Annotated in this window: 169 protein-coding genes and 9 pseudogenes; 92 read left to right on the top strand and 86 right to left on the bottom strand. The window is 71.7% G+C overall.

All coding sequences use genetic code 11. The features are described from left to right. Positions 1-93 precede the first annotated feature (93 nt). Positions 94-513, top strand: a pseudogene (locus ACF1AG_RS22830) (LuxR C-terminal-related transcriptional regulator); the annotation flags it as partial. A gap of 116 nt (positions 514-629) precedes the next feature. Here the strand turns inward: ACF1AG_RS22830 and ACF1AG_RS22825 are convergent. Then, positions 630-2,009 (bottom strand): protoporphyrinogen/coproporphyrinogen oxidase, encoded by a 1,380-nt coding sequence (locus ACF1AG_RS22825; protein WP_387798034.1) that lies wholly within the window; start codon positions 2,007-2,009, stop codon positions 630-632. Positions 2,010-2,468: 459 nt separating this feature from the next. Next, a complete protein-coding gene (locus ACF1AG_RS22820) occupies positions 2,469-3,134 on the bottom strand; it encodes a transposase (RefSeq protein WP_391810321.1) in 666 nt (221 codons plus the stop codon). 107 nt (positions 3,135-3,241) lie between these two features. Between ACF1AG_RS22820 and ACF1AG_RS22815 the strand changes: the two are divergent. Next, a pseudogene (locus ACF1AG_RS22815) lies at positions 3,242-3,378 on the top strand (IS3 family transposase); the annotation flags it as partial. A gap of 131 nt (positions 3,379-3,509) precedes the next feature. Here the strand turns inward: ACF1AG_RS22815 and ACF1AG_RS22810 are convergent. The 3 genes from ACF1AG_RS22810 to ACF1AG_RS22800 all read right to left on the bottom strand — a co-directional run bounded on the left by ACF1AG_RS22810 (position 3,510) and on the right by ACF1AG_RS22800 (position 8,385). Beyond that, complete coding sequence (locus ACF1AG_RS22810) at positions 3,510-4,247, bottom strand: HAD family hydrolase (RefSeq protein ID WP_391810320.1); 738 nt, start codon at positions 4,245-4,247, stop codon at positions 3,510-3,512. 209 nt (positions 4,248-4,456) lie between these two features. Then, positions 4,457-6,805, bottom strand: coding sequence for a glycoside hydrolase family 65 protein (locus tag ACF1AG_RS22805; protein ID WP_391810319.1), 2,349 nt, complete (start codon positions 6,803-6,805; stop codon positions 4,457-4,459). 332 nt (positions 6,806-7,137) lie between these two features. Continuing rightward, complete coding sequence (locus ACF1AG_RS22800; protein ID WP_391810318.1) at positions 7,138-8,385, bottom strand: amidohydrolase; 1,248 nt, start codon at positions 8,383-8,385, stop codon at positions 7,138-7,140. 342 nt (positions 8,386-8,727) lie between these two features. Between ACF1AG_RS22800 and ACF1AG_RS22795 the strand changes: the two are divergent. Beyond that, positions 8,728-9,238, top strand: a pseudogene (locus tag ACF1AG_RS22795) (NAD(P)-dependent oxidoreductase); the annotation flags it as partial. 109 nt (positions 9,239-9,347) lie between these two features. Here the strand turns inward: ACF1AG_RS22795 and ACF1AG_RS22790 are convergent. Next, on the bottom strand, positions 9,348-9,563 hold the full coding sequence (locus ACF1AG_RS22790; protein ID WP_391810317.1) for a hypothetical protein: 216 nt from the start codon (positions 9,561-9,563) through the stop codon (positions 9,348-9,350). Positions 9,564-9,899: 336 nt separating this feature from the next. Here ACF1AG_RS22790 and ACF1AG_RS22785 point away from each other — a divergent pair, with 336 nt between their 5' ends. From ACF1AG_RS22785 to ACF1AG_RS22775, 3 genes are all read left to right on the top strand, one after another. After that, positions 9,900-10,421, top strand: a complete 522-nt coding sequence (locus ACF1AG_RS22785) for a DUF664 domain-containing protein (protein WP_387798022.1) — start codon at positions 9,900-9,902, stop codon at positions 10,419-10,421. Between the two features lie 168 nt (positions 10,422-10,589). Then, positions 10,590-11,507, top strand: a complete 918-nt coding sequence (gene htpX / locus ACF1AG_RS22780; RefSeq protein ID WP_359749973.1) for a zinc metalloprotease HtpX — start codon at positions 10,590-10,592, stop codon at positions 11,505-11,507. Between the two features lie 10 nt (positions 11,508-11,517). After that, a complete protein-coding gene (locus tag ACF1AG_RS22775; RefSeq protein WP_391810316.1) occupies positions 11,518-12,096 on the top strand; it encodes a hypothetical protein in 579 nt (192 codons plus the stop codon). Between the two features lie 40 nt (positions 12,097-12,136). Here the strand turns inward: ACF1AG_RS22775 and ACF1AG_RS22770 are convergent, their stop codons facing one another. The 11 genes from ACF1AG_RS22770 to paaA form a co-directional block, all read right to left on the bottom strand. Further along, the gene (locus ACF1AG_RS22770; protein ID WP_391810315.1) at positions 12,137-12,514 is read right to left on the bottom strand and encodes a fic family toxin-antitoxin system, toxin component; all 378 of its coding nucleotides are present in this window, start codon (positions 12,512-12,514) and stop codon (positions 12,137-12,139) included. Continuing rightward, positions 12,514-12,759 (bottom strand): hypothetical protein, encoded by a 246-nt coding sequence (locus tag ACF1AG_RS22765; protein WP_387798018.1) that lies wholly within the window; start codon positions 12,757-12,759, stop codon positions 12,514-12,516. The genes ACF1AG_RS22770 and ACF1AG_RS22765 overlap by 1 nt, the downstream gene beginning before the upstream one ends. A 275-nt stretch (positions 12,760-13,034) precedes the next feature. Then, positions 13,035-14,294: a kynureninase gene (locus ACF1AG_RS22760; protein WP_391810314.1), complete on the bottom strand. Its 1,260-nt coding sequence runs from the start codon at positions 14,292-14,294 to the stop codon at positions 13,035-13,037. Then, a complete protein-coding gene (locus ACF1AG_RS22755; protein ID WP_391810313.1) occupies positions 14,291-15,139 on the bottom strand; it encodes an alpha/beta hydrolase family protein in 849 nt (282 codons plus the stop codon). Before ACF1AG_RS22755 ends, ACF1AG_RS22760 begins: the two co-directional genes overlap by 4 nt. After that, complete coding sequence (locus ACF1AG_RS22750) at positions 15,129-15,977, bottom strand: tryptophan 2,3-dioxygenase (RefSeq protein ID WP_391810312.1); 849 nt, start codon at positions 15,975-15,977, stop codon at positions 15,129-15,131. Before ACF1AG_RS22750 ends, ACF1AG_RS22755 begins: the two co-directional genes overlap by 11 nt. A gap of 25 nt (positions 15,978-16,002) precedes the next feature. Next, complete coding sequence (locus ACF1AG_RS22745; RefSeq protein WP_391810311.1) at positions 16,003-16,779, bottom strand: SDR family oxidoreductase; 777 nt, start codon at positions 16,777-16,779, stop codon at positions 16,003-16,005. A 39-nt stretch (positions 16,780-16,818) separates the two neighbouring features. After that, positions 16,819-17,943, bottom strand: coding sequence for a 2Fe-2S iron-sulfur cluster-binding protein (locus tag ACF1AG_RS22740; RefSeq protein WP_391810310.1), 1,125 nt, complete (start codon positions 17,941-17,943; stop codon positions 16,819-16,821). An 8-nt stretch (positions 17,944-17,951) separates the two neighbouring features. Continuing rightward, a complete protein-coding gene (gene paaD / locus ACF1AG_RS22735; RefSeq protein WP_354792567.1) occupies positions 17,952-18,464 on the bottom strand; it encodes a 1,2-phenylacetyl-CoA epoxidase subunit PaaD in 513 nt (170 codons plus the stop codon). Then, a complete protein-coding gene (gene paaC / locus ACF1AG_RS22730; protein ID WP_387798015.1) occupies positions 18,461-19,279 on the bottom strand; it encodes a 1,2-phenylacetyl-CoA epoxidase subunit PaaC in 819 nt (272 codons plus the stop codon). Before paaC ends, paaD begins: the two co-directional genes overlap by 4 nt. Continuing rightward, positions 19,263-19,574 carry a 1,2-phenylacetyl-CoA epoxidase subunit B gene (locus tag ACF1AG_RS22725; protein ID WP_048460455.1) on the bottom strand — a complete coding sequence of 104 codons (312 nt, stop codon included), beginning with the start codon at positions 19,572-19,574 and terminating at the stop codon, positions 19,263-19,265. The genes paaC and ACF1AG_RS22725 overlap by 17 nt, the downstream gene beginning before the upstream one ends. Then, positions 19,571-20,602: a 1,2-phenylacetyl-CoA epoxidase subunit PaaA gene (gene paaA / locus ACF1AG_RS22720; RefSeq protein ID WP_387798014.1), complete on the bottom strand. Its 1,032-nt coding sequence runs from the start codon at positions 20,600-20,602 to the stop codon at positions 19,571-19,573. The genes ACF1AG_RS22725 and paaA overlap by 4 nt, the downstream gene beginning before the upstream one ends. A 316-nt stretch (positions 20,603-20,918) precedes the next feature. Between paaA and ACF1AG_RS22715 the strand changes: the two genes are divergently transcribed. The 3 genes from ACF1AG_RS22715 (at position 20,919) to ACF1AG_RS22705 (ending at position 23,543) form a co-directional block, all read left to right on the top strand. Further along, complete coding sequence (locus ACF1AG_RS22715) at positions 20,919-21,167, top strand: acyl carrier protein (RefSeq protein ID WP_093766589.1); 249 nt, start codon at positions 20,919-20,921, stop codon at positions 21,165-21,167. Continuing rightward, positions 21,167-22,651, top strand: coding sequence for a class I adenylate-forming enzyme family protein (locus tag ACF1AG_RS22710; protein WP_391810309.1), 1,485 nt, complete (start codon positions 21,167-21,169; stop codon positions 22,649-22,651). Before ACF1AG_RS22715 ends, ACF1AG_RS22710 begins: the two co-directional genes overlap by 1 nt. 196 nt (positions 22,652-22,847) lie before the next feature. Beyond that, positions 22,848-23,543: an enterobactin synthetase gene (locus ACF1AG_RS22705; protein ID WP_391810308.1), complete on the top strand. Its 696-nt coding sequence runs from the start codon at positions 22,848-22,850 to the stop codon at positions 23,541-23,543. Between the two features lie 48 nt (positions 23,544-23,591). On the opposite strand, the gene ACF1AG_RS22700 is transcribed toward ACF1AG_RS22705, so the two are convergent. The 4 genes from ACF1AG_RS22700 to ACF1AG_RS22685 all read right to left on the bottom strand — a co-directional run bounded on the left by ACF1AG_RS22700 (position 23,592) and on the right by ACF1AG_RS22685 (position 37,626). After that, on the bottom strand, positions 23,592-23,789 hold the full coding sequence (locus tag ACF1AG_RS22700) for an antitoxin (protein WP_354792564.1): 198 nt from the start codon (positions 23,787-23,789) through the stop codon (positions 23,592-23,594). A gap of 67 nt (positions 23,790-23,856) precedes the next feature. Then, positions 23,857-25,086 (bottom strand): crotonyl-CoA carboxylase/reductase, encoded by a 1,230-nt coding sequence (ccrA, locus tag ACF1AG_RS22695; RefSeq protein WP_391810307.1) that lies wholly within the window; start codon positions 25,084-25,086, stop codon positions 23,857-23,859. Positions 25,087-25,109: 23 nt separating this feature from the next. After that, positions 25,110-28,997 (bottom strand): type I polyketide synthase, encoded by a 3,888-nt coding sequence (locus ACF1AG_RS22690; RefSeq protein WP_391810306.1) that lies wholly within the window; start codon positions 28,995-28,997, stop codon positions 25,110-25,112. Further along, positions 28,990-37,626, bottom strand: coding sequence for an amino acid adenylation domain-containing protein (locus tag ACF1AG_RS22685; RefSeq protein WP_391810305.1), 8,637 nt, complete (start codon positions 37,624-37,626; stop codon positions 28,990-28,992). Before ACF1AG_RS22685 ends, ACF1AG_RS22690 begins: the two co-directional genes overlap by 8 nt. Before the next feature lie 471 nt (positions 37,627-38,097). On the opposite strand from ACF1AG_RS22685, the gene ACF1AG_RS22680 reads away from it, so the two are divergent. Both ACF1AG_RS22680 and ACF1AG_RS22675 read left to right on the top strand, forming a co-directional pair. Further along, positions 38,098-39,402: a condensation domain-containing protein gene (locus tag ACF1AG_RS22680; RefSeq protein WP_387798006.1), complete on the top strand. Its 1,305-nt coding sequence runs from the start codon at positions 38,098-38,100 to the stop codon at positions 39,400-39,402. A gap of 62 nt (positions 39,403-39,464) precedes the next feature. Then, complete coding sequence (locus ACF1AG_RS22675) at positions 39,465-39,983, top strand: RNA polymerase sigma factor (RefSeq protein ID WP_145824326.1); 519 nt, start codon at positions 39,465-39,467, stop codon at positions 39,981-39,983. Positions 39,984-40,083: 100 nt separating this feature from the next. Here the strand turns inward: ACF1AG_RS22675 and ACF1AG_RS22670 are convergent, their stop codons facing one another. The 4 genes from ACF1AG_RS22670 to ACF1AG_RS22655 all read right to left on the bottom strand — a co-directional run bounded on the left by ACF1AG_RS22670 (position 40,084) and on the right by ACF1AG_RS22655 (position 48,717). Beyond that, positions 40,084-40,764 (bottom strand): PAS domain-containing protein, encoded by a 681-nt coding sequence (locus ACF1AG_RS22670; protein ID WP_387798003.1) that lies wholly within the window; start codon positions 40,762-40,764, stop codon positions 40,084-40,086. Between the two features lie 1,040 nt (positions 40,765-41,804). Then, the gene (locus tag ACF1AG_RS22665; protein ID WP_391810304.1) at positions 41,805-43,856 is read right to left on the bottom strand and encodes a phosphocholine-specific phospholipase C; all 2,052 of its coding nucleotides are present in this window, start codon (positions 43,854-43,856) and stop codon (positions 41,805-41,807) included. Between the two features lie 325 nt (positions 43,857-44,181). Continuing rightward, complete coding sequence (locus ACF1AG_RS22660) at positions 44,182-45,141, bottom strand: glycoside hydrolase family 43 protein (protein ID WP_387798047.1); 960 nt, start codon at positions 45,139-45,141, stop codon at positions 44,182-44,184. A gap of 465 nt (positions 45,142-45,606) precedes the next feature. Continuing rightward, complete coding sequence (locus ACF1AG_RS22655; protein ID WP_387798043.1) at positions 45,607-48,717, bottom strand: discoidin domain-containing protein; 3,111 nt, start codon at positions 48,715-48,717, stop codon at positions 45,607-45,609. A 384-nt stretch (positions 48,718-49,101) separates the two neighbouring features. Here ACF1AG_RS22655 and ACF1AG_RS22650 point away from each other — a divergent pair, with 384 nt between their 5' ends. Continuing rightward, a complete protein-coding gene (locus ACF1AG_RS22650; protein ID WP_387797999.1) occupies positions 49,102-49,785 on the top strand; it encodes a DUF2238 domain-containing protein in 684 nt (227 codons plus the stop codon). Positions 49,786-50,035: 250 nt separating this feature from the next. Here the strand turns inward: ACF1AG_RS22650 and ACF1AG_RS22645 are convergent, their stop codons facing one another. Further along, entirely contained in the window at positions 50,036-50,569 is a 534-nt protein-coding gene (locus tag ACF1AG_RS22645) for a GNAT family N-acetyltransferase (protein ID WP_387797997.1), read from the bottom strand. Positions 50,570-50,632: 63 nt separating this feature from the next. Here ACF1AG_RS22645 and ACF1AG_RS22640 point away from each other — a divergent pair. Further along, positions 50,633-50,743 (top strand): annotated as a pseudogene (locus ACF1AG_RS22640) (isocitrate lyase/phosphoenolpyruvate mutase family protein); the annotation flags it as partial. Between the two features lie 182 nt (positions 50,744-50,925). On the opposite strand, the gene ACF1AG_RS22635 reads toward ACF1AG_RS22640, so the two are convergent. Continuing rightward, on the bottom strand, positions 50,926-51,522 hold the full coding sequence (locus ACF1AG_RS22635; protein WP_387797996.1) for a TetR family transcriptional regulator: 597 nt from the start codon (positions 51,520-51,522) through the stop codon (positions 50,926-50,928). Between the two features lie 94 nt (positions 51,523-51,616). Between ACF1AG_RS22635 and ACF1AG_RS22630 the strand changes: the two genes are divergently transcribed. From ACF1AG_RS22630 to ACF1AG_RS22620, 3 genes are all read left to right on the top strand, one after another. Continuing rightward, positions 51,617-52,660, top strand: coding sequence for an NAD(P)-dependent alcohol dehydrogenase (locus ACF1AG_RS22630; protein ID WP_387797995.1), 1,044 nt, complete (start codon positions 51,617-51,619; stop codon positions 52,658-52,660). Positions 52,661-52,829: 169 nt separating this feature from the next. Further along, on the top strand, positions 52,830-54,044 hold the full coding sequence (locus tag ACF1AG_RS22625; RefSeq protein ID WP_387798041.1) for an IS256 family transposase: 1,215 nt from the start codon (positions 52,830-52,832) through the stop codon (positions 54,042-54,044). A 1,050-nt stretch (positions 54,045-55,094) separates the two neighbouring features. Then, positions 55,095-55,340 (top strand): hypothetical protein, encoded by a 246-nt coding sequence (locus tag ACF1AG_RS22620; protein ID WP_387797993.1) that lies wholly within the window; start codon positions 55,095-55,097, stop codon positions 55,338-55,340. A gap of 104 nt (positions 55,341-55,444) precedes the next feature. On the opposite strand, the gene aztD is transcribed toward ACF1AG_RS22620, so the two are convergent. The 4 genes from aztD to aztB all read right to left on the bottom strand — a co-directional run bounded on the left by aztD (position 55,445) and on the right by aztB (position 59,827). After that, the gene (aztD, locus tag ACF1AG_RS22615; RefSeq protein ID WP_387797991.1) at positions 55,445-56,647 is read right to left on the bottom strand and encodes a zinc metallochaperone AztD; all 1,203 of its coding nucleotides are present in this window, start codon (positions 56,645-56,647) and stop codon (positions 55,445-55,447) included. Between the two features lie 88 nt (positions 56,648-56,735). After that, positions 56,736-57,713, bottom strand: coding sequence for a zinc ABC transporter substrate-binding protein AztC (gene aztC, locus ACF1AG_RS22610; RefSeq protein WP_387797989.1), 978 nt, complete (start codon positions 57,711-57,713; stop codon positions 56,736-56,738). Continuing rightward, positions 57,710-58,945 carry a hypothetical protein gene (locus ACF1AG_RS22605; RefSeq protein WP_230230026.1) on the bottom strand — a complete coding sequence of 412 codons (1,236 nt, stop codon included), beginning with the start codon at positions 58,943-58,945 and terminating at the stop codon, positions 57,710-57,712. The genes aztC and ACF1AG_RS22605 overlap by 4 nt, the downstream gene beginning before the upstream one ends. Before the next feature lie 21 nt (positions 58,946-58,966). Then, the gene (aztB, locus tag ACF1AG_RS22600) at positions 58,967-59,827 is read right to left on the bottom strand and encodes a zinc ABC transporter permease AztB (RefSeq protein WP_230230025.1); all 861 of its coding nucleotides are present in this window, start codon (positions 59,825-59,827) and stop codon (positions 58,967-58,969) included. Positions 59,828-59,842: 15 nt separating this feature from the next. On the opposite strand from aztB, the gene aztA reads away from it, so the two are divergent. Continuing rightward, the gene (gene aztA / locus ACF1AG_RS22595) at positions 59,843-60,613 is read left to right on the top strand and encodes a zinc ABC transporter ATP-binding protein AztA (protein ID WP_191882578.1); all 771 of its coding nucleotides are present in this window, start codon (positions 59,843-59,845) and stop codon (positions 60,611-60,613) included. A gap of 274 nt (positions 60,614-60,887) precedes the next feature. Further along, positions 60,888-61,358 (top strand): annotated as a pseudogene (locus ACF1AG_RS22590) (ubiquinol-cytochrome c reductase cytochrome b subunit); the annotation flags it as partial. Between the two features lie 206 nt (positions 61,359-61,564). Here the strand turns inward: ACF1AG_RS22590 and ACF1AG_RS22585 are convergent. The 9 genes from ACF1AG_RS22585 to ACF1AG_RS22545 form a co-directional block, all read right to left on the bottom strand. Continuing rightward, the gene (locus ACF1AG_RS22585) at positions 61,565-62,953 is read right to left on the bottom strand and encodes an NAD(P)/FAD-dependent oxidoreductase (protein ID WP_191882576.1); all 1,389 of its coding nucleotides are present in this window, start codon (positions 62,951-62,953) and stop codon (positions 61,565-61,567) included. Positions 62,954-63,336: 383 nt separating this feature from the next. After that, entirely contained in the window at positions 63,337-65,877 is a 2,541-nt protein-coding gene (locus ACF1AG_RS22580) for an ATP-binding protein (protein ID WP_391810303.1), read from the bottom strand. A gap of 12 nt (positions 65,878-65,889) precedes the next feature. Then, on the bottom strand, positions 65,890-66,573 hold the full coding sequence (locus ACF1AG_RS22575; RefSeq protein ID WP_191882575.1) for a response regulator: 684 nt from the start codon (positions 66,571-66,573) through the stop codon (positions 65,890-65,892). A 117-nt stretch (positions 66,574-66,690) separates the two neighbouring features. Continuing rightward, positions 66,691-67,359 carry a potassium-transporting ATPase subunit C gene (locus tag ACF1AG_RS22570; protein WP_033274244.1) on the bottom strand — a complete coding sequence of 223 codons (669 nt, stop codon included), beginning with the start codon at positions 67,357-67,359 and terminating at the stop codon, positions 66,691-66,693. A 5-nt stretch (positions 67,360-67,364) separates the two neighbouring features. Further along, a complete protein-coding gene (kdpB, locus tag ACF1AG_RS22565) occupies positions 67,365-69,461 on the bottom strand; it encodes a potassium-transporting ATPase subunit KdpB (RefSeq protein WP_033274245.1) in 2,097 nt (698 codons plus the stop codon). A 32-nt stretch (positions 69,462-69,493) separates the two neighbouring features. Further along, on the bottom strand, positions 69,494-71,155 hold the full coding sequence (kdpA, locus tag ACF1AG_RS22560) for a potassium-transporting ATPase subunit KdpA (protein WP_391810302.1): 1,662 nt from the start codon (positions 71,153-71,155) through the stop codon (positions 69,494-69,496). Positions 71,156-71,163: 8 nt separating this feature from the next. Then, a complete protein-coding gene (kdpF, locus tag ACF1AG_RS22555; protein ID WP_033274247.1) occupies positions 71,164-71,253 on the bottom strand; it encodes a K(+)-transporting ATPase subunit F in 90 nt (29 codons plus the stop codon). Further along, entirely contained in the window at positions 71,250-71,372 is a 123-nt protein-coding gene (locus ACF1AG_RS22550) for a hypothetical protein (protein ID WP_261674463.1), read from the bottom strand. Before ACF1AG_RS22550 ends, kdpF begins: the two co-directional genes overlap by 4 nt. A gap of 422 nt (positions 71,373-71,794) precedes the next feature. Next, on the bottom strand, positions 71,795-72,580 hold the full coding sequence (locus ACF1AG_RS22545) for a ScbR family autoregulator-binding transcription factor (RefSeq protein ID WP_203551508.1): 786 nt from the start codon (positions 72,578-72,580) through the stop codon (positions 71,795-71,797). Between the two features lie 539 nt (positions 72,581-73,119). On the opposite strand from ACF1AG_RS22545, the gene ACF1AG_RS22540 reads away from it, so the two are divergent. Then, complete coding sequence (locus ACF1AG_RS22540; protein WP_033274248.1) at positions 73,120-73,905, top strand: HAD family phosphatase; 786 nt, start codon at positions 73,120-73,122, stop codon at positions 73,903-73,905. A gap of 126 nt (positions 73,906-74,031) precedes the next feature. Here ACF1AG_RS22540 and ACF1AG_RS22535 read toward each other — a convergent pair whose 3' ends face one another. Then, on the bottom strand, positions 74,032-74,937 hold the full coding sequence (locus ACF1AG_RS22535; RefSeq protein ID WP_033274249.1) for a pyridoxamine 5'-phosphate oxidase family protein: 906 nt from the start codon (positions 74,935-74,937) through the stop codon (positions 74,032-74,034). Between the two features lie 281 nt (positions 74,938-75,218). On the opposite strand from ACF1AG_RS22535, the gene ACF1AG_RS22530 reads away from it, so the two are divergent. Together ACF1AG_RS22530 and ACF1AG_RS22525 are read left to right on the top strand one after the other, a co-directional pair. Then, entirely contained in the window at positions 75,219-77,549 is a 2,331-nt protein-coding gene (locus ACF1AG_RS22530) for a heavy metal translocating P-type ATPase (RefSeq protein WP_391810301.1), read from the top strand. 410 nt (positions 77,550-77,959) lie between these two features. Further along, positions 77,960-78,229 carry a hypothetical protein gene (locus ACF1AG_RS22525; protein ID WP_191882572.1) on the top strand — a complete coding sequence of 90 codons (270 nt, stop codon included), beginning with the start codon at positions 77,960-77,962 and terminating at the stop codon, positions 78,227-78,229. A 55-nt stretch (positions 78,230-78,284) separates the two neighbouring features. Here the strand turns inward: ACF1AG_RS22525 and ACF1AG_RS22520 are convergent, their stop codons facing one another. Continuing rightward, complete coding sequence (locus tag ACF1AG_RS22520) at positions 78,285-78,929, bottom strand: CBS domain-containing protein (protein WP_391810300.1); 645 nt, start codon at positions 78,927-78,929, stop codon at positions 78,285-78,287. A 447-nt stretch (positions 78,930-79,376) separates the two neighbouring features. On the opposite strand from ACF1AG_RS22520, the gene ACF1AG_RS22515 reads away from it, so the two are divergent. Continuing rightward, entirely contained in the window at positions 79,377-80,258 is an 882-nt protein-coding gene (locus tag ACF1AG_RS22515; RefSeq protein WP_387797979.1) for a universal stress protein, read from the top strand. A 118-nt stretch (positions 80,259-80,376) separates the two neighbouring features. Then, the gene (locus tag ACF1AG_RS22510; protein WP_033274251.1) at positions 80,377-80,658 is read left to right on the top strand and encodes a metal-sensitive transcriptional regulator; all 282 of its coding nucleotides are present in this window, start codon (positions 80,377-80,379) and stop codon (positions 80,656-80,658) included. Positions 80,659-80,766: 108 nt separating this feature from the next. Here the strand turns inward: ACF1AG_RS22510 and ACF1AG_RS22505 are convergent, their stop codons facing one another. From ACF1AG_RS22505 to ACF1AG_RS22490, 4 genes are all read right to left on the bottom strand, one after another. Continuing rightward, positions 80,767-81,342, bottom strand: coding sequence for a rhodanese-like domain-containing protein (locus ACF1AG_RS22505; protein WP_391810299.1), 576 nt, complete (start codon positions 81,340-81,342; stop codon positions 80,767-80,769). A gap of 135 nt (positions 81,343-81,477) precedes the next feature. After that, positions 81,478-82,221 carry a sulfite exporter TauE/SafE family protein gene (locus tag ACF1AG_RS22500; protein WP_033274253.1) on the bottom strand — a complete coding sequence of 248 codons (744 nt, stop codon included), beginning with the start codon at positions 82,219-82,221 and terminating at the stop codon, positions 81,478-81,480. Then, entirely contained in the window at positions 82,218-82,583 is a 366-nt protein-coding gene (locus ACF1AG_RS22495; protein WP_033274254.1) for a rhodanese-like domain-containing protein, read from the bottom strand. The genes ACF1AG_RS22500 and ACF1AG_RS22495 overlap by 4 nt, the downstream gene beginning before the upstream one ends. Before the next feature lie 47 nt (positions 82,584-82,630). Continuing rightward, on the bottom strand, positions 82,631-83,995 hold the full coding sequence (locus ACF1AG_RS22490; RefSeq protein WP_391810298.1) for a rhodanese-like domain-containing protein: 1,365 nt from the start codon (positions 83,993-83,995) through the stop codon (positions 82,631-82,633). A 186-nt stretch (positions 83,996-84,181) separates the two neighbouring features. On the opposite strand from ACF1AG_RS22490, the gene ACF1AG_RS22485 reads away from it, so the two are divergent. From ACF1AG_RS22485 to ACF1AG_RS22475, 3 genes are all read left to right on the top strand, one after another. Beyond that, positions 84,182-84,577 (top strand): DUF302 domain-containing protein, encoded by a 396-nt coding sequence (locus ACF1AG_RS22485; protein ID WP_387797973.1) that lies wholly within the window; start codon positions 84,182-84,184, stop codon positions 84,575-84,577. 299 nt (positions 84,578-84,876) lie between these two features. Continuing rightward, entirely contained in the window at positions 84,877-85,410 is a 534-nt protein-coding gene (locus ACF1AG_RS22480; RefSeq protein WP_391810297.1) for a DUF488 family protein, read from the top strand. Between the two features lies 1 nt (position 85,411). Continuing rightward, a complete protein-coding gene (locus ACF1AG_RS22475; RefSeq protein ID WP_391810296.1) occupies positions 85,412-85,720 on the top strand; it encodes an MGMT family protein in 309 nt (102 codons plus the stop codon). Positions 85,721-85,845: 125 nt separating this feature from the next. Here ACF1AG_RS22475 and ACF1AG_RS22470 read toward each other — a convergent pair whose 3' ends face one another. The 7 genes from ACF1AG_RS22470 to ACF1AG_RS22440 form a co-directional block, all read right to left on the bottom strand. Further along, positions 85,846-86,844: a hypothetical protein gene (locus ACF1AG_RS22470; protein ID WP_033274257.1), complete on the bottom strand. Its 999-nt coding sequence runs from the start codon at positions 86,842-86,844 to the stop codon at positions 85,846-85,848. 50 nt (positions 86,845-86,894) lie between these two features. Further along, positions 86,895-88,202, bottom strand: a complete 1,308-nt coding sequence (locus ACF1AG_RS22465) for a TRAP transporter large permease subunit (protein ID WP_033274258.1) — start codon at positions 88,200-88,202, stop codon at positions 86,895-86,897. An 8-nt stretch (positions 88,203-88,210) separates the two neighbouring features. Continuing rightward, entirely contained in the window at positions 88,211-88,981 is a 771-nt protein-coding gene (locus ACF1AG_RS22460) for a hypothetical protein (RefSeq protein WP_387797967.1), read from the bottom strand. After that, complete coding sequence (locus tag ACF1AG_RS22455; protein WP_051724455.1) at positions 88,978-91,137, bottom strand: hydantoinase/oxoprolinase family protein; 2,160 nt, start codon at positions 91,135-91,137, stop codon at positions 88,978-88,980. Before ACF1AG_RS22455 ends, ACF1AG_RS22460 begins: the two co-directional genes overlap by 4 nt. A gap of 72 nt (positions 91,138-91,209) precedes the next feature. Continuing rightward, positions 91,210-92,838 (bottom strand): FAD-dependent oxidoreductase, encoded by a 1,629-nt coding sequence (locus ACF1AG_RS22450; protein ID WP_391810295.1) that lies wholly within the window; start codon positions 92,836-92,838, stop codon positions 91,210-91,212. Between the two features lie 226 nt (positions 92,839-93,064). After that, positions 93,065-94,174: a LacI family DNA-binding transcriptional regulator gene (locus ACF1AG_RS22445; protein WP_391810294.1), complete on the bottom strand. Its 1,110-nt coding sequence runs from the start codon at positions 94,172-94,174 to the stop codon at positions 93,065-93,067. Between the two features lie 257 nt (positions 94,175-94,431). Continuing rightward, entirely contained in the window at positions 94,432-94,554 is a 123-nt protein-coding gene (locus ACF1AG_RS22440; protein ID WP_391810293.1) for a hypothetical protein, read from the bottom strand. A 100-nt stretch (positions 94,555-94,654) separates the two neighbouring features. Here ACF1AG_RS22440 and ACF1AG_RS22435 point away from each other — a divergent pair, with 100 nt between their 5' ends. The 3 genes from ACF1AG_RS22435 (at position 94,655) to sigJ (ending at position 96,668) form a co-directional block, all read left to right on the top strand. Further along, entirely contained in the window at positions 94,655-94,756 is a 102-nt protein-coding gene (locus tag ACF1AG_RS22435; RefSeq protein WP_337662969.1) for a hypothetical protein, read from the top strand. Positions 94,757-94,886: 130 nt separating this feature from the next. Next, positions 94,887-95,621: an SDR family oxidoreductase gene (locus ACF1AG_RS22430; RefSeq protein WP_391810292.1), complete on the top strand. Its 735-nt coding sequence runs from the start codon at positions 94,887-94,889 to the stop codon at positions 95,619-95,621. An 81-nt stretch (positions 95,622-95,702) separates the two neighbouring features. Beyond that, complete coding sequence (sigJ, locus tag ACF1AG_RS22425) at positions 95,703-96,668, top strand: RNA polymerase sigma factor SigJ (protein ID WP_391810291.1); 966 nt, start codon at positions 95,703-95,705, stop codon at positions 96,666-96,668. On the opposite strand, the gene ACF1AG_RS22420 is transcribed toward sigJ, so the two are convergent. Then, on the bottom strand, positions 96,613-97,602 hold the full coding sequence (locus ACF1AG_RS22420) for a LysR family transcriptional regulator (protein ID WP_391810323.1): 990 nt from the start codon (positions 97,600-97,602) through the stop codon (positions 96,613-96,615). The genes sigJ and ACF1AG_RS22420 overlap by 56 nt on opposite strands. Positions 97,603-97,773: 171 nt before the next feature. Here ACF1AG_RS22420 and ACF1AG_RS22415 point away from each other — a divergent pair, with 171 nt between their 5' ends. The 5 genes from ACF1AG_RS22415 to ACF1AG_RS22395 all read left to right on the top strand — a co-directional run bounded on the left by ACF1AG_RS22415 (position 97,774) and on the right by ACF1AG_RS22395 (position 102,946). Then, positions 97,774-98,274: a hypothetical protein gene (locus ACF1AG_RS22415; protein ID WP_391810290.1), complete on the top strand. Its 501-nt coding sequence runs from the start codon at positions 97,774-97,776 to the stop codon at positions 98,272-98,274. A gap of 157 nt (positions 98,275-98,431) precedes the next feature. Continuing rightward, on the top strand, positions 98,432-99,685 hold the full coding sequence (locus ACF1AG_RS22410) for a hypothetical protein (RefSeq protein ID WP_391810289.1): 1,254 nt from the start codon (positions 98,432-98,434) through the stop codon (positions 99,683-99,685). A 2-nt stretch (positions 99,686-99,687) separates the two neighbouring features. Beyond that, a complete protein-coding gene (locus ACF1AG_RS22405) occupies positions 99,688-100,182 on the top strand; it encodes a hypothetical protein (RefSeq protein ID WP_391810288.1) in 495 nt (164 codons plus the stop codon). A 599-nt stretch (positions 100,183-100,781) separates the two neighbouring features. Further along, on the top strand, positions 100,782-101,492 hold the full coding sequence (gene uppS, locus ACF1AG_RS22400; protein WP_387797955.1) for a polyprenyl diphosphate synthase: 711 nt from the start codon (positions 100,782-100,784) through the stop codon (positions 101,490-101,492). Continuing rightward, the gene (locus tag ACF1AG_RS22395) at positions 101,489-102,946 is read left to right on the top strand and encodes an oxygenase MpaB family protein (protein ID WP_391810287.1); all 1,458 of its coding nucleotides are present in this window, start codon (positions 101,489-101,491) and stop codon (positions 102,944-102,946) included. The genes uppS and ACF1AG_RS22395 overlap by 4 nt, the downstream gene beginning before the upstream one ends. 327 nt (positions 102,947-103,273) lie before the next feature. On the opposite strand, the pseudogene ACF1AG_RS22390 reads toward ACF1AG_RS22395, so the two are convergent. Then, positions 103,274-103,681: pseudogene (locus tag ACF1AG_RS22390) on the bottom strand (MarR family winged helix-turn-helix transcriptional regulator); the annotation flags it as partial. A gap of 709 nt (positions 103,682-104,390) precedes the next feature. Here ACF1AG_RS22390 and ACF1AG_RS22385 point away from each other — a divergent pair. Next, positions 104,391-106,406, top strand: coding sequence for a SpoIIE family protein phosphatase (locus ACF1AG_RS22385; protein ID WP_391810286.1), 2,016 nt, complete (start codon positions 104,391-104,393; stop codon positions 106,404-106,406). Between the two features lie 42 nt (positions 106,407-106,448). Here ACF1AG_RS22385 and ACF1AG_RS22380 read toward each other — a convergent pair whose 3' ends face one another. From ACF1AG_RS22380 to ACF1AG_RS22370, 3 genes are all read right to left on the bottom strand, one after another. Beyond that, a complete protein-coding gene (locus ACF1AG_RS22380; protein ID WP_391810285.1) occupies positions 106,449-107,132 on the bottom strand; it encodes an SMI1/KNR4 family protein in 684 nt (227 codons plus the stop codon). A gap of 538 nt (positions 107,133-107,670) precedes the next feature. Beyond that, the gene (locus ACF1AG_RS22375; RefSeq protein WP_387797947.1) at positions 107,671-108,264 is read right to left on the bottom strand and encodes a hypothetical protein; all 594 of its coding nucleotides are present in this window, start codon (positions 108,262-108,264) and stop codon (positions 107,671-107,673) included. Next, complete coding sequence (locus tag ACF1AG_RS22370) at positions 108,261-108,440, bottom strand: hypothetical protein (protein WP_391810284.1); 180 nt, start codon at positions 108,438-108,440, stop codon at positions 108,261-108,263. Before ACF1AG_RS22370 ends, ACF1AG_RS22375 begins: the two co-directional genes overlap by 4 nt. Before the next feature lie 136 nt (positions 108,441-108,576). Between ACF1AG_RS22370 and ACF1AG_RS22365 the strand changes: the two genes are divergently transcribed. The 10 genes from ACF1AG_RS22365 to ACF1AG_RS22320 all read left to right on the top strand — a co-directional run bounded on the left by ACF1AG_RS22365 (position 108,577) and on the right by ACF1AG_RS22320 (position 119,733). Next, on the top strand, positions 108,577-109,122 hold the full coding sequence (locus tag ACF1AG_RS22365; protein WP_391810283.1) for an RICIN domain-containing protein: 546 nt from the start codon (positions 108,577-108,579) through the stop codon (positions 109,120-109,122). A 360-nt stretch (positions 109,123-109,482) separates the two neighbouring features. Continuing rightward, entirely contained in the window at positions 109,483-110,526 is a 1,044-nt protein-coding gene (locus tag ACF1AG_RS22360; RefSeq protein WP_391810282.1) for a LacI family DNA-binding transcriptional regulator, read from the top strand. A 59-nt stretch (positions 110,527-110,585) separates the two neighbouring features. Further along, entirely contained in the window at positions 110,586-111,884 is a 1,299-nt protein-coding gene (locus ACF1AG_RS22355; protein ID WP_387797940.1) for an extracellular solute-binding protein, read from the top strand. Continuing rightward, positions 111,881-112,786: a carbohydrate ABC transporter permease gene (locus ACF1AG_RS22350; protein ID WP_387797938.1), complete on the top strand. Its 906-nt coding sequence runs from the start codon at positions 111,881-111,883 to the stop codon at positions 112,784-112,786. The genes ACF1AG_RS22355 and ACF1AG_RS22350 overlap by 4 nt, the downstream gene beginning before the upstream one ends. Position 112,787: 1 nt before the next feature. Next, positions 112,788-113,687 carry a carbohydrate ABC transporter permease gene (locus ACF1AG_RS22345; protein WP_387797936.1) on the top strand — a complete coding sequence of 300 codons (900 nt, stop codon included), beginning with the start codon at positions 112,788-112,790 and terminating at the stop codon, positions 113,685-113,687. Between the two features lie 8 nt (positions 113,688-113,695). Next, complete coding sequence (locus ACF1AG_RS22340; protein WP_387797934.1) at positions 113,696-114,772, top strand: glycosidase; 1,077 nt, start codon at positions 113,696-113,698, stop codon at positions 114,770-114,772. Next, the gene (locus ACF1AG_RS22335; RefSeq protein ID WP_387797932.1) at positions 114,769-115,992 is read left to right on the top strand and encodes a Gfo/Idh/MocA family protein; all 1,224 of its coding nucleotides are present in this window, start codon (positions 114,769-114,771) and stop codon (positions 115,990-115,992) included. Before ACF1AG_RS22340 ends, ACF1AG_RS22335 begins: the two co-directional genes overlap by 4 nt. After that, complete coding sequence (locus ACF1AG_RS22330; protein ID WP_387797930.1) at positions 115,989-117,611, top strand: glycoside hydrolase family 13 protein; 1,623 nt, start codon at positions 115,989-115,991, stop codon at positions 117,609-117,611. Before ACF1AG_RS22335 ends, ACF1AG_RS22330 begins: the two co-directional genes overlap by 4 nt. After that, positions 117,595-119,010 carry a phosphomannomutase/phosphoglucomutase gene (locus ACF1AG_RS22325; protein WP_387797928.1) on the top strand — a complete coding sequence of 472 codons (1,416 nt, stop codon included), beginning with the start codon at positions 117,595-117,597 and terminating at the stop codon, positions 119,008-119,010. The genes ACF1AG_RS22330 and ACF1AG_RS22325 overlap by 17 nt, the downstream gene beginning before the upstream one ends. Before the next feature lie 189 nt (positions 119,011-119,199). After that, positions 119,200-119,733 carry an EF-hand domain-containing protein gene (locus tag ACF1AG_RS22320; RefSeq protein ID WP_387797926.1) on the top strand — a complete coding sequence of 178 codons (534 nt, stop codon included), beginning with the start codon at positions 119,200-119,202 and terminating at the stop codon, positions 119,731-119,733. 227 nt (positions 119,734-119,960) lie between these two features. On the opposite strand, the gene ACF1AG_RS22315 is transcribed toward ACF1AG_RS22320, so the two are convergent. From ACF1AG_RS22315 to ACF1AG_RS22295, 5 genes are all read right to left on the bottom strand, one after another. Next, positions 119,961-120,341: a hypothetical protein gene (locus ACF1AG_RS22315; RefSeq protein WP_391810281.1), complete on the bottom strand. Its 381-nt coding sequence runs from the start codon at positions 120,339-120,341 to the stop codon at positions 119,961-119,963. Between the two features lie 140 nt (positions 120,342-120,481). After that, positions 120,482-121,387 carry a class I SAM-dependent methyltransferase gene (locus tag ACF1AG_RS22310; RefSeq protein WP_391810280.1) on the bottom strand — a complete coding sequence of 302 codons (906 nt, stop codon included), beginning with the start codon at positions 121,385-121,387 and terminating at the stop codon, positions 120,482-120,484. Positions 121,388-121,458: 71 nt separating this feature from the next. Beyond that, positions 121,459-122,565: an NAD(P)-dependent alcohol dehydrogenase gene (locus tag ACF1AG_RS22305; protein WP_391810279.1), complete on the bottom strand. Its 1,107-nt coding sequence runs from the start codon at positions 122,563-122,565 to the stop codon at positions 121,459-121,461. Between the two features lie 3 nt (positions 122,566-122,568). Further along, positions 122,569-123,978 (bottom strand): aldehyde dehydrogenase family protein, encoded by a 1,410-nt coding sequence (locus tag ACF1AG_RS22300; protein WP_391810278.1) that lies wholly within the window; start codon positions 123,976-123,978, stop codon positions 122,569-122,571. Between the two features lie 8 nt (positions 123,979-123,986). Then, positions 123,987-124,742: a (5-formylfuran-3-yl)methyl phosphate synthase gene (locus ACF1AG_RS22295; protein WP_359749818.1), complete on the bottom strand. Its 756-nt coding sequence runs from the start codon at positions 124,740-124,742 to the stop codon at positions 123,987-123,989. Between the two features lie 606 nt (positions 124,743-125,348). On the opposite strand from ACF1AG_RS22295, the gene ACF1AG_RS22290 reads away from it, so the two are divergent. Beyond that, positions 125,349-126,218 (top strand): alpha/beta fold hydrolase, encoded by an 870-nt coding sequence (locus ACF1AG_RS22290; protein ID WP_391810277.1) that lies wholly within the window; start codon positions 125,349-125,351, stop codon positions 126,216-126,218. Between the two features lie 476 nt (positions 126,219-126,694). Next, a pseudogene (locus ACF1AG_RS22285) lies at positions 126,695-127,087 on the top strand (hypothetical protein); the annotation flags it as partial. Here the strand turns inward: ACF1AG_RS22285 and ACF1AG_RS22280 are convergent. After that, positions 127,067-127,636 carry a hypothetical protein gene (locus tag ACF1AG_RS22280; protein ID WP_391810325.1) on the bottom strand — a complete coding sequence of 190 codons (570 nt, stop codon included), beginning with the start codon at positions 127,634-127,636 and terminating at the stop codon, positions 127,067-127,069. The pseudogene ACF1AG_RS22285 and the gene ACF1AG_RS22280 sit on opposite strands and share 21 nt — an antisense overlap. Before the next feature lie 25 nt (positions 127,637-127,661). Between ACF1AG_RS22280 and ACF1AG_RS22275 the strand changes: the two genes are divergently transcribed. Then, the gene (locus tag ACF1AG_RS22275) at positions 127,662-127,952 is read left to right on the top strand and encodes a hypothetical protein (protein WP_391810324.1); all 291 of its coding nucleotides are present in this window, start codon (positions 127,662-127,664) and stop codon (positions 127,950-127,952) included. A gap of 78 nt (positions 127,953-128,030) precedes the next feature. On the opposite strand, the gene ACF1AG_RS22270 is transcribed toward ACF1AG_RS22275, so the two are convergent. The 3 genes from ACF1AG_RS22270 to ACF1AG_RS22260 all read right to left on the bottom strand — a co-directional run bounded on the left by ACF1AG_RS22270 (position 128,031) and on the right by ACF1AG_RS22260 (position 131,133). Beyond that, complete coding sequence (locus tag ACF1AG_RS22270) at positions 128,031-128,897, bottom strand: universal stress protein (protein ID WP_391810276.1); 867 nt, start codon at positions 128,895-128,897, stop codon at positions 128,031-128,033. A gap of 770 nt (positions 128,898-129,667) precedes the next feature. Beyond that, positions 129,668-130,087 (bottom strand): SRPBCC family protein, encoded by a 420-nt coding sequence (locus ACF1AG_RS22265; protein ID WP_387797910.1) that lies wholly within the window; start codon positions 130,085-130,087, stop codon positions 129,668-129,670. A gap of 35 nt (positions 130,088-130,122) precedes the next feature. After that, positions 130,123-131,133 carry an aldo/keto reductase gene (locus ACF1AG_RS22260; protein WP_391810275.1) on the bottom strand — a complete coding sequence of 337 codons (1,011 nt, stop codon included), beginning with the start codon at positions 131,131-131,133 and terminating at the stop codon, positions 130,123-130,125. A gap of 140 nt (positions 131,134-131,273) precedes the next feature. On the opposite strand from ACF1AG_RS22260, the gene ACF1AG_RS22255 reads away from it, so the two are divergent. From ACF1AG_RS22255 to ACF1AG_RS22240, 4 genes are all read left to right on the top strand, one after another. Further along, the gene (locus tag ACF1AG_RS22255) at positions 131,274-132,182 is read left to right on the top strand and encodes a LysR substrate-binding domain-containing protein (RefSeq protein ID WP_359749832.1); all 909 of its coding nucleotides are present in this window, start codon (positions 131,274-131,276) and stop codon (positions 132,180-132,182) included. Positions 132,183-132,300: 118 nt separating this feature from the next. After that, positions 132,301-133,818, top strand: a complete 1,518-nt coding sequence (locus ACF1AG_RS22250; protein ID WP_391810274.1) for a DUF4246 domain-containing protein — start codon at positions 132,301-132,303, stop codon at positions 133,816-133,818. 325 nt (positions 133,819-134,143) lie between these two features. Beyond that, on the top strand, positions 134,144-135,013 hold the full coding sequence (locus ACF1AG_RS22245) for a GyrI-like domain-containing protein (RefSeq protein WP_391810273.1): 870 nt from the start codon (positions 134,144-134,146) through the stop codon (positions 135,011-135,013). Positions 135,014-135,228: 215 nt separating this feature from the next. Beyond that, entirely contained in the window at positions 135,229-135,822 is a 594-nt protein-coding gene (locus tag ACF1AG_RS22240; protein ID WP_387797902.1) for a dienelactone hydrolase family protein, read from the top strand. A 4-nt stretch (positions 135,823-135,826) separates the two neighbouring features. On the opposite strand, the gene ACF1AG_RS22235 is transcribed toward ACF1AG_RS22240, so the two are convergent. Further along, a complete protein-coding gene (locus tag ACF1AG_RS22235; protein ID WP_387797900.1) occupies positions 135,827-136,855 on the bottom strand; it encodes an SDR family NAD(P)-dependent oxidoreductase in 1,029 nt (342 codons plus the stop codon). An 86-nt stretch (positions 136,856-136,941) separates the two neighbouring features. On the opposite strand from ACF1AG_RS22235, the gene ACF1AG_RS22230 reads away from it, so the two are divergent. The 3 genes from ACF1AG_RS22230 (at position 136,942) to ACF1AG_RS22220 (ending at position 140,557) form a co-directional block, all read left to right on the top strand. After that, entirely contained in the window at positions 136,942-137,883 is a 942-nt protein-coding gene (locus ACF1AG_RS22230) for an AraC family transcriptional regulator (RefSeq protein WP_387797898.1), read from the top strand. Between the two features lie 161 nt (positions 137,884-138,044). Continuing rightward, positions 138,045-139,502 (top strand): Gfo/Idh/MocA family protein, encoded by a 1,458-nt coding sequence (locus tag ACF1AG_RS22225; RefSeq protein WP_391810272.1) that lies wholly within the window; start codon positions 138,045-138,047, stop codon positions 139,500-139,502. A gap of 92 nt (positions 139,503-139,594) precedes the next feature. After that, positions 139,595-140,557 (top strand): NEW3 domain-containing protein, encoded by a 963-nt coding sequence (locus ACF1AG_RS22220; protein WP_387798039.1) that lies wholly within the window; start codon positions 139,595-139,597, stop codon positions 140,555-140,557. Positions 140,558-140,570: 13 nt separating this feature from the next. Here the strand turns inward: ACF1AG_RS22220 and ACF1AG_RS22215 are convergent, their stop codons facing one another. Then, on the bottom strand, positions 140,571-141,383 hold the full coding sequence (locus ACF1AG_RS22215; protein WP_048459903.1) for a DeoR/GlpR family DNA-binding transcription regulator: 813 nt from the start codon (positions 141,381-141,383) through the stop codon (positions 140,571-140,573). 313 nt (positions 141,384-141,696) lie between these two features. Between ACF1AG_RS22215 and ACF1AG_RS22210 the strand changes: the two genes are divergently transcribed. From ACF1AG_RS22210 to ACF1AG_RS22185, 6 genes are read left to right on the top strand one after another with little or no spacing between them, the layout of a single operon-like run. Continuing rightward, positions 141,697-142,947, top strand: coding sequence for an extracellular solute-binding protein (locus ACF1AG_RS22210; protein WP_391810322.1), 1,251 nt, complete (start codon positions 141,697-141,699; stop codon positions 142,945-142,947). A gap of 34 nt (positions 142,948-142,981) precedes the next feature. Further along, positions 142,982-143,917, top strand: coding sequence for a carbohydrate ABC transporter permease (locus ACF1AG_RS22205; RefSeq protein ID WP_391810271.1), 936 nt, complete (start codon positions 142,982-142,984; stop codon positions 143,915-143,917). Beyond that, positions 143,917-144,819, top strand: coding sequence for a carbohydrate ABC transporter permease (locus ACF1AG_RS22200; RefSeq protein ID WP_391810270.1), 903 nt, complete (start codon positions 143,917-143,919; stop codon positions 144,817-144,819). The genes ACF1AG_RS22205 and ACF1AG_RS22200 overlap by 1 nt, the downstream gene beginning before the upstream one ends. 53 nt (positions 144,820-144,872) lie before the next feature. Further along, complete coding sequence (locus ACF1AG_RS22195) at positions 144,873-145,823, top strand: SIS domain-containing protein (RefSeq protein WP_391810269.1); 951 nt, start codon at positions 144,873-144,875, stop codon at positions 145,821-145,823. A gap of 39 nt (positions 145,824-145,862) precedes the next feature. Continuing rightward, positions 145,863-146,798 (top strand): 1-phosphofructokinase family hexose kinase, encoded by a 936-nt coding sequence (locus tag ACF1AG_RS22190; RefSeq protein WP_387797889.1) that lies wholly within the window; start codon positions 145,863-145,865, stop codon positions 146,796-146,798. Further along, positions 146,779-147,621, top strand: a complete 843-nt coding sequence (locus ACF1AG_RS22185) for a class II fructose-bisphosphate aldolase (protein ID WP_359749856.1) — start codon at positions 146,779-146,781, stop codon at positions 147,619-147,621. The genes ACF1AG_RS22190 and ACF1AG_RS22185 overlap by 20 nt, the downstream gene beginning before the upstream one ends. A gap of 30 nt (positions 147,622-147,651) precedes the next feature. Here the strand turns inward: ACF1AG_RS22185 and ACF1AG_RS22180 are convergent, their stop codons facing one another. Continuing rightward, a complete protein-coding gene (locus ACF1AG_RS22180) occupies positions 147,652-147,822 on the bottom strand; it encodes a hypothetical protein (protein ID WP_359749858.1) in 171 nt (56 codons plus the stop codon). Between the two features lie 207 nt (positions 147,823-148,029). Between ACF1AG_RS22180 and ACF1AG_RS22175 the strand changes: the two genes are divergently transcribed. Then, the gene (locus tag ACF1AG_RS22175; protein ID WP_359749859.1) at positions 148,030-149,271 is read left to right on the top strand and encodes an MFS transporter; all 1,242 of its coding nucleotides are present in this window, start codon (positions 148,030-148,032) and stop codon (positions 149,269-149,271) included. A gap of 111 nt (positions 149,272-149,382) precedes the next feature. Here the strand turns inward: ACF1AG_RS22175 and ACF1AG_RS22170 are convergent. Next, positions 149,383-149,706: pseudogene (locus ACF1AG_RS22170) on the bottom strand (hypothetical protein); the annotation flags it as partial. 184 nt (positions 149,707-149,890) lie between these two features. After that, positions 149,891-152,008 (bottom strand): MMPL family transporter, encoded by a 2,118-nt coding sequence (locus ACF1AG_RS22165; protein ID WP_391810268.1) that lies wholly within the window; start codon positions 152,006-152,008, stop codon positions 149,891-149,893. Between the two features lie 160 nt (positions 152,009-152,168). Between ACF1AG_RS22165 and ACF1AG_RS22160 the strand changes: the two genes are divergently transcribed. The 11 genes from ACF1AG_RS22160 to ACF1AG_RS22110 all read left to right on the top strand — a co-directional run bounded on the left by ACF1AG_RS22160 (position 152,169) and on the right by ACF1AG_RS22110 (position 164,136). Next, positions 152,169-152,582, top strand: coding sequence for a MarR family winged helix-turn-helix transcriptional regulator (locus ACF1AG_RS22160; protein WP_387798036.1), 414 nt, complete (start codon positions 152,169-152,171; stop codon positions 152,580-152,582). Positions 152,583-152,826: 244 nt separating this feature from the next. Further along, on the top strand, positions 152,827-154,083 hold the full coding sequence (locus ACF1AG_RS22155; RefSeq protein WP_387797881.1) for an ATP-grasp domain-containing protein: 1,257 nt from the start codon (positions 152,827-152,829) through the stop codon (positions 154,081-154,083). Continuing rightward, entirely contained in the window at positions 154,080-154,916 is an 837-nt protein-coding gene (locus ACF1AG_RS22150) for a Rossmann-like domain-containing protein (protein ID WP_391810267.1), read from the top strand. Before ACF1AG_RS22155 ends, ACF1AG_RS22150 begins: the two co-directional genes overlap by 4 nt. Next, complete coding sequence (locus ACF1AG_RS22145) at positions 154,913-156,010, top strand: PLP-dependent cysteine synthase family protein (RefSeq protein WP_391810266.1); 1,098 nt, start codon at positions 154,913-154,915, stop codon at positions 156,008-156,010. Before ACF1AG_RS22150 ends, ACF1AG_RS22145 begins: the two co-directional genes overlap by 4 nt. Continuing rightward, the gene (locus tag ACF1AG_RS22140; RefSeq protein ID WP_359749864.1) at positions 156,007-157,083 is read left to right on the top strand and encodes a dipeptide epimerase; all 1,077 of its coding nucleotides are present in this window, start codon (positions 156,007-156,009) and stop codon (positions 157,081-157,083) included. Before ACF1AG_RS22145 ends, ACF1AG_RS22140 begins: the two co-directional genes overlap by 4 nt. Next, entirely contained in the window at positions 157,080-158,348 is a 1,269-nt protein-coding gene (locus ACF1AG_RS22135) for an MFS transporter (RefSeq protein ID WP_391810265.1), read from the top strand. The genes ACF1AG_RS22140 and ACF1AG_RS22135 overlap by 4 nt, the downstream gene beginning before the upstream one ends. A 15-nt stretch (positions 158,349-158,363) precedes the next feature. Further along, complete coding sequence (locus tag ACF1AG_RS22130; RefSeq protein ID WP_391810264.1) at positions 158,364-159,170, top strand: class I SAM-dependent DNA methyltransferase; 807 nt, start codon at positions 158,364-158,366, stop codon at positions 159,168-159,170. Positions 159,171-159,211: 41 nt separating this feature from the next. Continuing rightward, positions 159,212-160,810: an ABC transporter substrate-binding protein gene (locus ACF1AG_RS22125; RefSeq protein ID WP_391810263.1), complete on the top strand. Its 1,599-nt coding sequence runs from the start codon at positions 159,212-159,214 to the stop codon at positions 160,808-160,810. Then, positions 160,807-161,760, top strand: coding sequence for an ABC transporter permease (locus tag ACF1AG_RS22120; RefSeq protein ID WP_391810262.1), 954 nt, complete (start codon positions 160,807-160,809; stop codon positions 161,758-161,760). The genes ACF1AG_RS22125 and ACF1AG_RS22120 overlap by 4 nt, the downstream gene beginning before the upstream one ends. Next, entirely contained in the window at positions 161,757-162,578 is an 822-nt protein-coding gene (locus tag ACF1AG_RS22115) for an ABC transporter permease (protein ID WP_391810261.1), read from the top strand. The genes ACF1AG_RS22120 and ACF1AG_RS22115 overlap by 4 nt, the downstream gene beginning before the upstream one ends. Next, the gene (locus ACF1AG_RS22110; protein ID WP_391810260.1) at positions 162,568-164,136 is read left to right on the top strand and encodes an ABC transporter ATP-binding protein; all 1,569 of its coding nucleotides are present in this window, start codon (positions 162,568-162,570) and stop codon (positions 164,134-164,136) included. The genes ACF1AG_RS22115 and ACF1AG_RS22110 overlap by 11 nt, the downstream gene beginning before the upstream one ends. A gap of 18 nt (positions 164,137-164,154) precedes the next feature. On the opposite strand, the gene ACF1AG_RS22105 is transcribed toward ACF1AG_RS22110, so the two are convergent. Then, the gene (locus ACF1AG_RS22105; protein WP_391810259.1) at positions 164,155-165,006 is read right to left on the bottom strand and encodes an SGNH/GDSL hydrolase family protein; all 852 of its coding nucleotides are present in this window, start codon (positions 165,004-165,006) and stop codon (positions 164,155-164,157) included. Further along, positions 164,993-165,562, bottom strand: a complete 570-nt coding sequence (locus ACF1AG_RS22100; protein WP_359749880.1) for a PadR family transcriptional regulator — start codon at positions 165,560-165,562, stop codon at positions 164,993-164,995. The genes ACF1AG_RS22105 and ACF1AG_RS22100 overlap by 14 nt, the downstream gene beginning before the upstream one ends. Positions 165,563-165,680: 118 nt before the next feature. On the opposite strand from ACF1AG_RS22100, the gene ACF1AG_RS22095 reads away from it, so the two are divergent. Together ACF1AG_RS22095 and ACF1AG_RS22090 are read left to right on the top strand one after the other, a co-directional pair. Further along, positions 165,681-166,094, top strand: a complete 414-nt coding sequence (locus ACF1AG_RS22095) for a nuclear transport factor 2 family protein (protein WP_391810258.1) — start codon at positions 165,681-165,683, stop codon at positions 166,092-166,094. Between the two features lie 236 nt (positions 166,095-166,330). Beyond that, positions 166,331-167,041, top strand: a complete 711-nt coding sequence (locus tag ACF1AG_RS22090) for a helix-turn-helix domain-containing protein (protein WP_391810257.1) — start codon at positions 166,331-166,333, stop codon at positions 167,039-167,041. Here ACF1AG_RS22090 and ACF1AG_RS22085 read toward each other — a convergent pair. Both ACF1AG_RS22085 and ACF1AG_RS22080 read right to left on the bottom strand, forming a co-directional pair. Beyond that, positions 167,023-167,601, bottom strand: coding sequence for a dihydrofolate reductase family protein (locus ACF1AG_RS22085; RefSeq protein WP_391810256.1), 579 nt, complete (start codon positions 167,599-167,601; stop codon positions 167,023-167,025). The genes ACF1AG_RS22090 and ACF1AG_RS22085 overlap by 19 nt on opposite strands. Before the next feature lie 130 nt (positions 167,602-167,731). Continuing rightward, complete coding sequence (locus ACF1AG_RS22080) at positions 167,732-169,273, bottom strand: fused MFS/spermidine synthase (protein ID WP_391810255.1); 1,542 nt, start codon at positions 169,271-169,273, stop codon at positions 167,732-167,734. Between the two features lie 267 nt (positions 169,274-169,540). Here ACF1AG_RS22080 and ACF1AG_RS22075 point away from each other — a divergent pair, with 267 nt between their 5' ends. From ACF1AG_RS22075 to ACF1AG_RS22060, 4 genes and pseudogenes are all read left to right on the top strand, one after another. Further along, positions 169,541-170,233: a 2-phosphosulfolactate phosphatase gene (locus ACF1AG_RS22075; protein ID WP_391810254.1), complete on the top strand. Its 693-nt coding sequence runs from the start codon at positions 169,541-169,543 to the stop codon at positions 170,231-170,233. 121 nt (positions 170,234-170,354) lie between these two features. After that, complete coding sequence (locus tag ACF1AG_RS22070) at positions 170,355-173,645, top strand: GH92 family glycosyl hydrolase (RefSeq protein ID WP_391810253.1); 3,291 nt, start codon at positions 170,355-170,357, stop codon at positions 173,643-173,645. A gap of 150 nt (positions 173,646-173,795) precedes the next feature. Continuing rightward, the gene (locus ACF1AG_RS22065) at positions 173,796-174,602 is read left to right on the top strand and encodes a DUF427 domain-containing protein (RefSeq protein WP_387797858.1); all 807 of its coding nucleotides are present in this window, start codon (positions 173,796-173,798) and stop codon (positions 174,600-174,602) included. Between the two features lie 214 nt (positions 174,603-174,816). Next, positions 174,817-175,345: pseudogene (locus ACF1AG_RS22060) on the top strand (DUF1062 domain-containing protein). Positions 175,346-175,430: 85 nt separating this feature from the next. On the opposite strand, the gene ACF1AG_RS22055 reads toward ACF1AG_RS22060, so the two are convergent. Beyond that, positions 175,431-176,339 carry an NAD(P)-dependent oxidoreductase gene (locus ACF1AG_RS22055; protein WP_391810252.1) on the bottom strand — a complete coding sequence of 303 codons (909 nt, stop codon included), beginning with the start codon at positions 176,337-176,339 and terminating at the stop codon, positions 175,431-175,433. Positions 176,340-176,435: 96 nt separating this feature from the next. Here ACF1AG_RS22055 and ACF1AG_RS22050 point away from each other — a divergent pair, with 96 nt between their 5' ends. Then, positions 176,436-176,777 carry a winged helix-turn-helix transcriptional regulator gene (locus ACF1AG_RS22050; RefSeq protein ID WP_387797854.1) on the top strand — a complete coding sequence of 114 codons (342 nt, stop codon included), beginning with the start codon at positions 176,436-176,438 and terminating at the stop codon, positions 176,775-176,777. Between the two features lie 45 nt (positions 176,778-176,822). Here ACF1AG_RS22050 and ACF1AG_RS22045 read toward each other — a convergent pair whose 3' ends face one another. Beyond that, entirely contained in the window at positions 176,823-178,784 is a 1,962-nt protein-coding gene (locus ACF1AG_RS22045; RefSeq protein ID WP_391810251.1) for a glycoside hydrolase family 5 protein, read from the bottom strand. Positions 178,785-179,025: 241 nt separating this feature from the next. On the opposite strand from ACF1AG_RS22045, the gene ACF1AG_RS22040 reads away from it, so the two are divergent. The 4 genes from ACF1AG_RS22040 to ACF1AG_RS22025 all read left to right on the top strand — a co-directional run bounded on the left by ACF1AG_RS22040 (position 179,026) and on the right by ACF1AG_RS22025 (position 182,232). Continuing rightward, complete coding sequence (locus ACF1AG_RS22040; protein WP_391810250.1) at positions 179,026-180,225, top strand: hypothetical protein; 1,200 nt, start codon at positions 179,026-179,028, stop codon at positions 180,223-180,225. Positions 180,226-180,237: 12 nt separating this feature from the next. Beyond that, on the top strand, positions 180,238-180,828 hold the full coding sequence (locus ACF1AG_RS22035; protein ID WP_359749899.1) for a hemerythrin domain-containing protein: 591 nt from the start codon (positions 180,238-180,240) through the stop codon (positions 180,826-180,828). A gap of 127 nt (positions 180,829-180,955) precedes the next feature. Further along, entirely contained in the window at positions 180,956-181,447 is a 492-nt protein-coding gene (locus ACF1AG_RS22030; protein WP_387797848.1) for a DUF2243 domain-containing protein, read from the top strand. Then, positions 181,444-182,232 (top strand): cytochrome c oxidase assembly protein, encoded by a 789-nt coding sequence (locus ACF1AG_RS22025; protein WP_391810249.1) that lies wholly within the window; start codon positions 181,444-181,446, stop codon positions 182,230-182,232. The genes ACF1AG_RS22030 and ACF1AG_RS22025 overlap by 4 nt, the downstream gene beginning before the upstream one ends. Positions 182,233-182,242: 10 nt before the next feature. Here ACF1AG_RS22025 and ACF1AG_RS22020 read toward each other — a convergent pair whose 3' ends face one another. Further along, a complete protein-coding gene (locus tag ACF1AG_RS22020) occupies positions 182,243-183,484 on the bottom strand; it encodes a PP2C family protein-serine/threonine phosphatase (protein ID WP_387797845.1) in 1,242 nt (413 codons plus the stop codon). Between the two features lie 173 nt (positions 183,485-183,657). Here ACF1AG_RS22020 and ACF1AG_RS22015 point away from each other — a divergent pair, with 173 nt between their 5' ends. Further along, positions 183,658-184,284 carry a dihydrofolate reductase family protein gene (locus tag ACF1AG_RS22015; protein WP_391810248.1) on the top strand — a complete coding sequence of 209 codons (627 nt, stop codon included), beginning with the start codon at positions 183,658-183,660 and terminating at the stop codon, positions 184,282-184,284. Positions 184,285-184,303: 19 nt separating this feature from the next. Here ACF1AG_RS22015 and ACF1AG_RS22010 read toward each other — a convergent pair whose 3' ends face one another. Continuing rightward, positions 184,304-184,546 carry a DUF6411 family protein gene (locus tag ACF1AG_RS22010; protein WP_359749907.1) on the bottom strand — a complete coding sequence of 81 codons (243 nt, stop codon included), beginning with the start codon at positions 184,544-184,546 and terminating at the stop codon, positions 184,304-184,306. A gap of 637 nt (positions 184,547-185,183) precedes the next feature. Between ACF1AG_RS22010 and ACF1AG_RS22005 the strand changes: the two genes are divergently transcribed. Next, on the top strand, positions 185,184-185,699 hold the full coding sequence (locus ACF1AG_RS22005) for a molybdenum cofactor biosysynthesis protein (RefSeq protein WP_387797842.1): 516 nt from the start codon (positions 185,184-185,186) through the stop codon (positions 185,697-185,699). An 11-nt stretch (positions 185,700-185,710) separates the two neighbouring features. Here ACF1AG_RS22005 and ACF1AG_RS22000 read toward each other — a convergent pair whose 3' ends face one another. Then, complete coding sequence (locus ACF1AG_RS22000) at positions 185,711-186,241, bottom strand: hypothetical protein (RefSeq protein ID WP_387797841.1); 531 nt, start codon at positions 186,239-186,241, stop codon at positions 185,711-185,713. Positions 186,242-186,433: 192 nt separating this feature from the next. Next, a complete protein-coding gene (locus ACF1AG_RS21995; protein ID WP_391810247.1) occupies positions 186,434-187,837 on the bottom strand; it encodes an amino acid permease in 1,404 nt (467 codons plus the stop codon). Positions 187,838-188,094: 257 nt separating this feature from the next. On the opposite strand from ACF1AG_RS21995, the gene ACF1AG_RS21990 reads away from it, so the two are divergent. From ACF1AG_RS21990 to ACF1AG_RS21980, 3 genes are all read left to right on the top strand, one after another. Beyond that, positions 188,095-189,402, top strand: coding sequence for a DUF2254 domain-containing protein (locus ACF1AG_RS21990; RefSeq protein WP_391810246.1), 1,308 nt, complete (start codon positions 188,095-188,097; stop codon positions 189,400-189,402). A 96-nt stretch (positions 189,403-189,498) separates the two neighbouring features. Continuing rightward, positions 189,499-190,416, top strand: a complete 918-nt coding sequence (locus ACF1AG_RS21985) for an NADP-dependent oxidoreductase (protein WP_387797837.1) — start codon at positions 189,499-189,501, stop codon at positions 190,414-190,416. Positions 190,417-190,470: 54 nt separating this feature from the next. Beyond that, positions 190,471-190,947, top strand: coding sequence for a VOC family protein (locus ACF1AG_RS21980; protein WP_387797836.1), 477 nt, complete (start codon positions 190,471-190,473; stop codon positions 190,945-190,947). Between the two features lie 114 nt (positions 190,948-191,061). On the opposite strand, the gene ACF1AG_RS21975 is transcribed toward ACF1AG_RS21980, so the two are convergent. The 4 genes from ACF1AG_RS21975 to ACF1AG_RS21960 all read right to left on the bottom strand — a co-directional run bounded on the left by ACF1AG_RS21975 (position 191,062) and on the right by ACF1AG_RS21960 (position 193,428). After that, positions 191,062-191,337 carry a DUF6510 family protein gene (locus ACF1AG_RS21975; RefSeq protein WP_359749921.1) on the bottom strand — a complete coding sequence of 92 codons (276 nt, stop codon included), beginning with the start codon at positions 191,335-191,337 and terminating at the stop codon, positions 191,062-191,064. Positions 191,338-191,354: 17 nt separating this feature from the next. Next, positions 191,355-192,110, bottom strand: a complete 756-nt coding sequence (locus ACF1AG_RS21970) for a ferredoxin reductase (RefSeq protein WP_391810245.1) — start codon at positions 192,108-192,110, stop codon at positions 191,355-191,357. Beyond that, positions 192,080-192,679 carry a sulfite oxidase-like oxidoreductase gene (locus ACF1AG_RS21965; protein WP_387797833.1) on the bottom strand — a complete coding sequence of 200 codons (600 nt, stop codon included), beginning with the start codon at positions 192,677-192,679 and terminating at the stop codon, positions 192,080-192,082. The genes ACF1AG_RS21970 and ACF1AG_RS21965 overlap by 31 nt, the downstream gene beginning before the upstream one ends. Positions 192,680-192,768: 89 nt before the next feature. Further along, positions 192,769-193,428 carry a TetR/AcrR family transcriptional regulator gene (locus ACF1AG_RS21960; protein WP_391810244.1) on the bottom strand — a complete coding sequence of 220 codons (660 nt, stop codon included), beginning with the start codon at positions 193,426-193,428 and terminating at the stop codon, positions 192,769-192,771. 139 nt (positions 193,429-193,567) lie between these two features. On the opposite strand from ACF1AG_RS21960, the gene ACF1AG_RS21955 reads away from it, so the two are divergent. The 3 genes from ACF1AG_RS21955 (at position 193,568) to ACF1AG_RS21945 (ending at position 196,057) form a co-directional block, all read left to right on the top strand. Beyond that, positions 193,568-194,692, top strand: a complete 1,125-nt coding sequence (locus ACF1AG_RS21955) for a serine hydrolase domain-containing protein (protein WP_391810243.1) — start codon at positions 193,568-193,570, stop codon at positions 194,690-194,692. Positions 194,693-194,861: 169 nt separating this feature from the next. Beyond that, positions 194,862-195,698, top strand: a complete 837-nt coding sequence (locus ACF1AG_RS21950) for an endonuclease/exonuclease/phosphatase family protein (protein ID WP_359749931.1) — start codon at positions 194,862-194,864, stop codon at positions 195,696-195,698. Positions 195,699-195,772: 74 nt separating this feature from the next. Beyond that, positions 195,773-196,057, top strand: a complete 285-nt coding sequence (locus ACF1AG_RS21945) for a GlsB/YeaQ/YmgE family stress response membrane protein (protein ID WP_033273498.1) — start codon at positions 195,773-195,775, stop codon at positions 196,055-196,057. The last annotated feature ends 163 nt before the right edge of the window (positions 196,058-196,220 follow it).

Below are 196,220 nucleotides of genomic sequence, written 5' to 3'. Positions count from 1 at the left end.
GCGCGATCCCCGCAACTACCTGGCCTTTCTCGGCCTCGCCGCCGCCCTGTGCTGCTACAAGCGGCTCATCCGCCTCACCACGTAGGACACGGTCTTATCCTCACCACGTTCGACGACGACGAGTACATCAACGGCGCGCTCCGAGCGGGTGCGAGCGGTTTCCTCGTCAAGGACATGGCACTGGACGACATCCTCGGGGCGATCCGCGTGGTCGCCGCCGGAGACGCCCTGATCGCCCCGAGCGTCACACGCCGCCTGATCGCAGATTTCGCCGCCCGCCCTGAACCAGCCCCGCACCCACGACCGGTCGGAAACATCACCGAGCGGGAACGCGAAGTACTGACCCTCTTCGGACGCGGCATGTCCAACAGCGAGATTGCTGCCCAGCTCTACATCAGCGTGGCTACCGCAAAGGCACACGTTGCGCGGCTACTCACCAAACTCGAAGCCCGCGACCAGGTCCAACTTGTCATCACCGCCTATGAGATCGGCCCGGTAAGGCCACCTCGGTGAACACCCACACCTCAGTTGCCGAAGCTCGTCCGCCGAGGCGACGTGGGCACGGCCGCTGCCGACCCGCCGGTCGTCGAATGCGTCTGCTCCCCGTCCTCGCACGGAGGCGGGTCACCTCACCTGGTGTGGTCCAGGAGGGCGAGCACCCGCGAAGCGGCCGCCTCGCCGGAAGTCAGCGCGGCGTTCGTCGAACCGATCGCGAAAAAGTCGCCGGCCAGGGCGACTCTCGAGGTGCTGGGAAGACCGGCCAGACCGTTCCTGAGTTCGGCGATGCTGCCCGCATGGAGAAGAGGGACGCACGGCCGGCAGCGCGACACATGCGTCATCTCGACCTGGTTCCTCACCCCGGGGAACAGAGAGACCCGCTCGAGGTCGCGCAAGGCTGCCTCGACGATCTCCTCATCGTCCAGGTCGTACATCTCCTCGCTGCGCTCCGTCGCCCAGTAGACGCTGATCATGCCTTTTCCTTCGGGAGCCCTTCCCGGAGCCCGGTTGTGATCAAGGCACACACCCATTCCTCCGGGAAACTCCCGTCGCGGGACCAGGATCCACATGGCAGGTTCAGCCGGCCGGCTCGAAATACCGAACGACACGTGCACGCACGTGGCGTACCGCAGCCGGGACAGATAGGTGCGCATCCCGGCGGGTACGCCGGGCCAGACTTCGGGGACCGACGCTCCGGTAACCGCCAGGACGCAGGCCGGGGCGGTCTCTCGTCGCTGACGGCCGTCAGGGCCCTCGACGGTGACCGTGACGCCGTCGCGGTGCTCCTCCAGCAATGTCACGGGAGTACCGAAGCGGATGTCCAGACGCTCGGCGAGGCCACGCGGAAGGAATCCCACGCCTGCCGGAGAACTGAAGTAGCCGGTCCCGATAGTCTCCCGAACAGCCGGAAATATGTGCGCCATGGACAGTTCTTCCGGGGCGGAGAAGAAGTAGTTGGTGCACAGCGGCTCGATGACATAGTCGAAAATCTCCCGGCTCAAGCGCCGGGAGCTGTAGGCGGTGCAGGCTTCGTCCGCTTCGTACGCCTCCGACAGATCACGGAAGTTCAATCGGCCGCCCACCCTCCCGGCGTCGGCGACGAGCCGGAGAAGTCGGAGTTTCCCACAGATCGACAGGAGGCCCGTCCGCAACAGGTCCCTGCCCACGTTCCGCCCGATGCGATGAACTCGACCTTTCCGCAACAAGCCGTACACATCCCCAGAAGGGACGATCTGGTTGGTCATGCCGATGTCATGGATGAGCCCGCGCATCTCGCGGTACGTGTCGGGAAGCATCGCGGCCCCCACGTCGATCCGATAGCCCTCCTTCTCCTCCGTCCGCATGCGGCCGCCCACATGGTGTGTCTTCTCCAGGACGACCACTTCACAGCCCGCCTCCTGCAGCCGGTAGGCCGCGGAAAGGCCCGCGATGCCGGCACCCACCACGACGACCTTCCGCTGAGCCCCCGGTCCGGAGGCCGGAAAGGAAGCGGAGTGCGGAATGCTTCCCATGGGAGATCCCTTTCACACGAGGGAGAACCGGCCGCGCGCCGGCCTGGACGGGTCCGAAGCGGGCATGTCTGCCGACCAGCGCCACCACGGTCCGCTGCGGGCCCGGGTTCGTGGAGGCACACTGGTATCTTCTTCTCCCAATGCCCGGCAGCGGAGCCGGTAATCACCCACCCCGATCAAGTCGTTGAGCACACGCACTCGGTTCCACCGGCCCCCTGGAGTCGTGCTGCGCGCGTTCGGGCCACACCGCCGAGCCCCGCGGTCCGCGCGGACCACACCGTCGACTCCAGGCCGTGTCATGAATGCGCGGGTCGGAAAATCCGCATGTCGATGCCTGGCTCGTATCAAGGTGGCCCGGTCGAGCCGCGTCCCCGGACAGCGCACCCAGCCGCGTAGAGTCGGTGAGATCCCAGAGCCCCGTCTGCCGAGCGACGTCCCCCAACATGTCGTTCTCCGCAATCACGCCCAGAGGCCGAGGAAGGCCTCGTGAATGTCGTCGCGTCTCTCCCAGCGGACACGAAGCCTGCGGAAGCCGTGGAACCAGGAGATGGTGCGTTCGACGACCCAGCGGAAGATGCCCAGGCCAGAGCCGTGCGGCTGACCACGTTCGGCGATCACGGGCCGGATGCCGCGTTTCCACAGCAGTCGCTGGTACTTGTCGTGGTCGTAGCCGCGGTCGGTGAACAGCATGTCCGGCCGTCTGCGTGGCCGCCCGACCATGCCGGCTACGGGTGGGACCTTGTCCAGCAGGGGCAGAAGCTGGGGTCGCTTTTGGGCCCGGCCGGGCCGCCCACACGTGGGAGCCCGGCCGCCAGGCGCCGCCAGCACGTCATGCCCGGGCCCGGACGCGGGCTCCCGTCCGGACGGGGCATCGGCCGGATCGGGGGCCGGCCACTTGTCCGAGGCGGAGTCCTGGTGCGGCGGACCGCCCTTGCGCAGCCAGCGTGGCAGCCGTCGGCCGGCGTCCGACTGCAGGTCACCGACGGCGCGCCCGGGCTGCCTATCTTCCGTGAGGGCTCCCGCAACAGGGCCTGCGACAGATCGGCCGGTGCCGGCTCGACCTGCATACGCTCCAACTCGGTGATGCGCTCCACCAGCCTGCCGGACTCGATCACCTGAGGGCATCCATCAGGTGCGCCATGAGAAATGTGCCGGGCGGGGAGATGGCTTCGCCGTGGCTGAGCCGGCGGTGGGGGCGGCCGCAGAGTTTCCTCGGCTCGTCGCCCCGTTGCTCCATCGACGCCCGGATGCACTCCAGCCTTACGGTGGGAGCTCTTGAATCCACGGTGGCCCGTGGCGGCCAGGTTCTACGGGCCGGGTCGGTGTCGCCGGCGACAACGCGGCCATGGGGAGCTTCTTCGCACTGCTGTGGGGCGAGACGTACACCGGGTCACTTCCCAGGCCAGGCCCACAGCCCCTGCGGTGCGCTGCGAACTCTTGACGTCATCCCGCTGTTGCCCGCACCCTGACCGGCTGGCCGGGCATCGGACGTGTGCGTGATCACGAGCGCTCCCCCAGGTCTGCCAGGTCCCGCACGACCACGTCGGCGCCGTGGGCGCGCAGTGCGTCCGCCTGGCCGACACGGTCCACCCCGACGACGTACCCGAAGTGTCCCGAGCGCCCGGCATCCATACCCGCCAGTGCGTCCTCGAAGACGGCGGCGGCTTTCGGTTCGACGCCGAGGTCACGGGCCGCGGCAAGGAAGGTGTCAGGGTTCGGCTTGCCCGGCAGATGCCGTTCGGCGGCGACGATTCCGTCGATGCGGGCGTCGAAGAGATCTTCCGCGTCGATCGATCTCAGGACTTCGCGGCAGTTCGCGCTGGAGGAGACGACGGCCGTATGCAGGCCTGCGGCGCGCACCGCCTCGATGAAGCGGATCGTGCCGTCGTAGGCCTCGACACCACGCGTGCGGATCAGCTCCAGGAGCAGTTCGTTCTTGCGGTTGCCGAGTCCGTTGACGGTCAGCCTGTCGGGCGGGTCGCTGGGATCGCCCTCGGGCAGGTGGATGTCACGGGACTCGAGGAAGGTACGCACGCCGTCGGCGCGAGGGCGCCCGTCGACGTACTCGTCGTAGTCGGTTTCGTCGAAAGGCCGGTAGGAGTCCCCGTCCCGTCGGCGCAAGAAGTCGTTGAACGTCTGCCTCCACGCGTCCGCGTGGACGACGGCGGTCTCCGTGATGACCCCGTCGAGATCGAAAAGGCATGCCCGGATACCGTCCGGAAGGCCGAGTTCTGTCATGGAAGCCACCTTTCCCGAAGGAGGTCCCGCGGAGGGTCGTGGGTGTCACGTTTCGCTGCTCGAACCCCCAGACGGACACAGCGTGGCGGCACACTGGTGTGCGGCTGCGGAGCCGGCCGTGCGACGGGTTCCTCAGGGAGCCCGAGGAGTCCGAGGAGTCCGAACAGGCTGCCGCGGGGCCGTGGGTACGCCACCTCGCCGCGCGTCTCTCAGCGAGGGCGCACCGGGCGTCGGCCCGGTGGCTGGGCGGGTTCCGGCAGGACGTTGGGCGCCTCGAGGGGGCGAGTTTCCACGCTGTCGCGGGTTACGGTCACGGTCTGTCCGCAGTGTTGGATCTGGAGGGACTGGCCTTCCGTCAAGGTGTATGAGGCATGGGTGCCGGTGATCTCGACCCTCAGGCATCGCTGCCGCACCTGTACCGAGAAGGCCAGTCGGCTGATTCTGTCGGGCAGTCTGGGGTCGAAACGCAAAGTTCCCGTGCGGTGGTAGCGCATGCCTCCGAAGCCGCAGACCAGGGCGATCCAACTGCCGGCGAGGGAGGCGATGTGCAGGCCGTCCCTGGTGTTTTTCTCCACGTCCGCCAGATCCATCAGTGCCGCCTCGCCCAGGTAGTCGTAGGCGAGTCGTAGGTGTCCGACCTCGGCTGCCAGGGTGGCCTGGATACAGGCGGACAGAGAGGAGTCCCGGACGGTCAGCGGTTCGTAGTAGGCGAAGTTGCGTACTTTTTGTTCCGCGTCAAACACCTCGGTGAACATGTACATCGCCAGTACCAGGTCCGCTTGTTTGATCACCTGCTTACGGTAGAGGTCGAAGTACGGGAAGTGCATCATCAACGGGTAGTCGTCGGGGCCGGTGGACCCGAAGTCCCACACCTGTCGACTGGTGAAGTCTCGGGACTGTTCGTGGACTCCCAGCAAGTCGTTGTAGGGCAGGACCATCGCTTCGGCGGCATCGCGCCATACCCGAATCTCCTCGTCGTCCACGCCGAGCGCTGCCGCCTGTTGTGGGTGGCGTTCGGCAGTGTCGGCGGCAGCGCGCAGGTTCGCCTGAGCCATCAGGTTCGTGTAGGTGCTGTCGTTGGCGAGCGCGCTGTACTCATCGGGGCCGGTGACACCGTCGATGTGGAAGCGGCCGTGCTGGTCGTAGTGGCCCAGGGAATGCATCATCCGGGCGGTCTCCGTCAGCAGTTCGACACCGGTCGTACGCTCGAACTCCTCGTCACCGGTAATCGAGACGTAGCGCACGACGGCGTCAGCGATGTCCGCGTTGATGTGGAAGGCGGCTGCTCCCGCCGGCCAGTAGCCGGAACACTCCGCGCCGTTGATGGTCCGCCAGGGGAAGGCGGCCCCCTTGCGGCCCAGCTGGTCCGCACGGGCGCGCGCGGCAGGCAGGGTGAGCTGGCGCCAGCGCAGTGCCTCGGCAACGCAGTGCGGATAGATGAAGGTCAGCAGTGGGAGGACGAAGATCTCGGTGTCCCAGAAAGCATGACCGTCGTAACCGGAGCCGGTCAGGCCCTTGGCCGGGACGCCATGACGCTCGGCCCGGACTGCGGCTTGGAGCACGTGGAAGAGCGCGAAACGGACTGCCTGCTGGATCTCAGCATCACCGTCGACCTCGACATCCGCGTGCTTCCAGAAGTCGTCCAGGAATTGGCGTTGCTGGTCGACCAGTCCCTGCCAGCCGAGGGTGCGCGCTCCGGCTTGTGCGGCCTCCACCTGATCGCGTAGAGCAGGCAGGGAGCGCTTTTCCGACCAGCCGTAGGAGACCAGCTTCTCCAGCCGGAGAGTCTGTCCGGGCTCGAGTTCGGTGATGACGGTGAGGCGGGCGACATCGTCCGTGCTGGTGCTGGAGGTGCGAGTGGACGCCGGGCCCTGTACGACGTGGTCGGCGGCAGCCGCGATCCGCAGGCCGCTGAGGGCGGTGCGGTGCACCAGACGCAGCTGCGTGTCGTGGGCGTAATTCTCCTCGGGCTGCAGCGGGGACTCGAGAGCGGCGGCGACCCGGGGATCGTCGCTGGGGTGCGGCATGGGTTCGTTCGCGACAAGCTCGGACTGGATGACGAGCTGGACCTTGTCGTCGAGCGGTTCCACCTCGTAGGAGATCGCGCCGATGGCCCGTTGGGTGAAGGAGACGAGACGGGTGGACCGGACACGGACGCTCTTGCCTGCCGACGAGGTCCACTCGCACATGCGGTGCAGAAGACCGCTGCGCAGATCGAGCACCCGCTCGTGGCGGCGCAGCTGCCCGTACCGCAGGTCCAGCGGCTCGTCATCGACCATGAGACGGATGATCTTGCCGTCGGTGACGTTGATGACCGTCTGACCGGACTCCGGGTACCCGTAGCCGGCCTCGGCGTACGGCAGTGGACGCAATTCGTGGAAGCCGTTGAGGTAGCAGCCCGGCAGGCCGCTCGGCTCGCCTTCTTCGAGGTTGCCACGCCATCCGATGTGTCCGTTGGACAGGGCGAACAGCGATTCGCTCTGTGCCAGGACGTCCCAGTGGAGACTGGCCTCGCGCAGTCGCCAGGGCTCGACCACGAAGGCGGAATGGTTGATCATCTTCGATCCTCCTGAGTCGGCCCGCCTGGCAGGTTTCTTTCGGGCCCCCCGATGCGGTACCGGGTAGGTCGCTCGATCATGACCCGTTTCTGAGCGGGATCGTGGGACCATTCCTGCAGTGTCGAAGCCGCATTCACCCTGTACCTCTTGGTGTGCTCCCCCAGGTCCGGGTGGCGGCGAACGCCTGGTGTCCGCCGGCGTACCCGACGTCAGCAGCGACAACGACACCCATCCCTGAGACCTGGGGTCAGACTGAGGTCTTCGGCCGTCGTCAGCGGACGATGGCGACGGCCGAGGGGGACGAGGGCTTGGTGCATGTCGTCGCGGATCTCCTAGCGGATGCGCGGGAGCCAGGCACGCGCGGCGCAGACGAGGGCGGCGATGCCCGTGGTCAGGGTGGGCTCGACGACGGGGGCGTAGTGCGGAGAGTGGTTGGAGGGGAGGCCGGAGACGACGCGCATGACGTCCTCCGTGCTTTGGGTGTCTGTGAACAACTGCGGGTCGGCTCCGCCCAGGAGCCAGTACACGCATGGAGCGTCCGCTGCGGTGGCGAGGATGCCGACGTCTTCGCTCCCGGCGCCTGGTCCGGGGTCGATCACCAGGTCCGGGCCGAGACCGGTGGCGAAGGCTTGCTGGATGCGCGCGCATGCCTGCGCATCGTTGATCACGGCGGGGAAGGACTCGGTGGACTCGATGTCGGGTTCTCGCGGTGCTCCGGAGGCCGTGGCTTCGGCTCGCACGATGCGTTCGAGCGCGGTCAGGATCCCTGTGCGTACGTGTGGGTCGAAGGTGCGGATGTTGAGCCGGAGTTCGGCTCGGTCGGCGATGATGTTGCCGCGGGTGCCTGCGTGCAGAGCGCCGACGGTGACGACGGCGGTGGAAGAGGCGGCAATCTCGCGGGAGACGATGCTCTGGAGGCGCATCACGGTCGCGGCGGCCATGACGACCGGGTCGACGGCCGCTTCGGGGCGTGAGCCGTGGCCCCCCTGTCCGTGGAGCACGACGGTCAGGGAGTCCGAGGCGGCGAACGCCGGGCCGGGGCGTAGCCCGAGGAGTCCTGCCGGTAGCGGGGCGACGTGCTGGCCCAGGACGACGTCGGGCCGGCCGAACCGGTCGTAGAGGCCGTCGTCGACCATGGCCCGGGCGCCGGCGGCGGTCTCCTCGGCCGGCTGGAAGACCAGGAGCGCGGTGCCCTGCCAGGAGGACCTGTCCGCCGCCAGTTCGGCGGCCGCACCCAGGAGACAGGCGACGTGCATGTCGTGGCCGCATGCATGCATCACCGGGACGGTGCTGCCGTCGCTGTCCGTGCCGGTGGAGGTGCTCGCGTAGGCCAGTGCGGTCTGTTCCTGTACCGGCAGGGCGTCCATGTCGGCACGGAGCAGTGCGGTGGGGCCTTCGCCGTTACGCAGAACGCCGACCACGCCGATCCGGCCGACTCCGGTGGTGGTCGCGTAGCCGAGGGTGCGTAGCCGGTCGGCGACGATCGTCGCGGTGCGTTTTTCCTGGAAGGCGAGTTCGGGATGCGCGTGCAGGTCACGGTAGACCGCGGCCATGTCTGCTGCCCTGTCCGCTGCGAGCATGGCGGGGTTTCCGTCCTATGGCTGTGGGCGTCAATCACTTCGTTCCATGGTGTCCATGAATGTGCTGTTTATGCATATCAGGGGTTGTTGAGTGGTTTGCCGTCCGTGCGGGTCGTCGGGAAGCGGAATGTCCGGTCCACCTGCCCGTGCGGTGCGGGGGGTGCCCGTCGGGTGTGGTGGTCGTACGCATGCGTCCGCTTGAGGAGCCGCCCGTGTCGCGCCTCCGGGACGACGCCGTGCGGCTGGAGGCCGCGAGCGACAGTCGTGACCCGTTGCTGCGGGCTCGCCGTCCCGGGCGGCTGCCCACGCGGCGGATGACGGCGCGGGCATACGTCGCGCCGCCACGGCGCCGGCTTCCTCCCTGGAGGTCTTCATGGTCCTCGCACCGATGGTCGGCACGGAGGCGGCCTACGCCTGCTACAGCGACCCCGAAGAGATGCCGGCAGCGCCACCTGGCGACGTTGGCGCTGCTGGGAACGCCGAAGCATCTGGGCGAGGGCCGGGGCCTCGACCGGATGATGTACCAGGCCCGGCACACGGTGTTCCTCACCAGCCTGTCCGGGCTGATGCGCGCCACCGCGACGCCGGGGAGCATCCCGACGATCTCAGCACGGTCACCATGATGGGAGCGACGTCCGACCACATCGTCGAGACCAGCACGTCGCGCGGCCTGAGTCTCGCGCTTCCCCTGGCCGTGCAGGCCCACCATCGGCGCGCGATCGAGAACGGACACGGCAGTGGCAACTGGGCCCGCATCACCGCCGGCGTCCGCCGACCGCGCCGACCCGACGCGGGGCCGAGGAGCGCACGGCGGGCCGGTGGCACGGCCACCGTGGCCGGGACCGCGTCGTGACGGTCACCGAGTCCGCCCGCGCGGGCGGACTCGGTGAGCGGCCCCGAGGTGCTCACCCGAAAGGACGCCCGGCGCCCGACGCACCAGCACGTCCGTCCCGTCAGCCGGGTCAGTTCGGCTCCTGTGCCTCCAGTGTGACGGTGAGTCGTGAAGCCGCGATCTGTCCTGAGGTGAGGGCGGCGTTGGTGCTGCCGAAGGAGAAGTAGTCGCCGACGAGCACGATCCTGGAGCTGCGGTCGAGGCTGCGGAGGCCGCCGTTGAGCTCGGCGATGCTGCCAGGGTGGGTCAGCGGGACACAGGGGCGGCAGCGCGAGACTCTGTTCACCCCGAGACTCCGCGCTCGGCGGGCCGGGCACCGACCACCTCGGACGGACAGCCGTGCTCGACCTGCTCTGATCGCCCGCGACCTCGGGCGCGGCCTCGGGCGGACGTCGAGTGCTCGCCGGCGTCTCCCTGACCACCTCCCCGGGCCGCCTCGTCGGGCCCGGGGAGTTCCCTCACCGTGCACCGCTCGGCTTCCTGGCGACATACCCCTCGGCGAGCAAGGTGGCTCCAGTGGTTGTGTACCTCACGGTCCCGCCGGTCGTCTTCGGTCCGGTACGTATCCCTCATATTGGAGAACTCCCCGCGCAGCCGAAGGGATTCGGGGATCCTGGTGAGCGTGACCGAAAGCTTGAGCGATACCGTTTCAGACAGTGAGCTAAGGGCGCTTCTTCGGGTTCTCACCGGACAGCGACGCCACGTTCTCGGCATCCTTGACGGACTCGACGCCAAGGATCTTCGACGGCCCGTGCTGCCCTCCGGATGGCACTGCCTGGGGCTGGTCCAACACCTGGCGCTCGACGTGGAGCGGTTCTGGTTCCGCGCAGTCGTGGCCGGGGACGAGGAGGTCATTCATGGTCTGACGAGCGGCGACGAAGCGTGGGAGGTGGCCCCGGACGTACCGGTCAGCGAAGTACTCGACCTCTATCGCCGGGAGGCGGAACTCGCCGATGCCGTCGTCGCCGCTGCCCCTGCCGACACCGCATTGGCCTGGTGGCCCCACGATCTGTTCGGTGAACCGCACCTGCACACCGTGCGCGACGTCCTGCTGCACGTCATCACCGAGACTGCGTGCCATGCAGGCCACCTCGACGCGGCTCGAGAGCTGATCGACGGCCGCCGCTGGCTGGTCCTCACCTGAGCATCAGCGGGTCTCGTCGACGGCCAGGACTACGCTTCGAAGCCCTCGGAGCGCTGCGCCTCTCAGCGGGTGTCGCGTCGGTGCTCGGTGATCCAGCGGGCGACGAGAAGTCCGGACAGAGCGGGTGCACACTGGACAGCGGGCATGCCCGACTGCGAGGTGGTGCAGATGCGCAGCCGTTTCCGGGACGACCGGGGGCTGACCGTGCGGATGGGTGTCACGCTGTTCCTGCTCGGTCTGCTGTACGTGGGGTTCGTCGCGGCACTGATCGTGCTGCTGAAGTCCTGGGCGCTGGTCGTGGTGATCGTGGCTCTGCTGTTCGGGGCACAGTACTGGTTCTCCGACCGGATCGCGCTGTTCGCGATGCGCGGCCGGGTCGTCGACCGGGACGACTACCCGGAGCTGCACGGCGTGGTCGACCGGCTGTCGGCGCTGGCCGACATGCCGAAACCGGTGGTCGCCGTGTCGTCGATGGACATGCCGAACGCGTTCGCGACGGGCCGGACCCCGGACAAGGCCGTGATCTGCGTGACGACCGGCCTGCTGCGGCGGCTGGAGCCCGCCGAGCTGGAGGGCGTGCTCGCGCACGAGCTGTCACACGTGGCGCACAAGGATGTCGCCGTGGTCACGATCGCGTCCTTCCTGGGCGTGGTCGCGGGACTGCTCGTGCGGTTCGCCTTCTACTCGCAGCTCTTCGGCGGCGGCCGGCGGGACCAGAACACCGTGGCGCTGCTCGCGATCGTCATGGGCGTCTCCGCGGCGGTGTACGCGCTCAGCTTCCTGCTGGTGCGGGCCTTGTCCCGGTACCGGGAACTGGCGGCGGACCGGGCCGCCGCCCTGCTCACCGGGCGGCCCTCTGAGCTGGCGTCCGCGCTGACGAAGGTGACCGGCGACATCGCCCGGATACCGACACAGGATCTGCGCACGGCTCAGGCTTTCAACGCGTTCTACTTCACCCCCGCTTTCGGCGCCGATCCGGGCCTCGGACGGCTGTTCGCCACCCACCCCAGCTTGGAGCAACGGCTCGACCAGCTCGGCCGTATCTCCGCGGAGCTGGGTGAGGCGGCACTGCCCGGAAAGCCCTGAGCGGCCGACCATGAGGCTGCTCGACATCCTGCTCGGCCGGGCAAGGGCCGTGGGACCGGACCTGGACCGGCTCTTCGCGCTGCCCTCAGCGGCGGTGAGCCTGGAGGCCGCGACCGGTTTCCGGCCCACCGGGCACGGTGCCGTGTGCTTCGCGACGGTCGAGGGCGCGGCCTTCGAGCAGACGCACCGCGAGGTCCGCGCCCTCCTGGACGCGGACGTCGGCCGAGCGCCGGTCGAGCTGAGCCGCGACTCCTACGGATACTCCTGGCTCGTCTCCCGTCGTTCACCCGACGAGCTGTCGCTCCTGGTGAACGACGTGCACGCGGTGAACATGGAGCTGGAGGCCGGCGGTTTTGGACCGCAGCTCCTCTGCTCACTGGCCGGCTTCCGTGACGGCGGCGGACGCCGTGTCGCCCTTGTCTACCTCTACAAACGCGGCACGTTCTACCCCTTCGCCCCGCTGCCCGGCGACCGACAGCGGCGGGACAACGCACTGGAGCTGCGGATCCGGGCGGTGCTCGCCGGGGAGCTGCCCGTAGAGGGTGACCTGGGCCGCTGGTTTCCGGTGTGGGGCGCACCGGGGCTGTAGGAGTGAGCCCGTACCAGGGCGCGGTGGGTCACCGGGCTTCTCAGGTGGCGGTGGGCCAGGTCCGCAGCAGGGCGGCGATCTTCCCGGCGGTGCAGGCCGGGTCCAGGAGGAGGTCCTTGAGGGCCACGGCGTTCTCCCGAGTGGGTTTGACCGTGATCCCGGCGGCCTCGAGGTACATGACACCGGTGGCTGCGGCGACGGCCATGTTGGAGCGTTCCAGCCAGCGGCAGCGGCCCAGGGTGTGTACCAGTGCAGCGGCTTTGGCGTAGGGGCCGTCGTAGACGGGTTGTTCGAACAGCACGGCGCGGTGGCGGGCGACCGCCGACACGGGGACGCCGTAGTCGTCGGGGGCCGGATCGTTCACGCCGGCGGCCTCGGCGACCTGCAGGATCCAGGGGACGTCGATGTTCAGGTTCATCAGGCGGCGTGCGTTCCCCGAGCGCTCCGCGGCTGCTGGGCATCTTCGGCGTCGTCGAAGATCGTCTGGTGCTCGGCAAGGAAGCGGGCGGCGGCGTCCACCGCGCGTTCACGCAGACCGCTGGCGTCGTCCTGCACCAGCCGGGCGAGATAGTCCCCGATACTCAGGCCCAGGTCGGCGGCGCGCTTCTTCGCGAGTTCCGCGACGTCCTCGTCCACCCGTGCACCCAGTTGTGTTTTGGCCATGCCCGCATGGTAACAGCTGTTACCGCGCATCGGAGAGACATGCGGCCGATCCCCGCCTGCGAGAGGGCGCCTCGCGGTGCCCTACGGCGGTACGGCCTGGCCGGGCACTCGGACGGTGCCGCCATTTCCGACGGGCGGGGCGTGCGCGGGCGTGCCGGCGAGGTTGGGCGAACGGTGTGCGACCGGTGCGGCGTCCGTACGACGACTCGCCCACGCGGAGCTTGCGCCCGTCCGCCCAGCCTGGACGTCGCGGCAGCCGCCTCGTCACGGCCCGCTCAGGTCACCGGTCCCGCGCTGGGAGGGGCCATGTCGTACGCGCTCTCCACGGTGAGGTCGCGCAGTCGCGAAGCGGCGGTGAGCAGATCCCCGTGGCTGGTGAAGAGGGCGTTGACGCCGAAGCGAAGCAGGTCGGGCGCGCGCATGTCGGCCACGACACCGCGCCCGGCCAGGGCGACGGCCAGTCCGTGGGCGTGGGGGTGGCGCAGGGTGACCTGACTGCCGCGGCGGCCGGGGTCGGACGGGGTGACCGAGGTGAAGCCGAGAGGCGCCAGGAGTTCGTCCGCGCAGCGCAGGAGGAAGCCCGTGAGGGACAGGCTCTTGGCACGCACCTGGTGCAGGTCGACGCCGTCGAAGGCGGTGAGGGCCGCTTCGAGGGCGAGCAGGGACAGGATGGGCGGGGTTCCGATGCGGGCCCGGGCGATGCCTGGCGCGGGTGTGTAGTCCCGCGCCAGGGCGAACGGGTCGGCGTGGCCGGTCCAGCCGGGCAGCGGCGTCTCCAGCGCGGCGTGGTGGCGCTGTGCCACGTAGAGGAAGGCGGGGGCGCCCGGGCCGCCGGAGAGGAACTTGTAGCCGCAGCCGACCGCCAGGTCCACGCCGAGGGCGTCGACCTCCAGGGGCAGGGCGCCGGCGGCGTGGCACAGATCCCACACCGCGAGGGCGCCGGCGTCGTGGGCGGCCCGGGTCAGCGCCCGCATGTCGTACAGCTCGCCGGTGCGGAAGTCGACGGGCGAGTAGCTGACGAGGGCGACCCGGGGGCCCTCGGTGGCGAGGAAGTGCGGGAGGTCCGGCGGCGGTACGTGCCGTACCTGGAGGCCGCGGCGGCGGGCGACCGCGTCGGCGAGGTAGCGGTCGGTGGGGAAGTGCCCGGGGTCGGTGACCAGCAGCGGGCGGTCCGGGCGGAGTGCGGCGGCGGCGTCGAGCGCGGTGAACAACTGCACGCTGGTGGAGTCGCCGGCGACCGTCTGCCCCGGCGCGGCCCCGATGAGTGTGCCGATGGCGTCGCCCACGCGCAGCGGCGCCTGCCACCAGCCGGCCGCGTTCCAGGAGCCGATGAGTGCGGTGCCCCACTGGCGCCGTACGACGTCGTCCAGGGCCGCCGGCACGGCGGCGGGCAGCGGGCCCAGGGAGTTGCCGTCGAGGTAGACGACGTCCGGTGGGAGCAGGAAGCGTTCGCGGACGGGGGCCAGGGGGTCGTCGGCGTCGAGCCGCGCTGCCTGCGCGCGCAGGGCGGTGGCGTCCGAAAGTGCGGTGGTCATCGGTGTGGGGCCTCCTCGCCCGAGCGGCCGGCCCCCGCCGGGGTGGAGGCGGCCGCCATGTCCCGGAGGGTGCCGGCGACCGCGTGGGCGCCGGGAGCTCCGGGTTCGATGAGGGTGTAGTGGCCGGTGCCGGGCAGGACGACCGTCCTGAGGTCCCGGTGCACGGCCGCGTAGTCGCTGAACTGGGTGAGCGGGACCTCTTCGTCGGCGGCGCCGTGCAGCAGCACGGTGGGGACACCGGTGGTCCCGGCGCCGCCCAGCAGGGTGAGGGGGTCGACCTCGGCCAGCCGTTCGGTGAAGTGCTCCTCGCCGCCGAGGAGTTGCAGGGCGGCGTCGTTGCTGAGGCGGTCGCGGCGGGTGGCGGTGAGGTCGGTGATCGGCGCGAGGGCGAGCACACTCGTCGGCAGGGTGCGGGTGTGCCAGCGGGAGCCGGGCGGCAGCAGGCCGCGGGCGGCGCACCACAGGGCCAGGTGCCCGCCGGAGCAGTGGCCGGCCAGGACGTAGGGCCGCCCCTCGGGCAGCGTGTCCACGATGCGGGCGACGTCGTCGAAGGTCTCGGGATAGCCGCCCGCGCCGCCGGACCGGCGGAAGCCCGGGAGCAGCACGCTGAAGCCCTGCGAGGAGAGCCAGGCCGCGAAGGGGGTCAGGTGCATCCGGTCGTAGCGCCAGTAGCCGCCGTGCAGCAGGATCACCAGCGGGGCGTCGGGGTCCTCGGACGGCCAGGCGTCGTAGGACTGGTGGGGGTGATCCCCGTAGCGGCCGTGGACCGGTGCCAGGACCGGCTTCAGGCTCAGGACCCGCTGCTCCTCCTCGGCCGCGAAGGCGGAGATCGTCCTAGACGTCACAGCGCACCTCCCACAGTTCGGGGAAGACCGGCCGGGCCGCCCGCTGTTCCAGCCAGGCGAGCCCGGCCGATCCGGCGCTGCCGGGTCTGGCTCCCATGGCCCGACGGACGACCAGGACGTGGTCGAAGCGCCAGCGGGTGACGAGTTCGGCGATGTCGGTGAGCAGTTCGCCGAGTGCGAGGTGGGGGTGGTGCTGCGGTCCGGCGTAGACGCGCCGCCAGGTCTCCACCACGCCGGGATCACCGTCGTAGGGGCTGGTCACGTCCCGTTCGCGGACGTGGTGCGGGACGGGCAGGCCCTGGCGGTAAAGGTAGGCCAGCACCTCGTCGTACAGGGACGGTTCGCGGTAGGTCTCGGCGAGCGCCTCGTGGACGGCCGGGTCGCCGCGGTGGGCGCGCAGCAGTCCGGCGGACTTGTCACCGAGGAGGAACTCCATGTGCCGGTACATCGCCGACTGGAAGCCCGACGCCCGGCCGAACGCGGCGCGGAAGCCGTTGAACTGGGCGGGGGTCAGGGCGGCGATGGGCGTCCAGGCGCCGCCCAGGGCGGTCAGCGCGCGGCGGCTGCGCACCAGCGCGTCCATGGCGGCGGGCAGGTCGTCCTTGGCGAGGGCGACCTTGGCGGTGCGCCACTCGTGCACGACGAGGGTGAACCACAGTTCCATCACCTGGGTGGTGACGAGGAAGCCCATCTCGTCCGGGGCCTCGGTGAGCGGGTGCTGCAGTGTGTTGAGGACGGTCGCGTGCACGTACGTGTCGTAGGGGCTGGCGCCCTCGAAGGGGCGGGTCAGGGGGTCGTCCGTGGCCGGCCCGTCGAGGGTGGTCGTGCGGTCGTTCATCACTTCTCCTAGAGGTGCGGACGGGTCACACACCGAGGTGGGCGCCGCCGGAGGCGTCGATCCACTGGCCGGTCACCCAGCGGGCGTCGTCGCTCGCCACGAAGGAGACGACGTCCGCGATGTCCGCCGGGTCGCCGAGCCGGCCGAACGTGGAGGCTTCGGAGTAGCGGCGGCGGATCTCCGGGACGGCGAGGGTGGGGTTGATCTCCGTCTCGGTGTAGCCGGGTGCGACGGCGTTGACGGTGATGCCCCGGGGACCGAGTTCCTGGGCCAGGGAGAGGGTGAGGTAGTCCAGGGCGGCCTTGGTCATGGTGTAGGAGACGATCGGCGGGAAGGCGATGCGGGTCGCGACGGACGAGATGTTGATGATCCTGCCGCCGTCCCGGAGGCGGTCCAGTCCGCGCTGGATGATGAGGAACGGCGCCTTTGTGTTGATGGCGAAGGCACGGTCGTATTCGGCTTCGGTCACCTGGGCGATGGGGCGGGGGACGGTGATGCCCGCGTTGTTGACGAGGATGTCCAGGCGGGCCGGGGTGTCCTGGTCCGCCAGGGCCTCGTCGAAGGCGGCCCACAGGGTGTCGGCGTCGCCGGGGACGCCGAGTTCGGCGTGTACGGGGAAGGCGCGGCCGCCGTCGGCCTGGATCTCCTTGACGGTCCGCTCGGCGGCCGTCAGGTCGTGGCCGTAGTGGACCGCCACGAGGGCGCCCTCGCGGGCGAGGCGGTGGCTGATGGCTCGGCCGATGCCGCGGCTGCCTCCGGTGACCAGGGCGGTCTTTCCCGCGTGGCGGTCGGTGGCGGTCATCGTGGGGCTCCTTCGCTGAGGGTGGCGTGGCGGGCGGGGTCAGGCGTCGAAGTCGAGGAGGAGCTCAGGGGTGCGGGGCCTCGCGCGGCAGACGAGCGTGTAGCCGGCGGCGCGGTCCCGTTCGTCGAGGGCGTGCTCACGGTCCGCCGTCACCTGTCCGGACAGGACCTTCGCGCGGCAACTGCCGCAGACGCCCTCACGGCAGGCGTACGGCACGTCGGGGTGGCTGCGCAGCAGCCCGTCGAGCAGGGCCGGGTCGTCCGGCAGCACGGTGGCGGCCCGGCGGCGCCCGTCGAGCAGCGCAGTGATCCGGTACTCCCCCGCCCTTGGTGTCCGCCCGGCATGCTCCGGCGGCGACGGCTGCGTGCCGTCGGCCGTGAACAGCTCCCAGCGGACGAGCGACGGGTCGGCTCCCGAGTCGGCCAGGACGCGCCGTGCGGTGGCGACGAGGCCGGGCGGCCCGCACAGGGCGAACGCGGTCTCCGGGCCCGGGCGGGCGTCCACGGCCGCCAGCAGCCGGCGCACCCCGGACGCGTCCAGCCGCCGGGCGAGCGGCCCGCTCCCCCGGTCCTCCCGGGTGAGCACGTACTGGACGGTGAAGCGGTCCAGGAACTCGTCCTTGACCTCGGCCAGTTCGTCGGCCAGCACGGCGTCGGCGGAGGTGGGGACCGAGTGCACGAGGCTGACACGGCATGCCGGGTCCCGGCGTAGGGCGTGGGCGGCCATCGGGGCCAGCGGGGTGATGCCGGTGCCGCCCGCGAGGAGGACGTGGTGGGCGCCCGGCAGCTCCGGCAGGGCGAAGCCACCGGTGGGCGGGGAGAGTTCGAGACGGGCGCCGGGTGCGAGCCGGGTGGTGGCGTGGTCGCCGAAGCCTCCGGGACCGGACCTCTTGATCACCAGGCGGAGCGCCCCGGGTGTGTGCGGTGGCGGGCAGATCGAGTAGCTGCGGCGCAGTTCGGTACCGTCCCGGCGGTGACGGACGACGACGTGCTGGCCGGGGTGGTGGGCGAAGACGTCGCGCAGGTCGGCGGGCACGTGGAGGGTGACGGCCACCGTGTCGGCGGCCAGGTGCCGGACCTCCGTGACGTCGAGTGTGTGCCGGCCGGTGCGGTGGCGCGGACCGGTCGGTGCCTGGTCGCGTGGGGCGGGCGGGGCGGTGTTCACGGTGTGCCTCACAGCGCGGTCAGGTGGGGGAAGGGCTCGCGGCACGCCGTGCACCACAGCACCGACTGGCAGCGGGACGGTCCGAAGGCGCTGTGCGGCCGGGTGGCCGTCGAGCCGCAGTGCGGGCAGGGAACCGCGCCCAGTGCGACGGGGACCGGGCCGTCGGGCGCCGGGGACACGGGTGGGGCGATGCCGTGCGCGGCGAGTGCGCGGCGTCCTTCGGGGGTGATGCGGTCCGTCGTCCAGGCGGGCGTGAGGACGTGCCGTACGCGGCCGTCGGGGTGACCGCAGGCGGTCAGGACCTCCCGTACCGCCGCGGTGATCTCGGGCAGCGCGGGGCAGCCCAGGTAGGTGGGCGTGATCTCCACCTCCAGCACGCCGTCGGCGCCGGGAGCGACGGAGTGCACCACGCCGAGGTCGCCGAGGCCGATCACCGGCAGTTCGGGGTCCGGCAGCGCGGCCACTCGCTCGCGCACCTCCTCGGCGCGGAGGCGGGCCGTGACCGGTGCGTGCCCGCTCACCAGGTGCCTCCGGGGAACTGTCGCCGCACGGACTGCAGTTCCGCGATCAGCGGACCGAACTCCTCGGTGTGCAGGCCCGAACGGCCGCCGGTGGCCGACCAGCTGGGAGCGGGCACGGCGAGTCCCGCCTCGGTGACGACCTCGGTGACCCGGGCGAGCCAGGTGTCGTGCAGCGCTGCCGGTGAGGGCACGGTGCCGGACGCGGTCAGGCGGCGCAGGACGTCGCTCTCCTCGAAGAGTTCGCCGGTGTAGGGCCACACCCGCTCCAGGGCCCGCCGCATGCGGCGGGTGCTCTCCGGCGTGCCGCGTCCCAGTGTCACCGTCCAGCGGTCGGCGTGCAGCCGGTGGAAGGCGACCTCCTTGGCGGCCCGGACGCCGAACGCGGCGACATCGGCGTCGGCGCAGTGCGCCAGGGCCTCGTAGTGCAGGACGGCGTAGTGGCTGTAGGCGAGTTGCCGGGCCACGGTCACGGCGAAGTCCCCGTTGGGGAGTTCGGTCAGCAGGGCGTTGGTGAACTCGCGCTCGGAGCGGGTGTAGGCGAGGTCGTCCTCGCTGCGGCCGGTCCCGTCGAGGCGGCCGGCGCGGGAGAGGAGCGTGCGGGCGTGGCCGATGAGGTCGAGGGCGATGTTGGACAGGGCCAGGTCCTCGTCGATGGTCGGCGCGCGGGTGATCCACTGGCACAGCCGCTGTGCGAGGACGAGGGCGTCGTCGCCGAGGCAGGTCAGGTGCCGGGCGAGGTCGGGATCGGCGGTGGACGGCGGCTCGCCCGGCTGGGGGCCGGGGCGCGCCGCCGTGACGTCACTCGTGGTGCTCACCTTCGGGGCCTTTCTCGGTCAGCGGCGCGTAGTGCTCGGGGTAGCGGTACGGCTTGTGGCGGGCGCCCGCGAAGTACGGGTCGCGTTCGTCCGGGGAGGCCGTGTGCAGGGCGTCGGAGCGGACGACCCACAGCGACAGGGGCTCGCCGCGCCGTGCGTACAGATCGCGGGCGGCGGCCAGGGCCGCGTCCGGGCCGGCCGCGCGCACCGACCCCACGTGCTGATGGGCCAGGCCCCTGCGGGCCCGCAGAAACACCTCCCAGGAGGCCGGCGCGCCTTCCCGTGCCGCGCTCATACGGCCGCTCCCGCGGGCTCGTCCGTCCTCGCGGCGTACGCGACGGCGGCCTCCCGGACCCAGGCGCCGTCCTCGTGCGCGGCCAGCCGGTTCGCGATGCGCCGGCGCGCCCAGTGGGTGTCGTCGCCCAGGGCCGTGCGGTAGGTGTCCCAGTCGACGGGCGTGAAGTCGTAGTGGCCGCGCTCCTCGTTCCAGCGGATCGCCGGGTCGGGCAGCGTCAGGCCGAGGCGCTCGGCCTGCGGGACGCAGGTGTCGACGAAACGCTGGCGCAGTTCGTCGTTGGTGTGGCGCTTGATGCCCCAGGCCATCGCGCGGCGGGAGACCGCCGCTCCCAGCGCGGCGGTGCGCGCGTCGGCGCCGCCCGCCTCGGTGTCGGGCGGTCCGAACATCAGCGCCACCGCCGGCAGCCACCAGCGGTTCACCGCGTCCTGCGCCATCTCCTTCTGCTCCGGCGTCCCCTCGCACAGGGCGCGCATCAGGTCGTAGCCCTGCCGCACGTGGAAGGCCTCCTCCTGGCAGACGCGGCGCATGGCCCGCGCGTAGGGCCCGTAGGAGGTGCGGCACAGGGGGGCCTGGTTGATGACGGCCGCGCCGTCCGTCAGCCAGGCGATGGCGCCGGTGTCCGCCCAGGTCAGCGCGGGATGGTTGAAGGTGGCCGAGGCGCGCTGACGGCCGTGGTGCAGGGCGTCCAGCAGGTCGGCGCGGTCCACGCCGAGCGTCTCGGCCGCGGAGTACAGGTACAGGCCGTGGCCCGCCTCGTCCTGCACCTTGGCGAGCAGGACCGACTTGCGGTGCAGGGACGGGGCGCGTGTGAGCCAGGCACCCTCGGGCTGCATGCCGATGATCTCGGAGTGGGCGTGCTGGGCGATCTGACGGACCAGCATGCGGCGGTAGCCGTCGGGCATCCAGTCGCGCGGTTCGATCGTCTCGCCGTCGGCGATGAGCGCGTCGAAGTGGGCTAGCAGCTCGTCCTCGTCCGGGGCGGCCGCGGCGGCCGCGGTGGCAGGGGTGGTGGTCGGCGCGGTCACCGGGCACCGCCCGGGCGTCCGGTGACCGCCGCCGCGGTGCCGTGCTGCGGGCACCGTCCCCGGACCCGTACCGGCTGCCTGGGCACGCGCATCACTCCTTCGGCTGGGGAACCGCCCGCCGCGGGCCGGGCGGAACGGGTTGCTTCGTTGCGGTAAGAGGCCGGGGCCGGGGCCCGGCTATCCCCGCCGCGTCAGGTTCGGGCGCGTGACAAAGCTCACGGGAAGGCCCGGGGAGTGAGATCGGCCGCGGCCGCCTCTTGACGGGGTGACAGTCGTGGACCGCGGCGGCCGGCACGCCGGGGCGAAAGGGGAAACCATGAGCACCATCAGGGAGTTGCTGGTCGAACTCACCGGCACCGTCGAGTACGCCGACCGGATCGGAGACGACGCCGACCTGGCCGCCAGCGGCATCGACTCCGGGGACCTCGTGCGTCTCGTCCTGCTGGTCGAGCAGCGGCTCGGCGTCGAGATCACCGCCGAGGACATGGAGGAGTTGCGCACCATCGGTGACTACGAGCGTTTCGTGGCCGAGCGCACGGCCGCCAGGGCGAGCGGCGGTGTGTGATGTGGCTGACGCAACTGCTGGAGCGCAACCGTCAGTGCCGGCCCGGCCGGACCGCGCTGGTGGACGAGGAACGCAGCGTCACCTGGGCCGAACTGCATGACCGTACGCTGCAACTCGCGCGCGGTCTGGCCGACTTGGGGATCCGGCGGGGCGACCGGGTGGCCGTGCTGTCCAAGGACCGGATCGAGGTCCTGGAGAGCTACTTCGCGCTGGCCCGGCTCGGCGCGCTCTTCGTCCCGCTGAACCACAGTCTGGCCGAGCCCGAGGTCGCCGGGATCGTCGAGCGCGTCGGCGCGGTGGCCGTCCTCGGTGAGTCCGAGCTGCTGGACCGGCACACCGGACTGCCGTCCTCGGTGCGGCTCCGGGTGGCCTTCGACAAGCCCGCCTTCGCAGCGCTGGGCACGCTGGCCGCCGAGCGGGACCTGCCGGACGTCGCCGACACGGACCCGATCGCCGTGCTGCACACGTCGGCGACCACCGGGCAGGCCAAGGGGGTGACCGTCGACAGCGCGTCGTTCCGCGCCATCGCGCTGGGCTGGCTGGTGATGGCCCGCCCCACGGACGACATCGTCATGGTCAACTGCTGCCCGCTGTACCACGGCAGCATGGTCGTCTCCCTGACCTACCTGGCGGCCGGCGCGACGGTCGTGCTGATGCCCGGGTTCACCCCGCAGCGGGCGCTGTCCGCGGTGGAGGCGCACCGCGCCACCCATATGTGGATGGTGCCGCAGATGCTGCGCTTCATGCTCCAGGCGAAGGCGTCCCTGCGCACCGACCTGTCCTCCCTGCGGGAGGTGCTGTACGGGGCTGCCCCGATGCCGCTCGACGTCTACGCCGACGCGGTGGAGCGACTCGGGTGCGGCTTCCGGCAGGTGTACGGCATGACCGAGGTGGGCGGCCCGTTCGTCACGCTCGGTCCCGACGAGCACCCCGCGCCCGGAGACGTCACCGCCCGCATCCCGTGCGGGCGGGTCGTGCCGGGCATGTCCGCCCGTGCCGTGGACGAGACCGGGCGGGAGCTGCCGTCCGGCGAGATCGGCGAGATCGTGGTGCGCGGGCCGGGCGTCATGCAGGGTTACTGGAACGACCCGGAGGCCACGCGGGAGATCACCCGGGAAGGGTGGATCAGGACGGGCGACCTCGGCTTCATGGACGAGGAGGGCCGCATCAGCCTGGTGGACCGCACCAAGGACGTGATCATCCGGGCGGGCCAGAACGTGTACCCCTCGGAGATCGAGCGCGCCCTGATGACCCACCCGGCGGTCCGGGACGCGGCGGTCGTCGGCATGCCCGACGAGGACTACGGCGAGGTGCCGCTGGCGTACGTCGTCCCGGAGACGGGCACGGAGCCGGGCACGGCGGAGCTGCTCGCCCATGTCGCGGGGCTGCTGGCGCCGTACAAGCGGCCGCGGCGGGTCGAGTTCATCGAGCAGGTGCCGCGCAATCCCGCCGGGAAGATCATCAAGAAGCTGCTGCGGGCGTGAGCGCGTGCGGCGGCGAACGGCGATGACCGGGAGCCCGATGCGGCCCGGTCCGGCCACGGCGTCTCCGTCGCGGCCGGACCGGGCCGCTGCTGTACGCACACGGGCCCGGACACGTGCGGAAGCCGTGTGGTCGGTGCAGGCCGATGGGGAAGTCGTGTGGACGGCCGCTTCGTGGGATCGGGCCGGTGTGGAGTCCGTGGGGACAGCACCGGTCGTGGGGGGCCTGGTGGCGCTCGGGCCGCTCGTGGCCGCTGCCGGGCTCGGGCTGGGCGTGGCCGCGGTGTCGGAGCCGGATCCGGAACCGGCCGGGCCCGCCGAGGCGGCCGCCGCTGCGGCGATGCCGCCGAGGCGCCGGCTGGAGTTCCTGGCGGGCCGGCGGGCCGCCCGGCGGGCCCTGCGTGCGGTGGGGCTGGACTGCGGGGAGATTCCCCGGTCGGGGCGTCTGCCGGTGTTCCCGCCGGGCCGGACCGCGTCGATCTCGCACAGTACGGGCATCGCCGTCGCCGTGGCCGGTGCCCCCGGCCGGGACCTGCCGGTCGGCTGCGACCTGGAACTGCGGCCCCTCCCCCGTGAAGCGGCCCGCCTGGTGCTGCGCGAGGACGAGGAGTCCCTGCTCGCGGAGGCGGAGTTGCCGCCCGGTGCGGACGCGCTCTGGTCGGTGACGGAGTTGTTCTCCGCCAAGGAGTCGGCGTGGAAGGCCCTCACCGTGATGACGGGTGAGGGCCGGGAGGGTCCGGAGAGGAGTCTGCGCGGGTTGCGGGTCTCGCCCTGCGGGGACGGCCTGCGGGTGTGCCTGCGCGCCGATCCCGCCCACGCCGTGCGGGTGCGGGTCGTGCGCGTCGGTGCGGGAGCTTTCAGCTACGTCACCGGCCGGGCCGGCACCCGCGGCTGAGCGGGCGCCGCCCGCCCCCGGCGCACCAGGGGCGGGCGGCGGGCCGGTTCAGCGCTCGGGCGTGCCGCCGCCGTCCCGGTAGGAACGGCGCGCAGCGTCGGCCGCCTTGTCGGTCTTGGCGTCGTACTTGTTGCCCGTCCGCTCGTCGACCATGCGCTCGGCGTGCGAGACGCCCTTGTCCGCCTGGTCGGGGTGACCCTTGGCCATCTGCTTGGCCTTGTTCATCATGTCGCCCAGCTTGCCCATGGGGGTACCTCCGGGAGGTGCGTGTGCGTCGTACCCCGCCGCAGGTACCCCTCCGGCCGGGCGTGAATCACCCGCGGTCGCCGACTCTGGCGGCCATGTTCCCTGCCGGGTGACGGTTGTCGTGGATGAGCTGGTGCGCGAGGCCGATCTCGTCGAAATCGAAGGTTCGGGAGAGACAGGGGTCGATGATTCCCTGGTCGATCAGCCGCGTCACCTCGCGTGCCTCGCGGGCGGTGGCGACGTGCGAGCCCTGCAGGCGCTTCTGCCTCATCCACAGGAACCGCAGGTCGACGTCACCGTTGTAGCCGGTGGTGCCGCCGCAGAGGACGACCATGCCGCCGTTGTCGCACAGGTACAGGGACGTGGGAATGGTGTCGGCGCCGGAGTGCTCCAGCACGATGCGCGGGCTGCGGCGCTCTCCCAGTACGTCCCAGAAGGCCCGCCCGAAGGCCCGGGCCCCGGACAGCCAGCGGCCCATGGCCTCGTCGTCGGAGGTGTCCGGCAGCCGTCCCCAGTGGCCGAACTTCCGCCGGTCGATGTAGCCCTCGGCGCCCAGCTTGAGGCAGAACTCGCCGCGTTCCTCGCTGGAGACGACGGCGACGGGGATGCCGCCGACGTGCCGGACCAGCTGGATGGCGACGCAGCCGAGTCCGCCGGCGCCGCCCCAGATCAGCACCGGGTCGCCCGGGCGCACCGTGTGCGGCGGCCAGCCGAACAACTGGCGGTAGGCGGTGGCGGCGGTCGCCATGTAGCAGGCCGCCTCCGCCCACGACAGCCGGGCGGGCTTGGGGTGGCACATGTAGTCGTCGACCACCGCGAACTGGGCGAACGAGCCGTAGTTCTCCTCGTAGCCCCACACCCGTTGGCTGGAGGACCAGGTGGGGTCGCCGCCGAGGCGGATGTCCTCGGCCTTCTCGTCCCAGCGGTTGGCGAGGACGACCACCTCGTCCCCGAGCTTCACCCCGCGCACGTCCTCGCCGACCGCCCACACGATCCCGGACAGGTCGGAGCCGCCGATGTGGAAGTCCTCGGTGGCGCCTGCCTTCTGCCGCGCGGCGATCACGTCGAGCGGCGAACCGAGCGCCGCCCAGACGTTGTTGTAGTTGATGCCGGCCGCCATCACCTTCACCAGGACCTGGCCGCGCCCCACGGGCGGGACGTCGACCACCTCGGTGCGGAAGGCGTCGACGGGCTGTCCGTAGCGCTCACGGCGGATGAGCGAGGCGTACATCTTCTTCGGGGCGGTGCCGATCTCGGGCGCGTCGCCGAGTTCGTAGATGTCCTGGGTCGCACGCACGCTGGTTCTCCTCGACGCGGGGTTCAGGGGGATGGGGAGGTGGAGGCCCGGTCGCCGAGACCGCGCAGGGCCTTGGCGACCGCTTCGCCGATACGGGCGAGGGGTTCGGGTTCGGTCATCTCGTAGTGGCCGCAGGGCACGTGGTGGTCGTGGAGGGTTCCGTCGACGTAGGGCCGCCAGCTGTCGGCCTTGCCCGGCAGCACCGCCAGGTCCGCCGGGAAGTCGCCGGGCTGCTCCTCCGCGGCACTGAAGAACAGCACGTCCCCGCGGTAGACGCCGGGGGCGAACTGGGGCGCGATGCGCAGGTTGTTGCGCATGACGACGGCGATGGCGGCGGCCTCGGCGCGGGTGACGGGGACGCTCGACGGGTCGGCCGTGACCCGGGCGTCGATCCGGTCCAGGACGGTCTCCACGGGCGCCCCGTCGACCGCGAGCCCGGCCACCCTGGCCAGCAGGGCGGCGACCTGGCGTTCGGCCGCCTCCGCATCGTGGGCGGTGCCGTGCGGCTGAGGGGCGTCGAGCATGGCGAGGAGTTCCACCCGCTCCCCGTCGCGCTGGAGGGCGCAGGCCATGGCGTGGGCGACGAATCCGCCGTAGGACCAGCCCAGCAGCCGGTAGGGACCGTGGGGTTGCACCTGGCGCACCAGGTCGAGGTAGTGGGCGACCATGGCGGCGGCGTCCGGGGCGGGCGGCCGGGTGCCGTCGAGGCCGGCCGCCTGGATGCCGTGGACGGGCTGGTCGCCGCCGAGGTGGGGCAGCAGACCCGTGTAGCGCCAGGCGATGCCCGCGCCGGGGTGGACGCAGAAAAGGGGCGTGGCGGTGCCTTCGGCGCGCAAAGGCAGCAGGGGGCCGAGCGCGGTGGGGGCCGCCGCAGGCGCCTTCTCGTCCGGCTCGCCGGCCGTGGCGAGCACCCCGGCCACGGTGGGTGCGGCCAGCAGGGTCGCCGCCGGGACGTCGAGGACACCGGCCTGGCGCAGACGCCCCGCCAGCAGCACGGCGCGCATCGAGTCGCCGCCGAGGTCGAAGAAGTTGTCGTGCAGCCCGATGCCGCCGATGCCGAGGGTCTCCTCCCAGAGCCGGGTGACCTCGCGTTCGCGGTCCGTGCGGGGCGGTACGTGCTCGGTCGTCAGCCGGGGCCGTGGGGCGAGGCCGGAGTCCGCGGCGGCCGCGGTGTCGTCGGACGTGGCGGGGTCCGTCCGGGCGCCCGGCGCGTCGATCCAGTGGCGCCGGCGTTCGAAGGCGTACGGGGGCAGCGGCACCCGTCGGGGCGCCCCCGGCACCGGGGGCAGGGCGCTGTCCACGCCCGCGCTCCACAGGCGTCCCAGTGCCTCGGCGAGGACGAACCCGTCGGACGCCTCGGCCTTGGCGTGCCGCATGGTGGTCACCGTGACCGGTGCCTCGTCGGTGAGCCGGCCGGTGGCGAGCTTGGTCAGGGTGTCGCCGGGCCCGATCTCGACGAGGACGGGGCGCAGCCGGTCCCACAGGGCGGTGACGCCGTCGGCGAACCGGACGGTGGCGCGGGTGTGGTCGATCCAGTGCCGTACGGAGGTGGCCTGGGCCTCGGTGATCCAGGTGCCGGTGACGTTGGTGACGTACGGGATGCGCGGCGGGCGCAGGGTGACCTGGCGCAGGTGGGTCTCGTAGGCCGGCAGGACGGGGTCCAGGACGTGGGAGTGGGCCGCGACGGGGATGCGCAGGCGGCGGAACGGGACGCCGCGACGGGTGAGTTCGGCCTCGAAGCGGGCGACGGCGTCGAGGTGCCCGGCGACGGTGCAGGCGTGGGGTCCGTTGACGGCGGCCAGAGACAGGTCGGTGTCGAGCAGGGGCCGGATCTCGTCGGCCGGGGCGGCGACGCCGACCGTGGCTCCGCCGGCGGAGCTGATGAGCCGGATGCGTTCGGTGACCAGGGGCAGCATGTCCGCCAGGTCGATGACGCCGGCCAGGCAGGCGGCCGTGTACTCGCCGAGCGAGTGGCCGATCAGCGCGTCGGGGTGCACGCCCGACTCCATGAGGGTGCGGGCCAGGGCGTACTCGGTGACGACGAGTCCGAGGAACGCGGAGAGGTCGTCGGGCCGTCGCTCCTCGAAGAGGGCGGTGCGCAGGTCGCTGCCGAGGACGGGCCGCAGGATGCGGGCGCACTCGTCGACGGTGTCACGGTGGACGGCGTGGTCGCGGTACAGCTCCTTGCCCATGCCGGGGTACTGGGTGCCGCCGCCGGGCAGCAGGAACGCCACCCGGACCGGATCGTCGGACAGCGGCGGGGTGGCGGGGGCGGCGGAGCGCAGCGCGTCGAGGGCCTCGGCGCGGGAGGCGGCCGAGACGGTGAGCCGGTGGCGCAGCGCGGGCCGGTCGGTGCGCAGGGAGTGGGCCACGTCGTCCAGGCGCAGCTCCGGGCGGCGCTCCAGATGCCGGGCGAGTGCCTCGGCCTGGCCGCGCAGGGCTCCGGCGGTGCGCGCCGACAGCGGCAGCACCACGCGGCGCCCCTCCTCGGGCGGGCGCGGCGCGGCGGGCGCGACGCGGGGGGCCTCCTCCAGGACGACGTGGGCGTTGGTGCCGCCGATGCCGAAGGCGCTGACGGCGGCCCGGCGGGGGTGCTCCCCCTCGGGCCAGTCCTCCAGGGCGGTGGGCACGCGGAAGGGGCTCGCGTCGAAGTCGATGAGCGGGTTGGGCCGGTCGAAGTGCAGGCTCGGCGGGATCTGCCGGTGTTCCAGGGCCAGAACGGCCTTGATGAGGCCGGCGATGCCGGCGGCGGCTCCCAGGTGGCCGATGTTGGTCTTGACCGAGCCGAGCGCGCAGAATCCGGTCCGGTCCGTGCTGTGCCGGAAGGCCTCCGTCAGGGCGGACACCTCGATCGGATCGCCGAGTTTGGTGGCGGTGCCGTGCGCCTCGATCAGGCCGATGGTGCCGGCGTCGACGTCGGCCTGCGCCTGCGCGGCGAGGACGACCTCGGTCTGTCCGGCGGCGCTGGGGGCGCTGAAGCCGACCTTGCGGCGGCCGTCGTTGTTGACGGCGCTGCCGCGGATCACGGCGCGGATGCGGTCGCCGTCGGCGAGGGCGTCCTCCAGCCGCTTGAGGACGACGGCTCCCACTCCGTCGCCGGAGGAGGTGCCGGCGGCGTCCGCGGCGAAGGCCCGGCAGTGCCCGTCGGGCGAGAAGGGTCCGTCGGGCACGTGGCGGTAGCCCAGCACGGCGGAGGGGTTGAGGGAGACGGCGGCGGCGAGCGCGGTGTCGCAGCGGTGGTCGAGCAGATCCTGGCAGGCGGTGTGCACGGCGACCAGCGCGGTGGAGCAGGCCGTCTGCAGGGACACGCTGGGCCCGGTGAGGCCGAGTTCGTAGGAGACGCGGGTGGCGAGGGTGCCGAGGGAGTTGGCCGTGGCCGCGTGGACGAGGGCCACCGAGCCGGGCTGCCCGGCGAAGCGGGGGTGGACGTGGGTCGGGTAGTAGCGGCTGTCGCCCGCCCCCGCGTACACGCCGAACGTCTCTCCGGACCGGTCGGTGCCGAGGCAGCCGGCGTCCTCCAGGGCGTGGTAGGCCGTCTCCAGCAGCAGTCGCTGCTGCGGGTCGACGACGGCGGCCTCGGCGGGGCTGTAGCCGAAGAAGCCGGCGTCGAAGCGGTCGATGCCCTCGACGACCGACGCCTTGCGGATCAGTGACGGGTCGTCGAGGTCGCGCGGGTCGCCGCCCGCGGCGAGGAACTCCTCGTCGGTGACGGGCCGTACGGACTCCCGGCCGGCCGCGAGGTTGTCCCAGAAGGCGTCCAGGTCGTCGGCGCCGGGGAAACGGCCCGCCATGCCGATGACGGCTACGGCGGGGAAGTCCTCGTCGTGGGGTGCGGTGGTGTCGTGCACGGCCTGTGCCTCGTCCTCTCCCGGTTCGTGGGTGTGCGGTGTGCCGTCGGCCCGGTCACGCATGACCGCGGTCCTTGCCCTGACGGGAGGTGCGGCGGGCGCGGGCGGCGCGTTGCCGGCGCGCCTGTTCCCGGGCGCGGTCCAGGCCGTCGCCGCTCTCCGGCCGGGAGGGCGCCTCGGCGTCCGGCACCGGGTCCGTGCCGGCGGCCGACAGGTGGCGGGCCAGGTCCCGGACGGTGGGGTGCGCGAACAGGTCGACCACCGACAGGTCGCTGTCGAAGGCGCGGTTCACGGTGGTCTGGGCGGTGACCAGGAGCAGGGAGTTGCCGCCCAGGTCGAAGAAGTTGTCGTCCAGGCCCACCCGGTCGCGGCCCAGGACGTCGCACCACACCTCGGCGAGCCGGCTCTCCAGCCGCCGCTGGCCGTCTTCCGTCCTCGTCTCGTCGGGGCGAGCGCTCGTACCCGCCGAGCTCAGCGTCCACCCGTCGTCGGACAGGCCGGCCGCGCGGGCGCTGCCGGTGACGGCGCGGTACAGGGCGCCGAGGTCGGTGCCGTCCCGCAGGCCGACGCGCGCGGCCAGGCGGCGGGTCTGGCGCACGGGGGCCACGACGTGGCTGCGCACCCAGGGGGCGGTGCGGTCGGCCCCGATCAGCAGGTGCGGTTCGTCGAGGGTGCGGGCGAGGTCGAAGGAGCGCAGCGCGGCGGGAACGTCGAGCAGCCGGTAGCCCCGGGCCTCGGTGAGCGCGGTGAGACCGTAGCCGCGGCTCATGCCGCGTTCGCGCCACATGCTCCAGGCGAGCGACTGCGCGGGCAGGCCGAGGCCACGGCGGTACCCGGCGAGCGCGTCCAGGTAGGCGTTGGCGGCGGCGTAGGCGGCGTTCATGGCGCCGCCGAAGAAGCCGTTGACCGAGGAGAAGGTGACGAAGGAGTGGACCGGGTGGTCGGCGGTGAGCCGGTGCAGGATCCACGCGCCGCGCACCTTCGCCTCCAGCGCCCGGCGCCAGGTGGGGGCGTCCAGTTCCCCGACGGGGCGCTCCACGAGCGTCCCGGCCAGGTGCAGTACCGACGTCAGGGGCACCCCCCACGCCTCGGTGGCGGCCTCGACCGCGGCGCGGACGCGGGCCTCGTCGGTGACGTCGGCGCGGGCGTAGCGGACCTCCCCGCGCTCGCGCAGCCGCGGCAGGGCCTGGGCCTCGTCCTCCGGGGTGCGCCCGAGGACGAGCAGCCGGGTGCCGGGGGTGCGCAGCAGGTGGGCGGCGATCTCGGTGCCGACGCCGCCGAGGCCTCCGGTGAGCAGGGTGAAGCCGTCGTGCGCGGGCGGCTCGGTGCGGGTCGGGCTGTCGGGCAGGGGGGCGAGGCGGCGTTCGTAGCGCAGCCCGTCCCGGTACGCCACGTCCGCGCCGTCCGCGCCGGCGGCCGCCTCCGCCGTGAGGAGGGCCAGCGGGTCGGTGCCGTCGCCCGGTGGCAGGTCGAGGTGCCGGGTCCGCAGCCAGCCGTACTCCTCGGCCAGCGACTTGAGCAGCGCTCCGGACAGGGCGTGGGCCGGGGAGGGGTGGTCGCCGGGGCGGACGGCGTGGGCGCCCGCGGACACGTGGACCAGGTCCACGGGGCGCTGCCGGCCGGGCCGGGCGGTGAGGGCCCGGACGAAGGCGAGCAGCCGCTCCGCGCCCGTCGTGTCGTCGGGCGCCGTCGGGTCCCCCGGCCGGAACCCGTCGAGGTGGAGGACGGCGTCGACGGGCCGCTGGTCCTGCTCCAGCCGGCCAAGCAGCGCGGCGTAGTCGGACTCCTCGGCGGGCCGGACGCGGTAGTGCGCGGCGTCGGTCCGGGTGTACGCCGGTCCTTCGCCGACCACCGTGCACAGGCCCCCGGCGGAGCGCAGCGCGTCGGCGAGCCGTTGCGCGAGTGCGCCGGCCTGTGGGTCGCCGCCCGCGAGGACGAGGGTGTGCCGGCCGGACGTCGTGCGACGGGCTGCGGGGCGTTCCGCGCGCTGCCACACCGGGCGCAGGAACCAGTCGGGGACGGTGGCCGCGGTGCCCAGCAGCAGCTGGGTCCGGCGCACCTCGTCGTCGAAGTCGCCCGCCTCGAAGCTCTTGCGGAGCCTGGTGCGCTGGATCTTGCCGATCTCCGTCTTGGGGACGGCGTCCCGCGCCACGGGGATGAGGAAGGACGGGCTGACGCCGATCTCCCGGGTGACCTTGCCGGCGATCTCGCGCAGGGCGCGGGCCGGGTCGGCGGCGGCCTCCGGGGTGAGATGCAGGAACAGGGCGAGTTCGTCGGTGGGTGACGAGGGGTCGGTGCGCACCGCCACCGCTGCGGTGAAACTCCGCTCCGCATACGGCAGTTCCTCGACGCACGCCTCGATCTCGTGGCTGTAGTGGTTCACCCCGTTGACGATGATGACGTCCTTGGCGCGGCCCGTGATGTGGAGCTCGCCGTCGCGCAGGAACGCCAGGTCGCCGGTGTCGAACCAGCCGTCGTCGGTGAACGCCTCGGCGTTGGCCGCCGGGTTGTCGTGGTAGCCGCCGGTCACCGAGGTGCCGCGGACCTGGAAGCGGCCCGCCTCGCCCTCGGTGAGGACCGTGCCCTGTTCGTCGACGATCCGCATGGCGAACCCCGGGTAGGGCCGGCCGCAGCTGACGAACGTCCCTTCGTCCGGGACGGGTTCGGCGGGCAGGACGGCGTCGGTGACCACGGAGCACGTCTCGGACATGCCCCAGCCGGGGTGCATCACGTCCTGCGGCAGGCCGAAGGGTTCGAGCGTGTGCAGGAACGCGCGGGCGGCGGAGGCGACGACGACCTCACCGGCGTTCATCACCAGCCGCATCGGGGACAGGTCCCAGGCGCGGCCGGTGAAGCGGTGGGCCTGTTCGGCGAGGAGCCCGAAGGCGAAGTTGGGCGCCCAGGTGACGGTGACCCGGTGCCGGTCGGCGAGGTCCATCCAGCGCAGGGGGTCCTGCAGGATCCAGGAGGTGGGGGCGTGGACCTGGCGGCAGCCCAGGTACACGTCGCGCAGGTGGAACATCACCACGCCGGTGACGTGGTCGAGCGGTATCCAGTTCAGGGAGACGTCGTCGGCGCCGAGGCCGTTCATCTGCTCGGTGGCGGCCGAACGGGTCAGCACGTTGCGGTGGGTGAGCCGCACCGCCTTGGGCAGGCCGGTGCTGCCGGACGTCATGAGCATCAGCAGGAGGTCGTCCGGTGCGGCGGGGTGCCAGTCGTGGTCCTCGGGCGCCTCGCGCAGCGCGTCGGCGGTGGTGATGCGCGGCCCGGGCCAGTCCTGCCGGGCGGCGACCGCGCGCAGACCGGCCTCGCGGCCGGCGGAGCACACGATCCAGGGGCGGCCGAGCATCCGCCAGATGCCCTCCAGCTTGGTCAGCGCCGCGGAGGGGGTGTCGTAGGAGGCGGGGACGGTCAGCGGGACGGCGACGAAGCCGCCGAGGACGCAGCCCCACAGCACGGCGAGGAAGTCCTCGGTGACGTCGCACTGGAGGATGACCTGGTCGCCCGGGCGCAGTCCGGCGCGGCGCAGTCCGGCCAGGACGCGGGAGGCCTCGGGGACGAGGGACGCGTAGGTGCGCCGGTGCTCGCTGCCGTCGGCGTGGACGTGGACGATGTCGCCCCGGTCCCGTGCTGCGGCGCGGCGCAGGGCCTCGGCCCAGCTCGGCACGGACGGCTCGGCGAGGGTGGGGCCTTCGCTGACGGCCGGAACGCCGGAGGCTTCCCCGGTGCGGGCGGCGGGGGCGGCTTCGACGGAGCGGTCGGGCAGTCCGGTGTGGCGCCGGTCGAGTTCCTCCGGGGCGTTCTCGACCGACACGTCGACCGTGGTGACGCCGGGCAGCTGGGCGAGCCGCTCCTGCCAGGTCCGGGCCGCGGTCGCGTCGACGGCGGGCAGGGCGCTCAGTGCCGCGCCGTCCACGGTGCCGTCCTCGGCCCGGGGCAGGGCGTTGACCGCCGTGACGCGGACGGAGCCGTGGCCCGCGCGGTCCAGGAACTCCTCGACGCGTTCGGCGGCGTCGGACCGCCCGGGCACCACGTACAGGCGCGACGGGGTGTCGCCGCCTCCGGGCAGGGCGTGGGCGTCGCGGATGCCGGGCACGGACAGCGCCGCGTCCTGAAGGACGGCGGGATCGGCCGCGGCCGGGGCGGGGGTGCGCTCGGGGAGCGCGGGCAGATGCCCGAGGCGGGTCCCGGGGTCGGCGCTCACCGTGCTCAGGACGTCGTGCAGCGCGCGGGCGAACGCCTCGGCGGTGCCGGCGTCGTAGAGGTCGGTGGCGTACTCGACGTGCAGCGTCAGGCCGTCGGGGGTGCCCTCGGGGCCGTGGCGCTCCAGGACGTCCACGAAGAGGTCGAACTTGGCGGTGCCGGTGGCGGTGGGCTGCAACTCGGCGCGGGCGCCGTCGAGTTCGAGAACGGCAGGCTTGTTGTTCTGCAGGGCGAGCATCACCTGGAACAGAGGGTGACGGCCGGGTGTGCGGGGCGGGTTGAGGTCCTCCACCAGCCGGTCGAAGGGCAGGTCCTGGTGGTCCAGGGCGGCCAGGTCGGCGGTACGCAGCCGGGCGAGGAGCTCCCGGAAGGCGGGGTCGCCGGAGGTGTCGGCGCGCAGCACCAGGGTGTTGGTGATCAGGCCGATCAGGGGGTCGAGGCCGGGTTCGGTGCGGCCCGCCACGGGAGTGCCGAGAACGATGTCCTCGCCGGCCCCGCAGCGGGTGAGGAGGGCGCTGACGGCGGCGTGCAGCACCATGAACAGGCTGGCGCCCTCGCGGTCGGCGAGGCGCAGCAGGGCACGGTGCAGGGCGGGGTCGACGGCGAGTTCGACGTGCGCGCCGCCGCCGCGCGGCGCGGTGGGCCGCGGCCGGTCGCCGGGCAGGGTGCACTCCTCGGGCAGGCCGTCCAGCGCGGTGCGCCAGTGGGCGGTGAGCCGTTCGGTCAGGCCGGGGCCGTCGGGTCCGGGGGCCAACAAAGCGCGCTGCCACAGCGCGTAGTCGGCGTACTGCACCGTCGGCGGGTTCCAGTCGGGCGCCCGCCCCTGGCGGCGGGACGCGTAGGCGGCGGACAGGTCGGCGGCGAAGGGACCGAGTGACCAGCCGTCGGCGGCGCCGTGGTGCAGGACGAACAGCAGGACCCGCTCGGTGCCGGTGCCCAGCAGCCATGCCGCGAGAGGGCTTTCGGTGGTCAGGTCGAACCGGCGCCGCAGCGCGGCGGTCACATGGGCTGCGGTCTCCGCGGCGGGGCAGTCGATCCGCCGCAGCACCGGGCGCAGCTCTCCCGGCGCCAGGATGCGCTGGTGGGGCACTCCGTCGTGCTCGGCGATCACCGTGCGCAGGCTCTCGTGCCGGTCGGCCAGGTCGCCGAGGGCCGCGTCGAGCGCCTCGGCGTCGAGGTCGGGCCCGACGGGGACGAGGAGCGGGATGTGGTAGGTGGCCGCGCCCTCGTCGAGCCGGTGCAGGAACCACATGCGTTCCTGCGCGAAGGACAGCGGCACGCGCTCGGGGCGCGCTGCCTCGCCGAGCACCGGCCGGGGCAGGGCGTCCTGCGCGCGGACGGCGACCCGCCGTGCGAGCGCTGCGGGGGTCGGCGTCTCGAACAGCGCCGTGATGGGGATCTCCGCGCCGGTCTCGTGCCGCAGACGAGCCAGCAGTCTGGTGGCGAGCAGCGAATCGCCGCCCAGGTCGAAGAAGCCGGCGTCCACGCCCACGGACTCCCGCGGCAGCTGCAACACGTCCTCGAACAGGGCGCACACCTGTGCCTGTTCGGGCGTGACGGGGCGGGTGCCGGACGCGGCGGCGGTGAAGTCGGGGTCGGGCAGGGCCTGGACGTCGAGCTTGCCGTTCGCGGTCAGCGGCAGGGTCTCCACCGGGACGCAGGCGGCGGGGACCATGTGCTCGGGCAGGTGGGCGGCCGCGTGGGCGCGCAGATCGGCGGGGCTCACCGGCGCGTCGGCCGAGGGGACGGTGTAGGCGACGAGGTGCAGGGCGCCGTTGTCGGCGTGGCGGGGTACGACGGCGGCGCGGGTGACGCCCGGGTGGGTGGCGAGGACGGCCTCGATCTCGCCGGGTTCGACGCGGAAGCCGCGCAGCTGGATCTGGGCGTCGGCGCGGCCGACGTAGTCGAGGGTGCCGTCGGGGCGGCGCCGGGCCAGGTCGCCCGAGCGGTACATGCGGGTGCCGGGCGGGCCGTAGGGGTCGTCGAGGAAGCGTTCGGCGGTCAGTTCCGGCCGGTCCAGGTAGCCGGTGGCGACACCCGCGCCGGAGACGTACATCTCGCCGGTCGCGCCGGGCGGCACGGGGCGTCCCGCGGCGTCCAGCAGGTGGACCCGGAGGTCGGCCAGCGGAGTGCCGATGACGCCGGCGCGGCGCGGGTCGTCCAGGTCGGCCGCGGTGAGCCGGTGGTGGGTGACGTGCACGGTGGTCTCGGTGATGCCGTACATGTTCACCAGCGCCGGGCGGTCCAGGCCGTGCCGTTCGGTCCAGGGGCGCAGCCGCGCCGGGCGCAGGGCCTCCCCGCCGAAGACGACGTAGCGCAACGCCCCTGTGCCGCGCCCGAGTTCCGCGTCGGCGTCGACCAACTGCTCGAACGCGGACGGCGTCTGGTTGAGGACGGTGACGCCCTCCCCGTGCAGCAGGTCCAGGAACTCGCGCGGCGAGCGGCTGACGGCGTAGGGCACGACGACGAGCCGGCCGCCGTGCAGCAGGGCGCCCCAGATCTCCCACACGGAGAAGTCGAAGGCGTAGGAGTGGAACAGCGTCCACACGTCGTCGGCACGGAAGTCGAAGTGCTCGGCCGCGGCGGCGAAGAGCCGTACGACGTTGGCGTGCGGCACGGGCACGCCCTTGGGGCGGCCGGTGGAGCCGGAGGTGTGGATGATGTACGCGGTGTCGGAGGGGCCGGTCGGGCCGTGCCGTTCGGCGTCGGTCAGGTCGGCGCCGGAGCGACGGGCGAGGTCCGCGGTCACCTGCGGGTCGTCCAGCAGCACGGCGGGGACGGCGTCGTGGGCGAGGTGGGCGTGGGCCTGCTCGGTGACCAGCGCCACGGGGGCCGTGTCCTCGACGACCAGCCGCAGCCGCTCGGCCGGCTGGCCGGGGTCCAGGGGCAGGTAGGCGGCGCCGGTCTTGAGGACGGCCAGCAGGGCGGGCAGCAGTCGCAGGCCGCGGTCCAGGGCGAGCGCGACGATCCGGCCGGGCCCCGCGCCGTGCGCGGTCAGCAGTCGGGCGATCCGGTTGGCCTCGGTGTTGAGTTCGGCGTACGTGAGCCGTTCGTTCCCGTGGCTGACGGCCGTCCGTTCGGGCCCGGCCGCCACCTGCGCCTCGAACAGTTCCGCTAGGGTCCGCTCGGCCGGGAAGGTGCGGACGGGCGTGTCGCGGGGGTGTTCACCGGGCAGCAGGACGTCCAGGTCGCCCAGCGGCGTCACCGGTTCGGCCGCGGCCAGCCGGTGCAGCACCGCGAGGAACCTCTCCCGGTGCAGGGCGAGTTCGTCCTCCTCGTACAGGGCGGGGTTGGCGTCGAAGGCCAGCCACAGGCCGCCGCCGCGGGGCCCGGGGCGCACCGAGATCTGGAAGTCGTCGACGGCTCCGCCGGACAGGTGGTGCCAGGTGGTGGGGTGTCCGGCGAAGACCGGGGACTCGTCGAACGGGACGATGTTGAGCACCGGTCCGTACAGCCGGCGTCCGGTGCCCAGCAGGCCCAGGTCGCGGCGGAGGAACTCGCCCCGGCAGCGCTGGTGGCGGCGCAGGGCCTTCAGTTCACCGGCGACGGCCCGGACCAGCTCGGCGACGGGCGTCCCGGGGGTGGCTGCCACACGCAGCGGGAGGACGTCGGAGGCGGTCCCCGGGGTGCGCAGGGCGGCGCTGCCGAGGCGGCTCATCGTGGCCAGGCCCAGCACCAGGTCCTCGGCGCCGGTCATCCGGTGCAGGTAGGCGGCGGTAGCGGCGGTGAGCAGGTCCGTGCGCCGGACCCCGAGGCGGGCCGCCGCGGCGTCGAGCGCTTCGGTCTCGGCGGGCGTCAGTTCGGCGGTGCGGCGCAGGAAGGGCGCCGTGGGGGCCGCCGTGCGGGAGGTGAGCCGGGCGGGCTCGGGCAGGTCGGCCAGGCGTCGCGCCCAGTGGTCACGGTCCTGGGCGTGCCGCTCGGAGGCCAGGTAGGCCGCCTCCTCCTCCTGGAGCCGGCTCACCGGTGCGAAGGCGCCGGGCTCCGGTTCGCGCCCCTCTGCCAGGGCGTTGTAGGTGTCGGCCAGGCGGCGCCCGAGGAGCTTGTAGCTGTAGCCGTCCAGGAGCAGGTGATGTGCCCTCAGCAGCCAGAGGTGGCGGTCAGGCGCCAGGGTCAGCAGGGTGTGCGCGAAAAGGGGGCCCTTCTCCAGGTCGACGGGGGTCGCGAGGTCGGTGCGGACGTGCTCCCACGCGGTGGCCTCGGGGTCCCCGGCGCCGCTGACGTCGACCCGGTGGAGGGGCCAGTCGTCCGCGTCCGGTGCGGGATGGCATCGCGGGCCGTCGTCGGTGTCGGCGAAGCGCAGGGCGAAGGTGTCTGCCTCGGTGACGACGCGCCGCAGCGCGGTCTCGAACAGGGCGGTGTCGAGCGGTCCGTGGATCTCCACGGCCTCCGCGGTGTTGTACGCGGCACTGTCCGGTGCGAGCCGTCCGGCGTACCAGAGGCCCTCCTGGGCTCCGGACAGCGGTCGACGTGCGTCCTCCTGGAGTGACATAGCGCAACCCTCACGTGGCAAGCCGTAGATGTCCCGGACGGCGAAGGCCCGGCCGGATCGGACGGGTGCGGCCACCCCCGTGCCGCCCGCGCGTGTGGTGACGCACCGGGCCGCCGGCCCACGGGGCGGGGAAAGGGACCGCACGCCGAGGTCAGGGGGTCCACGTCACCTGCCCCGGTTTCACGGCACAGCACGGTGCTGCACCGGAACCGGCGGGGTCAAGGCGAACCGGCTCCCGGGACACCGGTTCAGGGATTTCCCTGAACTTCGGTATGCCGGGGAGTGCGCGCCGACACGCAACTTCTAGGGAAATCACGCGACTTCGCCGCGCACCGGGCCCACGGCTGGCCTCGGCCGCGGTCGGGCGTGCACTCTCGAACGGCCCCCCGACCTCCCCGCGGACCGCCGCGGTGGCAGCTGTGTCCGGGACCGTGGATTCCCGGAACGAACGACGGAAAGAAGGCTGACGGCATGCACCGTGTGCTGTGTCCGGTCGAGACGCTCTATGTGGGCCAGAGAAGCAGGGCCGTGCTGTCCTGCACCCTGCGCGGACCGGTGGACCTCGCGGCGCTGTCCGCCGCGTTCGACGCCCTGACGGAGGCGAACCCGCCGCTGCGCTCCCGCATCGAACAGGACGGCGGTGGGCACGTGCTGCGCGTCCTCGGCGCGGACGAGCGGCCCCGGCTGATCACCCGGACCGGTGACGAGGAGGAGGCCTACGCGGCGGAGCTGAACAGGCCGCTGCCGGTCGGCGGCCCGCTCAGCCGTGCCGTGCTGGTCAGCGCGCCCGACGGCCGGAGCCACCTGTTCGTGCTGGTGATCGACCACACCGTCACCGACGGCCACAGCAGCATCGCGGTGCACAACTCGTTGTGGGACCGCTACCGGGCGCTGGTCGAAGGCACCACCGACGGCACCGCCGCTCCGGAACTCCCCCGCTGGCCCGAGCCCGTGAGCCGGCTGCTTCCTCCGGCCGACGAGGCCGACACCGCGAAGTACCTCGACGGCCGGCTGGCGGAGATACGGCGCCACCCGGTCGAGCTGGTGCCGTACGACGCCGCGATCGGGGAGGATGCCGGCCCGGACGGGCACATCGAGGTCCGCCGGCTGATCCTGGAGGCGGACCTCACCTCCCGGCTGCGCGGTACGGCGCGCGCCTCGGGCGTCTCCGTGCACGCCCTGATCGCCGCGACGCTGCTGGTGACCGCCCGGCGGCGCCTGGCCGGGGACGACGGGGCGCGCACGCTCGGCTGCCTCTCCCCCGTCGACCTGCGTGCGCGACTCACCCCGCCGGTGCCCGCCTCCGACCTGGTCCCCGCGGTCACCACCCATCTGCAGACCCTGGACGTGGCCGCGCGTTCCGAGCCGTTGGAGCTGGCCCGCGCCGTGCACGCCCGGCTGGGCGACTTCCTGGCCCGCGGCGACCACTTCCACGAGATGCGCATCACACCGGAGATCCCCCGCAATCCCGCGCTGCAACTGGCCACGGTGATCGCCACGAACATGGGCGTCGTCCCCGGTCCGCGGCTGCCGGACGGACTGCGGGCGGCCGACGTGCGCCTCGTCCCGGCTCGCGAGCACTACTTCCCGCAGGCGGGACGCAGCCCCGTCATGGCGTGCGTCGTCTCCTTCGCGGGCCGGCTGTCCATCGAGTTCCCCCACTCCACCGCCTGTTACACCCCGTCCTTCATGCGGGCGTTCCGCGACGACGTGCGCACTGGGCTGCTGCGTTTCACGGACGTCGTGGAACCAGGGCTCGCCCACGCCACCGGCTGAGCACCGCCCGTTCGCCCCTCCGACCCCCGCCCGCCCGGCCGTGTAAGGAACCTCTGTCCGCCATGACGACCGTCAGCGAACTGCCCTCTCCCCTGACGCTGCTCCCCCGGGCCCAGGCCGGCGACGAGCACGCGATGAACCACCTGCTGACCGCCATCACGCCCTACGTCGCGCGCATCTGCAGGTCCATCACCCACGACGACGGGGCCGACGCCACGCAAGAGGCACTGCTCGCCGTCTACCGCGGCCTGGGTTCCCTGCGGGAACCGGCGGCGTTCTACGGCTGGGTGCGCTCGGTGACGGTCCGCGAAGCCATCCGCACCGCCAGGCGCTTCGGCGCGGAGAGCTGCTGCTCCGAGGTGGACTCGCGGGAGGAGACCAATCCCCTGGACGCGGTGCACATCAGTGACGTGATGGGGCGGCTGTCCCAGGCGCACCGGCAGGTCCTCACCCTGCGCGCCTACGGGCTGAACGAGGAGGAGATGGCCGAGGTGCTCGCGCTGCCCGTGGGCACCGTCCGCTCGCGTCTGTTCCGGGCCCGCCGCCGGTTCCAGGAGGCGTGGCAGCCCTCGGCAGCGTGACGCCGGCGCCCCACCCCGGGGCGGGCCTTACGACGGCGGCCGTGGCGGTGTGTCTCCGCCACGGCCGCCTCCGCGGGGCGCGTCACGCCCCGACCTCGCACTACCCCACGCGCTCCGGGAGGACCCGCGGCGGCCACTGTCCCTCGGCGAACATCCCGAGCGCGTGCGCCCGCGCCACCAGAGCGGGCCGGTTGGGGGCGTCGAAACGCCGCAGCATCTGACCGACGCGATATTCGATTCCCTGACGGCTCAGATAGAGACGGGAGGCCAACTGCACCGTGGACTCGCCACGCGCCACACCTTCCAGCACCTGCGCGTCGAGAGCGCTGACCACGGGTCCGCCGCCGGCCGCTTGCTCGGCCCGGCGCAGAAGGACGACCAGACCGACGATCTCACCCGTGGGCTGTCCGACGGCGATCGCGGTGATTTCGGCCGGGACATTCCGGCCCTCTCCGTCGCGACACGTCACCCTTTCCCTGAATCTCCGGCAACGCCCGGAGGAAAGCGCGGCGAACTGTTCCCGCAATTGTCCGGGAACCGGGGAACGGAGCAGTTCGAGCAGGCCGCGTCCGCATATCTCGTCGACGCTCAGGCCGAACTGCCGGGAGAATGCCGGTTCCGCGGCTGTGACGGCCAGTGTCCGGGGGGACACGTGGGCCGTGCAGGCGGCTTCCTGGGTGGGACCGTCCGGCGCGCCGATCAGGTCACGGCGGGCCGGAACAGGCGCGGCGGCGGTCTTCTTCTTACGGGGCGAGGCGTCGGGGAAACTCGTGGTCGCCACGGACGTACCGTCCTTCTTCCTGCGCGTGGGGGGCTGGGAAGTGTGTGCCGACGCGGAGCGGACCGGTGCGCTGTGCCTGGGTGTCGGCGAGCGCCCGGTGACGGCATGCCACCTCGTCGGTGGCCTGAGCCGGGTGTCCGCGTCGTTCAGGGCCGGCGTCGGGCGCCGGGCCCCGGTGCGGGTCGGGGTGAGCAGAGGAAGCGGTGCCGAGGCGACCGTCGTCCCGGTCACCTGGATAACGTTGTCATGACCATTCGATCTCGCGGCGCGGTCCCGTCGGCCGACGACGGGGCGGGCGGGCGAACCGTACGTCCTGCCGTGACGAGAAGCCCGTTCGGGCAGTGCGCGGCACTGGAACCTCCACAGTACGGAGAGGGGGTTCATTTGCGGGGTCGCCTTAGAGACTAAGGGGAGGCACCCCTTGAGGCAAGAGTTTGTCAGGTGAACTCAGTAACTCGCCAACTGTTCCGTACGCGGGCCCCTTTCGGGCACGGAGAACTCCCGATCCAAACAAATCACGGCGGAGTGCTAACACCGCCTCTGGAATGCGCCGCCGGCAACGGACAACGCTTGTCACCCCTTGCCACACTCCCAGAAGTGCTCACAACTCACGCGCCCGTTCGGGCAAACGGAACCTCGTGTACCGTGCCGGCCGGGCCACAGAACCCGAGGAGGGAGTTGCCGGATCAGCCACAGTTCGGCCGTCGGCTGAATAGGGCCGCGTGCCGCGCGGGGCGTGAGCCGGGCCGATGCCGTCGGTGACGCGATGTCAACGGGGCATCCGACGCGCCTGGAGTCCGGTGAACGGAGCTCCACGTAGCGGACCTCCGGAACAAGATCGGCACGCGTCCGGACACCTTGACCGCAGTGCGCAGCACTCTCTTACGCGTCCACGCCACTCCGTCCACTCCCATGTTCGAACCGGTCCGGACCGAGCCGCACGACCGGTGACCGCATCCAGCGCGAACACAGGCGATGCCCGTGACGTGTCCTGGAGCCGACTCGGCCCCGGCCGCACGATTCGGGGCACCTCACCACGGTTACTTGGTGAGGTTCGCCGGGTCGCTCACGCCTGGCTGGCCGTTCTCGACGTGCCCGGCGAACCGGCGCAGGAAGGCATTGTCGGCGTCGGAGGTGATGGTCAGGTCGTACCAGCGGCGGCTTCTGGTGAGGTCTACGGTCCGCCGCACGGCCGCGCCCGGGCGGACCGTGACGGCCGAGGGCCTGCCGCCGTAGCCGTCGGCGATCCGCAGCCGGACCGTGCCGGCGCCCCTATGGGTGAAGGTCAGCTCGATGTCGTCGCCCCGGTCGCGGGCGGTGACCTCGCAGCCGGCTGTGCTGTTCGAACCCTTGAAGACGCGCACGAAGCCGTTGGGGCCGTGCACGGTCAGGTCGTAGGAGCCCGCGGAGTACGCCGAGTTCCAGGTGTCCCGGAGCGTCCGGCCGACCTGGGTGGTGTACGTCCAGGGACCGTCGGTGCGGTTGCCGGAGGTGACGTGGAAGGCGGCGCCGGCCTTCGGCCCGGAGGCGAAGGTGAGGGTGAGCTTCCCTGCGGCCGCGTCGACGGAGGCGTCGACGTGCGGGGCGTACTTCAGCGGCCGGGAGCGGCGCAGTCCGCGCTCCTGCCGGGGCATGCGCGGGTCGGCGGGCGGGGTGGGCCTGTAGTCGGGGTGGCGTTCGCGGTCCTGCGGCTCGTACGCGTCGGTGCCGGGCAGCGAGGCCGGGCGCGCGTCCTTGCGGGAGAAGTCGAACGCGGCCGTCAGGTCGCCGCAGACCGCCCGGCGCCACGGCGAGATGTTCGTCTCGCGCACCCCGAAGCGGCGTTCCATGAACCGCAGGATCGAGGTGTGGTCGAGGGTCTCGGAGCAGACGTAGCCGCCCCTGCTCCAGGGCGAGACGACCAGCATCGGCACGCGAGGGCCCAGCCCGTAGGGGCCGGCCGTCCTACGGCCGTCGCCCGGGAAGAGGTCGGGGGTGACGTCGACGGTGGACAAGCCGCGGGAGGCGTCCTTCGGCGGCAGCGGCGGCACGACGTGGTCGAAGAATCCGTCGTTCTCGTCGTAGGTGATGAACAGGGCCGTCCTCGACCAGACCTCGGGGTTGGAGGTGAGGGCGTCCAGGACCTGCGCGATGTACCAGGCGCCGTAGTTCGAGGGCCAGTTGGAGTGCTCGGAGAAGGCCTCGGGGGCGGCGATCCAGGAGATCCGGGGCAGCTTTCCGGTCTTGACGTCGGCGCGCAGGTGGTCGAAGTAGCCGTCGCCGTTCTTGACGTCGGTGCCGGTGCGGGCCTTGTCGTACCAGGGATCGCCGGGCTGTGCGTTGCGGTACTTGTCGAAGTACAGCAGGGAGTTGTCGCCGTAGTTGCCGCGGTAGGCGTCCTGGATCCATCCCCAGGAGCCGGCCGCGTCCAGGCCGTCGCCGATGTCCTGGTAGACCTTCCAGGAGACGCCGGCCTGCTCCAGGCGCTCGGGGTAGGTGGTCCAGCCGTAGCCGAGTTCGGCGTTGTCCAGGACCGGGCCGCCGCCACTGCCGTCGTTGCCCGTGCAGCCGGACCACATGTAGTAGCGGTTCGGGTCGGTGGAGCCGATGAACGAGCAGTGGTAGGCGTCGCAGACGGTGAAGGCGTCGGCGAGGGCGAAGTGGAAGGGGATGTCCTGGCGGGTCAGGTACGCCATGGTCGAGGTGCCCTTGGCGGGAACCCACCGGTCGTACTTGCCACCGTTGTAGGCCTGCTGGCCGTCCGGCCAGGAGTGCGGCAGGCCCTCCAGGAACTGCATGCCGAGGTCGTCGGCGTCCGGGTGGAAGGGCAGGAGTTCCTTGCCGTCCTTCTCCTGGTGCCAGACCGGTTTGCCGTTGTCGAGGGTGACCGGGCGGGGGTCGCCGAAGCCGCGGACGCCTCTCAGGGTGCCGAAGTAGTGGTCGAAGGAGCGGTTCTCCTGCATGAGGACGACGATGTGCTCGACGTCCTCGATCGACCCGGTGCGGTGGTTCGCCGGCAGGGCGGCGGCGCGCTGGATGCTGGCGGACAGGGCGCTGAAGGCCGTGGTGGCGCCCGCGAGCTGGAGAAAGCGACGCCGGATGACTTCGGGCATGTGGGACGGACCTCTCATCCAGAGGTGTGGGACGACCGGAACGTGACGGAATCTGTGCGGAAGAAGTGTTTCAGGGGCACCGAACGCCAAGGAAGGGGCGCATGACGGGGGTGTGAAAGTCGCCGGTACGGCGGATGCGGCAGACCGCTCGCCAGGAGGGTCCGGGTCGTGACAGAGACACGGACCGAAAGCGCGGCAATCAGCCCCGGACGGTGCACCTCGAGCCGACCTTGGGATGTGGGGCGAAGTCGCCCCACTCCCCCGGAAGCTCCTCGGCTCCGCCTCGGAACCGCCGAGCAGCGTCGGAACAGGGCAACTAGCCTGCCTACTCGAAGAACTTCAGGCTGTAGCCCGCATCGGTCGTGCTGCCGGGAACGTTGGCGCGCCGGTAGGTGGTGTTGCTCCACCAGACCGCTGTTCCGGAGTACCAGTAGCGGTTGGACCACGAGTACGGGGTGCCCTTGGCGACCGCGTGGTACAGGGTGGGGAAGCGGTTTCCGGAGGGCGGAGCGGCGTTGACGTCGCCCCGGGGCAGGATGAACGAGTGGTGGCCGGGTCCGTCGACGTTCACGGTCGGAGTCCAGCCGGACATCATGGACGGCGCGTGCGAACCGAAGAGGCAGCCGTTGCTCTTGTACCAGTCCCAGACGTACGTGGGGTCGCCGCCCGCACGCAGCCGCAAGTCGGCGATGCAGTACTTGTCACTCCAGCTGCCGTTCGCGGAGTAGACAACGTGCAACCGCCCGGAGGGGTCGACGACGGGCTGGGGAGCCTCGTTGATGTACGGGTTGCCCACGACCCGCTCCCAGGGCTCGCGCGGCTGCGAGATGACGTACCGGCCGCCGGTGGCCGCGGTGGGGCTGCTCATCCGGGCGATGTAGAGGTTCTGTTCGACGTTGGTGTCGCCGGACCAGCCCGACCACACGAACCAGCGCTGCCCGTCGTAGGTGAAGGGCACCCCGTCGATGGCCCACTTGTCGCCGGGCAGGGACACCTTGACGGCCCCGGAGTAACCGGACGTCGGGTTGGCTGACCCTATGTGGTACATCCGGTGGGCCGCGCCTCGGCCGGCGGCGAAGTAGATCCGGTACCGGCCGTCGTGGTGCACGATCTCCGGCGCCCACACCTCGCCCAGACCGGCAGTGTCGCGCCATACCTGGTGCTTGGGCGCGGTGGCCACGGCCTCCGGGGTGGCGGCCGTGCGCACCGCGATACCGCCGTCCACGGCTTTGGCCGAGACATACAGGTCGCCCACGTTGATCACGGTCGGGTCCGCCCCGCCCACCAGGGACCGCCCCAGCGTTGAGGGCTGGTCCGACACGGCAACTGCCCGCTGCGTCACGTCCCTGTCCGTCTCCTGGGCGTGCCGGCCGGCAGGCCGCTCGTCCGGCTCGGCGGCGATCGCGACCTGCCCGAGCGCGAGGAGGCCGACGAGCCCCAGCGGAACGGCACCGGCGAGCCAACGCGAAGCGCGCATCAGTTCTCCTCGTGTATGTACACGACATGAGTGAGAGCGCTCTCAACGGTTGCGTCGGCGGGTAGCCCTGTCAAGAGGAACGGCGAGGCTGATACGCATCCCCAGGTGCAGTGCCGATCACGTGCGAAGGGACGCCGAACTCAAGCGTCTGGGGTGATGATCGGCTGGCGGACCCACCCGCACGAGGGCCCTCCCGGCCGACAGCAGGCTGTCGGGGGCAGGGAGGGCCGCGCTACGTCGTGGGTGAACCGTCGGCCTGGAGGGGGCCTGGTGTCACTGCAGGGACAGGTGGATCAGACGGCCGCCGCCCTCGTGTCCCGCGTCGGTCGCCAGGGCCACGTAGCGGGCGGTGATGTCCGTGCTGAGGCACCGGTCGCGGCCACGGCCCGTGAGCTGTCCGGCCGGGGTGTAGGTGAGGCCGTCACTGCTGAACTCGACGCGCAGTCCCGGTACGTGGCCGTTCGTCCATGCCGTGCGGATGTCGCGGACACGGAGCCGGGCGCCGAGGTCGACGACCAGCCGGCCGTTCGGGCCGGGCGTCCACGCGGTCGCCGGGTCGCCGTCGACAGCGGCGGACGGGTCCGACATGCCCGGCGGCAAGGGGCTGGTCGGGAACACCGTGCAACCCAGTGCCAGATCACGCAGAGGGTAGGCGGTGGCCCGCTTCACGGTGACCGCCGTGGTGCGGCCGGCCTTGACCACCGCCACCTCACTGCGCCCTTGGGCGGTCACCTGCACGCGGCAGGCGGGCCCCGTGAGTTCGACCGTCGAGCCGTCGACCACGCGCGCCCGCAGACCCGTCGGCAGAAGACGGCCGTTGAGCGGGCGTACGGTCAGCCGTGGCGGCAGCAGCCGGGCTTCCGCCGCGTCGAGTTCGGCGTCGTAGGCGGTGCCGCCGTCGGTGAGGGTCTGGAGTCCCTCGAACAGCAGCCTCGCCGGCCCGGTCTGCGGTACGTCGACGCGCGTCGTAACGGGCTCGTCCGACAGGTTGAACAGGCTGAGGTGATCGTCGGTGAGGGCGGCGCGGACGGCTTCGGCGTCCGTTCGTGGCGCGGGTGCCGCCGCCCGTTCGCGCAGGCTACGGGGCGAGGCGCCGGGGAGTCCTTCGACCAGGAGGGGTGCGGCCGGGCCGTCGGCGAGGATGATCTCGTCCTGGTGGACCGTCAGGCCGGAGGCGGCGCCCCGCACCACCAGTCCTGCGCGGCCGTCGACGTCCAGCCATCCGCCCCGGCTGGTGACGTCGGGCACCGGCCAGGAAGCGAGGTCCTCCCACTGGACTCCGTCCGCAGACCCCTGCACCGTGTAGGCGCGTCCCGCGGCGGCCTCCCAGCGCAGGGTGACCCGGTCCACCGCGTGCGGAGCACCGAGGTCCACAGCCAGCCAGCTGTCCGCCCGGGGGCGGTCGCCCCGTGACACGGCCCACCGGGTGGTCGTGCTGCCGTCCACCGCCAGCGCCGGCTCCCTGCCGGTGTCGTGGGAGGAGGCGGTGGCCGTACCGGTCCGGGCCAGATCGGCGCCGTCCGCGCCGTCGCGTGCTTCGAAAGCGAAGAGCGAGTATCCGTAGGTCGGGTCGGGTCGCACACCGAGCATGCGCAGATGCCGCACCTCGGTGCGCGCGAACGTCACCTCGTCGACGCGCGCGGCCGGCGTGGCCGGCCGGGAGTCGGCCGAGGCGACGGTGGCGCTCCCCTCGGCGAAGCGGTAGATCCGCGCCCCGGTCAGACCGGGCACGCCCGGCATCGTCAGATTGTGGATCTCCAGGTGCCCCTCCCCCGCCGCGACACCCGACGTCGCGTACACGACGGCACCGGAGGGAAGCGTGGTGAATCCGGCGTGCCCGGACCCCACCTGGAGCATCGTGGCGCTGCCGTCGAATCCGTCCCGGCTCCTGCGGTAGGTCCGCACCCGGCGTTGCGTCGCCTTGAGGGATGTCGTCGGCAGGAACATCGGCGTGGACCCGCTGAGCTTGAAGAGCCAGTCGTCGTGGCCGGGTTGCCAGGCGAACTTCACGAAGCCTGGCTTGGTCACGGCACCCGCCCATGCCCCGGGCGTCTGGTGTGACACCAGGCCGGGTCCGGGGCCGAAGTCGGTGACGCCCGCGGCGTGTTCGAAGAGTTCGCCCGTGGACAGGGGGCGGACGGTACGGCCTTGTTCGTTCGCCCACAGATGCAGGAGGTAGCTGATGGCGACTTCCGCTCGGGCCTCGGGCTCGTACTTCGGTTCGCCCGAGAACTTCGCGATCCGGTATTCCGGCGGGTAACTCTGGTAAGCCTCCAGTCGCTCCGCCAGGGCGACTTCCGCCCGGGCGGCAGCCCTGTCCCCCGCCACCTGGGCGAGGAACGCGAGCGGGATGACGTCGCGGCCGTAGAGGTGCTCTCGGTCGTCGACCATCGGCATCAGCGGCTCACCGGCGTCGCTCATGACACCGAGGAGGGTGCTCCACAGCTGATCGGCGTTGGGCTGGTTGGTGAGCACCTGGGGCAGCGGCCGGCCCGCGGCGATGAAGTGGGCGGCGTTACGGCCCGATGTGCGCCACAGTTCCTCCTGGTAGTGAGGGCCGAACGAGCCGTGGTTCTCGACGATGAAGGTGTCGTACAGGTTGCGGGCGGTGTTGTCGGAGACGGGAGCCCCGTCTACGCGCGCCGGGTTCGCCAGGTCCGCCTGGGGCAGTCCGGCCTCGTTGCGCGACCACGCACCGAAGGCTGTGGCCCAGTCACCGTGCCGTGGGTCGTCCACGGCCCAGGCCAGCCCCGGGGCCAGGGACTGCGCGTAGACCCCCATCTCCTCGAGCTTGGTGTCTCCTTCGTGGCCGCCGAGCAGACCTCGAGGGGTCCAGCTGCCCGAAGCCGGGTCGTTTCCTGTGCCCAACTCCGTGGTGTAGGCAGCCTGTTCACGGGCGATGATGTCGACACGGGAGCGAGTGGTCTCGTCGAGGTCGTCCCACAGCAGCCGCGCGGCGAGAACGAAGTACAGCTGGAACGTGGTGTCGAAGAACAGTCGCCGGCCCCATTGCGTGCCGCCCGTCAGTCTGTTGGACGCTGCGAAGTGCTTGATGGTCGCAATTGTCCGAGCCTTGATGACCTGCTTCTCCGTCCCCGCTCGGACATCGTCGAAGCTGCCGCGGGTGAGCAGAACCGCATGGCCGAGCACGACGGCGAAGCCGAAATCCTTGTCCGTGTAGTAGCCGCGGGCCGCGTCCCACTGGGTTTCCGTCCAACGGGTGTGGTTCAGCAGGACGCGGTGATAGATGTCCGCCACCGGGTCGGATGCCGTGCTGCTCCGGTGTTGTCCGTGGGCCTGAGCGGTGCCGCTGCCCGCGGCGAGAGGCAGGGAGGCCAGCGCACCCGTGGCGCCGAGGAGTTGGATGAAGCGGCGACGGTCCATGGGGGATCTCGGCAGCACGCGCGGCACCTCTCGGTCAGACAACGTTGTCAGGCAATGGCGTGAATTCTTCGGTCCGCCAGTCGATACGTCAAGAGGTTGCCCCGGCAGACGGTGAGCGGGGGCGCGTCACGCGCCTCCAGCGGAATTCCGGCGCGTCGGCTTCGGACGGGCGGCCGCTTTGCAGGCGGTCGCGGCAGCGGCCGCATGGTCCGGCCCGGTGATGATCGGGTGGCGAGCCCAGTTGTGGGCATGGCGGGCGGCCCCCGGTCCTCCCGCTGCGGTCCCAACCCGCCCTCCCCACCCGGCAGATGAGTAGGAGCGCTCATGCCGGGCTTCGCGACCACCCCCAGGATGGCGGCAGCACACAGACAAAAGGAGCACACGATGTCCGCCACCAGCATGTCCGTCATCCCGTCGCCGTCGGACGCACCGCCGGCCTCCGGCGCTACCGGTCGCCGCCTGCCCGCCGTTCTCGTGGCCGTCGTCGCCGCAGCGCTCTTCGCGTCTGCGTGGGGTGCCAAGGACCCGACCACCTGGCTGCTGGAGACGGTCTGGGTCATGGTGGGCCTGCCCCTGGCGATCCTCCTGCGGAGGCGGTTCCCGCTGAGCGGCCTGCTGTGTGGTCTCCTCGGTGTTCACGCACTGGTCCTGATCGTGGGTGGGCACTACACCTACGCGGAAGTGCCGGCCGGTGACTGGGTGCGCGATTGGTTCGGCCTGGAGCGCAATCCCTACGACCGCTTCGGCCACCTCATGCAGGGCTTCGTCCCGGCGATCCTGGTCCGGGAACTCCTGGTCCGCACCTCACCGTTGCGCGGCAGTCGTTGGCTCGCCCCGCTGACGGTCTGCGCCTGCCTCGCCTTCAGCGCCGTCTTCGAGATGCTGGAATGGGCGGCGGCCGTGATCGGCGGACAGGCCGCCGACGCGTTTCTGGCCACTCAGGGCGATGTCTGGGACACCCAGTGGGACATGTTCTGCGCGCTGATCGGCGCCACCTGCTCAATGCTGCTCCTCGGCCGCCTGCACGACCGCAGCCTCACTCGCCTGCCGTCTGCGGCGAAGGACTGAGCCGGTCCCTCGGCCCGGCGTGGTGTGCGGAGCGAGGAGCCGTGCGGTGACGGCTGCGAGGTGTGCCCGAGTTGCCCAGAGGAGATGTGCTCTCGGCTGACGAGATGTGCGGCGGGGCCGGCGAGGGGGGCGGCGAGCCGGCCCGGGTCCTGATGCCCCACCCGGGCGCTCGTCCGCGGCATCGACCCTGCTGGCGCATCGGCACGGGCGGCAGGGGGCAGGCGCGCGAGCAAGGCAAAGAAGTGCTCAGTTACGCCGTGAACTCGGTCAGGTCGATAGCGTGAACGCGCAGTGGACAGCCGTACACCGGATGTACCGTCTCCCGCTCGGGCACCATGCCCAGCTTGCGGATGACGTTCTCAGAGGCAGTGTCCCCAACCCGGCTGATGCTGATGACGCGGTCCACGCCGCGGTCCTGGAGCGCGAACTCCAAGGTGGCGTGCGCTGCTTCGGAGGCGTATCCCTGGCCCCAGAACTGTGAGCCCAGACGCCAACTGATCGCCACGGCGGGCATCACCTCCGGCAGGAACTCGGGCACCGACAACCCCGTGGAGCCCATCAGTTCGCCCGAAGCCAACAGTTCGACGGCGAAGAGCCCGAAGCCCTCCTCGTCCCATTCCTCCTCCCAGCGTTCGATCTCCTCGGCCGTGTCATCCAGGTCGCGCACCGAACCGTCGTCGACCCAGCGCATGACCCGTGGGTCCGCGTTGATGTCCGCCATCGGGGCAAGGTCATCGTGGTGCCAGCTTCGGAGGAGGAGACGGGGGGTGCGGATCTCGGTCATGCCACCATCCTGCCGAAGAAAGGGCCTTCAGCCGTAATCCGACGCCCACGACGGCGACAATGCGATCCTGAGCGTTTCCGCCGTCTCGGTGTAGGCCGGATCAGCTACGGCCCACTGCTGCAATTCGCCATGGCGGACGCGATGAAGGACATGCTCAAGGGGTGGGCACCCTGAGGGGTTGGCCGGGCTACGGGCCGGCCAGCGGTGTCACTTCGCTTGCCGCGGAGGTGACCGACGCGGAGGTGAACCACCTCAGCGGAGTTCGGTTGCGCTGAACGGGGCAGCCCCGAGTGGCCGTTACCGGCCTTCGGGGCTGCGTGGTGCCATTGCGCCTCGGGCCCTGACCGTCATAGCGCTCAGGCACCCCGGTCCGGGGCGACGGCGCGGCTTACGCAGTCCCGCAGCAGGGTGCGTCGCTGCTTGTGCACGCTCTCGGGTTCCTGTGCCGAGGCGGCGTAGACGTTGCTCACCGGAGACCACGCCATGGACATGGCGATGACCATGGCCATCACGTCGAAGGGGTCTCCCTGTCTGATGCGCCCGGCGGCCTGGGCCTCTGCGATCGCACGGAGTTTATGGTCGTCGTAGTGGTCGTGGTCCGCCACGAGATGCCCGGTCGGGCGCCGCTCCAGCCGCGCCCAGGTCGCCAGCCGGATCAGATCGGGGCGGCTGAGGTACTCGTCGTAGAGGCGCACCGCCCAGTCGGCGAGGTCCGTGGCGTCGATGGGGACGACGTTGGTGATGCGCTCCAGTGACGCGAAGAAGATCGCGTCGAAGAGTTGCTCCTTGTTCCCGAAGTAGCCGTAGAGCTGAGCCTTGTTGGTGCGCGCGGCGGTGATGATCCGCTCGATGCGCGCACCGGCGATGCCGTACTGGGCGAACTCCTGGGTGGCAGCGTCGACGATGCGCTGGTAAGTAGCGGCTCCGCGACTGCTCGATGGCTGGTCAGGCATATCGTGACCTTAACAGACAGACTCGTCTGTTTGCCTTTCGGACCTCACCCCACTACCGTCGGACAGACCGAACAGTCTGTCTTAGGAGTCAGAAATGCGTTCCACGACCGGATGGCAGGCGAACGGCACGACACGCACTCTGCGCCGCGCTGCGCTGGAGCGCCGGGAGTTGCGCCCGGACGACATCGCGGTACGTGTCGACTACTGCGGTGTCTGCCACACAGACCTCCACGCGCTGCAGGCGCTCGGGAGCGACACGAACGGCGTGCTCGTACCCGGGCATGAGTTCACCGGGGTGGTGGCCGAGGTCGGCGGCGCGGTGTCCGACTTCTCCCCGGGCGACCCCGTGGCCGTCGGCAACATCGTCGACTCGTGCGGCACCTGCCGCATGTGCCGGGCCGGCCAGGAGAACTTCTGCCGTGAGTTCCCGACACTGACCTACGGCGGAACCGACCGGCAGGACGGGTCGACCACCCTGGGCGGATACTCCCGCGAATACGTCGTGAGCAATCGGTTCACCTACCCTCTCCCTGCGGGCCTCGACGCAGCCGCCACAGCCCCACTGCTCTGCGCCGGCGTCACCGTGTGGGAACCGCTGCAAGCGCTCGAAGTGGGCCCCGGCAGCACCGTCGCCGTGGCCGGGCTCGGCGGCCTCGGACACCTCGCGGTCAAGATGGCGAGGGCACTCGGCGCCACGACCTCCGTCATCAGCCGGTCTCTGGACAAGGCTCACGAAGCGCGCGGCCTGGGGGCCGAGGGTTTCATCGTGTCCACCGACGCGGAGCAGATGGAAGCGGTCCGCGACCACTTCGACGTGGTCATCGACACCATCTCCGCTCCCCACGACCTGGCTCCGTACCTGCGCGTCACCGCCGTGGACGGCACCCTCAGCCATCTCGGCCACCTCGGACCGGTCACCGTGGAGACCATGGACCTGCTCATCGGCCGCAAGAAACTCAGCTCCGCCGGCAGCGGAGGCCGCCCGTCCACCGCCGCCATGCTGCATTTCTGCGCCGAACACGGCATCACCGCCGACATCGAACTGCTGCCGTCGTCCCAGGTGAACGAGGCGCTCGAACGCCTGGCCCGCAACGACGTCCGCTACCGCTTCGTGCTCGACATGTCCGACCTGGACTGACCGGATGGCGTCCCGCTGTGTGGTGTAGGGGATCTCCGCGGTTGAGTGCGCGGGTTCCACTCCCTGGAGTGCACCGTCTGCCGGTGAGTACTCCCTGCTCAACTGGCAGGCCACCGTGCAACTGTCCGGAGTGAACGGGCAGTTCGACCCCAGGGGGTGCACGGTGGCCTTGTCCCAGCATGACCTACTTCGCCTGCTTGAGTCACTACGTTCGGCTGATGGTCTTGAACTCGTCCGCGAGGTCGCCGAAAGGCTGCTGCAGGAACTGATCGAGGCAGAGGCCACCACAAAGATCGGCGCCGAGTGGGGCGAACACACCGACACCCGCACCACCTGGCGCAACGGGCACCGCGAGAAGACGGTGACCACGCAGGCCGGCGACCTCGAGCTCGCGATCCCGAAACTGCGGGCCGGGAGCTTCTTCCCCAGCCTCCTCGAGCGCCGCCGGCGCATCGACCAGGCTCTCTACGCGGTCGTCATGGAAGCCTACGTCCACGGCGTGTCCACCCGGTCGGTCGATGACCTGGTCAAGGCCCTGGGCTCGGACACCGGGATATCGAAGAGTGAGGTGTCCCGGATCTGCGCGGACCTGGACGAACAGCTGGACGCCTTCCGGACCCGTCCGCTGGACCACATCCGGTTTCCCTACCTGTTCCTCGACGCCACCTACGTCAAGGCCCGCGTCGACCACCGCATCGTCTCGCAGGCCGTCGTCATCGCCACCGGCGTCACCCAGGACGGCGGCCGCGAAGTCGTCGGCGTCATGGTCGGCGACAGCGAGACCGAAGCCTTCTGGACCCAGTTCCTGCGCCACCTGCGAGAACGTGGCCTCAGTGGCGTCCGCCTGGTCATCTCCGACAGCCACAGCGGCCTGGTCAAAGCGATCCGCAAGGTCATGCTCGGCGCCGCCTGGCAGCGCTGCCGGGTCCACTTCGTGCGCAATGTCTTCGCCGCGATCCCGAAAGGCTCGGCGGAGATGGTCGCCGCGACGATCCGCACCATCTTCGCCCAGCCCACCGCGGATACTGTCCGCACCCAGCTCGACACCGTCGCCGACATGCTCGGCCGCCAGTTCCCCAAGGTCAAAGAGATGCTGCTGGAGGCCAAGGAGGATCTGACCGCGTTCGCGGACTTCCCCCACCAGCACTGGAAAAAGATCCAGTCCACCAACCCGCTGGAACGGCTGAACCGGGAGATCAAACGCCGCACCGACGTCGTCCAGGTCTTCCCGAACCCGCCCGCCGTCCTCCGTCTGGCCACCGCGGTCCTCGCCGAACTCCACGACGAATGGATCGCCTTCCCCCGCCGCTACCTCTCCAACGAAAGCATGGACGCCCTCTATCCCGACGACACAATCGTCCTGCCCGCCACGTCAGACGACTGATCACCTACACCACGACACGGGACATGACCACTGACCGCCGGCGAAGCGACTCGTCCGACGGCAAGCCCGCCGACAAGCACGGGAGCCGTGGACACGGTCGACGGCGAGCGGGTTTCGCGGACACCGTCGAAGGAGACCTGCCGGGGCGTCAACCAGTGTCCATAGGCTCTCTCTCCTCCCTTCACGCAAGTGCGGTCAGGCGGGCTCGAGGTGACTGATCACCCCGTTGTCGGCGCATTCCCCAACCGCAGCAAGGACCAGCAGCGTCTGGCTCATGCAGGTCACCCACCCCGCCCCGACGCGGAGCCTGATCAGCACGCCAGTCCCCGAGAGGCGTCCAACATGCACATACCACCTACGGCGGTGTCCATCACGAACGAGCAGGCCAGCGCCCTCAGGGACTGTGTCCCTCGGCCTGGCACGGCGTCCCAGGCCCAATGACTCTGCCTGGTGGACGAGTTGACGTCGGTCGGCCCAGGGCTGATCGCGGTCATGACCAGTCCGATCGTGGAAGAGCAGCTCGTTCTGGGGGCGGCGAATGCACCACAAGCCACGCTCAACGGCTTGGCTCCCCTTGCCGCGCTCCCTGAAGTGTGGACGACTCACGCGCCCGTTCGGGCAAACGGAATCGCGTACACCGTTCCGAGCGGGCCACGGAACCCGTCACCGAACCCGAGGAGGGATCTGCTGGATCAGCCGCAGTTCAGCCGTCGGCCGAAAGGGTGCGTACCGCGCGGGGCGTGGGCCAGGCCGATGTCTTCGGTGAGGCTGGGCATCGTGGGCGTCGGGTCCCCTGCGCACTCGCAAGCACGCCGCCCCCTGCTGCCGGAGAGTGAGACCGCCCGTCCTCTACGGCCGGCCCCTCGGCTGATCCTCCGGCCCGGAGATCGAAATCGGGGCCCCACGAGACCCTCTCGGCACAAGCAGCCTCAGCCGATCCGCAGGAGCCGGGAGGATCTCAGGCATTCGTGCGCCGTATGTGCAGGTGGCCGTCGCGAGGGAAGGAGGGCGCGCCGCGTCGGCTACAAGACACCGGAGGAACAGGCGGCCGTGCGACGGCTGGTGGCCGAGCAGCTCGACCAGGTGGAAAGGGCCCGCAAGGGGTTGCCTTACTGGCTCGGCACCATGGGCATCGTCGTGATCGCCCTGGTCGTATTCGGGGCCTTCAGCGGGTCCCTCGTCTCCCCTCTCGTCTTCGCGGCCGGCGTGGTCGCGCTGTGCTTCTGGGTTCTGTGGATGCGACGCCGCTCCCTGGAGCGCCTCCACCGGATGCGCCAGGTCTTGCAGTACAAGTGAGCGCCGCATCGCCGCCACCGGGGGGGTGACGGCGAGGGCCCACAAGGTGGAGAGCGGCCACAGCGGCCCGCGGCGGGCCGCTGTGGCGAGGGCAGGTCGCGCCGTCAGTGTCCGGCAACGACGCCCGACAGTTCGTTGGTGCTCTCCGGCAGGGTGACGGAGGCGGTCTTCTTCCCCGTGTCCAGGTCGATGGCGTGCAGGGCCTTCTTGCCGGGGTCGGAGACGTACGCGGTGTGGTCTCGGACGAACAGGGTGGGCCGGGCCTGCTGCCAGTCCAGCGGCTCCTGCCACTCGCCCACGGCGGGGATCTTCTTCTCGATCTTGCCGGTGTTCTGGTCGATGACGTGGATGGCGCCGTCGGTGCCGAGAACCAGGGCCTCGCCGTGCGGGCCACGGGCCAGTGAGCGGAAGGAGTAGCTGGTGCCCAGGTCCACCAGACGCAGCCTCTTCTTCTCGGTGTCGACGAGGGAGACGCGGGTGGGCCGCTCCAGCTCGGCCTCGGGGTCGGTCTTGTAGTCGCCCAGGAGGATCGGTGAGGTGTCGCTGCCGGCCTGGTTGCCGATACGACCGTAGTCGTCGGGGGCTTCGATCTTGGTGAACTTTCCGTCCTTGTAGATCAGGACGCCGTCCTCGCACCCGACGGCGATGGCTTCCGCCCTGGCTGCCGCCTCGCCGTGGACGCCGGGGCAGTTCTCGTTGCGTGCGATCTCCTTGTTGTTCTCGTCCAGCACCAGCGCGCCGGTGCGCTTCTCCTCGGTGCCCAGGGTGCTGAGGAGTTCGCCGTTGGCCAGTTCGACGGCGACACCGTGGTGTGCCTCGGCGGAGGTGTAGGTGCGGCCTTCCGGCTTCTTGCCGCTGCCCAGATCGGCGGGGTCGAAGACGTTGACCTCTCCGGTGCCGTCGGTGAAGAGCACGGTCCTGCCCGCGTGGCGTACGACATGGCCGGGCTTGGCGCCCTTGTACTCGATGCCGGTGAGGGTCTGGTCGGTGGCGTTCAGGACGCGGAATCCGCTGTCGGTGGAGACGATGACATGGTCCTCGTCGCCCGCGGGGTTGACCCGGTTGAAGCCGGGAAGCCCGATGGCCTTGGCGAGCTTCAGGCTCTCCCCGTCCACAATGTAGAGGCCGCCGTCGAAGGTGGCGACCAGCGGATTCTTGACCGCTGCTGCGGGCGTGGCGCTCGCGGTCCCGTCGGCCCTGGCGTCGGCAGAGGAGGAGTCACCCCCTCCACAGGCGGTCAGAACCGTGGAGGCCGCCAGGGCGACTGCCGCGCCCAGGACGGCTCTGCTGCGCATCGACTTGTTCATCTGTGTGTTCCTTTCCGCGCCGCCCGGTGGCGGCGGTGTGGTGTGACGGTGTCGGCCCGCCTGCCGGCGGGCAGGGAGACGCTGCAGGTCAGGCGCCGGTCAGGCCGCGGACCATGGCGGTGGTGTTGGCGCGCATCATCCGCAGGTAGGTGTCGGCGCCCTCGCCCTTGGCGGTCAGCGACTCCGAGTGGAGTTCGACGACACGGACCTGGCCGCGCATCTCCGTACGCAGTACCTCGGCAAGCCGCTTGGGCTGGGAGGAGTCGGCGAAGACGGTGCGTACGTCCGCCCGCTCCATCACCTCGGTGAGTGAGCGGAGGTCCGAGGAACTGGGCGAAGCCAGCGTCGTGCCGCTGGGGATGACCGCGCCGATGACCTGGAAGCCGAATCGGTCGGCGAGGTAACCGAAGACGTGGTGGTTGGTGACCAAGGCCCGCTTACCCGCTGGTATGCGGTCGAAGGACTTCGCCATCCAGGCGGTGAGCTCCGTGAGCTCCTTGGCGTAGCTGTCGGCGTTGCCACGTATCGTGTCGGCGTCCACGCCATGGACGTGCTCGATGACCTGGTCGGCTATCAAGGCGGTGACCTTGCGCACCCGCTCGGGGTCGGTCCAGAAGTGGGGGTCGGGCTCTTCTGTTCCGCCCTCGGGGCCGCCGTCGTCGGCCGTACGGAAGGTGAGCGGGTCGGCCGCCTCGCCGGCCGCGAGGGTGGCGACGCCGGACTCTCGGGCGGCGTCCACGTGTCGCAGTACGTTCTCCTCGAGTCCCAGGCCGTTGTAGACGACCAGGTCGGCCTGTTCCAGCTCGGCGGCCTGCACCGCGGAGAGGCCGAAGGAGTGCGGGTCGGCATTGGGCTTCATCAGGACGGTGACGTCGGCTTCGTCACCGACGATCTCCCGGGTGACGTCGCCGAGGATGTTGGTGGTGACGACGATGTCGGGCCGGTCGTCGCCGGAGGTGCAGGCGGTGGCGGTGGCGGCCACGACGAGTGCCAGCAGGCCCAGGAGCAGGCTGCGCAGACGTGCGATGCCGACCCTCGCGCGCTGCTTCGCCTCGGTCCGGCTCATCGTCCGGTCTCCGCCATCAGGACCGGCTTGACGTCCAGGTCGAAGGAGCGCGCAACACGCAGGCCGTCGTTGTAGTCGATCTCGAGCACCTTCTTCCCGTCGGGGTCGTTGACGTAGGCGCGGCTGCGGTCGACCTCGATGACGGGGGCGGCGCCGTCGGTGCCGGCCCGCTTCCCTCCCGTCAGAAGCGGCTCGGTCCGCGCGGTCTGCTGTCCGGTGGCGATGTCATAGCCGTGCAGCGAGCCGTCGCTTTCCAGGACAAGCAACGGGGATCCCTCTCCGGCGGTGTTGACCGCGACGACCGGTCCGGTGTTCACACGCATCCAGGTTCGTTCGGCGACATCGAGGACCCAGACGGCGTCGTCTCCGGCCGCGGCGGTGAGCGTGTCGCTGCCGGGCCGATGACGGAAGACGGTGGCCCGCTCCGTCGCGGGGACATTCGTGCCGTACGGGATCGCCTCGGCGGTGAAGGCACCGTTGTGCGCGCGGACGAGCAGGGCGCCGTCGGCGCAGCCGAAAATCACGCCGCGCCTGGTCACGGCGTCCCCTCGGGGCTCCTCGCACGTCACGTCCGATGAGGCGACGCTCTTTCCCCTGCGGTCGAGGACGACGAGTTCGGTGGTGCCGCTTCCCTTCCTGAGGGCGAGCAGGTGCTCCTCGTACGGGACGACGGCGCCGGTGTGGGTGCCCGGCAGCGTGGTGGGAGCTGCGATCTTCCCCTGCTCCAGCTCGCTGCGGTCGTAGAGGAGGGTGCGCCCGTTATCGTCGGTCACCGCGGTCACGGCGGCGTCGCTGCGCACCTGCGCGCGGCCGCCGGCGGGAAGCTCACCCACGTCTCGTGTCGCCGCGCTGTAGTAGTGGACGTGGTCCCCGTGGTCCACCATCCAGACACCGCTGTCGAGGACGTGCGTGCCTCCGAGTGTGTGGAGGTAGCCGAACCTGCCGTCGGTCCCCAGCCGGGCGGCGTCCTTCACCTGCGCCGTGGTGTGCACCTGGCCGGTGATGAGGTCGAGGATCCTGGTGTCGCCGCTGCCGGGGTCGTTGAGGAGGAGCCGGGACTGCTGCTCGGCGGCCTCCCGGGCTCCCTCGACGTGTCCGTGTGGGACGGCGGACGGGGAACTCGCTGCAGACCGCGGGGTGTTGCTTGCCTGGCCTCCACAACTCGTGGTGAGCAGCGCGGTGAGCACCAGTGCGGCCGATGCCCATGGGGTGACGTTTCTGCGTACGGTCATGGCAATCGCCTCTGACTTCTTTCAGTCGACTTCGAGTACGGGGGCCGGGGCGGGGGTGTGGCGCGCACGGCGGTCACGCAGGCCGGACACCATGTGGGAGAGGAAGAACAGGCTCACGGCGAGCGCCGCGACGGTCGCGCCGGCGGCGGTGCTCAGATGCCAGGACAGAAGCAGCCCGCCGAACGTGGCGGTGGCGCCGAGCAGGGCGGCGAGTGTCATGATCCCGCGCACGCTGCGGGCCCAGGGCAGAGCGGCGGCCGGCGGTGCGATGAGCAGTCCGAGGACGAGCAGCGTTCCCACGATGTGGAACGAGGCCACGATCGCCAGACCGAGAAGGCCGAGCAGCACGGCGTGGGCCAGGCGAGGCCGCAGGCCCAGGGTGTGAGCCTTGCGCTCGTCGAACGCCAGGGCCAGGAAGGCGCGGTGGCCGAGGACCGACACCGCCAACGTCGCGAGCAACGCCGCCGCGAGCACGAGGAGGTCCTGCTTCCGGACGGCGAGCACGTCGCCGAAGAGAAAGCCGGTCAGGTCGACCGCGAAGGACTGGGAGCGCGACACGATGATCACGCCGAGCGAGAGCATGCCCACGAACAGCAGCCCGATACCGGTGTCCTGGGACAGCCGCGGTGTACGGCCGAGCGCGGTGACGCCGGCCGTCATGACGACGGCGCTGGCCACCGCCCCCACGATCAGATTTCCGCCGAGCAGCGCGGCCAGCGCGACGCCCGGCAGCAACCCGTGGGACATGGCGTCACCGAGGAAGGCCATTCCCCTCAGCACCACCCAGGTGCCCGCCGACGCGCAGATCGCGGACACGAGTATCCCGCCCCACAGGGCTCGTTGTACGAAGGTCGCCTCGAAGGGGACCGTCAGCCATTCCATGGCGAGGACCCTACAATGAAAATCATGTTCAACAAACCTCGCCCCTCGCCCACCTCGCCCCTGGAGCGGACTGCTCACCTCCACTTCTCCGGGGTCTGCGCCGGCTACCCGGGCCGCCCCGTGCTTCGTGACATCAACGCGCAGATACCGAAGGCGGCCTCGACCGTGCTCGTGGGACCGAACGGCAGCGGCAAGTCGACCCTGCTCGGCGTGCTCGCCGGTGTGATCCGTCCGACATCCGGTGATCTCCACCGCACCGGAGACCGGCCACCGGCGTTCGTCCCGCAGCGCGGAGCCGTCGGTGACGCCCTGCCGCTCACCGTCCGGCAGACCGTGGAGATGGGGCGCTGGGGCGACCGCGGCCCGTGGCGCAGGCTGACCCGCCGGGACCACTCGACCGTGGATGCGGTGCTCGACCGGCTCAAGATCCGGGACCTCGCCTCACGTCAGCTGGGCGAGCTGTCGGGTGGACAACGTCAACGCGCGCTCATCGCACAGGGATTGGCACAGGAGTCGGACCTTCTTCTCCTCGACGAGCCGACCACGGGGCTGGATCCGGAGGCGACGGAGCGGATCGGGACCCTGCTGACGGAACTGGTCGCCGACGGGGTGACGGTCGTGCAGGCCACGCACGACCTGGAGGTCGCACGCACGGCGGACGCATGCCTCCTGCTTCAGGACGGCCGCATCGCCGGACAGGGGCATCCGGACCAGGTCCTCACCACATCGGCGCTGGCCCGCGTCTGGCAACCAGCCGTTCTCGCACCTCCCACGACTGCCGGCTGATGACATACCTCGTGACCGGCCGGCACGGCGCGACGGCGAACCTCCGGCGGCCGTGGTGGCTACGGGCGCCAACCACCGGCAACGACCGCCGTGTGCCTCTCAGTTCTCGACGTGCCTCTCGGTTCTCGACGGCACGCCGTACGCACCGGGACGGGCCGAACTCGTACCGGCCGGATGTCCGGCGGGCCGGCGAGGCCCGGTCCGCCGGCACGCACCATCACCACGATGTCGGCCGTCGCGCCAGGATCGTTGACCAGGCCCAGCCGGACCGGCCGCCCTGGGAGTGGCCTGGCTCAGCGTCTACCTCATGGCCCTCATCGGCGCGGCCAACGACGTGATCGCCACCCACTTGCACGTTTCCGTCAACGCCGTCACCTGGGCCGTACGCATCGGGCTGTTCGTCGCACCGCTGGCGGCCTTCGTGATCGCCAAACGGTGGGCACTCGGGCTGCAGCACCGCGATCGGGAGACGGTCCTGCACGGTCGCGAGAGCGGCGTCATCAAACGCCTCGGGAACGGCGAGTACGTCGAGGTCCACGAGCCGCTCAGCCAGGCGCGTCTGCACGCCCTCACGGCGCACGAGCAGCAGGAGCCTTTGAAGGCCCTGGAGAACGACGGTAGGGCGCCCACCTTCACCCAGCGCCTGCGCGTCAAACTCAGCCGTGGCTTCTACGGGCCGGGCACACAGGTTCCCAAGCCCACAGTGGACGAGTACAAGGAGGTCACCCGTCGGCACGGAGTCTGAGCCGCGATACGGGCAGGGACGATCGCGGCGGGTCGGCCTCCGGCACGCACGGTGCGGCACCGGAGCGACGCCGAGGGCCGCACCTGTTGGCCGTCGGCGTCGGTCAGGCCCTCGATGCGCGCCTCGCGCCGTCCGGTGCGCCTCCAGCGGCGTCAGTCCACGGCCACCGGCACCCGCGGCCGCACCCGCACCCCCGCCCCGCGGGATCAGTCGGTCAGGGCGTTGAACAGCATGTTCAGCCCTTCCGCCATGGTGGGGTGGGCGATGATCGAGTCCCTGAGCAGCGTGTACGGGGCGCCCGTGAGCATGGCGGTCTGCACGACGGTCATCACCTCCGAGGCGTCCGGGCCGAGCAGGGCCACGCCCAGGATCCGGTCGCTGTCCCGGTCGACGACGGCCTTCCAGACGCCCCGGGTGTCCCGCAGCGTGCGAGCGCGTGGAACGGTGGCGACCGGCATGCGCGCGACGCGCACGTCGTGGCCCGCTGCCCGGGCCTCGATCTCGGTCATGCCGACCCGGGCCAGTTCGGGGGTGGTGAAGACGTTCCAGGGCACCAGCCGTCCTGTGGTCCGCCGGTCCGCGCCGGCGATGTTCGCCTTCACAATGCGGTAATCGTCGAGCGAGACGTGCGTGAACTGTGGGCTGCCCGCGACATCTCCCACAGCCCACGTGCGCGGCGCCGATGTCGCCAGCCGGTCGTCGACCTTCACGAAGCCGCGATCGTCCGTGCGTACGCCTGCCGCGTCGAGGTCGAGTTCCCTGGTCACCGGTTCCCGGCCGACGGCCACCAGCACGTCCGTGCCGGTCACCTCCGTCCCGTCGCTCAGCCGTACGGTCATGCCGGACGGGCCGCGCGACACCTCGGTGAGGATGACGCGCGTGTGCAGTCGTACGCCGGCGTCCGCGAGGAACTCCGCCATCGCCTCGGAGACGTCCGGGTCCTCCCGGGGCAGCACCCGCTCGCCGCGGTGCAGCATCGTGACCCGGCTGCCGAAAGCGGCGAACATGTGGGCGAACTCCAGTCCCACGTAACCGCCGCCGATCACGACAAGGTGTTCGGGGATGCGGTCCAGGTGCAGGAGCGTCTCACTGGTGAGGGGGCCGGCCTCGGCGATCCCGGGGATGTCCGGCATCGCGGGTGTCGTGCCGGTGTTGATCACCACGTCCTTGCCCCGCAGGACTCGGGTGCCTCCGTCGTTCAGTTCGACCCGCACGGTGCGTTCGCCGGTGAAGCGGGCGGTTCCCAGGACGAAGTCCATACCGCTGTCGAGGAACTGCCGGTGGTTGAGGTCCACCATGCCTGCCACCACGCCGTCCTTGTGCTCACGCAGGAGGGTCAGGTCGGCCACCGGTTTGCCGGCGCGGACACCGACCTGTTCCGCCCGGCTCAGACTGTCGAGGAGCCTGGCGCTGGTCACCAGGGTCTTGGTGGGGATGCATGCCACGTTGATGCACGTACCGCCGATCATGCCGCGCTCCACCATGGCCACCCGCCCGCCGCTGCGGGCCATGTCCATGGCGAGCGTCTTCCCGCCCTTGCCGCCTCCGACGACGAGGAGGTCCACGTCTTCCACGCCGGTGTCTTCCTGTGCCATGTCGATCCTCCACCACGAACGCCGTACCTCCCCAGCCTCGGCCGCCCACCCGTCGGCCGCATCCGCTGGACACTCGCCACGTCGAGGCATCGCTCCGGGGAGCGTCCTTCCGCTGACCGGCTCGTCCCGGAGGTTGGCATCGGCGGTCGGGCCTGATCGGTGGTCAGGCGGGGTCGGCCGTGCTCGACTCCTTCGTGTCCGCCCGGGCGGCTGCCCCGACGTGTTCGGGGGCGCCGGCCGGGATCATGCGCCCCGGCGTCGCGGTACTGCCGTGTCCGTCGTCATGGCCAGGATCCACGTCACCTCAACCCTGCCGGCTCCGGCTGGACACCTGTCGTGGCGGGAGACACGTCGAGGTGGGGCGATCGGAGATCATGAGCACGTCAGGCCGGCGCCTCCGAACGGCCCGGCTGCCGCGCACCCCGCCGCGATGCCGTCGGCAGGGCGAGGACCATGGTCAGGCCCCCACCGGGTGTGTCCTCGGCGTGCAGGCTGCCGCCGATGGCCTCGGCGAAGCCACGTGCGACCGCGAGGCCGAGGCCGACGCCGTTGCCGCGGGGCGTGTCTCCGTAGCGCTGGAAGGGCTCGAAGATCCGGGGCTTCGCTTCGTCCGGGACACCAGGGCCGCGGTCGACGACCCGGACCTCCACCCGGTCGGCCATGGCGCTGGCGGCGACCAGCACACGCTCCCCCGGCGGTGCGTACTTCACCGCGTTCTCGACGACATTGGCGACCGAACGTTCCAGCAGGCCGCGGTCGACGTCCACCATGGGCAGGGATTCGGGGATGTCCAGGTCCACGCTGTCCTCGGGAACGCCGCCGAGCGCCATCGGAATGACCTCGTCCAGGTCGGTCTCCCGGATGATCGGGGTGACCGTGCCGGTCTGGAGACGGGACATGTCGAGCAGGTTGCCGACCAGGTGGTCGAGGCGGTCGGCGCCTTCCTCGACGGCCTCCAGCAGCTCCGCCTCGTCCGCCTCGGACCATGCGACGTCGGCGGAGCGCAGTGAGGTGACGGCGGCCTTGATACCGGCCAGGGGGGTGCGCAGGTCATGGCTGACGGCGGCGAGGAGGGCGGTGCGGATGCGGTTGCCCTCGGCAAGTTGCTTGGCCCGGTCGGCCTCCTGCCGCAGGCGCCGGCGGTCCACGGTCACCGCCGCCTGGGCGGCGAAGGCGGCCAGCACCCGACGGTCCTCGGCCGGCAGGACGCGGCCGGACAGGGCCAGGGCCATGTGGTCGCCGACCGGCACGTCGACGTCCGCCTCGTCGGGTGTGGCACAGGGGCGTGGGCCCGCGTAGCCGACACAGGTCCAGGGTGCCACGTCGCTCTCCCGCTCCAGCAGCGCCACCGATTCCATGCCGAAGGTCTCGCGGACCCGTTGCAGCAGTTCGTCGAGACTCGTTTCGCCGCGCAGGACGCTGCCGGCGAGGAAGGAGAGGATCTCCGACTCGGCGCGCAGCCGGGCGGCCTGGTGGGTGCGGCGTGCCGCGAGGTCCACCACGGACGCCACGGACACGGCCACCCCGACGAAGACGAGAATGGCGAGGATGTTCTTCGGGTCGGCGACGGTCAGGGTGCGCACGGGCGGAGTGAAGTACCAGTTGAGCAGCAGCGAACCGGCCATCGCGGAGGCGAGCGCCGGCCAGAGCCCGCCCAGCAGGGCTGCCGCCACCGTGAGCGTCAGGAGCAGCAGCATGTCGTTGGCGAGGCCGGCGTCGGGTACGGCTCCGGTGAGGAGAAGGGTGAGCAGGACAGGGCCGAGCACGCCGACCAGCCACGCACTGAGTACCCGGGATCGCCCGAGGTGTGCCCGGCGCGCCACCGGCAGTCCGCGGCCCTTGCCCGTCTCGTCGTGCGTGACGAGGTGGACATCGAGGTCGGGACCGGAGTCACGGGCGACCGTGGCGCCGACGCCCGGCCCGAGGACGTACTGCCAGCTCCTGCGCCGGGAGGAACCGAGGACGATCTGGGTGGCGTTCGCTCCGCGGGCGAAGTCGAGGAGGGCGGCCGGTATGTCGTCGCCGACGACATGGTGGAAGGTGCCGCCGAGGTCCTCGACCAGGGTGCGCTGGAGGGCCAGCTCGCTCGGTGAGGCGGCGGTGAGTCCGTCGCTGCGGGAGATGTACACGGCCATGACCTGGCCGCCCGCGCCCTTCCCGGCCAGCCGGACGGCGCGCCGGATCAGGGTGCGTCCCTCCGGGCCGCCGGTCAGACCGACCACGATCCGCTCGCGGGAGCCCCAGACGGCCGAGACCTGGTGCTCGCTGCGGTATTCGGTCAGGTAGGTGTCGACCCGCTCGGCCACCCACAGGAGGGCGAGTTCACGCAACGCGGTGAGGTTGCCGGGACGGAAGTAGTTGGACAGGGCCGCGTCGACCTTGCCCGGCGTGTAGATGTTGCCGTGCGCCATGCGGCGGCGCAGCGCCTGTGGCGACATGTCGACCAGCTCTATCTGGTCGGCGCGCCGGACTACCTCGTCGGGAACGGTCTCGCGCTGCCGCACCCCGGTGATCGACTCGACCACGTCGCCCAGCGACTCGAGGTGCTGGATGTTGACGGTCGAGACCACGTCGATGCCGGCGGCGAGCAGTTCCTCGACGTCCTGCCAGCGCTTGGCGTTGCGGGAGCCCGGCACGTTGGTGTGGGCCAGCTCGTCGACCAGGGCCACCCTCGGGGCGCGGCGCAGGACGGCGTCCACGTCCATCTCGGTGAACGTGGCGCCCCGGTACCCGAGCTCCCTGCGGGGCACCTGTTCGAGGCCGTGGAGCATCACCTCGGTGCGCGGCCGATGGTGGTGCTCCACGAAAGCGACCACGCAGTCGGTACCGCGTTCGATGCGGCGGTGCGCCTCCGACAGCATCGCGTAGGTCTTGCCGACGCCGGGTGCCGCGCCGAGGTAGATCCGGAGCTTGCCGCGTGCCATGTCGTCCCTCGGTCATGCCTCGAAGCGGCAGCCCATGCCGGGCTCGGTGATCAGCTGGCGGGGATGGGAAGGGTCCTTCTCCAGTTTGCGACGCAACTGGGCCATGTAGACACGCAGGTAGTCGGTCCTGTCGTGCCGTGAGATGCCCCAGACCTCGTGGAGGAGGTGCTGCTGGGTGAAGAGCCGGCGCGGATGGCTGACCAGGATCTCCAGCAGATGCCACTCGGTCGGGGTGAGCCGCACGTCCCGCTCGCCTGTCACGACCTTCTTGGCGAGCAGGTCGTTGACGAAGTCGGCCGTTTCGACCAGCGAGGTCTTCCGGGCGAGTGGGAGGTCCTCCGCGCGCCGGACGGCGGCCCGCAGCCGGGCCAGCAGCTCGTCCATGCCGAAGGGCTTGGTGATGCAGTCGTCGGCGCCGGCGTCCAGGGCCGACACCTTCTCAGCGGACGACTGCCGGGCGGACAGGACCAGAATCGGTGCCCGGGGCCAGCCCCGCAGTCCTCTGATGACGTCGACGCCGTCCCTGTCGGGCAGCCCCAGGTCGAGCAGCACGGCGTCGGGCGGACGCGCCGAGGCGAGCCGCAGTGCCGTGGCCCCGTCGGGTGCGGTGTCCACGTCGTAGTGAAGCGCCTGCAGGTTGATCACCAGGACCCGCGCGAGCTGCGGGGCGTCCTCCACCACGAGCATCCGGGTCATGGATGTGCGCCCTCCTGTCGTACGTCGGGCCGTGGGTGCCGGCGGGAAGGCCGACGCGCACGGCGCTGTCGGAGCCGGCGGCAGCGGGGGTTCGGCGCCGCCGGCTCCGCCGAGCCCTCACCTCTTGGCAAGGAGTGCCTTGAGGGCGGTGTTGAGCTCCAGGACGTTCACGCGGGGCTCGCCCATGAAGCCGAGGGTGCGGCCCTCGGTGTGCTCGTCGACGAGCGACTGCACCTCGGCGACGGGCAGGCCGTTCCTCTCGGCGATCCGGTGGACCTGGAGGTGCGCGTACTGCGGGGAGATGTCCGGGTCCAGTCCGGAGCCGGAGGAGGTGACCGCGTCGGCGGGCACCTCGGACGGATCGATCGTGTGGCCGGCGGTGGAGTTGACCTTCACGACGGCGGCCTTGGCGTCCTTCACCCATTGGACGAGCTCTTCGTTGTCGCCGGACCGGTTCGTCGCGCCGGACAGGATGAGCTTGTACTGGGTGTTGACGCTGTTGGTGCCCAGGCCGTTCTGCGGGCGGCCCTGGAACCATGTGAGGTCGGGCGCCGGGGTCTCCTCACCCTTGCCCGGCGGCAGGTTGTAGGGCTGCCCTATGAGGGACGAGCCGACGACCTTGCCGTCCGCCGTGATGTCGGAGCCGTTCGCCTTGTGGTTGAACAGCCCTTGTGCGATGCCGGTGATCACCAGCGGGTAGAGGACACCGGTCACCAGGGTCAGCACGAGCAGTGCCCGCAGGCCCGCCCCGAGCAACCGTGCGGTGTTCGTCAGGGAGTTGGTCATGGCGATCAGCCGATTCCGGGGATGAGGGAGACGAGCATGTCAATGATCTTGATGCCGACGAACGGCGCGATCAGGCCGCCGAGGCCGTAGACGGCGAGGTTGCGGCGCAGCAGCGTGTCGGCGCTGCCCGGCCGGTACCGCACGCCCCTGAGGGCCAGCGGGACCAGCGCGATGATGACGAGGGCGTTGAAGATCACCGCGGACAGGATCGCCGAGTCCGGCGAGGACAGGCCCATGATGTTGAGCTTGTCCAGGCCCGGGTGGACGGCCGCGAACAGTGCCGGAATGATCGCGAAGTACTTCGCGACGTCGTTGGCGACGGAGAACGTCGTCAGCGCACCGCGCGTGATCAGCAGTTGCTTGCCGATCTCCACGATGTCGATGAGTTTGGTCGGGTCGGAGTCGAGGTCGACCATGTTGCCGGCCTCCTTGGCGGCCGACGTACCGGTGTTCATCGCGACGCCGACGTCCGCCTGGGCGAGGGCCGGCGCGTCGTTCGTCCCGTCACCGGTCATCGCGACCAGCTTGCCGCCCGCCTGCTCCCGCTTGATCAGTGCCATCTTGTCCTCGGGAGTCGCCTCGGCGAGGAAGTCGTCGACGCCCGCCTCCTCGGCGATCGCCTTGGCCGTCAGCGGGTTGTCGCCGGTGATCATGACGGTCCTGATGCCCATGCGGCGAAGCTCCTGGAACCGCTCCCGAATGCCGTGCTTGACGACGTCCTTGAGGTGGATGACACCCAGGACACGGGCGCCGTCGGTGTCCTCGACGGCGACCAGCAGCGGGGTGCCGCCGGCCTCCGAGATGCGGTCGGCGACGGTGGCGGCGTCCTCGGTGACCTGGCCGCCGCGTTCCTCGACCCAGGCGATGACCGCACCGGCCGCGCCCTTGCGGATGCTGCGGCCGTCGAGGTCCACACCCGACATGCGGGTCTGCGCGCTGAACTCGGTCCACCGGGCGCCCACCAGCTCGCCCTGGTGCCGCTCGCGCAGCCCGTACCTCTCCTTGGCGAGCACGACGACCGAGCGGCCCTCGGGCGTCTCGTCGGCCAGCGACGACAGCTGTGCGGCATCGGCGACCTCGGCCTCGGTCGTCCCGCGCACCGGCACGAACTCGGACGCCTGCCGGTTGCCGAGGGTGATGGTGCCGGTCTTGTCGAGCAACAACGTGGAGACGTCACCGGCCGCCTCGACCGCACGGCCCGACATGGCCAGTACGTTGCGCTGCACCAGACGATCCATGCCCGCGATGCCGATCGCGGAGAGCAGCGCTCCGATCGTGGTCGGGATCAGACAGACCAGCAGGGCCACCAGCACGACCATGCTCAGCGCGGAGCCCGCGTAGTCGGCGAACGGCGGCAGGGTGGCCACCGCGAGCAGGAAGGCGACCGTCAGCGACGCGAGCAGGATGTTCAGCGCGATCTCGTTGGGCGTCTTCTGCCGGGCCGCCCCCTCCACCAGGCCGATCATCCGGTCGATGAAGGTCTCCCCCGGCTTCGTCGTGATCCTGACGACGATCCGGTCGGACAGCACCTTCGTGCCTCCGGTGACGGCGCTGCGGTCACCGCCGGACTCACGGATGACGGGCGCCGACTCACCGGTGATCGCCGACTCGTCGACGCTCGCGACCCCTTCGACGACGTCGCCGTCGCCGGGGATCACGTCTCCGGTCTCGCAGACGACCAGGTCGCCGATCCTCAGACGGGTACCCGGCACGCGCTCCTCCGGCCCGCCGTCCCCTCCCAGTCGACGCGCCACGGTGCCGGTCCTGGCCTTGCGCAGGGTGTCCGCCTGCGCCTTGCCGCGGCCCTCGGCGACCGCCTCCGCCAGATTCGCGAAGATGACGGTGAGCCACAGCCAGGCGCTGATCGTCCAGCCGAACCAGTCGCCCGGGTCGGTGAAGGAGAAGACCGTCGTCAGGACGGAGCCCACGAGGACCACGAACATCACGGGGGACGTGACCATCACCCGGGGATCGAGCTTGCGGAACGCGTCGGGCAGCGACTTCAGCACCTGCCCCGGGTCGAACAGGCCTGCGCCGGTGCGGCCTTCGGGGTGGTGACCCGTCGGCGCGCCACGGTGGGGCGCCACGGTGGAAGTGGACATGGAGTCCTCTGATTTCTGAGTGCGGACGGTCATCACGCCAGCCCTTCGGCGAGCGGACCCAGCGCGAGAGCGGGGAAGTACGTGAGGCCGGTGATGATCAGGACGGCGCCCACCAGCAGCCCGGCGAACAGCGGCTTCCCGGTACGCAGCGTGCCCGCGGTGACCGGTACCGGCGTCTGCCGGGCCAGCGAGCCGGCCAGCGCGAGGACGAAGATCATCGGCACGAAGCGGCCGAGCAGCATCGCGATGCCGAGGGTGGTGTTGAACCACTGGGTGTCCGCGTTCAGGCCGGCGAAGGCCGAACCGTTGTTGTTGGAGGCCGACGTGTAGGCGTACAGGATCTCGGAGAACCCGTGCGCGCCGCTGTTGGTCATCGAGTGGCCAGGGGTGGGCAGGGCCATGGCCGCGGCGGTGAGGACCAGCACGAGTGCCGGGGTGACCAGGATGTACAGGGCCGCCTGCTTGATCTCGCGGGTGCCGATCTTCTTGCCCAGGTATTCGGGCGTGCGGCCGACCATCAGGCCGGCGATGAACACCGCGATGACCGCCATGACCAGCATGCCGTAGAGGCCGGAGCCCACACCGCCGGGCGCGATCTCGCCCAGCATCATGCCGAGCAGGGTGATGCCGCCCCCCAGGCCGGTGAAGGAGGAGTGGAAGGAGTCCACCGCGCCGGTGGACGTGAGCGTGGTCGACACCGCGAAGAGGGACGATCCACCGATCCCGAACCGGACCTCCTTGCCCTCCATCGCCCCGTTCGCCAGCTCGAACGCGGGGCCCTGGTGGGAGAACTCAGCCCACATCATCAGCGAGACGAATCCCAGCCAGATCGTGCCCATCGCGGCGAGGATCGCGTATCCCTGCCTCACCGAGCCCACCATGACGCCGAAGGTGCGGGGCAGGGCGAACGGGATGACCAGGATCAGGAAGATCTCGAACAGGTTGGAGAACGGGGTGGGGTTCTCGAAGGGGTGGGCGGAGTTGGCGTTGAAGTAGCCACCGCCGTTGGTGCCGAGTTCCTTGATGGCTTCCTGCGAGGCGACCGCGCCTCCGTTCCACTCCTGCGAGCCGCCCGTGAACTGGCCGACCGTGTGGATGCCGGAGAAGTTCTGGATGACGCCGCAGGCGACCAGCACGATCGCGGCGACGAACGCCAGCGGCACCAGGATGCGCACGACACCACGCACCAGGTCGGCCCAGAAGTTGCCCAGCTCACCGGAGCGCGACCGTGCGAAGCCGCGCACCAGTGCCACCGCGACGGCCATGCCGACGGCCGCGGAGACGAAGTTCTGCACGGCCAGACCGGCGGTCTGCACGACGTGGCCCATGGCCTGCTCGCCGTAGTACGACTGCCAGTTCGTGTTCGTCACGAACGACACGGCCGTGTTGAACGCCTGGTCGGGATCGATCGAGGCGAAACCGAGCGAGCCGGGCAGAACACCCTGGAGCCTCTGGAGGGCGTAGAGGAGGAGGACGCCGGCCAGGGAGAAGACGAGGACACCGCGCAGATACGCGGGCCAGCGCATCTCCGTGTCCGGGTCGGCGCCGATGCCCTTGTAGATCCACCTCTCGACGCGCAGGTGCCGCTGGGAGGAGTAGACCCTGGCCACATAGGTGCCGAGGGGGATGTGGACGAGCGCCAGAGCGCCGGTCAAGGCGAGCAGTTGAAGCACGCCGGCGGTTACGGGACCCATGCTGTGGCTCAGAACCTCTCCGGGAAGAGCAGAGCGAATACGAGATAGCCCAGCAGGGTGACGGCCACGACCAGGCCGACGACGTTCTCGGCGGTCACAGCTTCGTCACCCCCTTGGCGGTGAAGGCCACCAGCGCGAAACCCGCGAGCGCGGTGACGACGAAGGCCAGATCGGCCATCGCGCACTCCTGAAGTCGGTCGAACGGAACGGACAACAAGAGGAAAACGCCTCCGCGGTCTGATCGCGGCAGGCGTTGACGGCTCCCTGACGGCATCGCGGAGCATCTTGACGGAACGCATACGCCGCCCGTCCCTACCCGCAAGTGACGGACCGACGTGCAGGTGAGACGCCTCACAGCAGCCGGGACCGCGCCCCGGCCACCGCGGCTGCAACGCGACCGGGGTGCAGAGGGGCAGCGGCTACCGGCAGGACCTGTTCGCCTGCCCGGCGGAGCCCGAGCATCCGCACGTCGGGTTGATGACGTGACTCGTCCGCGGTGGCCGGGGCGTCACGGTGCGGGATGCCGCGACGCCGGGCGGCCAGAAGACTCCCGGCACCGGACAGAGGACCCATGGGGGGCGGAACCCGGTGTTTCGGCGCTCATGACCGGGCCGCGTCACCTGCCGCCGCACGGCGGCGTCACGTTCGGCCGCACCCCGCCGGGCCCCGGTCGCCGACCGAGCCGGCGGGGCCGGCCGGGGGGCGGTTCGACTGGTGTTCCACAGCTCGGACGGCCGGCTTTCGGTCGCTGGTGGCAGGCGCCCCCGGGGGCGGGCGGTTGTCGACGGACGGCGTGGCGGCTGCCGGGCGCGTCGGGACCTGACCGGACCGGACGTCCCGTTGGAGGGCGGGCAGCGTCAACTGCCACCAGTCGGAGAGGCGGCCGGTGAGCGCGTGGGAACCCTCCAGTGCCTCCGTCAGGGTGCAGAACCCGTAGAAGGCCCGGACCAGGGTGCGGGCGGTGGCGGCCGGGCGGACACCGGCGGGCAGGGACCCCTCGGCCCGGGCCTGGGCGAGCAGGCGTGTGGCCGCGGCCGTCCAGAGGACGAAGGGGTCGGGAAGATCCACGTTGATGGTGTGGCGCTCGGCCCAGAGGCGGGCACCCGCACGGGTCAGGGAGTCCTCGGCGAGAGCGCGGGCGACGTCGTAGCTCAGTGCGACGAGGCGCTCCAGGGGCGGCACGCTCGGGTCGTCGTACCGGGATACGAGGCTCGGCCAGGTCGCGAAGCCGTCCCGGACGACCGCCTGGGCGATGCCTTCCTTGCTGGCGTAATGGAAGTACACGGATCCGCTGGTCCGTCCCGACCGGGCGCTTATGTCGTTGACGCTCGTGCCTGCGTAGCCCTGCTGGGCGAAGAGGCAGGCGGCTGCCTCCAGGAGTGATCTGCGGGTTGCTCTGGCCCGTTCCTGCAAGATCTCGCGCACCTCGTTCGGCTCCGTAGTGAACGGCCCACAATGTAGTGCGCCCGCGTACGCCTGGAGCGATGAACTGTCAGTCTCACGCAGCGATTGCGGTATTTCTTTCGAATCTGAACACCAAAGAGTGGATATTGCCTTCCGGAGTGCCGCTCCTGGTTCGCTCATTCTCTTTTCCGTCGCATACCGAGGCGTGGTTCTCGCCGTACGCATATGCCGCAACTCGCTTTGCCCGCAGTGGGGATGACGCTGCACGAACAGCGTGTGAGTGGCGGGCCGGGGCAGGCGCTTACACCCTGATCGCCCGCGGGGCGAGTACTCGAAACGGTGATTGCGCCGCTTTTCGAGAGGTAAATATCGTAGCCATTGCAATGTTTTACCTTTGCGGCTGATGCCCCGAAATACGAGTCGTCCTGGCCGGTGATTTCCCGAAGCGCATCGGTCCTCCTCGCGCCCCGTCGTCGCGTGGCCTCCGCCGCCTCACCCACGTAGTCGCGCGCTCCCGCGACTCGTGTGCCCACTCCCGCCCTCTCGTCCAGGAGGCCACCATGACGCCACCCCTTCGAACCCTGTCGAACTGGTCACCCGAGGCCGTTGTCTTCGACTGCGACGGCACGCTGATGGACACCGAACGGCATTGGCAGGACGCGCGGAACCGCGCTTTCCGTGAGTTCGGTCTCCTGCCTCCGCCGGGCTTCGCCGAACGCGCCAAAGGCGTGCACTACGTCGACTGCGGCCGCCTGATGGCCGAGGAGACCAACAAACCCGAGCTGGCGGCGGACCTCACCACGGCGCTCCTCGCACAGTTCATGTCTCTCGTGGCGGAGGACCCGCTCACGATGCCGGGTGCAAGTGAAATGGTGCGCCTCCTGTCCGGGCGGCTGCCGCTGGCCGTGGCCAGCAACTGCCCGCTCGAAGTGGTGGAGGAGAGCCTCGGCCGCGCCGGGCTGCGCCGCCACTTCCACCACATCGTCGTGCCCGAGGTGCCGCCGGGGGATCGCGGCGGGCGCGATCCCGGGAAGGACGCCGGGCGACCGCAGGCGGTACGGCCGAAGCCATGGCCGGACGTGTACACCACGGCGGCACGTCTGTGCGGAGCCCGCCCGGAAACCGCCCTGGCCGTCGAGGACTCCCTCACAGGCATCGAGTCGGCTTGGCGTGCCGGTCTGCGGATCCTCGGCGTGGGACCGCTGCCCGACGGCGGGAACACCGGGCATGCGGATGCCTGGGTACCGGCCCTGGACCGCCCGGAGGTGCTCGGGTGGGTACGGAACTGGCGGCCTGCCTCGTCACCGGGCGCCGAGAGCGATCACGACCGTAACCGTCCGCTCTGACCGACCGACCGGGATTCGTCCCCGGCTCGGCCGGGCACCAGGTGTCCGGGGTCCCGCTCCGCCGCCCGGTTGCCGGGGCGTCCTGGACACCGTGGCCACCTCTCCCGGACCGGTGCTCGTGGGCGCCTACCGGTCGGCGGGAGTGATGCGCTTGCCCGTGACGCGCGTGGGCCGGATCGCCACCCAGACATCCCGCGTACCGCCCGCCCACGGTTCTGTGTGGGCGCGCCGGGTGAGTTCACGCACGGTGCCGGGTTCGGTGACGACGCTCGCGGGACCGACGGCGAGGACGCTCCACCCGCGGCTCAGCGCTTCGTCGACGTGGTCGACCTCGAAGGCGACCTCGGTGCCGGCCGCGGCCGCCGGCACGGAGCCGGACTTGGTACGGAAGACGATCTCGTCGTCCACGACCTCGTAGTTGACCGGGACGACCGCGGGATGTCCGCCGGACGCCGTCACGGCGATACGCCCGACGCCATGGGTGGACAGCAGGCGTCGGCATTCCTCCGGGCCGAGGTCCCGCAACTGCGGACGCAGCAGGGCGTGCCCCTGCCCGGGTGGCAGATCGACACCCGCTCCGCGCAGCGCAGTGACGGTGGTGCCCAGTGCGGCGGCCAGCGCCAGGAGGGTCGCCGTGCTCGGGTCGGCCGATTGTTCCTCCAGGTACGCCAGGTACCGCGGGGAGATGCGGGCCCGGCGCGCCGTCTCCTCCCGGCTCAGTCCCTGCCTGCGGCGTTCGACGGCCACGCGCCGGCCGATGTCGCCCGGATTCGGTTCCTCCGGCACCGGGCCGGTCGCGGCCGGCGGGGCGGGCACGTCAGCGGTATCGGCCTGTCCGTGCTCGGCGTCGAGGTGCTGGATGTGCGCGTCGGGGCCCGGGAACACGAGGGTGATGTCGTCCGTGTCGGACCAGCGCACGTCGTAGGGAGGCGTTCCGTCGTCGTGGTGCAGTCCGACGATCTCGCCGTCGCGCCTGACGACGCCGGTCGCCGGGCTCTCCACGACGAGCCGGTCGCCAAGGTGAGCTCGCATGACCGCTGCCCTCTCCTCGGAATGCCGCTGTATCCAACGTGCCACGGTCGGCACCCCACCGCACGGCGCGACCGGATCGGACCGGACGGTTGCCCGGCCACCCGCGCGGCCACCCGTCGGGCCGTCGCAGCCTGCCCCGCACACCGGACCGCGGACGACCGGACGCGTGCGCGACGCCCCGCGGGCCCTCGCCACGGCACCGGGCATCCCTGGCACCATCCCCGGCGCTGCGGTGTCATGGAAAGAGTCCAGCCTCCATGCCGGACGGACCGAGGTACGCGATGACCCGAAGTACGTTCACCGCATGGCTGCGCCGCCCGATGCCGGCGGCCGTGCGGCCGGGGCTCGAGCTCGTTCTGCTCGCCGTCACCACGGCGGCGCTGGCCGCCGGGGGCATCGCCCGGCTCGCCGGTGCCGCACCCCTGTCGGACCTCCTGTGGGCCCTGGGCACCGTTTCCGCGATCGTCCCCGCGGTGGTCTGGGTGCTCGCCGCTCTGCGTCGCGGGCACGCGGGAGTGGATCTCATCGCCGTGCTCGCCCTGGGCGGCACCCTGGCCGTCCACGAATACCTGGCCGGTGCCCTGATCGGGTTCATGCTCGCCACCGGGCGCACCCTGGAGGCCGCGGCCCAGCGGCGGGCCTCCCGCGATCTGCGTGCCCTGCTGGAACACGCGCCGCGTTCCGCGCGCCGCCGCACCGGCACCGACGTGGCCACGGTCCCGCTGGCCGACGTCGTCGCCGGTGATCTCCTCGTCGTCGGTCCGGGAGAGGTGGTCCCGGTCGACGGACGGGTGGAAAGTGCCGCCGCCGTCCTCGACGAATCGGTGCTCACCGGTGAGTCCGCCCAGGTCGAGCGGGCCCAGGGCGAGACGGTGCGCAGCGGGGCGGTCAACGCGTCGGACGCGTTCGATCTGCGGGCCACGGCCACCGAGGAGGACAGCACCTATGCCGGGATCGTGCGGCTGGCACGGCAGGCAGGCGCCGAGTCCGCGCCCGTCGTGCGCCTGGCGGACCGTTACGCCGCCTGGTTCCTGCCCCTGTCGCTCGCCGTCGCGGGGCTGGCCTGGCTGGCCAGCGGCTCCGCGGTGCGCGCGGTCGCCGTCCTGGTGGTCGCCACTCCCTGCCCGCTGCTCCTGGCGGCCCCGGTCGCCGTCGTCTCCGGCCTGTCCCGGGCGTCACGACTCGGCGTCGTCATCCGTGACGGCGGCGCGCTGGAGAATCTCGGCCGGGCCCGCACCCTGCTGCTGGACAAGACCGGCACCCTCACCGGAGGGCGCCCCCGCGTCGTCGACGTGGCCGCCGCTCCCGACACCCGCCCCACCGAGGTGCTCCGGCTGGCGGCCTCGCTCGACCAGTACTCGCCGCACGTGCTGGCCCGGGCCATCGTCGACGCGGCCGTGGAGCGAGGACTGGCGCTGTCGGTCCCGTCCGGCGTCACAGAGGAAGCGGGCCGGGGCGCCACCGGCACCGTGGACGGGCACCGGGTCTTCATCGGCCGTACGGATTCCGCGGACGCGCAGCCGGCCTGGGCCGGGGCGGTCGACAACCGCGCCCTCCTCGACGGAGCGGCCGTCGCCTGGCTCACCGTCGACGGAGTCCTCGCCGGGGCCGTCCTTTTGCGCGACCCCGTCCGCCACGACGCGCCGCGCACCCTGCGCGACCTGCGCACGGCGGGCATCGAACGTCTGCTGATGCTCACCGGCGACCGGGCCGCGTCCGCCCGTGAGGTGGCCGCCGTCCTCGGTCTGGACGACGTGCGCGCCGAACTCGATCCGGCCGGGAAGGTCGCCGTCGTGCGTGCCGAACGGGAACGCGCCGTCACCGTCATGGTCGGCGACGGGGTCAACGACGCCCCCGCGCTCGCCGCGTCCGACATCGGCGTCGCCATGGGCGCTCACGGCTCCACCGCCTCCTCCGAGGCCGCCGACATCGTTCTGACCACCGATCGCCTCGACCGTCTGGCCGACGCCGTCGTCATCGCCCAGCGCGCCCGGCGCATCGCGGTGCAGAGCGCTCTCGGCGGGATGCTGCTGTCCCTGGCCGCCATGGCCGTGGCCGCCTTCGGCCTGCTCCCGCCCGCGGTCGGCGCCCTGCTCCAGGAGGGCATCGACGTCGCCGTCATCCTCAACGCCCTGCGTGCCCTGAGCGGAGGGCCGGCCGCGCGGCCGGCCCTGACCCCCGCCGCCGAGGCACTCGTGCGCCGCTTCGCCGCCGAGCACGACGACCTGCAGGACGTCCTCGAATCCGTACGCGACGCCGCCGACCGCCTGTCCGACAGTCCCGGCCCCGAGGCCCTGGCGGCCGTCGAGGAGACCCAACGGCTCCTGACGCAGCGGCTGCTCCCGCACGAGTACGCCGAGGAGCACGAGCTGTATCCCGCCCTCGCGCCGACACTCGGCGGCCCCGAGGCCACCGCCACCATGAGCCGCGCCCACACCGAGATCGAACGCCTCTCCCGCCGCGTCGCCACCCACGTCCGGCTGGCCCACGCGAACGGCGGCCTCTCCCCCGAACAACTCGACGACCTGCGCTCCTGTCTCTACGGCCTGAACACCGTGCTACGCCTGCATTTCGCCCAGGAGGAGGAGAGCTACTTCTCCCTCGCCCCGTGAAGGACGGCCCGGGAAGGGCGCGGGCGCCCCGGGCTGCTGAGGCGGAAAGCGGACGGCTGCCTGCCACTCACCCGGTGTGGGTGCGCTTCCCGGTCGGCGCGTACACGCACACGCCGGGGCACCGCGCAGCCGGTGCGTGCAGGACGGCGCGGCGGGCTGTCGAGGGCGGGGAGGCGGCGGGTGCCCTCCGGCTCGGTGATTTGCCCTTCACACTGCCGGCAGGGGTGCATCCCCGTCGGCGGAGACGGTCGGACGAGCCGGGGACGGCCGGGGCCGGGCAGCCAGGGAAGGAAGGTGCGACACCTGGGTCCCGTCCGCGCCACCCCCGTGTATGACCGCACGGTACCGCGGGTACCCGGTCCACCCGAGTTTCGTACCGACGGAACACTCCCTACGAGGAGATGACCCGGATGCTCATACTCGGACTGCTCCTCGCCGGAGCCGTAGGGGCCTTCACCGGCCTGGTGATCGCCGGCAACCTCTCCGGTGGCCCTCAGTACACCGTGTCCGTACTCGGCCAGGACATCGCGACCATGAACACGCTGGCCGTCTTCTGCGCAGGGCTGGCCCTCGGCCTCCTCTTCTGCCTGGGCCTGGCCGCGGTGGCGAGCTCCGTGGTTCGTCGCCGCCACGGCCGCCCTCGCACATACCCGGCACACTCCCGTCGAACGCCCGAGTGAGCGGCACCGGAGAGGATCTCTGGCCGGCGGTGACCCCGCCCTGTCGTCGGCGTGCCTAGTCGGCCCGGCCCCCGGAAAGGTGGGCGTCCACGTCGACGACCCCTTCGAGGCCCTGGCACAGGCCGACGATCACCGGGACGAGACGCGTCTGCGGCACCTGTCCTCGAAGGGTGACGACACCGTCCCGGGCTTCGACGGTGACGCTGCCCTCGTCCAGGCCGAGCACGCGCCCCAGGATGTCCTGCTCCACCTGACCGCGGATCTCGGCGTCCGGGCGGATGAAGACGTCGAGGAGGTCGCTGCGGGTGACGATGCCGGTGAGGAGCCCGTCGGTGTCGACCACCGGCAGCTGCTTCACGTGCCGCCTGCGCAGTTCCCGCGCGGCCCGGGGGATCGTCCAGTCGGCGCGGGCGGTGAAGACGGGGCTGCTCATGAGTTCGCCCGCGGTCTGTGCCCGGGCCTTGCTCCAGACGTGCTCGCCGGTACCGCCCCGCCCTTGCGGATCAGGCGTGCCGGTCTCGTGCCGCAGCACGTCGGACGCGGACACGACGCCGACGAGATCGCCCGCGTCGTCGACGACCGGTGCCGCGACGATGTCGTTCGCGTCCAGCAGGGCGGCTGCCTCGTGGAGCGGTGTGGTGGGGCGAAGGGTGACGACCTCCTCGGTCATCACGTCTCCGACGGTGTGGCGGTGCAGCATGACGTCAGTCTCCTCGTCCGCATCACGACGAGCGGCTGTGGCCGGACCGCCCGCGCGGACCACGTGCGATGCGTCGACCCGTACCCGCCGTCTCCCCACCCATGACAACACCGCGCCGCTCAGGCGACCAGTGCGGTTCGGCCCGGCGGAGCGGCCGGACGGTTCCGAGGCGCCGGCAACGCGACCTCGTCCGGGAGACGCCGCATCGACCGCAGCCGACGGCCGGATGGTGGTCGTCGGTGTGGACGGTCGGCGTCGAGTCCGACAGCGGTGGAGGCCCGACGCGGAAGACCCGACCGCGCGAGGCCGTCCCGGCCCGCTCAGCGTGCCAGGACAGGGCCCAGTGGGCCGGTTCCGGGCCGGTCGGCCCTGGCCGGGGTGATCGCGTGCCGGGAGGGTGGAACCGACGCGCCGCACTTCCGCGGCCTGTCCCGGAGGGAGAGTCCAGTGAGTGATCCGGTGATCGTAGGGGTGGACGGTTCGGCGTCCAGTCTCACCGCGGTCGATGTCGCGGCCCGCGAGGCACACCTGCGCGGCACATCGCTGCGCATCGTCCACGCCATCGGCAGCCCGTCCGCACACCTGCCGCCCGGCGCGGCACCATGGAGCCCGGCCGATCACGGCCTGGAGGCGATGGTGCACGGGCTGCCGGCCCGCGCCGAAGAGCGGGCGCACGCGGTCGCGCCGGGCCTCGAGATCACTCGCTCGGTGGTGACCGGTGACGCGATCGAGGTCCTGCGGATCGAGTCGCGATCAGCCGCGCTGACCGTGGTCGGCAGTCGCGGCCTGACGGGCTTCTCCGGGCTGCTGCTCGGCTCGACGGCCGTGCATCTGGCCGCGCACGGCCATGGCCCGCTCATGGTGGTGCGCGGCCGTCCGGCCCCGGCCGGCCCCGTGCTGTGCGCCGTGGACGGGTCCCCTGCCGGGGAGCGGGCGGTGGACTTCGCGTTCGCCGAGGCCGCGCTGCGCGGTGCCCCGCTGGTGGCGCTGCACGTGTGGAACTCCTGGAGCGCACGCGCCTACGAGGGACCCGGCGATCCGCTGGCCGCGGTGGTGGCGGACGCCGACCGGCTGCGGGAGGCCGAGCAGCGGCTTCTCGACCGGGCCGTCGCCGGCGGGCAGAAGACCTACCCGCAGGTCACCGTGGAACGGCGCCTGGTGCGGTCGCGGATCCGCACCGCGCTGATCGACGCCAGCCGGGAGGCCCAAGTGGTGGTGGCCGGAGCCCGGGGCAACGGCGGCTTCACCGGCCTGCTCCTGGGATCGGTCAGCCAGGCGCTGCTGCACCACGCCCACTGCCCCGTCACCGTCGTCCGCGGCACGGAGTGACCCGGCTGATCGGCAGGGAGGGCAGCGACACTTCGGCGAAGGGGGATTTTCCTTCGCCCGGTCGGGGTTAACACCTTCGATACGATACCCAACGGGGTATCTCGAAGGAGTGTGGGTTGTGGAGCTGGCGATGGCGGCTGAGGAACTCAAGACGGCGCTCAACCGGCTGCGCCGGGCGCAGGGTCAGATCGCGGGTGTCATCAAGATGATCGAGGACGGACGTGACTGCGAGGACGTCGTCACCCAGCTCGCGGCGGCGTCCAGGGCCTTGGACAAGGCCGGTTTCGCGATCATCGCCACAGGGCTGCAGCACTGTCTGACCGATGCGGACATGGCCGCTTCCGGTGACCGGGAGCAGATGCGTACGCGGCTGGAGAAGCTGTTCCTGTCCCTGGCCTGAGCCGGTGCCCGCGGTACCGGCTCATCCGCCCGTTCACGGCAGGTGAGCCCATGCTGCGGCATGCGGAAGGGGAGGGACCCGGAGCCGGGTCCCTCCCCTTCGTCGTGTTCAGCGGTTGCGCAGCGCGGCCAACGTCTTGTCGAGGTCGGCCGCCCGGGGACGGTTGTGGGGGAGCCTGGCGAGCAGGGCGGCCAAGCCGCAGGTGTTGGTCAGGGCGGAGAAGACCAGGCCGGCCGCGATGCCCGCGGAGAGGAGCTGGAAGGCCGGGTGTACGACGAGCCCCAGCAGCAGGCCGAGCAGCACGATCACTCCTGCGGTGAGCCGCACCTGCCGCTCCATTCCCCAGGAGGTACGGGACGAGCCCTGGGGGTGGTGGAGTTCGTGGCCGTCGGCCGCCCAGGCGCCGGTGCCTCCCGACAGGGTGGCGGCGGTGACACCGTTCTCCGCCAGGATCTTGCAGGCGTTCTCGGAGCGGGCGCCCGAGGCGCAGACGACCAGGACGTCGCCGTGTCCGGCGGCGTGACGGATGTCGGGCAGGGCGCGCCGGATCTGGTCGAGGGGGATGTTGAGCGCGCCGGGGAGATGACCGCCGGCGTATTCGCCCGGGGTTCGCACGTCGATGACGGTCAGTTCGTGCAGGCGCGTGCGTGCCTCGTCGGTGGCGAGGGACGTGGGTGTGGTCATGGCAGATGTCATCCTTGCGTGTCGGAGTGTGGTGGGCTTGATCTCAGGGGAGCCGGCCCGAAGGCGGCCTTGAGATGCGCGAGGGGCTGGAGAAGGTGTCCTGGTCCCTGGTCCAGCCGTTGGCGGCACTGGCGTTCAGACGATGACGTCGACGAGCATGAAGGCCGCCACCGCCAGCAGGACGCCGGCGAAGGTTTTCTGAAGGGTGGCGCCGGAGAGCTTCGTCGCGAGCCGTTTGCCGTCCCAGGCGCCGAGGATCGCCGCGCCGGTGAAGGGGCCGATGATCTCCCAGTGGAGCCCGCCGGTGGTGCCGGTGCGAGCGGCAAGCGCGGCGAGTGAGTTCACGGTGATGACGAGCAGGCTGGTGCCCACCGCCCGGCGCATGGCCAGCCCCAGGACACTCACCAGTGCGGGCACGGCGAGGAATCCCCCTCCGACCCCCAGGAAGCCTGTCACGGCGCCGAGTCCGGCACCGGCGCCGGCCGCCTTGCCGGGACGGATCCGGTCCGGCGGCAGGGACGGGGAGGGCCGCAGCATACGCAGGGCCGCCAGCGTGGCGACGACCGCGAAGGCCGCCGTCAGTACCGCTTCGGGCAGGCGTCCGGCGGCAGCGCCGGCGAGGAAGGCGGGGACGATGCCCGCCGCGGCGAACAGCGCCCCCGTCTTCCATGCCACGTTTCCGTCGCGGGTGTGGGCGTACAGGGCCGTGGCGGAGGTGGCGGCGACGATGATCAGGCTGGCGGTGGTGGCGGCGGCCGGAGTGAAGCCGAGCAGGTAGATCAGTGCAGGCACGGCCAGGACGCTGCCGCCTCCGCCGAGCGCTCCGAGGGCGAGACCGATGACGGCCCCGGCGATGAGGGCGAGGACGAGTACGGTCACGCTGTTCGGCCGTTGTTCCCGCGTTCGTCCACGACCGGGTGCCCGGCGGCGGCCCACGCGTTCATGCCGCCCTCGACGTCCACCGCCCGCGCTCCGCGTTCGGCGAGAAGACGCGCGGCCTGTGAGGAGCGGCGACCGCTGCGGCAGATCACCACCAGCGGACGGCCCTGCGCCTCGGCCGGCAGCGTGGTGCCGAGGAGGAGTTCCGTCAGCGGCACGTGGACGGCGCCCGGGGCGTGCCCCGCGGTCCACTCGGGCTCTTCGCGGACGTCCAGCAGGACCGCGTCGGCCTGTTCGCCGTGGGTACGGCTGCGTGCTTCGTCGACCGTGACCCGGTGCCCGTTCCGGACAGTGAGGGGCATCACGTGCTTCCTTCCTTGTGCTTCCATGCGAGGGGTAGCGGCCGGGATCAGCCGGAGATCAGGGACAGTCCGGCTTCCGTCGCGGCGTCGAAGCCGTCGTCGACGGCGACCACATCGCGGCCGGCGGCATCCAGCAGGGAGGCGGCGATCGCCGCGCGCATTCCGCCCGCGCAGTGCACCCACACCGTGCCGTCCGGCACCTCGCCGATGCGCCCGTGCAGTGCGTGGACCGGGATGTGGACCGAGCCGTCGATGTGGCCGCCCGCGCGCTCCGAGTCCCGGCGCACGTCCAGGACGACCACGTCGTCGCCGCGTCGGCGGGCGTCGGCGAGGTCGGCGAAGCGGGCCCGCGGGAAGGAGACGAGGTGCTCGCCTTGCCGGACCCAGCCGGCCGGGTCGCCGGTGGCGGCGGCGGCCGGGCGGTCGATGCCCACCCGCGCCAGCTCCCGCTGCGCGTCGGCGACCTGCTCGGGGGCCTCGGCCAGCAGGGTGACGGGCTTGCCCCAAGGGATCAGCCAGGCCAGGTAGGTGGCGAGCTTGCCCTCGCCCTCGAAATTGAACGACCCGGCCACATGCCCCTCGGCGAAGGCCATGCGGCTGCGCAGGTCCACGACCCACTCGCCGGCGGCCAGCCGGGACGAGATCTCGCCTGCGTCCGCTCGCCCGGGCGGGGTCAGGTCGACGGGGGCGGGGCCCGCGGCGTTGGCCGGTCCCATGTGCGCGTAGTAGGCGGGCACGTCCTCCAGCCCGGCGAGCATCCGCTGAACGAAGGTGTCCACGTCCAGGGTGAACGCGTCGTTGCTGGTGCGTTCCTTGCCGATCGTGCTCGCGTCCCCGTCGGCCTGGGCGGAGGAGCAGAAGCTGCCGAACCCGTGGGTGGGCAGCACCGGCACGTCGTCGTCCAGCTCGGCGGCCAGCCGGTGGGCGGAGGCGTGCTGGGCCCGGGCCAGCTGCTCGGTCAGCCGGGGCTCCACCAGGTCGGGGCGGCCCACCGTGCCGATCAGCAGCGATCCGCCGGTGAACGCGGCCACACCGCGTCCGTCCTCCTCCAGGACGTAGGAGGTGTGGTGCGGGGTGTGACCGGGCGTGGCGATCGCACGCAGGACCAGGCCCGCGTCCACGTCCTCGGTGTCGCCGTCGGCGACCGGGGTGCGGGCGAAGGAGACGTGCGCCGCAGCCGGTACCAGATAGGCGGCGCCGGTGACACGGGCCAGCTCCAGACCACCGGTGACGTAGTCGTTGTGCACGTGGGTCTCCGCCACGTACGCGATGCGTACCCCGCGCCTGGCGGCGGCGGCGATCACCTGGTCGATGTCGCGCGGCGGATCGATGACCACCGCGGCAGCGGCTCCGCCGGCCAGGTAGCTGCGGTTGCCCAGGCCCTCGAACTCGAGGGTGTCCACGAAGAACACGGCTACGGCTCCTCCACAAGAGACTATGTACCCCGGGGGGTATTCGACACCTACCTTAACAGGGGTACCCCAGGGGGTATTCCTGGGTGCGTGTCCGCCACCGCCCGCTGCGGCATTGCGCCTGCTGCGGCGGGTACCCGGTGGGGCTGTCAAGGAGTCGACGTTTCACCGAAGGAGCAGCGCACTGTGTCCTACGACCGCACCGTCCGCATGGCCGAGGCCGACTTCGACACCGCCACCGCCGCCGTCCGCCAAGCCCTGGCCGACCAGGGGTTCGGCATCCTCACCGAGATCGACGTCCGGGCCACACTGAGGGCCAAGCTCGGCCACGACATGGAGGACTACCTCATCCTGGGCGCCTGCAGCCCGCCGCTCGCCCACCAGGCCCTGGAGGCCGACCGTTCCATCGGTCTGCTCCTGCCGTGCAACGTCGTCGTCCGCCGCGACGGCGACCACACACTCGTCCAGGCCCTCGACCCGGGCACGATGGTCACCCTCACCGGCCTGGATGCCCTGAAGCCCGTCGCCGACGAAGCCACGGCACGACTCGACGCCGCGCTCAGCGCGCTCAGCGCCGCCTGACCCCTCCCCGGCTCAGCGTCTGCCCGCCCGGGCACGCGGCGCCGCAGTCCCCCTCCCGGCCGGTGCCGCCTGGCCCCGCCGCACCCGGTCCAGCCGGACGAGGGCTCGCCGACGCCCGGCCGCGGAAGGCGACCCCGCGGCGCGAGACGCAAGAGCGAAGAGTCCGACCACGTTGCCGTGGGACGGGGAAAGCACACTGGAGGAGAGCTGATGCCGTCGGCTTTCGCGCCCGCCCACGTGGGCAGCCCTCCGCGGCCCGGAGAGCGGGACGAGCCGTGACGGCGTGACACGGAGATGTGATGGCGAACCGCGTGCACACCATCGGGCATTCGACCCGCACCTTCGACGAGGTGCTGTCGATGCTGCGGAAACACGACGTCACCGACCTGGTGGACGTCCGTTCCTATCCGGCCTCGCGCACGTTCCCGCAGTGGAACCAGGAGGCCGTCATCGAGAATCTCCCACCGGACATCCACTATCGGTGGATCCGGGAGCTGGGCGGCAGGCGTCACACCCCGAAGGGCGTCGAGAGCGTCAACACCGCGTGGCGGGTGAAGGCGTTCCGGGACTATGCCGACCACATGATGAGCGGCGAGTTCGCGAAAGGGCTGGATGAGCTGCTCGACCTCGCCGCGCACGGGCGGCCGGTGATCATGTGCAGTGAGGCCGTGCCGTGGCGCTGCCACCGCAGACTCGTCACCGACGCGCTGCTCGTCGCGGGCGTCGAGGTCGTCCACATCATGTCCGCCACAGTGACGAAGCCGGCCCTCCTGAACGAGAACGCGGACGTTCACCATGGCCGCATCACCTACCCTGCGCCCCGGGGTGCGTGAGATGAGTACGGACATCGTCGCGGAGGTCCGCGCGGAGGTCGCAGCCATCCCGGCAGGCAGCGTCGCTTCCTACGGCGACATCGCGGAACGGATCGGAACGAGCCCCCGGCAGGTGGGGCGTGCGATGAGTCTGCTCGACGAAGGCGTGCCCTGGTGGCGCGTGGTCCACGCCGACGGGACGCCCGCGACGTGCCACCAGGGTCAGGCGCCTCGGCTGCTGGCCGACGAGGGGATTCCGATGCGCGGCACACGAGTGGACATGCGACGCGCACGGCACCGCAGAGAGGGGCCCGTCCCGCCGTCGTCGTGATCTCCGACCCGCACGGGAAGGGCCCTTCGCAACGGCATTCCGGCGCCGTCCCGGCCCGCCGGTCGGGCCGGTCGGGCCGGTCAGGCCGGTCAGGCCGGTCAGGCCGGTCAGGCCGGTCAGGCCGGTCAGGACGTCGTGGCGCGGGCCAGGGCGATGGCGCCCGACAGCCGCTCCCCCGCCTCGTACACCATGTACGGCACGCCGCCGTCGGTGCCGAACGACGGCGAGGCCGCGCGTCCGTTCTCCGGCGCCGCGCCGCCCGAGGCGTAGAACACGCCGAGGTGGTCGCGGCGGGAGAAATCGCTGCCCACCTCGGTGATCAGGATGTCGCCGCCGCTGCCCTTGTCGGTGTTGTAGACGACGTACGCGCTGCCGCCGCGGGTGAGCAGGTGCGGTCCGCCGACGTTCACCGCGCCGACAGCGGCGTGGTCGATCAGGGGCCGGTCGGAGAACTCCCAGGTGCGCCCGTCGGGTGACCAGCCCCAGCCGATGTCCCGGTGGTCGGCGGTGGTGTTCCACATGAACAGCATCACGTAGCGGGCGCCGCGCGCGGGCAGATCGTGCCGGAAGACCCGGGCGTAGGAGGTCTCGGTGGTGCCCGCCGGCATCATCGACGTGCTGAGGACCGTCTTGTCGTAGGTGAAGTGCACGCCGTCCTTGGAGCGGGCGAGGCGGGTGGTGGTGTTCTCGCCGTGGAAGTACAGCCACAGCTCACGGACGTCGGCGTTCCACAGCACGTGCGGTGAAGAGACGTGGCTGACCTTGTAGTGCGGGGACCAGGTGTTGCTCACGATCGGGTTGCCCGGGTACTCCGTGAACGGGCCCTCCAGGGAGTCCCCGTGGGCGAGGCAGATGCCGCCCGGCGCGTCGTGCGGGGCGTAGTACAGGTAGTACCGGCCGAGCGGGGCGCTCAGCTTGTCGTAGACCCCGCGCACGCACGGGAAGATGATCTCCCCGGTGGGGTTGTAGGAGAGCTGTCCGGCGGTGAGCAGGGTGCGGACGTGGCGGTAGTCGGGGAAGCCGCCGGGGGCGGCGGCGGCCTGGCCGGCGCCCTGCGCGCCGAAGGCGAACACGGCGCCGCCGGCGGTGGCGGTGCGCAGGAAGGTGCGGCGGTCGAACGTCATGGGGTCACGGCTCCTTCGGACGGGTGGCGGGGGTACGGATCGTGTGCGGCTCACAGTTGGGTGGCGGCGGTGACGACCAGACCGCCGAGGGCGACGCACCACACGTAGGGCAGGGTGCGCAGCATCACCTGCTGGGGGCCGACGCCGGAGTACTGCGCCGCCCACACGGTCTGGGTGCTCGTCGGGTCGCTGACGCCGAACACCTGGTTGTAGGAGGCGGTCAGGCCGAGCACGGCCACGGCCGGGTAGATGCCTGCGGCGATGAGGACGCCGGCGATGCCCGCGCCGAGGCCGTAGACGTTGAGCGGCCCGCGGTACAGGCACAGCGGCACCAGCAGCGTGAACACCAGCACGAAGACGACGGGGTTGCCCGGCGCGACGGCTTCGACGAGCGGGTTCAGGGCCTCCACCGCACCGGGAAGTTTCACCGCGGCGAGCAGTACGCCGATCGCGACGAAGAGCGCGATGGGAGGAGCGGCTATCTCGAAGCCTCCGTAAAGGGTGCGCAGGAGGCGCTTGTTGAGGTGCCCCGGCCGGGTCGTGGTCAGCAGGGCCCACAGCACACCGGCGAGCATCGACGGGATGATGGCCACGTCGAAGCCGAGCGCGAGGACCAGTGGCACGAGGGGGGCGAGCAGCGCGTACCAGGGGGCGTCGCCCATCCGGCGGGCGCGGGCGCGCCGCCGCTCCCGCGGGCTTCCGCCGCCGTCGCGCTCGGCTGCCGACGCGAGCGACCAGGCGTGTTCGACGCCCTTGCGGCGGGACTCCACGAGCACGAACAGCACCGCGAAGAAGGCCGCGAACGGGAACAGCTTGAGCATGAAACCCTTCACCGTGTCGACGGGCAGTTCCAGCGCGGTGGAGAAGAACTGCCAGACGGGCAGCTCGAAGGGCATGCCGGCGGCGATGCCCATCAGGATCGTGCCGGCGGCGGTGGTCTTCGGGACGCCTACCGCGATCATCGCGGGGATGCCGATGATGCCCGCCATCATCGCCGCGGGCGCGGAGCCGGTGACGGTGCCGACGAGGGCCGAGACCGTGAGCACACCCAGGGCGACGACGGTCGGGCGGTCGCCGCCGAACTCGACGATCTTGCGGACCAGGGTGCCCGCGATGCCGGTCTCCTCCATCAGTTTCCCGAGCCACGAGCCGATCAGCACGGCCAGCATGGTCGCGGCGAGGGCCGGGGCACCTTCCTGGAGAACGGTGTCGAGGATGCTGTTCTCCCCGGTGAGCGGCGCTCCCGCGGCGACCGCGATGGCGACGCCGAGGAGGACCAGGGCGAAGGCGGTGGGGAGCACGCGGGCCAGCATGAGCCCGACCCCGGCCAGCATGAGCAGCAGGATGACTATTCCCATGGCGGGCCTCAGTCCTCTCGGAGGGCCTGGACCGCGCCCATCAGCGCGGCGGTGAGCAGGAGCGGGGTGCGGCGCAGGCCGCAGACGGCGCCCGCGTAGGCGTGCGCGACGAGTTCGCCGGCTCCGGCGACGTGCCCGGGGACGCGCAGCGGGCCGATCCGCAGGGCGGTGTGTCCGAGCCGGTCGCGCAGCGTCCGGCGCGCGCCGGCGTCCTCGTGCAGCAGGCAGTGGGCCCGCTCGTGGGCGAGGGCCGCGGCCCGCAGGGAGCCGGCGGGGTACAGGGGCCGCCAGCCGAGGAGGTCCACCAGGTGCTCGCCGAGGGCGAGGGTGTCGGTGAACAGCTCGACGGTGGGCACGGGCCGGGAACGGTACCGGGCCAGGAGCAGCCGGTCCGTGCCGCCGGTGGTCTCCACGACACGCGTCCGCGGGGCTGCCGGACGATCGCCGGCCGGTGCGTCGGCGGCCAGCTCGGTGCCGAACTCCGCCGCCTCCCGGGCCCATTCGCCCAGCAGTGCCTGGTCACGCGTCTCGTGCCCCGGGGTGTTGGCGAGCAGCCGTACGCCGAACTCCGTGTCGTCCAGTGCCGCCAGGCGCGCGCAGGCGGCGCGCAACTCCTCCCGGCGGGCCGGGGACAGCGTACGGAGTGGGGAGCCGGCCGGGACCGGGGCCCGGTGTGCGCTGCTGGGCGGGGGCGTTGACCTGCTGTGGCGGGCTCGCGGGTCCGGGGCCTGGTGTGCGCCGCCGGACAGGGCCGTCGCCCGGTGTACGCGGGTGTTCATGTGCGTGCCTCCAGGACCGCGACGACCGGCTCGTCGGCCGCGCGGGACCGCAGTTCGCTGCGGGCGAGGGCCAGCAGCGGTCCCGCCTCCAGGACGCCGGAGAGGTCGGCGATGCGGGAGCCGAACAGCAGCCGCAGCGCGGGGGCCCGCACTCCCCCGTCGCCGTAGGAGGTGGAGTCGCGCACCAGGCCGGCGAGGAGTTCCGGCGCCTCGCCGACGGTGGTCGAGGCGACGGTGGCGTCGGCCGCGTGCAACCGCACCACGCCGTCGGCGTCCAGCACCCGCACCGGGTGCCGGGCCTTCCGGAAGCGGCGGCGCCGCACGGTGCCGTACACGGTGTGCGCGGGCGTGGTGGCGAGCACCTCGACGGCGGCCGGGTCGGCGCGCAGGCTGGCGGCGGCCAGTTCGAGCCGTTCGGCGTCGTCGGCGCGGTGGGCCAGGTCCTGGGTGCGCAGTTCGGTGGCGCCGGTGGCGACGGCCCGTACGGTGTTGGTCTGCGGGTCGACGGTGACCTCCACCTCCACGGCGGCCGGATCGGCACCCTGGGCGACGACGGCGGCCTCGGCCTCGGCGCGCACGCCGAGGATCTGCTCCTGGGTCGCGCCGGGGACGATCCGCTCGATCTGCTCGCGGACGAGGGCGAGGGCCACCCCGATGGGGCTGATGACCTCGTTGTGCCGGGCGATGCGGCCGGGCAGGCCGGTGTCGGCGGCCAGGTGCGGGGTGACCGAGGCGGCGCCGCCTCCCCCGCCGACCAGCACGGCGGTGTCCCGGTCGAGTCCGTAGTCGCCCATCATCGTCTCGGCGACCTCCCGTACCTGCCGTACGCCCGCGTCGAGGAACCGGGTCGCGGCCCCGTCGACGTCGGTGCCGAGGGCGTCGGCGAGCGGCTGGAGGGCGGTGCGGGCGACCTCGGGGGCGCAGGCGGCGAAGTCACCGGCGGGGACCCGGCCCAGGGCGTTGGCCGCGCAGGTCAGGGTGAGGGCGAAGCGTCCTCCGGCCGCCTCGACGACCACGTAGTCGTCGGGGTCGCCGTCGAGGGGGGACACGGTGGCCAGGGTGGCGCCGGCCAGGTCGTGCAGGGTGGCGAAGCAGGCGTACGGCAGGCCGGCGATGTGGGCGCTGCGCGGCCCGACGGCGTGCAGGCGGCCGTCCGCGACACGGGCCATGGAGCCGCCGCCGACGCCGACGGTGCGCACGTCGAGCGCGGACAGGTAGGACGGTCTGCCGAGGATCGTGGCGTGCCGTACGGCGACCTTGCCGCGGCGGACGACGCTGATGTCCGTCGAGGTGCCTCCGGTCTCCAGGAAGACGCCGTCGCTGACCCGTTCCCGCATCAGCGCGCCGGCGACCCCGGCCGCGGGGCCCGACAGCACGGTGAGGAGGGGGCGCCGGCGCATCTCCTCCAGCGACATCACGCCCCCGTCGCAGCGCATCACCATCAGCGGTGCCGTCACCCCGGCGGCGGTGATGCCGCGGTCCACCAGGTCGGCGGTGGCGAGCATCCTGGGCAGGATGGCCGCGTTCACCACGGCGGTGCGTGTGCGTTTGCGCAGTCCGTACAGGGAGGTGATCTCGTGCGCGGCGGTCACCGGCAGTCCCCGCTCGCGCGCCACGTCCCGCACGGCGCGTTCGCCGTCCGGGTCGTCGACGCCGAACGGCTCGGTGGTGACCAGCACATGGGCCCCTGCGGCGACGACCGTGTCGACGGCCGCGCGGACGGCCGCGGTGTCGTCGGGGTCGGCGACGTGGGCGTAGTGCAGCGGAAGCGATTTGCCCGGGGTGAGTTCGAGGGAGGCGAGCCCGGCGAGCCGCCGGGTGGGCAGAGCACCGGGACCGGAGCCGATCCCGATCAGGCCGACGGGTGCGACGTCGCCCTCCAGGAGCGCGTTGGTCGCCTGGGTCGTGCCGTGGGCGAGGAACGCGACGTCGGCGGGGGTACGGCCGACGTCCTTCAGCAGCCGGTCGAGTGCCTCGACGATGCCGTGGGCGACACCGTCCTCGTGGTGGTGGGTGGTGGGAACCTTCACCTGGGCCACGAGGTCCAGGGTGACGGAGTCGACGGCCACGGCGTCGGTGAAGGTTCCTCCGACGTCGATGCCGACGCGGATACGGTGCGGGTGCGGCTGCAATGTCGGGGGCGGGGTCGGGGCCATGGGGAAACACCTCCTTGTGTTCGTGCGCACGGCAACGACGGTGCGGTTCGGCGCGGTGGGGTGGTGCGGGGCTCAGTAGCCGCGTACGTCGGGCCAGTGGCGCTGCACGCCGGCCCGGTCCAGCACGCGGGTGAACTCCTCCAGCCGCTTGTCCTCCTCCTGGACCTGGTGCGGGCGGACGCCCTCTTCCAGGCAGTGCGCGGCGAGCGCGCCGGCGACCTCGCCGATGTTCCATTCGACCGGGTGGAGGCGGTAGCAGCCGTTGGTGATGTGGGTGGTGCCGATGTTCTTGCCGGCGGGCAGCAGGTTGCGCATCCGGCGGGGCAGCAGGGCGCCGAGGGGGATCTCGAACGGCACCGAACCGATGTCGATGTAGGTGTCGCCGCCGGTGGAGGGGTGCAGGTCGATGCGGTAGCCGCCGACACCCACGGAGTCACGGTGGCGGGTGCCCCCGTAGGGGCCGACGAGGTCGATGGCGACGTCGTGCTCGGTGACGGTGGTGACGGCCTTGATACGGCGGGACTCACGGACGTAGGGCGCCTTGGCGAGACCGTCGGCGGTGCCGGTGACGTCGGGGCGCAGCCTCAGGCCGGGGAAGCCGGTGCCTCCGTCGGTCCTGGGTGCCTCGGTCTGCAGCCAGTACAGGACGGACAGGGAGAGCTGTCGGGCCTCCTCGACGGCGGCGCGGGACGTCTCCTCACCGGCTCCGACGAGCGGCTTGAGCCAGTAGTCGTTCAGCGGCCAGTTGACGAGCGTGATGTCCGAGTCGAAGGCGCCGGGGCGGTGCAGGGCGCGGGCCAGGATGCGGCGGAATCCCCACAGTTCCTTGTCGCCGGCGTCGGCGCTCTGGTCGGCGTCGACGCGCAGGGGGTCCACGTCCGGGTTGGGTACGAAGGTGCGCGGCACCGGGTCGAGGGAGCGGGGGTCGGGGGCGAGGAAGCCGAGGAGCGGGCCCGGCCAGAAGTCGGGCCGGTAGGAACGCCAGAAGCCGTAGTCGGCGGGGCGGTCGATGGTGTGGTTCTCGCCCTCGTGGTGGGAGAGCGCGAAACAGACGGTGATGCCCTGCTGGTTGAGGGGGTCGGCGGTGTCCGGGGCGTGCGGCTCGTCGTACTCGGAGCGGGCTTCGGCGCCCACGGCGTGCTCCACACCCGTGAGTTCGAGCAGTTCACCGGTCTCGGTGGCGTCCAGGACGTAGGTGGCGGCGACGGTGTGCCGGGCGCCGTCGCGGACGTCCTCCACGGTGACGGCGCGCACGACGTCACCGTCGGTGTCGGCGGCGACCGGCCGGGTGTGGGTCAGCACGGTGAGCCGTCCGGCCGCGATGTGCGGGGCGAGCATCGACTCGAGGACGGTGAGGGCCACCCGTGGTTCGTGGCAGAGCTTGCTGACCCGGCCGGCGCCGGGGTTGAGGTGGGGCAGGTCCCGGGCCTCGGCGCGCAGCGGATACCACTGCCGGTAGTACGCGCGGATCCCCTCGCGCAGCGCCCGGTAGCCGGCCGTGACACCGAACTGCTCGACCCACGGGTGCTCGTCCGGCGGGACGGCCTGGGCGGTGAGCTGTCCGCCGATCCAGTCGGTCTCCTCGGTGAGGACGACCGTGCGTCCGGCGCGGCAGGCGGCCAGCGCGGCGGCGACACCGCCCGTGCCGCCGCCCGTGACGAGGACGTCGGTGTCGGTGGGGGTTCCGGTGGGGATGGGCATACGGTGCTGGCTCCTCGCGGGGTGAACGGCGTGCGGTGGGACGCCGTGGTGCGGACGTGGTGGAGGCGGTGGGACGGGCCGGGGGCTGAAGTGAGCCGCGGTGTCCCGTCGGTGCGTCACGACGGTTCCGTCGGGGTGGGGAAGGTCCGTCGACGGCGTGCAGGGTGAAGGGTGCTGTGGGTGGGCGGGGCGGGCGGAGGTCCGGTTCGGTGGTCCGGGCGGACCGTCACCCACCGGCCACCGGGTCCTGTCGGGGTGCGCGGCCGGGTGGCGGGCCGGTGGTGGGTCCGGGCCGGAAGGCACAGGCCACCAGGGGCTCTTCGTGCTCCTGTCCGGACATCTGGGCGATGAGCAGACGGACCGCGGCTGCACCCAGGTCGGCACGGGGCACGTCGAAGCCTGTCGGTGACTGGCCGGTGGCCAGATCGGCGGGCGGGGACCCGAGCAGTGCCAGGGACAGGTCGCCGGGCACGTCGAGACCGGCCCCGGTGACGGCGGCCTGCAGCGCCCGCCAGACCGCACCGCTGTCGGTCTCCTCGGTGACGAAGGCGGTGACGCCTTCGTCCAGCCGCGTACGCACCCACTCCGGGGTGATGTCGATTTCGGGGCGCGAGGTGCGCACCACGACGGCCCGGCCGTCGGAACGGTCCTGGTGGCCGTACTGGGCGAGCCCGGCGCGGAAGCCTCGCTCACGGTCGGTGGACGCCAGGGCGTCGTCGTCCTCGCGCACGAACAGGAGGCGGGTGTGCCCGAGTTCGGTGAGATGCCGGACGACGTGGGCGGATGCGGCGACGTAGTCGGCGCCGACCCAGGCGAGTCCCTGCGGCTCGTCGCGGCGGCCGATGTGGACCGCCGGGTAGCCGTCGGCGACGAGCTTGCCCAGCTGGTCGTCGGGGACGTGACGGCCGAGGAACAGGCATCCGTCCGCGAGCCGCACCCGGTCCAGCGCTCCCGGCTCGTGCGCCTGGGCGCCCCCGGAGCTGGAGCCGGTGAACAGCACCAGGTCGTACCCCTGGGCGGCGGCCTCCTGCTCCACGCCGACCAGGAACGGGTAGTAGGAGTGCTCCACCGCGGTCGGGAAGGTCGCGGTGAAGCTGAACACGCCCAGCAGGTTGTTGCGGGCCGCGGCAAGCCTGCGGGCCGCGGGATCGGGCACGTAGCCCAGTTCCCGCGCGGCGGCCAACACCCGAGCGCGGGTGTCCTCGTGCAGGGCGATGCCCTGCTTGTTCCCGCCGAGCACCAGCGACACCGTCGTCTGGGACACGCCGGCGAGGCGGGCCACCTCCGCCTGACGGGGCCGACCACGACGCGGCCGCGACGGCACCTTTTCAGCCATGCTCAATCCTCCGGACGGCTCGCGACTAATGCGCATTAGCGAAGCGCCGGAGGGAACTCCGTGGGCGCTAATGCGGATTAGTGAGTAACAGTGCTCCTGCCCCACTGGGACGGTCAAGGGACCAGCGACGACTAATAACCGACTAATATTCCGCGCCCTCGACCTGCTGGGCAGTCGATGCGGGTCCTGTACGTTCTGCGCGTGAACCGGCCCGGACGAACCCCGCCGTTCCGGCCCACGGGCGTCGTACCCGGCCATCACACCGACGCGGGCAGCGGAGTTCCCGTCTCCGTGGCCAGGGCAGCGAGCAGCCAGTCGTGGGCGGTGCCGGGCGCCGGTTCGGGTCGCGGGCCCGTCTCGGTGACGACCTCGGCCACCATGTCCCGGTACCGCGTATGTACGCGTCGACCAAGCTGTCCAGGGCCTCGCCGGGCCGCGGGTCCCGCTCCCGCCCACTGGGCCTGCAACCGTCGTACGGCCATGCTCGTCCGCCCCGACGGATACGTCGCCTGGGCGGCGGACGACGCCGGCACCGACGTCCTGGAGACCGCCCTGGCCTCCCGATATCTCACCGCCCGCTGAGCGGCGGTGCCCCGCCTCACCGCACAGGACACGGTGGGACAACCAGCCTGCTTCGCCGCCTCACATTCTTCCGGCCTGCGTCGTCATGTCGGTGAGGGCAGCGACTGGTGCCCCGGAACGGAGTGAGGAAATGAAGGTTTTCATCGCCGGCGGACGCGGCCGTGTGGGGTCCCGCCTCGCGGACAACCTGGAGGCCAAGGGCATCGAGGTGGTCTCAGGAGGACTGGAGGACGGGATCGACGTGATCTCGGGCAAGGGGCTCTCCGAGGCTCTCGTCGGAGTCGACACCATCGTGAACGTCCTCAACACCCCCTGTTTTGACGCGGAGGGGGCGATCTCGTTCTTCGAGGGCGCGATCGACAGCCTGACTGTGGAGGGCGAGCGGGCAGGTGTCCGCCATCACATCGTGCTCTCCATTGTCGGCGTCGGGGAAGGGGACGCGTCGGAGATCGGGTATTACCTCGGCAAGGTGGCGCAGGAAAAGGCCGTGCGATCCGCTTCGATCCCCGCCACCATCATCCGGGCCACTCAGTTCCAGAGCTACATTCCTGTCCTTATCGACCAGCACACCGTGGACGGGAAGGTTATCGCTCCGAGGTCCTTCATTCAGCCCGTCGAGCTTGACGAAGTCGTCGATCTGCTCGCCGAGGCCGTCACGACGCTGGAGCCGGGGAGTGTGGTCGAGATAGCTGGACCCGACAGGTTTTACCACGACGACCTGTTCCGTGCCACTCTGGCCCATCGCGGAGACCATCGGGAGGTGGTGACCGTGGACGGCCAGGCGCCCATCGAGGCCATGGTTCCGCGGGGCGCGTACCGGACAGGCACCGTGCGGTACCCGATTGCAGGAATTCCCACCGCCTGAATGCGACAGTGGAGAGAGGCGGGAACGTCTGACCGCCAGGCAACGGGTCAGCCGTGCCGCGCTCCCATAAGAAAGGGCCCCATGCCGGAAGATATTCCTTTCGAATCCGCGGAGTCCGGAAAAGCCGAGCCCGATGAATCACGGGCTCTCGATTCGGTCATGGCGGAGCGGCATCGTCTGCTGTCGCTGGCCTTTCGCATGATGGGCACCCTGGCCGATGCCGAGGATGTCGTGCAAGAGACATATGTGAGGTGGTACCGCCTTGATCCCGAGGAACGCGACAAAATCGTGACGCCCGCGGCATGGCTGATGCGAGTTGCGAGCCGCATCTCACTCGATCTGCTGGGTTCCGCGCGGGCGCGACGGGAGACGTACGTCGGGCAGTGGCTACCGGAGCCAGTTCCGGCTGACCTCTTCGCGGAAACAGCCGTTGCGCCACTGAACTCCAGCCATCTCGCTGCTGATCCGCTCGAACGTGTCACTCTCGACGATGCCGTCAGCATGGCATTGCTGACGGTCCTCGAGGCCATGACCCCAGCTGAGCGAGTGACGTTCGTGCTGCATGATGTGTTCGGTGTCCCGTTTGACGAGATTGCTGGTGTCGTAGGCCGTTCAGCAGCAGCAACAAGGCAACTGGCGACGTCCGCGCGCCGCCACGTTCAACGAGGAAGACGCGCACAGGTTTCTTCCCACCAGCATGATGAGGTTGTTCGGGCATTCCGTGGTGCAACTGCCGGAGGGGACATCGAGGGCCTGCTCCGCGTGTTGTCTCCAGACGTCGAACTGCGAGTGGACGGCGGCGGCTTCGTCAATGCCGCACCTCGTGTCATCCGTGGGTCGGATCACGTAGCCAGGTGGTTCATGGGAGTGATGCGCAAGCAGCCCGCCCTCCGTTTTGAGCGACGCGACACGGCTGACGGTCTCGGATTCATCCTTCGAGACGAGGGGCGTCGGTACGGAATCGTCACCTTCGACGTCAGCGATCAGGGCGTCACGAACGTGTGGCTGATGCTGAATCCAATGAAGCTGACAAATTGGTCACTCTGATACGGGTTGCGCTGCGGACAACGGCCTTGATCAACGGCTCGGTACGGTTGCTTCTCAGCCAGGCGAGGCCGGCCGTGGAGGGAGGCAGGTCCGTCACCTCGACGTCGCTGACGCCCGGGCGCGGGAAGAGGTCGCGGGCGGCGGCCGGCAGGAAACACATACCCTCGCCCCGCGCGACGAGATGGAGCAACCCCTCCACGTCCGAGGCCACCGGTCCGTAGCGGACCGGCGTGTCACCGGGCCGGGGGTCCACCGCCCAGAAGTCCCACCACACCCGCGGCACCTGGGGCGGTACGTCGATCACCGGACGGTCCGCCAACTGCGCGAGGGTGATCCGTTCCCGCTCCGCGAGCGGATCGCTCGCCGGCAGACAGGCCAACCGGTCCTCCGTGGCCAGGTGTTGCACCTCGATGCCGTCGGGTACCGGTGGCCGCAGGAAGACGACATCGACGTCATGGCGGAACAAGGCGTCGAAGTGGTCTGCGAAGTGGAGACTGCGCACGTCGATCTGGACCTGAGGGTGCCGCGTGTGCAGCAGGCTCAGGACGGCCCGGGTGTAGGGCATCGCTGCCTCGGCCCCGACGGTGCCCACCACGAGTCGGCCCGAGAGCCGGCGCGCCTGCGTCGAGGCGCTGTGGCTCAGCCGGTCCATGGCTGTCACCACGCCCCGCGCGTCCGCCAGCAGCACCCTCCCCTGCGGCGTGAGCGTGACGGTCCGGCTGGAACGGTCGAACAACTGCACACCGAGGCGTCGTTCGAGGTCTTTGATCTGCTGGCTCAGTGCCGACTGCGTGATGAAGAGACGCGCTGCGGCGCGGAAGAAGTGGAGTTCCTCCGCCAGGGCGACGAACAGCCGCAGCTGGTGGGCGCTCGGTGTCCGTGGATCGGGACCCGTCGGTGCTCCCGCCCCGGAAACCGTTCCGCCAGCAACCATCATGAATCCCTCATGGATCAGTTTTCATCCCGCATGGACATAAGCGATGACATGCATCGAGTGAGAGTGGAAGGCTCGATCCGAAGCGACGCCCCGTGCGACCCACCGGTTCCACGGGGTCTTCCGACCATCGCTGCGACCATCACTTTCTCGACAACCGGGGGACGGCACATGTCCATGAGAAGAGCGGTGGCGATACTCGCCGCCCTCCTGGCCGTACTGTTCAGCGCGGGCGCCGTTCATGCGTCGACGCCGCAGGCCGACCGCACGGTCCGTGCGACGCTGAGCGCATCACCCGGACTCGATGCCGCGCCTCCCGCGCCCCAGGCATCGTGCACCGCCCGCAACGTCAGCCACTACGACGCCTGGACCGGGCGCACCTGGTCGCGGGACTGGGTGTGCGGCAACCGGGCCGGAGCCCCGCTGTACGGCTGCGCCAGCTTCATCGCGGCCTGCCCGGTGATCGGCTGGATCGACACCTCGTCGAGCTGGTTCGTGTGCTGGGGCCGGGGCGCCTGGCACAACGGCGGCAACAATGTCTGGTACTACACCATGGGGGACCGCGTCGCCCCCGGTCAGGACGTCCACCATGCATGGGGATTCATCCCCGCGGTGGACGTGTGGACGTCGACCGACCCCTGGGCCGACATGACGGAATGCAACATTCCGTAGGCCGCCCGACGGCAGCTGCCAAGGCGCTCGCCCCGGGGCCGCACGCGTCCGGCACGAAGGCTCCTCGACGGGGTGTCGCCGTGCCGGACAGCACGATACCCGCCTCGGACGCCCCCTCATCGCGTTTCCCGCATACTCGCCGAGGACCCGTCACGACATGCTCCGTATCTCACGCCACTCCCCCACGCCCTCACGCCGCACCCTCCCGCGCACGCTCGCCGCAGCCGCGGCTCTGCTCTGCCTCGCATTCACCTGCGCGGCACTCCCGCACCCCGGTGCGGCAGCGGCGGAACCGAGGACTGCGGACGACACGCAGTCGACCGCACCGCGAACCCCTCAGGTGCCCGCCGGCGTCACGGCCGGTGTAGCCGTGTTCGACCGACAGACCGGCACCTTCACCGAGCAGCTCAACGCGTCGGCGACGTTCCGCTCCGCCTCCGTCGCCAAACTCCTGCTGGCTCTCGACTTCCTGTGGAACCGCAGCCCCGCCGACATCCCGGACGCCGACCGCGCCCGGCTGGACGCCATGCTCCGCAGCAGCCAGGACAGCGCCGCCAACCACTACTGGTCGACTTACGGCGGACCCGCGATCGCCGACCGCATGATCACGCGTCTCGGACTCGTCGACACCGCGCCGCCTCCGGCCGGATACGAGGGTCACTGGGGCTACACGGGGATCTCCGCCCGTGACACGGTGAAAATCTACCGCCACCTCCTGGAGACGGCCCCCGGCGATGTGCGCGACTTCATCATGCAGCGTCTGCGCCAGTCGACCCGGTGCGCCTCCGACTCCTTCGACCAGCACTTCGGCATCGCCGCCGCCTTCAACCGGCCATGGGCTGTCAAGCAGGGCTGGTCGGCCTTCTCCACGAAAGGCGCCTGCGGCCCGGGCAGCAGCACCTCAGCCCGTACGCAGGCCGGCTCCACCGCCCCCGCCACGGGAGCCGCGGGCGTCGACCTGAGCCGGCCGGCGCTGCACACGACCGGCACCGTCGGGACCGGGGACCGCTCGATCGTCGCCGTCCTCACCCTGCACGCCGACGGCACACCCTACGGCAAGGCCTACACCGACCTCGGCCGGCTGACCCGTACCTTGAACGTCCCCGGCGGCACGGCACCGACAGGTACGTGGTACGGAACGTGGGGGTCGGATGTCGCGGTCCGCAACGATCCGGCGCTCGGAGACAACCTGCTGACCCGGCTGCCGGCCGGCGTGGAAGTGCTGGTGGGCTGCCAGAAGAGGGGCCAGGCCGTCTCCGTCCCGCCCTACACCAACGACTGGTGGGCGTATCTGCCGCAGTACGGAGGCTACGTCACCAACATCTACATCAGTCATCCGGACAACCAGTTGCCCGACGTTCCGCTATGCCCACAACAGCAGCGATTCCGGACATTGCCGGAAAAGGAGTGACGATGTCGTACACCAGGCGTTCCGCCTTCGCAGTGGTCGGTGCCTTCCTGTGGGTACTGGCGTCGGCCTTCGCGTCGGCCCCGGCCCACGCAGCCCCGGACACGCCCCGCGAGAACGACAGCCACATCGTGATCATGCCCCCGGCACCCGCGGAGACCGCCGCCTCCTCACGCGCCATGGCAGCCGTCTCCCCCACGGTGTCCCCGGCGGCCGACTACGTCCACACGACGTCGGGCAACCCCGTCGAGTGCACCTCGGGCAACCTGTGCGCCGGCGTATGGGACCCCGCCGTGGGCAAGTACAAAGTCTTCTTCCTCTACCGGTGCGCCCAGTACTCCCTGTCGTACTGGAACGGCGTCGGCCAGGCGGTGAACAACCAGGTCGGGGCCGCCGCCTTCTTCTACGGCCAGAACGGACAGGTGCTGGACGTCGCCCTGCCGGAGGCCGTGCCCTTCACGTACGACTGGACGCCGGTGTGGTCCATCCGCAACTGCTGAGGGACGCGCGCCGGCCACGACCGCGAGCCTCCGCACATGGTGCGTCGGGTGCGGCGCGACTGGACTGAAGCACCGCGGGGGTACCGACCACCGACACGGTCCGGTCCTGTCGCCATGCGCAGGGCCCCGGCCGCCCCCGCTCAGCTCGACAGAGCGGCCCCTGCCCCCGTCACGGGGGCAGGGGCCGCTCTCTGGCACCCCGCCCGGCGGCATCACTACTCGGCGGACGCCGGAGCGTCTCGGAGCCGAGGACGACAAGAGCGTCGTGGGTGCCGGCGACGTTGCCACCGCGGGAAGCAGTGGGAATCGGACAAATGAACCAAGGGTGGTGGTCTCCTATTCGGCCGGTCCGGTCTGTTCCGCCTTGTCAGACTCCAGGAGGGGATACGCCGGTGGGGTGTGGATGAGGCACCTGGTGAGACGGGGTGGGTGTGACCGAGCGCGGTAGGGGCGAGCGCGCCGTTCCGGATGGGGCGGGGCCTGCCACGAGGGATCGCGGCGTTCCGTGCGCGCGGGCGGGGACGGGGGACGGGCCGGGTGGGCGACGGTCCGGTGGCGGCCCCGACGGGCAGCGGCAGGGCGAGGGCGCGGACCGTGCGGTGCCGCGGCACGTGGCGTGCGTGATGGACGGCAACGGCCGCTGGGCGCAGCGGCGTTCGCTTCCCCGCACGGCGGGGCACCGGGCTGCTGAGACCACTGTCATCGACATCATCGAGGCGGCCCGTGCAGCCGGCGTGGAGTGGCTCAGCTTGTATGCCTTCTCCACCGAGAACTGGAACCGTCCTGGCACGGAGGTCGACTTCCTGATGGGTCTGGTCCGCCGGGTCGTGCGCAAGCATGCGGCGTTGCTGCTGGCCCGGGGCATCCGCTGCCGTTTCCTGGGGGTTGCCGACTCGCGTATCCCCCGTGAACTGGCCCGGGATTTCGAGGATCTGGCGACGCTGACGGCCGACAGCCGGGGAATGACACTGACCGTGGCTTTCGACCACGGCGGGCGCCGGGACATCGTGGAGGCCGCCAGATCACTGATCCGCAGCAAGACGCCCGCGGACGAGGTCACCGAGCGGTTGTTCGCGGACCATCTGCCGTTCCCCGACACCCCCGACGTCGACCTGGTCATCCGTACCTCCGGCGAGCAGCGCATCTCCAACTTCATGCTCTGGCAGGTCGCCTACGCCGAGTGGGTCTTCCCCGAGGTGCTCTGGCCGGACTTCCGGGCCCCCGACTTCCTCGCCTGCCTGCACGCCTACCGGCGCCGCGACCGCCGTTTCGGCGGTGTGCCGCCCCGCACGATAGGAGAGTCCTCATGACCACCACGGGAACGGCCGACGAGAGGCCTTTGTTCGGTCCGGATTCACGGTTCAGTGGCTTCTTCGACGACCCGCGCTGGGCGCTGGCCATCATCCGTGCCACCGTGCTGGAGGCCGCGCACCCGCAGGTCGGTGCAGCCCTCGTCGACAACTCCACGTTCGTTGCCCACCCGTGGCGCCGACTGCGCAACACCTTCCTGAGCATGCGGCGCATGTTCGGTGCCGACCCGGCGGTTCGGGAGCGGGAGGCCGCCCGGCTCAACAGACTGCACGCCCGCATGAGCGGCTCCGATCACCGCGGCCGTGCCTACGACGCGATGGACCGCGCGACCCGGGCCTGGGTGGTCGCCACTCTCTTCGAGAGCGCCGTCACCATGTGCCGGCTCAGCGGTCAGCCGCTCGACCAGGACACCATGGAGCGGATGTACGCCGAGTACCGGTCGTTCCTCGCCGCCCTCGACGGCGACGCCTCGGAACTCCCCGAGGACCTGGACGACTTCTGGCGCTACTTCGACCGGGTCGTCGAGGACGAACTGGAGAACACCGAGGCGGCCCGCGTCATCCTCTACCGGCTCTTCCACCACCTGCCTGCCCCGGCACTGCTGGACGGGGCACCGACGCTGTGGGCGGCCGGCCGGGCCGTCGTCGGCCCGCTGCTGGGCGCGATCACCGTCGCCTCGCTGCCCGAGTCGTACCGGCGCCGGGCCGGCTTGCCGGAGATGCCCGGCGCGTCCACGCTCATGCAGGGCGCCTACTGCGCCGCCGGACTGGCCCGCTTCCTGCCCGAGGGCTGGATCAACGCCGAAAGCATCGTCGAAGCCCTCTCCCTGTCGCCCGGCAGTGACGACCCTCGTGCACGGACCGTGGCCGCCCTGGCCGCCCGCATGAAGCGGGCCTCGGCTCTGCTGCGCCTCCTCACACCACTGAGCGGCGTCCTCCGCCCGGATCCGGCGACCTCAGGGGGTACGGGAGAGAGCCGGCGTTCGGCGGAGGAGTTCTTCCGCAAAGTACTGGACCAGACCGGGGACGGCCATCTCGACTGGCCCGACCTCGCCGCCATGGCCCGCGAACTGTCCACCCGCCTCGACCTGGACGAGCCCGAGGAGACCCGGCTCTACGACGCCTTCGCCACCTGGTGGCGCGAACTGCAGGCGGCCCTCGACACCGACGGCGACGGCCGCGTCAGCGCCGAGGAGTACGCCGCCGCCGTCCCCTCCCTCGCCGGACCCGCGCTCATCCGTGTCGCTGAGGTTCTCTTCGACGCCACCGACAAGGACGGCAACGGAACCATCGACGTCGAGGAGTACCGGGCCCTCTTCCGCACCGCATTCCACCGCGACGTCACCACCACGGACGGCGTCTACAGCCAAGGCGCCTTCGTGAGCGACTTTCTCTCCTTCATGTCGGGCCGCCGTACGAACACCGCGTACGACCCCCTTCTCGCCGACGCCTAGGGCAGGTCTCCTCACAGGGCCTCGTCAGATCCGGCACCGTCGACGAGGAAGGCCGTCCGGCCCGGGACCGCCGAGGAGAGAGGAGGTCATCCGTCACGCCCGCGGCGAAGAGAAGAGGCATCAGGTGTCGATGGGCAGCGGCAACCGCAGGCGACGTCAGCCAACTGGTGCCGCTGCCGGCCGTGATCCCGGCCCTGGCCGGCGTCTCGGCCGACCGCGCAGGCAGCCCGCCATGCTCACACGATGCACGACCCGCGGGTCGGCGTCCGGTGGTGCAGCGCTGACGGTTATGTGCGAGCCGCCCTCCATCGGAAAGCCGTCGCCTGGTTACGCCGCCTCATCCTCTTCCTCCTCCGGCAGTGCCAGCCGGGCTGTCACGTCGTCGGCGAAGCGGGCGAGGAGGCGCAGAAGGTCGTCGCGGTCCTGCCGGGGCCAGTCGGCGAGGACCTCGGCGAACCAGCCGAGCAGCGTGGTGACATAACGGTGGGCGGCCTCGTTGCCCGCCTCCCTGGGCTCGATGAGGCGGGCATGGCGGTCGCGGGGGTCGGCGAAGCGCCGCACGAGGCGGCGCTTCTCCAGGATCTGGACCTGGCGGGTGACGTGTGGGCCCACGACCTGCATGCGGTCGGCGATCTCTCCGATACGCAGCGGTTCCCCGGCCGCGAGCAGGGACACCAGCACCCCCACGGCGGGCCGGTCCAGGAGTGGGCGACGCGCCGCACGCGACGTCCTGCCTCTCCGGGCAGGGGGCGAGCGTCGCGCTCATCGGCGCTTACGTCCTGGCCGGCGAGCTCGCCACGCACGCGGACCACACCGAGCCCTTCGCGGCCCACGACGCCGGATGCGCCCCTTCTCGGAGCGTGACCAGGCGCCGGCCGGCGCCGGCGGCACGATCGTCACACCGACGACGCGGCGTGGCATGCCGGACTGGGGGTCCTCGGCTCGGGCCCGTTGCCTGACCAGGCGAACACGGGGCATGCCGACGCCTGGGTGGCGGCCCTCGACGATCCGGAACTGCTGCGCTGGGCACGTGACTGGCGGCGTCTCCTGTCACCGAAGGTCGACCGGGATCAACGGCATCACGGTCCGCACTGACCGCTCGAGCCGGAGGCCGTCGCCGGCCGGGTGTGAGGCTGCCGGAGTCGCGGGCCCATTCTTCACCTGGCGGCTGATGTCCAACGGCCCCGCCGGGAAGCCGGTGCGTTGCCGCAACGACCCCCGGCCCCGTGTGCGTACCGTCCAGCACGCCCTCGACAGCGCTGTCGCACGGCCGCCGGAGCACCTCGGCCGGCGTGCCGCCGAGGAGGCGACCTGGTGCGTCGCGCGGATGACGCCGGCCGTCGACAAACCGGATGAGGGAGGGTGAGCGTCGGTCCCTGGACGAGGGGTACTGGGAATTCGTCGCCCACGTTCACTTCCCGGGCAGGGGCAGGTGGAGGCCCGCATGAGGCTGGAGATGTTCGATCCCGCTCCGATCGGTGTGGTGTTCACCCGAGGGCCGGAGCACCGACTCGCGTACACCAACGCCGTCTACCGGAAGACGTTCGGCGACCGTCCGCTGGGCCGGCCCCTCCGGCGCACCTTTCCCGACCTCGCGCAGTCCGGCTATTTCGACATCTTCGACCGCGTCCTTGCCACCGGTGAGGCCGAGGTGCTCACGGCCGTTCCCATCGACCTCGACTTCGCGGACTCGCCACGGGAGGAGACACGCTACTTCACCTTTAGCATCTCCCAGGCCACGGTGAGTGACGGGAGTCGTGGCGTGCTGGGCGTGATCGTGGAAACGACTGAGCAGGTGACTGCCGCACGGCGGATCCGTGTCCTGTCCGAGGAGCGGCGCCGCGCACTGCTGCGCTACCGGAGCCTGGTGCGCGCCGGGTCCGAGATGGTGTGGGTGACGGGCCCGGAAGGCGGTGTGACCGAGCCGAGCCCGGGCTGGCAGCGGGTCACCGGGCAGAGCTGGGAGGAGTTCCGCGACGACGGATGGATCGACGCGGTCCATCCCGACGACCGCGCCTCCGTCATCGAACGGTGGAGCCGCGCCCTGCGGGAGGTGCAGCCGCGCTTCACCCACACCTACCGGTTGCGGCTGGCCACGGGCGGCTACCGGCGCTTCGCCGTCGACGCCGCGCCGGTCCGCGACGGGGACACGGTGATCGAGTGGATAGGCACGTGCCGGGACGTCGAGCAGGAGTGGCAGGATGCCCGCCGGGAGAGGCTGCTGGCCCGGGCGACCGCCGTGACCGCGGACACCGCCCGGCCGGACGAGATGCTCGCCGCCCTCACCGCGGTAATCGTTCCCGAGCTGGCCGACAACTGCACCTCCTACCTTCTTCCCCAGGCCCTGCACCGCACGCCGGGGACCGCCCTGACCGCCGAACGCGTCGCCGCCGTGCCCCGCCAGGACCCTCCTCTTCCGCCCCCGCACCACGCCGAGCATCTGGGCCCGGACAGCGCCCTCGTCCGCGCCGCCGACCTGCGCCGCCCGGTCCACGCGGTCTTCCCGCCCGGTTCACCACCGCCCGATATCGCCCTGCCGGGCACCGAACCCTGGCTGGCGCCCGACGCCAACAGCGTCGTCCTGCTACCGGTCGTCGTCGACGGCACCACCGCCGCCCTGGTCGTAGCCTGCGTCAACGGCGACCGCCCACCCCTCGGTCAATCGGAGATCAGTCTGCTGCAGACGCTCCTGGAACGGGCCCACACCCCCTTGAGCAACGCCCTGGAGTACCAGCGAACCCGGCAGGTGTCGCTCGCCCTCCAGCACAGCCTGCTCACCGAGCCGCCGGACGTCCCCGGCCTCGACATCGCCGTCCGCTACCGGCCCAGCAGCTCGGCCGCCGAAGTCGGCGGCGACTGGTACGACTCCTTCGTGCTGCGCGACGGCGCCACCGTCCTCACCGTCGGTGACGTCGCAGGCCACGACCTGCCCGCCGCGGTCACCATGAGCCAGTTGCGCAACATGCTGCGCGGGCTCGCCCTCGACCGCGAGGAACCCACCGGCGAGATCCTGCGGCGCCTGGACACATCCATACAGACCCTGTACCTCGAATGCACCGCCACCTGCGTCCTGGCCCGCATCGAACGCCCGGCGCCGGGCCGCTTGCAGCTCCACTACTCCGCGGCGGGACACCCCCCGCCGCTGCTCGTCGATGCGGAGGGCACCGCACACTTCCTGGTCGAGGGCCGCTCCCCGATGCTCGGCCTGCTCCCCGACCCCCGCCACGGCACTGCCGTCCACCCCCTGCCCCCCGGTTCCACGCTGCTGCTGTATACCGACGGGCTGGTCGAACGCCGGAACGAAGACCTCACCGACGGACTGGACCGGCTCCGCCGTCATGCCTCAACCGCGGCCCGGCTCCGGCTGGCGCCCTTCTGCGACGAACTGCTCGCCGGGATGCTGACCGCCGACAACGACGACGACACGGCGCTGGTGGCCCTGCGCCTGTCCGTGCCGTAGCGCCCCACCCGCCGTCTCCGCCGCGGGCAACTCCACACCTGATCACCGACCAGAACGGACTCCCGGTGTCCCCGGGATCTCAGGGGCGAACAGCACGACAGCCAGGGCCTGCAGCCACTCGTGCACGGCATCCCGCCTCTCATCCGTCACCGGCGACTGGTCGGCGAATCCAGGTGATCTCGGGTCGGACTGTGGCAGCGCCCAGGGCTCCCGGACGCCGCTCACCAGATCGGCCAGAAACTGAACCGCCCCACCGGTGTAGTGCCACCACGCGCCATTGCGCGAGGCCACGGTGACCGTCCATTCCTGCGGCCCGGCGGGGCTGGTGGTCCACAAGAAGAAGTCCCCCTGGTTGGAGGACGTCCAGGGCAGCAAGCCGCCTGGTGCGGGGTAGGGATGCAGCGGGACGGCCAAGTCGGCGTTCTCGCACCACTCGGTCACGATCTCCAGATCCTCGGTGACCCAGGCCACTTCGGCACCCGCCACCGGGCCCCCGACACGCAGGAAGTCACTCAGTTCGAAAAGCGGGTAGAGCTCACAGAGGAGCTTGTAGTCAGCAGGCAGAGCCGTACCCAACACGTTCTCCAGCCGTGGCCAGTCGACAGCCACCGGGGTCGGCCGACGGTGGGCCACAAGACCGGGCAGTACCCGTTCGAGCTCCGCGACAGACTCAGCGGGGTCTGTCAACCGGCAGCCCGGGGCCTGCGTACCGACGAGATCGTCCACGCGAGCAGACTGTCACAGCAACACGCCTGTGCCCTCACCTTCGCGCTCGTCCCTGTCTCATCGCCCTCCAGGGAACGGCCGGCAGCAAGAAACTGCAGTTGTATCCCGACAACGGCTACGGCTCCGCCTGCACCACCACCGCTGAACAGGACAGCGCAGGGTCCACCGCCTGTACAACGGACAAACACGCCGTCCACGCCTCGGCGAACAACCACTGGCGGAACGCCGACCCGGTCATCGTCACCGGCGACGTCGAGGGCCTCCCGGACTTCGACGGTGACGGAACCATGGACCCGGAAGGGGCCCGTACTTCTACCCGGCCTTCTTCACCACCACCGGCCACGGCACGCGCAGCGGAGTAGGAACCAACGGCTGGCTCGGCTTCCGGGCGATCAGCTGAGCCGCCCCTGCACACCCTCGATCCATCGGGCTGGTGTTACCTGGCATTCGACCAGTTCTGCAGGCGGCGCCGCAGCCACCGAGGCAGCGGTCGCAGCGGGAGACTCGCCGGCCATACGGGCCTTTCCTCCATAGCCGGTCACACGACCAGGAAGGGCACGGCGGTGGCTGCGCCCAGGGCGGCGCCCGCCACGGTCTGCGCGACGGTGTGGTAGGTCAGGGCGACGCGGGACCAGCACACGGCCACGGTCAGGGCGTAGGCGAGCAGCCACCAGGGAGAGTGGACGCATGCCAGGATCGCGGGGACCGCGGAGGCGACAGCGCTGTCCACGCTGATCTTCCAGCGGCCGGCGTTGTTGACGGCCAGCAGTCCGATGGTCATCAGCCACAGCGCGAGCATGGCGACGAGGATGCCGACGGGCGCGTTGCCCATGACCATGACGAGCGAGCCGAACCCGATCGACCCGAGGATGACGAAGAAGATCGGAGTGCGCTTCGCGCGGTCGACGACGTGCCGGTCGCCCCAGGTACCACGTTTGCGCTCCCACTCGATGTAGGCGGCGGGGACGACCCCTGCGCACAGGGCGGCGAGGAGTCCCCAGGGGATGCCGCTCCAGCCGCCGGCGGCGGCCCCGATGCCGGTCATGCCGACAAGCAGGACGTTGCGGGGCTGGAGCACGTCGGTGACGGTGCGGGCAGTGGGGTGGTCGGTGGCGGTGTCATGTGTCGTCATGCGAAGGCTCCGGCTGTGGCAAGGACGTCGTGCGCCCGAGTGAGGTTGGTCTGCTTGTACACCCCGGCGACGCGGCGCAGCAGGACGGTTCCGCCGCAGGAGTCGTCGGCCTGCTGCTGCTCGGGAGTCGCCACGGGGCCGGCCGGGGGCGCGCCTTCCTGCTTGGCGGTGACCACCGGCACGTTCCTGATGGGGAGTTGGGCTGTCGGGCGGTCATGTGCTGCTGAGTACGACGGCTGCCTTCGGACTACTCAGGCAGGGAGTTTCAAGGTGTCGCCCTCCGACCGGGGGCGCACTCCCTAGGCTGGTTCGGTGACAGACGCAGAACGCCGAATCGGCGCGGAGATCAGCCCCTTTCCGCCTTTCCTGAAGATCACCACCGACGATGTGAGTGCGATCTTCAGGCGGCGTCGGCGCAGCATCACGCAGACAGGTCCCTTTCTGATCATATCTGTGGATTCCGGCCTTGCCATGGACACGGCCTTCCGGACCGAGGACGGTTCGCATCCGCATCTGTGGACAGCACACGGCCAGGCTCATCAGTTGTGGCGGCTCATTCCCTCGGGGCATGAAGACGAAGCACGCATCGTCTCACTCAGCAACAACTTGTTCCTCGACGGCCGCGGCAGCCACGAGGGGGACCACCCGCAGATGTGTGCTGAGACCAACGAACCACGGCAGCGGTGGCGCCTCAAGCCGGCCCCCGGCCGTCGCGCGCACCATCTCGAGAACGTCGCAACCGGTCTGGTGCTCGACAGGCCGCACGATGCAGAGCGCGGCACCTGGCCGGTGCTGCGGAGCGAACACGGTGGCGTGAATCAACACTGGCTGCTCGTCATGCTCTTCGCTGCACCGTAAGGCCGTACTGCCTGACGGTGCAGCGAAGGGCCGGCCTGCGGAGAGGCAGACAGCAAGCGAAGCCCCTCCCCGACGTCGCGGCCACCCCCGCACCCAACGGGGGGATGGTCCTCACGATCAAGCCGTCCGGCCTCTCGTAGCCGCGCCGGAGGCGTCCGCCGGCCCTCCTCCCCCGGCCTGACGCCTGCACCACGAGGTGACGCACGACACACGACCACCTCTTGACGCCTTCTTGCCTAAACCGGTTCAGTGAACCTCACTTCGACCACTAAACCGGTTTGAACGAGCAACCTCGGCCCTGCGGCCCTTGCGGAAGGAACAACCGCTCGGGCCTACGGACCCCCGGAAACGGAAGGCGTCATGGCTCGCAAACAGCCCACCATCGCCGATGTCGCACGGCGTGCAGGTGTCTCGCGCGCCTCCGTGTCGTTCGCGCTGAACGACCGTCCGGGCATAGCCGAGGAGACCAAGCAGCGCATCCTGGCCGCCGCCGAGGAACTGGGCTGGGCCCCGAGCCGTCCCGCCCGTGCGCTGTCCCTGGGCAAGGCGGGAGCCTTCGGGCTGGTCCTCGCCCGTGAGCCGGAGGACATCGGGACCGACCTGTTCTTCCCTGCGTTCATCGCCGGCGTCGAGGTGACCCTCGGCGAGCGGGGCGACGGACTGATGGTGCACGTCACCACGCCGGACCGGGAGCAAGCCGTCTACGAACGACTCGCCGCCGACCGCCGGGTGGACGGGGTTTTCCTGACCGACCTGCGGCACGACGACCCGCGCCCGGTTCTGATCCGGCGCCTCGGGCTTCCGGCGGTCGTGGTCGGGCAGAGCGAGTGGGGGGACGGGCTGCCCTCGGTGAGTCTGGACGACCGGCCCGCCTACGTCGAGGCGGTACGCCGCCTGGCCGAGCTCGGACACCGGCGTATCGCGCACGTCGAGGGCCCGCCGGAGTTCCGTCACGCGCATCGGCGCCGCCTGGCCTGGGAGGAGACGCTGCGCGACCTGGGGCTGCCCGAGGGCCCCGTGCGCCCCGGCGGTTTCACCGCGGAGGGGGGCGCGCGGGCCACCCGCGAACTGCTGACGCTGGCCGAGCCGCCCACCGCGATCGTCTACGGAAACGACCTGGCCGCGACGGCCGGACTGTCCGTGGCGCAGGAACTCGGCGTCGCGGTACCGGAGCGCCTGTCGGTGGTCGGCTACGACGACACACCGCTCACCCGCTACACCCATCCGCCGCTGTCCTCCGCCCGTGCCGACGCACGCGGCTGGGGGGAAGCGGCGGCACGGGCCCTGGACCGGGTCCTCGCCGGTGAGGAGGTGGCCCATGTGGTGCTGCCGCCGGCCGAGTTCGTCCCCCGCGCCTCGATGGGCCCGGCACCCGCCCCCGACGACGGGCCGCCACGCCCCTGAGCGCGGCAAGGACGTTCCGCCCGGCGACGAGGCCGGGCGTGCACAGTACGGAGAGTCCCATGCTGAGGAGAACGGCGTACACGCTGCTGGTGCTCGCTGTCGCGGGTGCCGTGACAGCCTGTGGCCAGTCGGCCCCCGACCCGGAGGCCGCCGGATCCGCCCGCGGCCCCATCACGGTGTGGCTGTCGAACAACGCCCAGGAGGTGGCCTGGGGGGAGAAAGTGATCGGCGCCTGGAACGAACGCCACCCGGACCAGCGCGTCAAGGTCCAGCAGATCCCGGCGGGCAAGACCTCCGAGGAGGCCATCAGCGCCTCGATCATCGCGGGGAGCAGCGCGTGCCTGGTCTTCAACACCTCGCCGGCGTCGGTGCCGACCTTCGAGAAGCAGAACGGTCTCGTGCCGCTCAGTGACTTCGCCGACGGTGACGCGTACATCAAGGGACGCGGTGGTGCCCTCACCGACCAGTACAGGTCGCGGGACGGCAAGTTCTATCAACTGCCGTGGAAGAGCAACCCGGTGATGATCCTCTACAACAAGAAGATCTTCGAGAAGGCCGGGCTCGACCCCGAGCACCCCAGGCTGGCGACCTACGACGAGTTCCTCGAGACCTCCCGCACCCTCGTCCGCAGCGGTGCCGCAAAGGCCGCTGTCTGGCCGGCGCCCAGCAGCGAGTTCTTCCAGTCCTGGTTCGATTTCTACCCGGCCTTCGCGGCCGAGAGCGGCGGGAAGCAACTCGTCGAGGACGGCAAGGTGCAGTTCGACTCGCCGGCCGGCCGCCGGACGGCGGCTTTCTGGCGCTCCCTGTACACCGAGAAGCTCGCTCCGCAGGAGCTGTATCCGGGCGATCCGCTCAACGACGGGAAGGCCGCCATGGCCACCGTCGGTCCGTGGGCCGTCTCGGCCTACAAGGACAGCGTCGACATCGGGGTGGTCCCCGTGCCGACCTCGGCCGGGACGTCGCCCGAGGACACGTACTCCTTCAGTGACGAGAAGTCGGTGGCGATGTTCAGTGCCTGCCGCAACCGGGCCACCGCCTGGGACCTGCTCAAGTTCGCCACCTCCGCCGAGCAGGACGGGAAGTTCCTCGAGGAGACCGGGCAGATGCCCATGCGCGAGGACCTGACCGCCCGTTACCCGGACTTCTTCGCGAAGAATCCCCTCTACAAGGTGTTCGCCCGGCAGGCCGAGCGCATCGTCGAGGTCCCGAACGTGGCGGGTTCCATCGACGTCTGGCAGGCCTTCCGTGATGCGTGGACCAAGTCGGTCGTCTTCGGGGACGAGCCCACCGACGCCGCGCTGCGCGGGGCCTCGGACAAGATCACCAAGCTCCTCGAGGAGTACGGGGACCCGGCATGACGAATCTCAGCCCCACTGCCGCCACCCGGCACGGCCGGGTCCGCTCCCGGACCGGCGCGCTGTTCGTGTCGCCGTACGTGCTGTACGTGCTCGTCGTCTTCGCCGTGCCGCTGGCGTACACACTGTGGATCTCCGTCCACCGCTTCTACTTCACCGCGCCCGGCACCGGCGTCGACGCACCGTGGGTCGGACTGTCCAACTACCGGGACGTCTTCACCGACCCGGTGGTGGGCCGCGCCTTCCTGAACATTGCCGTCTTCCTCGTGATCAACGTGCCCCTGACGGTGTTCCTCTCGCTGGTCCTGGCCTCCGCACTGAACGCGAAGATACGTTTCCGCGCCTTCTTCCGCGCCGCGTACTACCTGCCGTACATCACGGCGAGCGTCGCCCTGGTCGCGGTCTGGCAGTTCCTGTTCGGCACGGACGGATTCGTCAACAACGTCCTCGGCTCGTACGCGCCGGAGCCCTCCTGGCTGGTCAACTCGCACCTCGCGATGCCGATGATCGCGGTCTTCGTCACCTGGAAGCAGCTCGGCTTCTTCGTGATGCTGTACCTCGCCGCGCTCCAGAACGTCGGCAAGGAGCTGTACGAGGCCGCCTCCGTCGACGGGGCGGGCCGCATCCGGCAGTTCTTCTCGGTCACGGTGCCCGGGGTGCGGCCGGCAACCACCCTCGTCGTCATCTACGCGATCATCACCGGCGCCAACCTGTTCAGCGAGCCCTACCTGCTGACCGGCGGCGGGGGCCCCGACCACGCCTCCACCTCCCCCGTCCTGCTCATGTACCAGAAGGGCATCGAGCAGGGGCACCCGGACTTCGCCGCCGCGCTCGGCGTGGTGCTGGTGGGCTTCGTCCTCGTCATCTCGCTGATCGCCCGCAAGCTCACCGAGAGGGGCAACTGACATGAGCGTCTCCACCCCCGCCCCGGCCGGCACGCTCGGGCACACCGCCGACGAGTCCCGCCCGGACAGGCCCCGCAAGCCCTGGACGACAGCCGGCAAGTACGTCCTGCTCGCGCTCGGCGCGGTCGCCTTCCTCTTCCCCTTCTACTACATGCTCGTCGGCTCCCTGCGGAAGACGACCACCGGCGACCTGTCCTCGGCCGTACCCGGCGGGATCACCGGTGGCAACTACACGGCCGTCAACGGTGCCATCTCGCTCGGGCGTTCGCTGGTCAACTCCGGGATCGTGACCATCGGCGTCCTGCTGTGCACCCTGGTCTTCGGCGTGCTCGCCGGTTACGCCCTGGCCCGGCTGCACTTCCGGGGGCGCGGTGCCGTTTTCGCCGCGCTGCTGCTGGTGCAGATGGTGCCCTTCCAGCTCCTGGTCCTGCCGCTCTACGTCCTCGTGGTCCGCGACTACGGGCTCGGCGACAGCTACATCGGCATGATCCTGCCGTTCGCCGTCAACTCCACGGCCGTCTTCCTGTTCCGGCAGTTCTTCCTCCAGATGCCGCAGTCCCTCTTCGAGGCCGCCCGCCTCGACGGGGCGAGCGAACTGCGCATCCTGTGGCAGGTCGGACTGCCCATGGCCCGGCCGGCCGTGCTCACCGCGTCGCTGCTGACCTTCATCGGCCCGTGGAACGAGTTCCTGTGGCCGTTCCTGGTCACCAAGGACGCCGACAAGCAGCCGCTGGCCGTCTCCCTGGCCAGTTTCCTGTCCAATCTCCAGGGCACGGTCTCCAATCCGACCGGCGCCCTGCTGGCCGGCGCCTGTGTGCTGGCCGCCCCCGCAGTGGCGCTGTTCCTGCTGTTCCAGCGCCACTTCACCTCGACCGACATCGACTCCGGAGTAAAGGGCTGATTCCCCGCATGAGCACGACCCGCGCCACCGCGCGCATCCCCTACCGCCTCATCCGCAAGGGCGTGGTCATGTCGCCGCTCCCCGGCGCGGCCGACGAGGCCGAAGGCGTCCTGAACCCCGCCTCCGGACGCACTCCCGACGGCCGTCTGCACCTGCTGCCGCGGCTCGTCGCCGAGGGCAACGTCTCCCGCGTCGGACTCGCCGAGGTCGCCTTCACCGACGGCGTCCCGAGCGGCGTCGAGCGCCGCGGAGTCGTCCTCGCCCCCGACGCGGGCTGGGAGCGGGGCAGGAACAACGCGGGCGTGGAGGACCCGCGCGTCACTTGGATCCCCTCCCTCGGCAAGCACGTGATGTCCTACGTCGCCTACGGCCCGCTCGGCCCCAAGCCGGCGCTCGCCGTCTCCGAGAACCTCACCGACTGGACCCGCCTCGGCCCCCTCCACTTCGCCTACCAGCCCGACCTCGACACCGACCTGAACCTCTTCCCGAACAAGGACGTCGTCCACTTCCCCGAGCCTGTGCCAGGACCCGACGGCGAGCCCGCCTACGCGATGCTGCACCGCCCGATGTGGGATCTGGGCTGGTTCCGGCCCGGCGAAGGCGTCCACCTGCCCGCCGGTCTGAGCGACGAACGGCCGGGCATCTGGATCTCCTACGTCCCCGTCGCCGAGGCCCAGGCCGACATCCGTGCCCTGGCCCGTCCGCGCGACCACCGGCTCGTCGCCCTGTCCGAACACCCGTGGGAGGAGCTGAAGATCGGCGCCGGCCCCGCCCCGATCCGCGTACCGGAGGGCTGGCTGCTCCTCCATCACGGCGTCTCCGGGCACATCGAGGACCCCTTCCAGCAGAACCAGAAGGTGTCCTACGCGGCCGGCGCCATGATCCTCGACCCTGCCGACCCGGCGAAGGTCCTCGCCCGGTCCGAAGAACCGCTGATGGCACCCGAGACCGACGAGGAGCGGTCCGGCACGGTGCCCAACGTGGTCTTCCCGACGGCCATCGAGGAGATCGACGGCCGGACGTACGTGTTCTACGGCATGGCCGACGCCCACATCGGCGTCGCCCTGCTGGAGCGCACGGCATGACCTCGGCGACGGCCCCGCTCGGCCTCGGCCTGGCCGGCTGCGGCGGCTTCGGGGCGTTCCTCCTGGACGCCGTGGCCGGCCTGCCGGGACTGCGGCCGGTCGCCGTCGCCGACCCCGACCCGCGGCGGGCGGGGGCACTGGCGAAACGGTATGCCGTCCCCGCCCTCGCCGGCCTGGACGAACTGCTGGCGCGCGAGGAGGTGGACGTGGTGGCCGTCGCCACCCCGCCTGCCGCGCACGCCGCCATGGCCACGGCCGCTCTGCGCGCCGGCCGCCACGTGCTGTGCGAGAAGCCGCTGGCCGCCACGGCCGCCGAGGCCGCAGGCGTGGCGCTGGAGGCCGGCCGGGCGGGCCGGACGCTCGTCGTGGACCACGTGCTGCGCTACAACCCGCTGCTGCGAGCGGTGGAACGCCTCACCGCTGAAGGTCTGCTGGCCCGGCCACGCCGCTTCCTGTTCGAGAACGACGCCTCCGACGAGGACCTCGGACCGGACCACTGGTTCTGGGACCGCGCACACAGCGGCGGCATCTTCGTCGAGCACGGCGTGCACTTCTTCGACGCCGCCCGCGCCCTGCTGGGCTCCGATCCGGTCAGCGTGCGTGCGACAGCCGTCCGCAGGCCCGGCACGGAGATCGTCGACACGGTCAGCGCCGACGTGGTTCACCCGGACGGTGCGCTCGCCTCCCACCTGCACTCCTTCACCCACGCCCACCGCTGCGAACGCCAGCTCATGCGCCTGGACCACGGCTTCGCCGAGACCCGGATCGAGGGCTGGATCCCGGTCCGCGCCGAGATCTCGGCCTGGACCGACGAGGAGGGCGCCCGGGCCTGGGGGGAACTGCCCGGGCGGGCCGGCACGCTGCTGCACGTGGAAGGCTTCCGTCCGCACGGCGGCGAGCGCGTCCGCGTCACCGTTGAACGCGACGCGGGAAGCACCGCCCCGGCGCGTGGCCGCGGGCAGTGGCGGACCGTCCCGCACCGTGTGCGGGCCGTGCTCGATCTCGGTGGCGAGGCTCGCAAGCCGTACGTCTACCGGGAGAGTGTCCGGTCCGCCGCCGCCGACCTGCTCCGTGTGGTCCGTGACGGCGGCACACCGGTCGCCGACGCACTGGCCGGCCTCGCCGCCGTCGCCGTCGCCGAGACCGCCACCCGGGCCGCCGACACCGGTCTCGCCCAGCACGTACCCGGCCCCGACGCCTACCTGCGGGGGCCGGCGTGAGCTGGTGGCAGGACGCCGTGTGCTACGAGCTGTACCCTCGCACCTTCGCGGACTCCGACGGCGACGGGATCGGTGACCTGGCGGGCGCCACGGCGCGGCTCGGACACATCGCCGGCCTCGGCGCCGACGCCGTGTGGATCACTCCCTTCTACCCGTCACCGCTGGCCGACGGCGGCTACGACATCAGCGACCACACCGGCGTCGCGGCGGACCTCGGCACCGGCGCGGACTTCGACCGGCTCACCGCCCGCGCCCACGCCCTCGGTCTGAAACTGATCGTCGACCTCGTGCCCAACCACACCTCCGACCGGCACCCCTGGTTCCGCAGGGCGCTGACGGCCGGACCCGGTTCACCGGAGCGCGCACGCTACCTGTTCAGGCCCGGGCGCGGCCCCCACGGGGAACTGCCGCCCAACGACTGGCAGTCGGCGTTCGGCGGCCCCGCCTGGACGCGGGTGGCCGACGGCGAGTGGTACTGCCATCTCCATGCCCCCGAGCAACCCGACCTCAACTGGCGGGACGCAGACGTCCGCTCGGCCTTCGCCGACATACTCCGGCACTGGCTGGACCGGGGCGTGGACGGCTTCCGCGTCGACGTCGCACACGCCCTGTTCAAGGCCGAGGGCCTGCCCGACGCCGGCCCCGGCCAGCACACCGACCGGCTGCGCAACCACCTCATGCCGTACTACGACCAGGAAGAACTGCACCCGCTGTACCGGGAGTGGCGCACCCTGCTGGACACCCATCCCGCACCGCCCGGCGCCGCGCCGCCGGGACAGCGGGTGATGGTCGCCGAGTCCGCCGTGTTCGACCCCGCCCGACTCTCCCGGTACACCCGCCCCGACGAGATGCACCAGGCGTTCAACTTCGCCTTCCTGGAGGCCGCCTGGGACCCGGCCGAACTACGCCAGGTCATCGACGCCTCCCTGTCCGCACCCGGCGGAGGATCGGTCACCTGGCTCCTCTCCAGCCACGACGCGGTCCGCCCGGTCACCCGCCTCGGCTCCCCCGCGCGGGCACGGGCTGCCGCCCTGCTCATGCTCGCCCTGCCCGGCTCCGCGTATCTCTACCAGGGCGAGGAACTCGGCCTGCCGCAGGCCGGCATCCCCGAGGACCGTATCCGCGACCCGCTGTGGGAGCGTTCAGGGCACATCGAGCGGGGACGTGACGGCTCCCGGGTCCCCCTGCCCTGGTCCGGCGACCGCGCCCCGTACGGATTCACCAGCGCCGGCCCTGACGTGACCTGGCTGCCCCAGCCCGACGGCTGGGCCCGCCACACCGTCGCCGCCCAGGAGCAGGACCCCCACTCGGCTCTCGCCCTGTACCGCGCCGCCCTCCGGCTGCGGCGCGCCCACCCCGCCCCGGACCCGGCGGCCCCACCCCACTGGTACTCGGCTCCCGGTGACCCCTTCCTCGCCTTCCGGCGCGGCGAACTGGCCTGCGTCGTCAACCTCTCCGGCCGGCCCCTGCGCTGGGCCGCCCTCGGCATACCGGGCCGCCCCGTTCTCTCCAGCGGGCCCGGCGACGGTGGCGCGCTGCCGCCCGACACCGCCCTGTGGCTCCTGGACACGCCTTCTCCGCAGCACGACGAAAGAGACCCCCATGACCGTCCCCGATGAGCGCGCCCCGCGCACCGACCTGTCCGCCCTCGTCAAGGCCTACGATGTGCGCGGCGTCGTACCCGACCAGTGGGACGACGTCACGGCCGAACTGTTCGGGGCCGCGTTCGTCCAGGTCACCGGTGCACGCACACTCGTCACCGGTCACGACATGCGGGCCTCCTCGCCGGACCTGGCACGGGCCTTCGCGCGCGGGGCCATGGCCCAGGGCGCGGACGTCGTCGCCACCGGTCTGTGCTCGACCGACCAGCTGTACTACGCCTCCGGCGCGCTCGGACTGCCCGGCGCCATGTTCACCGCGTCGCACAACCCCGCCCGCTACAACGGCATCAAGATGTGCCGTGCCGGGGCCGTGCCCATCGGCCAGGACAGCGGACTCACGGACATCCGCACGCTCGTCGAGCGGTGGACGGACGCCGGCGACCCGCACCCGCCGGCGGTGCACACCGGCACCCTGACCCACCGGGACACCCTGCCGGAGTACGCGGCCCACCTGCGCACCCTCGTCGACCTGACCGGCATCAGGCCGCTCAAGATCGTCGTCGACGCGGGCAACGGCATGGCCGGCCACACCGCGCCCACGGTGCTGGCCGGTCTGCCCCTGGACGTCGTCCCCCTGTACTTCGAGCTGGACGGCGCCTTCCCGAACCACGAGGCCAACCCCCTCGACCCGGCGAACATCGTGGACCTCCAGGAGCGCGTCCGGGCCGAGGGCGCCGATCTCGGTCTCGCCTTCGACGGAGACGCGGACCGCTGCTTCGTCGTCGACGAGCGGGGCGAACCCGTCGCGCCCTCCGCGATCACCGCTCTCGTCGCCCTGCGTGAGCTGGACCGCAGGCCAGGCGCCACGATCCTGCACAACCTGATCACCTCGCGCGCCGTCCCCGAGGCGATCCGCGAGGCCGGGGGCACCCCGGTGCGCACCCGCGTCGGCCACTCCTTCATCAAGGCGGAAATGGCCCGCACCGGTGCCGTGTTCGGTGGAGAACACTCCGCGCACTACTACTTCGCCGACTTCTGGAACGCCGACACCGGCATGCTCGCCGCCCTGCACGTCCTGGCCGAACTGGGCTCACAGCAGGCGCCGTTGTCGGCCCTCACCCGCCGCTTCGACCGGTACGCGGCCTCAGGGGAGATCAACTCCTCCGTCGACGACCCGTCCGCGCGCCTCGCCGCCGTCCGCACCGTCTGGCGCAACCGGCCCGGCGTCACGGTCGACGAACTGGACGGCCTCACCGTCAGCGGACCCGACTGGTGGTTCAATCTGCGCCCCTCCAACACCGAACCGCTCCTGCGCCTCAACACCGAGGCCCGCGACACGGCGACCATGCGCGCGTTGCGTGACGAAGTCCTCGAACTCGTCGGCGTACCGGCTCGGGGAGTGTCCCAGGTCGGATGAGCTGATCAACGGGATCGGTCGGAACACCCTGGTCGTCACAGGGGCGGCCCCCGACGTGTCACACATGATCATTCAGCGGTTCCGCCCGCACCAATAGTGAAGATCGAGAGTCTGCGGCTCGTCCCTGACGGTTCCATGGATCACGGATCAGGCCCGGAATCGTCGGGTCGCGGAAGACAGGTGACGCACATGCGAGATGAGGCAGCCAAGCGGGTCGAGCTGGTCTTCTCCCTCTTCGACGCCAACGGCAACGGAGTCCTCGACTCCGACGACTTCGACCTGATGACAGGCCGCGTCCTGGCAGCGGCGACCGCTTCGGACGACGGCGCCAAGGACGCCATCCGAGCCGCGTTCCGCCGCTACTGGACGACACTGTCCACGGAACTGGACGCCAACGGCGACGGCGTCATCTCCGTGGACGAGTTCCGTCCCTTCGTACTCGACCCCGAGCGCTTCGGACCCACGATCGCCGAGTTCGCCGAAGCTCTCTCCGCACTCGGCGATCCCGACGGGGACGGTCTGATCGAGCGCCCCCTGTTCGTGTCGCTGATGAGGGCGATCGGCTTCGAGGAGGCCAACATCCACGCCCTCTTCGACGCCTTCGGCCCGGATGCCGACGACCGCGTCGCCGTGTCCACGTGGGCCGTCGGCATCAAGGAGTACTACGCGCCGGACATGGCGGGTATCCCGGGTGACCGGTTGGTGTCGGCCCGGGCCGTCTGACCGGGCCTGGTCACGGGCGTCCGCGCCGGCCACGGCCGCACGCCCGTGACCGCACCCGTACCGCCGGCCGAACGCGTGGCCCGGCCGGCGGTACGGGTGTCCGCCCCGGCTCGGTGAAGCACTCCCCCGCCCCCCCGATGGTCCGGGGGGCCGAAGCCGGTGCTGCCGGCAGCGGCCCCGTGCGGCGGACGGCCGCTCCCGTGGCGGGTGCGGGAGCGGCCGGCGGGTCACCAGCAGCGCGAGCTGACGTTGCCCACCTCGTTGCCCTTGAGCAGCCCGCCCCAGATGTACCTGTCGTCCGAGAGGTACACCCACTTGTTGTGGCTGTACCCGTTGGCGGAGACCATGCCGCCCTCGAGCCAGCAGACAGCGGTGAGGTTCTGGTTCGCCGCGACGGTGTAGGCGATGCGGTACCCCGTCGACGGCCCGATCCGCACATTGCCCTGGACCCAGGTGGTGACCGTCTCGAATGCGGCACTCACGTTGGTCCGGTCGGTCTGCGCCGCTTCCGCCGCGGAGGCCGGAGCCGCCGTACCGGCGGCGGCCATCACGCCCATCGCGGCCGTGATCACGGTCATGGTCAGCGGGCGTGCACTCGTCCTGCGCATCTTCTGGTTCCCCCTGTCGAGTCCCGGGAGCCTCTGTCCGGGCCCCTGGTGCGGTCAGCGTCACCCGCACGGGACCGACGTTCAAGCCGATTCCCGGCGTGTTGCCGCGGTCGCCCTCCACAACGGCCGGAAACCGAGCGTCATGGCGCGAGTTTGTGCGCGAACACCCAACGGTTGCCCTCCAGCGCGTCGTTGGGCTCGGGAAGGGGACCGCGTCCGTGCCGGCGGGTGAACTCGAAGGGCGTGTGTGTCGAGGTGGCCCAGCCCTTCGCCGTCAGAGCGCCCGCGGAGTCGGGGCGTGGTCCCTTGTCGAAGAGGTGGAGCAGGTCGATGCCGATGAGGTCGCGCGTCGCCGTGTACGTCGGGCTGTCGCGGTACGCCAGGAGATCCTTCTCGAGCTTGGCCTCGAAGGCCAGGGCACTGCCTGCGGCTGCCAGCCGGTCCACCGTGTCGACGAGGTACGTCTCGGCCGGACCGGGCAGGTAGAAGAGGAGTCCCTCGGCCAGCCAGACGCTCGGTGCGGCGGGGTCGAACCCGGCCGTGGTGAGCGCGCCGGCCCAGTCCTCCCGCAGATCGACCGGCACGGGGACGCGCTTCGCCTTCGCAGTTGCCGACAGGCCCGTCAGCACTCGTTCCTTGAACGCCAGCACGCCCGCCCTGTCGATCTCGAACACGACGCAGTCGGACGGCAGGTCCAGGCGGAAGCCGCGGGTGTCCAACCCTGCGCCGAGCAGCACCACTTGGCGTGCGCCCGCACCGGCCGACCCGAGGACGAAGTCGTCCAGCACCCTCGTCCGCAGGCCGAAGTAGCGGGCGAACCTCCCCCACAGCGGGTTGTCGTCCCCGTCCGGAACCTCCTCGATGCGCACCGGCCAGTGCGTGCAGGCGGGGGCCGCACGCACGAAGTGTTCGGCGAAGGCGTCCTGGGCCAGACTGTCGTGCCGATGGGTCTCGACGGCCCGTGAAGCGGCGACCAGGAGTGCGGTCAGGCCCACTCCTGCGTCCACGCCTTCCACGTCCGTGTGCTGGGGTGCCGTGCCTGCCATGCTGCCTCCGTCGGCGGGGGGTGGGGGGTGGAGATGTCGAGGGCCGGGTGAGTTAGTGCCGCGAGCCGCGGTCATCCGCTCGCCTTGTCCGGGAGCAGGACGGGTTTGACCACCCGGCCCGCGTCGCAGTCGCGTTCGGCCTCGTTGATGCCGGACAAGGGGTAGGTGCGGATCAGTTCGTCGAAGGGGAAGCGCCCGGCCCGCCACAGAGCGATCAGCCGAGGGATCAACAGTGCGGGTACGGCGTCGCCTTCACAGATTTGGCGCACGCTGCGGCCGCGGTCGAGGGTGCCCGGTTCGAGGGTGAGGGGGGTGTGGAGGCGTGCCACCAGGCCGAGGCTGCCGGTGGGACGCAGTGCGTGGAGCGCCTGGTTGATCAGCGGGGGTGAGGCCGTGGTGTCCAGCGCGTAGCGGGCGCCGCCGTCGGTCAGTCGGCGGATCCGCTCGGGCAGGTCGGGTGAGGCGGCGGGCAGTGCGATCGCGCCGAACCGCTCGGCCGCCGCGAGCCGTTCGGGGTGCCGGTCGACGGCCACGGTCAGTGCGCCGGCGGCGGTGGCCGCCATCACCGCGGTCAGGCCCACGGCTCCCGCGCCGAGGACGACGAGGGTGTCGCCGGGTCCCGCCTCGAAGGTGTTCAGCACGGCTCCGGCACCGGTGAGGGCGCCGCAGCCGAGAGGGCCGAGCAGTTCGAGTGGCAGTGCGGGGTCGACCCGTACGGCGTTGCGGGCCGGGACGAGGGCGTACTCGGCGAACGAGGACTGCCCGAACCAGCGGGGCGCCAGTGCGTTGCCGGAGGTGTCGGTGAGCCGCGCCGGCTTCTCTCCGCGTCCCCCGAAGAGGTTGAGGGACGCGAAGGAGTCGCAGTAGGCGGGGGCCGCGCCGCGGCAGGTCGGGCAGCGGCCGCAGGAGTCGAAGCTCAGCACCACGTGGTCACCGACGCCGATGCCCGTGTCCGGGCCGTCGCCCGTGCGGACCACGGTCCCGGCGCCCTCGTGGCCGAGGACGGCGGGCACCGGGCTCCGTCCGGCGGACCGCCGGACGGCGAGATCGGTCCGGCACATCCCGGTGCCCGCGATCTCGACCAGGAGTTCGCCGGCGGCGGGCTCCGCGCGCAGCTCCACCTCCTCCAGCGTGAACGGGGCGTCGTAGGACCGTAGTACGGCTGCCTGGAACCTCATGCGTCACGCCTCCCGCGGGCGGTGGACGACGAACGGCTGGAGATTGCCGTACAGCCCCCACGGCCCGCCCGCGACGCCGACGCCGCTGTCCTTGACGCCCGCGAAGGGCTGGGCCAGGGACAGTTCGGCGTGGTGGTTGACCCAGGCGGTGCCGCATTCGAGCCGCTCGGCCACCGCCTCCGCCCGGTCGAGGTCGGTGCCCCACACGGAGCCGCCCAGCCCGAAGCCGGTGCTGTTGGCCGCGTCGACGGCTTCGTCGAGGCTCCGGTACGGCAGCACCGGCAGGACCGGTCCGAACTGTTCCCCGGTCACCACCGGGCTGTCGGGCGGCACGTCGGCGAGGACGGTGGGAGCGAAGAAGTAGCCCGGGCCGTCCTGCCGGTGTCCGCCGGCCGCGGCCCGGGCGCCGTCGGTCAGCACCTGCCGGGTGAGCTGTTCGACGCGGGCCAGCTGGGCCGCGTTGTTGACCGGACCCAGCTGGGTCGCCGGGTCGAGGCCGGGGCCGACGGCGACGGTCTTCGCCCGCTGGGCGAGGGCCTCGACGACGTCGGCGTGCAGCCGGGCGGGGACGTAGAGGCGTTTGACCGCCATGCAGACCTGTCCGCAGTTGCGGAACGCCGCCCAGAACAGCCGGTCGGCGATCCCGTCCACGTCGGCGTCGTCCAGGAGAAGGGCGGCGTCGTTGCCGCCCAGTTCCAGCGTGACGCGGGCGAGGGAGGCCGCCGCCGTCCGGGCGACCTCCCGCCCGGTGGGCACCGAACCGGTGAAGGTGACATGGCGGATGCCTGGATGGGAGGCGAGACGTGCGCCGAGGGGTTCGCGGCCGGTGACAACGGTCAGGACGTCGTCGGGCAGGACGGCGGCAAGGAGGGAACCGAGCAGCCTGGTGGCCAACGGGGTGTACGGGGAGGGTTTGACGACCACGGTGTTGCCGGCCGCCAGAGCGGGCGCGAACTTCGCCGCCGCCAGTTGGAGAGGGAAGTTCCACGGCACGATCGCGGCGACGGGCCCGAGCGACCGCCACCGGATCTCGCTGTGGACCGGCCGGCCGTCGTCGATGGTCCGGGTCCTGGGCGTGAGGTCGGCGAAGTACCGGAGGCGGGCCGCCGTGCGGGCGACCTCCGCGGACGACTCGGACAGGGGCTTGCCCTGTTCCCTGGTGAGCAGGCGGCCGAGGTCGTCGCCGGCCGCCTCCACCGCGTCGGCCGCCGCGCGCAGCGCGGTGCTGCGGGCGGCGGGGTCGGCCCGCCAGCCGCTCCAGGCCCGGTGGGCCCTGCCGATCACGGCGTCCAGGTCGTCCGGCCGCATGTCGGGAGCCTCGTCGAACGCTTCCCCGGTGGCCGGGTCGACGACCGCGAAACGGCCGGCCCCGGGTCCGGGGGTTCGCTCGGGCACGGTCTCGGGGGTCGGCATGACGGCGGTCAGCGCGCGGCGGGAACGCTGACGGTGTGCTCCCGGTGGTGCCGGTCCATCTCCGCCCGGAAGGCGGCCACCAGGTGCGGCTGGATCCTGCCGGCGTTGCGGTCACCGCCCTCGCAGACGGCTCCTCGTACGCCCACGATGTCCGTGCCGATGCGGGTCAGTTCCGAGAGGTCGTCCTGGCGGACACTGCCGGCGAGGGCGGCTAGCCTGCCGGACGCGTGGGCCAGCCGGACGAACTCGGCGCACACGTCCGGCGGAACGTGGTCGAACAGCCGCGTCCCGTCCTTCACGGCGGTGTCCAGCATGGCCGCGTCGGCGCCGGAGCGGGCCGCGATGTCGGGCACCGCGAGGGGGTTGACGCAGCCGATGCGGTGGGCGTCGGCATAGCCCGAGGCGACGACGAGCGCGTCCGGGTTGTGCTCCTTCACCGCCCGTACGACGGCGCGCATGACCTCGATGCCCTGGTCAGGGGTCGTGCAGCCGTAGAGGCCGACCTTGATGTAGGTGGCTCCGGAGACGACCGCGCCGAGTGCGGCCTGGGCCACCGTGCCGGGCTTGTACGGGACATCTCCCACGGTCGCGGACACCGGCTTGTCCTCCGGGACCGCTTCGCGGATCTCCCTGATGACCCAGGGGAAGTTCGCGCCGAGAGAGCCCTCGTCGGGCTTCTTGACGTCGACGATGTCGAGGTGCTCCGCCGCCTTGGCGCAGTCGAGCGCTTCCTCGACACCGTCCGGGGAGATGAGAAGCAACACCTGGCCTCCTTCGCCGCGGGTCCGGCCCGTCCGTGGACGGTGGCCGCGGATCGCCTGGTCCTTGTCTGGCGCACTCATCATTGACGTCACCCTGCGCAGCCGGAAGGGCGCACGGAGTGCTCGTTGAGTGATCAGGGGCGGGCGCAGCGCGCCGTGCACACCGGAGCGAACGGGTCCGCGCCGCGGTCCGTTTCGGCGCGCGCCCGCGCCTCGCCGAGCCTGCACGCACGCGGCCGGACCGTCCGTGGTGCCCCACCGAGGGGGCGCGTGCCGGCGGTGCGGGACGGGAGGTCGACGCCGCCACGACCGTCGACGGAGGAGGGAAGGGCTGAGGGGTCGGGGCCGTGGGCGCCAAGGCCCCTCGGGTCACGTCGAGATCCGCGACGGCGCCGCGGCCTACGAGGCCGCCCGCGTCCCCTGACGCGACGACACCTGCCGCCGGCGGCCGTCGTCCTGGCCAGCGCGTTGCCGAAGGCGATCCGCGCGCTGCGGCAGCGGCGGACGGCTGGGCGAGGGCGCGGGTGAACCGGCGCCGCGCTGCCGGCTGGCGTCGATCGGCACCTGCCGCACCGATGAGTTCTCGCGGCGGGACCGGTCTGCACCGGCATGAAGACTCACACACTTGAGACAGCCGGCGCCGATCTCGTCTACGACGTGCGGGGGCCGCTGCCGGCCGGTGACGGACGGCCGCCGTTGCTGATGGTCGGGCAGCCCATGGACGCCTCCGGCTTCGCCGCGCTCGCGGCACGCTTCCCCGAGCGGACCGTGGTCACCTACGACCCGCGCGGCCTCGGCCGCAGTGTCCGCAAGGACGGGCGGGTCGACCACACACCGCAGACACAGGCCGAGGACGTGCACGCCGTCATCGAGGCACTCGGAGCCGGGCCGGTCGAGGTGTTCGCCAGCAGCGGCGGGGCGGTCACCGCGCTCGCGCTGGTGGAGAGGTATCCCTCGGACGTGACCACGCTGGTCGCGCACGAGCCGCCGCTCATCGCCCTCACCCCGGACGGCCCCGCGGCCGTGCGGGCGCGGGCGGCGGTCCGGGACGCGTACGAGAAGCGGGGATGGGGGGCCGGGATGGCCGCGTTCGTGGCCATGACCTCGTGGCAGGGTGAGTTCACGGACGCGTACTTCGCGCAGCCCGAGGCCGATCCCGCGGCGTTCGGCATGCCCACCGGGGACGACGGCTCCCGTGACGATCCGCTGCTGTCGGACCGGTCATGGGCGGTCAGCGGCTACCGGCCGGACACCGACGCGATCACCGCCGCGCCGACCCGCGTGGTGATCGCGGTGGGTGAGGAGTCCGCCGACCTGCTGACGGCACGCACTTCCGCCGCGATGGCCGAACTGCTCGGGCAGAAGGCGGCCGTCTTCCCGAGCCATCACGGTGGGTTCTGCGACGGGGAGTTCGGCTACCCGGGGAAGCCCGACGAGTTCGCGCATCGTCTGCGGGAGGTGCTCGACGGAGCCTCCTAGGCCGTGGGGCCCCGGCCTCCGAGGCGCGTGTCGACGACTTGATCGCGGCGCGGGAGGTCCGAGGGCGGGGGCAGCTCGGTGATGCGCCTCCCGGCACCGGCTGTCACCCCGCCCGGGCTCCCGCTGCCCGCGGCAGTTGCAGACCGTGCGGGCAGGACTCGGTGTACGAGGCGCCCAGGGCGCCGTGCGCCGTGGTAGGTACAGGTGCGGGCTTCGAGGCCGACCTCGTCGTGCAGGACGCCGGCGCTCCAGCAGCCACTGGCCGCGGACGCACAGCGCGGAGGGCTGTGCAGCGTCGAGGAGGGTGTGCCGGCACGGGCGTTGCCGCAGGCAGAGGCAAGCAGATTTCCTGACCTCGAGGAGTTCGCTACGGAGCGTGACCGGAACGGGACTGGCTGGGCGGTGCCCTCCGGCCGGTGCACTCGTACGGCGCTTGGTCTCGCGCGCCCCTCCCCGGGAGTTCGTAGCCTCGGCTCATGGCGGGAGCCGCATCCGACCACGAGCCGGACGACAGCCGCGGAAAGGGTGACGTCTCGGGGCGGGCCTCGTCCGGCGGCTCGGCGTCCGTGGCTCCTGCGGCCGAGAACGGCGCCGGAGCCATCGAGCTCCCCGCATGGACCAAAGCCCTTGGCTGGTGCGGGGTCGCCGGGCTGATCTACCTGCTGATCTGTGCCGTGAGCATCATCAGCCGCGGCTTCGCGGGGCTGGGCAGCGAGGCGGCGCACACCATGTTCGCCTTCGCCGCGCATCCGTGGGTCGGGCTGAGCGTCGGCGTGCTCGGTACGGTCCTGATCCAGTCGTCGACCACGACGACGGCCATCGCTGTCACCGCCGTAGGGTCGGGCGCGTTACCCATCCAGGGGGCGATCCCCATCATTCTGGGGGCTAACGTCGGCACCACCGTGACGACGAGCCTGGTCGCCCTGACCTTCATCGGCGACCGCACGGAGTTCCGCAGGGCGCTGGGTGCCTCGACCGTCCACGACTTCTACAACTGGCTCGCGCTGCTCATCTTCTTCCCGATCGAACTGATCTGGCATCCGTTGACGCACATCAGCGGGGCGCTGACCGATGCGCTGTACGGCACGGACCGGCTGCCGAACCCGGCCCACTTCAATTTCATCCGGGCGGCCGCCGGGCCGGTGGAACACGCGGTGATCGAGGCCACCGCGCACGTCAGCAGCACCCTCGGTCCGTTGTTCACCATCGTGATCGGTGCCCTGCTGATCCTGGTGGCCGTGCGCTACCTGGGAAAGCTGCTCAAGCTGCTGATGGTCGGCAGGGCCCGCGACATCCTGATCAAGGCCGTCGGCCGTAACGCCTACCTCGCCATGGCCTCCGGCATGGGCGCAACTGTCGTCACCCAGTCCTCGACCAATCACCACGTCCGTACTGGTCCCTTTCGCCGGCTCGGGCATCCTGAGACCGGCGCAGGTGTATCCCGTGGTGGTCGGTTCCAACCTGGGCACCACGTTCACGGTGGTCTTCGCGGCGTTCGCCGGCGTCGGGCAGGATGCGAAGATCGGCCTGCAGGCCGCGTTCGTCCACCTCGTCTACAACTTCTTCGCGATCGTCGTGATCTACGTGATACCGCTGCTACGTCCCGTGCCGCTGTTCTGCGCCGAGACCCTCGCCCGTATCGCCTCCGAACACCGTTGGGTCCTCGCCGTCTACCTCGGCACCTTCTTCATCGCGCTGCCCGCCCTGGTCGTCGTGCTGGTGGGGGTGCGCTGAGTTCCCCTCCGACGGCAGAGTCCTCTCCCGTGCGGACCGGCGCGGCCGGCTCAGGTGGGGCGGGTTCACGGGGCGGGTTCACGGGGTGGGCACGAGGGCGACGGGGGCGTCGGCGAAGTGGAGCGTCGCATGGGCGACGTGCCCGACGTAGCGGCTGACGGGCCTGCTGCGACGGCCGACCACCAGGAGCTGGGCGGAGGCGGCGCGGGCCACCAGGATTTCCGAGGCCGGCCCCGGTTCGGCGTGCTCGATCACCGTGGTTCCGGGATGGCGTCGGCGCCACGGGGCCACAAGTGCGGCCAGGTCCTGACGGTGGGCTTCCTCCAGGCCACCGTGCTCGTCCGAGCGGCGCAGCAGTTCGGGCTCGTAGGTGAACGCGGTGGGCAGGCTCCAGGCGCGCACGGCCCGCAGGGGGGAGCTGCGGGTGGCGGCGGCTTGGAAGGCGAAGTCCAGAACCGCTTCGGCCTCTTCCTCCTGCCGGGGAACACCCACCACGATTTCGCTGTCCTGCGGGCGGCGGTGGACGGTGCCACCGCGGATCATGACGACGGGGCAGACGGCCCGGCTCACAACGCGAAGCCCGACCGATCTGAGAAGGAAACCGGTCACCGGCCCCGGCCGGCGGGAGCCGAGCACGATCATCCGCGCGTCACGGCCGCGTTCGGTGAGCAGCTTCGCCTCCGGCTGTGCCGCGAGGTCGACGCTCACCGGAACGTCGTCGTAGTGTTCACGCACCCACGCCAGGGCGTCGTCGAGCAGCTTCCGGGCCGCGCGGTGTTCGAGGTCGGCGTCACCGGCGGGGAACCGGGAGGTCCCGGCCAGCGGGGTGTAACCGTGCAGCAGCACGAGCGGAGCCTTGCACCGTCGCGCCTCCGCGGCGGCCCAGCCGGCCGCGAGCAGGCTGTCCGACGTGCCGTCGACTCCGGCGACGATAGGTTGGCGCACCGCATCTCCTTGCACAAGGTCGGCAGTGGGTGACGGGGTCGGCTGCGCCCGCTTCACCGGTGTCGACGTCGCTGACTGCACGCCGTCACGGCCGGGGTGTGGGGCCGCCTGATGTGCTGCAACCGGTGGGCCGCGCCCGGGCGGTCACATCTTGTCCGGCAGTTCGTGTCGTCCTGCGAGCCTGGACGACAGGACAGTGCGCGCGCGTGCCGTCGTGGCCTGTCCCACGGGACCGGGAGCCGCCCGGCAAGGCCGCTGCGCCCGCAGGCGCCAGAGCTCGCCCGGCCGGCCCTGCGGCCTGGGCCGTTCGCCCCGGCCGCGTTCAGGTTGCTCTTGCCATGGCCGCTCCAGTCCACGCTGTGAGTTCCCAGCGTCTCCTTGTCGGCACGTCGCTGCAATTCCGGCATGCCCTCCCCCACCGCACGACGGGCGCGGGGAGTCCCCCCTCGGATCGGCGCCCGGACTCCGACGTGGTCGGTGCGGTTCCAGGACCGCACGCCATCAGGCCGTCCGCCGGCCGCCATCACGGCCGTCCGACCGGCCGCCGGCGGTCGCTTCCAGGCGCCGAAGGGCCTCATGACCGGGAGGCCGACGCCGAGCTCCTGGGACAGGGTGCTCCCGCCGGATGCCGGTATGCCGGACGAACGGATCCCGCACGGGGCCGGCCGGTCAGGCACCGCACCCGCGGCCGCCCTTCCGCCTGTTTCGGCGGCGGCTCGGGCAGCAGCGGTTCGATCAGCGGCCACAGTTCGTCGTTCCGCCGGGGCCGGTCAGGCCTGAACGGTCTTCAGGAGCGCGGCCAGACCGTCGGTATAGATGCCGTGGAACAGCTCCTCGGCCTCGGCGTCGCTCACACCGACCGGAGTGAACGAGCCTGACCACTCGACGCGGGAGACGTCCGGACGGCCGGGGACGGCGTGAACCGTCAGGGTGGAGAGGTAGCCGGTCACCGGGAACGGGGCCTGTTCGATGGCATACGAGTAGCTGCGCGCGTCATGGTCGAACGCGTGGAGGCGCTCGACTATGACACCACCGTCCGCGTTGGTCAGGTGACGCACGCGGCCGCCCTCACCGAGCTCGCTCTTGGGGATGTACGGAAGCCAGTCGGGCAGCGAGCCGAAGCCGCCGACGAGCTGCCAGACCTGGTCGGGGCTCTGCGGAATGTCGAGGGAAGCGGTCGTGGAAGCCATGTCGGGCCTCACTTTCACGTTCAAGTCGAAGGGGTTCAGGCGTTGTCCGGGAGCGGTGCAGCAGGGCTGACCAGGCCTTCGGCGCGCAGGTCGGTCCAGAAGGCGGCCGGGATCTCCTCGGCGAGGGCGGCAGTGTCCTCGGCGATGCGGCTGGGGCGGGTGGCGCCGGGGATGACGGCGGCGGAAGCCGGGTGGGCCAGGGAGAACTGCAGGGCGGCGGACTTGATGCCGATGCCGTGCTTCTCGGTGAGTGCCTTGATCCGGCCGACGCGCTCGATGATCTCGGCGGGGGCCTCCTGGTACTCGAAGTGGGTACCGCCGGCGAGGACGCCGGAGCTGTACGGGCCGCCGGCGACCATGTCGACGCCCTGCTCCTGTGCCATCGGGAGCAGGCGCGTGAGGGCGTGCTCGTGGTCGAGGAGGGTGTAGCGGCCCGCGAGGAGGAAGCCGTCCGGCCGGGGCTCGTCGAGTGCGAGGGTCAGTTCGACGGGCTCGGTCTTGTTGACGCCGAGGCCCCAGGCCTTGATGACGCCCTCGTCGCGCAGCCGCGACAGGACGCGGAAGGCGCCGGTGCGGGCCTCCTCGAACTTCTGGATCCACTGGTCGCCGTGGAAGTCCTGGGCGATGTCGTGGACCCAGACGATGTCCAGACGGTCGGTGCCGAGGCGCTGAAGACTCTGCTCGATGGAGCGCTCGGTGGCGTCAGCGGTCCACTCGTGAAGCAGCTTGTTCGGGTTTCCGTGCTCGAAGAGGCCGCCCTTCTCGCCGAAGTCGGGGGCGGCGGTCTCGTGCTCGTCGAGGATGACGCGACCGACCTTGGTGGACAGGACGTAGGAGTCGCGGGGCTTGGTGGACAGCACCTCGCCCAGGCGCTCCTCGGCCAGCCCGGAGCCGTAGAACGGAGCGGTGTCGAAGTAACGGATGCCGTGGTCCCAGGCCGCTTCGACGGTGGCTCGGGCCTCGTCGTCGGGGATCGCGCGAAACATGTTGCCGAGGGGTGCGGTGCCGAAACCGAGACGGCCGGGGAGGAGGGTCCTGATACCCATGAAGCATTCCTTGCGTTGCGTTGTGTGCGGATTGCGGGAGTTTCTCCCGCTCCGCGCCTCTTGACCCTTCCGAGATTATGATCGCCATGCAAGACTGTCCAGGACTTGCTTTGACACACTTGAGTCTCCTGAGGTCTTACATGCTTGACCTGCGACAACTTCGCTATTTCGTGGCCGTGGCAGAGGAGGAGCACGTCGGCCGGGCCGCCGAGCGGCTGCACATCTCACAGTCACCGCTGAGCCGGCAGATCGCGCAACTGGAGAAGAACCTGGGCCTGACGCTGTTCGAGCGCAGCCAGCAGCGCATCCGGCTCACCTCCGACGGCCGCGTCTTCCTCACCGAGGCGACGGCTCTGCTGCGGCACGCCGCCCGCCTGGAGAACCTCGGCCGCCGCCTCGGCCGCGGCGAGGAAGGCGGCCTGTGCGTCGGCTACGTCAGCGACGCCATGCACACCGGCCTGCTGCCCAAGGCGCTGCGCACCCTCAACGAGGAACGCCCCGGCATCCACGTCGCCCTCTACGACTTGACCGCGCACGAGCAGTTCGAGGGCCTGCGCCAGCGCAGCCTCGACATCGCCCTGGTTCCGGAGGCCCCGCCCGAGGACGATCCGGATCTGCGCAGCACGCTCCTCCTGGAGGACCCGCTGCTCCTGGCCGTCCCCCGTTCCCATCCGCTGGCGACCGCGGACGAGGTGAGGCCCGAGGACCTCGACGGCCAGCCGTGGATCGCCGTGGAGGACGGGCGCGAGCACGTCTGGCGCGACGACTTCGTCGCGGCCTGCGCCGGCGCGGGGTTCACCCCGGACATCCGCTACGAGGCGCCCGAACCGCTCACCGCAGTGGGCCTGGTGGCGTCCGGGCTCGGTGTGGCGCTCGTCCAGCAGAGCATGCTGCCCGGACGCACGGCCGGAATCACCGTGCGCGAACTCTCCTGGTTCCAGCGGTCCGTCCGGCTGTGGGCCACCTGGCACCGCATCGACCTGCGGCCGATCGTCACGTCGTTCCGTACGACAGTTCTGGCCACCGCGGCCCAGGATCCCGACGACTGAGCGGAACCGAAGGGAAGTTCGCACCGGGGGCCTCAACGCGGACGTGGCCCCGCCGGCCGCTGTCAGTCCCCTGCCGTAGTGTTCCCGGCGCTCGTACCGACTGGGAGGGTCAAGAGACTTGACTGGGCTGACCGCTTTTCCGTTGCCGTTCGTGGCAAGCCAGTTCTCCATGTTCGCCACGCCTCGGACACTGCGGGAGATCGAGATGATGCAGTGCAGCGCGCAACTGCGGGCGAAACCACGGTGGTTCGAGAAGATGCGTGATGCCGGCATCGTCGCGCGGTGGGCCGGGGAGGCGGCCTCGCAAGGGCTGACCGAGGCACAGGTGCGGTACGTGCTCGACGAGCTCGCGCACTACGCGGCGCTGCGGGACGAGCGGACCGGGGCCGAGGTGTCGGCCGTGGACGGGGTGTGGCAGTCCGACACGCTCGTCGACGACTGCCTTCGGGCGAGGCTGCGGGACGCGGTGCGGGTGTTGGAGGAGGTTCCCGAGGAGGAGCGGGACTGGCATCCCGGGTCCGACGGCCAGGTCCTCGACCTCGTGCATCCTTCGTTGTTCTGTCTCGTGCGGGGTGTGAGCGGAGCGCCCGAGCGTGCCTGGGAGAACCCGACGAACCACTATTCGCGACACGAGTTCTCGGAGAAGTTCCAGTGGCTGCCCACGGATGTCGACGTGGACGCCGACGGCCGGGCGAGCTTCCGGTCGTACGTGAACAACGTGCACCCCGAGGAGCACCGTGACCTCGCCGCCGTGCTGCCGGAACTGTTCGCCCGCATGCTGCCGCTGTGGGAGAACGTTCTCACCGATCTGCGTCACCCGCGTCCGCCGCGTATATCCGTCGATCCCTACAGCTGGTACGAGTCCGACGAGTACGACGTCCCGGAGCCGGAGGAGGACGACTTCGAGAACGAGGAAGCGTACGGCAAGGCCTACGAGGCGTGGGAGGAGGCGGAGGAGAAGTGGTACGACAACCGTCGGCCCGTCCTTCCCGACGCTCCGGTGTTCGCCCCGCCCCAGGTGCCTGAGGGTACCGACCGGGTGAGCCTGCGCGGGCGCAGGCTGCAGGTGATCGTCAAGCTCGCCACCATCCATCTCACCCCGGACAAGCCCGAGTACGCGGGCGGGTCCTGGCACGTCGAGGGCATGCTCAACGAGCGGATCGTCTCGACCGGGCTCTACTACTGGCACAGCGAGAACATCACGGAGAGCCGGCTCGGTTTCCGGACCGCACTCGACGATCCCGAGTACGCGCAGAACGACGACAACGGCATGCGGGAGATGTACGGCCTGGAGAACGAGGGCGCCCTCAACCAGACGCTCGGGTCGGCGGCCACCCCGGAGGGGCGCTGTCTCGCCTTCCCGAACGTCCTGCAGCACCGGGTCAGCCCGTTCCGCCTCCGGGACCCCGCCCGGCCGGGGCATCGCAAGATCGTCGCGTTCTTCCTCGTCGACCCGTCCCACACGATCGTCTCCACGTCCGACGTGCCGCCGCAGCAGCCGTGGGCCGGGACGTCGACCATGACGCCGGAGCAGGCCAAGGCCTACCGCGAGGAGCTGATGAAGGAACGGAAGTTCTTCGTCGACGAGCACAACGAGCAGATGTACGAGCGGGAGTTCTCGCTCTGCGAGCACTGAGCCGCTGCCGCGGTGCCCGGCAGGCAGGCGCAAGCCGCCCTGGCGGGCACCGGCCGTCCGCCAGTCCCCCATGCCGGCGTGGACCAGCTGAAGTGAATCACTGACCAGGGGGTTTGCATGTCGGTGACGGCGCCGGGGGAAGCGGTGGTGGACCATGCACCGGAGGAGGCCCGGGCGCCGGCTCGGGTCGAGCTTCCGCCCCGCGGCCTCTGGTGGACGTGACGCGGGAACGTCCCGGGCCCGGTCGTGCGTGATCGGATCGGTTCGCTGCGGTCGGGCCAGGTCAGGGGCACCGCTGCCAGGGTTGACGGTGAAAGGAGGCCTCATGATCTCGGCACTCAACCAGCTCGTCGATCTCGTCGAGGAGCACCTGACAGAGGAGCTCGACCTCGACGGGCTGGCCGCAGGGCTCGGCACGACCGAGTACCACCTGCGCCGGATGTTCTCGTCGCTGGCCGGCATGCCGCTGTCGGAGTACGTGCGGAGGCGGCGGATGACCGTCGCCGCCGGTGACGTCGTCCGGGGCGAGGAGGACCTGCTGGAGATCGCCGTCCGGCACGGGTACGGCTCGCGGGAGGCGTTCGGGCGTGCGTTCCGGGCGGTTCACGGTGCCGGTCCCGCGGAGGTTCGCCGCGACGGAGGCCCCTTGCGTACACAACCGCAGCTCAGGTTCCGCCTGACCGTCGAAGGGAGTACCCCCATGGACACCCGCCTTGTCGACCGCCCCGCGTTCCGCCTGGTCGGACACTCCACCCGGGTTCCGCTCATCCACCACGGGATCAACCCGCACATCCAGCAGCACATCGCCGCCGTCCCGCCGGAGGAGCACCGGCGCCTGAAGGCTCTCAGCGACTCCGAGCCGGCCGGTCTTCTCCAGGTCACCGACGACGCCGACCCGGACGGGCGGGAGGGCACCGAGCTGACGTACCTGCACGGGGTCGCCGTCGGCGGTGGCGCGCCGGTGCCTGACGGGCTGGACGTCATCGAGGTGCCGGCCGGCATGTGGGCGGTGTTCCGTACCAGCGGGCCGCACCCCGAGGCGCTGCAGACGGCCTGGGCGGCGACCGCGACCGAGTGGTTCCCGTCCAACCCGTGGCGGCTGCGGCCGGGGCCCTCGATCGTCGCGATCCTCGAGCGGGCCGACGACTTCAGCACCGCGACCTGCGAGCTGTGGATGCCCGTCGAGTCCGCCTGACACCCCCGCACCCGGCCCGGCGGGGGGCCGATCCTCCGTGTCACGGCAGCCACCCCGGCAGCCGTGCACCGAGTCGGTGCAGCTTTCGCGATGGTTGTCGCGTCCGGTCCGCGGCAACCTCGCGAAAGCGGCCACTGTTCGATTCCTATTCGAATAGCCTGGAGGCTCACATCACCGTTGGGCTCGGCAATGGCTCACAGACGAGGGGTCGCGGCATGGCAGAGGTCGTCTTGTTCCACCACGTACAGGGTCTTACCTCCGGAGTGGTCGCCTTCGCCGACGAACTCCGCGCTGCGGGCCACACCGTCCACACGCCCGACCTGTTCGAGGGGCGCACCTTCGACTCGCTCGAAGACGGGATGGCGTACGTGCGGCAGGTCGGGTTCGGGGAGGTCGGCGCGCGTGGCGTGCGTGCGGCCGAGGAGCTTCCCCGCGAGGTCGTCCACGCCGGCTTCTCGCTCGGGGTGGGACCCGCGCAGGAGCTGGCGCAGACGCGGGGCGGTGCGCGGGGCGCCTTGCTGATGCACGCCTGCCTGCCGGTGTCCGAGTTCGGTGCGGCCTGGCCGGCGGGTGTGCCGGTGCAGGTGCACGCGATGGAGGACGATCCCTTCTTCGCGGAGGACGCCGAGGCCGCCCGCGCGCTGGCCGCCGAGGCCTCCGACGCCGAGCTGTTCCTGTACCCCGGGGACCGGCATCTGTTCGCGGACTCCTCGCTGCCCTCCTACGATCCGGACGGCGCGAAGCTTCTGACCAGGCGGGCGGTCGAGTTCCTCAGCTCGCTCGACGGCGGCGCCAGCGATCCGCGCTGAGCCGTCAGGGCGTACCGAGGGTGTTGGTCGTGTACTCCCGGAGTGTCTTGGTCGTGTACTCCCAGAGGCGGTCCGCCGCTTCCGGGTCGACGGCGTGGGCGGCGACGCCACCCGTCGGGTTCTCCTCGTCCGTGACGGTCGGCGCTTCCTGGTTGTCCTCGAAATAGCGGCCCGTCACCCCCTCCAGGAGTGGCGAGGCGGCCAGCAGGACGGACGTGGCCGCTCCCTGCGCAGGCGTCTTGTAGTACGGCAGCGGTGCCACGTTGCCCTCGTCGTCCATCACGCCGAACGCGCGCATCGTGTCGTCGTCCAGGTGCCGCTGCAGGTTGGTGAGGATGTAACCGGGGTTGAGCGCGTTCGCCGTGATGCCGTCGGCGGCCCAGCGGCGGGCTCCGACCGCGAGGAGGACGCCGGCGGACTTCGACTGCCCGTACGCGGCCCAGGAGTCGTACGGACGTCGCTCGAAGTGCGGGTCGTCGAAGTCGAATGGTGCGCTCAGGTGGGCGCCCGAGCTGACGACCACGATGCGCGCGGAGTCCGCCTGGCGCAGATTCGGGTACAGCCCGGTGGCCAGGGCGAAGTGCCCCAGGTGGTTGGTGGCGAGCTGCATCTCCCAGCCTTGCGAGGTGAGGGTGCGCTCGGGCAGAGCCATGATCCCGGCGTTGGCGACGAGGATGTCGAGCGGGCCGCGCCACCCGCGCACGAAGGCGTCGACCGAGGTGAGGTCGGAGAGGTCGAGGGGCGCGGTGTGCACGGGACCGGCGCCGTCGACGGCGGCCACTTCGCGCAGGAGTGGTGCGGCGGCTTCGGGTCGGCGTGTGGCGATGGTGACCTCGGCGCCGGCCTCGGCCAGGGCCCGTACGGTCTCGGCTCCGAGGCCCGAGGCTCCGCCGGTGACCACGGCGCGGCGGCCGGTGAGGTCCACGCCCTCGATCACCTCGCCTGCGTCGGTGCGGGCGGTGAAGGGGGTGGCCAGAAGGGGATGCCCGAGGGTGTTACGCGGTTCACGGGGGCCCGGTGTGTTCGTCGTCATGCTTCGAAGGTACGGCGGGCCGACTGGACGGGCTATCTTTGAGCGTCCCGCATCCTTTAGCCATCGTCCGATCCAGGGAGGTCGTCATGGATCCGCTGGAGGACGTGCTGACCCTGCTGGAGACGCGCAGCCATCTGTCCACGAGCCTGGTGGCGGGCGGGAGCTGGGCGCTGCGGTTCGAAGCGCCGCAGGGGGTGAAGTTCAACGCTGTTCGGCGCGGGTCCTGCCTGCTGGAGGTCGACGGGGTGGACGGGCCGATCCCGCTGGCGGAGGGCGACTGCTACCTCCTCGCGCGTCCGAGGCCGTTCGTCCTGCGCAGCGGTCCCACGGCCACACCGGTCGACGCCGGACCCGTGTTCGCCCGGGCCGAGGGCGGCATCGCGCGGGCGGGACGGGGTGACGAGGTGTTCCTCGTCGGCGGGCGGTTCTCCTTCGGCGCCCGCGCCCAGGAGCTGCTGCTGGACCGGCTGCCCCCGGTCGTTCACGTCCCGGCCGGCAGCCCGCACGCGGAGACGGTGCGCTCGGCGCTCGACCTGATCGACCAGGAGCTGACCCGCGGGGAGCCGGCCGCCTCCCTGGTTGCCGAGCACCTCGCCGTCGTCATGCTGGTCCATGTGCTGCGGCTGCAGCTCACGCGTGATCCGCACACGGCGTCGGGGTGGCTGGCCGGACTGTCGGACCCGGTGGTCGCCGCCGCGCTGTCCGCACTGCACCGGGATCCTTCGCGGCCCTGGACCGTCGCGGAGCTGGCGGCGGAGGCCGCGGTGTCCCGCTCCACACTGGCCGCCCGCTTCAAGTCAGCCGTCGGGCAAGGTCCGTCGGAGTACCTCACCCACTGGCGTATCGAGCTGGCGGCGCGGCAGTTGCGCGAGGAGAGCGCGACGCTCGCCGTCGTCGCCCGGTCAGTGGGGTACGGGTCCGAGAGCGCCCTCAGTGTCGCCTTCAAGCGCGTCATGGGCGTATCTCCCGGCGACTACCGGCGGCGTGCCGCACGGCAGGCATCGCCGTCGGCGGCGCAACCGTCCTGAGCCTGGCCGGCAAAAAGCGCCCGATCGTTCCCGACGGGCCGTTTGCTCTTTCCTGCTCGAAGCGGCGACTCTTCGAGCATCTATTGACATGCCTGCGTCGCTCCCGCCAGAGTCGGTGCCGCCAGTGATGCCCGGTCGTCGGATCGAAGGAGCGTTCACTCATGCCCGAACTCCCCGCTGTCTCACGCCGATTGCTCCTGGGAGGTGCGCTGGCCACCGGTGCCGCGGCCGCCGGTGTCGGTGCGGCGCAGGCGGCTCCGGCCGCCGGGGCTGCGGCGGCCGCCGGTGGCGACGCGCCGCTGCCGGCGCACACTCCCCCGCGCCGTCGCGGTCAGCGCTCGATGATCGACGTGCCGTTCGACGTCCATGAGACCGTCCGTGTGGGCATGATCGGTCTCGGCAACCGCGGCGCCGGGATGGCCGGAGGCTGGGCGGCCGTCCCCGGGTGCCGGGTGGCCGCCGTCTGCGACATCCGCGCCGACCGCGCGACCTCCGTGGCGAACCGGCTCGTCGCCCTGGGCAAGCCGCGTCCCGCCGAGTACGGCGGCTCGGCGGACGCCTACGCGCAGATGCTGAAGCGGGACGACATCGACCTCGTGTACATCGCCACGCCCTGGGAGTTCCACCACCGGCAGGGCAAGGCCGCCCTGGAGGCGGGCAAGCACGTGATCGTCGAACTGCCCGTCGCCACGGAGCTGGACGAGCTGTGGGACCTCGTCGACACCTCCGAACGCACCCGCCGGCATCTGGTGCTGTCGGAGAACTGCTCCTACGGCCGCAACGAGCTGGCCATGCTGAAGATGGCGCACGACGGGCTGTTCGGCGACGTCACCAACGGCCACGGCGGCTATCTGCACGACCTGCGGGAGCTGTTGTTCTCCGACACGTACTACACCGACAGCTGGCGGCGGCTGTGGCACACGCGCAGCACCGCGTCGTTCTACCCGATGCACGGGCTGGCGCCGATCGCGGCCGCGATGGACATCAACCGCGGCGACCGGATGACCGCGCTGCGGGCGACGGCCACCGAGCCGAAGGGGCTCGCCGACTACCGGGAGCGTTTCATCGACCGGTCCCATCCCTCGTGGAAGGAGACGTACATCAACGGCGACCTCGTCACCTGTCTGATCGACACCGCCATGGGACGGGTCATCCGGGCGGAGCACGACGTGAGTTCGCCCCGGCCGTACAGCAGGATCAACAGTCTGGCGGGCAGCCGCGGGATCTTCGAGGACTACGCGGGCACGTCGGCGACCGGCGGCCGGATCTACGTCGAACCGGACCACAGCGGACACTCCTGGCGCGACTTCGACTCCTATCGCAAGGAGTTCGACCACTGGCTGTGGAAGAAGATCGGCGACGACGCGGAGAACAACGGCGGCCACGGCGGCATGGACTACATCCTGCAGTGGCGCACCGTGCAGGCGATGCGGGCCGGTCTGGTGCCGGACATCGACGTGTACGACTCCGCCGCCTGGTGCGCGCCCGTGCCGCTGAGCGTCAAGTCCCTCGCGGCGGGCGGACGCCCGGTGGCGTACCCGGACTTCACCCGTGGTTCCTGGGTCAACCTCCGCATGGGCCTGGACTCGCGCGAGTCGGAGATGCCTCCCGTCGCGTGAGCGGCGTTCCGGACCATGGACCGAAGGAGCATGACGCTATGAGTGTTTCCCGATGGCTCAGACCTCTCAGACCGTTGCGAGCGGTGACAGCCGTGGCCGTGGCGGCCTCGCTGGCGCTCGTCGCCGCGCCCGCCGCCTCCGCCGCCGGGTCTCCGGCGGAGCCGACGGCCGCGCGGACGGAGGTGACCGTCTCGCCGGTCGACCTGGACGGGCCGGCGATCTCGACCGTGACCGTGCGCGTGAAGAACGCCGGGCCGCAGCGGATGCGTTCGCTGAAGGTGGCGTTCGCCGGTCCCGCCGGCTGGGCGGTGCAGCCGTCCGTGTCCGCCGTGTCCGGTTCGCTCGGCGTGGGCGACTCCGCCCGGGCCGAGTTCCGCGTCCGGGTGCCGGAGAAGCGGCCCGGTTTCGCGCTGCGGACGTTCACCGCCACGGCGACGTACAGCGGGGGTGACGGGGCCGGTGCGGCGACCGGGACCCGTACAGAGGTCGTCGGCAGTCCGTTGCCCGATCTCGCCGCCGCCTACAACAACGTCGGCGTCACCGACGAGAGCGACACGGCGCCCGGCGACTACGACGGGGACGGCAACAGCTTCTCCGCGCAGAAGCTGGCCGACGTCGGGCTGACGCCGGGAGCCACCGTCCGTGCCCTGGGGGCCGAACTCCTCTGGCCCGACGCGGAGCCGGGCACCCCGGGCAACGTCTCGTCCGCCGGTCAGGCGATCACGCTGAGCGGTCAGGGCAGCAGGCTGGTGTTCCTCGGGTCGGGCGTCGGCAGCGCGGCCACCGGAACGGCCACCGTGCACTACACCGACGGCACCAGCAGCCGCGGCCAATTCGGCTTCCCCAACTGGTCGTTCGACCCGGCCGACCTGCACGGCGCCACGCTGGTGGCGTCCGCCGACGGCCGCAACCGGCCGGACGGGTACGGCAACGCGGGGATCGCCTACCGGATGTTCGCCCACTCGGTGCCGCTGGACGCGTCGAAGCAGGTGGCGTTCGTGGTGCTGCCGTCCAACGGGAACGTCCACGTGTTCGCGATGGCCGTCGCCCCGTAGGACACGCGAGCCGTCAGACGGCGTGGACCTTGATGCCCGCGTCGGTGAGGCGGGCGGCCGTGTCGGCGGGCAGCCCGGAGTCGGTCACCAGCACGTCGACGCGGTCCAGGCCGCAGATCCGGGCGAAGGCGCGCCGGCCCATCTTGGAGGAGTCGGTGACCACGATGACGCGGCGCGCCCGTTCGGCGAAGAGACGGCTGACGCTGGCCTCGTCCTCCTGGTGGGTCATCAGCCCCAGCTGCGGGTCCACGCCGTCGACCCCGAGGACCGCGACGTCGAGGACGACCTCGTTGAGGACGCCCACGGTGAGCGGTCCGACGAGTTCGTACGTCTGAGGGCGGGCGACACCGCCGGTGACCACGATCTTCACCTGGGGGCGCACCGCGAGCTCGCCGGCGATGTTGAGGGCGTTGGTGACGACCGTGAATGCGGGCGCCGACGTCTCGGCCGGCTCGCGGCGCCCCCGGCCCTCTCGGCTGCCGCCCGCCCTGAGGGCGAGGGCGCGGGCCACCTCCGTGGTGGTGGTACCGCCGTTGAGGCCCACCACGTCGCCGTCGGCGATCATCCCTGCGACTGCGGTGGCGATGCGCTGTTTCTCGGGGGCGTGCCGGGAGGACTTGTAGCGCAGCGGGAGTTCGTAGGAGACGCCGTGCGCGATGGCGCCGCCCCGGGTGCGGACGAGCATCTGCTGCTCGGCGAGTTCGTCGAGGTCGCGTCGGATGGTGGCCGGGGAGACGTCGAGTGCGGCGGCCGCGTCGTCGACCTCGATCCTGCCCTCGCCAGCCAGCAGTTCCAGCAGCTTGCTCCAGCGATCGTGCTTGGACATGAGTCGGACTCCCTCGGCCTCGGTACTGCGCTCCGGACACGGTAAGGGACGCGCCGGGCCGCGGTGCCCCGGAGCAGCACCGTGCGTGATTCTGCTCGGAACATTGTCACTCTGCGCACATCATTGCAGTCGAGACGCCCGCTTTTGGCAACGGTCGGATAACGGCATAGGGCATGCGGATGGACCTGACCTGCGAGTTGCCTGAATACTTCCCGACACAACAGATGCTCATTGCTGCTTGCAGAGCTCAAAGATTGAGCATGTTCACGCATTACTTGTGGAGACAAGGCGGTAGACGGCAGTGAAGAAGAGAATGCTCGTCCTCTCGGCGGCCTGTGCGACCGGCGCCCTGGTCCTGACCGCGTGCGGCGGCGCCGGGGAGTCCGCGGACGGAACCGTGACCCTGAAGCTCGTCGCGGCCGACTACGGCGACAAGGCGTCCAACAGCTCCACCGTCTACTGGGAGGACGTGGCCGAGCGCTTCGAAGCCGCCAACCCGGACATCGAGGTCGACGTCCAGGTCGTCAACTGGAACGACATCGACGCGCAGGTCAAGACGATGATCCAGAGCGGCAACGTGCCGGACGTCCTGCAGACCGGCGGCTACGCCGACAAGGTCGCCGACGACCTGCTCCACAAGGCCGAGGACGTGCTGTCCCCGGCCACCCTGGACAACCTGGTCGACACGTTCGCCGAGGCGGGCGAGGTGGACGGCGTGCAGTACGGCATCCCCTTCGTCTCCTCCGCCCGCGCGCTGTTCTACAACAACAAGCTCCTCGCCGACGCCGGCGTCACCGAGCCGCCGAAGAGCTGGGCGGACGTCGAGGCGGCCGCCGAGGCCGTCAAGAAGAAGCACCCGGACGTCGTCCCGTACGCGCTGCCGCTCGGCCCCGAGGAGGCGCAGGGAGAGACGCTGATCTGGGAGCTGGGCAACGGCGGCGGCTACACCGACGCCGACGGGAAGTACACGCTCGACAGCAAGGCCAACGTCGAGACGTTCCAGTGGCTGCGCGCCAACCTCGTCGAGCCGGGCCTGACCTACAGCAACCCGGCCGCCACCGACCGCAAGACGGCGTTCGCCGACTTCGCCGCGGGCAAGGTGGGCATGCTCAACGGCCACCCGTCGCTGATCCAGATGTCGAAGGACGGCGGCGTCGACTACGGCGTCGCGCCGATCCCCGGCAAGGACGGCGCGCTGGACTCCACGCTCGGCGTGGCCGACTGGGTGATGGCGTTCAAGGACCGCGGTCACCAGGAGGAGATCAAGAAGTTCCTCGACTTCGCGTACTCCAAGGAGAACACGCTGAAGTTCGACGAGATGTACAACCTGATGCCCGTCACCGAGGACACGCTGCAGGAGATGACCTCCAGCGGCAAGCACAAGGACCTGGAGCCGTTCTTCGAGCTGCTGCCGAAGGCGTCCTTCTACCCGCTGGGAGACACCAGCTGGGACGCCGTGTCCGCGGAGATCAAGAAGAGCGGCGGCACGGCAGTCGGGGACGACCCCGCCAAGGTGCTCGGCGATCTGCAGAAGAAGACCGAACAGATCGCGGCGAACCAGTAGTTCCGCAGGCACCGACACACGGAAGGCACCCCCCGTGTCCAGCAATGTCACCTCCGGCGGCCGCAAGCCGCCCCGCACGGGCCGGAGCGGCGTCCGCCGCTCCGGCCTCGGCCGGCTGGGGCCGCTGCCCTGGATAGGCCCCGCCGTCCTGCTCATCGTGGTCGTCGTGCTGTGGCCGGTCTACGAGATGGTCCGCACCTCGTTCCTGAAAATCAGCGTCAGCGGCTTCGTCCGGGGCTGGGCGGGCCTGGACAAGTACCGGCAGCTGTTCGACGAGCCGGACCTCGGCTCCGTCATCACCGCCACCGTGGTGTGGACCGTCGGCGTGGTCGCGCTGACGATGGTGATCTCCCTGGGCCTGGCCCAGCTGTTCAACCAGCAGTTCCCGGGGCGCCGGGTGACCCGGTGGGCGCTCATCGCCCCGTGGGCGGCGTCCGTGCTGATGACCGCCATCGGCTTCAAGTGGATGCTCGACCGGACCGCGGGCGTGCTGAACACGGTGATGACCGACCTGGGCGTCATCGACTCCCCCGAGGACTGGCTGGGCGACCCGGCGACCGCCTGGCCCTGGATGATGTTCGTCGCGGTCTTCGTCTCCCTGCCGTTCACCACGTACACCCTGCTCGCGGGGCTGCAGACCGTCCCCGGCGAGGTGTACGAGGCGGCGCGCGTGGACGGCGCCGGCGTGTGGCAGACGTACCGGCGGGTCACGCTGCCGCTGCTGCGGCCGGCGTTCCTGGTCGGCGTGGTCATCAACCTGATCAACGTCTTCAACTCGTTCCCCGTGATCTGGGGCATGACCCGGGGCGGCCCGGACAGCGACACGGCGACCACCACGGTGTTCATGTACCAGCTCAAGAGCTCCGACATCGGGGAGTCCGCGGCCATGTCGGTCGTCAACTTCGCCCTGGTCGTCGTGATGGTGGCCGCCTTCCTCAAGGTGAGCCGCTGGAACCAGGAGGAGGCGTGATGGCCCAGCAGACGATCCCCGCCGCCGTCGGCGCCCCCACCGCCGCCCTGACGGACGGCAGTGGCCGTCCCGTTCGTCCCCGGCGCACGCTGCGGCCCCGCACCGTGGTCGTAGCCTCCGTCGCCTGGCTGATCGCCGCCGTGTTCCTGCTGCCGTACCTGCAGATGGTGATCACCGCCCTGCGGCCCGCGTCCGAGCTGCGCGACGCCACCTACCTGCCGGACCACTTCGCCTGGTCCAACTTCGTCGACGTGTGGCGTGAGTCGAACCTCGGCAGCAACCTGCGCGTCACGCTCCTCGTGGCCGGCGGCTCCACCCTGCTGGTGCTGCTCGTCGCGGTTCCGGCCGCCTACTACACGGCCCGCGTCAAGTACCGCGGGCGCAAGGTGTTCCTGCTGCTGGTGCTGGTCACCCAGATGTTCCAGCCGACGTCACTGCTGGTGGGCCTCTACCGCGAGTTCTACCAACTGGGCATGCTCAACTCGGTGTGGACCCTGGTGCTGTGCAACGCCGCGTTCAACCTGGCGTTCGCGATCTGGATCCTCACCGCCTATTTCTCCGCCATTCCGGTGCAGTTGGAGGAGGCAGCAATGATCGACGGGCTAGGCCGGGGCGGCGCGCTGCTCCGGGTGACGCTGCCGCTCGCCCTGCCCGGTGTCGTCACCGCGGTCATCTTCACCTTCATCGCCGCGTGGAACGAGTTCGTCATGGGACTGACCCTGTCCACCGTCCCGGAGAGCCAGCCGCTGACGGTCGGCATCAACAGCTTCATCGGCAACTACACCGTGCAGTGGAACTACCTGTTCGCCGCGTCCGTGATCGCGATCGTGCCCGTCGTGGTGCTCTTCGCCTTCATCGAACGCCATGTGGTGTCCGGGCTGACCGCGGGCTCGGTGAAGTGACCGGCCGGCCGCGTCGTGTACCCCCTCCCACGTTTCTGAAGGAGCCCATCGCCTTGTCCGACATCAGTTCGTCCCGCACCTCGGCCGAGATCGCCTCCCAGCCCTCCGTGTGGCGCCAGGCCGCCGAGTCCCTGCCGCGTCAGGCGGCGGCCCTGCCGAGGCGGGGCGAGCGCGTCGCCGTCGTGGGCTGCGGCACCTCGTGGTTCATGGCCCAGTCGTACGCCGTGCTGCGCGAGACCGGCGGCCACGGGGAGACCGACGCCTTCGCCGCCTCGGAGTTCCCCGTCGGCCGGCACTACGACCGGGTGCTCGCCATCACCCGCTCGGGCACCACCACCGAGGTGCTCGACCTGCTGCGCCGGCTCGAGGGAAGCGTGGCGACGGGCGCCGTCACCGCCGACCCGGACACGCCGGTCATGCAGGCCGCCGACGCCGTCGCCGTCCTGGACTTCGCGGACGAGGAGTCGGTCGTGCAGACCCGCTTCGCCACCGCCAACCTCGCACTCCTGCGCGCGCACCTAGAGGCGGAGAACGCCCTGCCCGCCGGAGTCCTGCCGCTGGACGCGGCCGTCAAGGACGCCGAACGCGCGGTGCGCGAGCCCCTCGACGCGGCCGTGTCGGCCGCGGAGCAGTTCACCTTCCTCGGCACGGGCTGGACGTGCGGGCTCGCGCTGGAGGCGGCGCTGAAGATGCGGGAGGCGGCGGGCGCCTGGACGGAGGCATACCCGGCGATGGAGTACCGCCACGGGCCCATCAGCATCACCGGGCCCGGCCGCGTGACGTGGGCGTTCGGCCGGCTTCCGGACGGGCTCGCGGACGACGTGGCCCGCGTCGGCGGCACCCTGGTCGCGGGGTCCGCCGGTCTGGCCGGCGGGCTGGATCCGCTGTCCGACCTGATCCGCGCCCAGCGGCTGGCAGTCGCCTGCGCGGAGGCGCGCGGTTACGACCCGGACCGGCCTCGCAACCTCACGCGGTCCGTCGTCCTCCAGGACGGTCATGTCTGAGGTCGCCGGCTCCCCTTCCGGGGCGGAGGGGCGGCGGCCGTGATCCTCACCGTCACGCTCAACGCCGCCCTCGACGTCACGTACGGCGTCGACAGCCTGCGCCCGCGCACCTCGCACCGGGTCGGGGCGGTCCACCGGCGCGCCGGCGGCAAGGGTGTCAACGTGGCCCGGGTGCTGGCCGGGCGGGGGCGGGCCGTCACCGTGACCGGGCTCGTCGGCGGCCCCACCGGCGCGCTGATGCGCGAGGACCTGCGCGCCGTACCCGGGCTGCGCGACGAACTCGTCCCGGTCTCGGACGAGTCGCGGCAGACCGTGACCGTCGTGTCCGGTGACGACGGCGACGCCACCGTGTTCAACGAGCCGGGCCCGCGGGTGCGTCCGTCGGAGTGGCGGGCGTTCACCGGCCGCTTCGCGGAGCTGGTGCGCGAGGCGTCGGTCGTCGCGCTCTGCGGAAGCCTGCCGCCGGGCCTGCCGTCCGACTCGTACGCCCAACTCGTCGCCCGCGCCGCGGAGACGGGTGTGCCGACGGTGCTGGACACCAGCGGCGCCCCGCTGCTCGACGCGCTGGGCGCCCGGCCCGACGTCGTGAAGCCCAACGCGGCCGAACTCGCGGCGGCCACCGGGTGCGAGGACGCCGGGGCGGGCGCGGAGCGGCTGCGTGCCCTCGGCGCCCGGTCCGTCGTGGTGTCCTCCGGCCCCGGAGGTCTCCTCGCCGTCACGCCCGACGGCCGCCGGCGTGCCGTGCCGCCCGAGCGGCTGGCCGGCAACCCCACCGGGGCGGGCGACGCCTGTGTCGCCGCCCTCGCGGCGGGACTCGCCGACGGCGCGCACTGGGGCGATGTCCTGCGCGAGGCCGTGGCCCTCTCGGCCGCCGCCGTCGCCTGCCCCGTGGCCGGTGGCGTCGACGCCGCCGCCTACGAACGCTTCCGAACCACCGTGACCGTGGAGGACCTTCATGCCCCTCAGCCCCACTGACGAGATCGTCGGCCCCGCCGCCCGCGCCGGCGCCGGCGTGGGGGCGTTCAACGTGGTGCAGCTCGAGCACGCCGAGGCGATCGTCGCCGGCGCGGAGGCCGCGGGCCGTCCGGTGATCCTGCAGATCAGTGAGAACACCGCCCGATACCACGGCGGTCTCGAGCCGATCGGACTCGCGACCCTCGCCGTGGCACGCGCCGCGCTGGTCCCCGTCGCCGTGCACCTCGACCACGCGGAGTCCAAGGACCTCGTGCACGAGGCCGTACGCCTGGGTTTCTCGTCCGTGATGTTCGACGCCTCCGCACTCCCCTACAAGGAGAACCTGAGCGAGACGCGGGAGATCACCGCGTACTGCCACGCCCGTGACGTGTGGGTGGAGGCGGAGCTGGGCGAGGTGGGCGGCAAGGACGGGGCCCACGCGCCCGGGGTGCGGACCGATCCGGCGGAGGCGCGGGACTTCGTCGCCGCCACCGGGGTCGACGCGCTGGCCGTGGCGGTGGGCAGCTCGCACGCCATGACCACCCGGGACGCCGTGCTGGACTTCGCCCTCGTCTCGGCGCTGCGTGACGCGGTGGGCGTGCCGCTGGTGCTGCACGGCTCGTCGGGCGTGGCGGACGCGGAGCTGTCGCGGGCGGTGGCGGCCGGTATGAGGAAGGTGAACGTCTCCACGCACCTGAACAAGCAGTTCACGCGGGCCGCGCGAACGTACCTGGAGGCACACCCGTCGGTGGTGGATCCGCGTAAGTACCTGGGGCCGGCGCGGGATGCCGTCGCTGACGCGGTGGCGCATCTGCTGGGGGTGCTGCACGGCGGGCGCAACTGAGCCGGGGCGGGACGACTCGGTGGGTCCTGGTCAGCGGCGTCCGGCCGGTTCGAGGCCGAGGACGAGCAGGGAGGGCGCAGCAGGGTGGTCGGCCTCGAGGTGTAGCAGGCCAACAGGAACACCCTCCGCGAGGGCGCGGCTGCGGGTGAGGAACTGCCCGTGGGAGAGGCGGGCTGCGGGGTGGCCGGGCCGGTTCCGCACGGGGTGGTCGTGCCGCCCGGTTTCCTCACCCGTGGGGTGATCTGGCAGGCTGGGGCACGCGGCAACCACGCCCGGACGACGAGGACCGGCGCCGGACCGCCCCCACCGAACCCGGCACACCGCTGCCACCGGACGCGCCGTCCGGTGCCGCGGTGCCGAGCGGTGGGCGCCCTCACCCGGCTCCTACGCGGAAGGTTTCCTCTCGCCATGCCCTTGGCTTTGTTCGCCCTGGCCGTCGTCGCGTTCGGCATCGGCACGACCGAGTTCGTCTCCATGGGGCTGCTTCCCCAGATCGCCGACGGGCTGGCGGTGTCCGTGCCGACCGCGGGCAACGTCGTCTCCGCCTACGCGCTGGGCGTGGTGATCGGCGCGCCGCTGCTCACGGCGATCGGCGCGCGGGTGCCGCACAAGCGGCTGCTGCTGATGCTGACGGGCGTGTTCGTCGTCGGGAACGTGGCCTCGGCGCTCGCGCCGAACTTCGAGCTGTTGTTCGCGGCGCGTGTCCTGGCGGGGCTTCCGCACGGCGCGCTGTTCGGCGTCGGCGCGGTGGTCGCCTCCAAGCTGGTCGCGCCGGACCGGGCGGCCCGTGCGGTGTCGATGATGTTCCTCGGTCTGACCGTCGCCAACATCGTCGGCGTCCCGGCCGGGACCGCGCTCGGGCAGCAGCTGGGCTGGCGGTTCGCGTACGCGGCGGTGGCCGTCATCGGTGTCCTCGCCCTGGCGGCGCTCGTGCGGCTCGTGCCGCATCAGCCGCGCGGCGAGCAGGCCGGTGTGATGCACGAGCTGCGCGCGATGAAGAACAAGCAGGTGCTGCTGGGTCTGGTCACAGCGGTCGTCGGGTTCGGCGGCTTCTTCGCGATGTACAGCTACCTGGTGCCGATGCTGACCAACCTGACGGGGATCTCGGACGCGTCCACGACCCTGGTGCTGGCGCTGTTCGGCGTCGGCATGACGCTCGGCACGCTCGTCGCGGGCCCGTTGACCGACCGGGCCCTGCGGCCGACGATGTACGGCGGTTTCGCGCTGCTGGCGGCGGCACTGGTGACGCTCCACTTCGTGATCGGCCATCTGGTGCCCGCGCTGATCGTCATCACGATCACGGGCGGTCTCAGCTCCCTGATCACCACGCCGGTGCAGATGCTGCTGATGGCCAAGGCGCACGAGGCGCCGACGATGGCGGCCGCGTCCAACCACTCCGCCTTCAACCTGGCCAACGCGGGCGGCGCGTGGCTGGGTGGTCTGGTCATCGCGGCCGGCTGGGGCTGGTCCTCGCCCACGCTGGTCGGCGCCGCCCTGGCGGTCGTCGGCCTCGCCCTCGCGGCGACGGGCGGGTACCTGGACCGGGACCGCCGTGCGTCCAAGGTCGTCCTGTCCTCGGCGGGCGCCGGTACGGAACCGGCGGGGCAGGAAAGGCCCACGACGGCCTGCGCGAAGGACCCGAGCGCCTGAGCCGTCCCCGTCGACGCGGTGTTCGGCCCGCCCCGGAAGCCACCGGCTGCCGGGGGCGGACCGTTTCTCGGCGGCCGGCCGAGGAGCCGGTGGTGCGTCCGGGACGGGTCACAGCTTCAGCAGCGACCAGTCCAGACCGCCGTCCCACCCCTGCTCCTGACGCGCCCAGCCGGTGACCGCGGCGATCACGGTCTCCGCGTGCTCCGTCCTCGCTCCGAAGTGCCGGTCGGCCGAGCCGTCGCGGTGTTCGACTGTGTAGTCGTCATCCGTCGCGTGCCACACCTGAGCGAAGACGTGCGTCTCGTCCGGGATCCGCTCGATCACCAGGAACCGGTCACGTTCACCCCCGATGCGCCGGACCAGCCCTGCCAGCTCCTCGGCGGACACACCGACGTGCCGCTCCCCGTTCTCCGTCTGCACCGTGATCTCGAGCATGCGCAGACTCTGACACACGGGTCCGACAACCGACGTCCTGGTTGGACGCCGCGTTTCCCTGTACAGCGACTCGCTCAGCCGGCGCAGACGGGGTCGTGCCACGGCGGCATGCGTCGCACCCGCGCCACGAACGACCGCGGGCGGACGGCCCTCCGGCCGTCCGCCCGCGGTCATGCAGGTCGCGTCACGTGCGTCCTGGCGCCGGTGCGTCCTCGCTCTTCTCCGGCGTGGAGCGGGACAGGGAGCCCGGCCACCAGGCCTTGGGGCCGATGTCGATCACCAGGGCCGGAACCAGCAGGGACCGGACGACCAGGGTGTCGAGGAGGACGCCGAAGGCGACGATGAAGGCGATCTGGACCAGGAAGGCCAGGGGGATCACCATCAGCGCGGCGAACGTCGCGGCGAGGACCACGCCGGCCGAGGTGATGACCCCGCCGGTGGTGGTGAGGCCGCGGAGGACGCCCTGGCGGGTGCCGTGGGTCAGCGCCTCCTCGCGGACGCGGGACATCAGGAAGATGTTGTAGTCGACGCCCAGGGCGACCAGGAACACGAAGCCGTACAGCGGGACCGACGCGTCCGTTCCGCTGAAGCCGAAGAGGTGCTCGAAGACCAGCGCGGACACGCCGAGCGTGGCGAGGAAGTTGAGCGCCACGGTCGCGACCAGCAGCACGGGCACGAGCACGGACCGCAGCAGCAGGACGAGGATCAGCAGGATGACGACGAGGACGATCGGCACGATGAGCGTGCGGTCGTCGGAGGCGGTCTGCTGGGTGTCGACCTGCTGGGCGGTGTAGCCGCCGACGAGCGCGTCGGCGCCGGAGATGTCGTGCACGTTGTCGCGGAGCCGCTCGACGGCCCGCTTCGCTGTGTCGCTGTCGGCCGCGGCCTCCAGCGTGGCGTCGACGCGCACCCGCCCGTCGACGACCAGCGGCTCCCCGCCGCCGGGCCGTCCGGAGGCGGAGACGGGGGCGGCGGACGCCACTCCCTCGGTCTTGTTCGCGGCCGCGGTGACCTCGTCGAGCCGGTCGGCGTTGGCGAGGATGACGGCCGGGTTGCCGGACCCTCCGGGGAAGTGCTCGCCGAGCGTCTTCTGCGCGGCGACCGACGGCGCGTCGTTGACGAAGATCTCGTCGAGCGGGGTGCCCTTGGCGGACAGGGAGGGGGAGAAGGCCGCGAAGACCGCGAGGATCAGCGCGGTCACCGCCCACACGCGGCGCGGCTTGCGGTCGACGGTCGCGGCGACGCGGCGCCACACGCTGTGTCCCTCGACGGTGGCGTCGGACGCCTTGGGCTTGGCGGGCCAGTACGCGCTGCGGCCCAGGAGGGCGAGGGCGGCCGGCAGGAAGGTGAGTGCGGAGAGCACCGAACACACGATGCCGATGGCGCCGACCGGGCCGAGGGCGCGGTTGTTGGTGAGGTCACTGGCGAGCAGCGTCAGCAGGCCGAGGGCGACGGTGGCGGCGCTGGCGGTGATGGCGCCGAACGACCGGCGCACGGCTGCGCGCGCGGCGGTGAACCGGTCTCCGCGCGTGGCGAGTTCCTCGCGGAAGCGGGCGGCGAGGAGCAGGGCGTAGTCGGTGGCCGCGCCGATCACGAGGATGGACAGGATGCCCTGGACCTGGCCGTCGACGCGCACCACGTCGTGGTCGGCGAGGACGTACACGACCGCGCAGGCCAGACCGAGCGCGAAGACGGATCCGAGGATGATGACGAAAGGCAGCAGGACGCTGCGGTAGACCAGCAGCAGGATGAGCAGCACGGCGGCGAGGGCGACGCCGAGCAGCAGTCCGTCGATGCCGGAGAAGGCGTCCGACAGGTCGACCTGGCTGGCCGCGGGCCCCGCCACCTCGGCGGTGGTGCCGTCGACGGTGCCTGCCGCTTCGCGCACCTCGTCGACGACGTCGGCCAGCTTGTCACCGAGGTCGGGCTCCACCTGCACCACGGACTGCAGGGCCTTGCCGTCCTCGGAGGGGAAGGCGGGCGAGGGCGCCCCCACGACGCCCGGCTTGCCGGCGAGTCCGGCGACCGCGCGGGTGGCGGCCTCGGTCTGGGCGCCGGTGATCCGGTCCCCTTCGGCGGTCCACACGACGATCGCGGGCAGTGTCTCCTGCTGGTCGAACGCCTTCCGCTGGTCGAGGACCTGAGTGGACTCGGCGCTCTGGGGCAGGAAGGAGGCCTGGTCGTTGGTGGCCACCTCGCCCAGCTTCCCCGCGTACGGGCCGAGCATCCCGCCCACGCCGAGCCAGACGATCAACAGAGCAAGCGGGACGAGCCACCGGGCCCGGCGTGGTGCGGATGTCATGTGAGGTTCCTATGGCACGAAGCGGTTATGTCAATGGTCGATTATGTCAATCATCGAGTGATCCTATACTGGCCGCATGAGCGGCTCACAAACCTCCACACCTCCCCCGCCGGAGGAGTGCCCGACAGGACTGCAGTCATTCGCGGTGCAACTGCGCCGGATGACGGGTGAGTTCAACCGCATCGTCCAGGAGTTCGCTCAGGCGCACGGTCTGCACCACACCGACATGCTCGCCCTGATCGCGATCCTCGACGGCGGCGGGCCCGACGCAGCCATGACACCCGGCCGTCTGCGCAGGCAGCTCAACCTCACCTCCGGCGCGATGACAGCATGCCTGGACAGACTGGAGCGGGCGGGGCACATCCGGCGTGTCCGGGCGTCCGACGACCGCCGTGTGGTGCATCTGGAGTACGAGGACCGGGCCAAGGACCTGGCGCGGGAGTACTTCCGGCCGCTGGCCCACAGCACCGACACGGCCCGTGAGCGGTTCACGGCCGAGGAGCTGCGTGTGGTGATCCGCTTCCTCACCGAGCTGAACCACGAGCTCGCGCTGCTGCGCGGGCACACCGACTGATCCACCCTGCGGCGGACGGCCGGGTCAGGGCATGCCCCTGACCCGGCCGTCTCACGTTTCCCGGCTTCACCGACACCCCGGCTCGACGCGCCGCGGGAGAGAGCGCGCCCCCTCGACGGCTGACAATGAAAATGATTACCGTTATCGTGTGTTGCGCGCAGCCCGGCCCCTCTCCTCGAGGGGTCTCCTCGGGCTGCCCCGTCATCGCAACCACGCCTCAGGGCAGGGCACGAAAAGGGGAGTTGTGGCTCATCTGCTGGTGGTCGAGAGCTGGGTCGGATCGATGAGCAGGCTGCTGCCACGGGCGATACAGGAGGGCGGACACTCGTTCACGTTCCTCACCCGCGACCTGCACCATTACCTGCGTACGGCGCCCGAGGGCACGGCGCACCCGCTGCTGGGGGCGCGCAACGTGGTCACGGCGGACACCAACGACCCCGGCTCTCTGCTGCCGTTCGTGGAACGGCTGCACGAGGTGCTCGGCTTCGACGGGGTCCTCACGTCCTGCGACTACTACCTGCCGACGGCCGCAATGGCCGCCGAGCGGCTCGGTCTCCCCGCAGCGGACGCCGAGGCCGTACGGAACGCCTGCCGCAAGGACGCCACCCGCCGCGTGCTGGACGAGGCGGGCGTGCCGGGTCCCCGGTTCGCCGTCCACGAACAGTGGACCGAACTGGCGGCGGCGGCGCGGGACATCGGCTATCCGCTGGTGGTCAAGCCCGTCGACCTGTGCGCGGGGATGTTCGTGCGGCGGGTGGACGACGAGGCTCAACTGGGCGCGGCCGTAAGGGCGATGGGTGACTTCCCGGTCAACGCGCGGGGGCAGCGGCGAGCACCGGCGGTGCTGCTGGAGGAGCTGCTGGACGGGCCGGAGGTGAGTGTCGAGACCGTGTCCCACGCGGGCGCGGTGCAGGTGGTCGGGGTGACCGACAAGAGCGTCGGCGGTGCGCCCTCGTTCATCGAGACGGGCCACATGTTCCCCGCCGCGCTGGCGGCCGGCGACGCGCAGGACGTCGTACGGACGGCGCTGGACGCGCTCAAGGCCCTGGGGCTCACCGAGGGGGTCGTGGCGCACACGGAGATCAAGCTGACGTCGGCCGGGCCGCGCGTGGTCGAGGTCAATCCGCGGCCCGCCGGCAACCGCATCACCGAGCTCGTCCGCCATGTCACCGGCGTCGACCTGGTCGCGGAGTTCGTCGACGTGTCGCTGGGCCGGGCGCCCGGCCTGCGGCGCACGGACACCGGGCTGCGGTCCGCCGCGATCGGGTTCCTCGTCCCGGAGACCACGGGCACGCTCACGGCCCTGGACGACACGGGGCTGCGGACCCGGCCGGACGTGCTGGAGGTGGAGCTGGCCGAGCCCGGCAGGCAGGTGCGGGCGGCGGGCAGCAACAACGAGTACCTGGGGCACGTCATGGTGGGCGACACCGAGGGGACGGGGGCCCGTGAGCGGGTCGAGGGTCTGGTCGCGGAGCTGCGGTCGGGAATGGTGATCCGATGACGGCCGTCCGCTCCGCGCCCGCCGGGGCGCCGACGTACGAGACGCTGCTGCGGCGCGCGCTGGCCGGGGAGCTGGGCCCGGACCCGGCGGGGCTGCGGGCGGCCGTGGCCTTCACGACCCGGCAGGCCGTACGGCACGACGGGCGGGGCACGAGCTATCGCAACGAGGTGCTGGGGCTGCGGGTCGGCGCGGCCGTCGGCAGTTGCGCGGTGGAGCCCGGGGCACTGGACGACGGCATGGTCGAGGACTGCGCAGGTGCCGGCGTGGACCGGCTGCTGCGCCACCCGCTGACTCCTGTGCGGGTGGCCGCGCTGGACGCCTACCTGATGCACGTCACTCCGCACTCCCCGGCGCACGGAGCCCGGTCCGTACGCGTGCCCGCCGGGACCTCTCTGGAGAAGTCCCGCGCGCGGGCGCGGACGGTCGCCGGGCTGCTGGATCTGCCGCCGGGGGCCACGGTCCTGGTGGTCGGGGTGGTCAACTCACTGCTGGAGGCCTTGCGTGCCCGGCACCTGGCCTACGTGGCGTGCGACTTGAAGGGCGGGGTCACCGAGTGGGGTGAGGGCGTCGTCACCGACGCGCTCACCGAGGCGCACCGGTGCGACGCGCTGCTCGTGTCCGGGATGACGCTGGGCAACGGCACGTTCGAGCCGTTGCGGCGGCACGCCCTCGAACACGGCAAGCCCCTGGTGATGTTCGCGCAGACGGGCAGTGCCGTACTGCCCCGCTTCCTGGGTCACGGGGTGAGCGCGGTGTGCGCGGAGCCGTATCCCTTCTTCTGGCTGGACGGCGGTCCGGGCACGCTGCACGTGTACCGAGGGGGTGTGCGGTGACCGCCGCCGTCGCTCCCGCGGCCCGGCCCGTGGCGCGGCCGGAGTTGCTGTCCCTGCTGGGACGTACGCCGGTCGTGCGCGTCACGGCCGGGCTGCCGGATCCACACCCCGGGTTCTGGGCCAAGCTCGAAGGTCTCGCGGCCGGCGGGATGAAGGCGCGGCCCGCCGTGTCGATGCTGCTGGACGCCCGTGAGCGGGGCGTGCTGCGGCCGGGCGCCCCGGTGGTGGAGTCGACGTCCGGCACGCTGGGCCTCGGACTCGCCTTCGCCGGGCAGGCTCTCGGCCATCCGGTCGTCCTGGTGGGCGACGGCGAACTGGAGCCCGCCATGCGGCGATTGCTGAGGACGCACGGTGTACGGCTGGAGATCGTCGACCGTCCCGCCGCGCAGGGCGGCTGGCAGGCCGCCCGGCTGGCCCGGCTCCGGCAGCTGCTGGCCGAGTTGCCCGGCGCGTACTGGCCAGATCAGTACAACAACCCCGGCAACAGCGCCGGTTACGCCTCGCTCGCCGCCGAACTCGCCGTGCAGCTCGACCATCTGGACGTCCTGGTGTGCAGCGTCGGGACCGGCGGGCACAGCGCGGGCATCGTCGGTCCGCTGCGCCGGCACTGGCCCGGGCTGCGGCTGATCGGCGTGGACGCCACCGGCTCCACCATCTTCGGGCAGCCCGCCCGGCCACGGCTGATGCGCGGGCTCGGCAGCAGCATCCACCCGCGCAACGTCCGTTACGACGCGTTCGACGAGGTGCACTGGGTCGGTCCGGCGGAGGCGGTGGACACCTGCCGGCGGCTCGCCTCGGAGAGCTTCGTCAGCGGCGGCTGGAGCACCGGCGCCGCCGCCCGTGTCGCCGCCTGGGCGGCCCGCGTCCACCCGGGCGCGGTCGTCGCGACCGTCTTCCCCGACGGTCCCCACCGCTATCTCGGCACCGTCTACGACGACGACTTCGCCGCCGCGCACGGCCTCGACCTCGCCTCCGCGGCCACCCGGCCCGTGGAGATCGCGCACCCGCGTGCGGCCGAGGCCACCGGCTGGGTGCGCTGCACCCGTGTGACCGACCCGCTGAGGAGCGCACCACCCCCAGGGAGGACCCCGTGAAGGCCGCCGTCCACACCGTGCGGCTCGACCTCACCGAGCCGCTGCGCATATCCCGTTCCGTCATGGCCGCCCGTGACGCCGTGTGGCTGAGCGTCGAGCACGGCGGCGTCACCGGCCACGGCGAGGCCGTGTCCAGCGTCTACTACGGCCTGGACGCGGCGACCCTGCGCCGCTGCTTCGCCGATGCCGCCCGGGAGTTGTGCCGCTGCCCGGATCCAGCGGCCGCCCTGGAGTCGCTGCGTGCGGGCGAGTTGGCGGGGGTCGCCACTCCCCCGGCCGTGCGGGCCGCCGTGGAGGCGGCTCTGCTCGACCTCGTCGGCGCCCGCTCGGGCCGCCCGGTGCACCGCGTCCTCGGCTTCCCGCAGCCGCCGGTCGTCGCGACCGCCCGCACGATCGGCATCACCTCCCCTCTCGACGCGGCGGCCCAGGCACGCGCGCTGACGGCGAGCGGCTTCCAGGTCCTCAAGGTGAAGGCGGGCCTGCCCGACCCGGAGGAGGACGTCGAACGGCTGCGTGTCGTCAGGGACGCGGCGCCCCACGCCCGCCTGCTGCTCGACCCGAACGGCGCGTGGACGCCCCGGCAGGCGGCTGCGCTGCTCCCCCGTTTCGCCGCCCTCGGCGTGCAGGCCGTCGAGCAGCCTGTCGCCCCCGGTGATCCCGAAGGGCTGGCCGCGCTGGCCGAGCGCTCACCGCTGCCCGTGATCGCCGACGAGGACGCCGTCGGTCTCGAGGACGTACGCCGGCTCGCCGGGCGCGTCCACGGCGTCAACGTGAAGCTCGCCAAGTGCGGCGGAGTGCATGCCGCGCTGCGTATCGCGGAGACGGTCGAGGGCAGCGGCACCGCGCTGATGCTGGGCTGCCTGACCGCCAGCAGCCTCGGACTGGCACCCGCGGTGCATCTCGCGGGACTGGCCCGCTGGACCGACCTCGACGGTCATCTGCTGCTCGCCCACGACCCGTGGTCCGGCATCGGGGGCGAGGACGGGTACGTCCGGACAAGCGGCCTGCCCGGGCTGGGCGTCGAGCGCCGCGCCGTGCGGTGCGGGCGTCGGGCGGCGGTGGGCTCCCCGTGAGGACGTGGCACGAGATACGCCGTTTCCCCCTCGCGGTCCGGCTGCTGCTGGTCAACCAGTTCGGCGTGAACATCGGTTTCTATCTGCTCATTCCGTTCCTGGCCACCCACCTCACCGAGAACCTGGGCATGTCGGCCGCCGTCGTCGGCGTCGTCCTCGGGGTGCGCACCCTGAGCCAGCAGGGGTTGTTCGTGGTCGGGGGTTCGGCCGCCGACCGGCTCGGCGCGCGGGGCGTCATCATCGCCGGATGCGCGCTGCGCACCCTCGGGTTCGGCCTGTTCGCGTTCGGGGACGACCTGGCGGTACTGCTGGCCGCGTCCGTGCTCAGCGGCTTCGCGGGGGCGCTGTTCAACCCCGCCGTGCGCGCGTACATCGCCCAGGAGGCGGACGGGCGCGAGGCGGAGGCCTTCGCCCTGTTCACCATGTTCGCGGCGGCCGGTGCGCTGGTGGGGCCGCTGCTGGGCAGCGCGCTGCTGCTGGTCGACTTCCGTACGTCGGCGCTGACGGCCGCCGGGATCTTCGCCGCCCTCACCGTCGCCCAGGCGATGGTGCTGCCCGCCCGTCCGAGGGAGCCGCGTAACGGCGTCTCGGTGCCGGCGGAGTGGCGGGAGGTGCTCGGCAACCGGCCGTTCCTCGCGTTCGCGCTCGCCATGGTCGGCATGTTCACCCTCGAGAGCCAGCTGTATCTGCTGCTGCCCGACGGCGCGCGGCAGTCCACCGGCTGGGACGGCGCGGCCGGACTCGTCCTGCTCGTCGGCACTCTCGCCCATCTGACCCTGCAACTGCGGGTCACCCGCGCCCTCAAGAAGCGAGGGCAGCGGGGGCGCTGGATCGTCACCGGACTCGGTCTGATGGCGGTGGGCTTCCTGCCGCCGGCGCTGACGGCGGGCGGCGGCTCCGGTGCGCCGGACGGCCTCGCGGACGGGGCACTGCGCGTCCTGCCCGTGCTGGCCGGTGCACTGCTGCTGAGCCTCGGGGTGATGGTGGCGCAGCCGTTCGTGATGGAGCTGATCCCCGCCTACGGACGCCCCGGACTCACCGGCACCTACTTCGGCGTGTTCTACGTCGTCTCGGGCGTGGCGGCGGCGGTGGGCAACACGGTCGTCGGGTGGGCGATGGACACAGGTGCACGGGCCGGGACGGCCTGGCTGCCGTGGGTGTGCTGTGCCCTGTCCGGGCTGGTGTCGGCGCTGGGGGTGGCGTGGCTGCGGCGGACCGGGGCGCTGCCCGCACCGCCGCGGCCCGCCGTGCCGGCGACGGTATGAGGGGGTGACATCCACATGGCTCCTGAGGTGAACGGGCGTGCCCGCACGCTCCTCACGGACCGGCCCGAGCTGTACGAGGCCCGCTTCCCCGACCCCGGACGCCTCGCCGGACGCTGGGCGGAGGACTGCCTGCGACGGCACGGCGCGGGACCGCGTGTGCTGGACATGGGCTGCGGCACCGGCCGCGACGCCGCCCACCTGCACGGCGCGGGCCGGCGGGTGACCGCGGCCGACCTGTCCGAGCCGATGCTCGCGTACGCCCGCACCCGTCATCCGGGGCCCGACTACGAACGGGCCGACCTGCACGGATTCGACTTCGGCCCGGGGGCGTTCGACGCCGTGGTGTGCCTGGACAGCGCGCTGCTGTACTGCCACACCAACGAGCAGCTCGACCGCTTCCTGTCCTCCTGCCGGCGCGCGCTGAGCCCCGGCGGCCTGCTGGTGGCGGAGATGCGCAACGGCGCGTACTTCCTCGGCCGCACGGACCTCCTCGACTCCCCCAGCGATGCCGCGTTCGCCTGGCGGGGTGCCGTGCACCGGTCCGTCACCACGCTCACGGTGGACCGCACGGCGCAGCTTCTGCGCCGGACGCGGGTGTGGAGCGCGGGCGGCGGTTCGGAGCCGGTCGAGGAGCGTTCCGCCTGGCGGCTGCTGTTCCCGCAGGAGCTGCGCCACTTCCTGACCGCGCACGGCTTCGAGGTGCTGGAACTGCACGACGGGCCCGGCCCGCGCACCGAACCGCCCTGGCGCGAAGGGCTCCCGCCCGGTCGCGCCGCCGACGCCGACCGGCTGCACGTGGTGGCCCGTACCGCCCGGCCCTGACATCCGCTTCTCACTCTTCCGACAGACAGAAGGATCTCCTCATGCACGACGACCGTGTTTCTCCCCTGCCCTCCGGGAGTCGCTTCCCGGAACTGCGCCGCCGCGGCTTCCTCGCCACCACGGGCGCCGCCGCCCTCGGCGCGTTCTCGCTCGCGGGCTGTGGCGGCTCCGGTGAGGGCGGTGACCCCAAGACGGGCGGCACGCCGCAGCGGGGCGGGCGGTTGCGTGCCGCGTTCGCGGGCGGCGGTGCGGGCGAGACGCTCGACCCGCACCGGGCCAACCTGTTCGTCGACGCCGCCCGCGCCAAGGCTCTGTTCGACAAGCTCGCCGACTACGGCCCCGACCTGGCCGCCCGCCCGCGTCTCGCGGAACGCTGGGAGCCGAACAGGACGCTGGACCGCTGGCAGGTGACGCTGCGGGAGGCGGCCTTCCACGACGGCCGTCCGGTCACCGCCGAGGACGTGCTGCACAGTTACCGACGGATCGCCGACCCGCGGGAGGCGTTGCGCGCCAAGGCGTCGTTGGAGCCCGTCGACCTCGACGCGAGCCGGGCCACGGGCCGGCGGTCGGTCGAGTTCGTGCTCAAGCGGCCCACCGCCGAATTCCCCAACGTGCTGGCCGCGTTCGGCGCGTACATCGTGCCCGCGCACGCGGACGACTTCGACCACGCCCCCGTGGGCTCCGGTCCCTTCCGGTTCGTGTCGTTCGCGCCGGGCCGTTCGGCGGTCTTCCGCCGCTTCGACGGCCACTGGGACGGCGCGCCGTACCTGGACGAGGTCGAGTTCGTCGTCGCCAACGAGGAGTCGGCGCGGGTCAACGCGCTCCTCGGCGGGCAGGTCGAGTACGCGCACGAGCTGAACCCGACGACGGCCCGCGCCCACGAGGGCAAGGGACAGATCGACATCGTGCGGCTGCGGAACAGCGCCATGCAGGCGTTCTGCATGAAGACCGACCGGCCGCCCTTCGACGACGTGCGGGTGCGGCGTGCGTTCTTCCTGATCGCCGACCGGAAGGAACTGGTGGACGCCGCGCTGTCCGGCGCGGGTGAGACGGGCAACGACCTGTTCGGCAAAGGGTACGAGTACTACGCCGACGGTCTGCCGCAGCGCGAACACGACCTGGAGCAGGCGAGGTTCCTGCTCAGGCAGGCCGGCGCCGAGGACCTGCGCGTCACGCTGGACACCTCGGCCGTCGCCGCCGGGTTCACCGAGGCCGCGAGCGTCTTCCGCGACCAGGCGAAGCGGGCGGGCGTCACGGTCGACGTGCGGATGGGCAGCAAGGACTCGTACTGGAGCGACATCCTCGACGGGGGCACCCTGTGCTGCTACCGCTCCGGCGCCATGCCGATCGAGTCGCACATCTCGCAGCGTCTGCTGACCGACTCCACCACCAACGCCACCCACTGGAGGCACCGGGACTTCGACGCGCTGTACCGGCAGGCGCAGTCCACGCGGGACAAGAAGGGCCGCGCGGCCGTGTACGAGCGCATGCAGCGCCGGCTGTACGCCGAGGGCGGGTTCCTGGTGTGGGGGTTCGCCGACTGGATCATCGGAACCGCCCGCACCGTGCGCGGCGTCGAGGCGAACGCGCCCGCCAACACCCTGGACTGGGCGCGTTTCGACAAGGTGTGGCTGGCGTGAGCGGACTGCGCTCGTTCGTCGCCCGGCGGCTGCTGCTCGGGGCGGCGCAGATCGCGGCCGTGGTGCTGCTGGTCTTCGCGCTCACCGAGGCGCTGCCGGGCGACGCGGCCGTCGCCCTCGCGGGTGACCAGCCGGACCCGGCCCGGATCGAGGCGATCCGTACGGCGCTGGAGCTGGACCGGCCCGCGTGGGAGCGGCTGGTGCACTGGGCGGCGGGGCTGCTCCACGGTGACCTCGGCACCTCGCTGACGTCCGGGCGACCGGTGGTGCGGTACCTCGCCGACGGCTTCGGGCCCACCCTGCTGCTGGCCGCGCTCACCGTGGTGCTGCTGGTTCCGGCGGGTGTGGGGCTGGGTGTGCTGGCCGCGCGGTACGAGGGGCGGCTCGCGGACCGGCTGATCAGCTCGGTGACGCTCGCGGTGTACGCGGTGCCGGAGTTCGCTTCGGGGGTGCTGCTGGTCACGGTGTTCGCGCTGCGGCTGGGCTGGCTGCCGCCGACGGCGGTCGGTCACGGCACCGACCTGCTCGCGCATCCGGGGGTGCTCGTCCTGCCCGTGCTCGTGCTGCTCTCCCGCCCTGTGTGCTCCCTGGTCCGGCTGGTGCGCGCGGGCATGATCGACGCGCTGGCGTCCCCGTACGTGGCGCACGCACTGCGGTACGGGGTGTCCGCCGCCCGTGTGCGGTGCCTGCACGCGCTGCCGCACGCTCTGGCGCCGGCCGTGCAGCAACTCGCGCGGACGGTCGACTGGCTGCTGTGCGGTGTCGTGGTGGTGGAGGCGCTGTTCGTGATCCCGGGGCTGGGCACGCTCCTGCTCGGGGCCGTGGGCGAGCGTGACGTGCCGGTGGTGCAGGGGCTGGCGGTGGTGTTCGGCGTGGTGACCGTCGTGCTGAATCTGGGTGCGGACGTGGTCGCCCACCGGCTGGCACCGCGGGCGGGGGCGGCGGCGTGAGGGCACGAACGGGCCGGTTCGTGCTGGGGGTCGCGGTGGTGACCGCGCCGGTGGTGATAGCGCTGCTGGGGCCCGTGCTCGCGGGTCCGGCTCCGGCGCGGGGGGCGTCGTTCACCGAGGGTGCGGGGCACTGGTTCGGCACGGACTTCGTGGGGCGTGACGTCTGGTACCAGGTGCTGCACGGTGGTCGGCCGGTGCTCCTGACGGCGCTCGCGGCCACCGTCCTGGCGTACCTCGTGGCGCTGCCGCTGGGCCTGGTCGGTGCGCTCACCCACCGGCGCCTGGTGGAGGAGCTGCTGCTGCGGCCGCTGGACGTCCTGCTCGCCGTGCCGTCCCTGCTGATGATCCTTCTGGTGGCCACGGTCTTCTCCCCCGGGGCCGTGGGGCTGGCGCTGCTGGTCGCGGTGGTCAACGTGCCCGACGCGGCACGGCTGGTGCGCGCCGCGGCCACGGAGATCGCGGCGCGCCCGGCCGTGGAGGCGCTGCGGATGCAGGGTGAGACGTGGTGGCGTATCGCCGTGGGACACGTCGGGCGCTCGATGCTGCGCACATTGGCCGCCGACGCCGGCACCCGGCTGACCGGGGTGCTGTATCTCGTCGCCACGGCGGCGTTCCTCGGCGTGGGCGCGGCGCCCGACGCCGCCGACTGGGCGGTGATGGTCGACCGGAACCGCACGGGGCTTTTCGTGCAGCCGTGGGCCGTGGTCGTGCCCGCGCTGCTGATCGTCGCCCTCACGACGGGCACCAACTTGCTGTTCGACGCGGCGATGGACAAGCGGGGCCGCGGCCCGGGAGGGACATGTGTCCGTGAAGCGTGAAGACGGCACGGGAGAGAGTCTCCCCCTCGCCGAAGTGCGCGATCTGCGTGTGGAGATCGACGGTCGGGCGATCGTGGACGGTGTCACCTTCCGCGTGCTGCCGGGCCGGGTCACCGCGCTGGTGGGGGCCTCGGGAAGCGGCAAGACCACGACGGGGCTCGCGCTGCTCGGGGAGTATCCCCGCGGGGCCCGGACGGGTGGGGAGGTGAGGGTGACCACGGGAGGGCCGGTGGGGTACGTACCTCAGCACCCGGCGAGCGTGCTGGCACCGGCCCGTCGCGTGGACGCCCTGCTGACGGACGTCGCACGTCGGCAGGTGCGGCATCTGCCGCGCGGAAAGCGCCGGGCGGCGGCGCGGGCACTGGTGGTGCGGGCGCTGGAGGACGCGCAGTTGACCGACACGGATGTCGTGTTGCGCCGGTATCCGCACCAGTTGTCAGGAGGTCAGCAGCAACGCGTCGTGTTGGCACAGGCGTTGCTGCTGGGCTCCCGGGTAGTGGTGGCCGACGAGCCGACGACCGGGCAGGACAGCCTGACCAAGCGGCGAGTCGTGGAGCAGTTCGCGGCCCTCGCGGCGCGCGGGATCGGCGTGGTGCTCCTCAGCCATGACCTGGAGGTTGTGCGGGCGCTCGCCGACGGGGTGGTGGTGATGCGGGCGGGGCGCGTCGTCGAGTCGGGGCCTGCCGAGCGGCTGTGGGCCGCGCCGCGCCACGCGTGGACACGCGAACTGTTGGCAGCGGAGACAGGGGTGTCCTCGTTCGACGTCGGAGTCGCCCGGTCCCGGCGTCCTGTGGTGCGGGTGCGCGGGCTGGTGGCGCGACACCGGGCCGGCTCCCGGTCCGGCCCGGTCGTGCTGCGTGTCCCCGTGCTCGATCTGCACGCCGGGGAGTGTCTGGCCGTGGTCGGCCGTTCCGGCAGCGGCAAGACGACCCTCGCGCGGTGCCTCGCGGGACTGCACCGGGATCACGCCGGCGAGATCCGGCTGGACGACACGGTGCTGCCCCGGAGCCTGCGTCGGCGCACCCGCGCCCAACTGGCGTCCGTTCAGTACGTGTTCCAGGACGCGCACGCCGCGTTCGACGAGCACCGTCCGGTCGTGCGGCAGGTGGCCCGCAGCGCCGTACGTCTGCGTGGCGCCGACGCGGGGGCGGCGAGGAGGGAGGCGGTGGACGTCCTCGCCCGGCTGGGTCTGCCGGAGGAACTGGTCCGGCGCCGGCCCGGTGAGCTCTCCGGGGGTGAACTCCAGCGTGCGGCGCTCGCCCGCGCCCTGTTGGCCCGTCCCCGGGTGCTGCTGTGCGACGAGATCACCTCGGGCCTCGACGCCGTCACGCGCCGGGACATCCTGCGGACCCTGACGGAACTCGTCGGCGAGCGGGGTGACTTGGCTCTGGTCCTGATCACCCACGACCTCGCCACCGCGGCCCTCGCTCATCGTGTCGCCGTCCTGGACGCGGGTGAGGTCGTCGAACAGGGGCCCGCGCGGGAGGTTCTCGACGATCCCCGTCATCCGTTCACCAGGTCGCTGGTCGGCACGGCGGAACCCGCCGCGCGTACGTGAGCGCGGTGGTGGCGCCGGTCAGCCGTCCGCCGCCGGGCGGCGGTCGTCCAGCACCGGGTGGAGCAGCGGACGCTTGGCCGAGCGGCCGTCGCCGGACGAGCGGCCCTTCAGCCGGCGGAGCAGCCACGGGCCCAGGAAGCCCCCCAGCCAGCGAAGTTCGGTGCCGACGGCGCGCAGGCCGGTGGGCAGGGTCTGCGGCGGGAGAGGGTGGGTCCAGGAGTCGTCACTGCCGGGCAGCCGCATGGAGTGGGCGAGGGCGGCGGCGATACGCTCATGGCCCAGGGGACTTGCGTGAAGGCGGTCGGGGCTCCACAGGCGCGGGTCGCCGGCGACCGGGTGGAGGGCCGTTTCCGCGACGACGACTCCATGGCGGCGCGCGGTGCGGCGTATGCCCTCGTTGAGGGCCGTGACGCGCGGGATCAGCGGACGGGCGACGGGGCAGACACGGGACAGGTCGGGGATGGTGATCGTGGCGACCAGGGCGCCCTGCTCAGCGAGTGCCCCGAACATCGCGTCCAGGTGGGTGCAGACCTCGTCGGCGTCGAAGCCGGGCCTCAGCAGGTCGTTGACGCCGGCGACGACGGTGGCGACGTCGGGCCGCAGCGCGAGGGCGGGGGCGAGCTGCTCGGTGTGGATCTGGGCGGCGAGGCGACCGCGTACGGCCAGGTTGGCGTACTGGAGGGCAGGCTCGTACCGGGCCAGGTGCTCGGCGAGGCGGTCGGCGAAGCCGCGCAGGCCCGTGGCGTCGTCGCCGTCGCCGACGCCCTCGGTCTGGCTGTCGCCGAGGGCGACGTAGCGCAGGTAGGTCGTCTCGCTTCCGGGCGTCTCGGTTCCCGGCGTCTCGGTTCCGGGCGTCTCAGTTCCGGGCACGGGTGTGCCGCCTCTCTTCCAGTACGGCGACGGTCCGCAGGCACCAGTCGCGGTTCTCCTGCTCGAAGGCGACGCCGCGCAGGCAGGTCAGGTAAGGGCCGATACGATCGCCGTGACGGAGGAAGTCCTCCTCGCCGCGGTCACCGCGCAGGCGCCGCAGCAGCGCCTCGAACAGCTCGATGCGGGCGCGCGCGATCTCGGCGCGCTCGGTGAGCTGGTCGATCAGGGTGGCGGTGTCGACGCTGTCGGCCGCCTGGACCTTCACCATGAGGTCGTCGCGGACGAAGGCGGGCTTGGCGGACGCGGCGGTGAAGACCTCCAGCTCGGCCAGGCCGGCGTCGGTGACGTGGAACAGCCGCTTGTTGGGGCGGCTCTCCTGCACCACCTCGCGGCCCGCGACGAGGCCCTGCTGCTCCAGCCGGGTCAGCTCGGCGTAGAGCTGCTGCGGCTGGGCGTACCAGAAGTTGGCCACGCCGACGTCGAACGCCTTGGCCAGCTGGTAGCCGCTGAGCTCGCCGTCGAGCAGTGCGGCCAGTACGGCGTGGCGGAGTGCCATGCGAATCCCTTCCGCGTTCCGGTGTCCTGCCGGGGTCCTGCCTCTGTCGCCCCGCGGACTCCCATGATAGTCATCTTTCTGACTACTCACATCCCTGACTACTGAGGTGGTGGCGTCCGTGGACACCGTGGAGCGTTTCCGAGCAGCCGTCAACGCGCGTGATCTGGCGGCGCTGGACGATCTGTTCACCGACGACGTGCGGCTGTACAGCCCGGTGAAGTTCACGCCCTTCGAGGGCAAGGCGATGGTGATGGGGCTGTTCGGCGTGCTGCTGCGGACCTTCGAGGACTTCCGGTACGTCGGGGAGTACAGCGGGGCGGCGCAGACCAGCGCGGAAGGGGTGACGTTGCCGTCGGCCGTGCTGGTCTTCCGGGCGAGCGTGGGCGGGAAGGAGATCCACGGGATCGATCTGCTGCACTTCGAGGAGGGCGGGCGGATCAAGGAGTTCACCGTGATGGTGCGGCCTCGCTCCGCGGTGGAGGCGTTGGGGGAGGCTGTACTGAAGGGGTTGGTGGCGGAGGGGCTTGCGTAAGGGCGGGTACCGGGGTTCCAGGTGCGGTCGGGTGCCGGGTGCGGGTTTCGTCAGGGCTGATCGCGCAGTTCCCCGCGCCCCTGAGGGTGGCTTCGGCGGTGGCGTGGTGCGGGTTTCGTTGTGGCAGGGGGCGCCGTCCCCCGCGCCCCTGAGGGTGTCGGGCTCAGGGGGCAGGTGCGGGTGCACTGTCGTTCGTCGCGCAGGTCCCCGCGCCCTGCGGGGCGTATCCTGCGGGCGTGAGGCTGCGGTTCGAGACTCGTGCTTCCGACTCGCCGTGGGTCGACAGCGTGTGGACCTGCACCAGTGAACGCGTCACCACCATGACGTCCGTCGCCGGGGCGCGGCTGGGTCTGGTCTTCTGGGAGCAGGACGGGGCGGCGCACGCGGCGGTCACGGGCCCCGAGACCCGTACCGGCACGGCGCCCGTGCCGGAGGGAGCGGTCTTCACGGGCATCGACCTCGTCGTGGGCGCCTCCCTGCGGATGGCGCCCACGACGGACCTGCTCGACGGCGGGGTCACGCTCCCCGACACCTCGCGCAGGACGTTCCGGCTGGACGGGGCGCGCTGGGAGACGCCCGGGCCGGACGACGCCGAGGCCCTGGTCGAGCGGCTGGTGCGGGCCGGGGTGCTCGACCGGGAGCCGCTCGTCACCGACGTGCTCCGCGGCCACCGCCCGGACGTCTCACGGCGGACCGTCGAACGGCGCTTCCGGGCCGCGACGGGACTCACACAGGGCGCCGTACGGCAGATCGAGCGGGCACGTACCGCGGCGCACCTGCTGGCCGCCGGCGGTCAGGCCGCCGACGTCGCCGCCGAGCTCGACTACTTCGACGAGCCGCACCTGGCCCGCGCCCTGCGCACGTACGTGGGGCGCACCGCACGCCAACTGCGCGAGGGCGCAGGAGGGGCGATCGCGCTCGACGTCGGTCAGTGCCGGACGTCGTAGACGAGCTTGACGATGCCGTTCGAGTAGGTCGTCGACTCCCGCAGTGCCAGCATCTGCTTGTCCCGGTCGGCGCGGCCGAACAGACTCTTCCCGGCACCGAGCAGCACGGGGAACATCAGCAGGTTGTACTGGTCGATCAGGCCGGCGTCGGACAGCCGCCGGGCCAGTTCCGCACTGCCGTGGATGAAGACGGCGCCGCCCTCACCTTCCTTGAGCTCGGCGACGTCCTCGGTGGAGCGCAGGATCGTCGTCGGACCCCACCCGTCGACCAGGGCGTCCGCGGAGAGCGTCGACGACACCACGTACTTCGGCAGGTCGCGGTAGTCGGCGTGGTCCTCCGAGCCGGGCCAGACCGACGCGAACGCCTCGTAGCTGCGGCGGCCGAACATCAGCGCCGTCGTGCCGGCCAGTTCCTCCCCCTTCAGCGACCAGGCCTCCTCGACGAACTCCAGGTCCTTGAACACCCAGCCGCCGCTGCGGTGCTCCTCCCCCGGCCCGCCGCCGGGCGAGTCCACGACGCCGTCCAGGGACATGAACCCCGTGTACACCAGTTTCCGCATGATGCGCCTCTCCTCCGGCCCGAGGCGGGCCGCCGAACTGCTGCCTTCACGCTAGAGGGGGACGGGCACGGCCGTCTTGGACAGAAACGACAGCGGTCCTCGGGCCCGACCTCTCCCCGTCGGCGGCCGGTCAGTGGCCGCGCTGTGCGGCGTAGGGCTGGAGGAGCTGGTCGACGGGGGCGTAGTCGTCGGTGAGGACCGGGGCGCCGGCTGTCCACGCCGTGAGGGCCTTGCCCGTGACCGTCTTCCATCCTGTGCCGCGGGCGTCCAGCGCCTTCCGGACGGCGGTCAGGTCGACCGGGCGCTCGGAGGCGACGGCGACCACGTTGCCGCCCACCGGCGCACCGGTGCGGGCCAGGCCGATGTCGACGGGTTCACCCAGGAGCGCCACGTGCGCGAACACCTCGCGAAGCGTGGCCAGTTCGGCCTTCGCGAAGGCCTGCTCGCCGTGGTCGATGAGGTTGACGACGTAGAGGCCGTCGGGGGCGAGGGCGCGCCGCACCTCCGTGAGCGCCTCCGTGGTGGTGAGGTGCCAGGGCACGCTGACTCCGCCGAAGGCGTCGCCCACGACCAGGTCGAGCGAGTCGGTGTCCAGCCGCTTCAGTCCCAGTCTGCCGTCCTCGGTACGGACGTCGATGCCGGGCTGCGGCCGCAGTCCGAGCCGCTCGCGGTCGATGCGTACGACGCCGTCGTCGATCTCGGACACCACGCTGCGCGTGCCGGGGCGGGTGGCCGCGAGGTAGCGGGGCAGGGTGAGGCCTCCGCCGCCCAGATGGTGGGCCGTGAGCGGCATGCCCTCGGGGAAGGCGGCGTCGGTCACCGACGCGACCGCCTTGACGTAGGTGAACTCCAGGTGGGCCGGGTCGCCTGCGTCGACGTAGGAGTGGCGTACGCCGTCCAGGACGAGCGTGCGACCACCCTCGCGGGCGGGGTCGGCGACGACCTCGGCGCAGTGGTAACGGGTCTCGGCGTCGCAGCCGCCCGGCGCGACCGAGGCGGCCAGGCCGCCCGCCGCCAGGACGAGCGCCAGGGCGGCGGGCGCGGTGCCGCTCCGGCCGCGCAACCGCCATCCGACCGGCACGGACGCGACCACCAGCAGCGCACCCAGCCCGAACAGGATGCCGCTGACCGGCAGTCGCGACAGCAGCACGAAGCCGGTCAGGACCGTGCCGACGATCGACCCCACCGTGCCGACGCCGGACAGGCGGCCGACGACCGTGCCGGTCTCGGCGAGGCTGGTGAGCCGCACTTTCGTCACCAGGGGTGTCACGGCGGACAGCAGGGCGCCCGGCACCAGGATGGTCAGCGCCGCGACCAGGATCAGCAGCGGCCGCGCCCACTCCGCGACTCCGCGCAGCACGGCCGGGGTGAGCGCCACGACCGCGCCCGAGACGCCCAGCGCGGGGGCGAGCAGCCGGAGCGGGTCGACCTGGTCGGCGATGCGTCCGCCGAGCCACGAGCCCAGCGCGATCGCCGTGAGGGCGATGCCGATCACCATCGTGCTGGTCTCGAGGGTGAGGCCCAGGTACGGGGCCAGCAGGCGCAGGGCGACGATCTCGACGACCAGCACCGCGGCGGAGGCCCCGAAGACCAGGACGGCTGCGGCGCGGGGCCCCAGACCGGGGCGGCTGCGCGTGCCCTCGGCCACGGGCGAGGAAGACAATCCGGTCACAGGCGGCATCCTCGCACGCGGACGGGCCCCGACATGCCGCCTGACGCGCGACCGGTGGGGAAACCGCCGGCCGGCAGGTCCGCATCAGCCCCACCTCGGCAACTCTCCGGTGGACGAGGGAAGTCGGCGTCGAGACGGCGAGAAGTGCCGTGCCGCTCCGCCGGGGGCCGATACGGAAGGGCGGTATCGGTCACGCCGCCCTCGGCCTCGTCCCGGACGGCGGAAAAGTCGCGTGCGCGGGCTGCGCGGTGGCGTCATCATGACGGGATGAAGGCACACTTCCTCGGCATCGCCGACTTGACGGACGTACCGGACGTGGCCGTGGTCGTGGACGTCATGCGGGCGTTCACGGTGGCCGCGTGGGCGTTCGCCAAGGGCGCCGGACGGGTCGTTCTCGCCGAGTCCCTCGAGGACGCGCTGGCGCTGAAGGCACTTCGTCCCGACTGGGTGACCTTGAAGGACGGCTCGCCCGCACCCGGCTTCGACCTGGTCAACTCCCCCGCACTGCTGCAGAACACGGACCTGTCCGGGCGCACCGTCGTGCAGAGGACCACGGCGGGCACGGTCGGCGCCCTCGCGGTGAAGGACGCCCCGCTGGTGCTGTGCGCGAGTTTCGTGGTCGCGGAGGCGACGGCCGGTCTGCTGCGGGAGCGCGCGTCCCGCGAGGTGACGTTCGTCGTCACCGGCGGGAGCGGTCGCGCCGAGGAGGACCTGGCGTGCGCCGAGTACATCGCCGGGCGGGCCGGCGGGGACGCGGTGGACGCCGGCCCGTACCTGCGGCGGGCAGCCGAGTCGCGTTCCGCCGCCGAACTGACGCAGGGTGTTCGTGAGGGATCCAGCCCCGACGACGTGGCGTTCTGCCTGGAGTTGGACCGGTTCCCCTTCGCGATGGCCGCCGCGGTTGAGGATTCCCTCATGTGCCTCAGGCAGGTCACGCCGGCGGCCTCACTCCCGGCCTGACAACCCGCCACGATCACCGAGCAACGGTCTTCGGCACGGGTATTGACAACGATGTCAGCACCGTGATCTAGTCCGCTTCCGTCCAGCCCGGTGCGACAGGTGAGCAACAGGAGCCGCTTCCATGGATTCACCCCTCCGCAGATGGCGCCGCAGAGCGTCGGCCGTCCTCGCCGCGCTCCTCGTCGCCGGGGTCGGCTTCGTGCCCGCGCCGGCCCTCGCCCAGCCGTCGTCGTCCGCGTCCGCCGACCAACTGACCTCCCTGGTCAACCCGTTCATCGGCACGCAGAACTTCGGCAACACCTTCCCCGGCGCCAGCGCCCCCTTCGGGATGGTTCAGGTCAGCCCGGACACCGGCGGACAGGGCGGGTACGACTACCAGCAGGACAAGATCCACGGGTTCAGCCAGACCCACCTCTCCGGCGTCGGCTGTTCCGTCATGGGCGAGCTGCCCTTGATGCCGACCACCGGCGCGGTGGACACCGTGGACCCCGACGCCTACCGGTCGACGTACTCCCACGACGACGAGAAGGCCGAACCAGGCTACTACCGGGTCGGGTTGAAGACGTACGACATCGACGCCGAGCTGACGGCCACCCCGCGCACCGGGTGGCAGCGCTACACCTTCCCGGCGACCGACCGGGCCAACGTGCTGTTCAACACCGGCAAGGCCAACCAGCGGGTGTACAGCTCGGAGGTGCACGTCGTCGGGGACCGGACGGTCGAGGGCCGGGTCGAGGCCGGCAACTTCTGCGCGGGCAAGGACCGGCACACGGTCTACTTCACCGCCACCTTCGACCGTCCCTTCGCCTCGCACGGCACCTGGCGGGGCTCCACTCCCCGTCCGGGCGAGCGGGACGCGGCCGGTGAGGGCGGCAACGGCGCCTGGGTGACGTTCGACGCCGGGGAGGACCGTGACGTCGTCGTCAAGGTCGGACTGTCGTACACAGGTCTCGAGGGCGCCCGGAAGAACCTGGAGGCGGAGACGGCGGACTCGTACGACTTCGACGCCACGCGGAAGGCGCTGCGAGCCACCTGGGAGCGGCAGTTGGCCGGCGTGAAGGTGGACGGCGGGACGGCCGAGCGGCGTCGCGCGTTCTACTCGGCGCTCTACCACGCGCAGTTGCACCCGAACCTCGCCGGGGACGTCGACGGACGGTACGCGGGCTTCGACGGCAAGGTGCACACGGCGGACGGGTTCACGCCGTACCAGAACCTGTCCCTGTGGGACACGCACCGGCCGCAGAACCAGTTGCTGCAGCTGCTGGAGCCGAAGGTGGCGCGGGACGTGGCACTGTCGGTCGTGGCGATCGGGCGGGACGGCGGCTGGCTGCCGCGCTGGTCGCTCGCCAACAGCGAGACCAACATCATGACGGGCGACCCGGTGACCCCGTTCCTGGTGGAGGCGTGGTCGAAGGGGCTGCTAGCCGGTCATGAGCAGGAGGCGTACGCGCTGCTGCGGAAGAACGCGCTGCGGACGCCGCCGCACGAGTCGCCGTACAACGGGCGTGCGGGCATCGACGCCTATCTGGAGCGCGGGTATGTCCCCAGCGGGCTGGAGCCGGGGAAGGACTGCCCGGACAAGGGCGGCGACAACGACTGCGCGCACCCGGCGTCGGCGACCCTGGAGTACGCGGCGGCGGACGCGTCGCTGGCGCTGATGGCGAAAGGGCTGGGCCGCGCGGCGGACGCGCGGATGTTCGCGTCGCGCGGGCAGTGGTACCGGAACCTGTGGGACTCCTCCATCCAGCAGTTCCGGCCGCGTACCACCGAGGGCACCTGGGTGACGCCGTACGATCCGGTCGAGGCGGGGCACCAGTTCCACGAGGGCGGCGCCTACCAGTACCAGTGGCTGGTTCCGCAGGACCCGGCCGGGCTGGTGTCGCTGATGGGCGGCCGGAAGAGGACGGAGCAGCGGCTCGACGCCTTCTTCGCCTACGACAAGCTGCTGACGGACCCCGCCGGTACCGCCCGCGAGGACTGGATCTCGGCGCCGTACGACTATTACGGCAAGCCGACCTACAACCCGAACAACGAGCCCGACCTGCACGCGCCGTACATGTACCTGTGGGCGGGCGCGCCGGCGAAGACGGCGACCGTGACCCGCGCGGCGATGACTCTGTTCACGGACGGGCCGGACGGGATGACCGGCAACGACGACCTGGGCACCATGTCGGCCTGGTACGTCTTCTCGTCGCTGGGTCTGTACCCGGTCACGAACGGCGGGGACTTCCTCGCCGTGTCCTCCCCGCAGTTCCCCTCGGCGGAGATCCGCATCGGCGCCTACGGGAAGCTCCAGGGCGGCACCCTGACCGTGAAGGCGCCCGGGGCGAGCGACACCCGTCGGTACGTGGAGCGGGCGCGGTTCGGCGGGAAGGACCTGCGCGCCACCTGGCTGGACTGGGACGCGGTCGCCAAGGGCGGGCGGCTCGCCTTCGAGATGAGCGACGAACCGTCGGCGTGGGGCACCGGCAAGGGCGCCGAGCCGCCGTCGGTGAACCGCGCGGCCGCCGACTCCCGCCGTCACCTCGACGCGTCACTGCGCACGTCCGCGGACGTGGTGCCCGCGTCGGACGAGGCCGAGGACGTGCGACTGCGGATGGACGTACTGGGCCAGGCGCCGGGCTCGCTGCGGGTGAAGGTGGCGGCCGAGGCGCCCCGCGGATGGACCGTGAAGGTGTCCGGGCCGTTCACGCTGGCGTCGCACCGGCTGCCGGTGCAGCGGACCGCGACGGTGGACGTGCGCGTGCCGGCCGGGACCGAAGCGGGCACGTACACCGTGCGGATCGCGGCGGGCGCCGGCGGGGTGAGGACGGTGGAGCGGGTGGCCACCATCCAGGTGCGCGAGGCCGCGCGCTGCGCCGGAGGCGGTGGTGAGCGGTGTGCCGTCGACCTCGGCAAGGAGCTGAACCACGACGGGACCGCGACCGTCGCGGCGTCCGGCGAGGGCGACTTCGACGGCGGCGGGTGGAGCTACGACGGCGACCTGCTGCCGGCTGCGGGACCGGTGGTGTGGGACGGCGTGACCTACCAGGCGCCCGACCCGTCCGGCACGGCCGCGAACTTCGTCGAGGCGCGCGGGCAGGCCCTGCTGCTGCCGGCTGGCTCGTACCGCGCTTTGCGGCTGGTCGGCGCGTCCCACCACGGGCCGGTGACGACGGACCTCACCGTGCGCTACACCGACGGCACCACCGCCGAACTGCCGGTCACCGTCGGCGACTGGGCCGGCTCCACACCCGCCGGCGGATCCGTGGCGCTTGAGATGCCGCACCGGATCAAGCGGGGACAGGGCGTGGACGGACCGCCGGTGCGCCTGTTCGCCGCGTCCGTCGCCCTCGACGCGTCGAAGACGGTGCGTTCGCTCGGGCTGCGGAACGACCCCCGGGTGCAGATCTACGCCCTCACGCTCGGGTAGCCCCCACCCGAGGCCGGGCGTCCGTGTCCCGTGACACGGACGCCCGGCTTGTCACGTCCCGCCCGGTGTACGCGGTAGCGTGCGGCACGAACCGAGGCGTCGTGACCTGCGGGCCCTGGCCGCGCGGGCCAGTGAATCGAGGTGGCCGTCATGGGCGTGGAGAGTGTCCTGCATCCGAGCCTGATCGTCCCCGTGGGGCACGTCGAACCCGTGCCGCGCCGTGTGCGCGGCATCGTGGACGGGCACGTCGTGTTCGACACCCGTCGTGCCCTGTACGTGTGGGAGTGGGCCGGCTATCCGCAGTACTGCGTGCCGCGGGACGACCTGGTCGAGGCGTCGCTGATCGACGACGACCGGACGGAGCACCTCGGCGCGGGCCCCGCGCGGCGCCATTCGCTGCGGGTGCGGGACGCTGTGCGGGAGGGCGCGGCCTGGGTGTGGCACGACGGCGCCCCGGAGGCCGTGCGGGGCACGGTCCGCTTCCGCTGGAGCGCGGTCGACACGTGGCTGGAGGAGGACGAGCCGGTGTACGTCCATCCGCGCAGCCCGTACACCCGCGTGGACGCGCTGCGGTCCTCGAGCCGGGTGCGGGTGGAGATCGACGGGGTGGTCCTCGCGGACGCGCCGCACTGCGTGAAGCTGTTCGAGACGGGCCTGCCGACCCGCTACTACCTCGACCGCGCCCACATCGACTGGCCGCTGCTGCGCAGCACGGACCATGTCACCCGGTGCCCGTACAAGGGGACGACGAGCGGCTACTGGTCCTTCGACGGCGGAACCGGCCCGCACGAGAACATCCTCTGGGCATACGACTTCCCGACCGTCCAGGCCTCCCGCATCGCGGGCCTGGCGGCGTTCTACAACGAGTACGTCGACCTGTACGTGGACGGCACGCTCCTCGCCCGCCCGACGGGCACACCGGGTGTACCGGCGCGGGCGGGCGGCAGGCGGGCCTGACGTCCGCCGGGCCCGGCCGGAATGACCGGTGGAGCGGCGTCCGTGCGGGCCGCTACAGTGCGCGGCGTTCCCGTCGCCCAGGCAAGGACCATCCGTGGTACGTCGCGTGAGATCTCCCGAGCGCTGATCTGTCGCGCGTCGCGTTCCGTCGCGGCGTGCTGATTACTGCTGCGGTCTCACTGAGAACGGTGTACTTCTTTGCTCACCACCTGGGTTGCCCACCTGCCTTCCTGCACTTCGTAGTCGCTGCCGTGCCTGCGGTGCGGGCCGCTTCCGGGCGAGCGGCAAGTTCCGCGTCAACGCTCACCACCGGCTCCTCGACATATGGCTCCTCGTGCTCTGCACGACGTGCGGGGAGACAGCCAAGCTGTCGGTGCTGGAGCGGGTCGCTGTGCGGTCCCCGCGGCCCGACTTCCTGGACCGGCTGCACGCCAACGACCTCGGCCTCACGGCGGAGTTGTGGCGCGAACCGGCCGTCCTGCGCCGTAACCGCGTCGCCTTCGACCGGGCCGGCGCCCGGCGTCTCGACACGGGGCGGTACGGCCCACCTCGGCCAGGAGGTGGCCGACGTGTCGGTGCGCTTCGCCGCGCGCATACCCGTCCGGCCCGTGCGGCTCGTCGCCGACGGGTTCGGACTGGCGCGTGGGGAGGTGGGGCGGCTGGCGGCCGAGGGGAAGCTGGTGTCGGCGGTGCGGCTGGACAGCCGCCTGGCCGGCGACCTCACCTTCACGCTCAAGCGCTGAACGAGGGTGACGGGCCCGGCCGGCGCCGTGTGTGCCGGACGGGCCCGTCCGCCGTGGCCGCGGGCGGGACCGGCGGGTGAACGGCTCAGGCCGGTCGGCGCGGGCACTCCGGCCGGCGCAACAGGAGGTCGATCACGCCGGTGAGGTCCTCCTCGCCGCCGCCTTCGTCCATACGACGGCGCATCAGCGCGAAGAACGGGGCGAGCAGTTCCGGGCTGACGCCCTGTTCCTCCGCCGTGCCCAGGAAGGTGGGTGTGCCGGCCACCTGCATGGCGAGGGTGGAGGTGACGCCCTTGGTGTAGTCGCCGTCGCGGAGCTGTTCGGCGGTCCCGTGGACCGCCGCGGCCATCGCGGTGAGCCAGTCGGCCAGCAGCGGGGCGAACGCCGTGGGGTCGATGTCGTCGCGGCGGATCAGGGCGAAGGCGTGCGCCGCGCCGGCGAACATGCCGTACATGGCGCTGAGCAGAGCTACGTCGTGCAGGGCGCCATGGCCCGGGTCCTCTCCGACGTGGACGGCGCCTGCGGGAACTGCCAGGGTGTCCCGGTACTGGTCAAACAGATCTCGCGCGCCGCTGTGAAGGACGAAGCCGCCTGCTTCGGGAACGCCGATCATCGGCGGGACGGCCATGATGCCGCCGTCGAGGCAGCGAGCGCCGCGCTCGGCGGCCCACGCGGCGCGGGCGCGGGCCTGGGCGGGGGTTCCGGTGGTGAGGTTGACGAGGTCCTTGCCGGTCAGGTCGGTGCCGGTCAGCGTGTCCTCGACCGCCGCGTCGTCCAGGAGGCACACGACGACCAGGGTGTTCGCGGCCACCGCCGCGGCGGCGCTCTCCACGGCCCGGGCTCCTTCGGCGGCGAGGGCACGGGCGCGGGAAGGGGTGCGGTTCCAGACGGTGAGGGGGTGGCCGGCGGCCAGCCAGGAACGGGCCAGCGCGGTGCCCATCGCGCCGAGGCCGAGCAGGGTGACGGGGGTTTTCTCCGTATCGGTGCAGGTCATGCAGTCCAGGCTGGCCGCCGGTCCGGTGGTGATCAAGTACGCACTTGCGAGTGGGTGATTACCCTCGGGTGAGCATGCACGTCGGAGGGGTGGAACATGACGACGGTGAACCGGCCGGGCACGGCGGACGGACACGTCTGCGGGATCGACGCGGCGATGGAGGTGATCGGCGGAAAGTGGAAGGTGCTGATCCTGTGGGCGCTGCACGAGTACCCGCACCGCCGTTTCGGTGAGCTGCGACGGCTGCTGCCTGGCGTCACCGAGAAGGTACTGTCCTCGCATCTGCGGGAGATGGAGGCGGACGGCATCGTCCGCCGCGTCTCGTACGACGAGGTGCCGCCCCGTGTGGAGTACTCGCTGACCGAGGACGGCAGACGGCTCAACGACGCGCTGGAGCCGCTGGCCGCCTGGGGGCGTGAGCGGTCCGCTTCCGGGTGAGGCGGATGTTCGCCCGGATCGCGCCTGTCAGGCGGCCGACAGCGCTCAGGACAGCGGCCGGCAGTACAAGGCGTCCGGTGTCCGGGCCGAGCCGATGCGGCCCGTCCAGGCGATGCCCGCCGCGTACTCGTCGTCCGCGCACTGGCCCTTGTAGTGACCCCGCGCGAAGTCGCCGCCCTTGGGTGCCGTGCCTCGGTTGTCGCCTCGGTCGAACCAGACCGTGCGGCCGGCCGGGGCGGTGAGGGTGCCGGGGGCGGCCTCGCGGCACAGGGCGGACGAGACCGCGGCGCCGCGCACGCTGTAGCCGGTGAGGAAGTGACCGTCTGCGCATTGGAGTTTGGTGTAGCCGGACGCCCAGTCGCGGCCGGGTTCGACGTGCCGTTCGTCCTTGACGACCTCGTGCCCGCCGCCCGGATCGAGGGCGCCCGCGCGCACGTCGGTGCACAGGCCCCGGTTGCCCGTGTGGCTCAGGCCCGCCAGGCGCAGTCCGTCGGGGCAGGCCGCCTTGCGGGCGCCCGGGTCCCAGTCGGGCAGCGCGCGCATCCGGCGTGAGGCGACGAAGTCGCCGTGGTCGGGACTGAGCATCGCCCACTCGGTCACCGGCGGGACGTGACCGGTGCGGGTGGGGGCCTCGACGAGGCGCCGCCAGGCGTCCGACCGCCAGTCGTCACCGTCGTGGACGGCCATACGCCGGCCCGCGGCGTCCCAGTGGAGCAGGGCCCAGCCGTTGCCACGACGGTTCTCGTGCCATCCGACGAGGGGCCAGTACGCGAAGTCGGCGTCGGCGCGGATCAGTTCGTCGACGAAGTTCTCGAACCAGGCGCGCGGTGCCGCACCGGTCTCCTCACGTCCGCCGACGCCGAACTCGGAGATCCACACGGGGGCCGTGTAGTGGCGGTCCGCGTCACCGGCGACGTGGAACGCCTGGCGGTCGAGGACGTCGGCGAGTTCGGCGGGGGTGAGGTCCTGATAGCGGGGGTCGCTGGTCTCGCCGATGCCCGTCGCGCCGGTGTGGCGGGGGCCGGTGTAGCCGTAGAAGTGAGCCGAGTAGACGAGTTTTCCGGAGTCGACGAGGGTGTGCGACAGGTCGCTTACGGGTTCGAGGGTGGGGCGTCCGTGCGGGAGGCCGTCGACCGGCAGCCCGGTCCAGTTGATGCCCTCGACGATGATCAGCAGGTCGGGGTCGGCCTCGGTGAGGATGCGGTCACCTGCCCTCTGGCTCGCGGCGAACCAGTCGTGCCGGTCGCCGAGCCCCCAGTTGGGGTCGTCCCAGACGCTGCGACGGACCTCGTTGTAGAGGTCGGCGCCGACGACGCGCGGGTTGTCGCGGTACCGGCGGGCCATGAACAGCCAGTCGTCCTCCCAGGTCTCGGCGGGCAGGCTCGCGTTCCAGCGTTCGTTGCCGTCCACGCCGCAGCACCAACGGGTGGTGTTGGTGTGGTTGTTGAGGATCACGGCGAGACCGGCGTCGGTGAGGGCGCGCACCACGGCGTCGTACACCTCCAGCGGTGTCCTCCCCTCGAGTTGGGGGTTGGCGGTGACGGCGTCGGTGGTGACCGGGCGGGGGTCGTGGATCATCTCGTTGGAGAAGGGCAGCCGGACGCTGTTGATCCCGATCTCCCGTAAACCCGCGACGATCTCGCCCATCGGGGCGCGGTCCAGGCCGAGCGGGATGCGGTGGGCGTTCTCACCCGCGTGGTGGTTGGCGTCGTCGTCCGCGCTGCCGCTGCCGTTCCAGGTGCCGCTCGCGCCGTGCCAGTTGCCGGAGCGGAGCTTGAAGCGGTCGCCGTTCGCATCGACGATCCAGCGGCCCCGCGTGCTGAGCGGCGGGGTCCAGTCCACGGGCGCCACAGCGGCCGCGTCGACGCGGTCCGGCGAGCGGGCCGCCGCGGGGGCGGGCACCGACAGGGCCGGCAGGAGAAGGACGGACGCGATCTTCGTTAACCAGGAACCTCGCACGGCTGCCGCTCCCTCCACGAAGGTCACATCATGATGCGGCCATGACATGCTCGTGGTCCATACCTGGGAGGCGCGCGCCCACCCGGGCAGGCACAGCGTCGTCATTCTCCACACGGCCCCGCTTCGGCCATCCGCATGCGGCATCCGGGGCACGTCCGGGCCCGACGGGCGTGTGGCGTGGCGGGCCCGTCCGGTCCCGCCCAGCATGGGGAGGTGCCCTACCGGACACGCGGACGCTCCGCCGGTGCGGGGGCGTCCGCGTGCCCGGCCCCCGACGAGGAGCGTGCGCATGACCTTCAACCCCCTCGAGCAGCGCGGTATCCCGCTGGACCGCCAGCTGCGCAACTGGCGCGAGCTCAACGTGGATCCCATCGACCCGGACCGCTGCGACCCGTACACGCGCTGTCGGGTCATCACCATGAACGGGATCGAGGTGGAGGCGATCCTGTTCAGCCACCAGCTCGCCCGCAACACCGTCGACCCCGAGATCAAGCGTCAGCTGGCCCGGACCCGGTACATCGAGGCGCAGCAGCAGAAGGCGGTCAACTGGCTGCTGCCCGGGCTGTCCTCGGTGCTGGAGACGACCATCGCGTACGAGCAGGTGGCCGTGGACCTGACCGCCTGGGTGGCGCGGATGGAGCCCGACCCGTATCTGAAGCAGGCCTACCAGTTCGGTGTGCTGGAGGACTTCGACCATCTGTACCGGTACGCCAACCTGTACGAGATGATCGAGCACCGCAAGGCCGAGTCGATCGTCGACAACCTCACCGAGGTCATGCCGGGCCGGCCCACGCGGTACCACCACCGCGACCCGGTCGACAACGTCCGCGACCCCTACGCCAAGGACCGGACGGACCCGCTGTCGAAGCTGCACGCGTTGACGATCATGTCGACGGAGCAGCAGACGATGAACTTCTACGTGAACACCGGCCCCACCTACATGGAGCCGATCGCCCGCCAGCTCTACCAGGAGATCGGGCTGATCGAGGAGGAGCACGTCACGCACTACGAGTCCCTGGTGGACCCGGGTGAGACGTGGTGGGAGCAGCTCGTCAACCACGAGTACAACGAGTGCTACCTGTACTACTCGTTCATGGAGCAGGAGAGCGACCCCAAGGTCAAGGCCATCTGGGAGCTGCACCTGAACATGGAGCTGGAGCACCTGCACATCGCGTGCGACCTGATGCGCCGGCTCGACGGCCGCGAGCCGGCCGAGGTGCTCGCCCCCGCACTGCCCAACGTGCTCACCTTCGAGCCGAACAAGGCCTATGTGCGCGAACTGCTCGACACGCAGATGGACCTGACGACGCTCGGGGCCGGCTATGTGCGCGAGGCGCACGAGCGGTTCGAGAAGATGCAGGAGACCATCCACGGCGGCGAGAAGCCGCCGAGCGACCGGGTGATGCACGAGCACGACGACATGTTCGGGCGTGAGTACCGCGTGCAGACCGAGGGCGAGCATCCCGACCCCGCGCAGCGCGAGAAGTAGGGAGGGGACCACATGTCCGAGTTGGAGACCCCGCAGGCGGGGGACGACCGTTCCCGGGACGACGACGTCGTCGCGCTGCTGATGCGCCAGCACGGCGACATCCGCAACCTGTTCGACGAGGTCGAGGCCACCAGCGGTGAGGAACGCCGGGACGCCTTCCGGAGACTGGTACGGCTGCTGGCCGTGCACGAGACCGCCGAGGAGGAGGTCGTCCACCCCTTCGTGCGGCGCTCCGTCGCGGGCGGCCAGGAGATCGTCGAGGACCGCCTCAAGGAGGAGCGGGAGGCCAAGGAGATGCTGGCCACGCTCGACGACATGGACCCCGACGGTCCCGACTTCCTGCCGAAGCTGATCGAGCTCCGGCGGGACGTGCAGATGCACGCCCGGGCGGAGGAACGCTACGAGTTCATCCACATCCGGCGCAGCACCGACGTCACGGATCTCGCCGCGATGGCCAAGGCCGTCAAGGCGGCCGAGGCGATGGCGCCCACCCGGCCCCACCCGGGTGTCGAGTCCGGCGCGAAGAACATGGCGCTCGGCCCGGTGGCCGCCCTCATGGACCGCACCAAGGACACCGTGCGCAAGGCGATGGGCGGAAGCTGAACTCCCTCGGCGGGAGTCGAACTCACCTCGGTGGGAGCCGGACTCCTCCGCGCGGCGCCGGGCTGACCGGCGCCGGGCGGGGTAGACGGCGAGCGGCAGCCGATCGTTCGGAAGGACGGACCGCACCGTGAGCACCCCTGACCCGTCGGCGTCCACGGCCGCCGCACGACGCCCCGAGCCCCGACGATCGCTGCTGGTGTGCGCGGTCGTCGGGGCCGCCGTCATGGCGGCCGTGGACGAGATCGTCTTCCATCAGCTCCTGCACTGGCACCACTTCTACGACCGCTCCACGCCCGGTGTGGCGCTGGTGTCGGACGGGCTGCTGCACACGGCCGAACTGCTGGGGCTCGTCGCCGGTCTGTTCCTCTTCGCGGATCTGCGGCGGCGCCGGGCACTGGCGCCGGGGCACGCGTGGAGCGGGGCCTTCCTGGGCGCGGGCGTCTTCCAGGTGTTCGACGGGATCGTCGACCACAAGGTGCTGCGCGTGCACCAGGTGCGGTACGGCGTCGACGTCACGCCGTACGACTGGGCGTGGAATCTGGCAGGGCTCGCGCTGCTGGTGATCGGGGGCGTGCTGCTGGCGCGCGCCCGACGGGCCGGTGAGCGGCGGCCGTCGTGACCGCCGGTCCGGTGGCGGCTCCCCTCACGCTCGCGTGTGTGCTCGCCGCCGTGATGAACGCGGCGGGCGCCGCCCGGCTGCGGAGGCGGGGGGACGCCTGGCCGTGGCGGCGCGACTGCGTGTTCGCCGCGGGGTGCGCGGCCGTGGTGTGGGGGCTGGCCGGTCCGGTGCCGGGCGGGCCGTTCACCGCGCACACCGGCCGTCATCTGCTGACGGCGATGGCGGGGCCCGCGCTGCTCGCTGTGGCCCGCCCGCTCACGCTCGTCCTGCGACTGCTGCCGCCGGGCCGACCGCGCCGGGGACTGCTGCGGGTGGCGCACTCCCCCGCCGCCGGGCGGCTGTTGTTCCCGCCGGTCGCCGCGGCCGTCGATCTCGGCGGGCTGTGGCTTCTGTACCGCACGGACCTGTGGACCGCCGCTCATCGGCATCCCCTTCTGGGCGGTCTGCTGGAGCTGCACATGCTGCTGGCCGGACTGCTGTTCGCGATGGCCGTCTGCCGGCTCGACCCGGTGCGCGGCCGATGCGGTCTGCCGCTGCGGGCGGTGACGCTGCTGGGGGCGGGCGCGGCGCACGCCGTCCTGGCCAAGAGCCTGTACGTGGCGGGGCCGCCGGGGACCGCCTTCGCGGCTGTCGATCTGCGGGCGGGGGCGCAGCTCATGTACTACGGCGGGGACGCCGTCGAGGTGTTCCTCGCCCTGGCCCTCGCCGTGCAGTGGTACGCGGCGACCGGGCGGCGCCGGGCACGGCAGGCGGCCCGGGACACCGTTCCCGCGGGTGCGCGCTGACCCCGCGGTCCTACAGACGCACGACGATCAGCGCGATGTCGTCGCGGCCCCCGTCGGCCACGCCCATGCGGGTGAGCAAGGTGTCGGCGAGGGGTTCCGGGTCGAGGCCGGCGTGGTGGGCGACCGCGTCGGTGAGGCGCATCAGGCCCGCGTCGATGTCCTCGCCCCGGCGTTCGATCAGGCCGTCGGTGTAGAGCACCAGGGTGTCGCCCGGAGCGTAGGAGACGGTGGCCTGCGGGCGCGGGGTCCGTTCGGCGAGGACGCCCAGCGGCGGGTCGGTGGCCTGGTCGAGCAGTTCCGCCGGGCCGTGGCTCCGGCCCAGCACCGGTGGGGGGTGGCCGGCGCAGGTGTAGGTGATGCGGCGGGATCCGGTGTCCACGACGGCCTTGGCGGCAGTGGTCGCCAGCGCGCCTTCGAAGGTCCGGGCGTACCGGCTGAGGAGGTCCATCGCCGCCCCCGGTTCGTGGATGGCGCGCACGGCGGCGGACAGGGCGCTGCGCAGCATGCCCATGACGGCGGCGGCCTCCAGGCCGTGGCCGACGACGTCGCCGACCGCGACGGTGAAGCTGTCGTCGCTCAGGTCGACCACGTCGTACCAGTCGCCGCACACGTTGAGGGAGCGGGTGGCCGGCATGTACCGCACGGCGATGCCGCGGTGCGCGGCCAGGTCCGGGGCGTGCAGCATGACGTCCTGGAGGGCGAGCGCGGTGCGGCGTTCCCAGTCGTGGGCGGCGCGGAGCTTCTCGTTGGTCTCCTGCAGTTGCCGCGCCCTGGCGTACAGCTCGGCCTCCGTGACGGCCCTGGTGCGCACCCGGCCGGTCGGTGGGTCGTGGACCGGGCGGGACAGCAGGAACTCGGTCATGTCCTCGACGCGGTGGACGATCCATTCGATCTCGCCGTCGGGGCCGAGGACGGGCGTGTTGACCGGCGACCACCAGCGTTCCTGGAAGGCGCCGGGGCGGCCCGGCACCGGCAGGTCGTACCGCTGCACGGCGAGCGAGTCCGGTTCCTTGGTCCGCAGGACACGCTGGAGGGACGCGGTCAGGGTGCGGATACCGTCTGCCGCCGGGTCCTCGGGGTTGTCCGGGTAGACGTCGAAGAGGTAGCGGCCGATCAGCTCCTCACGGGTGCGGCCGGTCACTGCCAGGTACATCTCGTTGACGTCGACGACGCTGAGATCGGCGTCCAGCACCAGGTACGGGCTGGGCAGGACCGAGAAGAGGGCCTGGTGGTCGACCCGCGATGGGCTCATGTGCGGTCTCCCGTCCGGCGCCGGCACGTCACCGTCAGTATGCGCCGCCAAGCCCGGGCCCGTCGGGTCGCCGGGCTCCGGAGGGACGCACCGATGAGTTCGGCGGGCCGGCGGAGTCCCACCCGGAGGAGGCGGCGCACCGGGCGCCGTGCCGGCCGACGGGAGCGGACACCATGAAGCTGACCACCATCACCAACGTCTCCGTCGACGGCGTCATGCAGGGCCTCGGCGGGGCGGACGAGGACCGCCGGGGCGGTTTCGTGCGCGGGGGCTGGGCCCTGCCGCTGGTCGACGAGGAGACCATGACCCGTCTCGGCGAGGTGTACGGGCGGGCCGGCGCGTTCCTGTTCGGGCGCAGGACCTACGAGATCTTCGCCGCCTCGTGGGGCGCCATGGCCGAGCCGGAGGACAATCCGGTCGCGGCGCCGCTGCACGCGCGGACCAAGTACGTCGTGTCGAAGACGCTCACCGATCCGGGCTGGGCGCGCACGACCGTGCTGGCCGGTGACCCCGCCGCCGCCGTGCGGGAGCTCAAGGAGCGGATGCCCGGTGAGCTCCAGGTGCACGGCAGCGGGCAGCTGGTGCGATGGCTGGCCGCCGAGGGCCTGATCGACGAGATGCTGCTGCTGACCTATCCGGTGATCGTGGGTCAGGGCACACGGCTGTTCCCGGCGGACGGCCCGGACTGCGCGCTCGAGCTGGTGGACTCACTGGCCACGCCGGGCGGGGTGACGTTCCAGGTGTACCGGCCCGCCGGCCGGCCGCGGTACGCCACGGAGGTGCCGCCCCGGACGTCGTGACCCTGCCCGTCGCGCGGGGTCAGAACGGCATCTTGCCGCGGGCGCGGCGGCCGGCGGAGCCGCTCCGGCCGACGGCGCGCGAGCTGGAGTTGAAGGGCTTGCTCAGGAGCCGGCCGAGCGGCCCCGGGGCCTTCGAACCGGCGCGCGAGCCGAGGCCCAGGGTGCGCTGCGTCCCGTTCTGCGGGTGCCGCGACAGGCGTGGCACGAAGAAGGCGAGCAGGGCGATGACGATGCAGACGGCGATGATGCCGACGACCATCATGAAGTCCTCCCAGGGTGTCGCGAAGGGGCGGTGAGCCCGCGGACCGGGCGGTCCGTGCGACCTCTCGTTCCCGCTCCCGACGCGAACACGCTTACGGATCCGTGCCTGCTGCCCGGACCTTGTCCCAGGTTTCGCAGCGGCACCGTGACCCCCATGTGATGACCGGTGCGTGAGGCCCTGCCCGCCACGGCCGGTCGTGGCGCGGGGGCGTGGACGGTGTTCGTGAACCGGGTGGCGTCGCGTCACACCGGGCCTCAGCCGCGCGGGGACGTCCCGGTGCGGACGCGGTGGTCGCGGTGTGCGCGCTGCGGCGGCTGCCGGGGACGCTCACCCGGATGCCGGTCCCCGCGATGGCCGTGTGCGTGGTGTGCGCCGTCGTCCTGGGGCTGCTGGTGCGGCACCTGTGGCGCGTGACAGTGGTCGACGGCGGGACGACGTCGTGGCATCTGCTCCGAGCCGCGTCCGGGCTCGGCGAGGGGGCGGGCGCGGCGGTGGCGTGGGGCGCGGCGGCGGGCGCCACCGCCGCTGTGGTACTGCGGGCGACGGGCGGGGAGCAGAGCCGTCGGCGGAGGAGGGGGCCGGTTCCGGCGGGTAGGGTCGGTGCCGGTCGTGTCCGACGGAGCCGGCGAGGAAGCGCATGATCGACGTCGAAGTGGTGCAGCTTCTGGTGTCGCCCGCGCACCGGCTGGCCGGTCGGCCCTCGGAGGGGCCCGCGCCCGGCCCGGACGACGAGCGCGTCGCGCGCGCCGAGGTGCGGGCGCGTCTGGGGCTGGTGGGCGACCGCTACTTCGCGCAGGCCGCGCACCGGGACGCCTCCGTGACGATGATGTCCGTGGAGAACCTTCCCACGGACATCGATCCCGCCGTCGATCTGCGGCAGACCCGGCGCAACGTGCTGCTGCGGGGCGTCGACGTCGACGCGCTGGTGGGCGCGACGGTGAGTCTGGACTGCGGGGAGGGCCCTGTGCGGTTCTCGCTGAACCGTCCGGCGCGGCCCTGCGCGTGGATGAACGTGACCGTCGGACCGGGCGCCCAGAAGGCGCTCCGCGACAAGGGCGGGGTGCGGTGCACCCCGCTCGACGACGGCGTCCTCCTCGTCGGGCCGGCCCGGTTAGAGGTGCTGTCCGAGCCGGCCCCGCGCCGTGGGGCGTAGGAAGCGGGGCGCTACTTGATCACGGCGTTCGCGCCGATGATCACCAGGCCGATCAACATGTCCCCCGCCCCGCCCCGCAGCGAGGCCGGCCAGGTCCGGCCGGCCCGGCGTGCGGTCCACATGCCCCATCCGGCGAGGATCAGGGTGTTGACCACCAGGGCCACATCGACGGCGTCGGCCTCCGTCCACCAGTCGGGGACCGCGAAGAGCAGCAGGACGATCGTGGGGACCGCGGCGGCGACCACCGGCCACTCCGCGATCATGGCGCGCAGGCCGGCCATGAGTCCGCCCGGCTCGGCGGACATGCGGTGGGAGAGCACGTGCGCGTAACCGTGTGCGGCCGCGGCCGCGACGGCGGTGAGCAGCACCCACAGGGCGTCGGAGCCGGGGGTGGTCTGCTCGTCCGGTGAGTCGAGGGCGGCCGCCAGGGCGCTGGCCAGGACCAGTCCGTAGACGCCGCTGAGCAGGCGGGGTTCCGGGAGAGACCGTTCGGCGGCGCGTGGGGCGTCCGGCTGGGGCGACGGGTGGGCGGGTTCGTGCATCGCGGGCGGCCTCCGGCGGGAGGGGCGGAACAGGGCGGCACGGCAGCACGTGAGGCGGCCGGAAGGACCGGCCGCCTCACGTGCTCCGTGTTCTGGATCAACTGCCGGGCCGCCCGGAGGCAACGCCCTGCGCCGCAAGCTGCCCCATTTGCCCGAACCCGCCGCGGGTCCCGCGGCGCCCGCCGGTCGCGGTCACCGGCCGGCGGTGCCGGTCGCCGTCCGCTGCTTGCGGGCCGCCATGACGGCGTGGACCAGCACGCCGCCGAAGAGGAACAGCACGCCCTGGTAGACGGCCTGGTACCCGGCGCCGGCGACCAGCCACAGCGAGAACGCGGCGGCGACCGAGGCGACGGCCAGGTCGCGGACCAGCCGCCCGCGGTCGACGCGGTCCCGCTGCCCGGACACGAGGTGGTAGAGCTGCGCGGCTGTCGCGAGCAGGTACGGGACGGTCGCGGTGAAGGTGGTGACCAGGACCAGCGTCTCGAACACGCGGGCCGTGCCGGAGGCGTAGTTGTACACGGTGAGCAGGGAGGCGAGGAGGACGGTGACGCCGACACCCACCGTCGGCACGCCGCGCCGCTTGCGGGCCAGGGGGGCCGGGAACAGCCCGTCCTCGGCGGCGGCGCAGGAGGTCTGGGCGCTGAGGAGGGTCCAGCCGTTGAGGCAGCCGGTCATGGAGACGAGTGCGGCGAGCGCCACGGCCCAGCCGCCCCACGCGCCGCCGAACATGCCGTTGACGGCGTCCGAGAAGGGTGCGCCGGACTCGACGAGCCGGTCGTGGGCGACCGTCCCGAAGACGGCGAGGGTGCCGAGCAGGTAGACGACCGCCGCCCCGGCGGTGCCGATGACGGTGGCGCGTCCGACGGCGCGCCGTGGATCGCGCACCTCGCCGGCGCTGACGGCGGCGGACTCCACGCCGAGGTAGGAGAAGAGCAGGATGGCGGCCGCTGCGGAGACGGCGCCCATCGCGCTCTCGCCGCCCGCCCGGAACGGCCCCAGGTTGCCCGCGTCGAAGAAGAAGAGCCCGCCGACGGCGACGAGCAGCAGCGGTACGAGCTTGAGCACCGTGGACACGACCTGCACGGCGCCGACGTAACGGGTGCCGGCGTAGTTGGCGAGGGCGGGCAGCCACTGGATGACGAGGGCCGCGAGGCAGGCGGTCCAGCGGTGTTCGCCGACGGGGATCAGCACGTCGAGGTAGCCGACGGCGGCGACGGCGAGGGCGGCGTTGGACACCCAGGTGGTGATCCAGTACGCCCAGGCGGCGAGGAACCCGGCGAAGTCGCCGAAGGCCTCACGGGCGTACACGTACGGACCGCCGGTGCGGGGGTCGCGTTCGGCGAGGCGGCCGAAGACGAGGGCCAGGGCGATGGCGCCGACCGTCAGCACACCGAAGGCGAGCAGGCTGATGGTGCCGTAGGGGGCGATGGACGCCGGGAGCAGGAAGATGCCACCGCCGATGATGTTGCCCATGACCAGCGCGGTGGCGACGGGCAGTCCGAAGCGGCGGGTGCGCCGTCCCGTGCCGTCCGGGGTGCCGTCGGGCGTGTCCTGCGGGGCCGGAGCCGGTGGGGGGACGGTCCCGGTGACGTGCATGGGGTGGTGCGCCTCTCGTCGAACGGATGCCCGGGATCGCCGGGCCGGAGACATGGTCGGGGACGATGACGGATCGCTCCAAATCGGGCGCAATTGTCCCGCCGAGGATTGTCCGGCACCGAAAAAGAGGCACCCTGAAGGCATCTGGGCGGGCAATCGTCCGGCGGCCGGCCGCGCCCCCGCCGGGCTCTGCGGCGGGCGTGCCCCGGCGGTAGCGTGAGGAACGAGCCCGTTCCCGGGCACTGCGGAGGCGGCCCATGCCGACCTGGTCCTTCCGGTTCCAGCTGGGGCAGTACGTCAGGACCAGCCTGTGGATCCTGCCGGTGCTCGGCCTGGCCGCCGGGGCCCTGCTCGGAGAGGCGGCGCTCGCCCTCGACGACATGGTGGGCATCCCGACCGGCTGGCGGTACACGGCCGCCACGGCGACGGGCGTGCTGACGGCCATCGTGGGCGCCATGGTCGCCCTGCTGGGGTTCGTCGTCACGATCGGGGTGCTGGTCGTCCAGCAGGCCACCGGCACGCTGTCCCCTCGCTACATGCGGCTCTGGTACCGCAACCCGCTGCAAAAGCTCGTGCTGTCCCTGTTCGCCGGCACCTTCGCCTTCGCGTTCACGCTGCTGCGCCGGATCGGCCCGGACACGGTGCCCGACCTGGGCGTCACCCTGGCCGGTCTCGGGGTCGCGGTCAGCCTGGTGATGCTGCTGGTCTACCTGAACCGCTTCGTGCACGACGTGCGTCCGGTGGCGATCGCCGAACGGGTGTGCCGCACCGGCCTGCACGTCCTCGGCGTGTCCGTGCAGGCGCAGGGCCGATGCGTCCTCCTCGACGAGCGGGACGACGGTCCGCGCCCGGACGCGCCCGCGCAGGTGGTGCGCGCGACGGAGGGCGGGGCGGTGCAGGGGCTGGACGTGGCCGGGCTGGTGCGGGCCGCGTCGCGGCACGACTGCGTGATCGTGGTGGCACACCGCGTCGGGGACTTCGTGCCGCCCGGGTCGGTTCTGCTGGAGGTCCACGGCACGCTCCGCACCCCGCCGGAACCGCGCCGCCTCGCGGGGCTGGTCGCGCTGGGCGCCGAGCGGACCGTCGAGCAGGATCCCGCCTTCGCGCTGCGCGTGCTGGCCGACATCGCGGCCCGGGCGCTGTCCTCGGCGGTGAACGACCCGACGACCGCCGTGCAGGTCCTCAACCACATCGAGACGTTCCTGCACGGGGTCGGCCGGTCGGAGCTGCGGGGCCGGCAGGTGCTGGCCGACCTGGACGGCCGTCCTCGCGTCGTGGTGCCGGGCCGCGGCTGGGAGGAGTACCTCGAGCTGGGCGTCACCGAGGCCCGCGAGTACGGCGTCGGCTCGCTCCAGGTGTGCCGGCGGCTGCGCGCCTTGCTGGACGGGCTGCTTGCCGGGGTGCCGGCGGCACGGCGGCCCGCGGTGCGCCGCCAACTCGCGCTGCTGGACGAGGCCGTGGAGCGGCAGTATCCCGAGGGATCCCGCCGTACGCTCGCCCGCACCGGTGACCGGCAGGGCATCGGGGGCGGCGGCTCCTTCCCCGAAGGTCCGGCGCGCCCCTGACGGCGACGCGTGAGACGGGACCGCTCCGTTCGACCTGAGGGCGTCACGGGGTCATGCTGGAAGGAGGTCTTCCTCCCACTGAGTCAGGGGGCCTCCATGAGAGCGGTACGAGCTCACGACCGCGACGCACCATTGGACGAACTCGTCCTGGAGGAAGCCCCGTACCCGTACGCGGGCGAGGGCGACGTCGTCGTGAAGGTACGGGCGGCCTCCTTCACGCCCGGTGAACTCACCTGGCCCGGCTCGTGGGTCGACCGGGCCGGCAGGCCGCGCTCCCCCGTCGTACCGGGACACGAGGTGTCGGGGGAGGTCGCCGAGGTGGCGCTCGGAACCACCGGACTGTCCGTCGGACAGCGGGTGATCGGCCTCACCGACTGGAACCGCGACGGCACCCTCGCCGAGTACGTGGCGGTGGAGGCGCGCAACCTCACGCCGTTGCCCGCGGACGTCGACCCGGTGCCGGCGGCGGCCCTGCCGATGCCCGGACTCACCGCCTGGCAGGGGTTGTTCACACACGGTCGGCTCGAAACCGGGCAGAGCGTCCTCGTGCACGGAGCGGGAGGGGGGGTGGGAATGGCAGCCACGCAGCTCGCCCGTGACGCCGGAGCGCGTGTCCTCGGTTCGGGCCGCGCGAAGAGCAGGGACCTGGTGCTGGAACTGGGCGCGGAGGAGTTCGTCGACCTCGAACAGCCGGCATGGGAAGAAGCCGTGGGACCGGTCGACCTCGTCTTCGACGCCGTCGGAGGGACAGTGCTCGACCGCTCGGCCGCCGTCCTCAGAGCGGGAGGCGCCCTCATCAGCATCTCCCGCCCGCCGACCGTACGGCCCGAGGACGGCCGGGCGATGTACTTCATCGTCGAGCCCGACCGGGATCACCTCGCGCAGGTCGTCGACCGTCACCGGCAGGGCCGGCTGCGGCCCTTGGTGGGAAGCGTCCGTCCGCTCGCCGAGGCGCCGGACGCGTTCCGCACCAAATCCGGGACGGCCGGGAAGACCGTCGTCGCCGTCGCGTGACGCCGGTGTGCCCGTCGGGAGCGGGGGCCCCAACGACGGAAAGCAGTCACCCTCATGGATCTCAAGCTCGAACTCATCGTGCTGCCGGTGTCGGACGTCGACCGGGCCAAGGCCTTCTACGAGGCCATGGGCTTTCGGCCGGACCTCGACAAGGCGGCCGGCGAGGAATGGCGGGCCGTGCACCTCACCCCGCCCGGTTCGGAGTGCTCGGTCATCTTCGGCAAGGGCATCACGTCCGTGCCGCCGGGCTCCGCGCAGGGCATGTACCTCGTCGTCCCCGACATCGAGAAGAGCCGCGCGGAACTCGTCGACCGCGGTATCGAGGTCAGCGAGGTCTTCCACGACGCCAACGCGGTGTTCTACCACGGCCACGGCGGCGGGGACTTCACCCACGACCCCGCCCAGGGGCAGGGACGGCTGCCGGGTCTCCACCCGGACCGGATGTCCTACGGCTCCTACGCCACCTTCAGCGACCCGGACGGCAACGGCTGGGTGCTCCAGGAGGTGCAGCAGCGACTGCCCGGCCGCTGACGGGGTACGCCCCCGAGCGGCGCCTTCCGGGAGGCCGCCGTTCCGTCGACCGGGACGGCGGCCGTCATCCCGGGTTCACCCCGAGTTCGTGCCGTTCACACGTCCTTCTGCCGTTCACACGGCGGCCGCAGGAAGACGCAGATAGTCAAGGCCGCTCGCGTCGAACCAGAGGTGGCTCGGCGAGCGGACCATGCGCAGCAGCACGTCGTCGCAGCCGGGGCAGCGCAGCACCGTCCCCGGGCCGCCGAGGTAGGCGTGCGCCTCCGCCAGCCGCATCCGCAGGCCGCAGCCCTGGCACCGGCCGGACGCCATGGTCATGTCGGCGCCGAACAGCGACTCGAGGTCACCGGCGGCGGCGTTGCCGTCGAGGAAGCCGGGTTCGGTGGTCATGAAACGGGTCCCTTCGCTCACCCGCCGGGACCGAAGCGTTCGGTCCGTATCCGGCGGGGGTCGTGGCCGAGTGCCACGAGCAGACCGGACGCCGTCTCCACGAATCCGGTGGATCCGCAGACGTAGCAGGCCGGTTCGAAGTCCGGCGGCCACCCGCCGGCGGACAGATCGTTCGCGGTGACGCGCCCGGGCGGCCGCGGCCAGCCCTCCGGTGCGGAGCGGCTGTAGAGGAAGGTCTTGTCGAGTCCCGGGTCCTGCGTCCGCAGGTCCGGGACGAACAGCTGGGATCCCGGGTCGCGGAGGCTGTACACCAGCCGGAACGGCACGCGGTTGGACAGGGCGCGGCGGGTGCGGATCATCGCCATCAACGGCACCAGTCCTGAGCCGCCCGCGACGAGCAGCACCGGTTCCTTCTGCTCGTCGGGCCGCCAGACGAACCAGCCGCCCACCGGCCCGCGCAGTTCGATCACGCCCCCCACCTCGAGGACGTCCACCAGGTAGGGCGAGACCTCGCCGTCGTCGATCCGTTCGACGGTCAGCTCGACGCGTTCCCCGTCCGAGGCGGAGGCGATCGAGTAGCTGCGCTGCGTGCTGTAGCCGTCCTCGGCGGTGAGCCGTACGTCGACGTGCTGTCCGGGCAGGTGGCCCGGCCAGCCGGGGACGTCGAACACCAGGGTGCGGGCGGTGTCCGACTCGTCGTGCCGGCCGGTGAGGCGGGCCTCCAGCCAGCGCAGCCGTGCGCCTAGTCGCCTTGGTACCGCTGCTCGCGCCATGGGTCACCGTACTCGTGGTAGCCGACGGTCTCCCAGAAGCCCAGTTCCTCCTCGTCGAGCAACTGGATGCCGCGCACCCACTTGGCGGACTTCCAGAAGTACAGGTGCGGGACGAGGAGGCGGGCGGGGCCGCCGTGTTCCGCGGGGAGTTCCTCGTCGTCGAAGCGGTGGACGATCCACGCCTTGCCGTCGAGGAGGTCCTCGACGGGGATGTTGGTGGTGTAGTCGCCGTAGGAGCGGACCAGGGCGTACTCGGCGCCGGACTCCACGTTCGCGAGGAGGACGTCGAGGGACACGCCCTGCCATCGGGTGCCGAACTTCGACCACTTGGTCACGCAGTGGATGTCGACGGTGGGCGTCTCGGAGGGCAGGGCCATCAGCTCCTGCCAGTTCCACTGGTACCGGACGCCGGTCTCGGTGCGGACGGTGAACTCCCAGTCGTCGAGGCTCACCGTGGGCGTGGGACCCGCGGACAGTACGGGGAAGCCGGTGGTCTCGTACTGACCCGGCGGCAGCTCGTGCCCGTTGTCGCGTGCCCGGCCGTGGAATCCGCGTGAAATGACGGCCATGTCGCATCCCCACTCTCGGAAGAGGGCAGTCCCCATTGTTCAGGAGTGGCCACGGCCCGGCATCTCGGCGCAGGGGCTTCGCCCGCCGTCTAACCCTGAGCGGCTGCCGCCTCGATGTGGTCGAGATACGCCGCGACGAGGTCCTCGAAGGCGGCGCGGCGGTCCGCGCTCAGGGGGTGGACCTCACGCGCGAAGTGCGCCAGGGCCGGGAAGCGCTCGGGGTCGGCGCCGAGGACCGCGACCCGGAACAGTTCGAGGCCCTGTTCCCGCTCCTCGGGCGGGACGGTGCCGATGCCGGCGTCGGAGGAGACCAGCGCGACGAGCAGCACCGCGAGGCGGTGGTAGTGCGCGGGGATCTCCTCGTCGGGCAGGCCCGCCGCGCGCAGGGCCTGGAGCACCTCCTCCATGATCAGGCGGGATCCCGCGCCGCTGGAGGCGTGGCGGCCCCACACCGCGGCGAGCTGCGGCTGCCGGGCGAAGGCGTCCCTGATGCACAGGGCGAGCGCGGTGAGGCGGTCGCGCCAGTCGCCCTCGGGACGGTAGCCGTCCATGGCGGTGAGCAGGGTGCGGTCCGCGACGGCGCGAAGCAGTTCGGTCTTGCTGCGGAAGTGCCGGTAGAGGCTGGAGGAGTCCGTGCCGAGCACCGCGGCCAGCTTGCGCACGCTGAACGCGTCGGCGTCGTCGGTGCGCAGCAGCTCGGCCGCCGCATCCAGGATCTCCTCGGTCGACCAGCGCCTTCGGCCTGCCATCGCTTCCCTTCCGCCGTGCTCGTCCGGACTTCACCCTAACCTATGCACTTGGTGTTGCACGCACCGCGTGCATAATGGGGACATGAGGTCGGGCTTCGCCCCGCGGGGCCGCCCGGCGGGATCCGGAAGGAGACACGTCATGGGAAACCGGCTGGACACGGCGGCGCTGGACGCCGCCCTCGAGGCCGTCCACCGCGCGGGAATGCCGGGGGTGTTCGCCGAGGTGCGGGACGGAGACCGGGTGTGGCGGGGCGCCTCCGGGGTCGCCGACACGGAGACGGGCCGTCCAGTCACCGCCGGCCTGCGGCACCGGGCCGGCAGCGTCACCAAGACCTTCACCGCGGCCGCGGTGCTGCGGCAGGTGGAAGCGGGCACGGTCGGCCTCGACGCGCCCGTGTCGCGGTACCTGCCCCGTCTCGTGCCGGGGGGACGCGGCGACGCGATCACGGTGCGGATGCTGCTCAACCACACCAGCGGACTCGCCGAGTACCTCCCGTACGCCTATCCGTCGCTGAAGGCGTTCCCCGACCTCGCGGAGACGGGGCCGGAGAGCCTGGAGGAGCTGCGGTTCACGCGGTTCGACCCCGTCGAGCTGATCAGCATGGGGGTGGCCGCTCCCCCGGTCGGCGTGCCGGGCGGCGCTCCGGGGGTGTACTCCAACACCAACTACCTTCTTCTGGGGCAGCTGTTGGAAGAGGTGACGGGCCTGCCGGCCGAGCGGTGCATCGCCCGCGACGTGATCGGGCCGGCGGGGCTGCGGGACACCGAACTCGCCGTGGGAGCACACATCGAGGGGCCCCACTCGCGGCTCTACGAGGCGTGGTTCCGCATGATCGATCCGCCGCGCGACCACAGCGTCCACGACATGTCGTGGGTGGGCCCCTCGGCGTCGCTGATCTCGACGGTCGCCGACCTCAACCGCTTCTACGCGCTGCTGCTCGCCGGGGAGATCGTCGCGCCGTCCTCACTGGCCGAGATGCGGCGCACGGTGCCGGTGATCTCCCAGGAGGGGAGGACGATCGACTACGGCCTCGGGCTGCACCCGCTGGAGCCGCTGAGCCCGGGGCAGGACCCCTACTGGGGGCACGGCGGCACGGTGTGGGGCGGCGGGACGCTGGCGATGGCCCGTGCCGACGGAGGCCGGCAGTGGTGCGTCGCCGTCAATCTCCAGCGGTGGAACCAACTCGACGCGTCCGGCCGTCCGCAGCCGCACGCCATCGACGCGGCGCTGGCCGACTTCCACCGCCTGGCGGCGAACGGCTGACCGCTCCGCGCCCCCTCAGGTCCCTCAGGACTCTCAGGTCCCTCAGGGTCGGTCAACTCCCGTCCGGCGGGCGGACAACCGGTCCTCACGCGCTGTTGACACCCCCGTCGCCTACCCTCGGTGCAGGAGGCACCGACACGCGGTGCGGCTGCACGGCGAGGAGGCGGGGGTGCTCGGTAGAGGTGCGTGGCTGATCGCGGGGGCCGTCGTCGTGACCTGCATGATGCTTCTCGGCCCGAGCACGCCCGCCGGCGCCCCGTTCGCCCGCACGGTGCCGGTCGACGCGGCCAAGGACATGGTGCCCAACCGGGTCATGACGTGGAACATGTGCAATCCGTGCGACGAGAGCAACGTCGACAGGGCGGCGGAGATCGCCGCGTACGCGCCGCAGGTCGTCGGCCTCCAGGAGGCCTGTGTACGGGACGTGGAGCGGATCCGGGACCACCTGGCCAATCTGCACGGGCTGGAGTACCACGTCGAGTACGGCCCGGTGCTGCGCAACTGGAGCCGCTGCGGCGGTGCTCCGTGGCGTCCGGGAGGCTACGGCCAGGCGCTGCTGTCGGCGGCGCCGATGACCGACGTCGTCACGGCGGAGTACCCGGACGGCGGCTCGGAGGACCGCGGGTACATCGCCGTCACCACCGAGGTCGCCGGGCAGACCGTAAGGGTCTTCAACACGCACCTGGCGCAACGGCGTCAGGAGGAGGTGCGCGAGCGGCAGACCGCGGTGCTGGCGCCGCAGGTGGCGCGGTACGAGCGGGCCGTCGTGCTGGGCGACTTCAACGCCGTGCCCGACTCCCCCGAGCTGTCCCCGATGTGGGCGCTCGCCGAGGACACGGACGCCGGATGCCGGCCGCCGGCCGCTGGGTCCTGCGAGCCGACGACGGACTGGCAGAGCAAGTTCGACTACGTGTTCCTGCGCGGGCTTTCGGCTCTGGGGCACGAGGTGCGGCCCAGCCGGTTCTCCGATCACCATCTGCTGCACACCGACGTCACCGCGCGCTGATTCCCGTAAGAGTTCTGTTAGGACGCGGAATTCGCGGATACACGTTCCGCGAACCGACGTCAAAGGAGTCAGTGATGGGCATTATCGCTTGGATTTTCATCGGTCTGATCGCCGGCGCGATCGCCAAGGCAATCATGCCGGGCAAGGACCCGGGCGGCATCATCATCACCATGCTCATCGGCATCGCGGGCGGTCTGCTCGGCGGGTTCCTGGGCAAGGTGATATTCGGGGTGGACTCGATCGACGGCTTCTTCGACCTGTCGACCTGGATCGCGGCCATCATCGGCTCCGTCATTCTCCTCGCGCTGTACCGGGTTTTCACCGGCCGCAGCCACCGGGGCGGTCACGCCCACGCCTGACGGCGCATTCACCGATGTGAGGTGACCCCCGCAGGTCTCCGCCTGCACGCGGAAGGCCCCCGTCTTCGGCTTGGGTTCTAACGGTCCTCGCAACACCCGCGATCTGTGGGAGTTGCGAGGACCGTGGCCGTTGGACGCGATGATCTTGCGGGGATGCGGGAGC

The sequence above is a fragment of the Streptomyces sp. NPDC014764 genome, from assembly GCF_043082785.1.
In the GTDB taxonomy this organism is placed as follows: Bacteria; Actinomycetota; Actinomycetes; order Streptomycetales; family Streptomycetaceae; genus Streptomyces; species Streptomyces althioticus.
This window is presented reverse-complemented; position numbering and strand designations above follow the sequence as displayed.

Coding starts and splice junctions, on each gene's coding strand:
- ACF1AG_RS22825 (WP_387798034.1), bottom strand. CDS start 2,009: ATGGGAAGCATTCCGCACTCCGCTTCCTTTCCGGCCTCCGGACCGGGG.
- ACF1AG_RS22820 (WP_391810321.1), bottom strand. CDS start 3,134: ATGCCCTCAGGTGATCGAGTCCGGCAGGCTGGTGGAGCGCATCACCGA.
- ACF1AG_RS22810 (WP_391810320.1), bottom strand. CDS start 4,247: ATGACAGAACTCGGCCTTCCGGACGGTATCCGGGCATGCCTTTTCGAT.
- ACF1AG_RS22805 (WP_391810319.1), bottom strand. CDS start 6,805: ATGATCAACCATTCCGCCTTCGTGGTCGAGCCCTGGCGACTGCGCGAG.
- ACF1AG_RS22800 (WP_391810318.1), bottom strand. CDS start 8,385: ATGCTCGCAGCGGACAGGGCAGCAGACATGGCCGCGGTCTACCGTGAC.
- htpX (WP_359749973.1), top strand. CDS start 10,590: ATGCGCAGCCGTTTCCGGGACGACCGGGGGCTGACCGTGCGGATGGGT.
- ACF1AG_RS22775 (WP_391810316.1), top strand. CDS start 11,518: ATGAGGCTGCTCGACATCCTGCTCGGCCGGGCAAGGGCCGTGGGACCG.
- ACF1AG_RS22770 (WP_391810315.1), bottom strand. CDS start 12,514: ATGAACCTGAACATCGACGTCCCCTGGATCCTGCAGGTCGCCGAGGCC.
- ACF1AG_RS22765 (WP_387798018.1), bottom strand. CDS start 12,759: ATGGCCAAAACACAACTGGGTGCACGGGTGGACGAGGACGTCGCGGAA.
- ACF1AG_RS22760 (WP_391810314.1), bottom strand. CDS start 14,294: ATGACCACCGCACTTTCGGACGCCACCGCCCTGCGCGCGCAGGCAGCG.
- ACF1AG_RS22750 (WP_391810312.1), bottom strand. CDS start 15,977: ATGAACGACCGCACGACCACCCTCGACGGGCCGGCCACGGACGACCCC.
- ACF1AG_RS22745 (WP_391810311.1), bottom strand. CDS start 16,779: ATGACCGCCACCGACCGCCACGCGGGAAAGACCGCCCTGGTCACCGGA.
- ACF1AG_RS22725 (WP_048460455.1), bottom strand. CDS start 19,574: ATGAGCGCGGCACGGGAAGGCGCGCCGGCCTCCTGGGAGGTGTTTCTG.
- ACF1AG_RS22715 (WP_093766589.1), top strand. CDS start 20,919: ATGAGCACCATCAGGGAGTTGCTGGTCGAACTCACCGGCACCGTCGAG.
- ACF1AG_RS22710 (WP_391810309.1), top strand. CDS start 21,167: ATGTGGCTGACGCAACTGCTGGAGCGCAACCGTCAGTGCCGGCCCGGC.
- ACF1AG_RS22700 (WP_354792564.1), bottom strand. CDS start 23,789: ATGGGCAAGCTGGGCGACATGATGAACAAGGCCAAGCAGATGGCCAAG.
- ACF1AG_RS22690 (WP_391810306.1), bottom strand. CDS start 28,997: ATGCGTGACCGGGCCGACGGCACACCGCACACCCACGAACCGGGAGAG.
- ACF1AG_RS22685 (WP_391810305.1), bottom strand. CDS start 37,626: ATGTCACTCCAGGAGGACGCACGTCGACCGCTGTCCGGAGCCCAGGAG.
- ACF1AG_RS22680 (WP_387798006.1), top strand. CDS start 38,098: ATGCACCGTGTGCTGTGTCCGGTCGAGACGCTCTATGTGGGCCAGAGA.
- ACF1AG_RS22675 (WP_145824326.1), top strand. CDS start 39,465: ATGACGACCGTCAGCGAACTGCCCTCTCCCCTGACGCTGCTCCCCCGG.
- ACF1AG_RS22665 (WP_391810304.1), bottom strand. CDS start 43,856: ATGCCCGAAGTCATCCGGCGTCGCTTTCTCCAGCTCGCGGGCGCCACC.
- ACF1AG_RS22655 (WP_387798043.1), bottom strand. CDS start 48,717: ATGGACCGTCGCCGCTTCATCCAACTCCTCGGCGCCACGGGTGCGCTG.
- ACF1AG_RS22650 (WP_387797999.1), top strand. CDS start 49,102: ATGTCCGCCACCAGCATGTCCGTCATCCCGTCGCCGTCGGACGCACCG.
- ACF1AG_RS22645 (WP_387797997.1), bottom strand. CDS start 50,569: ATGACCGAGATCCGCACCCCCCGTCTCCTCCTCCGAAGCTGGCACCAC.
- ACF1AG_RS22635 (WP_387797996.1), bottom strand. CDS start 51,522: ATGCCTGACCAGCCATCGAGCAGTCGCGGAGCCGCTACTTACCAGCGC.
- ACF1AG_RS22630 (WP_387797995.1), top strand. CDS start 51,617: ATGCGTTCCACGACCGGATGGCAGGCGAACGGCACGACACGCACTCTG.
- aztD (WP_387797991.1), bottom strand. CDS start 56,647: ATGAACAAGTCGATGCGCAGCAGAGCCGTCCTGGGCGCGGCAGTCGCC.
- aztC (WP_387797989.1), bottom strand. CDS start 57,713: ATGAGCCGGACCGAGGCGAAGCAGCGCGCGAGGGTCGGCATCGCACGT.
- ACF1AG_RS22605 (WP_230230026.1), bottom strand. CDS start 58,945: ATGACCGTACGCAGAAACGTCACCCCATGGGCATCGGCCGCACTGGTG.
- aztB (WP_230230025.1), bottom strand. CDS start 59,827: ATGGAATGGCTGACGGTCCCCTTCGAGGCGACCTTCGTACAACGAGCC.
- aztA (WP_191882578.1), top strand. CDS start 59,843: ATGAAAATCATGTTCAACAAACCTCGCCCCTCGCCCACCTCGCCCCTG.
- ACF1AG_RS22585 (WP_191882576.1), bottom strand. CDS start 62,953: ATGGCACAGGAAGACACCGGCGTGGAAGACGTGGACCTCCTCGTCGTC.
- ACF1AG_RS22580 (WP_391810303.1), bottom strand. CDS start 65,877: ATGGCACGCGGCAAGCTCCGGATCTACCTCGGCGCGGCACCCGGCGTC.
- ACF1AG_RS22575 (WP_191882575.1), bottom strand. CDS start 66,573: ATGACCCGGATGCTCGTGGTGGAGGACGCCCCGCAGCTCGCGCGGGTC.
- ACF1AG_RS22570 (WP_033274244.1), bottom strand. CDS start 67,359: ATGACCAACTCCCTGACGAACACCGCACGGTTGCTCGGGGCGGGCCTG.
- kdpB (WP_033274245.1), bottom strand. CDS start 69,461: ATGTCCACTTCCACCGTGGCGCCCCACCGTGGCGCGCCGACGGGTCAC.
- kdpA (WP_391810302.1), bottom strand. CDS start 71,155: ATGGGTCCCGTAACCGCCGGCGTGCTTCAACTGCTCGCCTTGACCGGC.
- ACF1AG_RS22540 (WP_033274248.1), top strand. CDS start 73,120: ATGACGCCACCCCTTCGAACCCTGTCGAACTGGTCACCCGAGGCCGTT.
- ACF1AG_RS22535 (WP_033274249.1), bottom strand. CDS start 74,937: ATGCGAGCTCACCTTGGCGACCGGCTCGTCGTGGAGAGCCCGGCGACC.
- ACF1AG_RS22530 (WP_391810301.1), top strand. CDS start 75,219: ATGACCCGAAGTACGTTCACCGCATGGCTGCGCCGCCCGATGCCGGCG.
- ACF1AG_RS22525 (WP_191882572.1), top strand. CDS start 77,960: ATGCTCATACTCGGACTGCTCCTCGCCGGAGCCGTAGGGGCCTTCACC.
- ACF1AG_RS22520 (WP_391810300.1), bottom strand. CDS start 78,929: ATGCTGCACCGCCACACCGTCGGAGACGTGATGACCGAGGAGGTCGTC.
- ACF1AG_RS22505 (WP_391810299.1), bottom strand. CDS start 81,342: ATGACCACACCCACGTCCCTCGCCACCGACGAGGCACGCACGCGCCTG.
- ACF1AG_RS22495 (WP_033274254.1), bottom strand. CDS start 82,583: ATGCCCCTCACTGTCCGGAACGGGCACCGGGTCACGGTCGACGAAGCA.
- ACF1AG_RS22480 (WP_391810297.1), top strand. CDS start 84,877: ATGGCGAACCGCGTGCACACCATCGGGCATTCGACCCGCACCTTCGAC.
- ACF1AG_RS22475 (WP_391810296.1), top strand. CDS start 85,412: ATGAGTACGGACATCGTCGCGGAGGTCCGCGCGGAGGTCGCAGCCATC.
- ACF1AG_RS22470 (WP_033274257.1), bottom strand. CDS start 86,844: ATGACGTTCGACCGCCGCACCTTCCTGCGCACCGCCACCGCCGGCGGC.
- ACF1AG_RS22465 (WP_033274258.1), bottom strand. CDS start 88,202: ATGGGAATAGTCATCCTGCTGCTCATGCTGGCCGGGGTCGGGCTCATG.
- ACF1AG_RS22460 (WP_387797967.1), bottom strand. CDS start 88,981: ATGAACACCCGCGTACACCGGGCGACGGCCCTGTCCGGCGGCGCACAC.
- ACF1AG_RS22455 (WP_051724455.1), bottom strand. CDS start 91,137: ATGGCCCCGACCCCGCCCCCGACATTGCAGCCGCACCCGCACCGTATC.
- ACF1AG_RS22450 (WP_391810295.1), bottom strand. CDS start 92,838: ATGCCCATCCCCACCGGAACCCCCACCGACACCGACGTCCTCGTCACG.
- ACF1AG_RS22445 (WP_391810294.1), bottom strand. CDS start 94,174: ATGGCTGAAAAGGTGCCGTCGCGGCCGCGTCGTGGTCGGCCCCGTCAG.
- ACF1AG_RS22440 (WP_391810293.1), bottom strand. CDS start 94,554: ATGGTGGCCGAGGTCGTCACCGAGACGGGCCCGCGACCCGAACCGGCG.
- ACF1AG_RS22435 (WP_337662969.1), top strand. CDS start 94,655: ATGCTCGTCCGCCCCGACGGATACGTCGCCTGGGCGGCGGACGACGCC.
- ACF1AG_RS22430 (WP_391810292.1), top strand. CDS start 94,887: ATGAAGGTTTTCATCGCCGGCGGACGCGGCCGTGTGGGGTCCCGCCTC.
- sigJ (WP_391810291.1), top strand. CDS start 95,703: ATGCCGGAAGATATTCCTTTCGAATCCGCGGAGTCCGGAAAAGCCGAG.
- ACF1AG_RS22420 (WP_391810323.1), bottom strand. CDS start 97,602: ATGGTTGCTGGCGGAACGGTTTCCGGGGCGGGAGCACCGACGGGTCCC.
- ACF1AG_RS22415 (WP_391810290.1), top strand. CDS start 97,774: ATGTCCATGAGAAGAGCGGTGGCGATACTCGCCGCCCTCCTGGCCGTA.
- ACF1AG_RS22410 (WP_391810289.1), top strand. CDS start 98,432: ATGCTCCGTATCTCACGCCACTCCCCCACGCCCTCACGCCGCACCCTC.
- ACF1AG_RS22405 (WP_391810288.1), top strand. CDS start 99,688: ATGTCGTACACCAGGCGTTCCGCCTTCGCAGTGGTCGGTGCCTTCCTG.
- ACF1AG_RS22395 (WP_391810287.1), top strand. CDS start 101,489: ATGACCACCACGGGAACGGCCGACGAGAGGCCTTTGTTCGGTCCGGAT.
- ACF1AG_RS22385 (WP_391810286.1), top strand. CDS start 104,391: ATGAGGCTGGAGATGTTCGATCCCGCTCCGATCGGTGTGGTGTTCACC.
- ACF1AG_RS22375 (WP_387797947.1), bottom strand. CDS start 108,264: ATGACGACACATGACACCGCCACCGACCACCCCACTGCCCGCACCGTC.
- ACF1AG_RS22360 (WP_391810282.1), top strand. CDS start 109,483: ATGGCTCGCAAACAGCCCACCATCGCCGATGTCGCACGGCGTGCAGGT.
- ACF1AG_RS22355 (WP_387797940.1), top strand. CDS start 110,586: ATGCTGAGGAGAACGGCGTACACGCTGCTGGTGCTCGCTGTCGCGGGT.
- ACF1AG_RS22350 (WP_387797938.1), top strand. CDS start 111,881: ATGACGAATCTCAGCCCCACTGCCGCCACCCGGCACGGCCGGGTCCGC.
- ACF1AG_RS22345 (WP_387797936.1), top strand. CDS start 112,788: ATGAGCGTCTCCACCCCCGCCCCGGCCGGCACGCTCGGGCACACCGCC.
- ACF1AG_RS22340 (WP_387797934.1), top strand. CDS start 113,696: ATGAGCACGACCCGCGCCACCGCGCGCATCCCCTACCGCCTCATCCGC.
- ACF1AG_RS22335 (WP_387797932.1), top strand. CDS start 114,769: ATGACCTCGGCGACGGCCCCGCTCGGCCTCGGCCTGGCCGGCTGCGGC.
- ACF1AG_RS22325 (WP_387797928.1), top strand. CDS start 117,595: ATGACCGTCCCCGATGAGCGCGCCCCGCGCACCGACCTGTCCGCCCTC.
- ACF1AG_RS22320 (WP_387797926.1), top strand. CDS start 119,200: ATGCGAGATGAGGCAGCCAAGCGGGTCGAGCTGGTCTTCTCCCTCTTC.
- ACF1AG_RS22315 (WP_391810281.1), bottom strand. CDS start 120,341: ATGCGCAGGACGAGTGCACGCCCGCTGACCATGACCGTGATCACGGCC.
- ACF1AG_RS22310 (WP_391810280.1), bottom strand. CDS start 121,387: ATGGCAGGCACGGCACCCCAGCACACGGACGTGGAAGGCGTGGACGCA.
- ACF1AG_RS22305 (WP_391810279.1), bottom strand. CDS start 122,565: ATGAGGTTCCAGGCAGCCGTACTACGGTCCTACGACGCCCCGTTCACG.
- ACF1AG_RS22300 (WP_391810278.1), bottom strand. CDS start 123,978: ATGCCGACCCCCGAGACCGTGCCCGAGCGAACCCCCGGACCCGGGGCC.
- ACF1AG_RS22290 (WP_391810277.1), top strand. CDS start 125,349: ATGAAGACTCACACACTTGAGACAGCCGGCGCCGATCTCGTCTACGAC.
- ACF1AG_RS22280 (WP_391810325.1), bottom strand. CDS start 127,636: ATGCCCGAGCCGGCGAAAGGGACCAGTACGGACGTGGTGATTGGTCGA.
- ACF1AG_RS22265 (WP_387797910.1), bottom strand. CDS start 130,087: ATGGCTTCCACGACCGCTTCCCTCGACATTCCGCAGAGCCCCGACCAG.
- ACF1AG_RS22260 (WP_391810275.1), bottom strand. CDS start 131,133: ATGGGTATCAGGACCCTCCTCCCCGGCCGTCTCGGTTTCGGCACCGCA.
- ACF1AG_RS22255 (WP_359749832.1), top strand. CDS start 131,274: ATGCTTGACCTGCGACAACTTCGCTATTTCGTGGCCGTGGCAGAGGAG.
- ACF1AG_RS22245 (WP_391810273.1), top strand. CDS start 134,144: ATGATCTCGGCACTCAACCAGCTCGTCGATCTCGTCGAGGAGCACCTG.
- ACF1AG_RS22240 (WP_387797902.1), top strand. CDS start 135,229: ATGGCAGAGGTCGTCTTGTTCCACCACGTACAGGGTCTTACCTCCGGA.
- ACF1AG_RS22235 (WP_387797900.1), bottom strand. CDS start 136,855: ATGACGACGAACACACCGGGCCCCCGTGAACCGCGTAACACCCTCGGG.
- ACF1AG_RS22230 (WP_387797898.1), top strand. CDS start 136,942: ATGGATCCGCTGGAGGACGTGCTGACCCTGCTGGAGACGCGCAGCCAT.
- ACF1AG_RS22225 (WP_391810272.1), top strand. CDS start 138,045: ATGCCCGAACTCCCCGCTGTCTCACGCCGATTGCTCCTGGGAGGTGCG.
- ACF1AG_RS22215 (WP_048459903.1), bottom strand. CDS start 141,383: ATGTCCAAGCACGATCGCTGGAGCAAGCTGCTGGAACTGCTGGCTGGC.
- ACF1AG_RS22210 (WP_391810322.1), top strand. CDS start 141,697: ATGCTCGTCCTCTCGGCGGCCTGTGCGACCGGCGCCCTGGTCCTGACC.
- ACF1AG_RS22200 (WP_391810270.1), top strand. CDS start 143,917: ATGGCCCAGCAGACGATCCCCGCCGCCGTCGGCGCCCCCACCGCCGCC.
- ACF1AG_RS22185 (WP_359749856.1), top strand. CDS start 146,779: ATGCCCCTCAGCCCCACTGACGAGATCGTCGGCCCCGCCGCCCGCGCC.
- ACF1AG_RS22175 (WP_359749859.1), top strand. CDS start 148,030: ATGCCCTTGGCTTTGTTCGCCCTGGCCGTCGTCGCGTTCGGCATCGGC.
- ACF1AG_RS22165 (WP_391810268.1), bottom strand. CDS start 152,008: ATGACATCCGCACCACGCCGGGCCCGGTGGCTCGTCCCGCTTGCTCTG.
- ACF1AG_RS22160 (WP_387798036.1), top strand. CDS start 152,169: ATGACGGGTGAGTTCAACCGCATCGTCCAGGAGTTCGCTCAGGCGCAC.
- ACF1AG_RS22150 (WP_391810267.1), top strand. CDS start 154,080: ATGACGGCCGTCCGCTCCGCGCCCGCCGGGGCGCCGACGTACGAGACG.
- ACF1AG_RS22130 (WP_391810264.1), top strand. CDS start 158,364: ATGGCTCCTGAGGTGAACGGGCGTGCCCGCACGCTCCTCACGGACCGG.
- ACF1AG_RS22125 (WP_391810263.1), top strand. CDS start 159,212: ATGCACGACGACCGTGTTTCTCCCCTGCCCTCCGGGAGTCGCTTCCCG.
- ACF1AG_RS22100 (WP_359749880.1), bottom strand. CDS start 165,562: ATGGCACTCCGCCACGCCGTACTGGCCGCACTGCTCGACGGCGAGCTC.
- ACF1AG_RS22085 (WP_391810256.1), bottom strand. CDS start 167,601: ATGCGGAAACTGGTGTACACGGGGTTCATGTCCCTGGACGGCGTCGTG.
- ACF1AG_RS22075 (WP_391810254.1), top strand. CDS start 169,541: ATGAAGGCACACTTCCTCGGCATCGCCGACTTGACGGACGTACCGGAC.
- ACF1AG_RS22070 (WP_391810253.1), top strand. CDS start 170,355: ATGGATTCACCCCTCCGCAGATGGCGCCGCAGAGCGTCGGCCGTCCTC.
- ACF1AG_RS22065 (WP_387797858.1), top strand. CDS start 173,796: ATGGGCGTGGAGAGTGTCCTGCATCCGAGCCTGATCGTCCCCGTGGGG.
- ACF1AG_RS22055 (WP_391810252.1), bottom strand. CDS start 176,339: ATGACCTGCACCGATACGGAGAAAACCCCCGTCACCCTGCTCGGCCTC.
- ACF1AG_RS22050 (WP_387797854.1), top strand. CDS start 176,436: ATGACGACGGTGAACCGGCCGGGCACGGCGGACGGACACGTCTGCGGG.
- ACF1AG_RS22045 (WP_391810251.1), bottom strand. CDS start 178,784: ATGTCATGGCCGCATCATGATGTGACCTTCGTGGAGGGAGCGGCAGCC.
- ACF1AG_RS22040 (WP_391810250.1), top strand. CDS start 179,026: ATGACCTTCAACCCCCTCGAGCAGCGCGGTATCCCGCTGGACCGCCAG.
- ACF1AG_RS22035 (WP_359749899.1), top strand. CDS start 180,238: ATGTCCGAGTTGGAGACCCCGCAGGCGGGGGACGACCGTTCCCGGGAC.
- ACF1AG_RS22020 (WP_387797845.1), bottom strand. CDS start 183,484: ATGAGCCCATCGCGGGTCGACCACCAGGCCCTCTTCTCGGTCCTGCCC.
- ACF1AG_RS22015 (WP_391810248.1), top strand. CDS start 183,658: ATGAAGCTGACCACCATCACCAACGTCTCCGTCGACGGCGTCATGCAG.
- ACF1AG_RS22010 (WP_359749907.1), bottom strand. CDS start 184,546: ATGATGGTCGTCGGCATCATCGCCGTCTGCATCGTCATCGCCCTGCTC.
- ACF1AG_RS22005 (WP_387797842.1), top strand. CDS start 185,184: ATGATCGACGTCGAAGTGGTGCAGCTTCTGGTGTCGCCCGCGCACCGG.
- ACF1AG_RS22000 (WP_387797841.1), bottom strand. CDS start 186,241: ATGCACGAACCCGCCCACCCGTCGCCCCAGCCGGACGCCCCACGCGCC.
- ACF1AG_RS21995 (WP_391810247.1), bottom strand. CDS start 187,837: ATGCACGTCACCGGGACCGTCCCCCCACCGGCTCCGGCCCCGCAGGAC.
- ACF1AG_RS21990 (WP_391810246.1), top strand. CDS start 188,095: ATGCCGACCTGGTCCTTCCGGTTCCAGCTGGGGCAGTACGTCAGGACC.
- ACF1AG_RS21985 (WP_387797837.1), top strand. CDS start 189,499: ATGAGAGCGGTACGAGCTCACGACCGCGACGCACCATTGGACGAACTC.
- ACF1AG_RS21980 (WP_387797836.1), top strand. CDS start 190,471: ATGGATCTCAAGCTCGAACTCATCGTGCTGCCGGTGTCGGACGTCGAC.
- ACF1AG_RS21975 (WP_359749921.1), bottom strand. CDS start 191,337: ATGACCACCGAACCCGGCTTCCTCGACGGCAACGCCGCCGCCGGTGAC.
- ACF1AG_RS21970 (WP_391810245.1), bottom strand. CDS start 192,110: ATGGCGCGAGCAGCGGTACCAAGGCGACTAGGCGCACGGCTGCGCTGG.
- ACF1AG_RS21965 (WP_387797833.1), bottom strand. CDS start 192,679: ATGGCCGTCATTTCACGCGGATTCCACGGCCGGGCACGCGACAACGGG.
- ACF1AG_RS21960 (WP_391810244.1), bottom strand. CDS start 193,428: ATGGCAGGCCGAAGGCGCTGGTCGACCGAGGAGATCCTGGATGCGGCG.
- ACF1AG_RS21955 (WP_391810243.1), top strand. CDS start 193,568: ATGGGAAACCGGCTGGACACGGCGGCGCTGGACGCCGCCCTCGAGGCC.
- ACF1AG_RS21945 (WP_033273498.1), top strand. CDS start 195,773: ATGGGCATTATCGCTTGGATTTTCATCGGTCTGATCGCCGGCGCGATC.